This is a genomic window from Limnohabitans sp. Rim11 (assembly GCF_001269365.1).
Taxonomy (GTDB): Bacteria; Pseudomonadota; Gammaproteobacteria; order Burkholderiales; family Burkholderiaceae_C; genus Limnohabitans_A.
The window spans coordinates 397832-628517 of record NZ_CXOM01000002.1 but is presented as its reverse complement, the minus strand read 5'-3'; the positions used below and the strand labels follow the sequence as shown (position 1 = coordinate 628517).

Here is a 230686-nt window from a genome sequence, read left to right as displayed (position 1 = left end):
CAAATACAAAGCAATGCTCAAGTTCAGCGCATTCCAAAGAATGCCATTGATAAAAGCCGCGTGATAAGAGCCCGTGATGTCAAAAACCTTGCCAGACATCCAACCGCCCAAGGCCATGCCAATCATGGTGGCCATGATGACGGCGCCCACCAACACCCCCGCGCGCTGCGCCGGAAAATATTCCCTAACAATGATGGCGTAAGACGGCACAATGCCGCCCTGAAACAAGCCAAACAAGGCCGAGATGACATAGAGCGACACCATGCCATCAAACGGCAAGAACAACAAAAGCGCGACGCCCTGCAACACAGAGCCCAGCACCAAAGTTTTGAGTCCGCCAATGCGGTCGCAGATGGCGCCCGATACCAAACGACTCACAATGCCGCAGGCCAACATGATGGACAGCATTTCTGCACCGCGCGCCGCTCCAAAGCCTAGGTCGGTGCAATACGCCACGATGTGCACTTGCGGCATGGCCATGGCCACGCAACAAGCTACACCTGCCACGCACAGCAAAGCATGCGCCGTGTTGATGGACAGACCAAATGGTTTTTCTGAAGCCACCGATTGGGTGCTACCAGGCGCTGCCTCAGCCAAGATGGGCGGCCTTTGTCGCATCAAAAAAGCCAACAGGGCCATGCCCAAGCCACACACAATGCCTATCCAAATGTAGGTGTTGCGCCAGCCCATAGACTCGACCCCCTGCTGTGCCAAGGCGGGCCAAATACTACCGGCCAAATAGTTGCCACTGGCACACACCGCCACTGCAATACCGCGCCGCTTGTTCCACCACAAAGACGTATCGGCCAGCAAAGGGGCAAAGGTAGAGGCGCTGCCAAATGCACCCATGAGCAAACCATGCGCCAGCGCAAAGAGCCAAATATTGGGCGACAACCCTGCCAGCACAAAGCCAGTGCCAACGCCCACGGCGCCAATCCACAGGGCCACGTGCACACCCCATCGGTCTGCCAACTTGCCCATGGCCAAACCGCCAGCGCCAAAGCCCAGCATCATGAGGGTGTAGGGCAACGAGGCGTCAGCCCTAGAGACGCCAAAATCTCGCTGCACCTCGGGCAAGACCACCGAGACCACGTACATGCTGCTACCGCCCAGGGTCATTAGCAGCAGGGTGATGAAGAGGCGGCGGGCGGCGTAAGAGGAGTCGATCAGGGAGGCGTCGGCGGCCTTGATGGACGGATTGAGGTTGTTAGAGTTCACTTTGAGACCATATCACCCACTGCCCAAAGACTGTCCCCGCGGTTCCCCTAGGAAGGGGCATTTTTCTAATGCTATAATCCCGCTTCTTGAAGGCCCGGTAGCTCAGTTGGTAGAGCAGCGGATTGAAAATCCGCGTGTCGATGGTTCGATTCCGTCCCAGGCCACCAGATTTAAAGCCGCAGTTTCGCAAGGAACTGCGGCTTTTCTTATGCGTTCAGATTGGCCCCACGCTCAATCACAAACTCCCGGTCCACCAACTTGCGCGAATGATTCAAGTCACTCTGCGCAATCAGCACAGACACTTCAGTCCCTTTAAGCCCGGCAATCACCTCGCCCAATCGCTTTGACAGCGCAGGCGCAACCCCTTCAAAGGGCTCGTCCAAAAGCAGCAGCCGGGTTCCCACAGCCAATGCACGGGCCAATGCCACTAGTTTTTGTTGGCCACCTGACAACAACAAAGCACGGCGGTGGCGCATCTCTAGAAGTTCGGGCAACACTTTGTAGACCAGGCTCAAACGCTCTTCTGCATTGAGCGCTTTGTTCACCCAAACTGGAATCAGAATGTTTTCTTCAACAGTTAACTCAGGCACCAGGCCGCGGTCTTCGGGCATATAACCAATACCCAAGCCTGCGCGTGCGTGAGGCGGCAAGGCAGACAGGTTTTGGCCATTGAACGTCATAGAGCCTTGAGTGGGGGGCATGTGACCCATGACTGATCGCAAAAAAGTGGTTTTGCCTGCGCCGTTGCGGCCAATCAGGCCCACCATGGTGCCTTCTGCAACTTCAAGGGACATGCCTCTCAATGCAATGACCGATTGAATGGCCACATGCAGGCCTTCTACCTTCAGCATTTGTTTTCCTTTAGGTCGTTCATGGGCTTATTCACTGATCAACTCGCCAGTAACGTAACGGCGCACGTCGTCAGTGGCCAAGGCCACTGCTGGCGTGTCGTCTGCAATGATGCGGCCGCTGTAAAAAGCCACCACTCGGCTGGCGTAGCGGTTCACAATGTCCATGTCGTGTTCAACAAACAGCACCGTGGTGGAATTGTCTTTGCCCAAGCCGGCCATGATGGTTTCCATCATGGGGAATTTTTCTTCGGCAGACACACCACTGGTGGGCTCGTCCAACAACAAAAGTTTGGGCGAACTGGTTAAGGCCATGGCAATGTCGAGCAATTTGCGAATGCCGCCAGGCAACTCAGCCACTCGGCGCAAGCGGTGCTCTGTCAGTGCAAATCTTTCTAGCAATTGTTCTGCACGCTCGATGGCCTGACGGCGGCGCGCGGGCTGCCAAAAACTCAAGTTTTGATCGTGACAGGCGTTGGCTACCAACATGTTGTCGAGCACATTGAGTTCGCCATACAACTGCGGAATTTGAAATGAACGCGCCACACCCAAATGCGTAATGGCTCTGGGAAACAAAGGCGTGATGTCTTGACCATCCAACAAGATGCTGCCCACGTCAGGCTTCAGGTAGCCCGTGATCATGTTCACAAAGGTGGTCTTGCCTGCACCGTTAGAACCAATGAGGCTGACGCGTTCGCCAGCATTAATTTCGATGTTGATGTTGGCTGCAGCCACCACCGCGCCAAATTTTTTGCCCACGTCGCGGGCTTGCAGTATTGGTTTCAATTCCGGTTTCATCGTGAGTCTCCTTTCACCCACAAAGAGCCAATGCCTCGGGGTAGGAATCGAATCACAATCAGCAAGAAGATGCCCAATGACATTTGCCATGTATTGGGAAAGTAAGAACTAGAGAATGAGCGAACTACTTCCAGCACTGTGCTGGCCAAGAACAGCGCCACCACACTTTGCCAACCCGCCAAAATGGCCACAAACACAAACTCGCCCGAGGTGGTCCAGAAACTGAAGTTAGGCTCAATGTGACCCAATGACATAACCGCCAAAGAACCACCCAAGCCGCCGCAGAATGCGGCCAGAATAAAGTTGATGGCCATGCTTTGTCGCACAGAGCCGCCCAAGTATTCAACGCGAAGTTCGTTTTCTTTGGTGGCCAATGTAATGAGGCCGCGTGTGCTGTCAAAGTAAACACGCGCCAAAAATGCCATAACCGTTGAGACACTGATGGTCAGCACATACATGATGTAGCCCACGTGCTCGTCGGGTAGTTTTTGACCAAACAAGGTGGGGCGGCCAATGTTAAAACCATCAGAGCCGCCCAAGACCTCCAGCTTCATGAGCAAGCCATAAGTGACCATGGACAGAGCCAAGGTGAGCATGGCAAAAAAGATACCGCGATAACGCGACAACAAAGGCGCAAAGGGTGCAGCAATAAGCGCTGCCATCACGCCACCACACAAGGTGAGCAGCAGCGCATCGGAGATACCCACTTTATTGGAGAGCAAAGCTGCGGCGTAACCACCAATGGCAAACACCATGCCTTGGCCAAAAGGCACCACACCACCCCGCATGAGAATCAAGATGCCCAAGGACACCAAGCCATTGGCGGCGGCCATGGTGATTAAGAAGGTGAGCCACTTGGGCATGAAGATGCCAGAGATGGAAAGGGCTAAGCACAACAACAAAGCCCACACCAATGAGCGCCACACAGGCGTTGCATAAGAAGACACCGCAGTGCCTGAATTGTTTGCCATGCGTTGCCCTTCAAATGACCTTAAAAATGTCACTCGAGCGACAAGCTGTAAAAAAGGTTCTGACGAATTAGCTCATCAAGCTGTCACACAACTCAAAGCAACATGGGCGTAGTTGCGCCATCCATGCTCATGTTGATGCCCGTCACATAACTGGCCGCATCCGACGCCAAAAACAAAACCACACGGGCCACTTCTTCGGGCTCGGCCATGCGGCCCATAGGTATTTTGGCAACAGCACGCTTCATGGCTTCTTCGGCCTCAATGCCCTGCAAGCGCGCATCGGCGGCCATGCCTTCTTTCAAGCGGTCTGTGCGGGTGAGGCCTGGATTGATGCCATTCACTCGAATGCCCTGCGATGCATAGGCATTGGCCAAACCCGCAGTGGCCAACATGAGTGCAGCGTTGGCGGCACCACCGGCCAAGTGAATCGGGCTGGCCACTTTGCCCCCATTGCCCACCACGTTGACAATGCTGCCCTTACCGCGCTGCGCCATTTGCTTAATGACCGGATCGATCATGTGGATATAGCTGAAATATTTGGCTTGCATGGCATCTTGCCAAGCTTGTGGCGACAACTCGGGGGCGGGTGTGCGCTTGGCAGCACCCGCCGAATTGACCAACACATCAACCGCGCCGAAACCTGCAATGGCCGCGTCCAGTGCCGCTTGCGCTGATGCGGGTTGCGTTAAATCTGCGGCTTGTGTTTGAACGCGGTCTAAACCGTGAGCGCTCAGGCTCTCGCGTGCACGCGCCAAGTTGGCCTCGCTTCTGGACACCAAACTCACACGCGCACCTTCGGCCAGAAAGGCTTCGGCACAAGCCAAGCCAATGCCCTTGCTGCCGCCGGTAATCAGAATATGTTTGCCGTTCAAATTGAGATCCATGAAAACTCCAATGGGTTGAAACAAATACAGGTGTTACATTGAATCATCAAAAATAATTCTTTGCTGTCATGAACGAAACACTTCGCGCCAATTTGAAACAACGCCTGCAAGAGCCCGGACTGGTCGTCGCCCCCGGTGTCTTTGACATGGTCTCGCTGCGTTTGGCAGACTCCTTTGGCTTTGACGCCCTTTACATGACAGGCTACGGCACAGTGGCCTCGCACATGGGCTTGCCCGATGCGGGACTGGCCACCTACAGCGACATGGTGGGACGCGTCACTGCCATGGCGGGCATGGCCAAAACACCGCTCATTGCCGATGCCGATACAGGCTACGGCGGTTTGCTCAACATGCGCCACACCATTCAAGGCTACGAAGCCGCAGGCGCTGCGGCCATTCAATTGGAAGACCAAGAGTTTCCAAAAAAATGTGGGCACACACCTGGCCGCAGGGTCATCCCCGTTGAAGACATGGTGCGCAAAATTCAGGTGGCCGTGGACTCGCGCAAAGACCCCAACTTTTTGATCATTGCGCGAACCGATGCACGAACCACCTTGGGCCTAGACGAAGCACTGCGCCGTGCAGAGGCCTATGCTCGCGCGGGCGCAGACATTTTGTTTGTAGAGTCGCCAGAGTCTGAAGAAGAGATGCGCCGCATTGGTCAGTCTTTTGATGTGCCATTGCTGGCCAACATGGTTGAGAAAGGACGAACCCCCGTTTTGTCTCGCCAAGAATTGGAATCCATTGGCTACAAATTGGCCATCTTTCCAGTCACGGCTTTGTTGGCTGCCGTGCACGCCATGCAAAGTGTCTATCAAGAGCTTCAAGCTCAAGGTTCATCCAGCCAGGGCAGCACGCCGCTGTATGACTTTGCCGACCTCACCAAGCTCATGGGCTTTGAAGATGTCTGGGCATTTGAAAAACGATACGCTGAAACCAAATAAATCGCTAAACAACCTTAACAAGCATCAGGAGACAACATCATGAAATCAATTTTTCGCCGTCATTGGCTTCAAGCCGCTTTGGCCGGTACTGCGTTGGCTTTTGCTGGCAGCGCCTTGGCGCAAAACTATCCTAGCAAGCCAATTCGCTTGGTTGTACCGTTTACTCCCGGTGGCGTAACCGACACCAGTGGCCGACTCATTGCAGAACAGTTGTCAAAACGTTTGGGACAACAAGTAGTGGTGGACAACAAGCCTGGCGCGTCGGGCAACATTGGCACCAATCAAGTTGCCACCGCAGAACCAGATGGATACACCTTGTTGCTTGGCTTTGATGGCACCATGGTCATCAACCCACATGTCTTTCCTAAAACAGGTTTCGATACGCTCAAAGACTTTGCACCCATTGGAAAAATTGGCGATGCTGTTTTGATTTTGGTGGCACACCCCAGCTCTCCTGCCAAGACCCTGAAAGAAGTGATTGCACTTTCTAAATCAGAAAAGAACGGCTTGTCGTATGGCACTTCTGGTACAGGCGGCACACCGCACATTGCCGGCGAACTGTTGCGCCAAAAAACAGGCGCCAATCTTGTCCACGTGCCCTACAAAGGCGGCGGCCAAGCTTTGACCGATGTATTGGGTGGCAATATTCCTTTGGTCTATACGGCCATTGCCAGCGCCATGCCTCATGTCAAATCCGGCAAGTTGCTACCCATTGCCGTATCCAGCGCCAAGCGCGCCAGCTCCTTGCCCGATGTGGCCACCTTCATTGAAAACGGCGTGGCCGACTTTGAAGCCAACTCATGGGTGGGTTTATTGGCGCCCGCCAAAACACCGCGCGCCATCATTACCCGACTCAACACCGAGCTCACAGCCGTGTTGAACGATCCAGAAGTGAGGGAGCGCCTTAACGGCATGGGCATTACCGCAGCACCCGGAACAGCCGAAAACTTTGGCGCGGAAATAAGCCGCGACCTGGCCAAGTACGGCCCCGTGGTTAAGGCCGCTGGAATTAAAGCGGAATAAACGCCGGCATTGCGCTACCCGCCAGAGGTCCTGACTTGATCTTTAAATTTTTGAAACAGATTCCGAATACAAGGGCCTAAGTGACCGTGAAGACTTGCAGGTGCTGCCCTTTGGCGCCTTTGTCGTCTGTCCACTCTATTTTGAATTCAGCGGTGCTGCTGGCGCGCACATAAAACTCAAAATAGGGATTGGCAGAAATACCCGATGAGGGTTCTACGCGAAAAACTTCTTGCTGGCCCAATGTGCAAGTCAGCAACCGAATAACGTTGCGCGGTACCAATTTACCGGTCAGGTCTTGCAAATACCCTGTATCCATAGGGTGCTCTACCAATAGCCTGACCTTGACCACTTCGCCAGAACTTATTTTCTCGGGCCATTGAACGCGCAGACGTGTCATGAGGCATCCACGCAAGCTGATTCAGTGATCACAACTTCCATTTGCTTGTAACGAAACTCGCCATTGGACAAGCGCGCAAGTGCGACCAGCTGCTGGGTTCCTGCTAAACGCACGCGCGTGCTCACCTCAGCCCGACCATTCCAAGGCCCCAAATGGAAGACCGCCATTTGCGTGACCGGATTGCGTTGAGACAGCAAATAGATGTGCGTCACATGGTCTGGCGCAGACATGGGGCTTGCAACTTGAATTTGAACGGGCACCAAAGAGCCGTTATCGGCCAAGATCGGTGCTTCGAGGCTGACATCTTGATTGACAAGGGGGGCGCCCTTCACAATGGGTTGAACCATGTCTTCAAAAGACTGCAGGCGACCCGAATTCATACGCTGCGCATAAGCCAAACGCGCACCCATACCTGGCCACACCAGCCACGTGAGCAAGAGGCTTTGCAGCCCCTTGCGCCTTAACCACCCTTCAGCATTCATCCGTCAATGCCTTCAAGCCATTTAAGCCTTGAGTGTCAGGCCGTGATTTTTGAGAGGCAATGAACGAATGCGTTTGCCCATGGCGGCCGAAATCGCATTGGCCAAAGCAGGTGCCAAAGGCGCTTGGGCTGGCTCGCCCACGCCGCCCCAGAAACCACCGGTGGGGGCAATGACTACCTCCACTTTGGGCATCTCGTTCAGGCGCATCATGCGGTAGTCGTGGAAATTAGATTGCTCTACACGGCCTTCTTTGATGGTGTTCTCGCCCCAGAAAATGGCCGTCAGTCCGTGCACCACGCTGCCTTGGAATTGGGCCACGATGTTGTCTGGATTGACGGCATAGCCTGGGTCGATACCAATGACCACACGGTGAATCTTGACTTCGTTTCTGGCATTGACAGAAACTTCGCAAACGCAAGCCGTCCAACTGCCATAGCCCTCTGTTTCGGCTACACCTCGGAAGACGCCTGCTGGCAGTTGACTGCCCCAACCGGCCGCCTTGGTCACGGCTTCCAAAATAGCGCGGTCGCGTTTTGAAGTTTCGTTGTTGGGCAACATGTCCAAGCGGAAAGCCACAGGGTCTTTGCCAGCTGCCTGCGCGCATTCGTCGATGAAGCATTCACGTCCAAATGGGTTTTGTGAATGGCCCACCGTGCGCCAAAAACCAACTGGCACATTGGTGTTGCGCTGTGCGTAATCGACCAAGGTGTTGGGGATGGCATAAGGGTGATCGTTGAAACACGCCACAGCTTGTCCATCAATGCCTTTGGGCAATGGCAGCTTGAGCAAGGTTGCCAAAATAGAGGGTGCACTGACACGAATGTGTAGGGCATCGACTTTGCCATTGGCATCTAAGCCTGCTTTGAATCGCATCAGGCTGGCGGGTCTGTACAGGCCATGTTGAATTTCTTCTTCACGCGACCACAACATTTTGACGGGCTTGCCTGGCATGGCCTTAGCAATCATGACAGCTTGACGCGTAAAGTCTTGCGGACTCTTACGACCCAAACCGCCGCCCAGCTGCACGGGGTGAACTTTGACATTGGCAGGCGGCACACCCGCCGTGGCAGCGCTGACTGCCAAGGTGGCTTCCGGATTTTGGGTCGACGACCACACTTCCAGTTTGTCGCCTTGCAACCAAGCCGTACACACCATAGGCTCCATGGTGGCATGCGCCAAGTAAGGCGTGAAGTATTCGGCCTCAACCACTTTGGCGGCTTTAGAGAGTGCCTCTAAAGTGTTGCCATCGTTGCGCGCCACAGCCAATTCAGGCTGCGACATGCCCGCTTTAAAGTGGTTCATGATGGCAGCGCTGCTGAGCGTACCGTGCTCGCCCACATCCCATTCGACGGACACTTCACGCAGGGCTTCTTTGGCACGCCACCAGTTGTCAGCCACCACGGCCACAAAGCCGCCAAGGTTCAGAATTTTGACAATGCCGCGGCGGTTTTCAACCTTGGAGGCATCCATTGATTTGACCGTGCCATTGAAGACAGGGCATGCAGCCACAGCGGCGTGCAACATGCCTGGCAATTGTGTGTCTATGCCATAGCGGCGCTTACCGACAACAATGTCTGGGATGTCAACGCGTGGAATAGATTTACCAATGATCGTCCAGTTTTTTGGATCTTTTAACTGGACTGTTTTTGGGGCTTCCAACTTGGCTGCATCGGCGGCCAGCTGGCCATAGGTGAAGCTTCGCTTTGAGGCTGTGTGCGTCACTTTGTTTAAGGCGGCTTTGCACTCACTGGCGGGCACATTCCACTTTTGAGCAGCCGCAGTGATCAACATTTCGCGCGCTGTTGCGCCAGCTTTGCGCATGTACTCTTGAGAGTGCCGAATGGTTCGGCTACCCACTGAGGCCATGTCACCATAGGCGCGTTTGGTGCGTAAATTTTCATGTGCAGTGGCATACTCAACACGCACTTTTTTCCAGTCGGCTTCTAGCTCTTCTGCAATCATCATGGGGGCAGAGGTCATGCTGCCTTGGCCCATCTCTGCTCGCGCATATCGAATCACCACAGTATCGTTGGGTTCAATTTCAATCCAAACATTCAATTGAGGGGTATCTGCAGCCTGCGCACGCCCAGGCACAAAAAAGCCCAAGGACATACCGGCACTGGCAGTACCTGATACTTTGAGAAATTGGCGACGGCCCATGCCAGCTTCGTCAGCGGATACATGTTTTGTATTTGAGGTCTTCATGCGCGCGCTCCCTTCTTGGCCACTGAATGAATGGCCGCGCGAATGCGCGCATAAGTGCCACATCGACAGATGTTGGTCATGGCCGCATCAATGTCTTCATCGGTGGGTTTTGGCTTTTTCTTCAACAAGGCAACAGCAGCCAACATTTGGCCACCTTGACAGTAACCGCACTGCGGTACTTGGTGATCGATCCATGCTTGCTGCACAGCGTGAAGTTTGCCTTTGTCTGCCAAGCCCTCAATGGTGATGACCTTTTGACCCGCGGCAACAGACACGGGGTAGGAGCAAGAGCGCACAGGCTCGCCATTGAGTAACACCGTGCAGGAGCCGCATTGAGCAACACCGCAACCGAACTTAGGGCCTTTGATGTCGAGTTCGTCGCGAAGGGCCCACAACAAAGGCATCTCTGGTTCGACATCGAGCGTGTGGCTCTTTCCATTGACAGACAGCTTCATGTGAAAAGTCTCCAAATTTAAGAAATTGAGTCTCGATTTGTACCTTTAGTTGCTCAATTTACCTAGAGGGGAAAAACCTATGCTCCTCAATGCCTCAAGGCTGTCAACTCAGATTGACGCCGTGCAAAGAATTTAAATTGAATGCACAATCGGCGACTGTTTTGGCGAGATACCGCCAATGAAAAATCAATCTTTGCTGTAGAAAACTATTCGATGACTAAGCTCAATTTACCCACTCGCCCCTACCGACGCATTGCCACCGAAGAAGCGTTCTCTCCCCCTGAGATGCTGGAAATTTATAGAAAAATTTTGGCGAAAGATCAGGTCGATGTGGGCTTCAAAAACCTCATGGGTTTTTACATGAGCAGCCCCAGCGAGCGTGCCCAGCACATCATGCGCTGCTTGGTTGATTTGGACCAATTGCGTTTACAGCACATGGACGAAGCCGGCGTGGATGTACAAGTCATTGGCCTGACCTCCCCTGGCGTTCAAATCATGGACAAAGAAACCGCTGTGGCATTTGCACCTGTGGCCAACGACATTCTGGCCGAAGCCACACGCCGCCACCCTGACCGCTTGGTCGGCATGATTGCGGTAGCGCCACAAGATCCCGCAGCTGCCGCCAAAGAAATTCAACGCGGCGTCAATCAGTTGGGCATGAACTCCGTTGTGATTAACTCTCACACACACGGTGAATATTTGTCGGACACCAAGTTCTGGCCGATCTTTGAAGCGGCCGAAGCCATGGGTACGCCCATCTATTTGCACCCCAACGCCATGCCTGCCAGCATGATTCAGCACTTTATTGAAGCGGGTTTAGATGGCGCTATCTATGGCTTTGGTGTTGAAACAGGTTTGCATGCAATGCGGCTGATTACGGCGGGTGTGTTTGACAAGTTTCCAAAGTTACAAATTATTTTGGGCCACATGGGTGAGGCTTTGCCGTTCTGGGCCTACCGCTTAGATTACATGCACGCAGCCACTGTGAGATCAAAGCGTTACCCCAGCGTGCAACCTATCCAGCGCAAACCCAGCGACTACTTACGCGAAAACTTTCACATTACAAACAGCGGTGTCGCATGGGGTGCTGCCCTTAAATTTACACAAGACTTTATGGGTCCAGACCGCGTGTTGTACGCCATGGACTACCCCTACCAATATGTGCCTGAAGAAGTGGCCATCTTGGAAAACCTCGACATGGCACCGCAAGTGCGTCAAGCATTTTTTGAAGGCAATGCAGAACGCCTCTTCAAAATACCGCCTGCCAAAAAATAAGCACCCCAGCATCCAAAAAATTCAAGAAAGCCATTTATGAAAAGCACTTATCGTCGCAGTATTTTGATGTTGGCCAGTATGGCCCTGTGTGGCGCTAGCCTCAGCGCTTTGGCCCAAGCCAACTTCCCTTCTCAGACCCTCAAAATTGTGGTTCCTTTCACACCTGGTACGGGCATGGACACCATTGCCCGTGTGGTGGCCCCTCGTCTCTCTGAAAAGTTAGGTCAACCTGTGGTGGTGCAAAACCAACCTGGCGCTAGCGGCAATATTGGCGCAGACGCCGTGGCCAAATCTGCAGCCGACGGCTACACCATCTTGATGGGCGCCAATACCATGCTGATGGCGTCACAAATGTACAAAAGCGTCAGCTTCGATCCAGTCAAAGATTTTTCCTCTGTGTCGATGGCCGCCTATGGCTCATTGATGTTGGTCGCTCACCCCAAAACAGGCATCAAGTCGGTAGCCGATTTGGTCAGTCAAGTCAAAGCCAAGCCCGGCTCTGTGAGTTTTGGCTCGCCAGGCGTTGGTACGCCTCACCACATGGCCATGGAATTGTTCAAACTTGAAACCAATACCTTCATGTTGCATGTTCCCTACCGCGGCTCCGCGGGATACACGCAAGACTTGTTAGGCGGCGAATTGAATGTGGGCTTCTTGCCCGTGCACATCGCGCAGGGCTTTGTTAAAAATGGACGTCTGAATGCACTGGCAGTAGGAAGCCCTAAGCGTCATCCCGTTGCACCTGACGTTCCCACTTTCGAAGAGATGGGCGTGAAACGAATTGACGTTGACCTTTGGTACGCGTTCTTTGTACCAAGCAAAACGCCCAGTGCAGTGGTGACGCGCTTGAACACAGAAATGGCCGCCATCTTGCGTCAAACCGATGTGAAAGAAATTTTGGGTAAAGCAGGCATGGATGCTATGGCCTCCACACCCGCTGAATTAACGAGCATTGTGGCCAAAGACTATCCACGCTGGGGCTCGGTTATTCGCACCAAGCAAATTTCTGCAGATTAAGCATTACTGCGCTTCAATTTTGGCTTCGCGAATGGCCTTGGCCCATTTGGCTGTTTCAGTTTTTGAACGTTGCGCCAAGGCTTCAGGGGAAGCAGGCGCAGTTTCAAAGCCCAGTGCAGAGAAGCGCTCCAAAATAGCTTTGTCATTGGCAGCAGCGTTGGCTGCGGCATTGAGCTTTTGAATGATGTCCGCAGGTGTGCCAGCAGGTGCAAACATGGCAAAGTAGGCAATCAACTCGTAGTCTTTCAAGCCCAGCGCTTCGTTGACTGTGGGCAACTCAGGAATGGCTTTAGAGCGCTGCGTAGAAGTCACTGCCAAGCCTCTGATTTTTCCGGCTTTCACTTGGGGTAGCATGACGGCAAAGTCGGCCGTGAACATGTTGACTTGACCGCCAATGAGGTCGGTCATGGCAGCCGGGCCACTCTTGTAAGGCACGTGCGTCATTTGGATACCGGCCATGCTGGCCAACATTTCAGAAGACACCAACTGAGAAGTACTGGCGCTGGCAAACGTCACTTGTGTGGGCTTGGCTTTGGCCATGTCGACAAACTCTTTCAAGTTTTTGACCGGCACGTCGTTGTTGACCGCCACAATCAAAGGCACCGATCCCATGTAGGCCACAGGTGCAAATGCCGTGTCTTGGTCATAGGGCAATTTTTTCATGAGGCTCTTGAGGGCCGCATTGGTGCTGTTGGTCCCAATCAGAATGGTGTAGCCATCGGGGGCTGATTTGGCCACCGCATCGGCGCCCAACATGCCATTCACGCCAGCTTTGTTTTCCACAACGATGGGTTGACCCAACACGTCGGACATTTTTTGAGCAAAGGCGCGGCCAATTTGGTCGGTGGCACTGCCAGCTGCAAAAGGCACAATGGCCTTGATGGGTTTATTGGGGTACGCTTGCGCTTGCGCTTGGCTGGCCACAAAGCCAAGGCCACACACTGTGGCCAATAAAACTTTCGAAAAGCTGGTCATGCTGAATTTTTTCATTGTGTCTCCCTAAATTTTGAATACCGCCATTGAATCACAAGTTCAAATAATACGTGAAGAATGCCCCATGAAATCCCCCATCAGCATCGTTGACGTCGACCGAACCGACACCTGGACGCGCTATAAAACGGGCATGTGCGACAGCTGTGCGGCTAATTGTTGCACCATGCCTTTGGAAGTCAAAATGGCCGATTTGGTGATGTTGAATTTGGTTGACGCTTTTGAAGCCGAGCACGAAGAGCCCAAACAAATTGCCAAGCGCTTGAGCAAGGCGGGGCTCATTGAACATTTCAATTTTAAAAATAGCATCTTCACCATTGCCCGAAAAAGCTCTGGCGATTGTTATTTTTTAGATGCGCAAAGCAGACGTTGCACAGTGTATGAACTGCGGCCGCAAACCTGCAGAAAACACCCTCAAGTGGGGCCGAAACCTGGCTTTTGCCCTTACGGGCCATTGGCTCAAAGCCGCCGCCAATAACTTAAGGCTTGGATTTTTTGAGCTGCGATTGCGATACGGCCGTTGCCGTCGGCACAACGGCAACTTCTGCAGGCAAACCGAGTCGGGCGATGGTGTTGCTCGCGCGCTCTTTGCTTCTAAAGTGGCCCGTCACCACCACAAAGCGCGCCTCGTCTTTGCCATCTTTATAAACAGGCGCAATGCGCGCATTGACCAAGTAGTCCTTGCTCCGAATAAAGGCTTGCGCCTCTTTCACACGTTTGAATGATTTATGAACCAGTACAAAACTGTCGTCAGGCAATTTCTTAAGCCATTGACGACCACTGACAGCCACGTCGGGTAGCTCGGTGATGAGTTTGGCTTCTTCGGGTTCTTTGGCAGGTGGCGGCGTAGGCTCTGGGGCTACAGGTATTGCCGGCACGTTGGCCACTGGGCCAGTTGCAGTATTGGTCGCAGAATTGGCTTCTGTACTGGGTGCATTGGCCACGCCCGAGGCATTGCTGGCATCGGAACTTGAAGGTTTTTCGCCATTCACATTGGCCGGTGGCATGGCATTGCCTGCCTCGTCTTTGGGTGTAGTCGTTTCCGTGATGATCTCTTCTTTGGGCTCTGCCGATTCCGGGTTTTTCTTGCCCGTGACTTGATAATATGCCTCTTCTGCTTGGGCGATCAATTTAGGCCAAACATCTGGGTTGAGCCATAAAGCCATCAGCAAAGAAATGACGAACAAGCCCAAGATGCCCACCAGCCAAGGCAACACTGCGCTGGCTTTCTTTGGGTGTGAGGCTGATTTAGATTTGCCCGCTGAAGGAGCTCGGGGCGCAGCAACCGCTGCCACCGTAGAGGGCGCTGACGCTTTGTTGCCAGCCGCTTTGGTCAGCTTGGCAAAGAACTGAACGGCCAAATTTTCTTGACCATTTTTTCGGGCCTGTTGAATGGCACTAAGTTTTTGTTCTGAAGTGGGCAGATCAAGGCCCCACGATACAAACTGTTTATTGGGCCGAGTCACATCCTCGTTCTGGGTGGTCTCTGATGAGAACATCAAGACAATGCTAACACCCGTACCAGGAAACTGCTGAATCAAGCGGGTGAGCAGTTGCAGTTCGTGCGCGCCCAAGGCATTGGCGTCATACACCACCCAAACCTTGTCGGGTGAAGCCCCCAAGCGAGACGCTGTGGCCACGTCCAATGACAGCGTATTGAGAAGCTTGTTGAAACGATCGAGCATGGCCTCCGTGTCACGGGGCATGAATATTTCAACTTGGCTTTGGCTTAGTTTTTGTTTAATGCGGCGAACAAAGGCGGCGCCGTAATAATCCAGCAATTCGGAAGACTGGCTGTAAATGACAACACTTTTGCTGTCTTTGGCCAGTGCCGTCAGGCAACTTTCCATTTGCAGACGGTCGGTTACCCTGTAAAAAAATTCAGGGCTGGTGTCGTTGATTTGACTTCCAAACTCACTCATGGAAAGCAAACAGTCATTAAAGCCATAGTCGTTGAACGAATATCAGAATGATACTCAATAAGCGCTGATTGTATGCTTTGCAAATTGCACTTGGCACAAGACAGCACCCAGCCAGATTTCTCTCAAAATTAGTTCGAATTGCTGAATTGCAGGTAAACCACTAGAATTTCCAATATTCTTATCCAGCAGGCAGACCCCAAAGAAGCCCCATGAGCCTTTCCAAGTGGACCGCTGAACACGGCAATCTTCTGAAAAGCCTGCGAGAAAAAGCTGGGCTGGATATAGCCACGCTAGCGCGCAAAAACATGGTGTCTCCCCTTCAAGTAGCGCAACTTGAAGACGGTGGCGAATCTGCGTTCTATAGCGCAGACATCAAATTTGCAGCCGGCAAAAAACTGCTTCAGGCTTTGGGACACAGATTGCCGGAACAGGTGCAAACCCTCTCAGAAGCACCCATCAAGGTGCCGAATGAAGTCAAGCCAACGCAAAGCTTGCCTCGCAATTCTTTTTCAATCACACCACAAAAAATTTTTTGGCATTTGCTGTTCTTGCTGATTGCATTGGGTTTACTGGGGCTGTATGTCGAAAAATCCAAAAAACAAGCGGATGTAGCGTCAGCGAACTTACCCACACCGACCGTCACAACGACTGCTGCAGCGCCATCAGAAAATACAAGTACGCCGCCTGAAGCCCCTGTAACGCCCACCAATGCGGCAGAACCGGTAGCGGCACCACTGCCTCCGACACCCACCGCGCAAGCAACAACACCGCCAACTCAAAAACAAAATTCGACTTGCAACTGGAATGCCATCCCGGTGGAAATTCAACCCACTTCACCTCGAAAATCGGCCGATTACGTGCACATGCAGGCTATCAACAATGGGGTCATTTGCATTAAAGATGGCGAGCAGCGTGTCGCCACATTGGAATTGCAAGCAGGCGATGAGCGCAGCATTTATGGCCCAGCGCCTTTCAGCGTTTACAGCGCCAATCTTTCTCAAATCAAGCTTTACTTCCAAGGTCAGTTGGTCAAACTGCCTAGCGAAGAGACGCAACACTTAAAGCTGACGGCAGCCACGCCTTAAGCCGCTGCCAGAAGATTCACATCGCCCTGAACAAATAGGCTGCGCTTCGACTGACAGCCAATTTTTCTGGGTAGCCTTTGACGGACACTTCTTGTCGACCCCGCTCATCGCGCTGAACACTGGCAATGGCTTTGACATTGACCAAAGTGCTGCGGTGAATTTGCCAAAAAATTTGCGGGTCTAAACTTTCGACCAACTCTTTGATGGGCTTGCGAATTAAAAACTCTTGCTTCAAAGTTTGAACGCGGGTGTATTTTTCATCACTCACACAAAACAGCACATCTTCGACGGGCACCATCTGAATGTTTTGGCCCACAGAGGCTTGAAGCCACGAAAGGTAATTGGGAGATTGGCCCGATATTTTGGCGGAAAGGGCATGAAGCCATTGCTGAACAGAAGGCGTTGTCACTTGATCGGCAATGAAATGATCGCTTTTCAATTGCGCCCTATCGCGCTGTATCAAACGCGTTGTCAAACGTGCCACCGTTGCTCGCAATCTTTCGGTCTCTGCGGGTTTCAAGACATAGTCCACCACGCCTTGCTCAAACGCCTCAATGGCGTATTGGTCGTACGCAGTGATAAAGACCATCTCAGGCAGTAAAGCTTCGTCACCCAAGTCGAGTTGGGCAATTTCTTTGGCGGCTTCAACACCCGTCAAACCCGGCATTCGAATGTCTAAAAAAATAACATCGGGCTGATGGTCCTTGACAGCTTGAACCGCCTCTAAGCCATTTTTGGCTTCGGCCACAATAACCAAATCAGGCCACACCTGCTGCAGTCTGGCGCGGAGTTGATCGCGCATGAGGCGCTCATCATCCGCAATGACTGCGCGGGGTGGTTTGCTTGGCAATGAGGTCATGGTCGCTGACGTTAAGCTGCTTAAGAAGCGAAAACAGCATCGGTGGGCGCCACTTTGTAGGGCACAGAAATTTGCGCCAAGGTGCCTGAACCTTCAAACGGCTCTAGCGCGCGAATGCTGAAACTGGCTTGCTCGCCATAGATAAGCGCCAATCTGTCTTTGATGTTGGCCAGGCCAAAGCCGGTCGACTTTTCTTTGTCGCCAACCGAATCTGCTGGGTAATAACCCACACCAGAATCTTTGACTGTGACCAGCAATTTGCCATGCGCCACTTCTGCACGCAACACCAATTTGCCGCCGTCAGCCTTGGGTTCTAAGCCGTGCTTGAAGGCATTTTCAACCAAGCTCAACACCATCATGCTGGGCATTTCGGCCGACTTCAGACCTTCTGGAATGTCCCACACAATATCCAACCGATCTTCCATGCGCATTTTTTGAATGTCCAAGTAGGGCCGAATGATGGCGAGTTCTTGACCCAAATAAGCGACTGTGTTGGCGGTGGTCTCACGCATGGCAGGCAAGGTGGCACGCAGCAAAGCAATCAAGCTTTTTTGCATGAGACTGGCGCGAGCAGGATCGGTTTCAATCAAGTGATCAATGGAGGCCAAGGTGTTGAACAAAAAATGGGGCTCCACTTGCGCTTGCATCGCAGCCATGCGTGCCTCGACCAATTTGCGCTTGAGTTGCTCGGCTTCAGCCAAGTAGGTGGCCGCAGTGGCTTTTTCCTCGGCTTGAATTTGCTGCTTGAAACTGGCCTTGATCACAATCGAAGTCAGCACAATCAAAAATGCCAGTTGCGGAAGATCAACCATACCGCCAGCCAGGAGCAGAACAAATGAGATGGCAAAAAACAGCTTCCAGCTGATGCTCACCAACCATTTGGCATAGTTGTAAGTGACGCCTTTGAATTCACGCCACAAGGCGGCAAATGTAGAAGGAGGGGTTGAATTGGGAGTGGTCATAAGGCCTCGCTGTTTGGAATGGGCCTAATGTAGAAAACTGCCTGAGCCATTGCACGCGGTTTGCGACGAATGGTTAAAAGTTGGTTATGAATTGCACTCATGCAAGATGAGCGGTAGGCCCATGCACGGCGCCTTCACGCACCGTTGCGCTTGCCCTTGGTAAGGTCCACACCTAACTGCTTGAGTTTGCGATAGAGGTGTGTTCGCTCAAGGCCTGTTTTGTCGGCCACACGGGTCATGGAGCCACCCTCATTGGTCAGGTGAAACTCAAAGTAAGCTTTTTCGAAAGCGTCGCGGGCATCGCGCAAGGGCAAATCGAGGTCAAATGTTTGGGACACCTGAGGCGAGGTATCGGTATGGGCCGCAACGCTGGGTTGGACGGCAGAAGAAGCGCTTGGTGCAGATTGAGCGGCTTGATAAGCAGCAGCGGCCTGCCGTACTTGCTCGCGGGCCAAACCTTGCTCCACTGTTTTGAGCAGTTTTTGCAGGGTAATGGGTTTTTCGAGGAAGGCCTGCGCGCCAATGCGAATGGCATCGACTGCCGTATCGATGGTGGCATGGCCACTCATCATGATGACGGGCATATTGAGCAGGCCACCGGTAGACCATTCTTTGAGCAAGGTAACGCCATCGGTATCTGGCATCCAAATGTCCAACAACACCAAGTCGGGGCGCATGCGCTGACGGGCCTCGCGTGCTTGCGCAGCGTTTTCGGCCAGCTCTACCGTATGTCCTTCGTCGTTTAGGATTTCCGAGAGCAAATCGCGAATTCCTAACTCGTCATCCACCACCAAAATATTTGCCATGTTGCGCTTGCTTGCCTCTAATTTGCTTCTTGATTGCAGCTTCTTTGGAACTTATTTTTCTCACAAGAAGCTGACACTGATCTTAGCTTTGCGCCAACTTCTCGACACTGAATGATAACGACACTTGGGCCCCTTTGACCACACCTTCTTCAACCAGATTGGCAATGTCCAAACGGGCGCCATGCTCATCGGCTATTTTCTTGACCACGGCCAAGCCCAAACCAGTCCCTTTGGCCTTGGTGGTGACGTAGGGTTCAAAGGCCCTTTGCAGAATATTGGGTGAAAAACCATGACCCTCGTCGGCGACAGTCAATTTGACGCGTTTGCGGGCAGGACTCCAGCGGGTGGTGAGGGTCACCTTGGAATTCAATTCGCTAGCATCTTGGGCATTTTGAATCAGATTGTGGACCACTTGGCGCAGTTGTTGTGCGTCACCCTCTATCAGGGGCAGTGTGGGGTCTAGGTCGATCACCACCTGTGCACGCGTGGCTGTTTCGGAAGGCTCCTGGGCATAAAGAACCATGACGTCTTGAATGAGGCCATTCAGATCCAAAGGATCGAGCTCGGCCGAAGGCAGTCGGGCGTAGTCTCTAAATTCATTGACCAGTCGCTTCATGGCGGCCACCTGATCGACAATGGTTTTGACCGATTTGGACAACACCGTTTGATCGGACTCTTCCAATTTGCCGTCGAGTTTGCGCTCCAGTCTTTCTGCTGAAAGTTGAATCGGTGTCAACGGATTCTTAATTTCATGGGCCAATCTGCGGGCCACTTCACCCCAAGCTTGCGAGCGCTGGGCAGACACAATTTCTGAAATGTCGTCAAAAACCAAGAGCCTCATACCGTCAGGCAAAATGGCGCCGCGGGCCACCAAGGTCACGGAAGTGGCCTCTAAGCCCTGACCCGATGCATGGATTTCAAAAGACTTTTGCCAGTGGTCCAATTCGTGTCGGTCTTTGTCAGCGCTCAACAATTCAAATTGCTCCTGAACACCTGCAGCAAAATTTTGCAAATTGGGCAAATTGATGAAGGGGGCTTTTTCGTGCGCCGCCAGAGGCACTTTCAAAATTCGGGTGGCGCCAGGGTTTGAAGACTGAATGATGCCCCTTGCGTTTAAAACGATCACGCCCGCGGTGAGGTTGTCCAAAATGGTTTGCAGATTGCCGCGTGCCGCATCCAATTGGTTCAAGGAGCGCTCAACAGTACTCCTGGCATCCGACAACTGCTGGGTCATTTCGGCAAAAGAGCGTGTGAGTCCCCCCAGTTCGTCTTTGCGCTGAAGGGTGTATTTGGGCGATAAATCGCCAGCGGCCACTTGCCGCATACCCAGCGCCAACAACAACAAAGGCCGGGCCAATTGATTGCCCAAAAACATGGCAATCAACACGGCTGCCAACACCGCCATGATGAGGCTCAGGGTGAGTGTGCCGATGTACATTTTTCGAAGGCCGTCTCTGGCCAAGGCTCGTTCTTGATATTCGCGATTGGCCGATTGAACGTCCAAGGCGTTGGCCACCAACGTAGCTGGCAAATTTTGTGAAATTTGCAAAACCCAAGGATCGTCTCGAAGGTTCAAACTGTTTTGCGGCACCAGAGTGAGCACCTTGATGCGGCCATTTGAAATGCCCGCGTTTTCGTCCAATCCTTCAACAATTTCAAGGCTCAGTTTGCTTCGGACCTGCTTGAACTGCGCTGCGGTGGGGCGTTCAGGTCGGACTGCAAAGCGCGAGGACCCTGCACTGGCAATCAAGCGACCATCGAGCGCCCACAACACCGCATCGCTGGCATCCATCTGCGAGCGAACGCGGTCCAAGGCTATGGCCGCACTGGCCTCTTGCACATCCACCAATTGCTGCGAGGCGACACGCGATTGTTTGGCCAAGTCTGCCGTCAATGTGTCCAAAGTGACGCGTCCCAAGTTAAGGCCCGCCACCAAGGCACCCTCCACTTTGACGTCAAACCAGCTTTCAATGGAGCGGGAGACGAACTGGTAAGAGACCACATAAATGAGCACGCCAGGCACTACGCCAACGAGTGCAAAGATGGCCGCCAGTTTGACCAAGAGCCTGGAGCCAAACTGCCCCTGCCTTAAGCGAATGATGAGGCGCGATGCGCCCCACAGCAAACCCAGCAGCAACAAGCCGGCAACCACCATGTTGACCGCGTAGAGACGGTCGTAGTTGCGGTCGTACAAAGCTCTGTTGCCCGTGGCCTGCGTAAGCAACACCAATAAGCCCAAGCCTAAAATCAACATCAGGATGACGCCAATGCCCATCATCCAACGAACGGTCTTGGATGACTGAGAACCTGTCGCAATTCGCTCTGTCTTGTTGCGGTTCATTGGCGGAATCTTCGATGCAGCTTGCTGTCAACGACCCATGTCGGACGTAAAACGCATGGTTTTTTGAGTGGCCAAATTCCAATCCGCATTGCCACCTGCCGTCATTTGGAAGGGTCTGGCCAATTGCGAGACATCGAGTCGGAACTTGAACAAGAGTGTGTATTTGTTGTCGCTGCTGATTTCGGACAAATCGGCCACTTTCCAATTGACTGTTCGGCGAATGGCGGTGAGAGCCTCAGGCAAGGTTTCAAAACTCTGCGACAAACTACTGGCCAAACCGACTGTCCCAATGGGTTCACGCGAGACGTTCAGACGCCAGAGCCTTGTGAGAGGTTGGTAGGCCAATCGGTAATGTCGGGCCACTGCGCTAATTTTTTTGTCATACCAATACCAGCGGTCGCTTGTGATTTCAGCTTCTGTCACAAAGTAAATCGGCATGCCCTTCTGCAAGGCGTCTTCCACCACGGGACTTAATTCCAAGCGCAAACTGCTTTGCATCAACAAGGCGCCCTCAGACTTTTCTAAGCGTAACTCAATGACTTCGAGGCCTGGCGTGTTGTTAGTTTGGGCCTGAGCAGGGCCCAATAGGAGCGCAAGCAGCGGTACGCACAGGCAGAGCACACGAAGCCCAAAGCTTGTGCGCCAAACTTCATCCAATTTACATTGAACGCTTTTCCAGCAGTGCGTAATAAAAACCGTCATGTTCACCCATCCGATTGTCGCGGAGACTGGGATCAGAATTGACATTTGAGGGTGTTAAATGCCCTGGAGAGGGCAAGATCAGGGCATCAGTGTTGTGTTGAACAAACGTTTGAATTTGGCTTTCGCCTTCTGCCTTGAAGATCGAGCAGGTGCAATACAACAAGCGCCCCCCGGGTTTGACCAGTGGCCATAGCGCCTTCAACAGCTTGGCCTGAATGGCCGCCAACTGCGATACATCGGACTCGCGGCGCAACCAACGCACATCGGGATGCCTGCGGCCAATGCCTGAAGCTGTGCAGGGCGCATCCAACAAGATGCCGTCGAAGGCTTGACCGTCCCACCACGTTTCGGGCTTGCCAGCATCTGCCGCCAGCACTTCGGCTTGGACCTTCAGCCGGTCTAAGTTGTCATGAATTCGTTGGCAGCGCTGAGGATCTACCTCTAGCGCCAGCACCTGGGCTTGGGGTGCACACTCCAACAAGTGACCTGTTTTGCCGCCAGGCGCTGCACAGGCATCTAGCAAGCGCAAGCTAGGGGCGTCAATTTGAAGGCCGTTCAGCAACAAAGGCGCCGCCAATTGGGCTGCCGCATCTTGAACGGACACATGACCGTCATTGAAGCCTGGCAGTTGATTCACCGGAACCGCCTTGACCAATTGAACACCCATCTGTCCAACCGCTTTGGCTTGAATACCCAGTGCCTCCAAGGCAGTCAAATAAGTCGCAACTGATTGGTGTTGCAAATTGACGCGCAAGCTCATCGGTGCTGCGGCTTGAGCGGCTTGCAGAATGGCCTGCCAATCTTCCGGATGGTCGGCTTTTAAACGCTTGACCCACCACACAGGGTGATTCCACTGCGCAGTCAGGTCGGCTTCTGTGGTGGCCAGCAAACTCTCACGCTCACGCAAAAATCGGCGCAGGCAGGCGTTCACAAAAGGCGCTTGCGCACGCATGTCTTTGTGCCGCCTAGCAGCTTCAACAGCTTGGTTGACCAGCGTATGAACTGGGTAAGGCGATATGTCATCGTTCCAAGACAAAGACAAAGCCGTGCAAAGAAGTGCATCTGCTTGGGCAGGCGGTGCTTTGCGGGCCAAGGCTTTGCGAATTGCCACGGCGCGTCCCCACCACCGCATGGCTTGAAACGACAGCGCTTGCACGCCAGGGCGAATGTCTTTAGGAACGGCCTCGATGGCCGCCGTCATGGAGCGCCCGCCATGCACAGCCAGGGCAACTTGAGACGTTGCCTGCAACAACTGCCAAAGCGGCGCTTGTAATGGGGGTGAAGTTGCCATGCGGCGAGTACCTGATTGGCTTGATTGAAAAGGCTCAGGCCAACAGGTCGGCAATGTCCAAAGTTTGCGCAGGCACAAACTTGACTTGCTTGGCCAAGACGCTGGCAGGAAACTGGGTCACGGCTTCGTTGTATTTGAGAGCGGCTTGGTTGTAGGCATCCATGAGCGGCCAAGCTTGGGCTTTGAGCCGATCAAACTTGTACGGCAGTGGGTCAATGAACCAAGTCGACTCGCCACTTTGCCCTGCTCGAATTTCGGTCTTGGCCCATGCCGCCAAAGCCAATCTGTCTTGATTGAATTTTTGCATAGCACTGACTGACAAAGGTTGTGATCGCACCAAGTCCAAACTGTCTGAAAGCTCTTCCAAAATTTTGAGCAGATTTAAATCGCGCTCATTTTTTAGCAGTGCTTCTGGCAACGCCGCCTCTTCCATTTCACTCAGCATATCGCGCATGGACGCTGGCAAATTGCCCTGCACCCAAATGAGCACGCGCAACAGTTGGGCGTCTACCGCTGCAAACTGTTTGGCCACGCTGGCGCGCAACAGCACCAAGCGGTTGTAGGCGCCAACAGCCCAAAAGAAGAGGACCGCCAAAATGGAACAAAAAATGAGAAGTGCCATGTTGCCTTGATTGTGAATGAAAACACGCTCAAAAACAAAACGCCTCTGGCCGCGTCAACGGTTCAGAGGCGTTCTTCAAACCATCCGGCCGAAGCCGGGGGTTGATCAGGAGTTGGAATCGGCAGCGTTGGCTGCGTCTTCGGTCAACTGTTGGGCTTCGGCCAATTCAACGGCTTCGGCTTCTGTGATGGCGCGGCGTTCTGCCTCGTCCATCGCGTCTTTGGCAGCGCGAGCTTTGTGATAAGCCAAGCCCGTACCAGCAGGAATCAAACGACCCACAATGACGTTCTCTTTGAGGCCACGCAACTCGTCGCGCTTGCCCATGATGGCAGCTTCGGTGAGCACGCGGGTGGTTTCCTGGAAGGAAGCCGCAGAGATGAACGAGTCGGTCGACAAAGATGCCTTGGTAATACCCAACAACAAGTTGCTGTAGGTTGCAGGGATCTTGCCTTCGGCGCGCAGTGCGTCGTTGGTATTCAAAATCTCTGAACGCTCAACTTGTTCGCCAGCAATGTAAGTGGAGTCACCAATGTTCTCAACCACCACGCGGCGCAGCATCTGACGCACGATTACTTCAATGTGTTTGTCATTGATCTTCACGCCTTGCAAACGGTAAACGTCTTGCACTTCGTCGACGATGTAGCGAGCCAACTCTTCCATGCCGAGCAAACGCAAGATGTCTTGTGGGTCGGCAGGGCCGTCCACAATGCTCTCGCCTTTGTTGACCACCTGGCCTTCGTGGACCATGATGTTCTTCTCTTTGGGGATGAGTTCGTCCCACACTTTGCCGTCTGGATCGGTGATCTGCAAACGCACCTTGCCTTTGGTCTCTTTACCAAACGACACGGTACCGGTCATCTCGGCCAACATGCCCTTGTCTTTGGGGCTGCGTGCTTCGAACAGTTCGGCCACACGTGGCAAACCGCCGGTAATGTCGCGTGTCTTTTGACCTTCAACAGGGATACGTGCCAAGACTTCGCCTGGGCCCACATCTTGACCGTCGCGCACTTGAATGAGTGAGCCGATTTGGAAACCGATGGTCACAGAGTGGTCGGTGCCTGGAATCTTCACTTCTTTGCCAGAGGCATCGATCAACTTCACTTGAGGGCGAACCACTTTGGTGGCGCCACGGCGTTTTGGATCGATCACAACCAGAGTGGACAAGCCGGTCACTTCGTCGACTTGCTTGGCCACTGTCAAACCTTCTTCGACATTCTCGAATTTGATCTGACCCGCAAACTCAGTGATGATGGGGCGTGTCAATGGATCCCAGTTGGCCAAAATAGCGCCAGCCTTGATGGCTTGGTCAATCTTGACAGTCAGGATGGCGCCGTAAGGCACTTTGTGACGCTCGCGCTCACGACCGTGTTCGTCGTGAATGATGATTTCGCCAGAACGAGAAATGACGACCAACTCACCTTTGGTGTTGGTCACATAGCGCATAGCGGCATTGAAACCAATCAAACCATTGGACTTGGCTTCAACGCTAGAGGCAACAGAAGCACGTGAGGCCGCACCACCAATGTGGAACGTCCGCATGGTCAACTGTGTACCTGGCTCGCCGATGGACTGCGCAGCAATCACACCCACAGCTTCACCGTTGTTGATCAAGCCACCGCGGCCCAAGTCGCGACCGTAGCACTTAGCGCACAAACCAAAGCGTGTGGCGCATGTGAGGGCGGTGCGAACTTTAACTTCGTCGACGCCTTCTGCTTCGAAGATTTCGATCATGTCTTCGTCCAGCAAGGTGCCGGCAGTAGCCACCACAGCGCGAGACTCAGGGTGCAACACGTCGTCGGCCAAAGTGCGACCCAAAACGCGATCGCGCAAGGATTCAATCACTTCACCGCCTTCAACGATGGCGCGCATTTGTGAGCCGTCGGTGGTGCCGCAATCGAGCTCAGTCACGACCAAGTCTTGTGTCACGTCAACCAAACGACGTGTCAAGTAACCGGAGTTGGCTGTCTTCAAAGCCGTATCGGCCAAGCCTTTACGCGCACCGTGTGTGGAGATGAAGTACTGCAACACGTTGAGGCCTTCACGGAAGTTGGCCGTGATCGGTGTCTCAATGATGGAGCCGTCAGGCTTGGCCATCAGACCACGCATACCAGCCAGCTGACGAATCTGCGCTGCAGAACCGCGAGCGCCCGAGTCGGCCATCATGTAGATGGAGTTGAAGGACTCTTGCTCAACCACTTTGCCATGGCGGTCAGTGGTTTTCTCTTTGCGGAGTTGGTCCATCATCACCTTGGACACAGCGTCACCCGCTTTGCCCCAGATGTCAACGACCTTGTTGTAACGCTCGCCAGAAGTGACCAGACCGGACACATATTGCTGCTCGATGTCTTTGACTTCTTTCTCGGCTTCACCAATGATGGCGCCCTTTTCGGGTGGCACCAACATGTCGTCGATACCAATGGAGATGCCTGAACGTGTGGCCAAACGGAAACCGTTTTGCAGCAACTTGTCGGCAAACACCACGGTGTCTTTCAAGCCGCACTTGCGGAAAGACGTGTTGATGAGCTTGGAAATTTCTTTCTTCTTGAGTGCTTTGTTGATGTTCTCGAAAGCCAAGCCTTTGGGCAAGATTTCGGACAACAAAGCACGACCCACGGTGGTGTAAACCATGTTGGTCGAAGGCGTGAACTCTTTGGTTTCTTTGTTCAGAATCCAATCGGTAATGCGTACGCTGATCTTGGCTGTCAACTCAACTGCACCGGCATCCAATGCGCGCTGAACTTCGCCGATGTCGGAGAAGATCAAGCCTTCGCCTTTGGCGTTGATGCGTTCGCGGGTTGTGTAGTACAAGCCCAGCACCACGTCTTGTGACGGCACGATAGAAGGTTCGCCGTTGGCTGGGAACAGTACGTTGTTGGAGGCCAGCATGAGGGTGCGGGCTTCCATTTGTGCTTCCACAGACAAAGGTACGTGAACGGCCATTTGGTCACCGTCGAAGTCGGCGTTGAAGGCCGCGCAAACGAGGGGGTGCAACTGAATGGCTTTGCCTTCAATCAGCAAGGGCTCAAAAGCTTGAATGCCCAAACGGTGCAAAGTAGGCGCACGGTTCAACATCACGGGGTGCTCTTTGATCACCTCTTCCAAGATGTCCCACACCACGGGTGTACCGGCTTCAACTTCTTTCTTTGCAGCCTTGATGGTGGTCGCGATGCCCATGGCTTCGAGACGAGCAAAGATGAAAGGCTTGAACAACTCGATGGCCATCAACTTGGGCAAACCGCACTGGTGCAGTTTGAGGGTTGGACCCACGGTAATCACTGAACGACCAGAGTAGTCGACGCGCTTACCCAACAAGTTTTGACGGAAACGACCACTCTTACCTTTGATCATGTCAGCCAAAGATTTGAGGGCACGCTTGTTGGCGCCAGTCATGGCTTTACCGCGACGACCGTTGTCGAGCAGTGAGTCAACCGCTTCTTGCAACATGCGCTTTTCGTTGCGCGCAATGATCTCGGGTGCTTTCAACTCGAGCAAACGGCGCAGACGGCTATTGCGGTTAATGACACGACGGTACAAATCGTTCAGATCAGAAGTGGCAAAACGGCCACCGTCCAGTGGCACCAAAGGACGCAGGTCCGGTGGCAACACGGGCAAGACTTCGAGCACCATCCACTCGGGCTTGATGCCGGATTTCTTGAAGGCTTCGAGCACTTTCAAACGCTTGGCGTTTTTCTTGACCTTGACTTCAGAGCCAGTGAGGTCGCCGCGCAGACGTTCAATTTCAGATTCGATTTCGATGCTGTGCAGCAAGTCCTTGATACCTTCCGCGCCCATCTTGGCTTGGAATTCATCACCGTACTCTTGCACTTTGGCATCGTAGTCGTCTTCGGACATGATGCTGTATTTCTTCAAAGGTGTCATGCCGGGGTCGGTCACAACGTATGCTTCAAAGTACAACACGCGTTCGATGTCACGCAGGGTCATGTCCAATACCAAGCCCAAACGGCTAGGCAAAGATTTCAAGAACCAGATGTGTGCGCAAGGTGCTGCCAAGTCAATGTGACCCATGCGTTCGCGACGCACTTTGGTCTGTGTGACTTCAACGCCGCACTTCTCGCAGATCACGCCGCGGTGCTTCAAGCGCTTGTATTTACCGCACAAGCATTCGTAGTCTTTGATGGGGCCAAAAATCTTGGCGCAGAACAAACCATCACGCTCAGGCTTGAACGTGCGGTAGTTGATGGTTTCAGGCTTTTTAACTTCGCCGAAAGACCAAGAACGGATTTTTTCGGGAGAAGCCAATCCAATGCGGATGGCATCAAAATGCTCGTCCGGTGTGAACTGCTTGAACAGGTCCAGAAGTGATTTCATGAGACTCTTCCTTTTATTAATCTAGCAGGGGTTCAAGAACGCTCGAGTTCAATGTCGAGACCCAAGGAACGAATTTCCTTGACCAAGACGTTGAATGATTCGGGCATGCCGGCACTGATGGTGTGCTCGCCTTTGACGATGCTTTCGTACACTTTGGTACGACCTTGCACGTCGTCGGACTTGACCGTGAGCATCTCTTGCAACACATAGGAGGCACCGTAAGCTTCCAAAGCCCACACCTCCATCTCGCCGAAACGCTGGCCACCAAACTGGGCCTTGCCGCCCAAAGGCTGCTGCGTGACCAGTGAGTAAGGGCCTGTGGAACGGGCGTGCATTTTGTCGTCGACCAAGTGGTGCAACTTCAAGAAGTGCATGTAGCCGATGGTGGTGGGACGCTCGAAAGCTTCGCCAGTACGGCCATCAAACAAATGCGCTTGTGTGCGTGTAGCAGTCAAGCCTTTGCGTGCAGCCAAGTCATCGGGGTAAGCCAGTTTCAACATGGCGCGAATTTCTTCTTCGGCAGCACCGTCGAACACAGGCGTGGCAAATGGCAAACCACCTTTGAGGTTTTCTGCCATGCCCAAGACGTCTTGGTCAGACAACTGAGACAAGTCTTCTTTGCGGCCAATGCCGTTGTAGAGTTCTTCAAACAATGTGCGGAACTCGGCCACGCGAGCTTCGGCTTGCAGCATGTCACCGATGCGGTGGCCAATGCCCTTAGCAGCCCAACCCAAGTGAACTTCAAGCACCTGACCCACGTTCATACGTGAAGGAACGCCCAAGGGGTTCAACACGATGTCGGCAGGGGTACCGTCGGCCATGTAGGGCATGTCTTCCACGGGGACGATCTTGGAGACCACACCCTTGTTACCGTGACGTCCGGCCATCTTGTCACCAGGCTGCAAGCGACGCTTGACGGCCAAGTAGACCTTGACCATCTTGAGCACGCCTGCTGGCAACTCGTCGCCTTGCGTGAGTTTCTTGCGCTTCTCTTCGAAGGACAAGTCAAAGCTGTGACGAGTTTGCTCAAGTGAGTTCTTGATGGACTCGAGTTGGCTGGCAATGTCTTCGTCGGCAGGACGAATGTCAAACCAGTGGAACTTCTCGATGGACTCGAGGTAAGCCTTGTCGATCTTGGTGCCTTTGGCCAGCTTCTGTGGGCCGCCATTGGCAACTTTGCCGTTCAACAATTTTTCGATACGGTCGAAGGCGTCGGCTTCAACGATGCGCAACTGATCGTTCAAATCCAAGCGGAAACGCTTGAGCTCGTCGTCAATAATTTGTTGCGCACGCTTGTCGCGCACGATGCCTTCGCGTGTGAACACTTGAACGTCGATCACGGTGCCTTGTGAGCCCTGGTCCACGCGCAAAGATGTGTCTTTCACATCGCTGGCTTTTTCACCGAAGATGGCGCGGAGCAGCTTCTCTTCTGGTGTGAGTGTGGTTTCACCTTTAGGTGTGACCTTGCCCACCAACACATCGCCGGGTTGCACTTCTGCACCCACGTAAATGATGCCGGACTCGTCCAAGCGGCCCAATTGCTGCTCTGACAAGTTTGGAATGTCACGTGTGATTTCTTCGGCACCCAACTTGGTGTCGCGTGCCATCACCACCAACTCTTCGATGTGAATCGAGGTGTAGCGGTCTTCAGACACCACGCGCTCGGAGATCAAGATCGAGTCTTCGAAGTTGTAACCGTTCCAAGGCATGAAAGCGATCAGCATGTTTTGACCGATGGCGATTTCGCCCAAGTCAGTCGATGCGCCGTCGGCAATCACGTCACCCTTGGCCAACTTGTCACCACGCTTCACAATGGCGCGCTGGTGAATGTTGGTGTTCTGGTTAGAACGTTGGTATTTGATGAGGTTGTAAATGTCAACGCCCACTTCACCCGCTTGGGTTTCGTTGTCGTTGACACGAATCACGATACGTGTGGCATCGACGTAGTCGACCACACCACCGCGAGTGGCGGTTACCACGGTGCCAGAGTCAACCGCAGCAACGCGCTCAATACCGGTGCCTACCAGGGGCTTCTCTGGACGCAACACAGGCACGGCTTGACGTGACATGTTGGCACCCATCAACGCGCGGTTGGCGTCATCGTGCTCGAGGAACGGCACCAAAGAGGCCGCCACAGAAACGATTTGAGCAGGCGACACGTCCATGTACTGAATGCGATCGGCACCGCACAAAATGGATTCACCTTTTTCACGGGCAGACACCAGACCATCGGTCAGGCGACCTTCTTTGTCCAAGGTGGCATTGGCCTGAGCAATCACGTATTTGCCTTCTTCGATGGCAGACAAGTAATCGATGTCCATGGTGACTTTGCCATCGGCAACGCGGCGGTAAGGTGTCTCAATGAAACCGTACTCGTTCAAACGCGCATACAAGGCGAGTGAGTTGATCAAACCAATGTTTGGACCTTCAGGCGTTTCAATAGGGCACACACGACCGTAGTGAGTCACGTGCACGTCACGCACTTCAAAGCCTGCACGTTCGCGGGTCAAACCACCTGGGCCAAGGGCAGACACACGACGCTTGTGCGTGATCTCTGCCAAAGGATTGGTTTGGTCCATGAACTGTGACAACTGCGAGGCACCAAAGAACTCTTTGAGCGCCGCAGAAATGGGCTTGGAGTTGATCAGATCATGAGGCATCAGAGGCTCTTGCTCTGCTTGACCCAAACGCTCTTTCACAGCTTTTTCGATACGTGCCAAACCGGTGCGGTATTGGTTCTCGGCCAACTCGCCCACGCAACGTACGCGGCGATTGCCCAAGTGATCGATGTCATCGACTTCTCCGCGGCCATTGCGCAAATCAACCAAGATTTTGACCACGGCCAAGATGTCTTCGTTGGTCAGCACCATCGGGCCGGTGGACTCGTCGCGGCCCACACGGGCGTTGAATTTCATACGGCCAACACGTGACAAATCGTAGGTGTCGGGGTTGTAGAACAAGCGCTGGAACAAAGCCTGCACTGCGTCTTCTGTCGGTGGCTCACCAGGGCGCATCATGCGGTAGATGGCAACACGTGCAGCGAATTCGTCAACGGTTTCGTCCACACGCAATGTTTGCGAAATGTACGCACCTTGGTCGAGTTCGTTGGTGTAAATACACTGAATGTCTTGCACGCCAGCAGAGCGCAATTTTTTGAGCAAGGCTTCTGTGAGTTCTTCGTTGGCCTTGGCAATGATCTCGCCGGTGTCGGTGTCGATAATGTTGCGAGCCACCACGCGACCAATCAGGAAGTCTTCTGGCACGCTGATGTGTGTGGTGCCAGATTGTTCGAGTTCACGGGTGTGACGAACGGTAATGCGCTTGTCTTTGGCGACAACCACTTTGCCAGATTTGTCGGTGATGTCGAAACGGGCCACTTCGCCGCGCAGACGCTCGGACACAAATTCCATTTGTGCGCCACTGTCCATCAAGCGGAAGTTGTCGTTCACAAAGAAGTTGGCCAAGATCGATTCTGGGTTCAAGCCAATGGCTTTGAGCAGAATGGTGACGGGCATCTTGCGACGACGGTCAACACGGAAATACAGCAAGTCTTTCGGGTCGAATTCGTAGTCGAGCCAAGAACCGCGGTAAGGAATAATGCGCGCGCTGAACAACAATTTGCCAGAGCTGTGTGTCTTGCCCTTGTCGTGTTCAAAGAACACGCCAGGTGAACGGTGCAACTGAGACACGATCACGCGCTCGGTACCGTTAATGATGAACGAGCCTTTGTCTGTCATCAGGGGCACTTCGCCCATGTAGACTTCTTGCTCTTTGACTTCTTTCACGACCTTAGACTGTGATGTTGAAGAGTCACGATCGTAGATGATCAGCTGAACGCGAGCGCGCACAGCCGATGCAAATGTGAGGCCACGTGTTTGGCATTCGCGCACATCAAAGGCCGGCTTGGCCAAGTTGTACTCGAGAAATTTCATCTCGACAAAACCGTTGTGTGACACGATGGGGAAAGCTGATTCAAATGCAGCTTGCAGGCCTTCGTGGGCACGTTTGTTAGAGGCTACGCCTGCTTGCAAAAATGACGTGTAAGCGTCTTTTTGCATTTGCAGCAGGTAAGGAACTTCGAGCACGCTTTCGCGGCTTCCGAAACTTTTGCGAATGCGTTTGCGTTCGGTAAATGAATAGGCCATGAGATCTCCGGGGCTTGATCTTTCGGCGACTGTGTGTTTTGTGAATTAGATTCACAAAACGGGCTTGGCCGCTGGCCTCTACCAGCGTTGGCGGACGGCTGCGCATTGCACGCAGCCCGAACCAAGGCGTCTCTGCAGTCGGGTCAGAGAACACTCAAAAAAGGGCTTTGAAGCTATTTTTTGGCTGTGCTCTGTAAGCACCAAAGGCTGGAGGCCCTTGTGGGACCTTCCAGCCTTGGACAAAAGTCGAATTACTTGAGTTCGACTTTGGCGCCGGCTTCTTCCAGCTTTTTCTTAGCCGCTTCAGCGTCAGCTTTAGAAGCGCCTTCTTTGACTGCTTTAGGTGCGCCGTCAACCATGTCTTTGGCTTCTTTCAAGCCCAAGCCAGTGATTTCGCGAACAGCTTTAATGACGGACACTTTGTTAGCGCCGGCTTCAACCAAAACTACGTTGAATTCTGTTTGCTCTTCAGCAGCAGCAGCGCCACCACCGCCACCACCAGCAGCAGGTGCTGCCATGGCTGCGGCGCTCACGCCAAATTTCTCTTCGATGGCTTTTACCAATTCGTTGAGTTCCAAGACCGTCATGCTGTCAAGCGCGGTCAAAAATGCGTCTTTATCAAATGCCATTTTTATTTCCTAACAATTTTTTAAAAAAAGGACTGCGCTATTAAGCGGCAGCCGTTTCGCCTTTTTTGGCCGCCAAGGCACCCAACACCACTGCGGTGCGGGACATGGGGGACATCAATAAGCCGCACAACTGAGCCAACAACACATCTTTGGATGGGATGTTTGACAGTTGCTTAACGCCGTTGGCATCCAAGACTTTGCCTGAGATGGCACCACCGCGAATGACCAACTTGTCGTTGGTTTTCGCGAAGTCAGCGACTACTTTTGCAGCAGCCACAGCATCTACAGAGAAGCCATAGATCAGCGGACCGGTCATCTGATCAGCGACAACTTCAAACGAGGTTCCGGCAACAGCACGGCGGGCCAAGGTGTTTTTCAACACACTCAGGCTCACACCTTTGCTACGTGCATCAGAACGCAGTTTGGTCATGTCAGTGACCGTGATGCCGCGGTATTCCGCAATCACCAGCGTTTGAGCTTTAGCGGCGAGGCTGGTCACTTCTGAAATGACCGCTTCTTTCTCACTGCGATTAAGACTCAAGGTCTACTCCTTTTGAATGAGCTTTTGAGCAATATTGCTCTAGAGCTCGCCTAATTTCAGCGATCAACTGTTCAGGATTTTGTCCATCTGCAGCGGGATCGCCATCTGCGTTGGCTTTCACGATTAAGTGCATTGCTGCACGCCAACGGTCTTGGATGGCCTGAACTTGGTCCGAAGATTTGGGTTCAGCCCACCACACTGAGCGAAGTGCTAGGTTGCCCTGGCACTCCCCTCGGTTTTTTTCACGATCAAGCCGCGATGGATTGTGTGTCGACGCGAACGCCCACACCCATTGTGGAAGACACAGCGACTTTGCGCAGGTAAACACCTTTGCTGGTAGCTGGCTTGGATTTGTTCAATGCATCGATCAATGCTGCCAAGTTGCCTTGCAACTTTTCAACATCAAATGAACGCAAGCCAATCGCGCCGTGCACGATACCGGCTTTGTCAACGCGGAACTGAACTTGACCAGCTTTTGCGTTTTTAACGGCAGTGGCCACGTCGGCAGTCACGGTGCCAACTTTGGGGTTAGGCATCAGGCCACGTGGGCCCAAGATTTGACCCAAAGTACCCACAACGCGCATGGCGTCAGGGGCAGCAATGACCACGTCGAAAGGCATGTCACCGGCTTTGACTTGTGCAGCTAAATCGTCCATGCCCACGACGTCTGCACCAGCAGCACGGGCTTCATCAGCCTTGGCGCCTTGGGCAAACACAGCCACGCGTTTTGTTTTACCAGTGCCGTTTGGCAAGACCACGGCGCCACGCACCACTTGGTCAGATTTCTTGGCATCAATACCGAGTTGAACCGCAACGTCGATGGACTCATCGAACTTGGCAGTTGCGCACTCTTTGACCAAAGCCAAAGCATCGGCTACAGCGTACAACTTGTTGGCGTCAACTTTACCAACCAGTGCTTTTTGTTTTTTAGTCAGCTTGGACATTTACACGCCCTCCACATTCACGCCCATTGAGCGAGCAGAACCCGCGATGATGCGGACAGCAGCGTCCAAATCAGCAGCGTTCAAGTCTTTCATTTTTGTCTTTGCAATTTCTTCGAGCTGAGCACGAGAAATTTTGCCAACTTTGTCGGCGTGTGGACGAGCAGAACCCTTGTCCAACTTGATGGCTTTCTTGATCAAGGTCGTCGCTGGAGGCGTCTTGATGATGAAAGTGAAGCTCTTGTCGGCAAAAGCAGTGATCACCACTGGCAATGGCAGACCTGGCTCAACACCTTGGGTCTGGGCGTTGAACGCCTTGCAGAATTCCATGATGTTCAAACCACGTTGACCCAAAGCTGGGCCGATAGGGGGTGATGGGTTGGCCTTGCCAGCTGGTACTTGCAGCTTAACGAAACCGACGATTTTTTTCGCCATGTTTAACTCCTAGTGGGTGCAAACGCTTGATGGTTTAGGTCAAGCTCCCCAAATTAACGACTCTTTCTTCTTTCAATAAACACGCTGAGTCGGGTAGCGCATTTACGATTTGTTGGGGTCAGAGCAAATTTACTTCGTAAATCTTGATCTGACCCGCAATCTTTAGAGGCAAGTCTTTAAAAAACTTAGGTTTTTTCGACTTGGCCAAATTCGAGTTCAACAGGTGTGGCACGACCGAAGATCGTAACGGACACACGCATTTTGTTTTTCTCGTAATTGACTTCTTCGACCGTGCCGTTGAAGTCCGTGAACGGGCCTTCTTTGACGCGCACATACTCGCCCACTTCAAACTCCACTTTGTGGCGGGGTTTGTCGGTGCCTTCTTGCATTTGATTGACGATCTTGCGAACGTCTTCTTCTGAAATAGGGGCAGGACGGTTTTTGGCACCACCCACAAAGCCAGTAACTTTGTTGGTGTGCTTGACCAAGTGCCATGTCTCGTCGTCCATGACCATCTCGACCAGGACGTAGCCTGGGAAAAACTTGCGCTCGGTGGTGCGCTTTTGACCGTTTTTCATCTCAATCACTTCTTCAGTGGGAACCAGAATACGGCCAAATTTGCTCTGCATCTCGGCGCGTTGAATGCGCTCAATGATGTTGCGCTCAACCGCCTTTTCCATGCCTGAATAGGCATGAACCACATACCACTTGAGGTCTGGGTTGGTGGATTCGCCTGCTTTTGGCGCGTTGTCTACAGCATCAGTCATTATTTTTTCCACCCCAAGATCAGATCGTAAAAAACCCACTCGAGCGTTTTGTCAGTGAGCCACAAGAACAGCGCCATGACCACCACAAATACAAAGACGTAAGCTGTGATTTGCATGGCTTCTTTGCGCTCTGGCCACACTACTTTTTTAACTTCACGAACGGCATCCTGGCCAAACGCGATAAATTGCTTGCCCGTTTCTGAGAGCAAAAAGACCACCACAGCAGCAGCCAAGCCAGCAATCAATGCACCCCACTGGGCCAAAGCGCCTTGCTTGGAAAGTACATAGAAAGCCGCCAACGATGCCACCACCAAAGCAATGGCAAGGCCAAGCTTCAGCTTGTCAGCAGTGGAACCTACGGTTTGAACTTCAGAAGTTGCCATGTTGGCTTACAGACCTTTTTAAGCTCTTTCGAGCTCACTAAAAATTAGTTGTCTTTTAGACACCGAAGCCCGCCAGGTGATGGCGGGCTTGTTTTGCTCACCTTTTCAGGTGGCAGGGGCAGTAGGAATCGAACCTACAACCTTCGGTTTTGGAGACCGACGCTCTGCCAATTGAGCTATACCCCTTCAGCGTTTTTAAAGACGCAAATTAGGCAAGGATCTTGGCAACAACGCCAGCGCCCACAGTGCGGCCGCCTTCGCGGATCGCAAAACGCAGACCTTCTTCCATGGCGATCGGGTTGATCAACTTCACAGTGATCGACACGTTGTCACCAGGCATCACCATCTCTTTGCCTTCTGGCAATTCGATCGCGCCTGTCACGTCAGTCGTACGGAAGTAGAACTGAGGACGGTAGTTGTTGAAGAAAGGCGTGTGACGGCCACCTTCGTCTTTAGACAAGACATAGATCTCGCCTGTGAAGTGGGTGTGGGGCTTGATAGAACCTGGCTTGCACAGCACTTGGCCGCGCTGCACGTCTTCGCGCTTGGTGCCGCGCAGCAAAATACCCACGTTGTCGCCAGCTTGACCTTGGTCCAGCAATTTGCGGAACATCTCAACGCCTGTACAGGTGGTCTTCTGTGTGTCAGCAATACCAACGATCTCGATCTCTTCGCCAACCTTGATGATGCCGCGCTCGATACGGCCAGTCACCACTGTGCCGCGACCAGAGATGGAGAACACGTCTTCCACTGGCATCAAGAAAGCACCGTCCACTGCGCGGTCAGGCGTAGGGATGTAAGAGTCCAAAGCWGCTGCCAACTTCATGATGGCTTCTTCGCCCAAAGGACCCTTGTCGCCTTCCAAAGCCAGCTTGGCTGAACCTTGAACGATCGGTGTGTCGTCGCCTGGGAAGTCGTACTTAGACAACAACTCGCGAACTTCCATTTCCACCAACTCGAGCAACTCGGCGTCGTCCACCATGTCGCACTTGTTCAAGAAAACGATGATGTAAGGCACGCCCACTTGGCGAGCCAACAAGATGTGCTCACGTGTCTGGGGCATTGGGCCGTCAGCAGCAGAGCACACCAAAATAGCGCCGTCCATCTGAGCAGCGCCCGTAATCATGTTCTTCACATAGTCGGCGTGGCCTGGGCAGTCAACGTGTGCGTAGTGACGGTTTTCTGTCTCGTACTCAACGTGGGCTGTGTTGATGGTAATGCCGCGGGCCTTCTCTTCAGGGGCTGCGTCAATTTGGTCGTACGCTTTAGCAGCGCCGCCAAACTTGGCTGCCAACACAGTGGTGATAGCAGCTGTCAATGTTGTTTTGCCGTGGTCAACGTGACCAATGGTGCCAACGTTTACGTGCGGTTTTGTCCGCTCAAATTTCTCTTTTGCCATTTCAATTCTCCAAAGAACAAAGCCCGTGTTGTGGTTTTATGTTTGCATCCAATTGCTTGTTCACACCGCACGGGGACAGCGTGGCACTGGATCGCAGACAGGTTTAACTTTTTCTATCCTGTGAGGGAAGATTGATTAGTTGGGGACAGAGCAACCTGCTGCGCAGCTTGATCAGTCCCGCAATGTCTTTACTTTGCCCTTGACGCAACAATAGCTTCAGCAACGTTACGGGGAGCTTCAGCGTAGTGCTTGAATTCCATCGTGTACGTAGCGCGGCCTTGTGACATCGAGCGCAATGTGGTGGAGTAGCCGAACATTTCGGACAGTGGTACTTCAGCTTTAATGGCTTTACCACCGCCGACCATGTCGTCCATGCCTTGAACCATACCGCGACGTGAGGACAAGTCGCCCATCACGTTACCAGCGTAGTCTTCAGGTGTTTCAACTTCAACGGCCATCATGGGTTCCAAGATGACGGGGCTGGCTTTGCGGCAACCTTCTTTGAAACCAAAGATGGCGGCCATTTTGAAAGCCATTTCGTTGGAGTCAACGTCGTGGTATGAACCGAAGTGCAATGTGACCTTGACGTCAACAACTGGGTATCCAGCTAACACGCCCTGACCCAAAGCTTCGATCACGCCTTTTTCCACAGCAGGGATGTATTCGCGAGGAACCACACCGCCCTTGATGGCATCAACGAATTCAAAACCTTTGCCGGCTTCTTGTGGCTCGACCTTCAAGACCACGTGACCGTATTGACCTTTACCGCCAGACTGACGAACGAACTTGCCTTCGGCTTCTTCGACAGTTTTGCGGATGGTTTCACGGTAAGCCACTTGAGGCTTGCCCACGTTGGCTTCAACGCCGAATTCACGCTTCATGCGGTCCACGATAATTTCGAGGTGCAATTCGCCTTGGCCGCCAATGATGGTCTGGCCAGATTCTTCGTCGGTTTGAACGCGGAAAGATGGATCTTCAGCAGCCAAACGTGACAAAGCCATGCCCATTTTTTCTTGGTCGGCTTTTGTCTTAGGTTCGACAGCTTGACGAATCACGGAGTCGGGGAACACCATGCGTTCCAAAGTGATGACCGCATTGGGGTCGCACAATGTTTCGCCAGTGGTCACGTCTTTCAAGCCCACGCAAGCAGCGATGTCGCCGGCGCGAATTTCGTCAACTTCTTCACGGTTGTTGGCGTGCATTTGCACGATACGACCGATACGCTCTTTCTTGCCGCGCACAGAGTTGTAAACGGTGTCGCCCTTTTTCAGAACGCCAGAGTAAACGCGCACGAAAGTGAGCTGGCCCACAAAGGGGTCGGTCATCAATTTGAATGCCAACGCAGAGAATTTCTCTTCGTCGTCGGCTTTGCGTGTGACTTCTTTTTCGTCTTCGTCAAAACCTTTGATGGCTTTCACGTCGAGGGGAGAAGGCATCAATTCCAACACAGCGTCCAACATGCGCTGCACGCCTTTGTTCTTGAAGGCGGTGCCGCACAACATCGGTTGAATTTCGCTGTTGATGGTACGTGTACGCAAACCAGCTGTGATTTCTTCTTCAGTCAAGTCACCTTCTTCGAGGTACTTGTTCATGAGTTCTTCAGAGGCTTCAGCAGCAGCTTCAACCATCTTCTCGCGCCACTCTTTGGCCAATTCGACCAAGTTAGCGGGAATTTCTTCGAACGTGAACTTCATGCCTTGTGAAGCTTCGTCCCATATGATGGCCTTCATTTTGCGAAGGTCGACCACGCCGGTGAAGTTGTCTTCAGCGCCGATTGGGATCACGATTGGCACGGGGTTAGCTTTGAGGCGCAACTTCATTTGGTCCACAACTTTGAAGAAGTTGGCACCGGTACGGTCCATCTTGTTCACGAAGGCCAAACGTGGCACTTTGTACTTGTTGGCTTGACGCCACACAGTTTCAGACTGGGGCTGCACGCCGCCCACAGCACAGTAAACCATGCAAGCACCGTCGAGCACGCGCATGGAACGCTCAACTTCAATGGTGAAGTCAACGTGGCCAGGGGTGTCAATGATGTTGATGCGGTGATCTGCAAAAGAGCCGTCCATGCCCTTCCAGAAGCAAGTGGTGGCAGCAGAAGTGATCGTGATACCACGCTCTTGTTCTTGCTCCATCCAGTCCATGGTGGCGGCGCCATCATGCACTTCACCAATTTTGTGATTCACACCGGTATAGAAAAGAATACGCTCGGTGGTAGTGGTTTTACCCGCATCAATGTGTGCGGAAATACCGATGTTGCGATAGCGCTCGATGGGAGTATTGCGAGCCATGATCAACCTCTTGGAATTCAGTTAAAACAAAAAATGCAAATGCCCTGCAGGGTCTCTACAGGGCTTTGCGGTGGTTGCCAGCGCAACTCAAAGCTGCGCGACAACCTCCGGGATTTAGAAGCGGAAGTGTGAGAAGGCCTTGTTGGCTTCAGCCATACGGTGCACTTCATCACGCTTTTTCATCGCGCCGCCGCGGCCTTCATTGGCCTCAAGCAACTCGTTGGCCAAGCGCAAAGCCATGGATTTTTCACCACGCTTACGGGCCGCTTCTTTGATCCAACGCATGGACAAAGCCAAGCGACGGACTGGGCGAACTTCGACGGGCACCTGGTAGTTGGCACCACCCACGCGGCGGGATTTAACTTCCACCATGGGCTTGACGTTGTTGATGGCGATTGAAAAAAGTTCGACAGGGTCTTTGCCTGTTTTCTTTTCCATGTTTTCCAAGGCACCATAAATGATGCGCTCGGCAACCGCTTTTTTGCCGCCTTCCATGATCACATTCATGAATTTGGAAAGTTCGACATTACCGTACTTGGGGTCCGGCAGGATTTCACGTTTAGGGACTTCACGACGACGTGGCATATTTCACCTCTTTGCTTCAGTTTGATGGCTGGACGTCCGATCCAGACACCCTGCAAACTCATCTTGAATTTGCACTTACTCGACTCCGACATGGAGTCACTTCGTTGAACCGGCTCGTCTAAAAACCAGAACAACACCTTTTTTTGAAAGCTAACTTAAGCTTTCTTCGGGCGCTTAGCGCCATATTTAGAACGCGATTGCTTGCGGTCTTTCACGCCTTGCAAGTCGAGTGAGCCACGCACGATGTGGTAACGCACACCTGGCAAGTCTTTCACACGACCACCACGTACCAAAACCACGGAGTGTTCCTGCAAGTTGTGGCCTTCACCACCGATGTAGGAGATCACCTCGAAGCCGTTGGTCAAGCGCACTTTGGCAACTTTACGCAGAGCGGAGTTAGGTTTTTTAGGCGTCGTGGTGTACACACGGGTGCACACACCGCGGCGCTGCGGAGAGTTTTGCATCGCAGGGCTTTTTGACTTGGTCTTTTCGACCTCGCGCCCCTGACGCACCAATTGATTGATGGTTGGCATTTAAAAAAACGTCCCTAAACGTTTGGAATGAACAAAAAAATCTTCTCCGCCCCAAATGCGGAAAAGCCTTCTAGTATAGCGTTGGATTGGCGGCTAGGCAAAAATTTCTGCATTCAAGCTATTTGCTTCTCGCTTAGATCAAAGTTTGCAAGTACCAACTTTTCTCATTTGATCCACAAACGCACAGCATCCCATGCGCGGCCCAAGACTCCGGCCTGCTCCACGGAGTCCAAGGCTTGCAAGGGCATCTCGACCCAAAACTGCTCGCCTCGATAAATTTTGAGGCTGCCGATGGCCTGACCTTTGGTGACAGGGGCCACCAAAGGGTCCGGGCGCACCAGCTGAGTTTTGATTTGTGAAGCCGAGCCCGTAGGCACCGCAACGACCAGTGCATCTGAGCGTCCAAGCTTGAGGGTATTGGCTTTGCCCTTCCAAATGGCAGGCGTTGCAACGGCCTGTCCAGGTTCAAATAATTTGACGGCTTCAAAAGCGGTGTATCCCCAATTGAGCAGCTTCTGCGCTTCGTTGGCGCGCGCAATTTCACTATTGGCACCCAACACAATGGCCATCAATCGGCGCGGGCCCACATTGGGAAAGTCGCGTTTGGCCGTCGCCACCAAGCAATAACCCGCCGCCTCGGTATGGCCAGTTTTGAGGCCGTCTACTGTGGGGTCTTTGAACAGCAACAAGTTGCGGTTGCTGTCGTTGGCAGCAGGTGTTCCGGGGTAACGGTATTTTTTGATGGCGTAAGTGGCCACGAACTCTGGAAAGTCGCGCATGAGGCGGGTGGCCAACGTGGCCAGGTCTCTTGCGGTGGTGGTGTGGCCTGCCTCGGTCAGGCCTTCTGGGTTTTTGTAACTGGTGTTGTTCATGCCCAAGACCTTGGCTTGGTCATTCATCATTTGGACAAATCGCTCAACCGTGCCGCCCACGCCTTCGGCCAAAGCCACTGTGGCGTCATTGCCAGATTGAACAATCATGCCCTTGATCAAGTCTTCAACCGGCACTTTCATCTTGGGGTCGATGAACATGCGTGAGCCTGGCATTTTCCAAGCGCGCTCGCTCACGCCAAATGTTTGTTTGATGTCAATTTTTTTAGACTTGAGCGCATCAAATACCAAATAGGCACTCATCAGCTTGGTCAGGGAGGCAGGCTCAACCGGCATGTCCATGTCGCGCGAAGCCAAAATCTGGTTGGCCGTGACGTCCAATAACAAATACGCACGGGCAGCCACTTCGGGTGGCTCAGGCGGACGCGCTTGCGCCAATGCCGCGCCAGACCAACTGACAAGCATCACAGCAGCAAGGGCAGCGCCCATGCCCGCTTTGAAAAAAGCACGTCGAGAATTCAAAACTAAATTTTTCATGAAGGGGGATCAAAAAATTGAAATAAATCTTCGCTTTTGAAAACCGGCCCACCGAGGGGCTCAAGTTTTCAAATGGCGGCTGACCAAATTGCGGAGTAAGGGCAATTGTCCGTGAAAGAAATGCTCAACACCCGGAATCACCGTCACGGGCAAGGATTGAGGTCGGGCCCAGTCCATGACGCTGGACAGTGGCACGGTGTCGTCAACTTCGCCATGCACAACCAATGTTTTTTCATGCAGTTCGGGCGGCACAGGTGCAACCATAAATCGCGAAGCGGCGGTGCCCACCAACACCACTTTGTCTAAATTCGGGTTGGTAGCGAGTTGAGCCACAGCGTGGCTAGTCACAAAAGCGCCAAATGAAAAGCCCGCCAACGCCAGTGCAGGACCTGCGGCTTGGGCTTGAGCTTGATCGAGTGTTTGCGATTGGGCAATGACGTGCATCAAATCTTCTAACTCGCCACGCCCTTCGTCATAAACCCCAGCACTCCCGCCAACACCTCTGAAATTGAATCGGACGGCGCGCCAACCATTTTGAACAAATGCTTTGGCCAGGGTTTGAACCACCTTGTTTTGCATGGTGCCGCCAAACAAGGGATGGGGATGGCAGATGACCGCAGTGCCCTTGACGGGCGTGCCTTCTGGCACATCGCAAAGGCCCTCCAACGCGCCAGCGGGTCCGTTCAGCCAAATGGGCTGTGTGGCGGAATTCATCAACGACCCAAGTTAGGGGGCGTTAGCAAACGCTCAACAACCTGGCCATTTTTTAAGTGGCTTTCTACGATTTCATCGATGTCACTTGTGTCGACAAAACTGTACCAAGTGCCCTCGGGGTAGACCACCGCAACAGGGCCACCGGCGCATCGGTCAAGGCAACCCGCTTTGTTCACACGAACTTGACCCGGGCCAGACAGACCCAGTTCTTTGACGCGTGATTTGCAATGGTCAAAGGCCGCTTGTGCACCTTGAAGCGCGCAACAAGCCTCACCATTTTTTCTTTCGTTGAGGCAGAAAAAAATGTGGTGCTTGTAATAAGAGGTGCCTGCCCCATCGCTTGAATGACTGGCTGAGAGGGCTTCAGTTGGAAGATTATTTGATTGGCTCATGGTGCCATTTTAGAGGTCCGCGGCGCTGCCAAAACTTGCATCAAATAAGCCAGCAACACAAAAGGCCATAGCCAGCCCATCCATTGAATCAGACCATGGAATCGAATGAATTGACCTTGCTCCCAGTTTTGCAAAGTCAATGAAAAGTAAGCACTCGCTGATGCATTATTCAGCATGGTCAATTGAAGTACCAAGCCCACCAAGGCCAAAACTTGAAGTGGTTTTTCTCTGAGCCACATCATGGGCACAGCCAACAAGGCAGCCATGATAAGGGCCACTTGAACGGGTGCATTGAGCCAGCCCCAAGCATGGACGGGGCCGTAAGTGAGCGCAGCGGAGAGCGCGGTAAAGCCCACCCCACAGCCAAGTACCAAACCCCATGCGAGGGCCTTTTGATACAAGTGACGAATCAAACTAAAAGCCAACATACACGGTATCAGCAAGCCTAGGCAGACACACAAACTTTCGTAAATGGGCAACAAAGGTTGCAACTCCACTTCGCGAACTGGCAACCAATCGAGCCAAGGAGTGTCTTGTAAATACAAGGCCAAGGCGTCTTCTGTGCGCTCCAAAACTTGACCCAAACCCATCGGAACCGGGGCGGGGAATAACAAGGCAATGGGCCACAGCGCCAACAAAACCAAAGACCCTTTGGCGTCAGGCAAGAACCAATTGGCACGAAACCGGCTCCAACGGTCTAAGAAACCAAATCGCTCCAAAGTCCATGCGGAAATCGCACCCAAGAAGGCGCCTAAGGTGTTGAGTTCCCAGTCCACATTGGACGGCACTCTGGCAGGCAAAAAGAGCTGCAAAGACTCCATGTTCAAGGCCAGCAATGAGCCCATCAAAACGGACAACGCCACAGCGGGCAAATGTCGAGCGCTTCTGCGCAGCGCCAACGTCACAATGAAACCTAACGGCGCATAACCCAAGACATTGGAAAGCACATCAAAGCCGGTCCAATACTTTGGCCATGGCGCAAACAAAAAAGCCGTCCAATCGACGCCCTGAGAGCGCCAGCCTTCAAAGGGATAGAGGCTGGCATAGATAATCAGCGCTGCGTAAATACCGGCCAATGGCCATGCAGCGGTTTTATGCATGGGACGCCTCAATTAGAAAGGCTTGACCACAACCAAAATCACCACGGCCACCATCATGAGCACGGGTGCTTCGTTGAACCATCGGTACCAAACGTGGTTGTGGGTGTTTTCGTGACGTTCAAATTTGCGCAGCAATCGGCCGCAGACGTGGTGATAGCCCACCACCAACAGAACCACCGCCAATTTGGCGTGCATCCACGCATTGCCCGGCCCCCAGCCAATGCCAATGCCCCACCACAACCAAACACCAAGTGCGACGGCTGGCACTGACAAAATGGTTGTGAAGCGCATCAGTTTTCTGGCCATCAACAAAAGCCTGTCTCGCTCGGCCTCCGAGCCCTCAGGCACCATGGCCAAGTTGACAAAGATCCTAGGCAGGTAGAACAAGCCAGCAAACCAGCTGGCCACGAAAACAATGTGAAAGGCTTTGATCCAGAGCATGGGCAGAGTGTAGCCTCGCCGCCAAACCCGGGACAAGACCCAAAAATGGCATCCGGCCAACAAATCAGTCGATCAATCTCCTAGGGGACTCCCTATTTCGTCCAACTTAGGGCACAATTTTCTGATGACACTCATCAACGCCCCTTACCCCGCCAGCCGTCCTCGCCGTTTAAGAAGGACTGACTTCTCTCGTCGCTTGGTGCGCGAGCATCAACTCACCGTCGACGACTTGATCTATCCCGTCTTTGTGCTGGATGGCAAAAACCAGCGCCAAGCCGTCGGCTCCATGCCCGGTGTTGAAAGACTGAGCTTGGATTTGCTGTTGCCAGTGGCCGAAGACTGCGTCAAGTTGGGCATTCCCGTCATGGCCTTGTTTCCGGTCATCGACAGTTCCTTAAAGGACCCCGAAGGCAATGAGGCCCTGAACCCAGAGGGCTTGGTCCCAACAGTGGTTCGGGCACTGAAAAAACATTTTCCAGATTTGGGCGTCATGACCGATGTGGCGCTCGACCCCTTTACTAGCCACGGCCAAGACGGTTGGCTGGACGAAGCTGGTTACATCTTGAATGACTTGACCTTGGCCCAGTTGGTCAAACAAGCCATGGTGCAAGCAGAAGCCGGCGTCGACATCGTGGCGCCCAGCGACATGATGGACGGTCGCATTGGGGCTATTCGCCAATCGCTTGAAGCCAAAGGCTTTGTGCACACACAAATCATGGCCTACAGCGCCAAGTTTGCCAGCTCTTTCTATGGCCCTTTCCGCGATGCCGTAGGCTCTGCCGCCAACTTGGGCAAGGGCAACAAAAAGACTTACCAAATGGACCCCGGCAACACCAATGAAGCCCTGCGCGAAGTGGCTTTGGACATTGCAGAAGGTGCTGACATGGTGATGGTCAAACCCGGCATGCCTTATTTGGATGTGTTGCGCCGCGTCAAAGACGAATTTGGCGTGCCGACCTTTGCGTACCAAGTGTCTGGTGAATACGCTATGTTGAAGGCCGCTGCTCAAAACGGCTGGCTCGACCACGATGGCGTCATGATGGAAAGCTTGTTGGCCTTCAAGCGCGCTGGCGCCGATGGCATCTTGACCTACTTTGCGCGCGATGCTGCGCGACTCATGAAGAACACTTAAGAAGCAAGGCTTTTTAAATCATCACGCCACTGCACGCCTAGCCACATGCGCGTCTTCATCGTTTCAGGCCAGCATGTGCACGATGCATTGGCCTTGCCGCAAAACGTGCCAGAAAATGGTTTCGTTTGGGTGGCTTGCTCTCGAACTTTTTTTGCAACAGAGCAAGTTCAAATTCAGCAATCTTTGCAAAATCTAACAGGCCACAATCTATTGGATTTGCACGTTTCAGATTTGCTCAATGCGCAGTTACCTTCGCGCTTTGATTCAACCTCTTACTACGATGTGCTGGTGTTTCGCAGACTGGCCAGCGCTGCGCGCGATGTCGACACCAAAGACGCGCCACCGCTTAAAAAATCAAGAGGCAAATTAAGTGGCCCACCGGCATTGCGGCGTGTCGACACCAGCCCTATTGGTTTTGCAGTCTTTGACAATGTCCTGATCACCGTTCATCCAGACGACTGCCTTATCCGGGAGGGCTACGCTGCAAGGCTCATGGCAGCAAGCAAAGAGCTGCTGCAGTCGGCCCATTCAAAAACCCAAAGCAGCTCGGGCTTTGCCAGCGCCGATGATCGCTCAACGGGTGCCCGCGGCATTCCTGTCAGCCCCGCCGACTTGATGCTCCGCATGGTGAGCCAAGTGGTGGACGCCTACTTGGATTTGCGCCGTGAACTCACACGCCAGTTGGACCATTGGCAGGCTGAGTTGATCAACCCTTACACGCGGTTCAACAACTGGTCTGCGTTGTTAGAGGCCAGGCTGTCGCTGCATCACTTGGATGAAATTTGCGAAGACCAAAGAAGTGCCATGCAAGATTGGTTGGAGTCTTTGAACGCTTGGTCGACACCCACCGCCAGTGCGCTCATGCGTGAACACGAAATTTTGAAGGTGCGAAGTCGCGATGTGTTGGAACACATCGACCGCGTAGTGCACCACGTGAGGCGACTCGAGCAAAGCATTGAGACGGCCGTTCAAATTCACTTCAACGCACAAAGCAATCGCACCAACGAGAGCATGCGGACCCTGACCTCTATCACTGCCATTTTCTTGCCCTTGAATTTGATTGCCGCCATTTTCGGCATGAACTTCGATGTCATTCCACTGCTGCACACCAGCACCGGATTTTGGTGGACACTGGGCAGCATGGCCTTGATTGCAACGACGCTGGCTTGGGTGTTTTGGCGCAAGCGTTACTTGCTTCGATCTGGCAGATGAGTTTGGGGGGCTTTCACCCCCCTGCATCACGCCAAATTGGTTTTGAAAAAATCCAAAGTTCTTTGCTTGGCCAATGCGGCCGCTTCCGCTTGCCATGCCCCTCGGTGATTGCAATTGAACCCGTGGTGCGCAGCATAGGTGAAGACTTGCACTTGCGGGTGCGCCGCCTTAAAAGCTTCGACCGAATCCATCGGTATCCATTTGTCTTCTTCAGCAAAGTGCGCCATGACTGGCACACGCGCTTGCCTTGCGGTTTCGGCCGCCGTGGTAACGCCGCCACCGTAATAAGGCGCAGCTGCCGACAAGCCCTGAAGCATGCACGCCGCACGCCAAGTCAGCAAGCCGCCCCAGCAATAACCCACGATGCCAACCTTGCCGCCACAAGCCTTGTGGGCATGGTCAATGGCGGCTTGGATGTCTTGCATCGCGCCAGGCGCAGGCAATGATTCGACCGCGGTTTTGAGGGCCATGCCGGCACCCATGTCGGCATCTGTGTACCCCAGCTCTACATTGGCTTGGGCGCGGTGAAACATGGCGGGTGCAATGGCCAAATAGCCTTCTTTGGCATAGGCGTCGGCCACTTCGCGAATATGGGCGTTGACGCCAAAGATTTCCTGAATGACCACAACCGCTGCCTTGGCAGGCGTTTCGGGTTGTGCCACGTAGGCTGGAATTTGAGTGCCATCTGAGGCACTGAGTTGAATAAAGGATCCCATCAACTGCTCCTAATTAAATAGCAAGTGCCCGCTCGACAAAGTCGAGTCGGTCTTGGCCCCAAAAAATTTCTCCCCCCAAGACATAACTGGGTGCGCCAAAGACGCCTGCGTCGATGGCCATTTGGGTGTACTTTTCGTATTGAACTTGAACCGCTTGGCTGTGCGATTGCTCCAAACAACTGGCGGGCAAATTGTTCTCTTTAAGCAATTCGGCCAGGGTTTTTTCATCGGCAATGTTGCGCTGTTGTGACCAAACTGCCGACAACACAGCGCCGCTGATGGTCATAGAAGCTTCGGCACCCACGGCCATGTCAACGGCAATGATCAGTCTGGCCGCGTCGTCGCCACTGACCGGAAAGAAAGTGGGCTTGAGGTTCAAGGGCGCACCCAACCACTGGCTAAAGCGCGCTAACTCCGTCAAACGATAGGCTTGTCGTTGTGGGGCACGTTGACCCAAAGGCAAACCCCCTGAAATAGGAAACACTTTGCCCCCCAGATCGATGGGCATGACGCGAACGCTCGCGCCTGCCTTGGTCAGAATTTGCTGAAACCGCTGATGTCCCAAGTAAGCCCAAGGACTTTGTGGGGCGAAATAATAGTCGACTGTGTGACTCACAAAAAGCTCCTAATTAAGGTAATCTGCATACGCAACGCCGTAGCACCAGACAGTGTTTTAACCGTTTAATCAATATTCTGCAGGAGTCAAGAAATGCGCAAAGTTGTTTTGGTCACAGGCGGAAGCCGCGGCATTGGTGCTGCCACCTGCATTTTGGCAGCCCAAAAGGGCTGGGACGTCGCCGTCAATTACACGTCCAATGCACAGGCTGCCGAAGAGGTGGTTCAGCAAATCAAGGCAGCGGGTGGCCGCGCGATGGCCGTTCAGGCCGACGTCGCCAATGAAGAGCAAGTATTGGCCATGTTCCAAAAAGTCCGGGCCGAACTGGGGCCTCTTCAAGGCCTGGTCAACAACGCGGGCGTTGTGGATGTGTCTGCAAGGCTCGATCAGATGAGCATGGCGCGCTGGCGCCGCATGTTTGACATCAATGTCTTGGGCTCGATGTTGTGCGCCCGAGAAGCCATCTTGCAAATGAGCACCCAACACGGCGGCCAAGGCGGCAGCATCGTCAATTTGTCCAGCGCCGCAGCACGTTTGGGATCACCTGGTCAGTATTTAGATTACGCCGCAGCCAAAGGTGCCATCGACAGCTTCACGCTGGGCTTGGCCAAAGAAATTGCCGCCGACGGTATTCGAGTGAATGCCATTCGCCCAGGTTTAATTGACACTGACATTCACGCCTCCGGTGGCATACCCAATCGGGTCAAAGAATTGGAACATTTGGTGCCTGCCAAGCGCGGCGGTACGGCCATGGAAGTGGCTCAAGCCATTGTGTGGTTGTTGTCTGACGAAGCCAGCTACACCACCATGAGCCTGATCGACGTGTCGGGAGGCCGTTGATGGCGGGCCACACCACTGACCACATTCTTTATTACTGGGAAGACTTACTGCCTGGCAGCGAACGCGATTTGGGCACTATCACCCCCACCCGCGAAGAAATCATTGCCTTTGCGTCGCAGTTTGACCCTCAACCCTTTCATTTGGACGACGCCGCAGCCAAGGCCTCGGTCTTTGGTAGCTTGTGTGCCAGCGGATGGCACACCTGCGCCATGGCCATGCGACTGATGGTGACCAACTTTTTGCATCAATCCTCTAGTTTGGGTTCGCCTGGCTTAGAAAATTTGCAATGGAAAAAACCGGTGTTGCCCAATGACACCTTGCACCTGAAGCACAAAATCATTGATTCGCGGCCCATGCGCTCCAAACCCGATGTGGGTTTGGTACGGACCGAATGGCACATGCACAACCAGCATGGCGACCTAGTACTTCACATGGAAGGCTGGAGCATGTTCAGGCGCAGGCATCCTGCAAGCAACAATGCTTCCAGCGATTAACATTCACACTTACGACAAATTTTAAGAATCGTCATGACCGTCACTTCAATTGCTCACTACATCTCTGGCCAAACAACGGCAGGAACATCGACTCGCGCACAAGACGTTTTCAATCCAGCGACGGGCGCCGTCACCGGACGCGTTAGCTTAGCCAATGTTCAGGATGTTGCAACGGCGGTTGCTTCTGCGCAAGCGGCCTTCCCTGCGTGGGCCGACACACCCCCGCTGCGCCGGGCACGTGTGATGTTCAAATACTTAGAGTTGTTAAACCAAAACCGTGACACCTTGGCTCGCATGATCACCGCCGAACACGGCAAAGTTTTCACCGACGCGCAAGGTGAAGTGACACGAGGCATCGACATCGTTGAGTTTGCGTGTGGCATCCCTCAACTGCTCAAAGGCGACTTCACCGATCAAGTTTCAACGGGCATCGACAACTGGACCCTGCGTCAGCCCTTGGGCGTGGTGGCTGGTGTCACGCCCTTTAATTTTCCGGTCATGGTGCCCATGTGGATGTTCCCTGTGGCCATCGCTTGCGGCAACACCTTCGTTCTCAAGCCCAGTCCGCTTGACCCCAGCCCCAGTTTGTTGATGGCCGAGCTGCTCAAACAAGCGGGCTTGCCCGATGGCGTATTCAACGTGGTTCAAGGCGACAAAGAAGCGGTGGACGCATTGATAGAGCACCCCGATGTGAAGGCTGTCAGCTTTGTGGGCTCAACGCCCATTGCCAACAGCTTGTACGAAAACGGCGCGCGCCACGGCAAACGTGTGCAAGCTCTGGGTGGTGCCAAAAATCACATGGTGGTCATGCCGGATGCCGACATTGAACAAGCCGTGGATGCCCTCATGGGCGCGGCTTATGGCTCCGCCGGCGAACGCTGCATGGCTATCAGTGTGGCAGTGTTGGTGGGCGACGTGGCTGAAAGATTAATGCCTCTGTTGCTCGAAAAAACGCGTGCGCTCAAAGTCTTGAACGGCACCAACCTCGATGCCGAGATGGGCCCCATCGTGACCGCTGCAGCCAAGCAACGCATTACCGGTTACATCGATGCTGGCATTGCCGAAGGCGCCAAGTTGTTGGTCGATGGCCGTCAGTTTGATGGCGCCAAAGCAGGCGCAGGTTGCGACAACGGCTTCTGGTTAGGTGGCACATTGTTTGACCATGTCACCACCGACATGAAGATTTACAAAGAAGAAATTTTTGGCCCCGTGCTGTCATGTGTTCGCGTCAAAGATTTTGGCGAAGCCGTGCAAATCATCAACGACCACGAGTTTGGCAATGGTGTGAGTTGCTTCACTCGCGATGGCAATGTGGCACGCGAGTTTTCTCGTCGCATTCAAGTGGGCATGGTGGGCATCAACGTGCCGATTCCGGTGCCCATGGCATGGCACGGTTTTGGTGGTTGGAAACGCAGCTTGTTTGGCGACATGCACGCGTATGGCGAAGAAGGTGTTCGCTTCTACACCAAACAAAAGTCCATCATGCAGCGCTGGCCAGAGAGCATTGGCAAAGGCGCAGAGTTCGTCATGCCAACTGCCAAATAAGCACGGCATGAACGACAGCACTTTTGACTACATCATTGTGGGCGCAGGCACAGCGGGTTGTCTGCTGGCCAATCGCTTGTCGGCGGACGCTAGCAAGCGCGTGCTTCTGATTGAAGCCGGCCGCCGCGACGATTACCACTGGATTCACATCCCTGTGGGCTACCTCTATTGCATTGGCAACCCGCGCACCGATTGGTTGTATCAGACTGAAGCTGCGGCAGGCCTGAATGGCCGTTCACTGCGCTACCCCCGAGGCAAGGTATTGGGCGGCTGCAGCAGCATCAACGGCATGATTTACATGCGCGGTCAGTCGCGTGATTACAACCAGTGGGCCGAGGTCACGGGCGATTCAAGCTGGCAATGGGACAACTGTTTGCCCTACTTCAAATTTCACGAAGACCATTACCAAGGTGCCACCGAGTTGCACGGTGAGAAGGGCGCGTTGCCAGAACTGCTGAAATCAGAGACACACCCAAACGAGAAGTCCACGAGCTACTTCAAACTCTTGAAAGCCAGACAAGCCGGTGGTGAATGGCGCGTTGACAAACAACGTCTTAGCTGGGACGTGTTGGAAGCTTTTTCATTGGCCGCCCAACAGGCCGGCATTCCGGCTAGCACCGACTTTAACCAAGGCAACAACGAAGGCGTTGGTTACTTTGATGTGAACCAAAAAAATGGCTGGCGCTGGAACACGGCACAGGCTTTTTTAAGACCGACGTGCTATGCGCGGCCCAACTTTGAACTTTGGACACGCGCCCAAGTTGCAGGCCTGGTCATTGAAACAGGCGCCGATGGCCAAAAGCGCTGCACCGGTGTGAAAGTTTGGGATGGCCATCAAATGGTCACAGCCACCGCCACACGCGAAGTCGCCTTAAGCGCCGGCAGCATTGGCTCTGCTCACATCCTGCAACTTGCCGGCATTGGCAACGCGCAAAGTTTGCATGACAAAGGTGTGGCCGTGACACACGACCTGCCAGGTGTTGGCGCCAACTTGCAAGATCATTTGCAAATTCGCTCGGTGTACAAAGTCAAAAATGCCAAGACCCTCAACACCTTGGCCAACAGTTGGTTGGGCAAAGCCAAAATTGGTCTGGAATATGCCATGTCACGCACCGGGCCCATGAGCATGGCGCCCAGTCAATTGGGAGCCTTTACCAAAAGCAGCCCTGAGCATGCATGGCCCAACATTCAGTACCATGTTCAACCCTTGAGCCTGGACGCATTTGGTGAACCGCTGCACAGCTTTCCCGCCATCACAGCCAGTGTTTGCAATTTGAATCCGACCAGCCGCGGTAGCGTTAGCTTAAAGAGCGCCGATTTCAATGATGCGCCAGCCATTGCACCCAATTATTTGAGCACCGACGAAGACCGCAAAGTGGCGGCCGACAGCTTGCGCGTCACTCGCCGCATCATGTCTCAATCCGCCATGGCATCTTATGCGCCAGAGGAATACAAGCCTGGCGTTCAATACCAGTCTGACGAAGAGTTGGCACGTTTGGCGGGTGACATTGCCAGCACCATTTTTCATCCCGTCGGCACCACACGCATGGGTCGCGACGACGATCCCATGGCGGTGGTCAACAGCCGCTTGCAAGTGCGTGGCATTCAAGGCTTGCGCGTGGTTGATGCGGGCGTGATGCCCGCCATTACCAGCGGCAACACCAACAGCCCGACGCTCATGATTGCTGAAAAAGCGGCGCATTGGATGGCCATCGATGCCGCGGGAAATCCCTGATGTCTTGAGGGTCCGAATGCGGCTACATTCTCTTCACTCGATGAACTGCTGTTTGGGTTCGTTATGAGGGCAGAGGAGACACCCAAACTATTCGAACATGAACATCCAAAACGAGATGTAACTTTTTATAAGCGTCGCGCAAGCGGCGCTTTTTTTTATGGAAATATTCATCGTCTCACTGGCGTCGCTGTTTGCCGGCTTGGTCGATTCCATTGTGGGCGGTGGCGGCCTGATTCTGGTGCCCGCTCTGTTTGCCACATTTCCCACAGCCCCGCCGGCCACCTTGCTGGGCTGCAACAAAAGTGCTTCCATCTGGGGCACCTCGTTTGCCACTTACCAGTTCAGCCGAAAAGTCGACATGCGCTGGGCGGCCCTTTTGCCTGCAGCCATGGCGGGCATCTTGGGTTCTTTGGGTGGCGCTTGGACGGTCACGCACATTGACCCTGGCTTTCTGCGTCAGGCCTTGCCATTTTTGCTGCTGGCCTTGTTGGCTTACACCTTGGCCAAAAAAGAAATGGGACAAATTCATGCGCCTCTTTTCAGCGGGCGGCGAGAGGCCTATGTCACTATTTTGATGGGCCTGCTGATCGGTTTTTACGACGGTTTTTTTGGCCCTGGTGCTGGCAGTTTTTTCGTCTTTGCCTACGTTCGCTTGTTGGGCTATGACTTTTTAAACGCCTCCGCCAACGCCAAGGTCTTGAACTTGGCTTCCAACTTTTCAGCCTTGGTTTTGTTCACTCTTCAAGGACATGTTTGGTGGCATTTGGCCATTCCCATGGCCATTGCCAACGTTGTTGGTAGCCTAATTGGCACACGCTTGGCTTTAAAGCACGGTGCAGGTTTTGTGCGCTATGTCTTTTTGGCCGTGGTCTCGGCCCTCATTTTAAAAACCACTTACGACGGATTTTTTCGCTGAAAGGCGGCGCTCTTCAATCCTTCACCACCACCGGCACGCGTGCCGCCAAAGCGCACATCAACTCGTAGCCCACGGTGCCCGCGGCTTGTGCTACCTCATCGATGGCAACACCATAGGGTGACTGAGCACTGACTTTGGATTTCTGCGGCATGCCCCACAGCGTCACCTCGCTGCCCACATTGGCATGCGGTAAATCAGTGATGTCCACGGTGATCATGTCCATGCTGACGCGGCCCACCGTGCGAGAAGGGTGACCATCAACGCACACAGGGGTGCCAGTGGGTGCAATGCGTGGGTAACCATCGGCATACCCGCAAGAAACCACGCCAATTCGCATGGCGCGATCGGCAACAAAAGAGGAACCGTAGCCCACTGTGTCGCCTGCTTGCAAATGTTGAACCGCAACGATGTCGGCGTTCAAACTCATGACAGGTTTCAGGCCCCAGTCTTGGGCAGAGTGCTGCGGAAAGTCGGGCGAACTGCCGTACAAGGCAATACCGGGTCGAACCCAGTCGGCACGAACTGCCAACGCTTTGGCATGACGCAAACATGCCGCGCTGTTGCACAGGCTGCGTTCGCCTGACAAATCGTGCGTGAATTGGTGAAACAAGGTCATGGCCGCGCCAATGCCTTTGTCGCCATCGGCATCACTGAAATGAGACATCAGTGAAATTTCATCGACTTGAGGCAAGGCATTCAGGCGGGTCCAGGCGGCTCTGAAAGCTTGCGGGGCAAATCCCAAACGGTTCATGCCCGTGTTCATTTTGAGAAAGACCCGATGCGGCTGATGCGTTTTGTGCACCGCCAACATGTCAATTTGTGCTTCTGAATGCACCACATGCCACAAGTTCAAGCGAGAGCACATCTCCAAGTCGCGGGTTTCAAAGGCGCCCTCCAACAACAAGATAGGGCCGCGCCAGCCAAGTTGTCTGACTCGCTCGGCTTCTGCCAAATCGAGTAGGGCAAAACCATCCGCCGATCGAAGGGCATCAAACACCCGTTCGATGCCGTGGCCATAGGCGTTGGCCTTGACCACAGCCCAGACCAAAGCATCTGGCGTTGACGCTTTAATTTGCGCCAAGTTATGGCGCAAGGCGTTGCTGTCTAAGGTGGCCTGAATCGGTCTTGGCATGTCAGATAGATAAAAACAGTGATTTTCAGAGGGAATTAGCCTAGATTGTGGCACCACATGGCGTGATATAACCGAAACTTCTGCCAACACTCGCTGTGCTTGTGTTGCTTTGTTTCTTTTTATTGACTCATCGACATAGGCCCAATGCCCTGTCGGTTCACTGCATGAATACATGAAGCGCGGTTTTTACACCATCATGGCGGCCCAGTTTTTCAGCTCGCTGGCCGACAATGCGCTCTTTGTTGCAGCCGTTGAACTCATCCGCATCAGTGGTGGTGCCGAATGGCAGCGCGCAGCTTTGGTGCCCATGTTTGCATTGTTTTATGTGGTCCTCGCACCTTTTGTCGGGGCCTTTGCCGACTCTCGGCCCAAAGGCGAGGTCATGTTCATCAGCAACGCCATCAAAGTGGTCGGCTGCTTGATGATGCTGTTTGGCACACATCCTTTGCTGTCTTACGCCATTGTGGGTTTGGGTGCGGCGGCTTATTCGCCCGCCAAGTACGGCATCTTGACCGAACTCTTGCCTTCCTCCCAACTGGTCAAGGCCAATGGCTGGATCGAGGGCCTGACCATTGCCTCCATCATTTTGGGCGTCTTGGTGGGCGGCCAATTGGTGGGTGCGCATGTCTCTGGCTACTTGCTCAGCTTTGACCTGCCACTCATCGACACCGGCATTGACACCGCGCCCGAGTCCGCCATCTTGCTCTTGATCGTCTTTTATGGCTTGGCCGCCTGGTTCAACACACGCATTCCAAACACAGGCGTCGAGATGCGGGCCATGCCTCAAAAATTGGGCGCCTTGTTGCCTGACTTTTGGGACTGCAACACTCGTCTTTGGAAAGACCGTTTGGGTCAAATTTCTTTGGCCACCACCACGCTGTTCTGGGGCGTCTCTGGCAACCTGCGCTACATCGTATTGGCCTGGAGTGCGGCTGCCCTGGGCTACTCCACCACACAAGCCTCTAGCTTGGTCGGGGTGGTTGCCATTGGCACGGCGGTAGGTGCCGTTGTCGCCTCGCTGCGCATGAAGCTTCACCAAGCCACGCTGGTCATGCCCTTGGGTATCGGCATGGGCATCTTGGTGATGGGCATGAACTTCATAGACAACGTTTGGGTGGCAGCACCCTTCCTAATTTTGCTGGGCGCACTGGGAGGCTTCTTGGTCGTCCCCATGAATGCGCTGCTGCAACACCGCGGTCACAACCTGATGGGCGCGGGCCGTTCTATTGCCGTCCAAAACTTCAATGAGCAGGCCTGTATTTTGTTGCTCGGTGGTTTTTACAGTTTCTCAACCGGCATGGGCTTGTCGGCCTTTGGCGCCATCACCGCCTTCGGTTTTGTGGTGGCCAGTTTCATGTGGCTCATCAAACGTTGGCACGAGCGCAACATGCGAGATCACCCTGAGGTCATGAAGCATCTGATTGATGTGGCCAAGAACGACAACATGCATGGTTAATTGAGACCCATCCACACTGAACAAAAGAGCGTTGCATGAAAACCATTTATGACTTTGAAGCTGTCCAGATGAATGGTCAAAGCCTGGCGCTTGATCAAATGCGCGGGCAGGTCATGCTGATTGTGAACACCGCCAGTGCCTGCGGATTTACACCGCAATTTGGTGGACTTGAAAAACTCCACCAAGCGTACCAAGCACAAGGCTTGCGAGTTATGGGTTTTCCATGCAATCAATTTGGCGGTCAAGATCCTGGCAGCAACGCGGACATTGCCAGCTTTTGCCAACTCAACTTTGGCGTTTCTTTTCCCATGATGGAAAAGATTGAAGTGAACGGTGCAAGCGCCCATCCTTTGTATCAGTGGCTGTGCGCAGAAGCGCCCGGTTTGTTGGGCAGCAAAGGCATCAAGTGGAACTTCACCAAATTTTTGGTGGGCCGCGATGGGCGCGTTCTCAAACGCTATGCCCCGATGGACAAGCCTGAAAAACTCAAAGCCGACATTGAGGCTGCACTCAAGCAAAATTAAACTGGCACCCACCTAGGTGATGCCCAGGTGATACCTAGGTGAAGTGCAGCTTTTAAGCTTAGCCCTTTGACAAGGCCTCATCGACCATTTCAATCCAGTGCTTCACGGGTACGTCCGAGCCGCTTTGTAGGTGCGTGATGCAGCCAATGTTGGCGCTCAAAATAGCGGTGGGTTGCAGCTTGTTTAAGTGGCCCAGTTTTCTGTCGCGCAAGTTGTAGGCTGTTTCGGCTTGCAACACAGAATAAGTGCCTGCAGAGCCACAGCACAAGTTGGATTCAATGTCTGTCACGCGCAACTGAAAGCCTAGCTGGCCCAACTGCGCCTCTACGCCACCTTTGAGTTGCTGCCCGTGCTGCAGTGTGCAGGGCGGGTGATAAGCCAACAGCCCTGTTGCGGCCACCGCCTCAGGCTTCAATTGTTTTTGGAGCTCTGGCAAACACATGGGCAAGAGCTCACTCAAATCACGCGTGAGCTCTGAAATTTTCTGCGCCTTGGCGGCATATTGCGCGTCGTGCTGCAACAGGTGCCCGTATTCTTTGACTGTGACGCCGCATCCAGAAGCGTTCATCACAATGGCTTCGATACCTTGTTCAACCCATGGCCACCATGCATCGATGTTGTTGCGCATGTGATCCAGGCCGCCCACTTGATCGTTCAAGTGAAATTTAACGGCGCCACAACAACCTGCAGCCGGCGGCACCACCACTTGAATACCGCACGCACTCAGAACGCGCGCGGTTGCAGTGTTGATGTTGGGCTTCATCGCGGGCTGAACGCAACCGGCCAACATCAACACTTTGCGCGCTTGTTGGGCGGTTGGCCAAGCGCCGGCTTGTTGCGGGGCAGGTACTTTGGCTTTGAGCGCCGAAGGCAGTAGCGAGCGCACACTTTGCCCCAGCTTCATGGCCGGCGCAAACAAAGACGAGGTCAGTCCCTCCTTGAGCGCCCAACGCAAAGCGCGTTCCTTGAAGGGCCGCTGCACTTTGGCATCCACCACCTTGCGACCCAAGTCAACCAAGTGCCCATATTGCACGCCAGATGGGCAGGTGCTTTCGCAGTTGCGGCATGTGAGGCAACGGTCTAAATGCAGTTGTGTTTTGCGCGTAGGCTCTGCGCCTTCAAACACCTGTTTCATCAGATAGATGCGGCCCCTGGGACCATCTAACTCGTCGCCCATGATTTGATAGGTGGGGCAGGTGGCGGTACAAAAACCACAATGAACACATTGGCGCAAGATGGCTTCAGCCTCTTGGCCCAGTAAGGTGTTTTGAAACTCAGGTGCGAGTTGGGTTTGCATGGTGAGCCTCAGAAATGCGCGTTCATTCTGCGCGGGCCAAACAGCCCCGCAGGATCAAATTGGTTTTTCAGCGCTTGCTGAATTCTTTGTTGGACAGGATCGAGCGGTGTCAACACGGGCACATCGACCTGCAGTGCGGCGCTGGCTTGTTGAGAGCGTCTGAACAAAGTCACCTGGCCACCTACATTGGCTGCTATTTGCCTTAACGATTGCGCATCGCTAAGGGGCGCCCAAACCCATCGCTGTGCCCCATGCCATTCAATGTAAGGGGCAGAGGCGCTGGCTGGCAATGGCAAAGCGGGTGCCGTTTGCGGCACCGAAAACCGCCACAAGGCCACATCGCTTGCGGCCGCGCTGTCTGTAAAAAAGGGCAAGCGTTGATTGCGGCCCGCATGCCAATCGGCTGCGGCGCTGCTGGCTTGCTGCTCAATCAGTTCACTGTTAAGAGACGCGACATCTTTGGCCATTTTGCTTTTGGCAGCTTCCACCGCAGCTTGTGCCCCACGCAATCGAATGAACAGCATTTCTGGTGCGCCAGCCACGGTGGTGTCTTTGACCCAACAGCTTGCGTTCAAGGGCAGGGGTTGCCCGCCCCACTGGTTCAACAATTCAAGCGCTTTCGCTTGCGACATCTGGCACATCAAGAAAGCCTCGGCAGGGGCAACCGGCAAAACCTTGAGCGAGACTTCGGTGATCAAACCCAGAGTTCCCCAACTGCCGGCCAGCAATCGACTGACATCGTAGCCGGCCACATTCTTCATGACTTGGCCGCCAAAAGTGAGGTGCTCGCCGCGTCCGTTGATGAAGCGCATGCCCAAAACAAAATCGCGAACTGCGCCGACGCTGGCTCTGGAGGGACCGCTCAAACCAGACGCCACCATGCCGCCGACAGTGGCTTTGGCAGCTTGGTCTTTCGATTGAAAGTGCGGCGGCTCAAACGCCAAACACTGTCCTTTTTCGGCCAGTTCGTTTTCTAAATCTAGCAATGGCGTGCCTGCGCCAACAGTAATGACTAACTCACTTGGCTCGTATTGGACGATGCCATGAAGGCCGCGCGTTTCCAACAACTCACCCTCAAGGCTTTCACCAAAAAAGTCATGGCTGCCGGAACCATGAATTCGAAAGGCTTTGCGCTGAGACGGTGAAGCTGAAGCAGCCTCGCGAATGGTTTCCAAAAGAGTGCTCAAGTCAGGATAAGCATGAGACCCAATATGCGATGCGGCATTGGCTGCAGCATTTGACACAGCGTCTGTGCTTTGACTTGAAGGGGTGCTGTCGTTCATGCCTCCATGTTAAACGGCAGCGGATCTTTTGTCAGGTCAGGGGTCAAGAATTAAGTCACATCAGTTTTTGCAAAAACTCACAGGTAGGCCGGGCGTGTCGACCCGAGTGGCAAAAACACAACCTGAATTGGGCAGCGCTTTCAGTTCCGCCTCACTTCGGCCATGCGCCGAAGTGGTGATGAACAGCGTTTTCAAATCTTCTCCCCCAAAGCATGGCATGGTGGGGCATTGCACAGGCGTTTCAATGAATGCCACACAGCGACCGTCGGGTGCAATCTTGGCCAGTCGATGGCCCTCGTACATGGCTGCGTAATAAAACCCTTCTGCATCAACCGCTGCGCCATCGGGTCGGCCCATGTAAGTTTGAGCCTCGGGTGTACCGTAAGTCCACGTTTTGGGCTTCATGGGAAATTGGGCAAACGTGCGTTCGTGGGCCAGTGCTTGTGTGGGGGCGTCATAGTCCCACGCCCGGATGCAATGCGACGCCGTGTCGGACCAATAAATGGTTTTACCATCTGGGGACCACGCCAAGCCATTGGCCACTGTGGCTTGTGTTGCCTTGGCTTGAAGTTGACCGTCACGTTGTAAGGCGTAAAGAACGCCAGCGGCCTGATCTCGCGGCTCGTACATCGAGCCACTCCAAAAATGGCCGACGGGATCGCATTTGCCATCGTTGAACCTCAGCTTGGTGGTGTCGTATGGCGCGGCCGCCAGCAACGTGAGTTCACCGCCCCAAATGTCAGCTTGGTAAATTCCGTTGCGAAGTGCCATGACCCAACCGCCTTTTTGGGCTGGGGCAAAACAACCGGGCTCTTCATCCAGCTGCCAGTCTTCAACTGCGTGCAACGCCGTTAAGTCGGATCCTACCGTCATGCGCCTTAAACGTTGACCAGGAATGTCAACCCAGTACAAGCGCTTTTCGTGGGGGTTCCAAAAGGGCGACTCGCCCAAGGTGTCCGGCTGAGCGGTAAGGCAGTGCCATTGGGGACTTAAATGTTCAGGGGGATTTGTCATGGACATGGCCTCTTTGAATTCAATTCTTCTTGTTTGTCATTGTGAATTAAATCTTTGCCTGAACCTCCCATGTCACTCAATGTCACATTTGAAATGCGCAAAAAAAAGCCCGCCGAAGCGGGCTTGTTAAGTTGGAGACTAACTTCTCGGAAAGTCTTTTCAAATCTTTGCGGATTAGCTGTGATAAGCGGTTTCGCCGTGTGAGCTGATGTCCAAGCCTTCGCGCTCTTCTTCTTCAGAGACACGCAGACCCACTGTCAAATCAACCAGTTTGAAGGCCACCAAAGACACCACGCCAGACCATACGATGGTAAGGAGGACAGCTTTGGCTTGGGTCCAAACTTGCGCTGCGATGGAGTAATCGGCAGCAGTCACCATGGTCACAGTCACCCAGTCGGCTACAAAGCCAGGACCACCCAGAGCAGGTGAGTTGAATACACCGGTTAACAAGGCACCGACGATACCGCCCACACCGTGCACACCGAAGACGTCCAAGGAGTCGTCCGCGCCCAGCATTTTCTTGAGGCCATTGACGCCCCACAAGCATGCGAAGCCTGCCACGATACCAATGACCAAGGCGCCGCCGATACCGACGTTGCCCGCTGCTGGCGTGATGGCCACCAAACCAGCCACAGCACCAGAGGCTGCACCCAGCATAGACGCTTTGCCACGCATCAGCGCTTCACCCACACACCAGGCCAACACTGCTGCAGCAGTTGCCAACAAAGTGTTGACGAAAGCGAGGGCAGCAAAACCATTGGCTTCGAGTGCAGAACCAGCGTTGAAACCAAACCAGCCCACCCACAGCAATGAGGCACCGACCATGGTCAATGTCAAAGAGTGAGGTGCCATGGCTTCGCGGCCATAACCCACGCGCTTGCCAATCATGAAAGCACCGACCAAACCAGCCACAGCCGCGTTGATGTGAACAACGGTACCGCCAGCAAAGTCAAGCGCGCCCCACTGCCAGATCAAACCCGCTTTGCCAGTCATCTCGTCAACCACTTCTTTGGTTGCGTAGGCATCGGGACCCATCCAGAACCAGACCATGTGTGCAATGGGCAAGTAGCTGAAAGTGAACCACAGTGTCATGAACAACAAAACAGCGGAAAACTTGATGCGCTCTGCAAATGCACCCACGATCAGGGCGCAAGTGATGCCCGCGAATGTCGCTTGGAAACCTGCAAACGTGATTTCGGGAATGACCACACCTTTGCTGAACGTTGCGGCGTTGGCAAATGTGCCTGCTGCGTTGTCCCAGATGCCATTCATGAACAGTCGGTCGAGGCCGCCAATGTAGGCATTGCCTTCAGTGAACGCCAAGCTGTAGCCATAAATGAACCACAAGACCGTGATCAATGAGAACGTGACCATGACTTGCATCAGCACAGACAACATGTTCTTGCTGCGGACCAAACCGCCGTAGAACAATGCCAAACCTGGCACCACCATCATGATGACCAGGATGGTGGAGACCATCATCCAGGCTGTATCGCCTTTGTTAGGGACAAGGGCGGGGGCTGCTTCTGCGGCAGCAGGTGCTGCAGCGGGCGCTGTAGCAGGCGCTGCAGCATCAACCTTAGCTTCCGCTTTGGCTTCTACTTTCGCTTCCACTTTGGCTTCGGCTGCTGGCGCTGTTTGCGCAAAAGCGGCACCACCAAAACACAATGACAAGCCCAACGCGAGGGAGGCAAATAATTTTTTCATTTTGATCTCTCTTTCTGGGGCATCAAAGGGCTTCCGCCCCAGTTTCACCGGTGCGAATGCGAATGACTTGTTCTAAGTCGTACACAAACACTTTGCCGTCACCAATCTTGCCGGTGCGTGCACCAGATTCGATGGCTTCGATCACACGTTCAACTTGATCGGATGCCACAGCGGCTTCAATCTTGACCTTGGGCAAGAAATCAACCACATACTCGGCACCGCGATACAACTCGGTGTGACCTTTTTGACGACCAAAGCCTTTGACTTCAGTCACCGTAATGCCCTGTACGCCAATGGCGGACAGCGCTTCACGCACTTCGTCCAACTTGAACGGTTTAATGATGGCGGTCACCAGTTTCATGATGGCTCCTTGTATTGTTGGGGTAATTTAGAACGCGTATTTCACGCCGACAACCAAACCGGCTTTGCCGAGTTGCTTGCCAGCGGGGCTGACGTATGAGCCTGTTTTAGCGTCGGTGCCAATAAGGGCGGCCGATGCTGTCAAACCATTGCCTAAATCTTTAGCGACTGTGAGTGCAAGGTCTGTATAGGAGTAAATGCCGTTACCTGCACCTTTGACTTTTTGGTAACCCAGGTGAGGCGTTAAAGTAAAGCCGCTGCCCAAATCAAAGTTAGCTGTCAGGTCAACATAAGAGCTTCCCTTGCTGCCTGCGAAACCAAACAGGTTACCTGTGCTTTGTGAATACTTCAAAGTGGTTGGGCCCATAGTGACTGCGCCGTAAAACTCATTGGTATTGGCACTCACTGGCAAGTCATTGTTAGCGTACTCGTAGCGCAAGAAGCCAATGTCATAAGCGACGTCACCCACGGAGAACTTATAGCCACCGTAGATATCAACTTCCATGTTTGACTTACCGCCACCATCTTTGACCCACTTGATGCCAGAACCCCAAACACCCACATAGACACCGCTCTTGTCGGCGTAGTCTGCGCCACCTTGGACCGCTGGGTCAAAACGACTCTGTGAATATCCGCGGTAACGGTACTCGCTCACTGCGCCCACATTGAAAGACAAGCTTGACTCAGGCGCTGCGGGCGCTGTTTGGGCCATTGCGGTGCCAGCAGATGCCAAAGCCATGGCGAACATCAGGGGGGAAACGATTTTTTTCATAGATAACTCCTGTTAAATGAGAATGAGACTGTGGGTACTTAGCATTTAGCATGCCAATGCTGCACTGCATCAGTGCAAGTCATTGTCACGCCTCTGAAACATGGCTTTTGAAGACTTCAATGGTTCAATGTCTTCTGCACCCGCCTAGGTATGGCTTATAAAAAGCCACAGCAATGGTGCACTAACTTGGTGCAAGGAACCTGTATGCGTCTGTCTTTGGTGCAAAGTCGAGCTTTGCTTGGCCTTCAATCGCCCCCTGTCACTGTCGAGGTGCACTTGGCCAATGGTTTGCCCAGCTTTACTTTGGTCGGTTTGGCAGATGTTGAGGTTAAAGAAGCCAGGGAGCGGGTTCGCTCTGCGCTTCAAAACTCGGGCTTTGAGTTTCCAAGTAATCAGCGAATCACGGTAAATTTGGCGCCAGCCGATTTGCCCAAAGACTCCGGACGCTTTGACCTGCCCATCGCCCTGGGCATCTTGGCTGCCAGTGGGCAAATCGATGGCTCTCTTTTAAGCGCTTATGAATTTGCAGGCGAGCTTTCTTTGTCGGGTGCACTCCGGCCCATCAAGGGCGCTTTGGTCATGGGGCTTGCCTTGTACCAACAACCCAAAGGCCGATGCTTGGTTTTGCCCCCGGGCAGTGCCGAGGAGGCCGCCCTGGTGCCTGACGTCACGGTTTACAGAGCAGACCATTTAAGTGCGGTGGCCATGCAATTTGTCAATCGAAGCTCCGAGCAAACTGGTGCCGCCATCCATGATGAGCAGGGTTGGGCCAAACTTTTGCCGGGGGTCTTACCCCGCCATACAGATCATCAAAGCCTCGATTTGGCCGATGTCAAAGGTCAGTCTGGCGCCAAACGTGCGCTGGAAATAGCCGCGGCTGGCGGCCACAGTTTGTTGATGATGGGGCCACCTGGGTCTGGTAAGTCGATGTTGGCTCATCGTTTCTCGGGTTTGCTGTCGCCTCTCAATATCCAAGAGTCCTTAGAGGCTGCGGCCATTGCCAGTCTTGCCGGTCGGTTTGACCTTTCACAGTGGTCAAGGCGGCCCACCCGCCACCCGCACCATTCAGCCAGCGCAGTGGCTTTGGTTGGCGGCGGGTCACCCCCTCGTCCTGGCGAAATATCTTTGGCACACCACGGCGTTTTGTTTTTGGATGAATTGCCGGAGTTTCCAAGATCGGCCCTAGAAGCATTGCGCGAACCCCTTGAGTCGGGCAGTGTCACCATCTCGCGGGCAGCAATGAGCACAGAATTTCCTGCGCGGTTTCAACTCATAGCAGCCATGAATCCTTGCCCATGCGGGTATGCGGGTCAAGTCCAAAAGGGCGGACAAAAAGGTCCTGTGTGCCGATGCACGCCCGATCAAGTTCACAGATACATGAGAAAGATCAGTGGGCCATTGCTTGACCGAATTGACTTGCACATAGAGGTTCCCAGCCAAGATGCCAAACTTCTCATTAACGCGCCCGCCGCAGAAAGCACGGCGAGAATCAGCGAGCGCTGCCTTCAAGCCAATCACGTCTCTAAGCTGCGTCAAGGATGCGCGAATCAATCCCTAGCGGGTGCTTTGCTGGAAAAACATTGCCCATTGGCGTCTGAAGCGTCGGACTACCTTCATCAAGTGGCTTCACATTTCGCCTGGAGCAGTAGAAGTACCCATCGCGTATTGAAAGTGGCTAGAACCATCGCCGATCTTTCAGATCACCCTGACATCGAAACTTCAGATCTTGCAGAAGCGGTCCAATACCGAAGACCGTTTACGTCCGACAGATAATGTCAACATGCATCCATTTCGGGCTTTTTGGGAAACATCCAAACGCAATGCTGACAAGCCATCCTTAGGGCCTTTTGCCGTTTGGCTTTCGTGGGCACAGCTCATCACTTGGGGCAGCGTTTTCTACACCTTCTCCTTGTTGATGGGGCCGGTTGAGCGCGAATTAGGACTGACTCGTGCAGAAGTCTCTTTGGCATTTAGCTTGGCGCTCTTGGCAGACGGCTTGATGGCTTACCCAGTCGGTCGCTGGATTGACCAAGGTCATGAGCGCAAGGTGATGACCTGGGGCTCTGCATGGGTTGGCGCTTGCTTGTTGGCTCACAGTTTTGTCGAGTCTCTCAGTGGTTTTTATGCGATTTGGGTTTGTCTGGGCTTGGGCATGTCCGCCACCCTCTATGCACCGGTGTTTGCCGTTGTCACTCGTCGATTTCCGAACGACTTCAGGCGCGCCATCATCATCATGACTTTTCTGGGGGGCTTGGCCAGTACGGTGTTCTTTCCGCTTTCGTCGTGGCTTATTCAATCCTTAGGCTGGCGCCATGCCTTGTGGGTGTTGGCTTTGATGCAATGGCTCATTTGTGTGCCTTTGCATGCTTGGTTTTTAAGAGGTGCGCAGAAAAATGCCAGCACGTCTGTTTCAAATCATTTGCCACTAAGTGGTTCACCTATTTCGGATGCTTCCAATCAACCTACAAAGCCTGCCATCGGTGAACATTTAAAACGCGCGCCCTTCTGGCTTCTCGCTGGCTTTATGTGGATGACGGCCGTTGTCAGTTCTGCCTTGCCGGCACACATGGTGAGCTTGCTTGAAGAAGCTCACTTGTCACCGGAGTGGGTCATCGCCATACCGGCATCCATTGGTGTGATTCAAGTCTTGGGAAGGTTTTTACTGTTTCTTTTTGAAAAACATTTGGACGTTCATGCCGCCAACAAATGGATCCCTTGTTTGGTTCCGCTGGGCTTGGTATGTTTAGTAACAGGCGGCTTGGCGCCTTGGGCAGCTTTGCTGTTTATAACTTTTTATGGCTTGGGCAACGGGCTCAACACCATTGTCAAAGGGACGGCGATGGCGCAGTACGTCAGCCGTGAACATGTGGGCCAACTCAATGGCCTGTTGGGTTTGCCGCTGGCCATGGGGCGTGCTGTTGCGCCATGGGCCTTAGGCCTCATGTGGACGCCCGAGGCGGGTTACACCACGGGCTTGAGATGGCTTTTGGTGATTGGCATCATTGGCGTCGGCTGCTTGTGGTGGGCACAAAAGAGCGCCCTATCAAGTCAAAAACATTGAGCACTTGAAACTAACAAAGCAAGGCCTAGCGCTCACAAATTAGGTGCCAATAAGCGCTGAATGTCTGACACCTTGAGGTTCTGGCGCTTGGCCAAATCTTGCACTTGGTCTTCGCTCACTTTGCCCACATTGAAGTACTGACTGTCGGGGTGGCTGAGGTAAAAACCTGACACGCTGGCAGCGGGTGTCATGGCCAAACTCTCGGTCAGGCCCATGCCAATTTCTTCACATTGCAAGAGTTCAAACATTTGCTTTTTAACCGAATGGTCCGGGCAAGCGGGGTAGCCTGGCGCTGGCCTGATGCCTTGGTATTTCTCGGCAACCAAATCTTCCAGTGTTGCGCTCTCTGCTGCAGCGTAGCCCCACAAGTCTTTGCGCACGCGCTCGTGTAGGCACTCTGCAAAAGCTTCTGCAAATCTGTCGGCCAAAGCTTTGAGCATGATGGCGCTGTAGTCGTCGTGAGCAGCTTCAAAAGCCTGCTCGCGTTTTTCAACACCGATACCAGCCGTGACGGCGAAGACGCCTACGTAATCTTGTAGTTTTGTCGGTTGACCTTTTGCATCAAGCAAAGGTGCCACAAAGTCTGCCAAGCAACGGCTGGGTTTGCCAGTTTGCTTTTCTGTTTGTTGACGCAGGCCATGCCAGGTGAGTACAGGCGCTTGACGTGACTCATCGGCATACAAGGCAATGTCGTCATGGTTCACGCTGTTGGCGGGGTACAAGCCCATCACCCCATGTGCCGTGATCCAGCGGCCTTCAATGATTTTTTGCAACATCTTCTGTGCATCATTGAACACCTTTTGCGCTTCAATGCCCACCACTTCGTCTTTCAAAATGGCGGGGTAGGGACCGGCCAAATCCCAGGTTTGGAAGAAGGGGCCCCAGTCGATGTAGCGCGCCAATTCGGCCAGGTCAAAATTTTTGAATACGCGGCGACCAATGAACTTGGGCGTGGGTGATTTAAAACTTGTCCAATCGATTTGCGTTTTATTGCCACGCGCTTTGGCCAATGGCCACATGGGCGTTTGCTTTTTATTGGCATGCATCTCACGCACTTTGGCGTAGTCGGCATTGAGCTCGTCAATGTAAGTAGCGGCTTGGTCAGACAACAAACCTTGCGCCACGCTCACGCTGCGAGAAGCATCGGGCACATAGACCACCGGGCCTTCGTAGTGCGGGGCAATTTTGACGGCCGTGTGCACGCGGCTGGTGGTGGCGCCACCAATCAGCAAAGGCATTTTGCGCAAACGGAAATGCGGATCTTTTTGCATTTCGCTGGCCACGTACTGCATCTCTTCCAAACTGGGGGTGATGAGGCCTGACAAGCCAATGATGTCGGCATTTTCTTCTTTGGCCTTGGCCAAAATTTCGTGGCAAGGCACCATCACACCCATGTTGACCACGTCAAAGTTGTTGCACTGAAGCACCACCGTCACAATGTTTTTGCCAATGTCGTGCACGTCGCCTTTGACTGTGGCAATCACAATCTTGCCTTTGGACTTCACGTCCTGGCCGGCGGCTTCTTGTTGGCGTTTTTCTTCTTCGATGTAAGGCACCAAGTGCGCCACGGCTTGCTTCATGACGCGCGCGGATTTAACCACTTGTGGCAAGAACATCTTGCCCTGGCCAAACAAGTCGCCCACCACGTTCATGCCATCCATCAGCGGGCCTTCAATGACGTGCAGTGGTCGGCCGTTTTTGGCCAATATTTCTTGATAGGCTTCTTCGGTGTCTTCGGTGATGAAGTCGGTGATGCCATGCACCAAGGCGTGTGACAAGCGCGCGGAGACAGTCACTGGCGCATCGGGCGTGCCGCGCCATGCGAGTTTTTGCGAGTCATCTTTTGCCGCGCCTTTGGCGTTCTCAGCCACTTCGACCAACCGCTCGCCGGCATCAGGGCGACGGTTCAAGACCACGTCTTCTACACGCTCACGCAAGTCGGGCTCGAGTTCGTCGTACACACCCACCATGCCCGCATTGACAATGCCCATGTCCATGCCCGCTTGAATGGCATGGTACAAAAATACCGTGTGAATGGCTTCGCGCACAGGATCGTTGCCGCGGAAGCTGAAGGACACATTGGACACACCGCCCGACACTTTGGCACCAGGCAAATTTTGTTTGATCCAACGCGTGGCTTCAATGAAATCGACGGCGTAGTTGTTGTGCTCTTCAATGCCGGTGGCAATGGCAAAAATGTTAGGGTCGAAAATGATGTCTTCCGGCGGGAAGTCCACCTCATCGACCAACACGCGGTACGCGCGTTCGCAAATTTCAATTTTGCGTTGGTAGGTATCTGCCTGGCCTTTTTCATCAAACGCCATTACCACCGCGGCGGCGCCATAGCGCTTGATCAACAGCGCTTGTTCTTTGAAGGCCTCAACGCCTTCTTTCATGCTGATGGAATTGACAATGCCTTTGCCTTGAATGCAACGCAAACCCGCTTCAATCACACTCCACTTGGAAGAGTCAATCATGATGGGCACACGGGCAATGTCGGGCTCGGAGGCAATGAGGTTCAGGAAACGAACCATGGCCGCTTGGCTGTCCAACATGGCTTCGTCCATGTTGATGTCGATGATTTGTGCGCCGTTTTCCACTTGCTGGCGGGCTACTGCCAAAGCCTGTTCGTACTCGCCATTCAAAATCATGCGGGCAAAAGCTTTGGAGCCTGTGACGTTGGTGCGCTCACCAATGTTCACAAACAATGAGTCCGTGCCAATAGAGACAGGCTCAAGACCAGACAGTTTTAACGGAGAAACGACAACAGACACAACTCACCTCTTGGATCGCAGGTGAGCGTGGTTTGCAATGGGAAAGGGCTAGGCCCTTGATTGACCCCCAAGCCTGACCCGTTGCCTGGAAGGCCAACGGGCTGCAACGCTCCTTGGGAAGACTTTATTTTAATGCTTAAAGTCCCTTATTTGGGGTCTTCTTGGTTAAGCCGCCTCTTTGTAAAAAGCCGCTGTATGCAAGCCTCGTGGCGCCAGCGGGCTGACTGCTTGCTGAATGGCCCCAATATGGTCTGGCGTAGTTCCGCAGCAGCCACCCACAATGTTGACCAAACCTTCCGCCGCAAACTCATGCAACAAACGACTGGTCACATCGGGCGTTTCATCAAAGCCGGTATCGCTCATGGGGTTGGGCAAACCGGCGTTGGGGTAGCAGCTGATGAAGGTGTCATCTGCCACTTTGGCCAACTCTTGAATGTAGGGGCGCATCAAAGTAGCGCCCAAAGCACAGTTCAAACCAATGGCCAACGGGCGTGCATGGCGCACGCTGTGCCAAAACGCTGTGACGGTTTGACCGCTCAAAATTCGACCCGAGGCATCGGTCACGGTGCCGCTGATGATCAGGGGTAGGCGCTCGCCGCTGTCGGCAAAGTATTCTTCAATGGCAAACAAAGCCGCTTTGGCATTCAAAGTGTCGAAGATGGTTTCGACCAACAACACATCCACGCCGCCTTCAACCAGCGCTTGTGTTTGTTCGTAGTAGGCCTTGCGCAAAGACTCAAAATCCACATTGCGCGCACCGGGATCGTTCACATCCGGGCTGATGCTGGCGGTCTTCGGTGTGGGGCCTAAGGCACCCACCGCATAGCGCGGTTTGTCGGGCGTTGAAAACTTGTCGCAAGCTGCGCGGGCCAAAGCGGCTGATGCGCGGTTCATCTCAATGGCCAAGTCGGCCATGTGGTAGTCCTCTTGCGCAATGGTGGTGGCACCAAAGGTGTTGGTTTCAATCATGTCTGCACCAGCCGCCAAGTAGCCTTCGTGAATGTCACGGATCACATCGGGGCGCGTCAGGCTGAGCAACTCGTTGTTGCCCTTCACATCTTTGGGAAAGTCTTTGAAACGCTCGCCGCGGTAATCGGCTTCGCTCAATTTAAAGCGCTGAATCATGGTGCCCATGGCGCCATCCAGAATGGCAATGCGTTTTTCCAAGATAGCAGGAAGGGCTTGGGCGCGGGTGTAGTTCAAAGCTTTCATGGTTGTATTGTAAAAAATCAAAGGGGCTATTGAAGCTTATTGCAATCAAATACTTTGAAATACCAATGCTTCAGGGCACAAGCGCCACAGTCCATCGGAGACAATACACCCCGTGTCTACTTCTGCCGTCCTGCAATCACCCAACATACTGAGCATCCTCAGCGAGGTCTTTGGCTATGAGACTTTCCGCGGCCCACAGCAAGACATCATTGAACACGTCACTGGCGGCCAAGACGCTTTGGTTCTCATGCCCACTGGCGGCGGCAAAAGCTTGTGCTACCAAATTCCAGCCATTGCTCGTCAAAATGCTGGCTTGGGCATCACCATTGTGGTCTCTCCCCTCATTGCACTTATGCACGATCAGGTGGGCGCCCTGCACGAAGCGGGCGTCAGTGCCGCATTTTTAAACTCCACCCTCAACAACGCAGAAGCGCAAGATGTTGAACAGCGCTTGCGCCGTGGCGAAATTACATTGCTTTATGCGGCACCAGAACGCATCACCACCCCCAGGTTTTTGGCGTTGCTCGATTCTTTGTACGCGCAAAACCTTTTAAGTTTGTTTGCCATCGATGAAGCCCATTGCGTAAGCCAATGGGGCCACGACTTCCGCCCTGAATACCGCGGATTGACCATTCTTCACGAACGGTTTGCCAATGTACCTCGGGTGGCCTTGACTGCAACCGCCGACGCACTGACCCGTGCCGACATCATTGAGCGCTTGCAATTAGAAGATGCGCGGCTCTTTATTAGTAGCTTCGACCGTCCCAACATTCGTTACACCATTGTTGAGAAAAAAGACGCGACCACCCAATTGCTGCGCTTCATTGAGCGCGAGCACGAAGGCGAAGCCGGTGTGGTTTATTGTCAATCGCGCAAACGTGTTGAAGAAGTGGCTGCTCTGCTTGCAGAGGCGGGCATCGATGCCCTGCCTTACCACGCAGGCCTTGACGCCGCCATTCGACAAAAACACCAAGATCGGTTTTTGCGCGATGAGGGCGTTGTGGTTGTGGCCACCATTGCCTTTGGCATGGGCATCGACAAGCCCGATGTCAGGTTTGTGGCGCACTTGGACATGCCCAAGAACATTGAAGGTTATTACCAAGAAACCGGCCGTGCTGGGCGCGACGGTTTGCGCGCAGATGCTTGGATGGCTTATGGTCTTCAAGACGTGGTCAATCAACGTCGCATGATTGATGAGAGTCCTGCAGAAGAAAGCTTCAAGCAACTCTTGCGCGGAAAACTAGACGCCTTGTTGGCATTGGCAGAAGCCACTGACTGCCGGCGCGTTCGCCTCTTGTCTTATTTTGATGAAGCCAGTGAGCCCTGCGGCAACTGCGACAACTGCCTTCACCCTCCCGCCGTTTGGGATGGCACCGACGCTGCGCGCAAACTGCTCTCTACCGTCTATCGTGCCGAGCAACACAGTGGCTTCTCCTTTGGCTCGGGCCACATCATGGACATTTTGCGCGGCAAAGCAACAGAAAAAGTGGCGCAATATGGCCACAGCAAATTAAGCACCTTTGGCATTGGCGCCAGCTTCAGCGAGACCCAACTGCGCGGCGTGTTGCGTCAACTTATTGCCATGGGCGCACTCAATGTTCAAGGCCAAGTCTTCAACACCTTGCAATTGACCGAAGGCTCACGGGCCGTTTTGCGTGGCGATGCCAAGGTCTTGTTACGTGAGTCTGTCAGCCACAAGCCCGAAAAGCGCAGCCGCAAACCCCAGGCCGTCGCACCTGCCGCAGCCAACCTCAATCAGGACGCCATGGTGCGCTACATCAACTTAAAGGCTTGGCGCGCCGAAGTTGCCAAGGAACACAATTTACCTGCTTACGTTATTTTTCACGATGCAACTTTGGCGCACATTGCATCCGCCGACCCCCAAAATTTGGAGGATTTGCAAGGCATCAGTGGCATTGGCGTCAAAAAGCTCGAGGCCTATGGACAGGAAGTTTTGCAAGTGTGTCGGGTTCAGCTAAAATAGCGCGCTGAACTAAATGAGGTTTTTTCAATGTCTGCTCACAACGATTCACACACATCCGATGATCCTGTTGAAGGTATCGTCAAACACATTCCCGTCGTGATTCCTGTCGCCGGTGCGGTCCTGATTTTCTTGCTGGCCTTCATCGCTGTCTTCATGGCCTAAATATCGAATTCGCCCTTAGGCGTTTCGAAGGCCTACTGGCCACTGTCTACAACCCGCCTTTGGCGGGTTTTTTCTTGTCTTGTTGGATGCTCATCGCCACCAAGCGCCCTAATCATGCAAGTTTTGCATAGTTTTTATAGGGTTTTCACTTTTTCTTTCCCACTTTTCTTGTCAGCCTCCCTAAAATTCAAGGTGAGTTACAAGCGGGGTACAAGTCCATTTGTTTCTCAGCATCGCGTGCATGTCCACGCCTGCTTGAGTCGTTTTTTGAAAAGTGTTTGACCCAAGGTGGCTTGCAAGCCTCGGCACTTTCCAAAAAACGATTTTTAAACTTTGGAGCTTTTCCCATGAACTCACCCGTGATGCAGGGCTTGAACCTGAATACACCCACGTACGTTAAAAACCCCAAGCTGATTGCTTGGGTGGCCGAAATGGCAGCTTTATGCAAGCCCGCCAATATTTACTGGTGTGACGGCTCTGAAGAAGAATACAACCGCCTGTGCCAACAACTGGTCGACAGCGGCACCTTCAAAAAGCTCAATCCCGCCAAGCGGCCAGGCAGCTTCTTGGCATGCTCCGATCCTTCCGATGTGGCGCGCGTTGAAGACCGTACTTACATCTGCTCAGAAAAGAAAGAGAACGCCGGCCCCACCAACAACTGGATGGCCCCCGCCGAAATGCGCCAGACCTTGAACCCTTTGTTCGATGGTTGCATGCAAGGCCGCACCATGTATGTGGTGCCTTTCTCCATGGGCCCCTTGGGCTCGCACATTGCACACATTGGCATTGAGTTGACCGACAGCGCCTATGTGGCCGTGAACCAAAAACTCATGACCCGCATGGGCAAAGCCGTGTTCGACGTGATCGGCACAGATGGTGAGTTCGTGCCTTGCCTGCACACTGTGGGCGCTCCGTTGGTCAATGGCGCCAAAGACACCACGTCATGGCCTTGCAACCCCACCGTCAAGTACATTGTTCACTATCCAGAAACACGCGAGATCTGGTCTTACGGTTCTGGCTACGGCGGCAATGCTTTGCTGGGCAAAAAGTGCTTGGCTTTGCGCATTGCGTCCAGCATGGGCCGCGAACAAGGTTGGTTGGCCGAACACATGCTCATCTTGGGCGTGACCAATCCGCAAGGAAAAAAATACCACGTGGCAGCTGCATTCCCCAGCGCTTGCGGCAAAACAAACTTCTCGATGTTGGTGCCACCCGAAGGCTTCAATGGCTGGAAAGTCACCACCATTGGCGACGACATCGCGTGGATCAAACCCCAAGCCAACGGCAAGATGATGGCCATCAATCCCGAAGCCGGTTACTTTGGCGTGGCCCCTGGTACCAACCACCACACCAACCCCAACTGCATGGCCAGCTTGGACAAAAACGTCATCTTCACCAATGTGGCATTGACCGATGACGGCGATGTTTGGTGGGAAGGCATGGACAAGGACAGCGGCAAAGTGCCCGATCATTTGATCGACTGGCAAGGCAAAGACTGGACACCCCAGATTGCCAAAGACACTGGCGCCAAAGCGGCTCACCCCAATGCACGTTTTACCGTTGCCGCCACCAACAACCCAGCACTCGACGCCGCATGGGACGATGCCGCAGGCGTGTCCATCGACGCGTTCATCTTTGGCGGTCGCCGCTCTACCACTGTGCCTTTGGTCACCGAAGCACGCAGCTGGACCGAAGGCGTTTACATGGCGGCCACCATGGGCTCTGAAACCACGGCTGCGGCCTTTGGCGCGCAAGGCGTGGTTCGCCGCGATCCGTTTGCCATGTTGCCCTTCTGCGGTTACAACATGAGTGACTACTTCCAACACTGGTTGGACGTGGGCGCCAAAATTGAAGCCGGTGGTCACAAGTTGCCCAGCATCTACTGCGTCAACTGGTTCCGAAAAGACGAAGCGGGCAAGTTTGTCTGGCCAGGTTATGGCGACAACATGCGCGTGTTGAAATGGATGATCGACCGTTTGGAAGGTCAGGCCCAAGGCCAAGAAACCATGTTTGGCGTGACACCCACCTATGGTGAATTGAACTGGACCGGTTTGAACTTCACAGCCGACCAATTTAATACTGTCACCAGCATTGACAAAGCGGCATGGCAACAAGAGTTGCAATTGCACACCACGCACTTTGAGCAGTTGGCCTACAACATGCCCAAGGCTTTGCTCGATACCAAAGCAGCGTTGGAACAACGCTTGGCAGCGGTCTGACAAACGCAGACTCGCGCCAAAAGCTGGCGCAAGCTTTGCTGTGGTTCACCCCTGCCATGTGGGCGGTGAACTACGTCGTCGCCAAAATAGCACCCGGCATCATTTCCCCCCATGTTCTGGCTTTGGGGAGATGGTCGCTTGCGGGTTTGATTTTGACGATCATTGCTCGAGAAGAACTTTGGCGCGAAAGACGCCAAACCCTCAAGGTCTGGCCCCAATACCTGACACTGGGTTTTCTGGGCATGCTGATTTGTGGCGCATGGGTTTACTGGGCGGGCGAAACGACCACGGCCATTAACATTGCCCTGATTTACGCGGCCTCACCCGTCTTGATCACTTTAGGGGCCGTACTGGGCCTTAAAGAAAAGTTTTCTTTCAAACAAGGGGTGGGCGTTTTCATCGCCTTGCTTGGCGTCTTGCACGTAGTGGTCAAAGGCCAATGGGCGGCCTTGTCTCAAGTCATTTGGGTCTTAGGTGACGGGCTGATTGTGATTGCCATGGTGTCTTGGGCAGCCTACGCTTTGCTTTTGAAAAAATGGGCCAGCCCCTTGAGTTCGACGGCCAGGTTGGCTGCAACTTGCATGGGGGGAAGTGTTGTCTTGCTGCCATTTGCTTTGGCTGAATGGTTTGCAAGTGCTCACCCCGCTTGGTCTATAGAGGCTGCCGCATTGGTCATTGTGGCCGCTGTTTTTCCAGGTGTGGGGGCTTACTGGGCTTATGGGTTTTGTCAAAAAACCTTGGGGGCAAGTCGGGTCGCTGCAAGTCTTTACTTGGGCCCTTTGTATGGTAGTTTGGTAGGCTGGTTTCTATTGAACGAGACCTTGGGCGTGCACCATGCCATTGGCGCAGCCCTTATTCTTCCCGGAATTTACTTGGCCTCTCAGCGACCTGCTGAAGACTCAAATGTAAAACTGACGATTGCGCAAGATGCGTGAAACACGGCGTTGTGTTGCGCTTGGGCTGGTGCTGTTAAGCGAAGACGCTTCTTCACGACCCACGGCTGACTGCAAGTCGGACATCAAGCGCGAGTCTGTTTGAGCAATGGCCCACATGCGGTCATCAGCACGGTTTTGAGCCAGCTTGGCGGACCAAGCATCCAAACCTGCTTTGATTTGGAAAGCCAGTGTTTTTGAAGTGCCGGCAAACAAGCCCGCAGCAGCAAATGCCACAGCCCAAAGGGCCACCCAAGCGGCCAGCAAATGACCATCGGCCCAAGTGTCAATCATCTGATCTGCAACCACAACAAAGGCAGCAACCACAGCCGCTAACAACATGGCGGCCAAAGTTCGGGTGGGGCTGAATGTTTCGCCCATGCGCTTGATATTGGCCACGACCTGCTCTGCGCGCTCCACACCAGGGTGGCTTGTTGAATACTCTAAGTGAACAAAATTGCGGTTCATGTGGGTGACCTCATCAGGAGATTGATTTCAAAGGTCTTAGCTTCAAGTGAACGTCACTTAATGCTTGACCATGAACGAATCTTAGGGTTTACTCTAGTGTTGTTCAACTTTATATTTATGATGCTTATCATTCACAAACGAAATGATTGAGCCCATCCATACCAATTTCCGCACCCTAGACCTGAATTTGCTTCGGGTCTTTGATGAAGTCATGGCTGAAAAAAGCCTGACCAAAGCTGCGCGCAACTTGTCCATCACGCAGCCTGCGGTCAGCAATGCCTTGCGCAGACTGCGAGAAACCCTGGGCGATGATTTGGTCCGCCGTGAAGGGCACGGCATTGCGCCTACACCCTTTGCCCTGATGCTTTGGCCCAATGTGCGGCAAGCATTGGATCAATTGCAATCGGCGTTGGTGCCACAACAATTCATCCCCACTGAAGCGCGCAATGCATTTGTGCTGGCCATGGCAGATGCCACGGCCGCCGAGCTGATGGGTGGTTTAGGACAAGCGCTTGAACACCATGCACCCAAGGTGTCTATTCGGGTCCTGCCTCTGACCACCCGCGACCCCAGAAACATGCTCAACGAAGGCACGGCCGACTTGGCTCTGGGCTACTTTCCTGCAGTTCTAGCAGACTTAACCGCCAAAGCCCAATCGGGTGAGGCCGTGGCCTTTGAACATCATCGTTTGTATGACGGCGAGTATGTGTGCGTCATGCGCCGAGGCCATCCATTGGCACAGAAAAATATCACGCTCGATGAGTTTTGCAATGCGCGACATTTGCTCGTGAGTTTTTCAGGGCGGCCTTATGGCTTCATTGACGAAGCCTTGACCTCGATTGGCAGACACAGGCGTGTGGTGATGACCGTCAATCAGTTTTTTACAGCAGGCCGGGTGGTGGTCAACTCCGATTTGCTCACCGTCTTGCCCAAGCACTTTGTGCCCACCACCGGCATTGCCGATGAACTGTTCATGTGCGAGTTGCCCTTCAAGGTGCCCACCTTGCACGTCGATGCGTTGTGGCATCGGCGCAAGCATGCCCAAAGCGATCATATTTGGTTAAGAGAACATTTGATCCGCATTGCACACGATGTTTTCAAAGGGGCACGGCTCTGATGAACATTCAACTTCTGTCTGATTTGCATTTAGAAACGCATCCTCATTTCAGCCCTGAAGTTGCACCCTCTGCAGACGTCCTAATTTTGGCGGGAGACATTGGCTCTTATCAAGCGGGCTCGATGTTGTTGGGCCAACAAGATCAAGACTTTGGCTTGGCGCGTTTCTCGCCTCGCAAAGATTTAGGGGCTTGGCCGGTACCTGTTTTCTTTGTGCCCGGCAATCATGAATATGACGGCATGCCCTTTGAAGAAGCGCATGAAAAATTGCAGGCCACTTGCAAGCGTTTGGAGATTGTTTTTTTACACCAACGTGTTGAAATTTTTGGCGGTGTGCGGTTCATCGGTTGCACCTTGTGGAGTAATTTCGAAGCTCTTGTTCCTACCTCTGGCCCATTGACACAACAACTTAAAGCCAGAGAAAAAGCTGAACGTGCTGCTAATTTTTATCTCAAGAAAACAGGCACTACTTTTCAAGGCGCGCCGTTTTTATCGGACGCTGTTAGAGCGCAGGCACAGTCTGACCAAGCGTGGTTAACGAATGCCTTGTCGGAGCCATTCGATGGACCTACTGTAGTCATTACCCACTTTGCACCAAGCCTTCTCAGTGCAGATCCTCGGTATGGCCTAAGCCCTGGCACTGCAGGATTTTGCAACGCACTTGATCATTTGTTACCTCAGGCCACGCTTTGGTTGCATGGTCATTTGCACTGTGCGCACAACTACGTCAGCCAGGGCTGTCGTGTGGTGGCCAACCCATTGGGCTACGCCAGAAAAAATGAACAGCTGGCTTTTGAAGCGCAGAAAATTGTGCGTGTTGAAGCTTGAACTTCTAATTTAATGGGCTCGCGCATTGAGGCCCGCAAAACAAGTGGTCATGACCATCTCAATGATTTCTTCATCGGAATGAAGTTCACTCATTTTGAGAAACTCAACCACGGGGTCACAGGCCCTGGCAAACAAGGTGTACAAAATGGCAATGGGTGGCAGCGCCGAATTAAGGTGGCCTTCTTGTTGTGCCTGAACAATCCAGCCGCCCAGCAAATCGCTGACCCGCATCAAACCATCCATATAGGGCCGACTGGCCATCAGGGTTGCGCGCAAGCTGGAGTTTTGACTGGGTAAGGTTGGCATTTCGCCTGCCAGTTTGAGCTGCAAGGTCCAACGTATTGTCGCCATGAGTTTGTTCAAAGCTGCACTTTGTGAAGGCTTAGCCAATTCAATGTCTGTTTGTTGATCGAGATTTTCTAGAAACGCCTGCGCTTTCTGCATGGCCAACACCATGGCTGCACACGCCAATTCTTCTTTGCTGTTGAAGTGTTTGTACAAACTGGCTTTGGCAATTCCCACCTCTGCCGCCACTTCATCCACCGTCATCGCATCAAAGCCTTTTTCCGAAAGCAATCGGTTCACTGAGGCCGTGATGGCCAATTCTCTGGCCTCCAACATTTGTGTTTTGAAGGATTTTTTTACGGGTTCTTTGGCAGTGGTCATTTCAATATTCTAGCCATTGATCGACAAACATGAACTGATCAGTCATAAAATATCCGCTTCGTCTAATTTGAAAGTTGTGCCCGCTTGGGCTGACAGGAGCAAGCCTTGGACCGCCGAAAATTGTTAAAAGTGACCAGTTTGGGGACCCTGATGTCTGGGCTGGGCGGCGCCTTGGACAGCATCGCAAGCAGCCCCGCTGCCCCACCATTTGCAAGCCTTCCTGCTTTGCCGCAAAAAGTCCAACGCATTGCCTTTGGCTCTTGCATTGATCAAAACAAACCGCAGCCTATTTGGCGCGCTGTCTTGGCATCGCAACCCGACCTGTTTATTTTTGGCGGTGACAACGTGTACGCCAGCAAAAGACCCTGGCAATCAAACGCTTTGCAAACGGCCTACGCCACCCAAGCGACACAGGCTGGCTTTGCCCAATTGCGCAAAGAGGTTCCTCATTTGGCCATTTGGGACGACAACGACATGGGGCCAAACGACGGTGGCGCCGATTTTTCAAACAAACAACTGGCCAAAGATGCCTTCCTTGATTTTTGGCAGTTACCCGCCAACGATCCGCGGCGTCAGCGTGAAGGCCTCTACCATGCCTATCAATTTGGCCCAGTCGGGCAACGTGTTCAAGTGGTTCTCCTAGACACCCGCTGGTTTAAGTCTCGGCCCAAAGTCACCGACCAACGAGATGCGCCTGGCAAAGAGCGTTACCTGCCCGATGCCGACCCGCAAAAAACCATGCTGGGTGATGCGCAATGGCAGTGGCTTGAAATGCAACTGAAGCAAACGGCGGATGTTCGTTTGATCGTGTCTGGCATTCAGGTGGTCGCTGAGGGGCATGGCTGGGAGTCATGGCACAACTTTCCAAAAGAGCTGGAAAAACTGGAGCACCTCATTCAAAGAACGCAAGCCAAAGGCGTGGTTTTCTTATCCGGTGATCGCCACATTGGTGCCATCTATAAAAGCAAGCGCGGCAACAGCTATCCGCTGTACGAACTCACCTCTAGCGGCATCACGCATGCATGGACCACCGCCAAAGAAGTGGGCCCCAATCGACTGGGCGACTTGATCACTCAAAATCACTTTGCCTTGATTGATTTCAATTGGGCCCAAAAGCAAATTCAGCTGGGCTTTCAAAACACGCAAGGTGAATGGCTCAAGCAGCAAAGCATTGATCTTTCAGAATTGCAATAAAGCAAAGTTCATCACAAAGCCCGATAATCTCTTTTTTGATTTTTTAACTCAACACCATGCAAACCCCTCCCATGATTCAAAGCAGCGCTGTGGCCTATGGCTTGGCAACCTTGGCCAAAGACGGTGCCGTCTTAGACACTTGGTACCCCGCGCCCCAATTGGCCGAAGGCATTCAAGAAGCTGGCAGCCAGGTGTTGAGTGACGCCGATGCCAAAACGCATTTGGGCGAAGCATTCGTCAAAGCCTTAGGTCCTTGCGAGTTACGCGGCGTCAATGTGGTGGCGGTTAAAACCAGCATTGCCAATTTGTCTGAACCTGCCAAAGACACACACGATGTGTTCTTGCGTCTGCACCTGCTTAGCCATCGTCTCATCAAACCACATCAAGCCAACTTGACAGGCATCTTTGGCATGTTGGCCAATTTGGCCTGGACCTCCATGGGCCCTTGTCCCCTTGATCAATTGGAAGCGGCACGTCTGCGCGCTCGCGCAGCACGCGTTGTGTTTGACGTCAAAGCGGTCGACAAATTCCCTTACATGACGGACTACGTTGTGCCGTCTGGTGTGCGCATTGCCAACGTTGACCGAGTGCGCTTGGGTGCGCATTTGGCATCGGGTACCACCGTGATGCACGAAGGCTTCTGCAATTTCAATGCGGGCACATTGGGCGCCTCCATGGTGGAAGGTCGCATCAGTGCTGGCGTGTTGGTCGACGATCAAAGTGACGTGGGCGGCGGCGCTTCCATCATGGGTACTTTGTCGGGTGGCGGCAAAGAAGTCATTTCGATTGGCAAGCGTTGCTTGCTGGGTGCCAACTCAGGCATTGGCATTTCTTTGGGCGACGATTGTGTGGTGGAAGCCGGCTGCTATGTGACGGGCGGCACGCGCGTCAAAATGCCCGATGGCAGCGTGGTCAAAGCACGCGAACTGTCTGGCCGCAATGGCATTTTGTTCCGACGCGATTCACAGTCAGGCGCGGTTCAAGCCATCCCCCGCACCGAGAGCTGGGGCAGCCTGAACGCCGACTTGCACAAGAACTAATTTGTGCAATGTTTAAATTGATTTGGCCAAATGCTTTTTGGCCAAATCAACATACCAATCCAAGCAAGCCGGATTGGCCATGGCATCTTTGTTCACCACTTTTTCAAGTGGCTGACCCAACATCAATTTCTTGATAGGCAACTCTTGCTTTTTGCCCGACAAGGTTCTGGGAATTTCTGCCACCTGGAAAATTTCATTCGGCACAAAGCGCGGACTTAGCGCTATTTTGATGGCATTGTTCAATTTGTTTTTAACGTCGTCCGTTAAGTTCATACCGGGCATCAACACCACAAACAAGGGCATGTAGCTTTCGCGGCCCAAGTATTCAAGGTCGACCACCATGCTGTCCATCACTTCAGGCAAAGCTTCTACGGCGCTATAAAGTTCGCTGGTGCCCATGCGCAATCCATGCCGATTGATCGTGGCATCGCTCCTGCCAAAAATAACGCAACCCTCGCCACCTTGTTTGCCCTGACCTGCCGCGCCAATGCGCAGCCAATCGCCATGGCGCCAAACACCGCCGTACGATGCATCGGCATCGCCGCCACCAGGCTTGCGGCCGCGGCCCGCAGGATACATTTCAAAGTAGCTGGCCAAGTACCGTGCATTTTGGTCATCGTTCCAAAAGTACAAAGGCATCGAGGGAATCGGTTGAACACAAACCAGTTCGCCCACTTCGCCGTGCACAGGCTCTCCCGCTTCGTTCCAGGCTTCTACCGCACAGCCCATCAAGCGACACTGCATGACGCCAGGCTCTTGAGGCAACTCTCGGTTGCCGCCAATGAAGGCACCGCAAAAGTCTGTACCGCCCGAAATGTTGCACCACCAAATATCGCCATCTTCTTCGCGATGCAAGTAGCTCGATTGGCTGTACGCTTTTTGAATATTTTTGAATTGCGCATTGCCCCATTTTTGAGTGTCGGGCGACAGCGGTGAGCCCGTCGTGCCCAATGCACGGATGCGCGACAAATCACCACATTGACTCAGCTCAATGCCGGCCTTTTGACAGTTGGCAAAGAATGCCGCTCCTGCGCCAAAAAATGTCACCTGGTTGTCCGCAGCAAAACGCCAGAGTGTTGTCCAATCTGGATTGTCTTTGCTACCACCCGGGTTGCCGTCATAAATGACACAGGTGGTGCCATTGAGCAAGCCACCCACTTGGGCATTCCACATGACCCAGCCGGTTGAGCTGTACCAATGGAAACGTTCGCCCCACGTGTTGGGGTGATAACTGCAGCCCACATCGTTGTGCAAAATTTTCAGCGCCAGGGCCACGATCAAAGTGCCGCCGTGTCCGTGCACGATGGGTTTGGGCAAGCCGGTGGTACCACTCGAATAAACCACCCACAGCGGATGATCAAAGGGCAAGGCCATGGGTTCGAAGTGATCGACCTCTGGTCCTTGTCGCAGCGTCGTTTCAGAAAAGCGAATGGCCGCAGCCACTTCGTTGCTGGCCAAATCTGCAACACCAATGTTGTCGTACACAATGACGTGCTGCACCGTCGGCAGCGCATCTTTCAATTCTTGCACCACACCCATGCGGTCATAGTTTTTACCGCCGTAGGTGACGCCATCGCAAGCAATCAGAATCTTCGGTTCAATTTGCTTAAAGCGATCGAGCACCGCCAGTGTGCCCATGTCGGGCGCGCAAATGCTCCAAACACCACCCACACTGATAGTGGCCAAAAAAGCAATGATGGCTTCTGGAATGTTAGGCAAATAAGCCGCCACCCGATCACCCGGCTGAAGGCCTTGAGCTTGCAGGTGCAAGGCCATTGAAGCAATTCGCCGCTTCAGTTCAGGCCAAGAGATTTCTTGCCTAACGCCCAATTCATTTTGCGCAATGAGTGCCGGAAAACCTGCAGCATGTGCGGCGTCCACGTGGCGCAAAACTTGACTGGCGTAATTGACTTGGGCGCCTGGAAACCAAATCGCACCCGGCATGGCGTTCTTGGCCAGCACTGCGGTGTGGGGTGTTGGGGATTGCAAATCAAAGTAATCCCAAATACTTTGCCAAAAAACATCCAAGTCCGAGATCGACCATTGCCACAAATCTTCGTACCGATCAAAAGAAATGCCGCGATGTTGCTTCAACCAATTTTGATAAAGGCGAATTTGCGGAACATAGTCAAAAGGCGCCTTAGGAAAGGCATCAGAAGACACGTTGGGCGTAGTTGTCATTTTTTCATTCGCTCGCTTTGCCAATAAACATCCGTGCCACCATCCATGCGATTGAGCACGCGCGATAAAACAAACATCAAGTCAGAAAGTCGATTCAAATATTGCCTGGGGGCATCGTTCAAGGCCTCTTCGTTGCCAAGCGCCACTGTGGCGCGCTCGGCACGCCTGGCCACCGTGCGGCAAATGTGCGCCTGTGATGCTGCGCGATTGCCGGCAGGCAAAATAAATTCTTCAAGCTTTGGCAGCTGGGCGTTGTATTTTTCGAGGGCTTGGTCCAAGGCTTGCACGGCCTCTGCCTTTAGCAACTCAAAGCCTGGAATAGAAAGCTCGCCGCCCAAATTAAACAATTGATGCTGCACTTCGACCATCAGCGTCCGAACATCGTCAGGCATGCTCTCGCACAGCAGCAAGCCAATGTGCGAATTGAGCTCGTCCACATCGCCCATGGCGTGCACACGCAAGCTATTTTTAGACACCCGTTGGTTGTTGCCCAAACCCGTTGTGCCTTCATCGCCCGTTCGGGTTGCAATTTGTGTGAGACGGTTACCCATGGTGTTTCCCCTGTGCTGTGACGCCTGCAAAAATGGGCGTCTGCGCGTAAACTCTCATTTTGACCGAGTTTGACAAGTTTTCCCCAAGCTCGGTTCACCAACGCGACTGGCTGACGCTTCAGCCTTGTCACTGCGAACCTTGACATCGGAGCCCCACCATGAATGCACCCACTCAAGCAGCCCACTTGGCCCCAGCGGTTCAAGCTCGACCTGTGCCTCAGGCTTTCATCGATGCGCTGAAGGCACGCTTTGGTGACAATTGTTCGACGGCCTTGGTCATTCGCGAGCAACACGGCCGCGACGAGTCAGCCTTTGCACCTGTGCCGCCACCCTCGGCCGTGGTTTTTGCCGAGTGCACGCAAGATGTTTCGGATGCCGTGAAGTTGGCCAGCGAATACAAAGTGCCAGTCATCCCCTTTGGCGTTGGCTCTTCCTTGGAGGGTCATTTATTGGCAGTTCAGGGTGGTATCAGCATTGACCTCACGCGCATGAACAAGGTGCTTTCAATCAACGCGGAAGACTTGACCGTGACTGTCCAGCCAGGTGTCACGCGCAAGCAATTGAACGAAGAAATTAAATCGACGGGCTTGTTTTTCCCCATCGACCCGGGTGCCGACGCCACCCTTGGCGGCATGAGCGCAACCCGCGCCAGTGGCACCAACGCCGTCAGATACGGCACCATGCGAGAAAACGTCTTAGCACTGGAAGTTGTCACGGCCTCTGGCGAAGTCATTCGAACAGGCACGCGTGCTAAAAAATCCAGTGCTGGATACGACCTCACGCGTTTGTTTGTGGGCAGCGAAGGCACCTTGGGCGTGATCACAGAAGTGACTGTGCGCTTGTACCCCTTGCCAGAGGCTATCTCTGCCGCCATCTGTTCATTCCCAAGCATTGAAGCTGCCGTCCAGACCGTTATTCAAATCATTCAGTTGGGTGTGCCTATTGCCCGCGTTGAACTCATTGACCACAACTCCGTTCGCATGGTGAATGCGTATGCCAAGTTAGGATTGCGCGAAGAACCCATGCTGTTGATGGAGTTTCACGGATCGCCTGCGGGCGTCAAAGAACAAGCCGAAACCGTACAAGAAATTGCCAGCGATCATGGTGGCAATGCGTTTGAATGGGCCACCACGCCCGAGGAGCGCACACGCCTTTGGACAGCACGTCACAACGCCTACTTTGCTGCATTGCAGAGCCGGCCCGGATGCCGAGCCATCAGCACGGACACCTGTGTACCGATTAGCAAATTAGCCGATTGCCTGCTGGACTCCATCACAGAAACAGATGCAAGCGGCTTGCCTTATTTCTTAGTGGGTCATGTGGGCGATGGCAATTTCCACTTCGGCTATTTGATCGACCCCAACATTCCAAGCGAAAGAGAAGTGGCCGAAGCGCTGAATCACAAGTTGGTTAGCCGCGCACTTAGCTTAGGCGGAACCTGCACGGGCGAGCACGGCATTGGTTTGCACAAAATGGACTTCTTGGTCACCGAGGCTGGTGTGGGTGCGGTCAGCATGATGAAGACCATCAAGCAGGCACTCGATCCACACAACATCATGAACCCTGGAAAAATCTTTCATTGAAAGTTCTCTCCATGAAAAAGGGCTCTCTATTTTTTAGAGAGCCCTTTTTTAATGGTTTTGTGATTTAGGCGCGAAGTTTTTCAATCAAGCCGTTGAGTTCATCCAGCGATCCAAATTGGATGGACAATTCGCCCATTTCTTCAAAACGTCCGTGGCGCTTGACGCGTTTTTTGATACGCACTTCTACCTCGGCCATCAACAAATCCGAGAGTTCTTCTTCCACGCGTTTGATGTCACGCGACTTTTCCTTTTTCGGTTTTTGCTGAACCAACGAGAACTCTGCGCTGAGTTTTTTCACCAAACTTTCGGCCTCACGGACTGACATTTTTTTGGCTGTGATTTGGTTGGCCGCTGTAATTTGTGCCGCCCTGTCGAGTGCCAATAGTGCGCGCGCATGGCCCATGTCAATGTCGCCCGCCATCAGCATGGTTTGAACGGGGTCGGCCAAATTTAACAATCGGAGCAAATTGCTTGCAGCACTTCTAGAGCGGCCCACTGCTTGGGCTGCGGTTTCGTGAGTAAGTCCAAACTCTTTAATCAGGCGATGTAAACCTTGAGCCTCTTCTAAGGGGTTGAGGTCTTCGCGCTGAATGTTCTCAATCAGCGCCATGGCGGCAGCGGCTTCATTGGGAACGTCTCGCACCAATACCGGTACTTCGTTCAGTCCCGCCAAACGCGATGCGCGGAAGCGCCGCTCGCCAGCGATGATTTCATATTTGCCAGCATGGGGGCCATCGCTTAGCTTGCGAACCAAGATGGGCTGCATGATGCCCTGCGCCTTGATGGACTCGGCCAGCTCATACAAAGCACCTTCGTCCATGCGAGTGCGCGGTTGGTACATGCCTGGCACCAATTCGCCCAAACCCAAAACAGATGGCGCTCGATTGGCGGCGGCCTCAACCGCTTGAGGTGAGCTTGCCTCTTCCTGAACTTTGGGGCCCAACAAGGCCTCCAAACCACGACCGAGTCCTTTTGGTTTTTTAGTGACCATGTTCATTGACTTTCATTAATTCATTCAAAAATGCGTGTCCTTCGGGCCAGTCACCCAATTAGGCATCGGCGTTAAGGTGACCTTGCGGTCCCGCGTTGATTAACTCAGAACCCCAAGATTTGGCAAAAAATTGCGCGCGCTCAACTGAGCAGTAAGGATCGTTTTGGCTGCTGATCACCGTTGATAGAAACGGCATCTTTGTTACAGCGATGGGCCGCCAGCTATTGAAAACGTCTTTCATCGGCGGCGCCTCTACATCACTGGGCGCCACCAACAAAGCCGCCTTCACTTTGGGGGCTTGCTTTGAAATGACAGCCCATGCAGCTACTTGAATACAGCCCAAACTGTGTGCGGCCAAATAGACAGGGCCCTCTATGTCTGAGACCACGTCGTCTAACCGCGCCAACCAGTCGCCACGCAAAGGTCGCATCCAATCGCTTTGCTCAACCACTTGGTAGCCGTATTTTTCAACCCATTTCATTTGCCAATGTAAGGGCCCACTTCCTTGCCATCCAGGCAAAATAAGCACTTTTTTAGATTCCATTGCGGCGCTTTGGTGTATCACATGCTTGGAATGCGAAGCACCAACTCCCTGGCAAACTCCACAAATGCTTGGCTGCCCTTGGCCGATGGATCAAAGATAACGCCGGGCAAGCCGTAACTAGGGGCCTCGGCCAATCGCACATTACGCGGAATGACGGTGTTGAAAACCTTGTCACCAAAATGCGATTTGAGCTGTTCACTTACCTGCTGCTGCAAGGTAATTCGGGGGTCAAACATGACGCGAAGCAAACCAATGATTTTCAAATCGGGGTTCAAATTGGCGTGAACCTGCTTGATGGTGTTGACCAAATCGGTCAAACCTTCCAACGCAAAATACTCGCATTGCATAGGAACAATCACGCCATGCGCAGCACACAAACCATTGAGAGTGAGCATGGACAAGGAAGGTGGGCAATCAATCAATACAAAATCAAACTCTTGATTGACCACATCGAGCGCCAACTTCAAACGCTGATCGCGTCTTTCCAAATCGACCAACTCAACCTCTGCACCGGCCAATTCACGATTTGCACCCAGGACGTGATATCCACATTTCTCAGAAAAAATGGCGGCCTCTTGAATGCTGGCAGACTCCAGCAAAACATCATAAACACTGAGTTCTAGCTGACGTTTGTCTACGCCAGAGCCCATGGTGGCATTGCCTTGCGGATCTAAGTCGACCAGCAAAACTCTTTGACCGACCTTGGCCAAACCCGCGGCCAAGTTCACAGCCGATGTGGTTTTGCCAACACCGCCTTTTTGATTTGCAACACAGAAAATTTTTGCCATTTGTTACTCGATTAATTTTCGGTGGGTGCACTCATTTGCCAACGGCCAATTTCAAGCCGAAACCAATCAAACACACGCCTGCCAGTTTTTGCAATACGGCAGACATCTTCGGGTTGGCTCGAATGCGCTCTGCCATGGTGTGAGTGATCAAAACGACCCCAAAACAGTAAAGAAAACCCAACACAGCAATAGTGACCGCCATGAAAACAAAAGTAGTCATCCCTTGGTGTTTTTCGAGGTCAATGAACTGCGGGAAAAAAGCAAAGTAAAACATGATGGCCTTGGGATTGAGCAAGGTGATAAGCATGGTTTCTTTGAAATATTTTCCCGGTGTAATTTTGATGGAGGTGCCTTCGCCCGGTTTGGCCAAAACCATTTTGGCGCCCAGCCAAGCCAAATAGGCTGCGCCCAACCACTGCAGTGCCATGAACAAATGAGGATAGCTTTGCAGCAAAGCAGCAACGCCGGCCACTGTCATCCACAACAAAATTTGGTCACCCAACAGCAAGCCCAACACGGAAGCCAGCCCACCCCGCATGCCACCCTGGCTGGTAGAGGTAATCAGGGCCAAATTGCCGGGCCCTGGCAAAAACAACAACAAAACAAAGGCCGCAACAAAGGCGCCGTAATCAGAAATTCCAAACATGCAAGGCTTTCTTATCTAGCCCAAGTGTAATGGGCGAAAGCCGACTCCAAATGCCTAGGCAGACAAAGCTGTCGATTTTTTCATCCAAACCATGCACCTTTCAGCATTCAGGCCGGGCACAAGGAGTTGTTCCACGTGAAACACTTGGACCATGGGCGGCAAGGCCGACATTTCTTCTTCTGGCAACTTGCCCTTCATGGCCATCCAAACACCGCCATCGGCCAAGGCGCCAGACGACCAATTGACAAAGTCAGGCAAAGAAGCAAAAGCACGAGACCCAATGACGTCGAATGGGCCGCTTAGCGTTTCGACTCTGGCATGAATGCCCTTTAAGTTGCCCAGCTTGAGACTGGCCGCAACCTGCTGAACAAATGCCGCCTTTTTGGAAACGGCATCGACACATGTCACATTAACCCCGGGGCAACATATAGCAATGACCACCCCGGGCAATCCACCGCCGGAGCCAACATCTAAGAAAGAAAAGGCGCCATCCAAGGACCGCGTTTGTTGCATTAAGGGGCCAATGGCAGAAAGACTGTCCAGCAAATGGTGGGTCAGTATTTCCTGCGAGTCGCGAAGCGCTGTTAAGTTGTAGACCTTGTTCCACTTTTGGATCAAGGCCATGTAGTCCAAGAGCTGCTTCTGCGCCTCCTCGCCTAGCGACAAACCCAAAGCAGAAATGCCCTCTGCCAAGGCCAACATCAAGTCTTCACTCATGAAGCCAGGCTTTCGGCGCCTTCAAGCAGCTCAGGCTTGACGGCCATGAACTCTTTGAAGCCACCCCTTTTAAGATGAATCAGCAACAAGGAAATGGTGGCAGGCGTAATGCCAGAAATACGCGAAGCCATGCCCAAGGTTTCTGGGCGATGCTTGTCCAGCTTTTGCCTTGCCTCAATCGACAAGGAAGAAACCTGAAGGTAGTCCAACTTGGCGGGCAACTTGAGATTTTCAAAGTGAGCCGCCCTTTCCACCTCAAGCTTTTGCCGATCGATGTAGCCAGAGTACTTGGCGGCAATTTCAACTTGCTCAACCACCGCCGCCGACAAGACGCCCAATGTTTCACGTGAAACAGCTTCAGACACAAATCGTCCTGAGTCAAGGCTCATCAAGTTTTCATAACTGACGTTGGGGCGACGAAGCAATTCAAACAAGTTGTGCTCGTGCTCAATGGCCTTACCGAGCACCCGCTCCGACTCAGCCGCGGGAAGATTTCGAGGATTCACCCAATTTGACTTGAGCCGATCTGTTTCACGTGAAACAGCCTCGCGTTTGGTGCAAAAAGAAGCCCAGCGGGCGTCGTCTACCAATCCCATTTGACGACCAACCTCTGTCAGTCGCATGTCTGCATTGTCTTCCCGAAGTTGCAAGCGGAACTCTGCCCTGCTGGTGAACATTCGATAGGGTTCGGTTACGCCCTTGGTAATCAGATCGTCAACCAACACGCCCAAATAGGCTTGGTCACGCGACGGCAACCAAGAGCCGCCCATGTCATTGCCTTTGCCCAACAAGGCGCGGCACTGCAAGGCGGCGTTGATGCCGGCAAACAAGCCTTGTGCAGCAGCCTCTTCATAACCCGTTGTGCCGTTGATCTGGCCCGCAAAAAACAGTCCGCCGATTTGGCGCGTTTCAAAACTGCTCTTCAAGGAACGCGGGTCAAAGTAATCGTATTCGATGGCGTAGCCTGGCCTCAGAATATGGGCGTTTTCAAGGCCCTTCATCGATCGAACCAGGGCATACTGAATGTCAAATGGCAAGCTGGTAGAGATGCCATTGGGATAAAACTCATGGGTGGTTAAACCCTCGGGCTCTAGAAAAATCTGATGGCTGTCTTTGTCCGCGAAGCGGTTGATTTTGTCTTCCACACTTGGACAATACCTCGGCCCGACACCTTCAATTTTTCCGGTGAACATGGGGCTGCGATCAAAGCCAGACCGAATGATGTCATGGGTCCGCTCATTGGTATGCGTAATCCAACAAGGCATTTGCGCCGGGTGCATTTCGGCGCGACCCATGAAGCTAAAAACAGGCACGCCAGAAGACTCGTTCAAACCACCCGGCATGCCATCGCCCGGCTGCTCAAAGCATTGGCTAAAGTCAATGGTGCGGCCATCAAGCCTGGGTGGCGTACCCGTTTTCAAGCGGCCTTGGGGCAATTTAAGTTCTTTCAAACGAGCCGACAAACTGACAGCAGGAGGATCGCCAGCGCGGCCTGCGGCATAGTTTTCTAGGCCAACGTGAATCTTGCCATCCAAAAAGGTACCGGCCGTAAGCACCACCGTTTTAGAACGGAAGCGAACGCCCACTTGCGTTACAGCTCCCACCACACGGTCTTCTGAGCCATTTGACTCAACCATCAAATCATCGACAGCCTGCTGAAAAAGCCAAAGGTTTTCTTGATTTTCTAAGCGATGACGGATGGCGGCTTTGTACAAAATGCGATCGGCTTGCGCACGGGTAGCGCGCACAGCTGGGCCTTTAGAGCTGTTCAAAATGCGAAATTGAATACCGCCCTCATCGGTCGCGAGCGCCATGGCGCCGCCCAAAGCGTCGACCTCTTTGACCAGATGCCCTTTGCCGATACCACCAATGGATGGGTTGCAGCTCATCTGCCCCAGGGTTTCGATGTTGTGTGAGAGCAAAAGCGTTTGACAGCCCATGCGTGCAGCCGCCAGCGCAGCCTCCGTGCCAGCATGGCCGCCGCCAACAACGATCACATCAAATTCTTGTGGGTAAAGCATGTATTCACCAGTCCATCACCAATAGGCCGGCGCTGCCCGCGCCGCAGGAGGCCAAGGGCCAAGGTCTTTGATTTTATCTGGATCAGCTGTGCCCTGCGCGACCCATGGTCAACGAAGCCACGCGATAAGCTTGCGCTTTGAATACAGGTCGTCAAAAAGACCGCCGAACGCAACCCCCTCCAAGGAGACGATTTGAAAACCACAACCCTACCCGCCGCTCAAATTCATCCCGACGAATGGGCGCTTCGTGTCAACTTAGCAGCTTGCTATCGTTTGGTTGCCTTGTATGGCTGGAGCGATTTGGTATTCACCCACATCAGCGCCAAATTACCAGAATCTGTTGCAGGTGACGCGCATCAGTTTTTGATCAACCCCTACGGCCTCATGTTTGATGAAATTACGGCGTCCAGTTTGGTGAAGGTCGACATGCAATGTCAAAAGCTAGATACCGACAACCCTCACCCCGTCAACCCAGCAGGCTTTGTCATTCACAGCGCGGTGCATGAGGCGCGGCAAGAAGCGGGTTGCGTTTTACACACCCACACGCGCGCAGGTGTGGCGGTCAGCGCCCAAAAACATGGCGTGTTGCCGATCAGCCAGCAAAGCACTTTTGTTCTGAGTTCGTTGGCCTATCACGACTACGAAGGTGTGGCGATTCGCGATGAAGAGAAGCTTCGCTTGAAATCAAATTTGGGTGGCGCCAATTATTTGATGTTGCGTAATCATGGCTTACTGACTGTGGGCAAAACCATTGCAGATGCTTTTTTACAAATGTATATTTTTGAAAACACTTGCAGAATTCAACTAGACGCGTTGTCGGGACAAACCCAAACAAGCGATTTAGTGCAGGTGAACCCCGACATTTTGAACGGCGTTGCACACGCCATGAAAGTTCAAACGGGCGGCTTGGGCGGTACCTTTGTATGGCCATCCTTGATCCGCAAACTAAATCGCGAAAACCCTGGCTACGATGTTTGAAAAAGCGAACGTGAGGAAGGCTGTCGTCAGGTGATATCACGCCGTTGTTTTTTCTGTCAATGGTTTTTGTTGCCACGCAAAAAAAGACCCCAACAACAAAGCCATCGCAGAAAACAACAAACCCCTTTGCAAGCCGCCATCACCATCGGCAATCCAGCCCACCACCACGGGACCCACAATTTGGCCCAACGCAAAAATAACGGTAAACACACTGATGCCAGAAGCCCACTGCTCTGGTGGCAAGTTGTGTTTCACCATGGCCGTGGTTGAGGCAACCAGAGACAAAAACACAAGGCCAAAAATCAAGCCCGAAATCATCATCAAAGGCCATGCAGCAGTGATGGCTGGAATGAGTGTTGCCACACTCAACAAGGCGTTCAAAATAGACAGCGCTTGTCCACCACGATAGTGATTCAACAAGCCCGCCCAGACCCTGGACGAGACAACCACAGCCACACCCAAGAGCGCATAAAACAAAGTGATGTCGGCGGGTCCCGCGCCTTGTTCTCTCAACAAGGCCACCACAAAAGTCATGTACCCGATATAACCAACGCCAAAGCAGCCATACCCCAACAAAGCAAAAAACCATTGACGCAACCCGCGCGTTGCTGGTGCTGCTTGATGGGTTGAGGCCATAGAAGGCGGCGACTCAGGCGCCCAATGCATCAAGGGACGGCGAATCAGAATCATCAATAAACTGAGGGCCAAACACAGCCCCGCCAAAGACCACCAAGCCCACGACCACGGGTGATCAACCGCCTGCACTTGTGCCCAGCCCAATGAGGCAGGCACCATAAGCGCAGACAAGACGATGCCCCAACCCGTTCCGCCGTAGTAAACACCCAACAACAAGCCAGATTGCGCCGGAATTTGTGCACCGAGTCGGGCCGCCAATAAACCGCCAGAAACAAAAACGGCTGCGCTGGCAACGCCAGCCAGGAAGCGTTGAAACAACAAAGCCGCCGTGTCGATCAAGAACCCCGTCAGGGCCATGAAAATAGTTGCTGCCAACGCTCCCCAAATTAAAACCCTCACAGCACCCCATCGGCGCAGCGCCCATGGCGTTAACAAAGCTCCGACCAAGTAACCCACGGCATTGAAAGTATTCATGGCACCTGCTAAGGTGTAGCTCCACAACAAATCGTCACGCATGGGTGGCAACAAGAGCGCATAGGCAAACCGCGTCATTCCTAAAGAGACAGCGGCAGCCATTGAAATACAAACCGACAACCCTAAGGCCGTCATCCATCGGATATTTTGAGTCATGAAAAACTTATTTGAACCCTGCCAAGCAGGCAACCTTCACCTCGCATCACGCATTGTGATGGCTCCGCTCACTCGAAATCGAGCGCCACTCGCTTTGGCCAATGCACTCATGGCTGAATACTATGCGCAACGCGCCAAGCCCGCAACGGGCGCAGGCCTCATCATCACAGAAGCAACCGCCATCAGCCATCAAGGTCAGGGCTATGCAGATGTACCAGGCATCTGGTCTTCTGAGCAAGTTGCAGCATGGAAACCCGTGACGGCCGCAGTGCATGCACAGGGTGGAAAAATTGTCATGCAACTCTGGCATGTCGGCCGCGTGTCACATCATTGCTTTCAACCAGACGGCGCGGCGCCCGTTGCGCCTTCGGCACTCACCGCAAAAACCAAAACCGTTCAGCTCATTGAGGGTGTGCCAAGTTTTATGGCCACATCTGAGCCGCGCGCACTTTCAATCGACGAAATTCCAGGCATTGTGGCAGACTACAAAACCGCCTCACGCAACGCCATGGCGGCAGGGTTTGATGGTGTGGAGGTGCACGCCGCCAATGGCTATTTAATCGATCAATTTTTAAGGTCTGGCAGTAACCACCGAACCGACTCTTACGGCGGCAGCGTTGAAAACCGAACGCGCTTTTTGAAAGAAGTGATGCAAGCAGTCTGCTCCGAAATTGGGGGTGGAAACAGTGCCATCCGTATTTCTCCCGTCACCCCAGCCAATGACGCGTCAGACGATGAACCCCAAACATTGTTTGAACACGTTGCTCAGTTTTTGGGCACATTGAACTTGGCCTACGTTCACACAGTAGAGGGCTCCACCGGCGCAGCGCGTGACTTTTATCAGGGCCCGCAGCCGTTTGACTATGCGGCGCTTAAAGCGGCGTACGTTGGGGCAGGCGGAACAGGCGCATGGATGCTCAACAATGCCTACACGCTTGAATTGGCCCATCAAGCTTTGAGCAATGGTGCAGATTTAATTGCCTTTGGTCGACCATTTATTGCCAACCCAGACCTGGGTTTAAGGCTTAGGCAAAATGGCCCATTCAATGAGCCCGATCGGAGCACGTTTTATGGTGGCCTCGAAAAAGGCTATACCGACTATCCATTTCTCAATGCTTCTTCAACATGAGTCTTCCTAATTTTCAAGGCCGCAGCGTCGAACAACAAGTCATCGGGCAAGCCACGCGCGATGGCGACGGCGTCAAGCTCACAAGGGTGCTGACGCAAGCGCATCAACGCCGCCTTGATCCCTTCCTCATGCTCGATAACTTTGGCAGTGATGATCCCAACGACTACGGCGGTGGCTTTCCAGATCACCCACACCGTGGCTTTGAAACAGTAACCTACATGATTGCGGGGCGAATGCGCCACCGTGACAGTGCGGGCAATGAAGGCTTGCTACAAAACGGGGGTGTACAGTGGATGACTGCTGGCCGTGGTGTGGTGCACAGTGAAATGCCAGAACAAGAAGAAGGTGTGATGGAAGGTTTTCAGCTGTGGCTGAATTTGGCCTCCCATCAAAAAATGTGTGCCCCTGCGTATCAAGACATACAAAGCGAAAAAATACCTGAACTCTCTTTAACTTCTGGCGTCTCCTTGCGTGTCATAGCAGGTAAGTCACACGGCGTTGAAGGCGCTGTCAACAGGCCGGCTAAATTGTTTCCAACGCAGGCTCTTTATTTAGACATCCATTTTGATCAGGCGGCTCATTTTCAACAAAGCATTCCAGCAGAACACAATGCTTTTTTGTATGTCTATCGCGGCAGTGCCAAAGTGGTCAGTGAAAATCAAGAAACCAGCATTGGCCTGCACCGCATGGCCATTCTTCGCAACGAAGGATCTGGTGTAGAAATCAGTGCCGCAGCAGGTTCTAAAGTACTTTTAATTGCTGGTAAGCCTCTAAATGAGCCCATTGCCCAATACGGGCCCTTTGTGATGAACACGCGTGAAGAGTTGATACAAGCTGTCGATGACTTTAGAGCGGGTCTTTACAATTCATAACAATCTTTGAAAGATACAGACACACAAGAAAGAGAAACTGTTCTTTTAATTTGAAAGGACCCTCATGTCTAAACTTCACACTCCACTGGTAACAGCACTTATCGCCATCGCTTGTGGTTTCAGCACGATTGCAATTGCACAATCACCTGGCCACGGCATGATGCATGAAGCAAAAAGTAATGCCCACCACAGTGAGCGTCATCAAAAACATCTGAATGAACTCAAAGTTTTTCTTCAGCTGCAAGCATCACAAGAAAATGCTTGGAATGCTTTTGAAACGGCCATGAAATCACCCATGAAGCGCCCAACAAATCATTCAATGGCTGAAATGGAAAAACTATCAACACCTGAGAGAATCGACAAAATGATGGCACTTAAAGCTGAGCGAGATTTAGAAATAACAAAGCGGATGGATGCCAGCAAAACTTTCTATGCCACTTTGACGCCTGCACAGCAAAAAGTATTTGACACACAAACTCAAAAATTCTTAAACCGTGGTCCTATGGGCCACCACGTCAAAATGCATCCATGATCTGGGGATTGACTGAAGAACAAATTGCCTCGTTTGGTTTAACGATTGGCATTGCAGCTTTCATGTTGTACATGCTTTTCATCATTGGCCACTTGGCATGGGAATCCAAAGCAGGTAAGTTTGGAACCTTTGTTCTTTTCTTGGGGCTGGCTTTTGGCATGGTTGGTTTCATTGCCAAAACCGGCATCCAATGGTTTTTAGAAAAATAATTAAATCCCCTGTTTGTCAATGAACAACTGTGTGGAAAATTAAAGGATAACTGGCAAGTTATCCACAGATTTTTAGCAAATCAAAACTTATTCACTTTTTCGATACACCCAGATTGCAGCCTCTTGCACATGCTTTAAAAGTAGCCAATTCATTGATCTATAAAGAAAAAAGAGCCTTGTCCACAGAACAAGCCTCTCCTTATCTACTACTACTATGTATTAATCTATATAAAAGAAGAATACAAAGACAAAATCCGTTGGCAAATTAAACAGCTTTTCTGAAAAGATCCATGTTGTTTTGCCACTGAAGCATGGCCGCTTCAATGTGTCTTTCTTTGACATGACCAAAACCTTTAATTTGTTCGGGTACCTTGGCCACATTCACAGCCAGTGCATGATTTTGGGCTGTCAGTGAACCTAACAACTCATTTACTGCATCCTTGTATTCTTGAATCAGAGCACGTTCTGTTTGTCTTTCTTCGGTGCGACCGAACACATCCAATGAAGTGCCCCTTAAGAATTTCAATTTCGACAAGAATTTGAAGGCCAACAGCATGTGAGGGCTCATTTTTTGTTTGATCAGATGGCCCTTCTCATTGCGTTTTGCAAGCAAGGGTGGGGCTAGATGGTAGAAAACCTTGAAATCGCCCTCAAACTGGCTTTTAACGCGTTCTAGGAACTGTTTATCGGTATGAAGTCGGGCAACTTCGTACTCATCTTTGTAAGCCATCAATTTGAACAAATATTTGGCAACGGTTTCAGTCAGCGTACTAAGCCCTAAAGCAGATTCTTTGGCTTTGACTGAAAGTACAAAATCTTCGTACTCTTTGGCGTATTGCTTGTTTTGATAGTCAGTTAAAAAAGCAACGCGGTGAGCAATCAGGTCATCGAGTGTGGTGCGCTTTTTAAATTCAATGACTTGTGCTGGTGAAGTCAGTGCTTCTAAAGCAGGCATTTGATGCGCTGCATGGCGTCCCCATTCAAAGGCTGCCAAATTGTTGGCAACTGCAACCTCATTGAGTTCGATGGCACGTTGTAAAGCTTCTAAACTCAATGGAACCCATCCCTTTTGCCAGGCATATCCCAAAATCATGGGATTGATGTAGATGGTGTCACCCATCAAGAGATTGGACAGTTTGTCTGCGTCAAAACTGGCCAGACCTTCCATGCCAACGGTATTGGCAATTTCAGCGGCGCAACTGTCTGCTGGATTCAACCATTGGGCATTTTTAACAAATGCAGCAGTGGGCGTGCTGTAGGAATTCAAAGCAACGTGGGTTCTACCTTGCAACATGCGAGAAAGCGTTTCTTTGCCAGCACTCACAATGGGATCGCAGCCCAAAATTAAGTCTGCCGCTGCCATGCTGACACGCGTTGTTTGAATCTTGTCTTGGTGTTGAGCCAACAAAACATGGCTCCAAGTGGCACCGCCTTTTTGAGCCAGGCCAGCAGAGTCTTGAGTCACGACACCCAAACCATCTAAGTGGGCTGCCATACCTAACAATTGGCCGATGGTGATCACTCCGGTGCCGCCAACCCCTGCAACCACAATGCCATAAGCAGGCAAGCCTGTTAAGTTAGGCAATGTGGGGCGAGGCAAAGCAGGCAGCAAAGAAGCATCAAATTTTTGACCTTTTGATTTTTTCTTCAGTTGTCCACCTTCAATAGAAACAAAACTAGGACAGAAACCTTTGAGGCAACTGGTGTCCTTGTTACAGGTGTTTTGATTGATGGTTCGCTTGCGGCCCAATTCGGTTTCAAGGGGTTCAACCGACAAGCAGTTGGACTGCACACCACAATCGCCACAACCTTCACAGACCAACTCATTGATCATCACGCGAACCGCAGGATCGACCATGGTGCCGCGCTTGCGGCGGCGACGTTTTTCTGTGGCACATGTTTGGTCATAAATAATGACCGTGCAGCCCTTGATTTCGCGAAGTTGGCGTTGAACGGCATCGAGTTCGTCACGGTGATGAACCATCACACCTTCAGCCAGTGCAACACCGTTGTATTTTTCGGGTTCATCAGTCACCACTTTGATGACGACAGCACCCTCAGCGCGCATGCTCTGTGCAATTTGAACGACGCTGTGTCCTTCAGCTCTCTCACCAATGCGTTGACCACCGGTCATGGCCACGGCATCGTTGTACAAAATTTTGTACGTGATGTTGATTCCCGCAGCAATGCTTTGGCGAATGGCCAAAATGCCACTGTGAAAATAAGTACCATCACCAATGTTGGCAAACACATGATTTTCATGACTGAAGTGCTGTTGACCAATCCAAGGCGTTCCTTCACCTCCCATTTGTGTGAAGCCCGTTGTGCTGCGGTCCATCCACAAACTCATAAAGTGACAACCAATGCCCGCCATGGCCCGAGAACCCTCTGGCACTTTGGTGCTGGTGTTGTGCGGACAGCCTGAACAGAACCATGGCATACGGTCTGCAGCGGGATTCAAAACCAAACTGTTTTGGGCACGTTCTTTGTTTTCAATAATGTGCAATTGCGCATTCATTTTTGCCAAAACATCGGATGGCAAATCTAATTTTTGAAGTCGCTTGGCAAGTGCTTTGGCAATCAATGTGGGGGTGAGGTCGGCGTTGGCCCGCAGCAATCGATGCGAAGTAGGATTGGGAACAGACCACTCGCCACCTGAATCATCACCCTCGATCTCATCGAACTTGCCCACAATGCGCGGACGCAAAGCGTCTGGCCAGTTGTAGAGCTCTTCTTTCAATTGGTATTCGATGATCTGGCGTTTTTCTTCGACCACCAAGATCTCTTTCAAGCCGTGTGCAAACTCTCGTGTTGTTTGGGCTTCTAAAGGCCATACAACCGAAACTTTGTGAACGCGAATACCCAAGCGCTGGCATGTAGCCACATCCAAACCCAAATCAAGCAAAGCTTGACGCGTGTCGTTGTAGGCTTTGCCGCTGGCCACGATGCCGTAGCGGTCATTGGGTCCTTCGATCACGTTGTGATTGAGTTTGTTGGCGCGAATGTAAGCCAAAGCGGCATACCACTTGTAATCAAATAAGCGGGCCTCTTGATCTAAAGCGGCGTCGGGCCAGCGAATGTGAACTCCTCCTGGCGGCATTTCAAAGTCTGGCAAAACAACTTTGACACGGTCGGCTTCAATGTCAACGGTGGCGCTGGACTCCACAATCTCTTGAATGGTTTTCATGCCCGACCAAACACCGGCAAAGCGGCTTAAGGCAATGGCATGGACACCCAAATCTAAAACTTCTTGAACAGACGCCGGAAAGAAGACTGGCAGACCGCAGGCTTTAAAAATGTGATCGCTCTGATGCGCGGCGGTAGAGCTTTTGGCAACGTGATCGTCACCTGCAACAGCCAAGACACCGCCCCATGGTGTGGTGCCCGCCATGTTGGCATGTTTGAAAACATCGGAACACCGATCAACGCCAGGGCCTTTGCCATACCAAATGCCAAAGACACCATCAAACTTGGCGCTGCCTGGCGGTGCAAAGCCCATTTGTTGCGTACCCCACAACGCGGTGGCCGCCAACTCTTCGTTCACGCCCGGTTGAAAAACGATGTTGTGTTTTTCTAAATACGGTTTGGCTTTCCATAGGGCTTGGTCGTAACCACCCAGTGGAGAACCTCTATAGCCACTGATGAGTGCGCCTGTTTTTTTACCGGCCAAAGCATCCCGCTCTTGTTGCAGCATGGGCAATCGAACCAGGGCTTGTACCCCGCTCATAAAAGCCATGCCGTGTTGAAGCGTGTATTTGTCGTCTAGCGTGACGTTGGCCAGTGCTTGGCGCAGGTGATCAGGCAAAGGTGCGTTCATGGTGGCCCACTTTCTAAAGCATTGAGCCGCAGTGTAGAACGACAGGGCTTAGCGGGGAAGCAAAATCCACATTTTCATGTCCTGTTTGAGACGGCCCGCCAAATCGCCGGCAGCCTGTCCCGACCCCACAAAATAATCAGCACGGACAGCGCCCACGATGGCACTGCCTGTGTCTTGCGCCATCACCAAGCGGTTTAACTGGGTTTGGGGGCCGCTACTGGACAGCCAAACCGGCATGCCATAGGGAATGCTGCCAGGGTCGACGGCAATCGAGCGGCCGGGTGTTAGCGGCACGCCTTGCGCACCTTTGGGGCCCAGTTGCACGTCGTTGCCATTGAGAGCCTCTTCCTTAAAGAAGACGTAGCGTGGATTTTTAGACAGTAGTTCCGTCGCTCGGTGAGGATTTTGGGCCAACCAGTTTTTGATGCCAGGCCAAGTTGCGTCTTTGGTGAGGTTCTGATCTAAGAGCCAGCGGCCAATGCTTTGATAGGGATGATCGTTGGTTCCCGCAAAAGCCAATCGAATTTGACGGCGCGAGCCGTCGGCCTGGGTGACCCAAAGGCGGCCAGAACCTTGAATGTGCAAGACCATGGCATCGACGGGGTCGGCGATGTACGCAAGTTCTTTGCCTTTCAAAGCGGCCTGTGCCGCGGAATTTTTGAGAATTTCGTCCCTTGAAAACCAGGGAGACTTGCTTTTTAAATTGGAAGGCACGCCGTAGAGCGGCACATTGAAACCTGGCTTGGCATTTCGAGTGGCTTCAAAAATCGGTTCGTAATAGGCCGTTAACAAACCTGTGGATGGCGCAGCATTGCCTGTCAGAGACTCCACCCGATAGGGCTGAAATGACTTGATCAACCAGTCTCGTTGAACCGACGATGGCTGATTTGACAATTGCTGGACCTCAGGACAAAACTTCTTGTGTGCCGTTGCGCTGCGTGTGCAGCTCTGCAACCAAGCTGTCCAAGCCTCGTTCAAATTGTCGTTTGCCAAGCCAGGAAGATCGCTCCAAGAGGCCAAAACCCATCGACTTTTGGCGTTGACAAAGCTGGCTGTGTTGCTAGATGGCGCACTGGCGGGTGTCACCTTGGGGGGTGTTGTCACCGTGGGTTGTGGTGCCGCGGTTGGCGCGGAAACCGGCGCGGGCGGCGAGCTACAACCAATCAACAGAAGAGGCAAGGTCATTGCCAAGCTCCCTACAATGTGTGAACCGAGGAGCTTTTGCATGGGATTGATTCTGTTAGAGGCGCTGCTGGCACTTGTGCTGCTGGTGCTCATTGTGTGGTGGACCATGTTTTCTGGACGCAAAAAAGGTGAACTGGTGTCTGAGGAAGAATCCAAAACGAACAAAGCGAATAAACAGAACGACGCAGAAGGTTCATAAGCAATGCGCCGCTTTGTGCCCTAAACCTCACGCAACAAATTGGCCAACTCAACAGCCGATTTCACGCTCATTTTTTCAAAGACGCGCGAGCGGTGAACTTCAACGGTTCGCACACTGATGTCCAGTTGATCGGCAATGAGTTTGTTGGGCAAGCCCTCCACCACCAACTTCAGCACATCTTGTTCACGTTCGGTCAACTCAGCCAAGCGAGATGCTAAGCCTGCGCTTAATGCGCTCGATGCCAAACGCTCCTTGGAAAGTGCCAATGCCTGTTCGATGCGATCGACCAAGGCATTGTCAGAAAAAGGCTTTTCACAAAAATCAAAGGCGCCCCGTTTAACGCTGTCGACCGCCGTAGGGACGTCGGCGTGACCGGTCAAAAAAATGATCGGCCAAGCCTTTGCCAAGCCGTTGGCCAAGAGGCTTTCAAACAAAGCCAGGCCACTTTGCCCGGGCATCCGAACATCTAACAAAATACAACCCGCCTGATTGGGTGAGAGGGTGTTGGTTTGTGGAAACTTTTCTTTGAGCATGGCCACAAAAGCCTCTGCACTTTCAAAAGACTCGCTCATGACGCGGCGAGAGCGCAGCAACCATGCCATGGCATCGCGAACGCTGGCGTCGTCGTCAACAATGTAAACACAAGCGTTAAGAGAGGGTTGCATGCTTGATTTTAAAAGGCCTTAGGCTTGGGTGGGAAGCGTAAAGCGAAACAAAGTGCCGCCGGGTAAATTCGGCTCAAACTCTAAGTGCCCGCCGTGTTGCTCAACCACCGTTCTGCACAAACTTAAACCTAAGCCCATGCCCTCGGCTTTGGTCGTGAAAAAAGGCGTGAATAAATTTTGCGAGATCTCGTCAGAAATGCCAATGCCCAAGTCAATGACATCAAACTCAATCCAGCCTTGAGCCTTGTTGGAGGCCGCGCGCTTGACATGCAAAGTTAAAACGCGATTTAAGCACTGGGGGTGATCCATGGCCTGCATGCCATTGCGAGCGAGATTCAAGAGAACTTGTTCGACCATGGTTCGATCGCAAACCACATCGGCCAATTTGTCGTCCAACTGAATGCTCAATCGAACGTTCAATTTGCGTGCTTGAAGCTGAACCAAGGGCAACACCGCGTCGATGATGGCGCGCGGGCTCACCGCTTCTCGGTCTTGATCGCGGCGGCGCACAAAGTCATGAACGCTGTTGATGACTTTGCCCGCTCGGTTGGCTTGTGCCGCAATTCTTTCAAAGGCCATGTGCAGGTCGCTCAGCGCCGAGGGCCCGGGTTGATCTGCCAAACTTTGATGTTGATCGATTAAGTTCAAAGAGCCCGTGGCATAGCTAGAGATCGCTGCCAAAGGCTGGTTTAACTCGTGACTCAACAAAGAGGCCATTTCGCCCACGGTGGCCAGCCTGGCCGTGGCCTGAAGCCGCTCTTGACTGGCGCGTGACATTTCTTCGACGCGGCGTTGTTCGCTGATATCTAAAAAGGCGCTCATCCAACCCGTTTGTTTGCCAACGGCATTGATCAAAGGCGCTTCAAAGATCAACACCGGAAAGCGTGACCCATCTTGCCTGACAAAAACCGACTCAAAACCTTCGCGAGGCGGCGCATTACCTGCCAAGCGCACCGCTTGTCGGCGTTGGTATTCCCCGACCATTTCGGTCGGCCAGTAGGGCATGGGCGCAGAAGCACCCAACAATTGCTCTGCTTCAAAGCCCACCATCTGACAGAACGCAGGATTCACATAGGTGATTCGGCCTTTTAAGTCTCTAGCCCTCAAACCCGTCACCAAAGAGTCTTCCATGGCTTTTCTAAAGGCCAAAGCATCGGCCAAATCTTGCTCAGCCTTGAGGCGCCGCCGTGAGTCTTTGACCAACAACACCAGCACGGATACCAACGCAATGGACATGGCGGTGACCAACGCCGGTAAGACGTTCGGGAAAAGATCCGGTCCAGCACGGCGGCCATCCATTCGCAGCACCAAGGTGTTGCCTGGCAAATTCATGAGTTGGGTGGCACTGAAAAAACGCTTCCCTCTGGGCAAAGAGCCATATACAGCGAGGCGAGTGCCGTCTGGCTCTACAAAAGAAACCTCGTTTCTGCGGCCATACGTTTCGCCCAACTGTGACGCCAAGATGTCTTGCAAGCTGTAAGTTAAGACGGTATAGCCAACGGTTGCACCTTGTTCAATCTTGGGCAAGCACATTTCCATGACTTCAAACCCCAAGCCATTGGCTTGCGGCACAAAATAGGTTCGAGAGTAGGCTGGGCCATTCAGGCGTTTGGCACGGGTACAGGTTTGTGTAATTTCTACTTGCTCATGGAGCCGTGTGATGCCGTCAAACAGCGGTTCACGAAAAGGCGAGCTGGCATGTTCGATGATCAAGCCTTGAAGGCCCCGTCTTTCAACGCGCAACCATTCACGGTGCTGACTCAAAAGGCCCTCTGCTTCGGCGCGCCAATGTTTGGCAGACAAAGACCGGGCCGTCAAACTTTGCAAATTCATGCTGTGATTTGTCAGGCTGCGTCGAATATCGCTCACAGCATCGACCGTGTCTCGGTCTAGTTCGGCTTGATATTGGCTTGCTTCGTAGCGGCCCGCCAACCACACTAATGTGACCAACAAGGCAACGACCAAGCCGACCAGTGCAAACCACAAGGAGATACGTCGGTCCGTAAAGGATCGTGTGGCCGATTTAAAGAATGGCCACAGTGCTTTGAAAAAAGGATCTAAAACTTGGCTTGGACTTTTCATGCCGTGAACCCTGCCTAAGTCTTAGGGTGCTGAGCCGTTCATTTTCGTGACTTTGGGGTCAGCCCAAGTGCCATCGATCATGAACTCTTGCGAGTTAACTCGGCTAAGCGGCTGACGCAAGACCAACTGCGCAATGAAGGTGCTCAGCCCAATGGCGGGGTTCAGTGCCAAACCAGCCAACAAGGAGGCGGTGCCTGCATCGACTTCGGGCAAAATCAAGACGCGCAAATTTTGGGTTTCCCGCGCGATGTCAGAGGACCCCTCCATTTGAACGACGGCGTTCACACCCTTCATTTGCAAATTTTGAGTGGCAGCAATACCGCTTTGAATGCTGACATCGCCGCGAATGCTATCGAATGCAAATCCAGCGCTGAAGACGTCTCTGAAATCAAGCAACAAGCGGCGCGGCAGGGCTTGCAGACTTAAGACACCAAGCAGTTTGGCAACGCCAGGCTCGGCTTGCAAAAACTGACCTCGACCCATGTTGACATTGAAGCGACCGTTCAGGCTGGGATAATGCAAAGTCAAGGGAGAGCCTTGCCAATTGACTTGGCCGTCTAATTTGCCCCCCCCCCCTTTGAGGGCATCCTTGGTGCCGAGCCGATTGAGCAACTCACCGGCATCTGAAATGTCCAGCTTGAAGTTCATTTCGGTGTTTGCTTTTTGGGTGCCGTCGCGAGAGGTGATCCATTTGCCGCTGGCTTTGAAGTTGGCTTCTGGGACCGTCACATTGAGTTTGTTCAAACGCCATTCACGACCGGTGTTGGACCTGGGCGCAGTGGCTTCGGTATTGATGGCCTCAATTTCAACGCGGCCTAATTTCTTACCGCGCAGCTCTAGTTCATCCACCACAATGTCCAAGGCGGGTATCGAAACGGGAGAATCTTCTAGCAATGATTCGACGGCTTGATCGGCTGTTGGTTGCAAGCTAAGGCGATTCAATCTGGCATAAATTCGAGCGGTGTTTTGCGGGCTGGGTTGACGGTATTCCAAATAGCCATTCATTTCTTTGGCATCCAGTTGGGTGCGCCACAAGAAGCCATCACGCGAGCCATTCAGAACCACGTTTCGAAGGGTTCGACCTTGTACCAAAAATTCATTGCTTTTCAAGCTAACGCGTGTGGGTAAATAGGCTTGCGTCGCATTTGAAACCAGCGTGTTGAGTGAGGCGCTATCTTGTGGGCTGCTTTTGGGCGGTGTCAATACCTGCATCCAATCGTCCACAGAGAATGACGGTAAATTCACGGTGGCAATCACGTTGTTGTCTGTACTGCTGGCGGCACCAGGTGTCACGCCTTCGCCAACCATCCATCGACCATTCAAAACTTTAGCTTCAAGCCCACTGACGTCGCGGTTGTAGCTGGCAGAAAAAGCCCGCCCCCAGTTGAACTGCAAGACATCGCGCATGGCTTTGTTGCCGCCGGCACCGCCCAGTGTTTGAATGCTGTTGTCGTAACGCATGGACACCAACTCATCTGCGCGCTTGTTCAGTGGGGATGGCAGGTTCAAGGCCAGGCCTTGCAGTTGAGACTGAATACTCAATTCTGTCTGACCGCCCTTGACGCCCAAACTGGCGGCATATGCCGCCGAGCCGCTAGCGTGTTGTGCCAACAAAGTGAGGATGGGAATTTCGTTCGCTAATTTCAAGCCGTTGGCGCTGACTTGTCCTTGCACGCGGATGACAGGATTGGCCTCCAAACTCTTTGGCGGAAGCTTTCTGGTGCCACCCTCAAACTTAATAGGGCCGCCCAAAAACTGCGCACTGACGCCAGCCAAACTGAAGCCACCTTCATTGAATGTGATGGCCCCTTGAGCTTTTTCAAACGCGGGCAAAGTGTCCAAGATGCGTACATCGTTACCCGACAAAGTCACGGCGCCTTGAAGTGTCGTTTTGTCAATGGCGGCCAAGGGCATGCTGAGCTTCAAACGCGAGCTCACATTGCCTGTGCTGCTGGCTTGCGTCAATACACCACCCAACATGTTGTTGACGGGCGAGAGTCTTAAGTCGGTTAACAGTTGCTTGGCGCTCGATTTGGATTCGCCTTGAACGTTGACCACCAGGTTGTTGCTTAAATTGGGAATTTCAGCTTTGATTTGAGTGAATGGTGTATTGCCCCACTTGCCCGTTGCGCCGTTGACTTTGAAGTTGAAACGATCAAACACAATGTTACCCGTGACGTTGTTCATGAACGGCCAACTGGTATCCGCTTGGTTCTGTTTGGTAGCGGTGCTGCTGGATGAGCTGGTTGCGCTAGGTACTGGGACGTAAGCGTATTGAACGTCATTCACCTTTCCGGCAAAACGAAACTCTCCGTCTTTGGGGTTGGCAAAAGGAATCTTGTTCACGTCGCCTTTGACTTTGACGGCGACATTTTGAACCGTTCCATTGAGAACCGAATCGCGAACATAATTGCGAACATTTTGGGAGATACCAAGGGGTAAATATCGGTAAACCTTGTTGGCATTGGCGCGCACAATGTTGCCCTGCAACTCCAAGTAACCCATGTTGTTTGGCGTTGCACTGGGTTTCCAATTGCCCTGCCATGAACCCGATACATCGGCATTGCTAAGACTCAGTTGCCAATCGGGCACCGTGATCTGACCTTTTTGTTGAAGCCATTTCGCCGACGCTTGCATTTTGTCGAGGGAAATGCGCGGCTCCTCAAAGATGCGGTTGAAGTTGAGCGCGCCTTGTTCAATGTTGATTTTGATTTGCCCGCCATCAGCATTCATGTCGAAGAGGACGTTGGCATTTTCGATGCCAGGCCATGTCTCGGTTGATGACCCCACTTTGCCGCCTTCAAAATTTAACTTTTCGATGTTGCCATTGGCTGTATTGATTTGGTAACTGGTCCCTTCGGCCTTTTTTTGCTCAGACCATTCAAGTTGCAAAGCGTTGACTGTTCCTGCGACTTTGTGTGCTTGCAACACGTCCCGTGTGTTTGGGGGGAGTGGCAACTGCAGCGCAATGTTTCTAAGCGCCAGCAAATCCAATTTGTCACCATGAAAGCGACCGTGTGCAGACTGACCATTCTCAGTCTCGGTGTAGGTCACTTTGACATTGCCACCTGGCCAATGGAGCCCATCCTCGGTGTCGAAACTCAAACCTTCAGTTGAAAAGTCAAAACCATTTGGAACTGTTTTGACGGCCAATCTGCCAGCAATGTTTTTGAAGGTGAGCGCCTGGAGTTCTGGGCTAAGTTTTGCTTTGGCGTTTTCTAAAACGACATCTGCCGTGGCTTGTTTCAGCTGGCCGGTTTGCACATCCGCCCACAATCTAAGTGCGCCCTTGCCTTGCGAGGCATTGACCTCCCAAGGTAAATAGGGGCTTAGCTCAGCAAGGTCAACATCTGGAAACTGCACGTGAATTTGGCCGCTCCAATCATTGAAACGACCAGGATGGGTAGACAACAGGCTGCGCCGCATGTCGCCCATCAGAACAAATCGATCGCCCCAACCCGATGGTGGTGCTGCGTCCAAGCGCCACTGATGATGCCAAGCAGAATTGCGCAAGACCCAAGAAACTTCGCTCAACTCGAGCGCTGGTTTTTCACGACCCGCTGTTTTGTAGTCGTCATTCCAAACAACCTTACCGCCTTGGATGACGATTTCTTTTTGAGAAAAAATCCAATCGGCTGCGGCAGAGTCGATCGCGCCATCATTTTTAAGGGAAAGGCCCGCTATGCGCCATTCGCCTTGAGCTGTTCTGCGGATGTCGAGCGTCGGAGAGTCAATGACCAGCTGCTCAACCCCTAGGTTGAGGACCGACCTGACGCTGATGGCAAAGGTAATTTTGGGCAAGGTCAAAGCCCTGCGTCCTTCGGGGTCTAACAGCGCCAAGTTGTGAACTTCAAATGTGGGCATCCAGCCGGATGAGAGCGCCACCAATTGACCCATTTGAACGGGAACCCCAATGGCCTGCGAGGCCAAAATTTCCAGCCGAGGGCGAAAATCTTCAATTCGCGGCACAATCCAAAAATGCAGTGCCGACCAAGCCATTCCCATGACCAAGCCGATCGTCAGGAGACCCCAAGCGAACAGGCGCAATCCCGCATCGATCAGGCGAAGCCAAGAAGAAAATTTCAACATTCGATCAATGGTTTGGGACATAAACACTCAGGCAGGGAATTATGACCGCCACAAACCCATTTGAGACGGGTCAACGCGCGGATTCAAGCAGCCGCAAGCCCCTTTCAGAGGGCTCAAGGTTTTTTCAGCGTCTAGAACGTCGCTATGGCGACGTTTTTGGCGCGCTTCCCCAAGAAACGCCGACTCGCGAAGCGCTTGAGCGAGCCTATGCCCTCTTGTGTAGTCAATTCGAGGTCGGTGCGGCCTTGCGTGTCTTGCGGCAGTGGGCCCTGTATCGCCTGATCAAACTCGATTGCGAACAAGAAGCCCCCTTAGATGTGGTCACGCGGTGTGTCACGCAGTTGGCAGAAATAGCACTAGACAAGGCGTGTCAGGCGGCCTTCCAAACCTTGGATGCGCGGCATGGTGAACCCCTGACCGCTTCTGGTCAGCGCGCGCAATTTTGGGTCATTGGCATGGGCAAGTTGGGCGCTCGTGAGTTGAACGTCTCCAGCGACATCGATTTGATTTATGTCTTTGACGAGGATGGCGAAACGGTAGGCAACTCAGAGGGGCTTCACAGAATCTCTGTGCATGAATATTTTGCCCGCGCTGTCAAAGCCATTTACAGCTTGGTAGGCGATACCACCGAGCATGGTTTTGTTTTTCGCGTTGATTTGGCCCTCCGGCCGAACGGCAATTCGGGTCCCAGTGTGGTTTCCTTGGGAGCTTTAGAAGAGTACTTATTGGTTCAGGGCCGAGAGTGGGAGCGCTTTGCTTGGATGAAAAGCCGTGTCATTGCGCCGCGGTCTGCCATTGAAAATGGTTCTGCCATGGCGCTGCGGTCGGTGGTATTGCCTTTTGTATTTAGGCGCTATCTCGATTACAACGTGTTTGAATCTTTGCGCACCTTGCACCAACAAATTCGCGACCATGCTGCCAAAAGAAGTGCCGGCCATCCGGAGCGAGCCAACGATGTCAAGCTATCGAGGGGTGGTATTCGTGAAATTGAGTTTACGGTTCAATTGCTGCAGGTGGTGCGCGGGGGACAGTTTCCGGAGTTACGAACCCGGCCCACACTGGACGCCCTCAAGAGGGTGGCCAAAGCGGGCCTGATGCCTGTAGAGACCGCCGAGAGTCTGGCCAAAGCCTATGTCTTTTTAAGAAAAGTCGAGCATCGAATTCAGTACTTGGACGATCAGCAAACCCATGTTTTGCCAACCCAAGATCAGGATTTGAGTTGGATCGCTCACACCATGGGCTACGCCGACAGTTGCGACTTTTTAACCGAGCTCGATGCCCATCGCGAAATTGTGGCGCAAGAATTTGACATCCTTTTGGGCGGCGATCCGCATTGCAAAGGCTGCCAAAAATCTACCGGCAGTGAGCTGCCTGAACTTGAAGCTGTTTTGGACTTGTTTCAAGGGGTGGCCCGGGAGCGCTTAGCCCACTGGCAGGAGAGCCCTAGAGTTAAAGGCTTGCGCGACGATGCGCGAACCCGTTTGATGCGCTTGCTTCAGCGAACCGCCCAGTGGCTCAAAGAGGGCAAAGTGGAAGCCATCGCGGTGGTCAGAATGGCCGACTGGATGGAGCCATTGATGCGCCGCGAAAGCTATTTGGCCATGCTGCTAGAACGACCCGCCGTGCACGAGCGCCTGTTGCGCTTGTTGGGGGCTGCCAAATGGCCGGCGCGGTATTTGGTCCAGCACCCCGGCGTCATCGACGAGCTGGCCCATGGCGATGTGTTGCAGCAACGCTTTGTGGCGGCTGACTTTGAAGCAGAGTTGGAAGCCAGACGGGCCGCATTGAAGCGGTCTGGCGAAGATGACGAAGAAGCCCTTTTGAACTTGCTTCGCCGTGCACACCATGCCGAAGTTTTTCGCACCCTGGCCCGTGATGTGGAGGGCAACTTAACAGTTGAGCAAGTCGCAGACGACCTCAGCGCCATGGCCGATGTTATTTTGAAAATAACGGCGCAGTGGTGTTGGTCCTGCTTAAAAAATAGGCACCGCGAAACCCCTCAATTTGCCATCATTGCCTATGGCAAATTGGGCGGCAAAGAGCTGGGTTACGGCAGCGATTTAGACATTGTGTTTGTTTACGAAGACGCTGACGAGCGCGCCCAAGAGGCCTATGCGGGCTTCGTGCGCAAGCTGATTAACTGGTTCACTGTAAAAACCGCCGAGGGCGATTTGTTTGAAATTGACACTGCTCTGCGGCCCAATGGCAGCTCAGGTTTGTTGGTAACCACTTTCGACGCATACGCCGATTATCAACAACAGCGCGGTAGCAACACCGCCTGGACTTGGGAGCACCAGGCGATGACCCGGGCGCGGTTTGTCATGGGCGACCCGCACATGCAAAACCGTTTTGACCAGGTTCGGCGGGCTGTGATTGGCGCACCTCGAGACGCAGCCTTGCTGACCCAAGAAATTGTCGGCATGCGCCAAAGGGTGCTTGCGGCGCACCCCGTCAAAGCCGGATTGTTTGATGTCAAGCACAGCCCTGGCGGGATGGTAGACGCAGAGTTTGCCGTTCAATACCTGGTCTTGATGCATGCCAATGCACACCCAGAATTGTTGGACAACGTGGGCAATATTGCCTTGTTGCAAAGAGCGGAAGCGGTTGGCTTATTGCCAAAAGAGGTGGGCCAGAACGCAGCATCTGCCTACCGATCTTTGCGCCGAGTGCAGCACAAGGCCCGGTTGAATGAGGCGCCAACGCAAGTCATACAGCCTAGCTTAGACACCGAAAAAGAGGCAATTTTGGCACTTTGGCGTGCCGTCTTTAAATCACAAAGCCGACACTCAAACAGCCCGTGACAAGCTGAGAAATTAGAAGTAAACTGTCCAGTCACAAAACAGAATGGACGGTTCAATGTTTAATTTCAAAGGCATTTTCTTAGGTCTCATCGGTTTGACTCTGGCCTTGAATGTGTTCGCGCAAGCCGCAGGGGGCCCTGCCAGCGCCGCACCTCAAGCGGCATGCCCAGCCCTTTTGAACCATACCTTTGCCCGCTTGCAAGACGAAAAACCACAGTCCTTGTGCCAATACAGTGGCAAAGTTATTTTGGTGGTGAACACGGCCAGTTACTGCGGCTTCACACCTCAATACAAAGGTTTAGAAAGTGTGTACAGCAAATACAAGGACCGCGGCTTGGTGGTGTTGGGCTTTCCTTCTAACGACTTTGCCCAAGAAAAAACCAACAACCAAGAAATTGCAGACTTTTGTGAAAACACGTTTGGCGTGAAGTTTCCAATGTTTACCAAAACATCGGTAACGGGTGATGCGGCTGTGCCCTTTTTCAAGCAGCTGGCAAAAGACCCAGGCCAAAAACCCAAGTGGAACTTTTACAAATACCTCATTGGCCGTGATGGCAAACTCATCGACAGTTACAGCAGCATGACCAGCCCAGAAAGTAAAAGCTTGGTGCAAGCCATTGAAAAAAGTTTGGCGATGAAGGCGCCTTGAACGGAACATGACGTACAAAAAAATTGCCATCGTTGGCTCTGGCATTTCAGGCTTGGCAGTAGCGCACAGCTTAAAGGGCCAAGCAGACATCACTTTGTTTGAGGCAGGCGCCTACTTTGGCGGGCATTCCAACACCGTCGACATCACATTGCCGACGGCCCAAGGCATGGTCACGCATGGCGTCGACACAGGCTTCTTGGTCTTCAATGAAAGAACCTACCCCAATTTGATCGGCTTGTTTGCCGAGTTGGGTGTTGAGACGGCCTTGTCTGACATGTCCTTTTCGGTTCAGGCACCCAAGGTTTGGGGCGATGAGGCCTTGGAGTGGAGTGGCAGCAATCTAGACACGGTGTTTGCTCAAAGAGGTAACCTGCTGCGGCCTAAATTTTTGAAGATGTTGGCCGATGTTTTGCGCTTCAACAAAACATGTACTCGAATTGCAGAGCAGCAAACAGAAAGCGAAATGCGTCAGCCGCTCTCTGAATTCTTAAAGCATCACAACTTTAGCGAAGCGTTTAAGAATTGGTATTTCTTGCCCATGATGGGCTGCATTTGGAGTTGCCCAACAGATCAAATGTTGCAATTTCCTGTGGCCACCATGATTCGTTTTTGCCACAACCATGGCCTTATTCAAGTCAGCAATCGACCCCGCTGGTTTACTGTCAAAGGCGGCTCGAAAAACTATGTTCAAAAAATAGTGGCAAATGTACGCGATAAGCGCCTGAACACCCCCGTGTCTTTGATTGAGCGCGATGAGTCTGGCGTTCGCATCGTGACTCAAGACCATGCCGAACGATTTGACGAGGTTGTGATCTGTACGCATTCCGATCAAGCATTGCGCATGTTGCGAGTGCCAACGCCAGCAGAACAGAAATATTTGTCGGCCATTCCCTACCAAGACAATGTGGCGGTGCTGCATACCGATGAAAGCGTGTTGCCTTCTAGGCGCAAAGCGTGGGCGGCATGGAACTACGAACGCGCCTCGGACGAGGGACAAGAAAGCGCCAGAGTTTGTTTGCACTATTTGCTCAACAAACTCCAGCCCTTGCCTTTTGAACAAGCGGTGGTGGTTTCATTGAACCCAACCAAGCCCATCGATCCGACCAAAATCATTGCGTCCATTGATTACGCTCACCCGGTGTTTGATTTGGCGGCCATCGATGCACAGCAGCACCTTCCCGAAATTCAAGGCCAACAACACACGTGGTTTGCGGGCGCTTGGATGGGCTATGGTTTCCATGAAGATGGCCTGAAAGCGGGACTCGGCGTTGCCCGCCAACTTTTGCAGGACCTGAAGCGATGAAAGATCAGGGCGCTCTCATTGGCTTCGGCCAAGTTAGGCATGTTCGCCGACGTCCGGCCTTACATGCTTTTCACTATGGCGCCTATTTTTTGATGTTGCCCATGCGCAGCCTTCAAAACCAAAACACTTCCAAAGACGCTGGTTCCGGCGACTTAGCCATCAACCGCGCTGCGTTGCTTTCGTTCCATGATGTCGACCATGGCGATGGGCGCCTGCCAGAACAGGGCGGTGCATTGGGATGGTTAAGTGAGATGCTGGAGAAAGAAGGTATCCAAGATGCCAATGGTGAGATTTGGCTGCAAACATTCCCGCGTGTCTTGGGATACACCTTCAAGCCAGTGAGTTTTTGGTATTGCCACCGCGCCGACAACACTTTGGCCGCCATCGTGGCCGAGGTGCACAACACCTTTGGTGAGCGGCACTGCTATTTATTGGACGCGCCTCACTGGGGCCATACCGAAGTGGCCAGCAAGGTGTTTCATGTGTCGCCTTTTTGCGAAGTCAATGGCCATTACCAATTTCGATTCATGCGCACCCGCATCAACGGTCAAGAAAGAGTGGTGGCGCGCGTTGATCATTTTGACGCTGACGGCCCGCTCATAGAAACCAGCATGAGCGGCACACTCGTGCCCGCTACTGCCAAAGCCTTAAGGCGGGCCCTGTGGGCCTACCCCTTGTTTACCTTTGCCGTGATGGCGCGCATTCACTGGCATGCCTTGTTGCTTTGGTTCAAGCGCGTACCCTTTTTTACAAAACCAGAACCCCCTGCAAGCCTTGTGACGCGGGGCCATACACCTTCCATTGCTTCATCCAAATCCAGCGGATCATGAACACCAGTACTTCATCACATTCAGATTTATCTCTTCAGGCTGCGCCTGCCTCGGCACGCAGAGTTTTGCGCTTGCTTGAAAAAATTGAACATGGCACGTTGACCATTCAGTTTCCAGACAGAAGCACCAAGGTGTATGGCAAGACCTCCTTGCCACACGCCGCCATCAGTTTAAAAAACTGGGAGGTCTTTTCTGCCAGCATGAAATCGGGTGACATCGGTTTTGCAGAAACCTACATGGCGGGCGATTGGAGTACGCCCTCTTTGAGTGATTTGTTGCGCGTCATGATTCAAAACCGACGTGCTGTGGAAGATCTCATTTATGGCTCGTGGTGGGGCCGCATGGCGTACCGCATTCGACACTTGCTCAACCGCAACAACAAAACCAACAGCCGAAAAAACATCCATGCCCACTATGACTTAGGCAATGCTTTCTACGAGCTGTGGCTAGATGGCACGATGAACTATTCATCGGCGTTGTTTGAGGGCGATTTCGATCAGGAGATGGCTGCGGCGCAAAGGGCCAAAGTGAGGCGCGCATTGCGCATGACCGATGTGGAGTTAGGTAGCCGCGTTTTGGAAATTGGTTGCGGCTGGGGCGCCTTGGCCGAAATGGCCACGGTTGATTTTGGTGCCAAGGTGACGGGAGTGACCTTGTCGACAGAACAGTTGGCATTTGCCAACGCGCGCATGAAATGGAACGGCAAGTCAGAACAAGCTGATTTGCGCTTACAAGATTACCGAGACATTCAAGATGGACCCTATGACGCGGTGTGTTCGATTGAAATGATCGAGGCGGTAGGTCAATCTTACTGGCCCACCTACTTCCAAAAAATCAGCCAAGTGCTCAAGCCGGGCGGCAAGGCGTGTATTCAAAGCATTGTGATTGACGACAGTTTGTTTGACCGTTATGGCAAATCAACAGACTTCATTCAGCAGTACATTTTTCCGGGTGGTTGTTTGCCCAGCCCCAAAGAGTTTCGTCGCCAAGCCAATTTGGCAGGCTTAGAAGTCATTGATGAATTGAAGTTTGGTCCCGACTATGCAGAAACCCTGAGACGCTGGCGCCATGATTTCATGGCGCAAGAGGCGCAGGTTTTGCAGCTTGGCTTTGACCAAAAATTCTTACGTTTGTGGGAGTTTTATTTGGCGTATTGCGAGGCTGCATTTGATGAGTCCAATACGGATGTGATTCAGTTCACTCTGCGAAAGCGCGCCTAACGTGGCCAGCAAGCAATCAAAGTCAGCCCACAGGCAGTTGCTTCAACGCGCAGTAAAGTGCATGGGCCAGTGCGCCTTGATGCTGGCCGTCTTGACCGTTCATGTGCAGGGTCATGCCAGCGAACAAATCTTGCCTGGCTTCAAACCCAGTGAGGCGCAGCGCCTTAAGATTTGGGGCTTTGAAATTTATGATGCGCGCTTGTGGACGCGGCCGGATTTTTCAGTGCTGCAATACAGTGCGCAAAATTTCGGATTAGAACTCTCGTACCTGCGCAAATTTGAAGGCAAAGACATTGCCAAACGGTCCATTGAAGAAATGAAGCGGGTTGGCAAGTTCACCGCGGACCAAGAAGCCGCCTGGCTCCAAGCCATGACCCGGATATTTCCAACGGTCGACAAAGGTGACAAGCTGCTGGGCATTTACAAGCCCAACGAAGGCGCTGAATTTTGGGCCAATCAAAAACGAGTTGGCATGATTGCAGACACGCAATTTGCAAACCTGTTTTTTGGAATTTGGTTGCATGAGGCCACCTCTGCACCCGAGATCAGAAAAGCTTGGATGAACAAGCCATGAGCACCATGGCCATTTCGCATGGAAACGCGGCAGCTTATGGCTTGCTGGCTTTGCCATTGGCGTTCGTGGCCTTGCCCATGTACGTCAATGTGCCGCATCTGTATGCCACTCAATATGCAGTCCCTTTGAGCTTGCTTGGCATGGTGTTGTTGTTGACGCGATTGATCGATGCCGTGACCGACCCCTTTATTGGCCGCTTCAGCGATTGGCTGTATGCCAAATCGATGCAAGCCGTTGTGGTGGCCGCATTGATTTTTTCTGCTGCGCTCGGAATTTCTTTCGCGGCCTTGTTCAATCCACCCTCGTGGGATCAACCAAGTGTCTACGCCGCTTGGGTGGCGGTTTGTGTCACGGCATGCCACTTGTGCTACAGCGTCTTGTGCATTCTGCATCAAGCATGGGTGACGCGATTGGGGGGCAGCGCCTTACAGCAAAGTCGTGTATTGGCTTGGCGCGAGGGTGCGGGTCTGTGGGGTGTGGTTTTGGCGGCCATGCTGCCCTTGTGGTTGGGTTGGACCCTCAATGCCGTTTTGTTGGCCGCTTTGCTTTTGTTGGGAGTCTTGAGCTGGCGTTTTGCTTGGAGACATCAACCAACAGTGGCAACAGTTTCTGGTGAAGTGTCACCGTCTCAGAATAGCCAAGCCTTTGGCCTGTTGGCGCCCTTTCGCAAAAAGCAGTTTTCAAAGTTGCTCCTCATTTTTGTCGTCAATGGGATTGCCAGTGCGGTACCCGCCAGCCTGGTTTTATTTTTTGTTGAAGATCAAATTCGAGTCACGCCATCGCATGTGCCTTTGTTTTTAGGCGCGTACTTTTTGTCGGGGGCGTTGTCACTGCCTTTGTGGCTCATGGCAATCAAACGATTCGATTTGCCGCGCGCTTGGTTATTTGGCATGGTGCTGGCCGTGATCAGTTTTATCGGGGTGAGCCAATTGGGTGCCGGCGATGAGTGGGCGTACTTGGCCATTTGCGTGGCATCGGGCACCGCGTTGGGCGCCGACTTGGTGGTGCCTGGCGCCATGCTGAATGGCTTGATAGATCGTTGGGGCCAACGCGGCCGCGCCGAAGGTGTTTATTTGGGCTGGTGGAATTTGGCAAGCAAGTTCAACCTGGCATTGGCTGCAGGCTTGAGCTTGCCCCTGCTCTCTTGGTGGGGTTATTCACCTGGCACACAAGATGCCAATGGCCTTCAAGCACTCAGCCTAGCCTACGGTTTGTTTCCCTGCGCATTGAAGTTGCTCGCGGCTGTGCTTTTACTTTTATTTTGGCGCGCATCTGCCAAGTCTGAAGCCACTAATCTTTCCCCCACACCTACTCGGAGTCCCTCATGAACCGTCGACAATCACTTCAAACAATGGCCAAGGGGCTGACATCGCCTTGGCTGATTAAGGCAAGCGTTTTGGGTGCTGCTGCGGTAAGTGTGGCGGGATGCGCAGGCCCGCAAGTGTCCGATTACAGTCAGCAAAAACCAGCGCTTGATTTGCGAACTTATTTCAATGGTCCCGTGGACGCTTGGGGTGTTTTTACAGACAGAAGCGGCGCAGTGGTGAAGCGATTCAAAGTTCAAATGGACTGCCAGTGGCAAGGCGACGACGGTGTGTTGGATGAGGATTTTCAATATTCAGATGGCACCAAACAGCGCCGCATATGGCGCTTGAAAGCGTTGCCCAATGGCAAATATGAAGGCCGTGCAGACGATGTGGTGGGCGTCGCGCAAGGCGCGGTCAGCGGCAATGCGTTCCGATGGCAGTACACACTGGCCTTGCCTGTAGATGGCAGGGTTTGGAATGTTGAGTTTGATGATTGGATGTTCTTGATGGACGAAGAGGTCATGATCAACAAAGCCGTCATGAGCAAATTTGGCGTTCGCTTGGGTGAAGTGACTTTGTCATTCAAGCGGCGCAAAACCATGCCGATTCTCACGCCCAACAAAGGCCAATCATGAGCGCGCCAGCAACGCCTGCCAACGAATTGGTGGTCAAAAACGCGCTTGATCAATTACCCGCCATAGCGCACAAAACCCCGCGCAAATGGGGGCAGCCTTTCAACGCGCCACTTCAAGATTGGCGTGGCAAACGTGTTTGGTTGGTAGGTGCCTCGAGTGGCATCGGTTTGGCGTGTGCGCAAGCACTTCAAGCGGCCGGTGCACACATTGTTATTTCGGCTCGCGAGTTGGGTGCGTTGTCAGATTGGGCCCGGCAAAGCGAATCCGAGGGCAAACGACTTGAGCTGTTTCCATTGGATGTGACCGATGGCTTGCAAGTGAAATACGTCACGCGCCAAGTGGTGGCCCAAGGCCCTATCGACATGCTTTTGTATTGCGCTGGGCATTACCGTGCGCAGCGTGCCACCGATTTCGATTTGTCCGATATGCTGCGGCATCAAGAGGTCAACTACAACGGCTTGTTACGGGTGTTGGGTGAGGCCTTGCCCGTGATGTTGCAACAGGGGTTGGGTCATATTAGTTTGGTCAGCAGCGTGGCGGGTTGGCGCGGATTGCCCAACGGTTTGGCTTATGGGCCGACCAAAGCGGCCATGACCAACTTGGCTGAAACCTTGTACATGGATTTGCAAGACAGGGGCATCGGCGTGAGTTTGATCAGTCCTGGTTTTGTGGCCACACCTTTAACGGCACAAAACAATTTTCAAATGCCGGCACTTTTAAGCCCAGAGCAGGCTGCGCAAGCCATGTTAGAGGGCTGGGCAAAGGGTGCCTTCGACATTCATTTTCCAAAGCGGTTTACTTTGTGGCTTAAGTTGATGCGGCTCATGCCCTACCGTTTGTATTTTGCTTTGGTGCGACGATTTACAGGGCTTTAAAAATGACGCATCGCCAAAAATTTAAAGACATTGCGCATTACTTTGAAACACTCACACCTGAATCGGTCGGGCAAATTAAAAACCTGTATGCGCCAACTGCACGCTTCAAGGATCCGTTCAATGACGTCAAAGGAACGGCAGAAATTGAGCGAATTTTTCAGCACATGTATGTTTCGTTGACGCAGCCACGATTTGTCATCGTTGCGCAAATTGTCGACGGCTCGCAAGCCTTCTTCACTTGGGAGTTTCGTTTCAAGTTCAAACGCTTTGACACACAAACCGAACAAGTGGTACTTGGCACCACCCATTTGGTTTTAGACGAGCAAGGTCAAATTAGCCTGCACCGAGATTATTGGGATGCGGCCGAAGAGCTTTACGAAAAATTGCCGGTGGTGGGTTCGCTCATGCGTTGGCTCAAAGGTCGGGCCAATAGTTAAACCAATTCACAGGCGTGTGTTTTAAAGGGCCCAAGTAAAGGCCTAAGCAAAGAGCCTAAGTTACTTGGGCAAGCTGTCAATGAAGCTTTGACGCTGCATCAACTTGGCGTGGAGCTTATCCAAGTTGGGGTAAGCGGTCCGCCAAGCAATTTCTGGAAATCTAAAATCCAGATAGCCCAAGGCACAACCAACAGCAATGTCTGACAAGGTCAGATAGGCGCCCGAGCAATAGGGCTTGTCTGCCAAACCCTGCGACATGGCGCGCAAGGATTCTGAAATTTTTTCAAGTTGACGGTCAATCCAAGCCTGACTTCTTTGTTCGGCTGTGCGGTGGACCCACACTTTTTCCATGCGTGCCAATAAAGCGGCATCTAGGAGGCCATCGGCCAAGGCTTCCCATGTTTTGACTTCAGCCCGTTCCCGGCCATTGGTGGGAATGAGCTTGCCAACGGGAGACAAAGTGTCGAGGTATTCCACAATGACGCGCGAATCAAAGACTGCTTCGCCACCCTCCAAGACCAAACAGGGCACCTTGCCCAGCGGGTTAGAGCTGTGGATGGTGGTCGTGGCTGACCAGACGTCCTCGACGACCATTCGGTAATCCAGCTTTTTCTCTGCCATCACAATGCAAACTTTGCGGACATAAGGGCTGGTAGGTGAACCGATCAATTTCATGGGTCTGGTCTTGTCTAAAGTGATTCAAAGATAAGTTCTTAACTGGGAAGCATTCTAGAGGATGTCTAAAGCCCGATGAATGTCAGGTACAGAACTTACAATGGGGGCATGACCACCTCGCCCATTTCCGCCCTCTCGCCGCTTGACGGCCGTTATGCCAACAAGCTCAATGCCTTGCGTCCACTCATGAGTGAGCAGGGGTACATGCATCGCCGTGTTCAGGTAGAGCTGGCTTGGTTCATTGCATTGTCAGATGCTGGTTTTGAAGAGTTCAAGCCTTTGTCCTTGGGCGCTAGGCGATACCTCACAGATTTGGTCAGTCAGTTTACTGAACAAGATGCATTGGCCATCAAGGAGATTGAGAAGACCACCAACCACGATGTCAAAGCCGTGGAGTACTGGATCAAATCAAAATTCAAAGACCGCCCCGAATTAGAGGCCGCCTCAGAATTTGTTCATTTTGCATGCACCAGTGAAGATATCAACAACACCAGTCATGCCTTGCAACTTAAAGGGGCTCGCCAGCAAGTTGTTTTGCCAGCGCTTGACCAAATCATTGATCAGTTGCGCAGCATGGCGCACGCCTACGCTGCGGTGCCTATGCTAAGCCGAACGCACGGTCAAACCGCCAGCCCAACCACAGTTGGCAAAGAGTTGGCCAACGTGGTGATTCGCTTGCGCGGCACCCGTGAAAAAATTGCCAGCGTGCCCATGAAAGCCAAGATGAATGGCGCGGTGGGCAACTACAACGCCCACCTTTCGGCATGGCCAGACTTTGATTGGGAAGCATTTTCTAAAGCAGTCATCGAAACGCCGGAGGCCCATGAAGACGGCGCATCTGACGAGCAATGGGGTTTGGGTTTGTCATTCCAGCCCTACAGCATTCAAATTGAGCCGCACGATTACATGGCCGAGTTGTTTGACGCGGTGGCACGAACCAACACCATCCTCATCGATTTGTCGCGCGACATTTGGGGTTACGTCAGCTTGGGTTATTTCAAACAGCGCCTCAAGGCTGGAGAAATCGGCTCGTCCACCATGCCGCACAAAGTCAACCCCATTGACTTTGAAAATGCGGAAGGCAATTTGGGCTTGGCCAATGCGGTGCTCAAACACTTGTCCGAAAAGTTGCCCATCAGCCGTTGGCAACGTGACCTCACAGACTCTACCGTGCTTCGCAATATGGGCGTGGCCTTGGGCTACTCGGCCTTGGCGTATGCGTCTCTCATGACCGGCTTGAAAAAATTAGAGTTGAACGAAGAAGCCTTGTCGCAAGATTTGGATGCGTCATGGGAAGTTTTGGCCGAACCGATTCAAACAGTCATGCGCCGATATGGTGTGCAAGGCGCTTACGAGAAATTGAAAGAAGTCACGCGCGGCAAAACCGTCACAGCAGAAGCACTGCATGGCCTGATTCGCGAGCTTGAAATTCCGCAGGCAGAAAAAGCTCGCTTGCTCGCCATGACACCCGGCAGCTACATTGGCAAAGCCGTTGAGCTGGCCAAGCGGGTCTAAACGGAATGGCACTCAAATCGACCATCTACAAAGTCAATCTCTCGATTGCCGACATTGACCACAGCTATTACGCAGACCATGCGCTCACACTAGCGCGGCACCCTAGCGAAACAGACGAGCGCATGATGATTCGCTTGCTCGCTTTGTCTTTGAATGCCTACAAATTGCAGGCCGATTTGAACGGCGATGGCGTGTTGGCGTTTGGTGCGGGCCTGTCCGATCCAGACGATCCGGATTTGTCATTGCGTGACTTCACAGGTCAAACACGTTTGTGGGTGGAGGTCGGTCAACCCGAAGACAAGCCCTTGAACAAAGCATGTCAAAAGGCCGAAGCTGTCATGGTTTATTGCTTTAACCATGCCGCTGAAGTTTGGTGGAAAGGCATTGAGAACAAGCTGACTCGCATGGAGAAGTTGCAGGTTTGGCGCGTGCCGACAGAAGCCAGCCAGGCCTTGGCCAAATTGGCAGAGCGCAGCATGCAAATTCAGGCCACCGTACAAGAAGGTGAGCTGACCCTCAGCAATGCCAAAGACAGCGTGCACTTGGAAGTGCAGCGCTGGAAATAATTAGCTTTTAAATCCCAAAGGCACTTGGGCTTCTGCTGCCGCTTTGGCTAAGTTGCGGTCTTCTGCTGCGCGCTCGGCATAGCGATTGAATCGCCAGGACGTGCCATCCACCGTGATGCGGCGCCAAACGCTGCGCTTCTCGCCGGGACTGAGTTCAGTCCACAACTGAACCTCTTCAAAAGTTCGACCACAGCCTTTGCATTCAGGATCTCCCTGAAAGGTTGAGCAGATGGCAATGCAGGGCGTATCGGGTGTGCTGGCATACCACGCTTGCCAGGCCTCTGCCGCTGGCAAAGGCAAACTGAATTCGTCGGCTTCATCTTCTTTGAAGTAAACCATCAAGGCGTACACCTCCGCCAATGCGCGCAATTCGCGGGGCAAAGTCACGCCATCGGGAGACGGATTTTTTTCCCGCCAGTAATTGATGGCCGCTTCGATGTCGGTGATGTGGATGCCTGCCATGAGGAGAGATAGAGCCTAAAAGTGCCATCGAATCATACCGGTTTAGGAAAGCCCTTCAACGACTGCATGTAAGTCAATGCAGGGGTCAAAACTATGGCGGCGCCCTAGGATGAAGGCAGCTCAACATCGAGCTGTTTTTAAAAAAGGAAAAAATATGCAAACAGTTGAAATAGATATGGCTGACCAAATTCATGGCGGCGTTCCATTGCTCAAATCAAGATTCAGTTCAGGCACCGCCAACGGAAAACGCATCGATGGCAACGAATTAGGTGCGGGCTGTGGCACTGTCCGAAGTGATGCATTCATTCCCGATATTTTGTTCGGTATCGATATTTCTCAAGCTTGTTTTGAACATGACCAAAGTTATGCCACTTGTGGTTTTGAAAAAGACGTGGCCGACACCAACTTCTTTAACAACATCCAAAGTGACTGTAGTTCCCAAGGCGGTGGCTTTTGGGCTTGCGGCGCCATCTCCAGTATTTACTACATTGGCGTTGCGTTTTTAGGGGGTAGTGCCTATAGCTATGCGCAATTTAACAGTTGCTGGGCAAGCGATTGATGGTGTCCCCTGTGGCCTTCCGTTCACTCAAAATAAGCGCTACGATGTTTGCACTCTTCCTCTTGTCCATTGGTTTATCTTCGGCGTGGGCCAGTGCTTTTTTTGTAGACAAAGGCCACACCGAAACGATCGACGGTATTGCCTTTGAAATAGTGCCACCACATTTGTTCATCAAAAAAGCTTTCAAACTTCAAGGTGAAAATTTAACGCCTGCTCAATTGCGCGTCATTCGCGAGGCCATGCCCGCTATCGCCAGCATGACCCATCAGGTTTTAACGCGCCCCATCAATCAACCTGCCGAGAGGCAAGTTGAAGTAGGAGTGGAACGGGAAGATCAAGCTCAGCCAAGAAACATTTATCAGATCCAAAACATTGAAAGTAGCGCACAGCTTTATATTCAAACCCTCAAAAATTGGCAGGTAAAAGAAACAAGCATTCAATTTAGCAGCGATTATTTTTACAGGCCAAGTCAAGGAGAAAAGGTCAATTTCCGAGACACCTATGTGTTCACTAAATCTCAAAATCGTTGGCAATTTTTGAAGCACCCTCAAAGCGAGCCCGATGGTGTTTTGAAATGCAACAAGACAGCTGAAGGCTGGATGCGTTGCGATTGATCTAGCTCGGCATCTGTTAGTTGCCGCGTTCTTGTCGCTCCATCATTTGCTCTTTCAGCAGACCTTGGGCATACCGGAGTCGGGCATCTACAATGGAGGATTCAATGTGATCGCGCAGGAGTGCAGGCAACTTTCTGGAAGTATCTTGGGCCGCCCTGAAACGATCGACGGCAGCCCCAATGTCCCAGCGAGCCAATTGGGCCTCACCCTCTGAACGCAAACTGGCCAGAAGACGACCTTGTGCTGAAAATGAAGAGGCCAGAACTTGCCATGCTTGTGCATCGAGGGGGTGTTGCACCACCCAGCGCTGAAGTTGGTTAATTGCCTTGCCCAACAACTCAGTACTTTCCGCGTCAGGTGTCTGAACATGAACTCTCGCAACTGCTTGGCTGATGTAAATCAGCTCTGGACGTGGCCACACGCCTTGACTGGCAGAACTGCTGAGTAAATTCAATGCACCACGAATGTTTTCTTCTTTGAAGGCCAGTTCCGCTTCTAGCAATTGAATCAAACGCAATGCCGCAGGATGGTTGGCGGCCGCTTGCCTTAGTTGGGCGCTTAAGGCTTTGGCTTTGTTGAAGTCTCGCAACTGCATCAAAGACATGTAAGCACCGTACAAAACCCCTATTCGTTTGCTTTGGGACAGTTGACCCAAGTTGGGATCGGAGGCTTCATTCGCCCAAGACCGTAGCGCATCAACGCCGGGTTGTGCCAGCGTACGAGCTCTGGCAGACATCATGGCTTGAATCAGGTCTGCATTGAAGTTGTTGGTTTTGTTGTTCAGAAGTTGCTGTCGCGATTGCATGTCTGCGATGCGTTCAGTGGTCAGCGGATGGCTTCTGAGATAAGGAAATCCACCGTGGTCATTGAGCCCAGAGGCTTGCTGTAGTTTTCCAAACATGGTGACAAAGCCGTAGGTATCAAAACCTGCCTCCGCCAAGACGCTATAACCAATGCGGTCGGCTTCGCGCTCCATGTCGCGTGAAAAGTTCAATTGCGATTGGGCGGCCACCGCTTGGCCGCCAACGATCATGGCTTGTGCCCCTTGTGCGCTCTTGCCTGCGGCTAGCATGCCCAAAATCATGGCGCCCACCAGCCAGGGGGTCATGCGCGCCTGATCGCTCATAGACCTTGAGATATGTCTTTGTGTCACGTGGGTGAGTTCGTGGGCCATCACCGACGCCAATTCATCGCGGGTTGAAACCACGCTGATGAGGCCCAAATGAACACCCAAATATCCACCAGGCAATGCAAAGGCATTGACCGAGCGGTCTCTGCCAATCAAAATTTTCCAGGCAAAGCGCTCCATGAGTTCGGGGGTGAGCTCGCCCCGAGCCTGGGCGCTTTTGACAAGCGGTTGCCAAATGTCTTGCAAATACTCGTCCAGAATGGGATCTTCTAAATAGTCTGGATCACGGTAGAGTTCACGTGCGATGCGATCGCCCAATTTGCGTTCAGCACTCAAGGTGATGTCGCCACCATCTCCCAAGGAGGGCAGGTTTTGTGAGTTGGGCGGCAACTGTCCCCAAACAGGCGTAAGCCAAAGCGCTGCCACCAGCAACGCGATGAGAGATTTAGATTTTGGCGACCTTGGCTTCAAAGTATGTTGACCCATTTTTTGAGAAAACCCGAAACACGTATCATGCGGTAACGACGTCAACCGTTTGTAAATGGTTTTTACCAGTTTTTATGCCTCAGACCATGTCAAATTCAATGCCCAACCAGAATTCTCCTCTGACACATTTTGATTCGCAAGGCCAAGCCCACATGGTGGATGTGGGCTCCAAAGCATCGACGCATCGAGTCGCTGTGGCCACTGGGCGAATTCAAATGCTGGCGTCCACCCTGGCTTTGATTCAAGCGGGCACCGTCAAAAAGGGCGATGTATTGGGCATTGCACGCATTGCAGGCATTCAAGGCGCCAAAAAAACGTCTGACCTGATTCCCTTGTGTCATCCCTTGGCTTTGACTCGGGTAGCGCTGGACTTTGAAGTGCTGGCAGAGGCCGAAGTGCCAAGTATTGTGTGCACCGCCACCGCAGAAACCATTGGACAAACTGGCGTTGAGATGGAAGCACTCACCGCTGTTCAAGTGGCCCTGCTCACCATTTATGACATGTGCAAAGCCGCCGACCGCGGCATGACCATTACCGATGTAAAGCTGTTAGAGAAGCAAGGCGGCAAGTCGGGGCATTGGGTGGCTCCCTAAATAGAGCGCCGTGGCTGTCATGCCCCTTTGCAAGAGCTGGGCAGGTATTTCGATTCGAGCGGATTTGTGACTGCAGGCCCACAGGTCCATGCACTGACAGGTTTACCACCATCGGTTGTTCCGACTAACGCGGTGGTTCCGGTTTGGATAGGCGTTAGCGAAATGGCATTGGCGGTGGCGCTGGTCGTTCCACGCAATTTGGTGGGGTTGCCAGTGACGGTAATCACACCGTTGGCATCCACAGCAACACTTGAAACATATTGTGATGATTGGCTTGGGCATGCGGCAGGCAAAACCGTGCTGACATCGGCTTGAGATGCGGAGCTGACAGTTTCTGAAACAGCCGTTTTACATTGCGTAGCGGCCAATAACATTTCGGACACCTTGGCGCGCACCGCATAGTCTTGGTAAGCCGGCAAAGCCAATGAGCCCAGTACCCCAATGATGGCAATGACCACCATGAGTTCAATTAAGGTGAAACCGCGAAAGTAATTGGAGCGAGGCGCTGACATGGTGGTCCTTGGTAAAGAATAATTTTAATCTTGCTGGATGCATTAGGCCGTAAAAAAGCCGACCACAGCGGGTCGGCTTCGTGACAAACGCTTGCAAAACTCAAGCGTTGGCGTCGGGCGTTTCTTTGTGCGCGTGTTTGGCTTGGAAGTACTTGCCAATGGCCAAAACAGACAATGCGCCTGCGGTAGCCGCGGCATAGTGCAGCCAAGGATTCTCTGCGGAGAACTCGCGCAGGGCCACATCGCTGGCAATGGTTTCGCCGCCCACCCAGCCAATCAAACAAGCACCAAAGGTGACGATGATGGGGAAGCGTGTCATGAGTTTGATCATGATGGCACTGCCAAAAATAACCATGGGGATGCTGATGGCCAAGCCCAAAATGAGGAGCGTCATGTTGCCTTTGGCGGCTGCAGCCACGGCAATCACGTTGTCCAAGCTCATCACAATGTCGGCAATCAGAATGGTTCGAATGGCCGCAAACAAGCTGGCTTTTTCCACTTCGCCTTCGTCTTCGTCGCCATCTTCACTCAGCAATTGAGCGCCGATGTACAACAGCAAGATGCCGCCGATGATTTGTAAATATGACAACTCAAGGAGCGCTGCCGCGACCACGGTCAGTGCAATGCGAAGTACAACCGCAGCACCGGAGCCAAACATGATGGCCTGACGCTGTTGATGCTCGGGCAGTGATCTTGCCGCCAAGGCAATGACCACGGCGTTGTCGCCCGATAAGATGATGTTGATCCAGATGATCTTCATCAAGCCGATCCAGAAGTCGGCGTTTTGTAACATTTCCATGTGAGTCCCTTTGCATTTTTAGTAGGAATAAGAAAAGGCCCCTGAGGGCCAATTCTTTTGTCGGGACTTGAATTTTAACGGCCCGAATGGGCCGTGTGATGCGTAAAACTGCTTATGGCAATTACAGCATGGCCTTCAGCAAACGGCCCATTTCGGAAGGATTGCGGGTAATTTTGAAACCGCACTCTTCCATGATGGCCAATTTGGCATCGGCTGTATCGGCACCGCCAGAGATCAAGGCACCGGCGTGGCCCATGCGCTTGCCTGCGGGGGCTGTGACACCAGCGATAAAGCCCACGATCGGCTTCTTCATGTTGTCTTTGCACCAGCGAGCGGCTTCGGCTTCATCTGGGCCGCCAATTTCACCGATCATGATCACGGCATCGGTGTCGGGATCTTCGTTGAAAGCGCGCATCACGTCGATGTGCTTCAAGCCATTGATAGGATCGCCACCAATACCGACGGCAGAAGATTGGCCCAAACCGATTTCGGTCAGTTGTGCCACAGCTTCATAAGTCAATGTGCCTGAGCGTGACACCACGCCAATGCGACCCTTGCGGTGAATGTGACCGGGCATGATGCCGATCTTGATTTCATCGGGGGTGATCAAACCTGGGCAGTTGGGGCCCAAGAGCAAAGTCTTCTTGCCGCCAGCGGCTTCTTTGGCGCGCATGCGATTGCGCACTTCGAGCATGTCACGGACAGGAATGCCTTCGGTAATGCAGATGGCCAAGTCGAGGTCGGCTTCAACAGCTTCCCAGATGGCTGCTGCTGCGCCTGCTGGTGGCACGTAGATCACAGACACAGTAGCGCCAGTGTCGGAGGCCGCTTCTTTGACAGAGGCGTAAATTGGAATGTTGAAGATGGACTCGCCCGCTTTTTTGGGGTTCACACCTGCAACGAAGCAGTTTTTACCGTTGGCGTACTCTTGGCATTTTTCAGTGTGAAACTGACCGGTCTTGCCGGTAATACCTTGGGTAATGACCTTGGTGTCTTTGTTGATAAAGATAGACATGTAATTAACCTTTCACCGCTTTAACGGCAGCTTGTGCTGCTTCTGCCATGGTGTCCACGGAAATGATGGGCAAACCGCTTTCTTTGAGCATCTTCTTGCCCAGATCTTCGTTGGTGCCCTTCATGCGAACGACCAAAGGCACGTTCAAGTTAGTGGCCTTGCAAGCGGTGATCACGCCCGTAGCGATGGTGTCGCACTTCATGATGCCGCCGAAGATGTTGACCAAAATGGCTTTCACTTTGGGGTTCTTCAACATGATCTTGAAAGCTTCAGTGACTTTCTCGGGGGTGGCGCCGCCGCCCACGTCCAAGAAGTTGGCAGGCTCGGCGCCAAACAACTTGATGGTGTCCATGGTGGCCATGGCCAAGCCTGCACCGTTGACCAAGCAACCGATGTTGCCGTCCAAGCTGATGTAGGCCAAGTCGAATTTAGAGGCTTCGATTTCTGCGGGATCTTCTTCGTCCAAATCGCGGTAAGCCACGATTTCGGGGTGACGGAACAAAGCGTTGGAGTCGAAGTTGAACTTAGCGTCCAAAGCGCGGATGCCGCCGTTGCCTTCCAAGATCAAAGGATTGATCTCGACCAAAGACGCGTCGGTTTCCATGTAGCACTTGTAAACCTTCTGCAGCACGTCAGCGGCTTGGGCTGTCGAGCCAGCAGGCACGCCAATGGCGTCAGACAACATTTTGGCTTGCGCGTCGGTCAGGCCCAAAGCGGGGTCGACGATTTCGGTGATGATTTTCTCGGGCGTGTCATGTGCCACACCTTCAATGTCCATACCGCCTTCGCTGGACACAATCATGGCCACACGTTGTGAGGCACGGTCTGTGACAGCAGAGATGTAATATTCTTTTTTGATGTCAGCGCCGTCTTCAATGAGCAGGCGACGAACTTTTTGACCTTCTGGGCCGGTTTGGTGAGTGACCAACTGCATGCCCAAAATTTCACCGGCGAGTTGTTTCACTTCGTCGATGGAGCGGGCCAGCTTGACGCCGCCGCCCTTGCCGCGACCGCCCGCGTGAATTTGTGCTTTGACAACCCATACTGGGCCGCCCAATTTTTGAGCGGCTTCCACCGCTTCTTGCACTGTAAAGGCCGGAATGCCGCGGGGCACTGGCACACCAAATTGACGCAAGATTTCCTTGCCTTGGTACTCGTGGATCTTCATGAGGTTTCTCTCAGAGGGTGGTTATTCTCACCAGCCAGTCAGGGCAATTTACCCATAACAAGCACTGGACACTGCAGTCGGCGACTGTATCATGTTGCAACGCACCAATCTTGAGCCGAGTCACTTACATTGACTTGACGCGGCAAAAAATTTTCTTGGGAGAGCCCTGAATGGTTAAAAAAATATTCATCGATGGCGAAGCTGGAACCACCGGACTCTTGATCCGGGAGCGTTTGTTGGCCATGTCCGAAGTCGAATTGGTCAGTATTGCGCCAGAAAAACGCAAAGATCCAGAAGCCAAGCGCGAGCTGATGGCCCAAGTTGATTTGGTCATTTTGTGCCTGCACGACGACGCGGCCAAAGAGTCTGTGGCCATGATCGACGCCATGACGGGACGCAAACCGCGCATCATCGATGCCTCCACGGCGCACCGCGTCAACGACAGTTGGGTCTTTGGTTTTCCCGAAATGAGGGCCGGGCAGCGCGAGGCTGTGATCCAAGCCGAGCGCGTGAGCAACCCTGGTTGCTACGCTTCGGGTGCCATTGCCATCTTGGCGCCTTTGGTCAAGGCGGGTATTGTGCCTGCAGACTTTGCGGTGGCTTTGCCGTCAGTAAGTGGTTACTCAGGCGGCGGCCGACCCATGATTGAAGACTATGAAGCAGGCCGTGCGCCTTTGCACGAAGCCTACGCTTTGGGCCTTCAGCACAAGCATGTGCCCGAGATCATGAAGTACACAGGACTGACGCGTCGACCTTTGTTTTTGCCATCTGTTGGCAACTTCCGGCAGGGCATGCTGGTGCAATTGCCACTTCATTTGGACGACCTGCCTAGCAAACCCAAGGTGGCGGATTTGCACCAATGTTTGGCTGACTACTACGCAGACAGCCTTAAAAATGGTGGGTGGGTGGATGTGCTGCCAGCCGAAGACAGTGGCAAATTGGGTGCTACCGCCAACAACGACACCAACAAAATGGAGCTTCGAGTGTTTGGCAACGAAGCACACCGGCAGGCTGTTGTGATTGCACGCTTAGATAATTTGGGCAAAGGCGCAAGCGGTGCGGCTGTTCAAAATCTGAAGTTGATGCTGGGCCTTTAAGGCGTGGCTTTAAAAATCTAGTTTTCAAAGTCGTCGTCGGGCGCACCGGATTGCTTAACGACCTTGCGAACCACTTCAGCTGAAAAACCGCGCGTGAGCAAGAATCGGTAGTGCTTGGCGCGTTCGTTGGCATCGGCTGCTGGCGTACCAAACTTTTTTTGCCAGACGCCTTGTGCCCGGCCGAATTCGGAATCTTTTAAATCCAACATGGCTTGCGACACGGCCGCGGGTGCCAAGCCCTTGGCTTGGAGCTCTTGCTTGATGCGGCCATTGCCTAGTTTGGAAGCACGGTGGTTGAGCACGGACTCCAAGACGCGTGTTTCGTCGATGAAACCTTTGGCTTGGAGGTCGTCGAGTGCTTGAGCCAGCTCGCCTGGCACTTCTTCGTGGGGTGACAGCTTGCGAACCAGCTCAGCCCGAGAGTGTTCGCGCTGCGACAAAAGTCGCAGCGCACGTCCTTTGAGGGACAACTTAAACCCAGGCTGAGCCATTGATCAAGGAACGCAACTGAAATAAGTGCAATGTGGCTGAACGCGTATCTTTGGCTTAGGCGGCCGTGACGGCTTCGGCCAACAAAGGAATGCCCAAAGATTCGCGCACTTTGTTTTCGATTTCTGCGGCCAACTCAGCGTTCTCGCGCAAAAACTCACGGGCGTTGTCGCGGCCTTGGCCGATTTTTTCGCCGTTGTAGGCATACCAGGCACCCGACTTGTCGATGATTTTGGCTTCGACGCCCATGTCGATGATTTCGCCCTGGCGGCTAATGCCCTCGCCAAACAGAATGTCGAACTCGGCCGTTTTGAAGGGCGGGGCCACTTTGTTTTTGACCACCTTGACTTTGGTTTCGTTGCCGATGGCTTCGTCGCCGCGTTTGATGGTGCCGGTGCGGCGGATGTCTAGGCGCACAGAAGCGTAGAACTTGAGCGCATTGCCGCCCGTGGTGGTTTCGGGGGAGCCGAACATGACGCCAATCTTCATGCGAATTTGGTTGATGAAGATGACCATGCAATTGGTTTTCTTGATGGTGGCGGTGAGCTTGCGCAGGGCTTGGCTCATGAGACGGGCTTGGAGGCCGGGCAGGGAGTCGCCCATGTCACCTTCAAGTTCGGCTTTGGGGGTGAGTGCGGCCACGGAGTCGATGACGACCAAGTCGACGGCGCCTGAGCGAACCAAGCTGTCGACAATTTCGAGGGCCTGCTCGCCGGTGTCGGGCTGGCTGATGAGCAGGTCTTGCAGGTTGACGCCGAGTTTTTGGGCGTATTGAATGTCCAAGGCGTGCTCGGCATCGACGAACGCGCACTGACCGCCGATTTTTTGCATTTCGGCAATGACTTGTAAGGTGAGGGTGGTCTTGCCAGATGACTCTGGGCCGTATATTTCAACCACGCGGCCACGGGGCAAGCCGCCTACGCCCAAGGCAATGTCCAAACCCAAAGAGCCCGTGGAAACCACTTGGATGTCTTCGATGACTTCGCCTTCACCCAAGCGCATGATGGTGCCTTTGCCAAATTGTTTTTCGATTTGGGCCAGGGCTGCTTGGAGGGCTTTGGTTTTGTCGCTGTTTTGGTCGCTCATGAAAATCTCCTTGAGAATCAACGGGTTAAAAATGGTGCATTCAGAAAGTTGATCAAAGACTGGATGCTTGAACAGTACTGTAATGCCATTGTCTCGATCCGTAAATAGATTTTTTAGTCAGTTTGATTTACTATTAAGAAATGCCAGCGAATGACAGTTCAACCCCAAATTCAGACTCAAACCCCAGCTTGACGGCGGTCTTAGACGACCGCTGGCGCGAGACGCATTTAGGGCGATTACTAGGCCATGCCATGCGGCGTTTTGACGCACGGGTCTTGAGCCTGATGGCCAACAACGAGCAAGTGCCATTGGCCCTGTCCAATTTGGCGGCCAGAGATCAAATCAGCGCAGCCCACGTCCACATCACTCGGCACCTATCGTTACAAGGATCGCGCTTAACCGATCTGGCAGAGGCCGCGGGCATGACCAAACAGGCCATGGGCAATTTGGTGAACCAATGCGAAGCTTGGGGCTTGGTTAGAAGAGAAAACGACAGCAGAGATGCAAGAGCCAGGCGCGTTGTATTTACACAGGATGGATTAGCTTGGTTGGCCGCTTTTCAAATGGCTGTTGCCCAAGCCGAGAGCGAATTCAAAGCGTCAGTTGGGTTAGAAATTGCCACAGTGGTTGCACTGGGCTTAGAGGCTTATTGCATGTAAATACGCGTCAAGCGATGCGGAGAAGGCAATCTCGATGAAGCAGGCACGTGGCGAAAGTTTCTCCGAACTTGGCTTAGAGTCGCCTAAAATTTGAAAACTGGCAAACGGGCACAAAGCCCAACTTAAAAAAACCGGGAGACAGACATGCGCATTTTGATTGCAGAAGACGATCAGGTCTTGGCCGATGGCTTGCTGAGGAGTTTGCGCAGCGCGGGTGCAGCGGTCGATCATGTGGCCAGCGGCTCAGAAGCCGATGCGGCACTCATGACCAACAACGAGTTTGATCTGCTCATTCTCGATTTAGGTTTGCCTAAATTGCATGGCCTGGAAGTATTGAAAAAATTGCGCGCCAGAGGCTCCACTTTGCCAGTTTTGATTTTGACCGCGGCCGACAGTGTGGAAGAACGCGTCAAAGGTTTGGATTACGGCGCTGACGATTACATGGCCAAGCCGTTTAGCTTGCAAGAATTAGAAGCGCGCGTTCGCGCATTAACCCGCAGAGGAATGGGCGGTGCAACTTCCCAAATCAAACACGGCCCGCTCATTTACGATCAGTCTGGACGTGTTGCCACCATCGACGGCAAGATGGTTGAGTTGTCTGCCAGAGAGTTGGGTTTGTTAGAAGTGTTGTTGCAGCGCGCGGGTCGCTTGGTTAGCAAAGACCAATTGGTCGAGCGTTTGTGTGAGTGGGGTGAAGAGGTCAGCAACAATGCGATCGAAGTCTACATTCACCGTCTGCGCAAAAAAATTGAAAAAGGCCCCATTCGAATTGCGACGGTGCGCGGCCTTGGCTATTGCTTAGAAAAAATTCCCGGATAAGCCAGCCATCAACTAGCCGTTTGAATGAAGTCTAAAAACTGGCAGCGCTCCTTTTTTCGTCGCGAGCAACGCTCGCTGTTTGGCGAGATATTGGACTGGATGCTCACGCCATTGCTATTGCTTTGGCCCGTCAGTTTGGCGCTCACATGGTTGGTTGCCCAGGGCCTTGCAAACAAACCCTTTGACCGCGCCCTCGTCTACAACGTGCAGGCTTTGGCACAGCTGGTCAAGCTCAGTCCAGATCAACAACGCATTCAATTTAATTTGCCACAACCCGCCAGTGAGTTGCTGCGAGCAGACGACTCTGATTTGGTTTACTACCAAGTCATCGGCCCCCAAGGCGAGTTACTTGGCGGTGATCGCGACTTGCCGCAACCGCAGGACGATGAAAAGTCGGGCAGCTACGAGGTCAAAATTCGAGATGATGAAATGCGCAGTCTCGAAGTGCGAGTGGCCTACACCTGGGTGACGCTGGCCACCGAGAAAACACATGTCGGTTCGGTCTTGGTTCAGGTGGCAGAGACGCGCGAAAAAAGATCGGTATTGGCGACTGAAATTATCAAAGGCGTGATGCTGCCGCAGTTCGCCATACTGCCCTTGGCCGTATTACTCGTCTGGTTGGCTTTGGTGCGCGGCATCAAACCACTGTCACAGTTGGAGGAGCGCATTCGTGCCAGAAAATCGGACGACTTAAGCCCCTTGGATGAAAAAGCGGTGCCACTTGAGGTTGCGCCTTTGGTGTCGTCAGTCAATGATTTGTTGGGCCGCTTGAAAGATTCGATATCAACCCAAAAAAGATTTTTAGCGGATGCAGCACATCAACTGAAAACTCCCTTGGCAGGGTTGCGTATGCAAGCTGATTTGGCACAAAGAAAAGACAGCAGCGAATAAGAGTTGAAACATTCGCTCAAGCAAATTGGCCGCGCCAGTGTTCAAGCAACCCACACGGTGAACCAGTTGTTGTCACTCGCACGCGCAGAGGGTGGCAGTGCGCTAGATCTTCAGTCTTGCGACATGGAGGCCTTGATCAGTGAAGTATTGATGGACTCATTGCCCCGCGCCATGGACAAAGGTTTGGACCTGGGTTACGACGGTGTAGAAGACGAGGACAAGCGCAGATTTTTAAACATACAAGGCAACCCCACCTTGTTGAAAGAAATGATTCGCAACTTGGTCGACAACGCCATTCATTACACGCCCAGTTCTGAAGAAAGACCTGGCGTCATTACGGTGCGCTTGTTGGTTGATCCCTACAGCCAAGCTGTGGCTGTGCAGGTTGAAGACAACGGCCCTGGCATTGCGGCCGCTGAAAGAGAGCGAATCTTTGAACCTTTTTACCGTGCGTTGGGCAGCAATGTCGATGGTTCAGGTTTGGGCTTGCCCATCGTTCGGGAAATTGCGCAAAGGCATGGCGCAACGGTTTCTGTCGATGTCGCTCATCCGGGTCAAGCATCACCCGGCGCGTGTTTCACCATTCGGTTTGCACGCGCCAGCAATCAATTCAAAATCAGCATCAATTGATGCTGGTTGATTTAGGCTGATTTGTAGAGGTTTAATTGCAAACGCTCGCGCTCAATGACCTGCGCCACTTGAACATCATTGGCGACGCGATTGACATGCGCCCAGAGGCTTGGATAAGTTGTGGGGTCGATGCCTGCAATGCTGCCCCAACGTGTGAGCGTCAGTGAATAAGCATCGAGTGGCCCTAAGACTTCACCAGACAGCCAGCCAGAAGGCGACAAGTGATTGACAACCAAACTCTCCAGCTCGCTCAGCAAGCCCTTGTAAACCTGCGTGTTGAAGGTTTTGAGTGCAGCTTGAACGTCGGCTTGATCGCTGAACTTTTGCGGCATGAAAATGTGCGTGAAGGTGGGGTGCACCGTGTTGTTCATCCAGGCCAAGACTTCGATGGCCTTGGCGCGTGCCACAGGTTCAGTTGGTAAAAACTTGGCCTCTGGAAACTTTTGATCCAAGTACAAAATGATGGCCACAATTTGGGTAATCACTTTGCCGTCGTCTACCAACACGGGTACCTGACCACGTGGGTTGATGGCTCTGTATTCCTCGCCATATTGTTCGCCCTTGTGCAGCTTGACCATGGTCGGTTCGAAAGCGGCGCCAGACAATTGAAGCAGCACATGCGGCACGAATGAGCACGCACCGGGTGAAAAATAGAGTTTCAAGCTCATGATGTTTTCCTTGTGATCAAAATATTTTCAGGTTGAATTTGTTGCTGCTTGCGTTCGGGTTCGCGCACGCTGCTGGGTGCAAAACCCCAAGATTGCAGCACACCGTCACGCCAGACATAAAGGGCAGCGTTCAAAATCATCAAGATCAAAATGAACCAACGCAATGGCATGTGTTTCATCAAGCACCTGCCGATAGATGCAAGGGCCTCACGCGGACTTCGGCGTTGTTGACTTTGACCAAACCTTGAGCCGTGTCAATTTGCAAAACACCGAGTTCATCGACACCTTCACACACGCCTTGAATGCCGTCGCTGGTGTGAACCACTTGCCCTAAAATAGCGTCACGTTGATTGAATCGATGTTGCAAAGGTGCGAAACCTTGGGACTTGAACTCAAGCAGCATGCGAATCAAGGGCGCAGCGACACGTTCTAGCACCAGGGGCGCCGTTGCTTCTGCCCAAAACTCTTGGATGGCTGCGGCAGGTGTTCTTAAGTCGGTGGCGGTGGGCTTGCGAACATTCAGCCCCACGCCAATCACTGCGTAACTTTGAGGGCCCTGGCTGGCGGCTTCAATCAAGATGCCGCCCAGTTTTCTTTGTTGACGCCACAAATCGTTGGGCCACTTAAGTTGAACATCAGGCCCCAGCGACTCTGCCAAGCTCAGCCCAACAGCCAAAGACAATCCCGACCAATTGTCAGGTTGATAGGGCAGCCCAATAGAGAATGTCAGTGCATCGCCTAATTCACCTAACCATGCACGGCCTTGACGTCCGCGCCCCGCAGATTGCCGCTCTGCGACCAACAGAATGGGGTCGTGTTGTCCGGCCCGAGCACGCCTCATGAGCTCGGTGTTGCTTGAATCGATTTCGGGCAAGATTTCAACGCTGAAGCCCGGTAGGTGGGGCACAACAGACTGCCAGATGTTTTCGGCTGGCCAGCGTTGAGGGGTTGCCAAAGTGGACATCGCTTCTGGCTTTATGCCTTCTTTTTGACCGCTTTAAGCTCTTTTTTCAGCTTCTTGATTTTCTTCTCAATCTTTTTGATTTGACTGGGAATTTTGGGTGTCGCAGGTCGGCGCTTCGGTGCCAAAAGTGTTTTGCGGCAATTGGGGCTGCCACACCAGCAGGGGTATTCAGCCTTCAATTTGGGCGTGTAGGGCTCGTCAATGATCAAGCCGTAGTCGTAATTGAGCTCTTCACCGGCCTTGATGTTGCGCAAGGCTTTGATGAAGATGCGGTCATTGTCTTCGTCGGCTTCACAGTTGGGGTTGCAGCTGTGGTTGATCCATCTAGAAGAGTTGCCGCCATGCAGCGCGTCAATCACTTTGTCTTCGTTCACATGGAAATAGAAGGTGTGATTGGGGTCGGACGGATCATGGGGATGGCGGTCTTGCGCCTCGTCCCAACTGATGATTTCACCCACATATTCAAACAAGGTCTCGCCTTCGGCAATGTCTTGCAAGGCAAAAACACCTTTGCCATGGACGCCAGAACGGCGCACCTGCACGCGGCGGCCTGAAGCTGGTAACGCCTTGGACGCCTTTGTTTTGACGCCAGGCTTGGCAACAGGCTTTGAAGTCGATTTTGTCGACGTAAGATTATTTTTGACCACGGCGTTAAAAATTTGTTATGGTGAAAACATGTGGGCGCGCGTGTGCGCGTGCCCGTGTGTGTACACGTGCGCATGCGCGCACGCGAGACCGGATTGTATGAGATGAAAACATTGGTAATTGCAGAGAAGCCTTCAGTGGCTCAAGACATCGTGCGTGCTTTGACGCCGATTGCGGGTAAATTTGAAAAACACGAGGACCACTTTGAGAGTGAAACCTATGTGGTGACCAGCGCGGTGGGCCACTTGGTTGAAATTCAGGCCCCCGAAAAATTTGACGTGAAACGCGGTAAGTGGAGCTTTGCCCATTTGCCCGTCATTCCGCCCTACTTCGACTTGAAGCCCGTCGACAAGACCAAAACCCGGCTGAACGCCGTGGTCAAGCAGGCCAAGCGCAAAGACGTGGGCGCCTTGGTTAACGCCTGTGACGCGGGCCGCGAGGGTGAACTGATCTTCCGCCTCATTGAACAATATGCGGGCACGCAAAAGGCCGGGCAGACCATTCCACTGGGCAAGCCCGTGCAGCGCCTGTGGTTGCAAAGCATGACGCCACAAGCCATTCGAGATGGCTTTGACAAGCTGCGCTCGAATCAACAGATGCAGGGTCTGGCCGATGCCGCGCGCAGCCGCTCTGAAGCCGATTGGCTGGTGGGCATCAATGGCACCCGTGCCATGACGGCCTTCAACTCACGCGACGGTGGCTTCTTCTTAACCACTGTCGGCCGTGTGCAAACGCCTACGTTGGCCGTGGTGGTGGAACGCGAAGAGCAAATTCGCAAGTTCATCAGCCGCGACTATTGGGAAGTGCACGCGCAGTTTGATGCTGCGGCGGGCACCTATCCAGGCAAGTGGTTCAACACAGCTTGGAAGAAAGACGCCGAAGACGCTGAGAAAAAGGCCGATCGTGTTTGGACGGCTGCTGAAGCCGATGCCATTGTGCAAGCCGTTAATGGCGCCAAAGCCACTGTCACAGAGGAAGCCAAGCCCACCACCCAGGCCAGCCCCCTGCTGTTTGACTTGACGTCTTTGCAGCGCGAGGCCAACGGCAAGTTTGGTTTCTCGGCCAAAACCACCTTGTCGCTGGCGCAGTCTTTGTATGAGCGCCACAAAGCCCTTACCTACCCCCGTACCGATTCACGTGCCTTGCCCGAAGACTACTTGCCTGTGGCCAAGGACACGTTCAATATGCTGGCCGACAGCGGCATGAAGCATTTGGCCCCCCATGCCCTCACAGCGCTCAACAACGGCTATATCAAGCCGTCTAAGCGAATTTTTGACAACGCCAAGGTCAGCGATCACTTTGCGATCATTCCCACCTTGCAGGCCCCTTCTGGCTTGTCTGAGGCCGAACAAAAGTTGTACGACTTGGTGGTGCGCCGCTTTATGGCGGTGTTTTTCCCCAGCGCCGAGTACATGGTGACCACCCGCATCAGCACCGCCGCTGGCCACAGCTTTAAAACCGAAGGCAAAGTCTTGGTCAAACCAGGTTGGTTGGCCATCTACGGCAAAGAAGCCGCCAATGAAGTGGACGACGCCAAAGAAGGCGACAAAGGTCAAAACTTGGTGGCGGTGGCGCCTGGTGAGCAAGTGGGTGTGGGTTCGATTGAAACCAAGCCACTCAAAACGCGGCCCCCCGCACGCTATTCAGAAGCCACCTTGCTGGGTGCCATGGAAGGCGCCGGCAAGATGGTGGACGACGATGAGCTGCGTGAAGCCATGCAGGAAAAAGGTTTGGGCACGCCAGCCACTCGCGCTGCAATCATCGAAGGCTTGATCAATGAGAAATACATTTTGCGGGATGGTCGCGAAATGATTCCCACGGCCAAAGCTTTCCAACTCATGACCTTGCTGCGCGGTTTGGGTGTGGAAGAATTGTCCAAGCCCGAACTGACCGGTGAGTGGGAATACAAGCTGTCGCAAATGGAGCAAGGCAAACTCAGCCGCGAAGACTTCATGCAACAAATTGCCAACATGACCGAGCACATCGTCAAGAAGGCCAAGGAATACGATCGCGACACCATCCCTGGCGATTACGCCACCTTGAGCACACCCTGCCCCACCTGTGGCGGCATTGTGAAAGAGAACTATCGCCGCTACGCCTGTGTGGGCAAAGACGCTGCAAGCGATGACACCGCTGCAGCAGGCTGTGGCTTTTCGTTTGGCAAAACACCTGCAGGCCGTACCTTCGAGCAAGCTGAAGTGGAGCAATTCTTGCGCGACAAGAAGATTGGGCCGCTGGAAGGTTTCCGTTCCAAAGCGGGCTGGCCTTTCACTTCTGAAATTGCGTTGAAGTACAACGAAGAAGAGAAAAACTGGAAGCTCGAGTTTGACTTTGGCAACGACAAAAACGCCGAAGAGACTGGCGAGATTGTCGACTTCACTGGCAGCGAGTCCTTGGGTGCATGTCCCAAATGCGGCGGCGCTGTGCACGAGCACGGTAGCAATTACGTGTGTGAAAAATCGGTGCCCACTGAAGGCCAGCCCACCCCCACTTGTAATTTCAAGAGCGGCAAAATTGTGTTGCAGCAAGTGGTGGAACGCGAGCAAATTGCCAAGCTGCTGAGCGCAGGCAAAACAGACTTGTTAGAAAAATTTGTGAGCAATCGCACGCGCCGCGCCTTCAAAGCATTCTTGTCATGGAATGCTGAAGAAGACAAAGTGGTGTTTGAATTTGAACCCCGCACCAGCAAGTTCCCGCCGCGCAAGACGCCTGCTAAATATGCAGCTGGCGCTAAAACGGCTGCTGGAAAAACTACGGGTAAGGCAGCCGCGAAAACCAAAGCCCCTGCCAAAAAAGCAGCGGCGAAGAAAACCGCAGCTGCTAAAACACCGCGCAAAGCGGCCGTGGGCAACCTCACGCCCAGCGCAGATTTGGCCGCCGTCATTGGCACCGACAAAGTGGCACGCACAGAAGTGGTGAAGAAGTTGTGGGACTACATCAAGGCGCAAGGCTTGCAAGACCCCACGAACAAACGAGCCATCAACGCCGATGCCAAACTCAAGCCGGTGTTTGGCAAAGATCAAATCACGATGTTTGAATTGGCGGGTTTGATTGGGAAACACTTGTCTTGAAATCATTTATCCTTGCATATTCGTCACGGCGTGACTAAAATGCAAGGATGTTTGAAAGACTAACCCGCGCCAAAATTGCTGAACAGCTTCTATGGAGTCCGGCCGTTGGCATTCTGGGGCCTCGCCAGGTAGGCAAGACAACTTTGGCCAAGGACTTGGCTGTAGACCTTCAAAAAGCCGTTTATTTAGACTTGGACACTGCGCAAGCCATGGCGCAGTTGGGCAACCCGTCTTTGTTTTTTAAGGCGAACCGTGATCGTTTGGTGGTTTTGGATGAAATTCAAAATCAGCCTGAACTTTTGAATGAATTGAGAGGCGAAATCGACGCGGACCGTCGCCCAGGACGCTTCTTGTTGTTGGGATCAGCTTCGTTTAAGTTGTTGAAGCAGTCGCAATCTTTGGCCGGCCGCTTGTCATTGGTCGACATGTCGCCACTTGTACTGAGTGAGGTATTTGAAAAGTTTGAGGATAACCAGACACTTTGGCTGAGAGGCGGGTTTCCAAACAGCTATCAAGCGAAAACCAGCGAAGCATCTTGGGATTGGCGCCAAGCTTTAATTCGTCATTTTTTAAATTCAGACTTTCCAGCGCTTGGCATCAATGTATCGCCACCTTTGATGCACCGTTTTTGGCGCATGGTCGCCCATTTGCATGGTCAGATGTTCAATGCATCCGCGGTAGCGGCATCCTTGGGTATTTCAGCTTCATCTACCGGCAGATATTTAGATCATCTTTGCGACACCTTGATGGTTCGAAAACTAGAGCCCTACTTTGTGAATCTCGGCAAACGGCTTGTTAAATCGCCTAAAGTTTATGTGCGGGACAGTGGCTTGTTGCACAGCTTGCTGGGCATCCAAGAAGTCAACGATTTGTTAGGACACCCAAGCACGGGCGCGTCTTGGGAAGGGTTTGTGATTGAGCAGATATCAGCACACTTGCCATCAAGTGCCAGCATGTCTTTTTATAGAACAGCAGCCGGCGCAGAACTCGATGTGGTGGTGGAGCTGGGCCGAAAAAAAATTGGTTTTGAAATCAAGTTCTCAAGTGCACCCAAAGTCACTAAAGGTTTTTGGCAGGCGTGTGAGGATGTCGGGGTTGATGAGGCGTTCATCGTGGCGCCGGTTGAATCTGGTTGGCCCGTTGAAGAGGGTGTCAGTGTGATTGGTGTCATGGACATTGCAAAGCGAATGCAAGACCTCAAAAAAAAGGCCCAGTGAAAACCACCGGGCCTTTGCTTCAGAAAAAAAGCGTCATTATTTAGAAATAACGCGAACCATTTCCAAGCACTTGTTGGAGTAGCCCCACTCGTTGTCATACCAGCTGACAATTTTCACGAAGGTGGTGTCCAAGGCCAAACCTGCGTCGGCATCGAACACGCTGGTGCAAGGCTCGCCGCGGAAATCAGTGGCCACCACTTTGTCTTCGGTGTAACCCAAGATGCCCTTCAATGCGCCTTGTGATTGAGCTTTCATCTCTGCGCAAATTTCTGCGTAGGTGGCTTCTTTGTTGAGTTCAACAGTCAAGTCAACCACAGACACATCGGAGGTTGGCACGCGGAAAGACATGCCAGTCAGCTTTTTGTTCAACTCAGGAATGACCACGCCCACCGCTTTGGCGGCGCCCGTGCTGGAGGGAATGATGTTTTCCAAGATGCCGCGGCCGCCGCGCCAGTCTTTGTTGCTAGGGCCGTCCACTGTTTTCTGTGTGGCTGTTGCAGCGTGCACGGTGGTCATCAAACCGCGCTTGATGCCCCACTTGTCGTTCAACACTTTGGCCACAGGTGCCAAGCAGTTGGTAGTGCAAGAAGCGTTGGACACAATAGTTTGGCCAGCGTATTTGGCGTGGTTCACGCCGAACACGAACATAGGAGTGTCGTCTTTGGAAGGGGCAGACATCAATACTTTTTTGGCGCCAGCGGTCAAGTGTTTTTCGGCAGAAGCTTTGTCCAAGAACAAACCAGTGGCTTCGATCACGATGTCGGCGCCCACTTCGTTCCATTTGAGAGCGGAGGGGTCGCGCTCTTGTGTCAAACGAATTTTGCGGCCGTTCACAATCAGGTTGTTGCCGTCGACAGACACTTCGCCTTTGAAGCGGCCGTGCACGCTGTCGTACTTGAGCATGTAGGCCAAGTAGTCGGGCTCGAGCAAGTCGTTGATGCCGACCACTTCGATGTCAGAAAAATTTTGAACGGCGGCGCGAAACACCATGCGGCCGATGCGGCCAAAACCGTTGATACCTACTTTGATCGCCATGATCTATTTCCTTTAAAGTTAAATTTGAATTTGATTCAAGTGAAGCGCTGAAATCAGAAATTATTTTTTCTGCAAAGCTGCTTGCACGGTTTCGGCCACGTTCTCTGCAGTGAAACCAAAGTGTTTGAACAGCACGGGCGCAGGGGCAGACTCACCATAGGTGTCGATACCTACCACTGCTGACACGCCATATTTCCACCAGCCATCGGTGCTGCCCATCTCAACGGCCACACGGGGCAAGCCAGCTGGCAAAACTTCAGATTTGTAGCTGCTGGTTTGACGGTCGAAGGTGGTGGTGCTGGGCATCGAGACCACGCGCACACCAATTTTCTTCTCGGCCAACAATTCTTGTGCTTTCAAGGCCAACTGAACTTCAGAGCCTGTGGCAATGATCACGGCCTTGGCTTTGGCAATGCCCACGCGTGAGGGTTCAGCCAACACGTAAGCGCCGCGGCTGATCTCGCCCAAATCGGACTTGGGGGCGTAAGGCAAGTTTTGGCGTGACAACAACAAAGCAGTGGGGCGATCTTTGTTTTCCAAAGCCACGGCCCAAGCCACAGTGGTTTCTGCGGTATCCGCAGGACGCCACACATCGAGGCCAGGAATCAAGCGCAAGCTGGCCGCGTGTTCGATCGACTGGTGTGTGGGGCCGTCTTCGCCCAAACCGATAGAGTCGTGGGTGAACACATGGATCACGCGTTGCTTCATGAGCGCTGCCATGCGAATGGCGTTGCGTGAGTAATCGCTGAAAGTCAGGAAGGTACCGCCGTAAGGAATGAAGCCACCGTGCAAAGTGACACCGTTCATGATGGCGGCCATGCCAAATTCGCGCACACCGTAGTTGATGTGGCGGCCCATTTGGCCCTTGTCATTTTTCACCACATCGCCGGCCAAGTTCATGCGAAGTGCAGGTGTTGAAGACGTGTTGGTGAGGTTGGAACCTGTGAGGTCAGCAGAGCCGCCCAACATTTCTGGCAAGGCCGCTGTGAAGGCTTCCAAGGCCAATTGGCTGGCCTTGCGGCTCGCCACGGTTTCGGCTTTGGTGTGCGCAGCAATGACAGCGTCAACAGCGGTTTGTGCAAAGTTCTTGGGCAACTCGCCTTTCATGCGGCGCACAAATTCTTTGGCCAATGAAGGGTGTGCAGCTTTGTAGGCGGCAAACGCTTTGTTCCAATCGGCTTCGCGTGCTGCGCCACTTTGCTTGGCATCCCAGTTGGCGTACACATCTTTGGGGATGACGAATGGCTCCGAGGTCCAGCCCAAAGCTTCGCGTGTGAGTTTGATTTCTTCGGCGCCCAAAGGTTCGCCGTGTGCTTTGGAGGTGTTGGCGCGGTTGGGGCTGCCTTTACCGATAGCTGTTTTGCAAACAATCAAGGTGGGTTTGTCGGCGCTGTTTTTGGCGTCGGCAATGGCTTTGGACACAGCCGCAGCGTCATGGCCGTCGACGGCATCAATCACGTTCCAGCCGTAGGCGGCAAAACGCTGGGGTGTGTTGTCAATGAACCAAGGCGCCACTTGACCATCAATGGAGATGCCGTTGTCGTCGTACATGGCAATCAGCTTGTTGAGCTTCCAAGCGCCAGCCAAAGCGCATGCTTCGTGGCTGATGCCTTCCATCAAGCAACCGTCGCCCATGAACACATAGGTGTGGTGGTCAACGATGTTGTGGCCAGGTTGGTTGAATTCGGTGGCCAACAATTTTTCGGCCAAAGCCATGCCCACGGCATTGGTGATGCCTTGTCCCAAAGGACCGGTGGTGGTTTCAACGCCAGGGGTGATGCCCACTTCGGGGTGACCGGCGGTTTTGCTGTGCAACTGACGGAAGTTTTTCAACTCCGTCATGGGCAGTGGGTAGCCAGTCAGGTGCAGTAATGCATAAATGAGCATGGAGCCATGACCGTTGGACAACACGAAGCGATCGCGGTTGGCCCAATGGGGGTTTTTGGGGTTGTGTTGCAAGTGCTCGCCCCACAAAGCCACAGCCATGTCGGCCATGCCCATGGGCGCACCGGGGTGGCCCGAATTGGCTTGTTGAACAGCGTCCATGGCCAGGGCACGAATTGCGTTGGCCATTTGATGAGCTGCGGGTTGGTTAATTGCCATGGGGGGCTCCAAAAAAATGAGTCGTAGGTATCTGACGATGACGTTGACAAAGAAATTGCCAACCAAGCCCAATATTTTACTGCGCGGGAGCTTGCTTAACCCCTACAGCGTGGCAACATAGCGGCATGCGTTTGAATACCTTGGAATCCAATTCAGTGCCTGCGGCCTCCAATGAATGGGTCGGAACCTCTGAGCAAAGCCTGGCGACCGTCATGGTCTTGGCGGCTGGCAGGGGCGAACGCATGCGCCCACTCACCGACCAAACCCCCAAACCTCTTTTAACGGTTCACGGCAAACCCTTGATGCAATGGCACATGGAGGCCTTGGCCAAGTCAGGACATCACGACCAATTGATCAATACCGCGTGGCTGGGCGATCAGATTGAATCTCAGTTTGGCTTGAATCCGGATTTGCCGACCGTTGGTCACATTCGGCTTCGCTATTCGCATGAGGGCAAAGACTTTGGTTATGCCCTCGAGACGGCTGGGGGCATTGTCCGAGCCTTGCCATTTTTGGCGCCTATTTTTTGGGTGGTGGCTGGCGATATCTACGCACCCGGTTTCGATTTTTCAAACCAAGCGGTACAAGACTTTCAAAGCAGTGACCAGCTAGCGCACATTTGGCTGGTTCCCAATCCGCCTCACAACCTGGGTGGGGATTTTGGTTTGTCAGCTGAGGGCTTGGCCTTGAACCTTCCGAAGCCAGCGTCATTGTTGACGTTCAGCACATTTGCCATGTACAAAAAAGAATTTTTTGATCCGCAATTCACGGCCATGCCTGTTGGCAACCCTCAAGGCAAAGCTGCGCCATTGGCGCCTTTGCTGCGTTCGGCCATGGACCGTGGCCTGGTCAGTGCCAGCCTTTATAAGGGCCCATGGACAGATGTGGGCACCCCTGAGAGGCTCATGGACTTGAACCAATCCTCGGCCACCCCTTAAACTTTCGCAACAAGAAAAAAACACTCAAGCACCATGACCTTTGATTCCAACTTGTACGCACAACGCCGCGCCAAACTGGCTGCACAAATGGCTGCGCAAGCCCCCAACAGCATTGCCATTATTCCCACAGCGCCAGAACGTCAACGCAACCGCGACAGTGATTTCTTGTTCAGGCATGACAGTTACTTTTATTACTTAACGGGGTTTACCGAGCCCAACGCATGGTTGGTTTTGACCTCTGACGGCCACGCCACCCTGTTTTGCCAGCCCAAAGATTTAGAGCGTGAAATTTGGGATGGCGTTCGATTGGGCCCAGAGGCCGCACCTGCCACATTGGCGGTCAATGAAGCTTGGTCGGTGTCGGCGCTTGATGCCAAGCTGCCCGCTTTGCTCGAAAATAAATCGGTTGTTTGGTACCCCTTTGCAACTCACCAAAACTTGTCCGCGCGCATCGAGACCGGCTTGAACGCAGTTCGTGCACGTGTCCGCTATGGGGCTTTGTGCCCAGAACAGCAGCGCGATGTGTGTGGTATTTTGGACGAGATGCGTTTGGTCAAAGATGATCATGAACTGGCCATCATGCGCCGTGCTTCTCAAATCAGTGCGGGCGCTCACATACGGGCCATGAAGCTTTCAGCCTCTATGTTGCGCGCCGGCAAAGACGTTCGCGAATATCACTTGGATGCTGAGCTGCTGCACGAGTTTCGCCAGCACGGCTCTCAATATCCCGCCTATGGCTCCATTGTGGCGGGCGGCGCCAACGCTTGCGTGTTGCATTACCGTGCCGATGCAGGTCCCATTTTGAATGGCGACTTGGTGTTGATTGACGCGGGTTGTGAACTCGACGGTTATGCCAGCGACATCACGCGCACCTTTCCTGCCAATGGCAAATTCAGCGCGGCACAACGTGAACTTTATGAATTGGTCTTGGCTTCTCAAGAGGCTGCCATTGCCGCCACCCATGAAGGCGCACGTTTTGTCGATCCGCACGAAGCCACTGTGAAGGTGTTGGCGCAAGGCATGCTGGATGTGGGCTTGCTCGATGCCAACAAGGTTGGCAATGCGCAAGACGTCATTGCCAACCGCAGCTATTTTCAGTTCTACATGCACCGAACTGGCCACTGGCTTGGCATGGATGTGCACGATTGCGGCAGTTATGTTGAGCCCTCCGAAGTCGGCACCTACAGCGAGCGCAAGGACCCTTTAAGTGGCGAGCTGATCAAAGATCGCCCTAGCCGCATTCTGCGTCCGGGCATGGTTTTAACCATCGAACCTGGCATTTATGTTCGCCCTGCGCCAGGCGTACCAGAGCGTTTCCACAACATTGGCATTCGCATTGAAGACGATGCCGTGGTGACGGCCAAAGGGTGTGAACTCATCACCCGCGATGTGCCTGTCAAAGTGGCAGAAATTGAAGCCTTGATGAAGGGGTGAGTAACCCTTTAAATTTTCGGGCCTTTTCGGCTTTGCTTAGAAGTTAAAACACAGCGAACTTTGAATGCGGTTTTCCACAACAAGTTCGCTATGTCCTGAGGTCTAGAATGTGAGCATGCAGAACTGAAGCCTTGGCCCGTTGGGCCAGGCATCTGCTGACCAACAGGAGACAAGACATGGCAAATGCCAATTCAGAAGAACGACGCGCACAACTGCGCCGTGCGGCACTTGAATACCACGAGTTCCCCACCCCTGGAAAAATCTCCATTGCGGCCACCAAACAGTTGGTCAACCAGCACGATCTGGCACTGGCCTACTCACCTGGCGTTGCGGCGCCTTGTGAAGAAATTGTCAAAGACCCTGCTGCGGCTTTTAAGTACACCAGCCGTGGCAACTTGGTGGGTGTGGTCACCAACGGCACTGCTGTTTTGGGCTTGGGCGACATCGGCCCCTTGGCTGGCAAGCCAGTGATGGAAGGCAAGGCCGTCCTGTTTAAAAAATTCTCTGGCATTGATGTCTTTGACATTGAGATCAATGAAAAAGATCCCGAGAAATTGGTTGAAATCATTGCGGCTTTAGAGCCAACCTTTGGCGGCATCAACCTCGAAGACATCAAGGCACCCGACTGTTTTTATGTGGAGCGCAAGTTGCGCGAGCGCATGAAAATCCCCGTCTTTCACGACGACCAACATGGCACAGCCATCACCGTTGGCGCGGCCATCCTGAATGGCTTGAAAGTGGTGGGCAAAGATCCTAGCCAAGTGAAGTTGGTTACCTCGGGCGCGGGTGCTGCCGCCCTGGCGTGTTTGGGCTTGCTGGTCAAGTTGGGCATTCGCCGCGAAAACATCTGGGTCACCGACTTGGCCGGCTTGGTCTACGAAGGCCGCACGGAGTTGATGGACGAAGACAAAATTCAGTTCTCGCAAAAAACCAGCCTGCGCACTTTGGCCGAAGTCATTGACGGCGCCGATGTTTTCTTGGGCTTGTCTGCGGGCGGTGTCTTAAAGCAAGACATGGTTAAAAAAATGGCAGCCAAGCCATTGATTTTTGCACTGGCCAATCCCAATCCAGAAATATTGCCTGAAGATGTCAAAGCGGTTCGCGACGACGCCATCATGGCCACAGGCCGAACAGACTATCCCAATCAAGTGAACAATGTTCTGTGCTTCCCCTATATTTTTAGGGGCGCCTTGGACAGTGGTGCCACCACCATCACGCAAGAGATGGAGATTGCCGCGGTGTATGCCATTGCCGAATTGGCGCAGGCCGAACAAAGTGAAGTGGTCGCCGCGGCTTACGCGGGTGAGCCTTTGGTGTTTGGACCCGAGTACCTGATTCCAAAGCCGTTTGATCCACGCTTGATGATCAAAATTGCACCGGCAGTGGCACAAGCTGCTGCCGACAGCGGCGTAGCACAGCGTCCCATCACAGACATGGAAGCCTATCGCGAACGCCTGCAAAGCTTTGTGTATGCCTCTGGCACCACCATGAAGCCAATTTACCAAGCTGCAAAACGTGGCCTGAAAAAACGCGTGGCCTACAGTGAAGGTGAAGAAGAACGCGTCTTGCGCGCCGCCCAAATTGTCGCTGACGAAGGGCTGGCCCGTCCAACCTTGATTGGTCGTCCTGCCGTGATTGCCGAACGCATCGAAAAATTTGGATTGCGTTTGAAAGAAGGCCTAGATTACGAGGTGGTGAACGTCGAGGACGATCACCGGTATCGTGACTTCTGGCAAACCTACCACCGCATGACCGAGCGCAAAGGCATCACGGTGCAAATTGCCAAAATTGAAATGCGCCGCCGTTTGTCTTTGATTGGCGCCATGCTCTTGCACAAAGACGATGTGGACGGACTCATTTGCGGTACCTGGGGTACCAACGCCGCGCACTTGCCCTATGTGGAACAAGTGATTGGCAAGCGCGCAGGCGTCAATACGTTTGCCTGCATGAATGGTTTGATGTTGCCGAACCGCCAAGTTTTCTTGGTCGACACCCACGTCAATTACGACCCTACCGCTGAGCAGTTGGCCGAGATCACGGTCATGGCAGCGCACGAAATGAAGCGATTTGGCATACGTCCCAAAGCGGCGCTGCTGTCACATTCCAACTTTGGCACTTCCAACGAACCGAGCGCAGTCAAAATGCGTCAAACCTTGGCCTTGCTGCAAAAGAACGCGCCTTGGTTAGAAGTTGACGGTGAAATGCATGGTGACATCGCCTTGGACGGCGAGGCCCGCGCGCTTCAAATGCCCAATGGCACTTTGCACGGCGACGCCAATCTCTTGGTCTTGCCCAACATTGATGCCGCCAATATTTCCTACAATCTGCTCAAAACAGCTGCCGGCGGCAACATTGCCGTTGGCCCAGTCTTGTTGGGTGCAGCCAAACCGGTTCACATCTTGACCCCTAGCGCCACTGTCAGGCGCATTGTGAACATGACGGCTTTGACCGTTGCAGACGCTAACGCCGTTCGCTGAAAAGGGCCCTTAGCGGCCTTTTTAGTCGAAAGCCTTGCGAAGCCTGTAAATCCCCAAAATTGGGGAAAGTACTTGCAATTTTTTGTGCATTGCGGCACACTAGCGCCTTCGAATTTCCGGGTTTACCCGAGGATTTTGAGGGTATGAATGGTTATTGATGGGTGCTAAGTGTGTTAACGGACTTTTCGGCTGTGCTTAACAGCAATCTCATGCGACGAAGATCGCTTGGTTTTGCTGCCATTGCCGTCAGTTTGGGCTTGGCTTGGGGTTCTTGCACAAATTTGGTGCACGCCAAGGCCAATCCAGAAGCAGTTTCTACAGCACCCATTTCGCTGCAAGAGTTGCCCAAAGAGGGCCAAGAAACCTATCGTCTCATCCTACTGGGTGGGCCTTTTCGATATGAAAAGGATGGGGTTGTGTTTGGCAATCGAGAGCGACTTTTGCCCAAAGCCGAGCGTGGTTTCTACCGCGAATATACCGTCAGAACCCCAGGGGAAAAGAGCCGAGGCGCTCGAAGAATTGTGTGTGGTGGTGAACAACCCAGCTTACCCAAGCAGTGTTATTACACCCAAGATCACTACGCAAGTTTTCGGGAAATTGTGAAGACACCTTAAACCGTGCGCACTGCCCAAGGCTTAGAAAAAAAGAGTTGAACGTCCCCATACGGATGTTCAGTGTTAGGTGAAGGCCCACAAGGCTGTTTAAAAATTTAGAGAGAGAGTAAGGCGATGGACAAGCCAATTCGACAGGATCAAGAAACACTGCTTAAGGGCGTGAGGACCAATATCGTCCAGTCGATTCGCGCATTTCGCGTGAGTGACCTGCAAGAGACCGCACAAGGTCTGGGCCAGCATTTCTTGTATGCCAATTTGTCAAAAGCACAAAGCAAGCAAGACGTGCTTGATTTGATCGCTGCACAGTTCACTTTGCCGACCCACTTTGGCAAAAACTTTGATGCCTTGTACGACAGCATGACCGACCCCGTTCACAAATCAGGCCCCCAGCCTGGCTTCATCGTGGTGTTGGAGCACATTCCTGCCAACTCAAAGTTTGACAAAGAAGCACGCGAACAATTGCTTGATATCTTTAGAGACACTGCCGACTATTGGGGTGATCGCAAGATTCCATTCCGTTGCTTCTATTCTTTCTCAGTGGCTCGTGCAGCGACCGCTGGCGGCGAAAAACTGCCAGAACCAGCGCCCGAGTTTGACGCCGATGGTTTAGAAATTGTGGCCGAAGAAGGCGAGAAAATGCCCACCGACAAACTCGTGGATGTGTCGCCTTTGGCGCTTCGCATGAGTAGCCCCTTCAATGCGGGTTACTGGCTCGCTGCTGCTTAATCATCGCAATAGCAAAACAAATAGCCAAACAAAAAAGCTGCAAGGACCGTCAGGTTCTTGCAGCTTTTTTAATGAGCGCTTTGGTCAGTCGACTTTCGCTGAGCAGTGTCTAGCTTTTCAATTGAAGCGCTAAATCGAGGTATTCCTGAACCGGCACTTCTTCAGCACGCCGTTGTACATCAAAGGTGCCTGCAAAATTTCTCTCGGTGAGCCAAGCGCCCAAGGTGTGCCTGAGCAATTTGCGTCGCTGGCTGAAAGCCACCTGCACCATTTTTTCAAGTAATTGAAAGTCAACTGCCGCCGGTGCTGCACGAGGAATCATGCGAACCACGGCACTGTCAACCCGGGGTGGTGGATCGAAACTTTCGGGCGGAACAAACAAGACATTTTCCATGTCGTAACGCCACTGCAGCATGACAGACAAACGGCCGTAGTCAGAGGTGGCGGGTGAGGCTACCATGCGATCAATCACTTCTTTTTGAAGCATGAAGTGTTGGTCTTCAATCACGGCCACATGGTTTAGCAAGTGAAACAATATGGGCGTTGAAATGTTGTACGGCAAATTGCCAACAACCCGGATTTTTTGATCCTTGGCCAACTCCGTAAAGTTGACTTTCAAAACATCCGACTCGACCACGCTCAGCTGTTTGTGCATGCGAAGTCTTACCGCAAGATCGCGATCGAGCTCAATGACAGTGAGGTGACCTAAGCGTTCAACCAGGGGTTGAGTCAGAGCGGCCAGCCCTGGGCCAATCTCCACCATGGCTTGGCCTGCTTGAGGGTGGATGGCATCGACAATGGCATCTATGATCCCGCCATCTGACAGGAAATGTTGGCCAAATCTTTTTCTAGCGATGTGCTTCATTGAGGAGGATCGCGTAACTCAACATAGGCTCGGCCGCGCAACTCTTGGACCCAGGCTGTGTAAAGCTCTTCCATTTTTTTCTCTCGCAATTGACCGCGCACCATTTCGCGTTGTTCGCGCAAAGTTAGGGGGGCCTCGCGACGCTCCATCACCTGTATCAGGTGCATCCCAAATCTAGAGACCAAGGGCTCGCTGATTTGACCAGGCTTGAGTTGCGCCATCACTTCTTCAAACTCAGGAACGAATTGCCCAGGACTTGCCCAGCCCAAATCGCCACCTGCAGGCGCGCTGCCATCTTGAGAAAATTGTTTAGCCATTTCAGCAAAGTCAGTGCCCGATTGAATGCGTTGCTTGTAAGACAACAAACGATTTCGTGCAGCGCTTTCAGTCAGGTCGTTGCTGAGCCTGAGCAAGATGTGCCGCGCACGTGTTTGCACAATGGTGGTGCCGCTCAAGTCGCTTTGTTTCTTCTCTAAGACTTTCAAAATATGAAAGCCAGCGCCTGAACGCAGAGGATTAGAAACATCACCGATGTTCAAAGCTTGGACGCCCTGAACAAACAGAGTGGGATAACGCTCGGCAGAGCGCAGGCCCATTTCTCCGCCATTGGCGCCTTTGTCGGCTGCCTCCGAGAATTTGGTCGCTAGACTTGCAAAATTCTCACCATTTTTGGCCTGCTGTGATATTTGCTGCGCTTTGGCTTGCAAGGCTGCCACTTCAGAAGGTGTGCTGTTTTCGGGGACCGCAATCAAAATCATTGCCAAATTCAAATCCATGGCAACCGTGCCTGTCGGATTGTTCAGTTGCCGAGATTGAATTTCTTTTTCGACGTCTGTGTCAGAAATGCGAGCTTTATTTTCAACCTCGCGTTCACGCAGCCTGTTGATCATGAGTTGGGTGCGAAGTTGCGCACGAAACGCTGAAATCGTTAAACCCTCTTGACCTATGCGTTGATACAACTGCTCTTGCGTCAATTGGTTTTGGCGTGCAATATTTTGAACAGTGAGCTCAATCTCGGCGTCTTCTACGCGAATACCGTTTTCACGTGCTACTTGAAGCTGAGCTTTTTCAATGATCAATTGTTCGATAGCTTGCTTCGCCAAGCTTTGGTCATCGGGCAATTTCGTGCCGCGTGGCAAATCGTTTTGAATTCTTGACTTCAATGCTTGAACTTCATTGTTGGTGATGGGCTCAGAGTTGACCACCGCCACAATGAAATCGGCAGAACGAGCTTTAGCAGCGGTTTGTGCTTGTGCGGAACACAAAATGCCAGAAGCGATAAGAAATGACAAACCCAAGGGGCGTAAAAATTGACTTGCCGAAACGACAAAGGTTGACTTCTGCACACACTGAGATGGCAGAGGATGAGTCGCTGAAAATTTAGTCATAGTTGGTAAATCTGCTGGTAGGCGCCAAGTCTTCGCGAAGGTATTGGTAACGGGGGATATTGTCGCGCAATGTTTTCAATGGGCTTGAGCCAACCCGGGCTAAACCCACAAACTCGAGTTGGAACAAAATTCGGCTGCGAGAGGTACTGGTGGTACTCTGAAGGCGTTCATAGACGACTCGACCCAGCCAACAACCAGCATCGTATTCAAAGCCAAGCAACGTGTCGACCATTTTTCGGTCTTTCAGGCTGAAGTTCATTCTGCCAACACTGTACCAACGCTCTGCCCCTAAGCCTTGTCCTGGGGCCAGTGTTTGTGAATAAGGCGATGAGCGCGCGTCTTTGCTAAAGGAAAAATCTCGCAGAGGCCACTGCCAACCCACATCAATCTGCTCACTTTGATTCCGGGTGAATCGATAGGCAGTGTTGAAAACTTTGTAGGGGCTTGGATTGAACCGCGTGGTCAAAGTGCTGCGGGTCGAGTTGTGAGTTTGGGCGTCAAATTGATGAGTGGCATCCAGCGTCCACCGGTTATCCCAACGCATACCTGCACCTAACAAGATGTCGCTGAGGCCAGAGGCAACGGTCGATTCTCCGGGCAAGCGAACCAATTGATCGGAAAATCGATAACGCTGAGCCAAGCCAAAGCGAGCCAGTTCGGCACCAGTCGTTGCGTCAAAGAATCGGCTGTTGACACCCAACGTGACCAAATTGTTATCTGCGACGCGATCTTGTCCTACATAGGGATTTTCAGAGTAAATCGTGGTCAGATTGAAGTCGGTTGCACCGCTGTCATAGCTGGGCAAGGTACTTTGATCCTTGAAGGGTGTTCTGACAAAGAAAGCGCGTGGCTCTAAAGTTTGCCGCAATTCTCGGTTGAAGAAATTGGCATCTCTTTCGTAGACGAGGCCGGTATCTAAACTGAAGGTGGGCAACAAACGATCGACTTCAACTTGGCCATTGGTCAAGGCCGTGTCAAATTGATAACGGGTGGCGTGCAATTGAACTTTTGGGATGATAAATCCCCAAGAACTAAGCCAAGGTCGGCTCACCTGCATGGCAGCAAAACTTCTTTGACCGTTGCGTAAGATGCTACTGGCACCACCTGGCGCTTGGCTGAAGTCTGCTTCGAAGCGTGTTGTATCCGCGGTGATAGAGGTGTCAAATCCGTGTACATTCCATTTGTTGTAACGCGCCTGAATCTGGGGTGATCGGTTGTAGGGCGGCGTGATGGGCGAGCTGATGTCTTGCAAAGTTTGGAACTGCAAAACCAGCGCCATCATGGAAAGATCACCTTGGGACCAATGAAGGCTGCCACTTGCCGGGAGCAGTCGTTGGGTCAAGGACAAGCCAGCGCGTGGAAAATCTCGCCAATAGTTGTCATCACTGACACGATTGATGTTGATACCGACACCGACTCGGCCCAACGCAGACATGCCAGTATCGGCTTCACCCGAATGCTGCGCGGACAGACCCCACCGACTTTCTTTGCGCAGGGGGTCATTGGGCATCCAATTGAAGCGAGTTTGGCCCTGATGCAGGGGCTCCAAATAACGGAACTCTGAATCGAGCGCCAAGCCACGCTTTGACATGACCGTGGTGGTCAGCGTTGCATCGCGGTGGGGTGCAATGTTCCAATAATAGGGTGAAGAAACTTCAATGCCACTGACGGAGTCAATGCCGACCAAGGGCGCCAAAAAGCCAGAATATCGTTTGCTATCCAAAGGAAACGTCAAAGAGGGCGCGGCCAAAATAGGCACATCGTGAAAGCGAAGCTGCAAGTCTTTCGCTTGCATGGTGTTGTCCTCTTCATTGACCTGAAAACTGGCTGCTTGCAAAATCCATTCTGGAAGCCAACTGGGTCCTGGTACTCGCGCACAAGTTGTGTAGGTGGCATTCCGGATAATGGCCCTTTGAGAATCGATGAATTCAATCTCGGAGGCGCCTCCATGCCCCCCACCTTTGAGGAATTGGTATTGGGGCTGTAAAAACTTTCCCTGGAAGGTGTCGGCTTGGAGGTGGAGTGATGGGCCTTCAAAAAAGTTACCTTCACGAGAGATGCGAACCCGGCCTTCAGCTTTCAAGCTGTCTCTTGACTGGTCATATTCGATTCGGTCAGACCGAACAGTGAGCCCTTGCTTTCTTAAAGCAGCATCGCCTTGAATGATTAAATCAAGGTCTGGGCGGGCTTTGATACTTTGGCCGGAGACATGAGCAGGTGAGTTTTTCCGTTCGCTGTCGGATATTTTTTCTTCTAAACGGGTGCTGTTTTGGAGTATCACGCCTTGAGATGGGCTGACAACCCCTGCTTGAGATGCTTGCGATTGCGCATTGCCGGCCGTGTGCCATAGCAACATGCCACACAATGTCAATGCATGTGCAAGTTGGGCGGACTTCAGTGGCAGGTTGGTCTTCAAGGGCTATCGTCCGGTTAGACGGGTGTTTGTAGAATGGATTATCCATGAGTGTTGGCAATGCGCTTGACCCCAAGCTAGAAGTTGCCAACAGTTTTTGTTGTTGTGGCGTTTGGTCATCCAAACGCCTTGTTTGATTTGGAACAAGATCTTGAATGCTGATCTCAAAATGAAACCACCGGTGTCTTGGGTGGATCCTGAGCGCCAAAAGGCATGCGAAGCTTGGCTTGAAGAGGTCAAACTGACCCATGGCGTGCGGCCTGAGTCCCTAAGAGTTGCTTCAGCCGATGCCAGTTTCAGACGGTATTTGCGGGTTGATACAGCTTCGGGCAACAGCTTGATTGTGATGGATGCACCGCCAGACAAAGAAAATTGTGAGCCTTTTGTGAAGGTGGCCGAATTGATGTCGGTGGCCAAGCTGAATGCGCCAAAGGTATTGGCCTGGCAACAAGCACAAGGCTTTATGTTGCTGACAGACTTGGGCGATCGCACCATGATGTCCGCCATCGACCCCCAAAACCCACAAGCCAACCATGCCCTGTACATGCAGGCGGTGGATGCCTTGATTGCTTGGCAGTTGTCGTCCAAACCCGGGGTTTTGCCGCCTTACGATGAAGCCTTGCTGCAGCGCGAATTGAGTTTGTTCCCAGATTGGTACTTGCAAAAGCATCGGGGTCTTCAAGTTGAAGGCAAGATGAGAAATACCTTAGACAGCACATTCAAAGCCTTGGTGGCGCACAATTTGGCAGCACCCTCTGTCTACGTTCACCGAGACTTTATGCCGCGCAACTTGATGATGCCGGTCGGTAGCTCATCAGACTTGGGTGTCTTAGATTTTCAAGACGCGGTGTATGGCCCGGTTACTTATGACGTGGCCAGTTTGATGCGCGATGCATTCCTGTCGTGGGATGAGGACTTTGTCTTGGACATCACTATCCGTTATTGGGAAAAAGCCCGCAAAGTGGGGTTGCTTGACTATGAAGACTGGCACCAAGACTTTGGCGCTTTCTATCGTGCCGTAGAGTGGATGGGTTTGCAGCGGCACCTCAAGGTGGCCGGTATTTTTGCCCGATTGACTTTGCGCGATGGCAAAGAAAAGTACTTGGCCGATGCGCCGCGATTCATTGCCTACATTCGCGCCACCGCTTCGCGTTACATCGAGCTCAGGCCCTTGTTGCGCCTGATTGAAGAAGTCGAAGGCACTGACGGTGTGACCGGCTTTGCCTTTGGCCGCATGTAGGCCATCACAGATGTCAAATTTGCCTCGCTTTCATTGCCCTACTGCCCTTCATGCAGGGGACGAGTTGGAATTGCCTGCCGGTACTTCGAGGCATGTGCAAGTTAGAAGAATGCAGCCTGACGATGTCATCACCCTGTTCAACGGCGAAGGCGGCGAATTCAAGGCCACTATTTTGCGCATGGGCCGAAGTGATGTGGTGGTGCGTGTGGGTGAAAAAACAGATTCATCGCGTGAGTTGAATTTGCGCGTGAATTTGTGGTCCGGTATCACGGCCAACGAGCGCATGGATTGGCTGGTTGAAAAAGCCACTGAATTGGGTGCGTTCAGCCTGTTGCCCATCACGGCCGAGCGCAGTGTTTTGAAACTCAAAGGCGAGCGATCCGATAAAAAATTGGCGCACTGGCAAGCCATTGCTGTAGCCGCCAGTGAGCAGTGCGGTCGCAATCGAGTCATGGCGGTGAAGTCGCCCTTGTCATTGGCGCAAGCTTTGTTGGCGGCCAAAGCAGAGCCGACCGATCAGGCCGTTCAGGCCAATCAAGCCTTTCAGGCGCGTTGGATCTTGTCCTTGGCGGAAGGCACGAAGAACATCGGTGATGCATTGGCAGACGCGCAAAGCAGCGCGCAGTCTTCCCCTTTAGAAATTACGGTACTGAGCGGACCCGAGGGCGGCCTGAGCCCCGCCGAAGAAGCGCAAGCCCTGGCAGCAGGCTTTGTGCCCGTCACCTTAGGCCCAAGGGTACTCAGGGCTGAAACGGCGCCTGTCGCGGTTTTGTCTGTGCTTGGTGCGCTGATCTAGATACACTCGGGTGTATGAATCCCAATCTCTTTTTGCTGGCTTTGTGCCAAGGCCTCTTTCTGACCAACAACGTCACCTTCATTGCCATCAATGGCTTGGTCGGCTTGAGTCTGGCCCCTGTGGGTTGGATGGCCACTTTGCCGGTCATGGGGTATGTGGTGGGCGGCGCATTGTCAACGGGTTTGGTTGCTAAATCTCAAGCCAAATGGGGTCGCAGGGTTTCCTTCCAATTGGGGCTGTTGGTTGGCTTGTTGTCGGCCATGTTGTGCGCCTATGCGGCCCACACGCACAACTTTGCGCTCCTGGTGGTGGCCACCTTAGTGGCGGGTTACTACAGTGCCAACGGTCAGCTTTATCGCTTTGCTGCAGCCGAACTGGCAGACGTCTCGTTTCGCGAAAAGGCGGTCTCGTGGGTCATGGCCGGTGGTTTGATTGGTGCCATTGTGGGACCCAATTTGGCATCTAAAAGCAAGGGCTGGTTTGAGACACCTTTCATGGGCGCGTATGTGGCCCTGACGGCGGTGGCCGTATTGGGCATGGTGCTGATGCACTTTGTCAAATTTCCGCCCGTGCCGGAAAAGCCCAAGGGCAGTTCAGAGGGCCGTCCCTTGTCTGAAATTATGCGCCAGCCCGTCTTCATAGTCTCTGCGGCCGCAGCAGCCCTAAGCTATGGCGTGATGAATTTGCTCATGGCCGCCACACCCTTGGCCATGCAAGTGTGCGGCTATCAATTCAGTGATGCCGCACTGGTCTTGGAGTGGCACGTGATTGGCATGTTTGCACCCGGATTCTTTACCGGGCACCTGATTAAAAAGTACGGCACCTTGCAAATCATGGGTGTGGGCGTGCTCTTGAATTTTGTCTGTATTGCCGTGGCACTGTCGGGCACCGAATTAAGCCAGTTTGTGATCGCGTTGTTTTTCTTAGGCGTGGGCTGGAACTTTTTGTTCACAGGCAGCACCACCTTGTCGATGACCGCATGGCGACCTGAAGAAAAAGATCGCGCACAGGCAGCCATCAACTTCTGCGTTTTTGGCACCATGGCCATCACCTCGTTTGCATCGGGCGCACTGGTCACCACCCGCGGTTGGGACTGGCTCAACTATGGTTCATTGGTGCCAGTGGCACTGACGGCAGCAGCCCTCTTGTGGCTAACGTGGATTCGCAAGAACCGCACGCCTGTTTAACTTTGCAAATACCAGGTCAGGGCATCGACGCCATGACTTCGGCCACGGAGGCGGTGAGTTTTTTGGCATAGGGCACATGCAAAAACTCATTGGGGCCATGCGCATTGCTTTTAGGACCTAGCACACCGCAAACCATCATTTGCGCTTTTGGAAAGCCTTGGCTCAGCATGTTCATCAATGGAATGGTACCGCCTTGACCAATGTAGCCCACCGAGGCCCCAAAGTGCGCTTGGCTGGCGCTTTGCAAAGCCTGTTCAAACCATGGCGTGCTGCTGGGTGCGTTCCAGCCAGTGGCGCCGCCATTGGATTCAAACGTCACACGGGCTTGGTAGGGCGCGTTGTCTTCTAACAATTTTTTCATTTCGGCCACCGCTTGGTCGGCTTCCACCAAAGGCGGCAAGCGTAAGCTGAGCTTGAAGGCCGTGTAGGGACGAAGCACATTGCCGGCGTTTTCTAAAGACGGAAAGCCTTCGGCGCCAGTGACACTCAAGGTGGGCGTCCATGTGCGATTCAGAAGTGCTTGCAAGGGGTCGGTGGTGGTGGGCAGCGCGAAGGTGGTCGAGCCACCGCAGTCGTAATGGGCCCAAGGGAATCGTTTGTAAACCTCTTCGCCCAAAATGCTGGCGGTGGCCTTGGCTTGTGCCAAACGATCGGCGGGCACTTCGCAGTGAAAACTGGCCGGCAGCAAGCGCCCAGATTTGCTGTCTTCTAAGCGGTCCAGTACCTGGCGCATGATGCGAAAACTAGAGGGCACCAAACCAGAGGCGTCGCCTGAGTGAATGCCTTCGGTCAAGATTTCGACTTTCAAGGTGCCACTGGCCATGCCGCGCAAGCTGGTTGTGAGCCACAGTTGATCGTAGTTGCCTGCGCCACTGTCAAGGCAAATGACCAAACCCACGTCGCCTAGTTTGTCGCGCATGGCATCGACGTAGGGCAGCAAGTCATAGGAGCCAGATTCTTCGCAGGTTTCAATCAAGCCAACAATGCGAGGGTGCGGTGTGGTTTGATTTTTGAGCGCTTGAATGGCGGCAACGCTGGCATAAGCCGCATAACCATCGTCAGCACCACCGCGCCCATACAGTTTGCCGTCTTCGTACTTGGGTGTCCATGGACCCAAATCGTTTCGCCAGCCACTGAACTCGGGTTGTTTGTCGAGGTGGCCATACATCAAGACTGTTTGACCCGAGCCTTCAGATTGCGCGCGTGTGGCTGCCACTTCAAAAAACAGCACGGGTGTGCGGCCTGGCAAGCGAATAATTTCCAGTGACAAGCCCGCTACTTTTTGCGCTTCAATCCACTGCGCTGTTTGACGAAGTACTGTGTCTAGGTAACCATTGGCTTCCCAGTTAGGGTCAAACGAGGGTGACTTGGCAGGCACCTCAATGTACTGGGTGAGCTCTTTGACAATTTGCGAATCCCAAGACTGAGTGACGTCCTTGAGGGCCTTCTCGGCGTTCAAGAAATGTGCAGGAAGTTCTTTGTGAATGGGTGCGTTCATGAAACTCTCCAAAAATTCAGTGTGGGGTTAAGGCTTTGCGCTTAACCAAGACAAACCCCTTGAGGTACCGCCAGAGCTGGTATCGGCGGGCACGTACTCGCAGCCCACCCAACCTTGCCAGCCACATTCTGCAGACACTCGGTCGATCAAGTCAAACAAATAAGGCCAATTGAGTTCGCCTGTACCGGGTTCGTGGCGCAGCGGCACATCGGCAATTTGAAAGTGTCCAACGTTGCCTGTCGGCAGGTAGCGCTCCACTTTGGTGGTCACGTCACCTTCCACAATTTGGCAGTGGAACAAATCCATCTGAACTTTCAAATTGGGCTCGTCGACCAGCGCCAAAATTTCATGGGCATGGTCTTGGCGGTTGACTAAAAACCCCGGAATGCCGCGTTGATTGATGGGCTCCAACAAAACATCCAGGCCTTGTGCGCGGACGGTTTGGCAAGCCCATTTCAGATTGGCAACCAGAGTGGCTTGTGCTTGCTCGCGTGAGACGCCCGCAGGAATGACGCCTGCCATCGAGTGAATGCGTGGGCAAGCAAGTGCCTCGGCATAGCGCATGGCTCTTTGAACACCGGCTTTGTACTCAGCTTCACGGCCCGGACTGCAGGCCGTGCCTCTGTCGCCTTTTTCCCAGGCGCTGAGGGTGCTGGCGTCGTCAATGCCGCCAGGCGGCATGTTGAACAGAACTTGTTGCAGACCATTGTCTTTTAAGCGTGCCGCCAAATCTTGGGGACTGTAGGCATACGGGAACAAATATTCAACTGCTTTGAAGCCATCTTTGGCGGCCGCTTCAAAGCGGTCTAAAAAATCCATGTCGGGGTACATCATGGACAGGTTGGCGGCAAATTGAGGCATGTTTAACTTTCTATCAATTACCAAGCCGCACCAAAAGTTTGGCGCAACTCTTCAATGTGTTCTGCAGACAAAGCTTGCGGTGGCTGGGCCACATTCAATTGCATCAGCTTGGCTGTTTCTTCTAGCTCTTCTAAGGTGGCCATGGCACTGGCCAGGTTTTGGTGCCACACGTTGGGCCCTAGTTTGGACAACATGACCGCGCGAATGGGCGTGCCTTGTTGTGCAAACTGCGCAATGGTCTGCGCCACTGCATGGGCCGCCGCAGGATCGCCGGGTCTGAAATAAGGAATCAATGGCACATGGCCTACCTTCATGACAAAGTAGGGCGTGATGGGCGCTAACAATTCAGGGCCTTGTGCATTCAAACTCAAGGACACGCAATGGGTGCTGTGCGTATGAATGACGCATTGCGCAGGCAAGCTGCCCGGCGCTTTGTCAGATGCCGCATAAATTTGGCGGTGGAGTGTAATCGTTTTGCTGGCTTTGTGACCACATATTTGAGTCCCATTGCGATTGAGTAAGGCCAAGTTGGCCGGGTCTAAATTTCCCAAGCAGGCATCGGTGGGCGTGATCAAAAAGCCATCACCCACGCGCATGCTGATGTTGCCTGCGGTAGCGTGCACATAGCCACGTTGAAACAGGCTCAAACCGACGCGGCAAATTTCTTCGCGGGCTTTGGTTTCACTGAGTGTGTTGACGCTTTGAAAGTTCATGCACCTGCACCTACCAACACTTGGAAAGCCTTGGTGAAGAAATCGGGTGTTCCAAAATTGCCCGACTTTAAAGTGAGGTGACCTGCATCATGATGGGGCGCATAGCACCAAGGCACACCCGGATCAATTTGTGCGCCAATTTGCATTTGGGAGATGTTCAAAGCTTGAACGCAAGCCCCAGAGGTTTCGCCGCCTGCAATGACCCATTGCTTGACGCCCAAGGCTTGCAGCCCCAGGCTGACTTGGGCCAGCGCAGATTCCATCCACTCGCCGGCTTGCTCTCTGCCAAACTTGGCTTGTACTTTTTGCAAAGTTTCCGCATCGGTGGTGGCGTATATCAGAACCGGCCCATTGGCCAGCAGCGGCTTGGCCCACGACAATGCTTTTTCAACATCGGCTTTAATTTGTTGCTGAACGTTTGTACCGCTCCAATTCAGCGGTTCAAATTGCCAGCTGGGCAAGCCCGTTGTTTTGTAATGCGCCACTTGCCCTTGCGTGGCCAAAGAGCAGCTGCCCGACACAATGGCTTGGTAGCCTTGTGCTATGGGCAGTGCAGAGGCTTGAGGCGAAGATTGCAGCCCCCAATTGCCAGGCAGGCCAATGGCAACGCCTGAGCCTGCTGTGACCAGTGACATGCCTTTCAGCGCGGGGCCTAAGGTCTTTAAATCTTCATTGCTGGTGGCATCCACAATGGCCACACCCACGCCATCGGCTTCGAGTTGTTTGATTTTTTGGGCGATGGCAGCCGTACCGCGCGACATGACGGTGTGATCGATCAAGCCGACTTTGCGTTGAGTTTGCGCTTGCATGACTCTGACCAAGTTGGCATCAGTCATGGGCGTGAGCGGATGATTTTGCATCCCGCTTTCATTCAACAACACAGCGCCTGCAAACAAGTAGCCTTTGAAAACGGTGCGACCATTGTCTGGAAACGCTGGCGTGGCAATGGTGAACTTGCAATTCAAGGCGTCCATCAGGGCTTCGGTGACAGGGCCAATGTTGCCTGCGGGGGTGCTGTCAAACGTAGAGCAGTACTTGAAATAAATTTGTTCAGCCCCTTGTTCTTTGAGCCACTTCAGGGCTTCTAAAGATTGTGCGATGGCTTCGCTGGCCGGAATGGTTCTGGACTTCAAAGCCACCACCACGGCATCGACGTCAGACGACAAAGGTGCCGTGGGCACGCCAAATGTTTGCATGACCCGCATGCCCGATCGAACCAAGTTGTTGGCCAGGTCGGTTGCGCCCGTAAAGTCGTCTGCAATGCAGCCTAGTTTCATGTTGTCACGCCTTCAAAAGTGCGGGCTTGAAAATTATTTGGCTTTGGGCAATTCAATGCCCGGGAATATTTTGATGACAGCGCTGTCGTCTTCTTTGGCAAAGCCAGCAGTGCTGGCTTGCATGAACATTTGATGCGCCGTGCTTGAAAGTGGCAATGGAAATTTGCTGGCCCGCGCCATGTCCAAAACCAGGCCCAAGTCTTTGACAAAAATATCAACGGCAGACAAAGGCGTGTAGTCGGCTGCCAAAACATGGGCCATGCGGTTTTCAAACATCCAACTGTTGCCAGCGCTGTGCGTGATCACTTCGTACAGGGCTTCGGGGTCAACACCTTCGCGCAGTCCCAGCGCCATGGCTTCTGCGGCAGCCGCAATGTGAACGCCCGCCAAGAGTTGATTGATGACTTTGACTTTGCTGCCAGCGCCGGCACTGTCGCCCAACTTGTAAACCTTAGCCGCCATGGCATTGAGAAAAACCTCTGCTTTTTCATAAGCAGCCGGTGTGCCTGCGGTCATCATGGTCATCTGACCGGATGCTGCTTTGGCCGCGCCCCCAGAGATAGGCGCGTCGATGTAATGCAGACCTTTGTCGTTCAATGTTTTTTCGAGCCACACAGAAAATGCAGGATCAACGGTGGAGCACATGACAAACACACTGTCAGGTTTGAGATGCTGAATACAGCCGCTGTTGGCTGCGCCATCGCCAAACAACACAGACTCTGTTTGTGCGGCATTGACCACCACGGACACCAGCACATCTGAAGCTGCTGCAATGTCGGCCAGACTGCCACAAGCGACACCGCCTTCGGCTGCAAATTTCTGCGCCACTTCAGAGCGAACATCAAACACATGCACCGGATGGCCGGCCCGTCTTAATGACTGAGCCATGCCCATGCCCATGGCGCCTAAACCGATCACACCCACCGACAAATTAGCTGACATGAATTGATTCTCCAGAAACGGTAAGCATGATTTTTCCGATGTGCTGCGATGACTCCATTAGCGCGTGTGCTGTTGCGGCCTCATTCAAGCTGAACACTTGATGAATGACGGGTGCAACTTTGCCATTGGCCAGCAAGGGCCAAACGTGTTCTTTCAACTCGTTGGCAATTTGCGCTTTGTCTAGCGCGCTTCGAGGCCGCAACGTAGAGCCTGTGAAAGTCAAGCGTTTGGCCAAGAGAGAGACCCAATCGACTTCAACTTTGGAAGGCTGAAGAAACGCAATTTGCAGCAAGCGCCCCTCAATGGCCAGGGCCTTCAAGTTGCGCTGAATGTAGCTGCCGCCCACCATGTCCAAAATGGCGTTCACACCTTTTTGGTCGGTGAGCTTCAAAACCTCTTCGACAAAATCTTGTGTTTTGTAATCGATCGCGACATGGGCGCCGGCCTTTAAACAGGCCGCCACTTTGTCTGCATTGCCAACCGTGCAATACACTTGGGCGCCAAAGGCTCGAGCCAATTGAACAGCGGTCAGGCCTATGCCCGAGGAGCCGCCATGGATCAAAATACTTTCACCCTGTTTCAATTTGCCACGTTGAAAGACATTGGTCCAAACGGTGAAAAAATTCTCGGGCAGTGCGGCTGCTTGCAACATGGAATAGCCCGAGGGAATGGGCAGTGCTTGACCTTCTGGCACTGTGGCGTATTCTGCGTAAGCGCCGCCATTGGTGAGGGCGCAAACTTTGTCGCCGATTTGCCATTTTGTGGCGCCTTCGCCCAGTGCAACCACTTCGCCCGAGATTTCCAAACCCACAATGGGTGACGCGCCAGGCGGTGGCGGATAGCGGCCGCTGCGTTGCAAACAGTCAGGTCTGTTGACGCCCGCAAAGGCCACCTTGACCAAAACCTCACCTGCCTGCGGCGATGGCACCTGGCATTGACCGGGTATTAAGACTTCGGGACCTCCACCGGTGCCATGGTCAATGAATTTCATGGTGCTTGGCAGTGTCATTTCAGTCTTTCGAATTGGTATTGAATTTGAAGTCGAGTTAGAGGTCGAATTAAAGAGCGCGTTTTAGCGAGCGCGTTGTAATTTGAAAACGGCCGTGCCCGCCATGAGGTTGGGCCAGAGTCTGACTTCTTGCCCTTCTTGCAAGCCAAAGCTGTCTAGAATTTTTAAATCATTTTTGTTGGCGAGTTGTGCAAAATCTGCAAACGTCCCGACCCGAATATTGGGCGTGTCGTACCACTCGTAAGGCAGGCGTTTGGTCACGGGCATGCGGCCGTTCAAGATGCTCATGCGATTGGGCCAGTGAGCAAAATTGGGAAACGCCAAGATGCCGGTTCGGCCGACGCGAACAGTTTCACGCAGCATCACTTCTGCGTTTCTCAAATGTTGGAGCGTGTCAATTTGCAAAACCACATCAAAGGATTGGTCAGCAAACATGGCCAAGCCTTCGTCCAGATTCAATTGAATGACATTCACGCCGCGTTGAATGCAGGCCTGAATGTTGTGATCATCGATCTCAACGCCATAGCCTGTGCACTGTCGATTCTTTTGCAAATAATCAAGCAGCGCGCCATCGCCACAACCCAAATCCAAAACGCGAGAGCCTTCGGGCACCAGACGCGCAATGGCCTGCAAATTCACGTGCTCGCTCATGCGCGGCCTCCCCGATGGAGATCTTGATCAATGTTGTCAAAGTACGATCTGACAACTTGCATGTAGCGCGCATCGTCCAGCAAGAAAGCATCATGGCCATGCGGCGCATCAATCTCTGCGTAACTCACATCGCGCTTGTTGTCCAACAAGGCTTTGACCATTTCACGACTCCGTGCTGGCGAGAAACGCCAGTCGGTGGTGAAACTCACCAATAAAAACTTGCAAGTGGCCTGGGCCAATGCGGCGGTTAAGTTGCCACCCAAAGTGCGAGCGGGATCAAAATAATCCAAGGCCCGCGTGATCAAAAGATAAGTGTTGGCATCAAAGTACTCGCTGAACTTGTCACCTTGATAGCGCAAGTAGCTTTCAATTTGAAACTCAATGTCTTGCGTGGTGTAGCGGTAGCCTGAGGCGTTGTCTGTCACGGCATCGCGCAGTTCGCGGCCAAACTTTTCATTCATCACGTCATCACTCAAGTAAGTGATGTGTCCAATCATTCGCGCGATGCGCAGCCCACGCTTTGGCACCACGCAGTGTTTGTAGAAATGACCGCCATGAAAATCTGGGTCGGTCACAATGGCGCGCCGTGCGACTTCGTTGAAGGCAATGTTTTCTGCCGTTAGGTTGGGGGCGCTGGCTACCACCACCGCATGCGCAACGCGCGAGGGGTATCGCAGAGCCCAAGACAAGGCTTGCATGCCGCCCAGACTGCCCCCCATGACAGCCGCCAAAGTTTGAATGCCCAGCGCATCTAACAAGCGCGCTTGTGCATCTACCCAATCTTCTACGGTGACGACTGGAAAATCTGCGCCGTAAATTTCTCCGTTGTCGGGGTGCTTGTGCATCGGGCCTGTCGAGCCAAAGCAAGAGCCCAGGTTGTTCACGCCAATGACAAAGAAGCGATTTGTGTCCACGGGCTTGCCGGGGCCAATCATGTTGTCCCACCAGCCTTCGCTTTTTTCCTGACCATCGTATACGCCGGCCACATGGTGCGAGGCATTGAGTGCATGGCAAATGAGAACGGCGTTCGACTTGTCGGCGTTCAAGGTGCCGTAGGTTTCGTAGGCCAAGTGATAGGCACGAATAGACGCACCACTTTGCAGCGCAAGTGGTGATTCAAAAAACATCGACTGTGGCTTGGCGATCAATGACATGACAGGGGACAACTCGAGAAAGCAGTTTGTCTAATTATCAGGGCTTTAAAGCTGAACCGTTGGCGAGGGATGTTTCATGGCGGTTGGCAAGTTCTGAGGTGCAGTGATGGGTTTTTCGGCGTTTGGCAAAGGTCCGCCCCATAAAGCCAGAGCGCCCAAAATGGCAAACACTACGGCAGAAATACGGTGCACCCATTTGAGTGAAATTTTGCGGGTGATGGCATCGCCTAGCCAAACCACAGGGGCGTTGGCCAGCATCATGCCCAAGGTGGTGCCGGCGACGACCCAGAACCAGCTTTGGAACTGTGCGGCCAACATGACGGTTGCAATTTGAGTTTTGTCGCCCATCTCTGCAATGAAGAAGGCCACCACGGTGGTCGCAAAAACGCCCCAGCGTGGATTGTCATTGTCGCCCTCCTCGTCCAATTTGTCGGGGATCAAAATCCAAACGGCCATGGCCAGAAAAGAAGCGCCTAAGACCCAGCGCAGTGCCTCAGGACCCAACTGGGTGGTGACCCAACTGCCGACGGCGCCCGCCAACCCGTGATTGACCAGAGTGGCCACCAAGATGCCCCAAACGATGGGCCAAGGTTTGCGAAATCGGGCAGCCAGGACCAAGGACAAGAGTTGTGTTTTGTCGCCCATTTCGGCAAGGGCAACGATACCGGTAGAGACAAGAAAAGCTTCCATAGAACCATCATATCTGCCCTCACCCTTGTTTTTTGGCGCGGTTTTTGCTTGTTTTTGGTGCGCAATGCACAAGCTAGGTATTTGCGCACCAAATTAATTCAAAAATAAGCAGAGATACACATGGAAGCACTAAAACAGGGCGCGGATTCGCTCTTTATTTTGTTGGGCGGCATCATGGTTTTGGCCATGCACGCAGGTTTCGCCTTTTTGGAATTGGGCACCGTCCGCAAGAAAAACCAGGTCAATGCCTTGGTCAAGATCTTGGTGGACTTTTCAGTTTCAACAGTGGTTTATTTTGTCGTTGGCTACAGCGTGGCTTATGGCACCAGCTTTTTTGTGGGCGCTGAGCAACTGGCCGCCAAAAATGGCTATGACTTGGTGAAGTTCTTTTTCTTGCTGACATTTGCTGCGGCCATTCCCGCCATCGTCTCGGGCGGTATTGCAGAGCGCGCCAAGTTTTGGCCCCAGCTCATCGCGACCGCTTGCATTGTGGGTTTTGTCTACCCCTTCTTTGAAGGCATCGTTTGGAACCAACACTTTGGCGTGCAGGCTTGGATCAAGGCCACTACCGGTGAAGAGTTTCACGACTTTGCAGGCTCTGTCGTGGTCCATGCCATGGGCGGCTGGATTGCATTGCCGGCTGTCATTTTGCTGGGCGCGCGTTACAACCGTTACCGCAAAGACGGCGCGGTGTCTGCTCACCCACCCTCCAACATTCCTTTCTTGGCCTTGGGTGCGTGGATTTTGATCGTCGGCTGGTTTGGCTTTAACGTGATGAGCGCGCAAACACTCGACAAAATCTCTGGCTTGGTGGCCGTTAACTCATTGATGGCCATGGTGGGCGGTACTTTGACCGCTTTGCTGTTGGGTAAAAACGACCCTGGCTTTGTGCACAACGGTCCCTTGGCTGGCTTGGTGGCTGTTTGCGCTGGATCTGACTTGATGCATCCTTTTGGCGCATTGGCGGTGGGCGCTGTGGCCGGTGCTTTGTTTGTGGTGATGTTCACGTTGACGCAAAACAAGTGGAAGATTGATGACGTGCTGGGTGTTTGGCCTTTGCATGGCATCTGCGGCGCATGGGGCGGCATTGCTGCAGGCATCTTTGGTCTGCAAAGCTTTGGTGGCTTGGGCGGTGTTTCTTTTGTCGCACAAGTCATTGGCACCTTGATGGGTGTTGCTTGGGCCCTGATTGGCGGCGTTGTTGTCTATGGTGTTTTGAAAATGACGCTCGGTTTGAAGATGAGCCAAGAAGAAGAATACGAGGGCGCAGACCTGACGGTTCACAAAATCAGTGCCACGCCCGACCGCGAAGTCAGTTGGTAATGAGACACAAACCCGTCTAATCCCAAGTATTTCAAGGCCTTTCAAAGAATTAACTTGCCAAACCCTTTGTTTTATGGCCCATAATGGCTTAACACACGTTCTAAGAGCGTGTGTTTAGTTCGCGGTGTACAGGTGTCAGTTTCGCTTCCTTCCAGAGTTTTTTAGGTTTGTTGATGCGTTTTTGGGGCTCCATCGCTTTTGTTTCTGTGTTTAGAGGAGTCCCTTTCAATGGGCAAAAAACTATACGTCGGCAACCTGCCGTACTCGGTACGTGACGGTGATTTAGAGCAGGCTTTCGGCCAGTTCGGTTCCGTGACCAGCGCTAAAGTCATGATGGAACGCGACACAGGTCGCTCCAAAGGCTTCGGCTTTGTGGAAATGGGCACTGATGAAGAAGCTCAATCTGCCATCAACGGCATGAACGGCCAGCCTTTGGGCGGTCGCAGTGTTGTTGTTAACGAAGCACGTCCCATGGAAGAGCGTCCTCCCCGTTCCGGTGGTGGTGGCTTTGGTGGCGGCGGTCGTCGTGAAGGCGGCGGCGGTGGTTACGGCGGTGGCGGCGGTGGCGGCTACGGCGGTGGTGGTGGCGGTCGTCGCGAAGGCGGTGGCGAGTCCGGTTTCCGCAGCCCTTACGGCTCTGGCCCACGTGGCGGCGGTAACGGTGGTGGCGGTCGTCGCGAAGGCGGCGGCGGTGGCTACGGCGGCGGTTATTAATCGCTCACGTGCTGCGCATGCACCTTAGGGTGCATTCACAAAAGAGGCCCTGCAATGCAGGGCTTTTTTCATGGGGCGCGATGTTTGCGCGGTTGGTTTTTAAAGGCGCGATCAAGCAAAGCGTCAGGCAAGATGCGCATTAGCCTAGCCGCCCAAGCCATGGGCGTTGGAATTACTTTAAAACTGGTGCCCTGTTCAATGGCTTTATAAGCTTGGTGCGCAAAATCATCAGCCGACATCAAAAAAGGCATTGGAAATTTGTTCTTTGAAGTTAAGGGCGTCTTGATATAACCCGGCGCAAGCGTGACAACACTAAAGCCTTGGGGCTTGAGCTCACCACGCAAACTTTCACAGTAACTGATGGCCGCTGCTTTGCTGGCGCAATAAGCAGCATGACCCGGCAGGCCTCGTATACCTGCCACACTGGCAATGCCTACCAGGGTTCCGACGCTGGCTGAGCCGTTTGTCTTTGCGCGGTCTTTCATGGCGTCGATGAACGGATGAAAAGTGGCAGCCATGCCCACCACATTGGTCGACAGCACTTGCGACAAAACATCCAAGTCTTGGCGAATGCTTGTGTCCATGCCAATGCTGATGCCCGCGTTGGCAATGACCACATTGGGAACGCCCATATCGGTCATGCAGGCATGGGCTGCACCCAGAATACTGTCGACCTGGCTCACATCGGCTTGATAACAACGGGTCGTCTCAGCCGACATACCTTGTTGCTGACACCAAGCCTGCATCTCGCTCACTCTGCGCGCTACCAGTGCCAAGCGCCAGCCTGCTTGGTGATACCGAAGGGCCAAAGCTTGGCCAATGCCACTAGAAGCACCTGTGATGAAAACCAATGGCTTCATGAAATCTTTCAAAGAATGGGGTGGCTTAAGGCTTGCCAGGAGAAATGACGCCGCGCACCTGACCCGTTAATTCGTACTCACTGGTCTTGCTGTTTAGTAGCATGCTATTGGCGCTGAACATGTCATCGCGTTGGCCGTTGGCGTTCTGACTTCGCAAGGTCACATTGCTGATTTCTAAGGTGTCGGTGTCAGGGTAATGCTTGGCGCGATGACCACTGACCTCGCGTGACAAACGGCCTTGTTTGTCAAAAGACTTGACCGAAAATTGTTCTAGGTAATAGTCGGGCTCGTACCGCGCAGATTTGACAGGGGCTTCGTTGAGAAGGTTGGGAAGGCTTCTGACCAGCCACCAACTGCCTAAAGCAAAAACGGCCATGAGAATGGCTGGCAAGTACAAAGCCAATCGATCTAGGCTGCGACGTATGCTTGCAATCATGGCGCGTTGTGCGAGCCAACCCGCCCTAGCAACTTGCCATACTGACCACTGGCCACCACCAATACATCGCAAAACTCACGGGCTGCACCTTCACCACCTTTGCGCGTGGTGACAAAGTGCGCCAAGGCCAAAGCTTGCGCGTGCGCATTGATGGGTGCGCAGGCCAATGCAGCGCGTTGCATCACCGGCAAGTCGGGCCAGTCATCGCCCATGGCGGCGGCTTGATCCCAACCCAAGCCCAGTGTTTTTAAGAAATCTTCTGCCGCAGGTAATTTGTCTTCTGTACCAAATCGAGCGTGTTCGATGCCCAATGCTTTCAAGCGCAGGCGAAGGGGTGCCGAGTCGCGTCCGGTGATGATGACCGGTGTGATGCCCGCATGCTTGAGGAGTTTGAGGCCGTGGCCGTCTAAGGTGTTGAAACGTTTGAGTGTTTCGCCATGCTCGGAAAAATACAAACCCCCATCGGTGAGCACGCCATCGACATCGAAAAAGGCCACCTTGACAGCTTGCGCCTGAAGCAACAACTCGGGCGGGAAATTCAGAGCGGGTTGAATGACTTGCATAGGGTTCTTTGAGCTTTTAGATGACCTTGGCACGCATCAAGTCATTGGTATTTAAAGCGCCACTCAGTTGACCTGCATCGTTGATGACCAACACACTGGTGATTTTGTATTGCTCCATGAGTTCTGCCGCTTCTACAGCCAGTGCGTTTTGATTCACGGTACGGGGCTTGGTATGCATCACATCTTGGGCCACCAACGATCGCAAATCAAGGCCCTTTTCAACCAAACGGCGTAAGTCGCCGTCCGTGAAGATACCTAAAACTTCTTGTTGTTCGTTGACGATGGCCGATGCGCCCAAACCTTTGCGGCTCATCTCTTGCATCAACTCAGAAAAGCTGGCTGTGGGTAACACGCTGGGCACTTGAGTGTCTTTGCGCATGACATCACTCACATGCGTCAACAGCCGCCGGCCCAATGAGCCACCAGGGTGAGAGCGGGCAAAGTCTTCTGCTTTAAAGCCGCGTGCATCTAGCAAAGCCACCGCCAAGGCGTCACCCAATGCCAATTGGGTGGTGGTGCTGGCTGTCGGTGCCAAATTAAGGGGGCATGCTTCTTTGCTGACGCTGCTGTCCAAAACAACATCTGCATGTTGTGCCAAGGCTGAACTCATGCCGCCAGTCATGCCGATGAGCGGGACGCCCAATCGTTTCAAGACGGGCAAGATGGAGACCAACTCGTCACTTTCGCCACTGTTGGAGATGGCCAAGACCACGTCCACTGACTTGATCATGCCCAGGTCGCCGTGACTGGCTTCGCCAGGATGGACAAACATGGCCGGCGTTCCCGTGGAGGCCAAAGTGGCCGCTATTTTGGAGCCGATGTGACCGCTTTTACCCATGCCCGTGACCACCACACGACCTTGTACGGTCAACATCATTTGGACGGCTTGAGAAAATCTCGCGTCGAGTCGAGACTTGAGGGCCATCAGGGCCTCAGCTTCAATGTCCAAAGTTTCGCGAGCGAGTTGGAGGGCTTGATCGGGATTGAAGGTCATGCGCTTATTTTAACGAGGGATGGCGCAAAGCGTGACTATGATGAGAAGGCGACAGCAATTACCACCAGGGAGTCAAAGCCATGCGCGAAATTGGGGCCGAAGTGCCTTTGTCAGTGAACGATTATTTAAAAAGCAACATCCGAACTGTGCCAGACTGGCCGGTGGCCGGGGTGCAGTTTCGCGACATTACCCCCTTGCTACAAAACCCGCGCGTCTTTCGAATTTTGATCGACGCGTTTGTGCACCGCTACATGACGCCCGCCATGCGCCCCGATGTGGTTGCGGGATTGGATGCGCGCGGTTTTATTTTGGGCGCTGTAGTGGCCTATGAGTTGAATGTGGGTTTTGTGCCCATTCGAAAAAAAGGCAAACTGCCTTTTACAACCGTCGAAGAAACCTATGAATTAGAGTACGGCACAGCCACGGTTGAATTGCACACCGATGCGGTGCAACGTGGTCAGCGCGTGCTGTTGATTGACGACTTGATCGCCACTGGCGGCACCATGATGGCCGGTATGAAGCTGCTTGAAAAACTGGGCGCAAAAGTGATTGAGGGCGCGGCCATTGTGGACTTGCCAGAACTGGGTGGCTCGGCAAAGCTCAAAGAGGCGGGCCTGCCCTTATTTACCTTGGTCGACTTTGAGGGGCATTGAGGCAAGCGCCGCAAAGTACAAGAAAGAAAACAGTGCCCATCCCTCTATCAAGCGTTATGCGTTGAATTGCAGCGCTGCCAAACCGGCGTAAACACCGCCCAATTGCACCAACTCGGCATGCTTGCCCTGCTCCACCAAGCGGCCGTGTTCTAGCACCAATATTTTGTCGGCTTGTTGCACGGTGGCCAATCGGTGCGCAATGACCAAAGTGGTTCTGCCGCGCATGGCTGACTCTAAAGCCGCTTGAACCATTCGCTCACTGTGTGCATCCAAAGCGCTGGTGGCCTCGTCCAATAACAACAGCGGTGGGTTCTTCAGCATGGCCCTTGCAATGGCAATGCGTTGACGTTGACCGCCCGACAAACGCACGCCGCGTTCACCCAAGAAGGTGTTGTAGCCTTCCGGTAAATCGACAATGAATTCATCGGCAAATGCGGCCACAGCTGCCGCGCGAACTTCTTCATCGGTGGCGTCTGGCCTGCCATAACGAATGTTTTCAAGCGCACTGCTTGAGAATAAAACAGGTTCTTGCGGCACGATGCCAATGCGTTGTCGCAAATCGTGCAAGCTCAGGTTTTGAATGGGAATGCCATCCAACAAAATCTGACCTTGCTGTGGATCGTAGTAGCGCAGCAAGAGCGCAAACAAAGTTGTTTTGCCCGCCCCACTGGGGCCCACCAAGGCCACGGTTTGGCCTGCTGCAATGTCAACTGAAAAATCCTGCAAGGCCATTTGCGAAGGCCGTGAGGGGTAGTGAAATTGAAGCCCTTCAAATTGAACGGTGCTGCCGCTGCTGGGCGGATTGGAAAGCGCAGGGTGCAAAGGCGATTGAACCGGCGATGTGCTTCCAAGTAACTCCATCAAACGCTCCGTCGCACCAGCGGCCCTGAGCATGTCGCCATAGGTTTCGCCCAAGACGGCCACTGCGCCTGCAAAAATAATCACATACAAAACAGCTTGGCCCAATTGGCCGGCAGTCAAGTCGCCCGCCAACACAGCTTGCGTCCCTTGGTACAGGCCCCACAAAAGAAATGCTGCGTTGGCAATGATGATGAAAGCCACCAGCACTGAGCGGGCACGCGTTCTGCGAATGGCCGTTTGAAACCCTTGTTCGGTTGCCGTTGCAAATCTTTGCGCTTCGCGGTCTTCTGCGGTGTAACTTTGAACCACTGGCATGGCATTCAAGATTTCGGTGGCAATGCTGCTGCTGTCGGCCACGCGGTCTTGGCTGGCGCGCGAAAGGCGCCTGACGCGGCGGCCGTAAATGGTGGCGGGCCACACCACCAAGACCACCGTCACAACCAATTGCAACATGACCGTTGGATGGGCCCAAACCAGCATGCCCAAAGCGCCAACGCCCATGACTGCATTGCGAAGGCCCATCGAAAGCGAACTGCCCACCACCGTCTGAACCAAGGTGGTGTCAGCTACCAAACGACTGATGACTTCGCCTGTGGGGGTGGTTTCAAAAAATGCGGGGCTTTGCTTTAAGACATGTGCATAGACGGCGTTGCGCAAGTCGGTGGTGACGCGTTCTCCCAACCAACTGACCGTAAAGAATCTGGCGGCTGAAAACAAACCCAGTGCCACAGCCACACCAAACAGCATCAGAAAGTTGCCCTGCAATGCCATGGCTTGAGCACCGGGGTCTGGATGTTGAAGGCCGTTGTCAATCAATTGGCGAAGGGCAATTGGAAAGACCAAGGTAGATGCTGCGGCCAATACCAAGAAGACCAGAGCCAAACCAATTTGCAGGCGATAGGGTTTTAAAAATGGAATCAGTCCGCTCAGAGATTTGGGACTTTGCGGCGCGGGCCGATCGATGGAATTTTTGGCGGCCATGCGTTTATTTACCAATGCAGAAACTGGAGAAAATGACGCCCAGTAAATCGTCGGCGCTGAACTCGCCCGTGATCTCGTTCAATGCGCTCTGCGACAAGCGCAACTCTTCGGCCAACAAGTCGAGCGATTGAGCCTGAGCGCGCAAATGGGCATCGGCCATCTCAAGGTGAGCCTGCACCCGCTCAAGCGCCTGCACATGCCTAGCGCGGGCCAAATACAAACCTTCCGCAACCGGCTGCCAACCTGCCGCTTCCAATAATTTGGTTCTAAGCTGTTCGATGCCTTGACCTGTTTTGGCAGACAAATTGATGACTGTTTCTGCATCGCGAATGCCAGAGGCACCTTGATCATCGGTGGCAATGTCGCACTTGTTCCAAACGTGCAGCAATGTCACGCCATGCGGTATTTGTGTTGTTAGCGTCTCTTGAATCTGAGTGTCGGCTTGAACATACTCAGGCAGATGTTGGCGAGTCAGATCGTGCAAAAACAAAACTGCATCGGCGCCGGCAATTTGTTCCCAAGCGCGCTGAATGCCTATTTTTTCAACCTCATCAATGCCCTCGCCTTCGCGCAGGCCCGCTGTGTCAATGACGTGCACAGGCACACCTTCAATTTGAATGGTTTGCTGCACCACATCGCGCGTGGTTCCTGCAATGGGCGTGACGATGGCCAACTCTGCACCCGCCAACGCATTGAGCAAAGAACTCTTGCCCGCATTGGGTTGACCCGCAATGACCACCTTGATGCCTTCACGCAACAAAGCACCTTGTTGCGTGCGCGCCAATACTTTGACCAGTTGTGCTTGCAGCCGATCGAGTTGGCCTTGTGCATCAGCCTTTTGCAAGAAATCAATTTCTTCTTCAGGAAAATCCAAAGTGGCTTCGACCAGCATGCGCAAATGAACCAAGCCATCGCGCAGTGTGTTGATTTCTTTGGAAAAATCGCCGGCCAATGAGCGGCTGGCGCTGCGCGCGGCGGCGCCTGTAGAGGCGTCGATCAAATCGGCAATGGCCTCGGCTTGTGCCAAGTCAATTTTGTCGTTTAGAAAAGCGCGCTGCGTAAATTCACCGGGCGCGGCCAAACGAAGATTCGGTAAATAAGCGGTACCCGTTGTGGCGTTGATCTGTTGGGCTGCTTCTAAGCAACGCGACAAAAGCAGCTGCAAAACCACAGGCCCACCGTGCGCTTGAAGTTCTAAAACATCTTCGCCTGTGTAAGAGTGTGGCCCAGGAAAAAAGATAGCCAAGCCTTGGTCTATGGGGTCGCCTTTGTCATCGTTGAACGGCAAGTAATGGGCTTGTCGTGCTTGGAGGAATTTGCCGCAAAAAGCATCGGCCCATGGTTTCAGCTGCGGCCCTGACACGCGCACAATGCCCACCGCACCGCGGCCAGGGGCAGTGGCGATGGCAATGATGGGATCTTGGTGACGGGACAACATGGCTTTAATGGGTAACTAGAAAAATATTCTCAATGAAACAGGGCCGCTTGAGCGGCCCTGAAAAGTTCAATTCAAATTAGAACGACGAGCGATCACTTGAATTTTGGCAGATTGAACTGCGGCGGTACACCCATGCGCGTGTTGATGACCCATTGCTGTGCAATCGACAAGATGTTGTTGGTAATCCAATACAGCACCAAGCCGGCCGGGAAGAAGAAGAACATCACGCTAAAGATGAGTGGCATGAACCACATCAATTTGGCTTGCATCGGATCTGGCGGCGCTGGGTTCAGTGCTGTTTGCAGCAAGGTAGACAGGGTCATGACCACTGGCAAGATGAAATAGGGGTCGGGTGCTGACAAGTCCTGAATCCAGCCGATCCATGGCGCGTTGCGCATTTCAACGGAAGACAACAACACCCAGTACAAGGCAATGAACACAGGAATTTGAACCATGATGGGGAAGCAACCACCCATGGGGTTGACCTTCTCTTCGCGGTAAATGCGCATCATCTCTTGCTGCATTTGTTGTGGGTTGTCTTTGAGGCGCTCGCGCATCTCCATGATCTTGGGGTTGATGGCCTTCATTTTGGCCATGCTGGCGTAGGCTTTGGCATTGAGCCAATAAAAAGCCAGCTTGAGCAAGAACACCAAAGCCACAATGGCCCAGCCCCAGTTTTGCAGGAAGCCAAACAAGCGGTCAAGCAGCCAATACAAAGGTTTGGCCAGAACGGTCAGCCAGCCATAGTCTTTGACCAACTCCAAGCCGGGCGCAAGAGCTTCCAGCATTTTTTCTTCTTGAGGGCCGACAAACAAAGTGGCCTCTAAAGCCTTGGTTTGGCCAGGCGCCACTTCGTTGAAGGGCGTGATCATGCCAACCGAATAAAGGTTGGTGTCGACTTTGCGGGCAAAGTTTTCGCGTGCCGTGTTGGCGGGGAAAACCCAAGCCGACGCAAAGTAATGCTGCACCATGGCCACATAACCTTGAGGGCCTGTTTTCTCAAACTCTGCCTTGCCCTTTTCAATGTCTGTGAACTCAATTTTTTGATATTTCTTGGCGTCTGTGTAAACAGCAGGGCCAGTGAATGTGGAGTAAAACGCCGACTCGCCATCGGGCTTGTTGCCATCGCGCACCAATTGAACATACAACTGTGGAGAAGCTGCTGCGCTACCAGTGTTGACCACTTGATGGTTCACCTTGATGGCGTAGCTGCCGCGGGTCAAGGTGTATGTTTTGACCAGTTTCAAGCCGCCCACATCGGCAGATTCAAATTGGAGCACCAGTTCGTTTTGACCCTCTTTGAGCGCGCGCTCGCCCGTGAATTTCATGGGCGTTTTGTGCGATGCAAACGGTCCGCCGATCAAGCCAGTTTGGGCAACATAGACACGAGCCTTGCTTTCGTCGAGCAAAACGAATGGCTTCTTGCTGTCTAACAAATCACCAAACTTTAAAAACTCTGAATACAGCAAGGTGCCGCCTTCTGTGTCAAAGCGAAGCTTTAAGACATCGGTCGTGACTTCAACGCGTTCACGTGTTGTGGGGGCCATGCCTGCCGCTGCTGTGCCTGGTACTTGTGCAGGCCCTGCCGCAGGCGCAACATTGCTGGCAACGGGTAAGGCGCCGGCAGCAGCGGGTGTGCTGTTGGCGGGCGCATTGTCTGCTGTTGCCGCAACAGGTTTGGGGAAGAAGGTGGCTTTGTGGCCGTTGTAAATTTGCCATTGGTCCCAAAGGAGAACCATGGAGAAGCCAAAAATGACCCATAAAAAGGTGCGGCGGATATCGTTCATGAAGACTTCTTCGAAGAGGGATGAGTTAACGGGTGATGCAATAAACGCGACAGCCACTGCGGTGCTTTTTCGGGCACAGGATCGTGGCCACCGTTGCACCAGGGGTGGCAACGGCCAAGGCGTTTGAGTGTGAGGTAGCTGCCAACGCCCGCACCGTGTTGTTTTAGGGCTTCTAAAGAATACACAGAACAGGTGGGCTCAAACCGACATGCCGATCCTAACCAAGGGCTCAGGAAAAGGCGATAACCTTTGACAAGACCGATCAATAGCTTTTGCATCATGACGGTTTGGCGGCGCGTTCAAACAACTGCTCAAGCTCTAGGCGAACAGCGTTTTTAAGTAAAGGGGATGTGGCGCTAATGAACTGACGTCGGTCAAACTCTGAACGCAAGCGAACCACATGTGCTGCACAAGGTAAGCGAACTTCAAACTGAGCACTGATGGCGTAAATTTGGCGCTTGATGGCGTTGCGCGTGACGGCACGTCTGGCCCAGCGCTTGGGCACCATGGCGCCCAGCCATACTTCCTGCGTTTTAAACAGGGGTGCGGGGGTGTCTGAGTTTGAACCTGTGGGCGTGCCTTGAGGCGCCGACGTATTACCAGTTAGAAGTGATTCAGGCAAACTTAAGCGATGCAAAGCGAAATGAGGCGTGCGAGAGACCGTGCCACCGGAAAGGGCAGCCTGAAACTGGGGTCGTGTTTTTAAGCGCTGCACACCACTGCCGAGGCATTGAGTTGCTCAGCAGCCAAGCCATTTGAGGGCTAGGCTTAAGCGGCCAGGCGTTTACGGCCTTTGGCGCGGCGTGCGTTGATCACAGCACGGCCACCACGGGTTTTCATGCGAACCAAAAAGCCGTGTGTACGTGCGCGGCGTGTCTTTGAGGGTTGGTAAGTGCGTTTCATGTTGACTCAGTAATTTTTTAGGGAAAGCCGGCGATTATCGCAAACTTTCAGGGCTTGGTAAACCCTAGGTGCCCTAAGTTTTAACTTTCCCATGGAATAAAACCATTCGGCACTTTGAATTTTCTGGTTTATGATCCTCGAAAGTCCCATCTTTGGCATGTGGATAAACTCTTGATAAAGTTACTTTTGAGCCGCATGAATCTCCAAACTGTCCACAATAAAGGTGCATTGCAATGAGCAGTGGACAGCACCCAACCGACGCGGACGACGCAGGCCAAGCGCTCTGGCAGGTTTGCCTCGACGAGTTGTCGCAAGAACTCCCTGAGCAGCAATTCAACACCTGGATCAAACCCCTGACTGCGCAAGTTTCAGATGACTTTTCCAAGGTCACTTTGTTTGTGGCCAACCGTTTCAAACTCGATTGGATTCGTGCGCAGTACAGCGCCAAATTGGCCGATGTGCTGTCCAGACTTCATGGTCAGAAAATACAAATTGAGTTAGCGCTTGCTACCAGAGAAGCTCAAGGTAGAACTGCTTTCTCTATGGCTAAGTCTGCGCTTGATGCGCAGCCAGAGATTGTCGATCCAGTGGAAGATGCCCAAGCCGATGCAAAGCGCCATCGGCTCAATACGGCACTTACTTTTGACACCCTGGTAGAAGGTTCTGCCAACCGCATGGCGCGCGCGGCTGCCATGCATGTGGCCACCATGCCTGGGCACCTTTACAACCCCCTGTTTATCTATGGTGGGGTTGGTTTGGGCAAGACGCATTTGGTGCATGCAGTGGGCAACAAATTGTTGGCCGACCGACCCGATGCCAAAGTTCTCTACATTCATGCGGAGCAATTTGTCTCGGATGTGGTTAAGGCGTATCAGCGCAAGACTTTTGACGAGTTCAAGAACCGCTACCACTCGCTCGATTTACTCCTCATTGACGACGTGCAGTTCTTTGCCAACAAAGACCGTACCCAAGAAGAGTTCTTCAATGCGTTCGAGGCCTTGCTGGCCAAAAAATCACACATCGTGATGACCAGCGACACCTACCCCAAAGGCTTGGCCGACATTCACGAGCGCCTTGTTTCTCGCTTTGACTCCGGACTCACGGTGGCCATCGAGCCCCCTGAACTTGAAATGCGCGTGGCCATTCTGATCAACAAAGCCATCAGCGAAGGCAGCGTCATGCCAGAAGAGGTGGCCTTCTTTGTGGCTAAAAACGTGCGTTCCAACGTTCGTGAGTTGGAAGGCGCCTTGCGCAAAATTTTGGCGTATTCGCGCTTTAACCAGAAGGAAATCTCCATCCAACTGGCGCGAGAAGCACTGCGTGACCTGCTGTCCATTCAAAACCGCCAGATCAGTGTCGAAAACATCCAAAAAACGGTGGCCGATTACTACAAGATCAAGGTTGCCGACATGTATTCCAAAAAGCGGCCCGCCAGCATTGCCCGGCCGCGCCAGATTGCCATGTACCTGGCCAAAGAACTCACCCAAAAAAGCTTGCCCGAAATTGGGGAATTGTTTGGCGGCCGCGACCACACCACGGTGCTGCATGCCGTCCGCAAAATAAGCGCCGAGCGCCAGCAATTGACCGAGCTGAATCAGCAGCTGCACGTCTTGGAGCAGACGCTCAAAGGCTAAGTCCAAAGAATGCTGAATTAAGAGCGTAAAAACCTCAATTTAGGCCCAAAAATCAGCGAAAATCTAGGGGCTCCCAAATTCCAAATTGGGACCCCTTAAAACAGAGGAAGACATGATCGTACTGAAGGCCACCCAAGACAAATTGCTGTCTGTTTTGCAATCCGTTTCTGGCATTGTGGAACGTCGTCACACATTGCCTGTTTTGGCCAATGTGCTGATTCGCAAAACCGGCAAAGCATTGCAGTTGACCACCAGCGATTTAGAAATTCAAATTCGCACCACCGCCGAGATGGACGGTGACGCCGGCGACTTCACCACCACGGTGGGTGCACGCAAACTGATCGACATTTTGCGCACCATGCCTTCCGACCAAACGGTCAGCTTGGAGTCTAGCCAAAGCAAATTGATCTTGAAGGGTGGCAAATCCAAATTTACTTTGCAGACTTTGCCCGCCGAAGATTTTCCGCTGGTGCAAGAAGCTGCCAGCTTTGGGCCTGTGTTCAGCGTGCCGCAAAAAACCTTGAAGCAATTGCTGAGTCAAGTTTCTTTTGCCATGGCCGTTCACGACATTCGTTACTACCTCAATGGCATTTTGTTTGTGGCCGAAGGCAAGCAGTTGTCTTTGGTGTCCACTGACGGTCACCGTTTGGCATTTGCTTCTGCGACTTTGGACACCGATGTGCCCAACAAGCAAGAAGTCATCTTGCCCCGCAAAACCGTGCTCGAGATGCAACGCTTGCTCAGCGACGCCGAAGGCGCCATCGACATGCAGTTTGCCAACAACCAAGCCAAGTTCAGTTTTGGCGGCATGGAGTTTGTGACCAAGCTGGTCGAAGGCAAATTCCCCGATTACAACCGCGTCATTCCCAAAGGGCATCGCAACAATCTGACGCTGGGTCGTCAAGCTTTGTTGTCGTGCTTGCAGCGCACTGCCATTCTCACCAGCGACAAGTTCAAAGGCGTTCGCCTGAATTTGGACCCCGGTACTTTGCGTGTGGCCTCCACCAACGCTGAGCAAGAAGAAGCCGTTGACGAACTCGACATTGACTACGGCGGTGACAGCATTGAGATTGGCTTTAACGTGACCTACATCATCGATGTGCTCACCAACATGGGCCAAGATATGGTGCGCATTGATTTGGCCGACGCCAACAGCTCTGCACTCATCACCATTCCAGAAAACGACCAGTTCAAATACGTGGTGATGCCCATGCGCATTTAAGGCTTGAACTGCTTGAAGGTGACTTAAAAACACCCCAAGAAGAGCCTTTCGAAACCCGCGTTGATTCGCGGGTTTCGGCCATTCGAGAGATTGAGAAAAGTAAAAATGACCGAAGAAAACAAGCCAAGCGCCGAAGAGTTCACAACGATTCAGCCCATCATCGACACCAACCAAGCCGGCGCATCAGAGGGCTATGGCGAGGGATCGATCCAAATTTTGGAAGGCTTGGAAGCCGTTCGCAAGCGCCCTGGTATGTACATCGGCGATACGTCCGACGGTACGGGCTTGCACCACTTGGTGTTTGAGGTGGTCGACAACTCCATCGACGAAGCTTTGGCGGGTCACTGCGACGACATTGTGGTCACCATTCACTCCGACAACTCGATTAGCGTCACTGACAACGGTCGCGGCATTCCTACAGGCGTCAAGATGGACGACAAGCACGAGCCCAAGCGCTCGGCTTCAGAAATTGCTTTGACAGAATTGCACGCAGGCGGCAAGTTCAACCAAAACAGCTACAAAGTGTCTGGTGGTTTGCACGGTGTGGGCGTGAGCTGCGTCAACGCGCTCAGCAAGTGGTTGCGCCTCACAGTGCGCCGCGATGGCAAAGTGCATCAAATTGAATTTGCCAAAGGCTTTGTGCAAAACCGTTTGCTCGAAATGGTCGACGGCGTTGAAGTGTCCCCCATGAAAATCACGGGCGCTACAGAAAAGCGCGGCACCGAAGTTCACTTCCTGCCCGACACCGACATCTTCACGCAGAACCACGATTTTCATTACGAAATTTTGGCCAAGCGTTTGCGCGAACTGAGCTTCTTGAACAACGGTGTGCGCATTCGCCTCAAAGACGAACGCAGCGGCAAAGAAGATGACTTCTCTGGCGCCGGTGGCGTCAAGGGCTTCGTTGATTTCATCAATGCCAACAAAAAAGTATTGCACCCCAACGCGTTCATCGCCATGGGCGAGCGACCTGCCGATTCATACGGCGGCATTCCTGGCACCAGCATTGGTGTCGAAGTGGCCATGCAGTGGAACGATGGTTACAACGAAAGCGTTTTGTGCTTCACCAACAACATTCCACAACGTGACGGCGGCACTCACCTCACAGGTTTGCGCGCAGCCATGACACGTGTCATTGGCAAGTACATCGAGAAAAACGAAATTGCCAAAAAGCAAAAAGTCGAAGTCAGTGGCGACGACATGCGCGAAGGCTTGTGCTGCGTGCTCAGCGTCAAAGTGCCCGAGCCGAAGTTCTCTAGCCAGACCAAAGACAAGCTGGTGTCCAGCGAAGTGCGCGCACCCGTAGAAGACATTGTGGCCAAAGCTTTGGGCGACTTTTTGGAAGAGCGCCCCAACGATGCCAAAATATTGTGCGGCAAAATTGTCGAAGCAGCACGAGCCCGTGAAGCCGCGCGCAAAGCCCGCGAGATGACACGCCGCAAAGGTGTACTCGACGGCATGGGCTTGCCAGGCAAGTTGGCCGATTGCCAAGAAAAAGATCCAGCGCTTTGCGAAATCTACATCGTGGAGGGCGACTCCGCCGGCGGCTCTGCCAAGCAGGGTCGTGATCGCAAGTTCCAAGCCATCTTGCCACTGCGCGGCAAGATCTTGAACGTTGAAAAAGCACGTTACGAAAAATTGCTGACCAGCAATGAAATCGTCACGCTCATCACAGCGCTGGGCACCGGCATTGGCAAAGTCACGGCCGACTCTGGCAAGAGCGGCACCGACGACTTCAACGTCGACAAGTTGCGCTATCACCGCATCATCATCATGACCGACGCCGACGTTGACGGCGCCCACATTCGCACTTTGTTGCTCACGTTCTTTTACCGTCAAATGCCCGACCTTGTAGAGCGCGGTCACATCTACATTGCGCAGCCGCCACTTTACAAAGTGAAGGCTGGCAAAGAAGAGTTGTATTTGAAGGATGCGCCCGCACTCGATGGTTTCTTGCTCCGCATCGCTTTGAAAGACGCCAGCATTGCCACCGGTGGTGCCTCACCTCAAGTGCTCAGTGGCGAAACACTCGAGTCTTTGGCGCGCAAGCACCAAGTGGCCGAAGCCGTCATTCACCGCTTGTCTAACTTTATGGATGCCGAAGCTTTGCGCGCCATTGCCGATGGTGTGGCCCTCAACCTCGACAACCTCGACAACGCCGCTGAATGTGCGCCTGCATTGCAAGCTAAATTGCGCGAACTCAACACCACCGGCGTCCCTGCCGAAGTGAGTGCCGAGTTTGATGCCCGTACCGACAAACCTTTGCTGCGCATCAGCCGCCGTCACCACGGCAACATCAAGAGCAGCGTCATCACACAAGATTTTGTGCACGGTGCCGACTATGCAGCTTTGGCCGAAGCAGCCAACACCTTCCGTGGCTTGTTGGGCGAAGGCGCCAAAGTCATGCGCGGCGAAGGCGACAAGCAAAAAGAAGAAAAGACCAACGACTTCCGTCAAGCCATGCACTGGCTCATTGGCGAAGCCGAGCGCACCACCAGCCGTCAGCGTTACAAAGGCTTGGGCGAAATGAACCCCGCTCAGCTGTGGGAAACCACCATGGACCCTACCGTGCGCCGTTTGCTGCGAGTTCAAATTGACGACGCCATTGAAGCCGATCGCGTGTTCACCATGCTGATGGGTGACGAGGTGGAGCCACGTCGCAACTTCATCGAAAGCAACGCGCTGCGCGCGGGCAACATCGATATTTGATGTTCACAGTGTCTTGGTGCAAGCCAATGACACTGTCGCCTTCCTGCTGATGTCTATCATGAGTGAGGGGTGTTGATCTTCGAGATAAGAATCTCTCGGTGGCGCACTTCAGGATCATTTCCGGCAATCTGCCGTACACTCGGTCAATGGACAAAAAAATGAACAAAGCACAGCCTGCAGCTCGTCTTGAGGCAAGGATCAGCCATGATTTGCATGGCTTGCTTCGTCAAGCGGCCGAATTAGAAGGGCGCTCTGTCACAGACTTTGTGGTGGCGGCGGTGCAACAGGCTGCCAGTGATGCGTTGGCCAAGGCGCATTACATCCAACTGGCCCAAGCCGATCAAGTCCAATTTGCAAAATCATTGTTGGCGCCTGCCAAACCCAAGGCGGCTTTAAAACGCGCGTTTGAAAACAGGCGCAAGCTGTTGGACCTCACTTGAACACAGGACCTTTCAAGGTCGAAGTGCTAAGGGCGGATCACCCGCGCAATGAGTTTGATTGTGGTGACGTCGACTTAGACCGGTACTTCAAAACACAAGTGACGCAAGACATTAGGCGGCATGTTGCGCATTGTTTTGTAGCGGTCAACAGTTGGGGTCAAGTAGCGGGTTATTACACCTTGGCCGCTTCAAGCGTGCTGCTGGCAGACTTGCCCCAAGTGCTTGCCAAAAAATTGCCACGCTACCCCACGGTGCCAGTCGCAAGAATGGGCAGATTGGCTGTGACACAGTCCGCTCAACAAATCGGTTTAGGTTCTGCTTTGTTGGCAGATGCTTTGACGCGCGTTTTTCAGGCCGACGTAGCAGCCTACGCCATGGTGGTGGATGCCAAGCATCAAGAAGCTGTTCTGTTTTATGAAAAGCATGGCTTCAAAAAATTCTCCTCTCATCCCTTGAGCTTGTGGTTGCCAATGAATGCAGTGGTTGCCTTGATGGAATAAGTTTCAACTGGGCGAAAATCTTGTGCGTTAAGTTTCTGTAGGCTTGCGTTGTCCCGCGGTCATGGCGCTTCCCATGGAAGCCGCCATGATCAACCCAATGGCACATAGCTGCTGTGTGCTTAGTTGTTCAGCCAACACCAGCCATCCAGCCAAGGCGCCCACCGCTGGTTCCAAACTCAGCAAGATGCTGAAGGTTTGTTTGGGCAAGTGTTTGAGCGAATACATTTCCAAACTGTAGGGAATGGCGCTTGAAAGCAAGGCGATGCCCAAGCCGATCAACATCCACTCCACATTCAGCAAAGAAGCACCCGCCACGCTAATACCAAAAGGTGTGACCACCATAGCGGCCACCAGCATGCCCATGGGTGTGGCAAACGCGCCAATGCGATCGGCCACGCGTTGGCCAATCACGATGTACATAGCCCAGCAAAAACCAGCGCCTAATGCGAAGCCAATGCCAACCGGATCAAGTGCCGCTGGACTGTCTGCGCCCATTTGCTGAGACAAAGGCAAGATCAAGCCCATGCCAAGAACGGCCAACACGATCCAAACAAAATCAAGTGGTTTTTTGGACGACCACAAGGCCACGGCCAAGGGGCCTGTGAATTCAATGGCAATGGCCAAGCCAAAGGGGACGGTTTTGATAGCGCTATAAAACAGCAAATTCATGATGCCTAAGGTGGCACCAAACATCACCAAAAGTGGCGCCTCGTTCCAGGACCAAGTGCGGCGCCAAGGTCGCCAAAAGGCCATGAGCAACAGCGTCGAAAAAATCAAGCGGTAGGTGGTGGTGCCTTCTGCACCCACAAAAGGAAACAAGCTTTTGGCCAGCGATGTACCCACACTGAGTGTGATCAAACTGCCGATGAGTGCCGCAACGGGAAGAAAGGGGAATTTCACAGTTCTAAAACAATGGGTTGTCCGTGCGGTGTGCGCGCTGCCGCATCTTCCCAAGCATGTTCCAGTTCATGAATTTGATCGGCCGTGCCCAATTGCTTGGCCAGCACCATGGACTCTAGTGCGTTGAGCCAGTGGGCGTAATACGTCGCGCCTGTGTCGGTATCGCCGGCCACTTGGGCACTTCGTATTTCTGCAGTCAGTGCGGCAGCCCATTCAGGCCAAGTGAACAAGCCTTTTTCATGAAGCTGCAAAGTCATGGCAAACGCATGGGCTTGCCAAGGTTCTGAAAACACAGCGCCATTGACGTCTTGCACGGGCAATGGCATTTGACCGCCGCAGTGTTGGGCAATCTCTTCAAGCGTGAGGTGGGTGTTTTGCATAGTGAGGAGATCGAAGGCTTTAGGCCATCGCTTCCAAATAAGATTCCCAAGCATCTACGGTCACTTCGACAGTGGGATCGCTCTGTTCACCCCACAGGGTGGTAGCGTCAAAGACCACGGTGTAAAGCCATTGCACAGGCACATGGAAGGGCGGTGTGGCACGCAAGGTGTGCCCATCTGGAAACACATGGCCGCCGTGCACACTCACAACGGTGCCTACATGACCACGCACATAGCGGGGCAAACGCGTGTGGCCTTGAGGATGCATGTTGCGTGCGCGAACTTGTTGGCCCACTTGGAACAAGGCGGGTTGATCGATGGGGCGCTCGGTGGGGCTGCCGGCTTTCAAGGCTGCATCCACATTAGCGCGGGTTAGAACGCTGTTCACTTTGATCGGCGGGGCGATCTGTTGCCCGTTGGCCAGTTCTGTCGGCGTCACCATGCCGCGTTCTAGCATGAGTTTTTCAAGCGCGCGGATCCAAATTTCGTAATAGCTGCTCGACAAATAGACGGCTGGTGGCAATGACTCTCGCGCTGCGCGGCTGAGGTCAATGTGCCATAGGCCACTGGCGCCCACGGCGACGGTGACGGCCATGGCCCGACTTTCCCAGGCGGCATGAAACAAGGGCTCGTTGTCTTCTAATAGAACACGGCCAAATCCTTGCTGGCCGCCCATGTCGTGGACGCCGTTCATACCAGGGCCGTCCCTATCATGGCGTCTCGGGTGACCAAGCTGGCCAGTTCAGCTTGTGACATGTGCTCGGTGCCTGCTGGGCGCTTGGGCAAAACCAAGTAGCGCAATTCGGCGGTGGAATCCCAAACGCGAATCCGAGTGTTGTCTGGCAAGGTCACGCCAAAGTCGGCCAAGACTTTGCGAGGCTCTAGCACGGCCCTTGAGCGGTAGGCGGCACTTTTGTACCAAACTGGCGGTAGGCCTAAAACGGGCCATGGGTAGCAACTGCATAGGGTGCAAACCACCATGTTGTGCTGCTCGGCGGTGTTTTCTACGGCCACCATGTGTTCCCCTTGGCGACCCGTAAAACCCAAAGAAGCAATGGCCGCAGTGGCATCTTGTAAAAGCCAAGCCTTGAATTCAGGCTCGGCCCAAGCCTTGGCCACAACTTGGGCGCCGTTGTGAGGGCCTACTTCGGTTTCGTAGGTTTCGATGATGCGGTCTATGGCCGCAGGGTCGATGTAGCCTTTTTGGGTCAGCAGGGTTTCCAGGGCCCGCACCCTGACGTCCATTTCACTCAAATTAGAGTGATCATGGTCGTGATCGTGGTCATGAGAATGGCTGGCCAAGGTCGTCTCCCGAGTTAGACAAGGTCTTTGGATGCCATCATAGCCCCGCATACAATCAGTGGTTGGCCTTGACAGCCGGTTTCTGGCCGGCTCTGAGGTTATTACCTAAATTTATTCTCGGAGTTCTTTGATGTTCATTTCATCCGCTTTTGCCCAAACCGCCCCAGCCGCTGCCGCCGGTGGCGACATGCAATCTTCTTTGATGAGCATGCTGCCCTTGCTGTTGATGTTTGTGGTGCTGTATTTCGTCATGATTCGCCCCCAAATGAAAAAGCAAAAAGAACACAAAGCCATGATCGATGCCCTGGCCAAAGGTGATGAAATCATTACCGCTGGTGGCTTCTTGGGCAAAGTCAGCAAATTGGGCGATGGCTTTTTGAGCATTGAAATTGCCAATGGCGTTGAAGTTCAAATGCAGCGTTCCGCCGTCATTCAAGTCTTGCCAAAAGGCACGATCAAGTAATTGCGCAATTGGCCCAAGCTTTTCGCTTGGGCTGGCGCAGTGCTCCTTTTTTCTTCTTTGAAGCGGCTGCCATCATGAACCGTTATCCGGTGTGGAAATTTGCGATCATCGTGATCGCTTTGTTGTTGGGCGTGGTCTATACCTTGCCTAACTTTTTTGGGGAAGCACCGGCGGTGCAGGTTTCATCTTCCAAGATGAGTGCCAAGGTGGACACAGCCACTTTGGCCCGTGTGGAAGAGGCCCTGAAGGCAGCCAATGTGCCGCTGGCAGCTGTGGCGCTGGAAGGCAACTCCATCAAAGCGCGCTTTGAATCGACAGAGCAGCAACTCAAAGCCAAGGACGCCATTCAGAAAGCCTTGATTCCCGAGGGCTCTGACAACGGTTATGTGGTGGCTTTGAATTTGTTGTCACGCTCACCCGCCTGGCTGACATCATTGCATGCAGCCCCGATGTATTTGGGCTTGGATTTGCGCGGGGGCGTTCACTTCATGTTGCAAGTCGACATGAAAGCCGCCTTGTCACAAAAAGTAGATTCGTTGGCGGGTGATATTCGCACCACTTTGCGTGAAAAAGATGTGCGCCACAGCGGCATTGCTCGCAACGGCGCCAACATCGAAGTGCGCGTGCGCGATCAAGCCCAATTGGCTGCCGCCAAACGCGTATTGGCTGAACAATTTGCCGATCTTCAAGCTGTGGATGCACCCGATGGCACTGAGTTCAAAATCACAGCCAGCATCAAGCCAGAAGCGGCACGCCGTGTGCAAGAGCAAGCGCTTAAACAAAACATCACCACACTGCACAACCGCATCAACGAATTGGGCGTGGCTGAACCTGTGATTCAGCAACAAGGCTTAGACCGCATTGTGGTGCAACTGCCTGGCGTGCAAGACACTGCCAAGGCCAAAGACATCTTGGGTCGCACGGCCACCTTGGAAGTTCGCTTGGTCGACGAAAGCAGTGAGGCACGATCTGCTGAGCAAACCAATGGCATGGTGCCCTTTGGCTCCGAGCGTTATTTAGAACGCAATGGCCAGCCAGTGATCGTGAAGAAGCAAGTCATTTTGACCGGCGACAACCTCACTGACGCGCAGCCTGGCTTTGATGGCCAAACGCAAGAACCTGTGGTTAACTTGTCCTTGGACGGCAAGGGCGCACGCATCTTTAAAGACGTCACCCGCGAAAACGTCGGCAAGCGCATGGCCATCTTGCTGTTTGAAAAAGGCAAGGGCGAAGTAGTGACGGCGCCCGTCATTCGAACTGAGATTGGTGGCGGTCGCGTGCAAATTTCTGGCCGCATGACCACAGCAGAAGCCAACGACACGGCCTTGTTGTTGCGTGCAGGCTCTTTGGCTGCGCCCATGGAAATCATTGAAGAGCGCACCATTGGCCCCAGCCTAGGTGCCGAAAACATTGCCAAGGGTTTCAACAGCGTCACTTGGGGATTCTTGGTGATTGTTGCCTTCATGTGTCTTTATTACATGGTGTTTGGTCTTTTCTCCAGTATTGCGCTGGGTGTCAACTTGTTGTTGTTGGTGGCGGCGCTATCGATGTTGCAAGCCACCCTCACTCTGCCTGGTATGGCCGCGATGGCATTGGCTTTGGGTATGGCGATTGACTCCAACGTGCTGATCAACGAGCGTGTGCGCGAAGAGTTGCGTTTGGGTGCCTCGCCGCAAGCCGCCATTCATGCCGGTTACGACCGTGCGTGGTCCACTATTTTTGACTCCAACATCACCACCCTGATTGCGGGCGTGGCCTTGTTGGCATTTGGCTCTGGCCCTGTGCGCGGCTTTGCCGTGGTGCACTGCTTGGGTATTTTGACCAGCATGTTCTCTGCGGTGTTTTTCTCGCGTGGCTTGGTCAATCTTTGGTATGGCCGCCAGAAGAAACTCAAGTCAGTGTCCATTGGCACAGTGTGGCGCCCTGAAGGTGCCGCAGTACCCGCCACAGTACCTGCCACTACTGAAGACAAAGCATAAAGCGGAGCAGCATCATGGAATTTTTCAAAATCCGCAAAGACATTCCCTTCATGAAGCACGCGTTGATTTTCAACGTGATCTCGCTCGTGACTTTCTTGTTGGCCGTCTTCTTTTTATTCAGCCGCGGTTTGCATTTGTCGGTCGAGTTTACGGGCGGCACCGTCATGGAAGTCAGTTACAGCCAGCCCGCTGACCTGACCAAAGTCCGTGGCGTCGTGTCGGGCTTGGGTTACAACGATGTGCAGGTGCAAAACTTTGGCACTGCGCGCGATGTGATGATCCGTTTGCCAGCTCAAAAGGGCGTCAGCTCTGCGCAGCAAAGTGACAAATTGATGGAGTCTTTGAAAGCGCAAAATGCTGAAGCCACCCTGCGTCGCACAGAATTTGTAGGTCCGCAAGTGGGCGAAGAGTTGGCGGCGGATGGCTTGAAGGCTTTGGCCTTTGTGGTCATCGGCATCATGCTTTATTTGGCCGTTCGCTTTGAGTGGAAATTCTCGGTGGCAGCCATCATTGCCAACTTGCACGACGTCATCATCATCTTGGGATTCTTTGCCTATTTCCAATGGGAGTTTTCATTGGCAGTGTTGGCTGCGGTATTGGCCGTGTTGGGTTATTCAGTGAACGAATCGGTGGTTATTTTTGACCGAATTCGCGAGAACTTCCGCCGTTATCGCAAGATGAACACGGTTGAAATTATCGACAACGCCATCACGTCCACCATCAGCCGAACCATCATCACGCACGGCTCGACCCAAATCATGGTGCTCTCCATGTTGTTGTTTGGTGGCGAAACCTTGCACTACTTTGCCATGGCACTGACCATTGGTATTTTGTTTGGTATTTACTCGTCGGTGTTTGTGGCGGCAGCCATTGCCATGTGGTTGGGCATTCAGCGTGAAGACCTGATCAAGGCCGCACCTAAAAAAGACGAAGATCCAGACGACCCCAACTCGGGTGCTGTGGTCTAAATCTCAATTTTTAATGCGAATTAGACGGGCGGCGAGACACAGGCCTTTTGAGCTTTTGATACAAGCCGCCCGGCAATCTGCCTAGCGCTCCGCTCAGTTCAAGTTGGAACAACTCTGCCTGCAATTGGGCGGTTGGCAAACCACTCCTGATCTGTAACTCATCAAGCCCCACAGGGTCGTGGCCTAAGTGGTCAATGACCTGAAGTGACAGGCCGTTTTGCTCGTCTCTGTCTGAACCAGAATCTTGAAGGGCTGTGCCTTCGGTGCCCGCCATTGAAAGAGATGGCTCCCTCAAACTTTCAGACATGACTGGCAAATCTTTGAGCTCATCCAGGATGTCTTGCGCGCAATCGACCAGCTTGGCACCTTGCTTAATGAGATCGTGACAACCTTTGGCCACGGTGGTGTGGATAGAACCAGGAATGGCAAACACCTCTTTGCCCATGTCGATGGCCTGTTTGGCCGTGATCAAAGAACCCGATCGTGTAGCGGCCTCCACCACCAAACACCCTTGCGATAAGCCGGCAATGAGCCGATTGCGCTTGGGAAAGTTAGCGGTGATGGGCGGTGTATTGAGCGGATACTCGCTGATTAAGAGGCCGTTCGTTGCAATGTTGAGTGCCAATGCATGATTTTGATGCGGATAGACACGGTCTAGGCCAGTGCCCACCACGGCCACCGTGTGAAGCGGGTTGGTCAAACTTCCGCCTTCAAGTGCCCCGCAGTGCGCTTCTGTATCGACCCCTAAAGCCAAGCCCGAAATGACCGTCAAGCCCGCTTGAGCAAGGGTAGATGCAAATTCATGCGCATTCAAACGCCCCTGCGGTGTGGGGTTTCGACTGCCCACCACAGCCACGGCCGCGGGTGCTTTGAACGGCGCGGGGCTGAGCCAATGCAAGTGCTGTGTTTGCCCCAAGACATAGAGCAGGCATGGCGGATCGGGTGTGAGCATGAGGCTGCTGGGGTAGTCGGTGTCGGCCAGGGTTAGCAGGCGTTTGTGCAGTTCAGTTGAGGCGTGCCGCGGCGCAGGCTTGTGCAGCCACTCCCAAGTGATGTTCAGAGTTTCTTCTAAGCCCTCAGGCTCCCGACAAAGCTGGTGGCTGACTGCAGGGCTGACAAGCGCTTGCAATTCGGCGGCGGACCTTTGAAAAATGGATTCGGGCAAGCCAAAGGCCTGAATCAAAGCGCGGGCTGTGATGTTGCCAACGCCAGGTGTCAGGCTGAGGCGCAGCCAAGCTTTGAGACTTTCACGGGTAGAAACCATGGATTTTCCAATTGAGGCAGCCAAAGGCAGGGGGGCTGATTTTGGGTAGGATGACGCTCTTGGGCAAGGCTTCTTCAAATTGGAGAAAATAGAGGTATTGCTGATTAAATAAAACCATGGCACTTTTAAACATTCTTTGCTATCCCGATCCCCGCTTGCACAAGGTGGCCAAGCCCGTCACTGAGTTTGATGAGAAGCTGCGCGCCTTGGTGGCTGACATGTTGGAGACCATGTATGAGTCCCAAGGTGTTGGCCTGGCCGCCACCCAAATCGATGTGCATCAACGCTTGGTGGTGATGGACACCTCAGAAGAGCGAAACCAACCCGTGGTCTTGATCAACCCCGAAATTACGTGGGCCAGCGAAGAGCGCATCAAAGGTGAAGAAGGTTGCTTGTCAGTGCCCGGTATCTACGATGGCGTTGAGCGTGCCGTGTCAGTCAAAGTAAAGGCAGCCGACGAGCACGGCCAAGTTCGTGAACTGGAAGCCGAGGGCTTGATGGCCGTTTGTGTTCAACACGAGTTAGACCATTTGATGGGCAAAGTGTTTGTGGAATATTTGTCGCCCTTAAAACGCAATCGCATCAAAACCAAAATGTTGAAAGCGCAAAAAGACAGCGCTTAATCTCGCTCCCTTCAGCACGCCCTTCAGCTCTCTCCGAAAGAAAATACATGCGCGTTATTTTTGCGGGCACCCCCGAATTTGCCCGCAGCGCATTGGCGGCTTTGCATGCGGCTGGGCATGAAATTGTGGGCGTCATGACACAGCCCGATCGCCCAGCAGGCCGAGGTATGAAACTTCAAGCTTCAGCGGTTAAGCAGTTTGCACTGGCCAATGAATTGCCAGTGTTGCAACCGCACAGTTTGAAGCTGGACGGCAAATACCCAGATGAAGCCCTTGCTGCGCAGCAGTTCATTGCGCAGGCGCAAGCCGACGTGATGGTGGTGGCTGCCTACGGCTTGATCTTGCCGCAATGGGTGCTCGACGCGCCTCGCTTTGGTTGCCTGAACATTCATGCCTCTTTGCTGCCTAGATGGCGAGGTGCAGCACCCATTCACCGCGCCATTGAGGCGGGAGATGCCGAGACGGGTGTCACCATCATGCAGATGGATGCAGGCCTTGATACGGGCGACATGCTGTTCAAAGAAACCATGCCCATCGGCCAACAAGAAACTACCGCCACCTTGCACGATGCCTTGGCCAACATGGGAGCGCGGATGATTGTGAAGGCGCTGAGCTTGGTGGGTCAATTTGAGCCGATCAAGCAGCCCGCAGAAGGGGTGACGTATGCCCACAAAATTGAAAAATTAGAAGCGGCTCTAGACTGGTCGCAATCTGCGCAGGTGCTGGCGCAGCGTGTGCGTGCGTTCGATCCGTTTCCAGGTATGAGCATGCAACTGGGTGATGAAGTCATCAAGGTCTGGCAGGCGCATGCATTGAACAAAGACGCGAGTTTGAATCATGAGCACGTTGCCGGAAGCATTTTGGCCATCGCTGATGAAGGCATTCAGGTTGCCTGCGGCGAAGGCGTGTTGTGCCTGACGCAATTGCAAAAACCAGGCGGCAAGCGACAAGCGGTCTCTGAATTTGTACGCAGCTTCAAGGGTGCCGTTGGCGATGTTTTTAAAGGCTGAAAATTACCGTCATTCGGCCTTCATTGAAGGCATGAAAGACGCCGCACCCCAAGCGCCAGGCGTAGCGGCTTGGGGTTTGATGATTGGTGTGGCCATGATGAATTCCGGCATGAGCGTGCTCGAGTCCATCGCCATGACATTGTTTGTGTACGCAGGCAGTTCGCAGTTGGCGGCCATCCCTTTGATTGCAGCAGGCGCGCCCGCTTGGGTTATCTTGGCCACAGGCTTTTGTGTCAATTTGCGCTTCATGGTTTTCAGTTTGCATCTGCGTCCTTACTTGATGCACCTGCCCCGCTTTGAACGCATGCTGCACGGCTACCTGACGGCCGACATCAGCTACGTTTTGTTTACCCGACGATTTCTAAAACCAGCGGAAGACCTTGAAACGCAGCACACGCAAGCCGCTTTTCTGGCGGGCAATACGTGCATCGTCTGGGTGAGTTGGATGGTGGCCAGCATGTTTGGTATTTTTTTGGCCAACTTCATTCCACCTGCTTGGGGTTTGAGCTTTGCGGGCACGCTTTGTTTGGTCGGTATTTTTTGTTCTTTGGCCAGCACCAAGATGCGGTTTTTTGCAGCCACAGTGGCCGCCGTGACGGCCATCGTCGCTTATGCCTTGCCTTTGAAGTTGAACATCGTGCTGGCCATTGTGGTGGCGGTTGTTTTGAGCATGAGTCTTGAGCGTTTTCAAAAACCGCAGGCAGGGCTAAGCAAATGATGTTGTTTGAAGGCACTGATTTTTGGACAGTTGGCGTGATCGTCGGCTTGACCGTGGTGACCGTCATCACGCGTTGTTTCTTTTTCATCTCTAGCGAAGAATGGACCTTGCCAGCATGGGCGCAAAGGGGCTTGCAATTTGCCCCCATTGCGGCGATGGCAGCAGTGGTCTTCCCCGAAATTTTGATGCAGCAAGGCCAGTTCTTGCAGACTTGGATGGATGCTCGCTGGATGGGCGCCGTGGTAGGCGGTGTCGTTTATTTTTGGAAACGCAATGTGCTCTGGACCATTTTGGCGGGCATGCTGGCGTATCTGCCATTGCACTTGCTCTTGGGCTGGTAATTTGTTTCGGCGGCAGTTCGTACCCCTCGGGTAAGTTTTCGCAATCTTGCAAGATTAAAATTCAAAATTCCAAGGGTGCGCCTTATCCGGCATCCTGTTTATTTTCCCCAACAGAGTCAATTCATGAACGTCATTCGCTTTTCAGATTTGTGTGCACAAGGCAAAGTCAAAGGTCAGCGCGTCTTTATTCGCGCCGATTTGAATGTGCCGCAAAATGATGCGGGCGACATTACCGAAGACACCCGCGTGCGCGCTTCAGTGCCCTGCATTCAAATGGCCTTGGACGCTGGCGCTGCCGTCATGGTTACTAGCCATTTGGGTCGCCCCACAGAAGGTGAATTCAAAGCTGAAGATTCTTTGGCGCCCGTGGCCAAGCGCTTGGCTGAATTGTTGGGCCGCGATGTTGCATTGAAAGCCAATTGGGTCGACGGTGTGGAGGTTGCCGCGGGTCAAGTGGTCTTGTTAGAAAACTGCCGCGTCAACAAGGGTGAGAAAAAGAACAACGCCGAGTTGGCCCAAAAAATGGCCGCGCTTTGCGATATTTTTGTGAACGACGCATTTGGTACGGCACACCGCGCAGAAGGCACCACGTACGGCATTGCCGAGTACGCCAAAGTGGCGTGCGCGGGCCCCTTGTTGGCAGCAGAAATTGATGCCATTACCAAAGCGCTGGCCCATCCTGCGCGCCCCTTGGCCGCCATTGTGGCGGGCAGCAAAGTGTCTACCAAACTCACCATCTTGAAGAGCTTGGCCGACAAGGTTGATCAACTGATTGTGGGCGGCGGTATTGCCAACACCTTCATGTTGGCCGCTGGTTTGAAAATTGGTAAAAGCTTGGCCGAACCCGATTTGGTCGCTGAGGCCAAAGCCGTGATCGACATCATGAAAGCTCGCGGCGCTGAAGTGCCCATTCCCACTGATGTGGTGACAGCCAAAACTTTTTCAGCTGATGCCGTGGCGACAGTCAAGAAAGCCACCGACGTGGCCGATGACGATTTGATTTTGGACATTGGCCCCGAGACGGCTGCCAAACTGGCGTTGCAACTCAAAGCGGCTGGCACCATTGTTTGGAATGGTCCTGTGGGCGTGTTTGAATTTGCAGCGTTTGAAAACGGCACGCGCGTCATTGCAGCGGCCATTGCAGAATCAAAAGCCTTCAGCATTGCGGGCGGTGGTGACACCTTGGCTGCCATTGCCAAGTACGGCATCGAAAAGCAAGTGGGCTACATCTCTACCGGTGGCGGCGCGTTCTTGGAAATGCTGGAAGGCAAGACATTGCCCGCCCTTGAAATTTTGACGAAGCGCGCACACTAAACAGAGCGCATCTCAGCTTGCACTAGCGGGTTGAGGGCATAAAAAAGGCCGCTGGAATCAGCTGCCTTTTTGTTGATCTATCCGAGTGAGTTCTCGGTGTTCGACGTTTAAGTCTTTGCTGGCAAGTTGCCGCGCACAGGGCTCGTCATCTGACCTTTGAAGTCGGTCCAGCATTCACGCGAAAAGTCGTACAGTTTGCAAGCCTTGGCTGTTTTGAAGTACCAGCTCCAAGAGAAGGGCTGAACAATGATTCGACCCGGCAACATCTCTTCTAACTTGGCCTGCGCTTGTTTGAGGCGATACAGCGGAATGCTCATGTCTACGTGGTGTGCCGTGTGCTCCATGATGTGGTGCACCATGTTGCCAATCTTCATGGGGAAGGTCAGGTGCACCGTGGTCGACACAAACGGTTGTGCTTTGGTCCAGGCGGATTTGTCGTTGTGCCAAGACACGCGCACATGCGTGTGATGAACGTAGACCACAAAACCAATCATGGTGTTCCAGAACAAGAACGGGACCACCACGCCCATGAGCAAAGTGAGTGCCACAGACTGATCTGTGGCCACCGCGGCATAGCTCATCACGCCCACCCACAAAGCACCAAACACGGTGACCAGCATGCTGTCTTTGAAGAAGATGGGACGGCGTGTGGGCATGTGCGTTTTGTTGGGAAAGAACTCGCGCTTCCACCAAATTTCAATGAGGTAGTAAAGGCCAGGTGCCCAACCACTGCGGTACAAGTACTGAAGCAAGCGGTCGACAGGGCCCAATGCCGCAAACTCTTCTGCCGTCAGAGGTGTCCAAACAAAGTCCACACCCTTCAAGTTGGTGTAGCCATGGTGCACCACGTTGTGGCCGGTGTCCCACAAACTGTAGGGGGTAAGTGAATACAAAAAGGCGTAGCGGCCAATCCATTTGTTAAGTTCACGGTGGGGTGTCAGGCTTTGGTGGCAAGCGTCGTGCCCAATGATGAACAAGCGGCCAATGACAAAGCCAGCAGCCAAACCACAGAGCAACTTGAGCCAGACAGATTCCAATGCAACGGTGCCCGCCACCAAGCCGATGAACAGGGCCGTGTCGACTAGCAAAAGAACAAAAGCGCGCAACGTAGATCGCTGCGCCAAAGGAAACAGCCACTCGCGGATGATCTTTCGATGAGGCATGGCCTGATCTAAGGGGATGGGTTGCAAATTGTCAGGAGAGGAGTGTGTAGTCATAGGGGCCGCGAAAGTCTAGCTTGGGTGCCAATTAACAGAATACGCCAAGTCTAAACGCTTAGGGTTTTCCTGTGACTGACATGGGTCAATTGGTTCTCTGATTGATGTTCGTGTCAAAAGTCGTCCAAAGCGACGTAATTTGTTCTCCTTGTGTAACTAATTTCGTGGGAAAATTGAAATTAAATTACACCGGAGACTAGAACACATGCCCACCCGTGCCACCAAGATTGTTGCCACCTTAGGCCCCGCGTCCAGCGAGCCAGCCATGCTTGAAGCCATGATTCGCGCTGGTGTGAACGTGGTTCGACTCAATTTCAGTCATGGCAAGGCACAAGATCACATTGATCGGGCCCGATTGGTGCGTGAGGCTGCAGCCCGCGCTGGCCGTGAAGTGGCCATCATGGCTGACTTGCAAGGCCCCAAAATCAGGGTGGGCAAATTTGCCGAAGGCAAAGTCATGCTCGAGCCTGGTGCCAAGTTTGTGTTGGACGCATCTCGCACTGAGTTGGGAGACCTCACTGGCGTGGGTTTGGACTACAAAGAATTGCCCCGCGACGTCAAAGCTGGCGATGTGCTCTTGCTGAACGACGGCTTGATTGTGCTGACGGTCGATTCTGTGCAAGGCGAGAAAGTCAATACCACCGTCAAGCTGGGCGGAGAGTTGTCCAATAACAAGGGCATCAACAAACAAGGCGGCGGCCTGACAGCACCAGCCCTGACTGGTAAGGACATGGAAGACATCAAAACAGCCATGAGTTTCCAAGCCGACTATGTGGCCGTGAGCTTTCCTAAAAACGCCACAGACATGGAAATGGCCAGACAACTGGCCAACGTGGCCGCGGCCGAATTCAATCACAAGCCCGGTTTGATCGCCAAAATTGAGCGCGCAGAAGCTATTCCTCGTTTGGAAGAAATTTTGTTGGCCAGTGACGGCATCATGGTGGCACGCGGCGATTTGGCCGTTGAGGTGGGTAACGCCGTTGTACCTGCCTTGCAAAAACGCATGATCAAGTTGGCCCGCCAACACGACAAAGTGGTCATCACGGCCACTCAAATGATGGAAAGCATGATCACCAACCCAGTGCCCACACGCGCTGAAGTGAGTGACGTGGCCAATGCGGTGTTGGATGGCACCGATGCTGTGATGTTGAGCGCCGAAACTGCAGCGGGTAAGTTCCCCTTAGAAACCGTCCAAGAGATGGCCAAAATTTGTTTGGCCGCCGAAGCCGCCGAGGAGCACGAGCTCGACGCTGATTTCAATGGCCAAACCTTCCACCGCATTGACCAGTCAATTGCCATGGGTGCTTTGTTCACGGCCCACCACCTCAATGCCAAAGGTATTGTGGCTTTGACGGAGTCGGGTTCAACGGCCCTTTGGATGAGCCGCCACCGGGTCAAAATCCCAATTTATGCACTGACCACCAAAGTCAGTTCACAAAGAAAAATGGCTTTGTACAGAAACGTCCGTCCCTTGTTGATGGACACCAGCACAGACCGAGACACCGCTTTGACGCAAGCCGAAATGCACTTGAAAAAGCGCAACATTGTTTCGACGGGCGACATTTACGCCATTACCTGCGGCGAACCGATGGGCTCGCCCGGCGGTACCAACATGCTCAAAATTTGCAGAGCCGAGTAAGCACCAACTTTGCTTTAAGGCCCTAAAAATAAATAGCAAGCCCCGCGACTCAGGTCGTTGGGGCTTGATTTTTTGGATGCCGTATGGTGTCGTAAATGAGGTGGCTCAGCCAACCCACCGTCCAGCAAAGCCAAGCCGTCCACAGGGTGTGGCTCATGAAGTGGGCGCCGCGTACTTGTTGTGAAATGCCCAACACAAAACCAAGTAACACGGCAAGGCCCAACCATGTCCTTGCAGTTGGCGCACCACTTTGCTTCAGCCCAAAGTAAGCGGCCATGAAAGCAAATCCTGTGGAGGCATGGCCCGCGGGAAAGCAATGTCCGCCGCCGCCATCGCTTTGTGAAAAATCCCAATGCGAGACATAGGGAATGGCTCCGCCAAAAACTTGCAAGTCCCAAGGACATGTCGTTTGGCTGAAGCCCTTGATCAGGATGACTGACAACAACGCGCACACCACGGACAAAAAGACGCCGACCCGATCGGCGGTTGCCATAGACCGCAAGGCACCCCAAGGTCGCCAGATGCCGATGAGCATGGCCAATAGGAAAACCCAACCCAGGGTTCTGGCGCCTTCGTGCATGATTTTGACCATCCACCAATGGGTGCGAAGCGGAAATCCATCGCTTCCCCCCCAAAGGGCCGCCATTTTTAGATCGCCACCAGAAAAGTCCCAGCCCAGCAGCATGGGAAGCAGGATCAGACTGAGGGCAGCAGGAAGACGCCAGGAGGGCACAGATTGAGACCCAAGCGGGTCAGACGAAGGTACGAACATGATTTAAATCATAGTCTGACTTGCCGCAAAACTCAGATTTTTCACAGACGCTTGTTAAAATCATGGCCAGTTACAAGTCGGTTACATGATTGTTCTTAAGTGTTCTTAAGGCCTCAGAGCCTTTGAAGCAGATCAAAACCCTTGGCTTGGCAAAAGATTTTTAACTCTCTGGGACTTTTCATCATGGCACTCGTATCGATGCGCGAGCTGCTGGACCATGCGGCGGCCAATGGCTACGGCATTCCAGCTTTCAACGTCAACAATCTGGAGCAAGTCCAGGCCATCATGGAGGCTGCCAAAGAAACCGGCGCCCCCGTCATCATGCAAGCCTCTGCTGGCGCTCGCAAATATGCAGGCGAAGGCTTTTTAAAGCACTTGATTCAAGCCGCTGTTGAGTCTTACCCCGCCATTCCCGTGGTGATGCACCAAGACCACGGCCAAAGCCCTGATGTGTGCCAAGGCGCCATCAATTTGGGTTTCAGCTCCGTCATGATGGACGGCAGCTTGGAAGCCGACGGCAAAACCATTGCCAGCTACGACTACAACATCGAAGTGACCCAAAAAGTGGTCAGCATGGCCCACAAATTGGGCATCACCGTGGAAGGTGAGTTGGGTTGCTTGGGTTCACTCGAAACCATGCAAGGCGACAAAGAAGACGGTCACGGCACCGACGCGGTCATGACCCGTGAGCAGCTCTTGACCGACCCCGAGCAGGCCGCCGACTTTGTGAAGCGCACGCAACTCGATGCCTTGGCCATTGCCATTGGCACCAGCCACGGCGCCTACAAATTCACACGCAAGCCCACAGGCGATATCTTGGCCATTGACCGCATTCAGGCCATTCACAAGCGCATTCCCAACACCCACTTGGTGATGCACGGTTCGTCCAGCGTGCCACAAGACTTGTTGGCCATCATTCGCGAATTTGGCGGCAACATGAAAGAAACCTACGGCGTGCCCGTGGAAGAAATTCAAAAGGCCATCCAGTTTGGTGTGCGCAAAATCAACATTGACACCGACATCCGTTTGGCCATGACTGCTGCCGTGCGCAAGTTCATGGCGCAAAACCCCGACAAGTTTGACCCCCGCGATTGGCTCAAACCTGCCCGCGAAGCCGCCAAGCAAATTTGCAAACAGCGCTACATCGAGTTTGGCTGTGAAGGCCAAGCTGGCAAAATCAAAGGTCACAGCTTGCAAGTGGTGGCAGCGCAATACGCAAAAGGTGAGTTGGCGCAAGTCGTTCACTGAAATTGCCTCGATAATGCAGTCACTATGACGACAGTTTCTGCATTACACACCTCCGCTTTAACGTCCCTCACCTTGCTCGCCCGTGGCAAGGTGCGTGACAACTATGCCGTGGGCACCGATCGCATTTTGATGGTGGCCTCCGACCGCATCAGTGCCTTTGACGTCATCATGGGTGAGCCCATTCCCGGCAAAGGTGTGTTGCTCACGCAAATGGCCTTGTACTGGTTTGACAAGCTCGGCCCCAATGGCCTGAACTTGTGCCCTATTCACCTCACAGGTGATTCGCCCGAATCTGTGGTCAGCGCAGCAGAGGTGCCGCAAGTCAAGGGCCGCTCTATGCTGGTCAAGCGCTTGAAGCCCATCCCTGTGGAAGCGGTGGTGCGCGGTTATTTGGCGGGCAGTGGTTGGAAGGAATACCAAGAGGGTCAGCAAGTGTGCGGCGTCAAGTTGCCCGCAGGTTTGAAGAACGCCAGCAAACTGCCTGAGCCCATTTACACCCCCGCCGCCAAAGCCGCTGTGGGCGATCACGACGAAAACATCACGTTTGAAAAAACAGTCGAGATGATTGGCCTCGATTTGGCCACACGCATCAGAGACATCAGCATTGCCATCTACAAAGCGGCCAGCGACATTGCGGCCCAAAAAGGCATCATCATTGCCGACACCAAGTTTGAATTTGGCTTGGATGCCGATGGTACCTTGGTGCTGATGGACGAGGTGCTCACACCCGACTCTTCACGCTACTGGCCTGCCGAAAGCTATGTCGAGGGCATCAACCCCCCCAGTTACGACAAACAGTTTTTGCGCGACTGGCTGGAGGGTGCTTTGGTGAATGGCAAGCCTTGGGGCAAAACCCCACCGGCTCCTCGTTTACCCCGTGAAGTGATTGAGAAGACCTCGGCAAAATACGAAGAAGCGCTGCAGCGATTGACTCGCTAAGTTTTGCAAATTAATTCATTGCCAAAAGTCAGCCATTGGCTTTGACCATGGCATGAGAACAGCGCTTCAATTGTTGGAGAAGCTTTTCATGATCAGTTTGTTCCGCTCAGCCCCCGAACTCATGGTGCAGTATGCGCACTACCATCGTGACCGCCGCAACATTGTCACGCACTTGGTCGGTATTCCTTTGATTGTTTTGTCCATTGGCATGCTGTTGTCTCTGGTGTCTTTGGACATCGGCGGCGTGAGTGTCACGCTGGCAGGCTTGCTCTGGGCACTTTCTGCGGCTTGGTACCTCACGCGTGGCAATTTGCTGTTGGGCTTGGCCACCAGCTTGGTCAATGGCGCCTTGATTGCCTTGGCGCACACGCCCGAGGCGGCGACAGGATGGGGTCTCAGCGCCCTTTTTGATGCCGCTTGGTTTCCAGGCTTGGTCGTGTTTGTGGTTGGCTGGGCCATCCAGTTTGTGGGCCACACCTTCGAAGGCCGCAAGCCTGCCTTTGTGGACGATGTGGTGGGCCTGCTGGTAGGCCCCATGTTTGTGGTGGGCGAGGTTTTGATGATGGCCGGCATGCTTCGCAGCATGCACAGCCTGATTGAGGCGCAGGCTGGCGCTACGCGCTGATCAATTCAGCATCATGCTGAGTTTGCGTCGATAGCTCGACACCATGGCCGCTTGCGGGTCTTCTTGCACCGCACTTTTTCCCATCAACTCAATGCCGCCCGCCGATTTGCCGGTCTGATCGGCGCCGCCTTTGGGTGCTACAGGGGTAAGCAACTCCAACAAACCCACCATGGTTTTGCGCGGCGCTTCGTCGTTCCACTTTTTGTCGCGCATGATGATTTCCAACAGCTCATCCATGGCGCCCGTCCAATCGTCGCTGGCCAAGAGCACACGGGCTTTGGCAAAGCGGGCGTCAAAGTCGCGTTTGTTGGCGGCGATCAGTTCGTCAAACTTTTCCAGGGGCCATTGGCCCAAGGGGTCGGTGGTGACAAAGTTCAATGCTTCCAGCCATTGCTTCAAGGCTTCAAAGCGCAGCTTGAGAGGAATTTGGGACAGGCAGGGTTTTAAAACAGTCTCTGCATCGTCAAGTTGACCCATGCTGATGAGCAGTTTGACGAGGTCAAAGCGAGCTTCATCGTTTGCGGGGTTGGCCTGCAAGGCCTCCAGCAATTTGGTTTGGGCTGTTTCTAAGTCGCCCGACTCTAGGAGGGCTTCGGCCTCTTGAACTTCTGCTTCTGCCAAGACTTCGTTTTCGCCAGGGACGTGTTTGTCCAAGAACTCGCGCAATTTGCCTTCGGGTACTGCCCCCATGAAGCCATCGACAGGTTGACCGTTTTTGAGCAAAACGCAAGTTGGAATGCTGCGAATGCCAAAGGCTGCGGCCAATTGCTGCTCTTGGTCAGAGTCAATTTTGACCAATTTGAAGCGGCCGCCGTAGGCGACTTCCATCTTTTCTAGGAGGGGGCCCAAGGTTTTGCAGGGGCCACACCAAGGTGCCCAAAAGTCCACCAAAACAGGGGTGGTCATGGAGGCCGCAATGACCTCGGTTTCAAAAGTTTCTACGGTGACATCAATCATATTTACCAGACCTAAGGGCTAAACCTTAAAATTCAAGGATTCAACTGAATTTCAAACGAATTTAAGTTGAGACAATTATTCAATTTTTATCGACTGCGTCTTGACGCTTCAGCAAAGCCCAACATGACAAATACCGCATCCAAAGCCAAAACACGCGTCGGCGTGGTCATGGGTTCCAGCTCCGACTGGGACACGATGCAACACGCAGTACAGATTCTCCAACAGTTTGGCATCGATCACGAAGCCAAAGTGGTTTCTGCGCACAGAATGCCCGACGAAATGTTCACTTATGCTGAAACGGCCCTCGATCGCGGCTTGTTTGCCATCATTGCGGGTGCCGGTGGCGCAGCGCACTTGCCCGGCATGTTGGCCGCCAAAACGGTGGTGCCTGTGTTGGGCGTGCCGGTGGCCAGCAAACATTTGCAGGGTGTCGATTCACTGCACAGCATTGTGCAAATGCCTAAAGGCATTCCGGTGGCCACCTTTGCCATTGGCGCGGCGGGTGCGGCCAATGCGGCTTTGTTTGCCGTGGCCATGCTGGCGCAAAACGATGCTGCCTTGCAAGCCAAACTGGAACAATTTAGAAAAGATCAAACGGCTGCAGCACAGGGCATGACCTTGCCACCCGTCGGCGCGGCGTGAACGGCATGACAAATTCTGTGTCTTTGTTGCCGGGTGGCAATGCTGCTTCTAGCGCCTCGACTGCTTCGAATTCTGCCTTTGAACCGCTCACCTTGGGTGTGATGGGCGGCGGTCAATTGGGCCGCATGTTTGTGCATGCTGCGCAAAGCATGGGCTACTTCACTGCCGTGCTCGACCCCGATGCCAACAGCCCTGCTGGACGCGTCAGCCACCGTCACATTCAAACCGATTACACCGACCCTAAAGGCTTGCAGCAATTGGCCGAGTGCAGCGCTGCCATCACCACCGAGTTTGAAAATGTACCGGCCCCTGCGTTGCGCGAATTGGCCAAGCTTAGACCGGTAGCGCCTGGCGCCGATGCCGTGGCCATTGCGCAAGACCGTGCGGCAGAGAAAGCCCACTTTGTGAAATGTGGCGTGCCGTGTGCACCGTATGCCTTGATTGAAACTGCCACTCAGTTGGAAGAGGCCTTGTCCACTAACTTATTGCCAGGTATTTTAAAAACATCGCGCATGGGCTATGACGGCAAAGGTCAAGTTCGAATCAAAGACGCCGATGCATTGCGCGCAGCATGGCAAGACTTGAAGCAAGTGCCTTGCGTGCTTGAAAAAATGTTGCCGTTGGCACTGGAGTGTTCGGTTATTGTGGCGCGCGGCTGCGATGGGCAGATGGTCAATTTTCCGGTGCAACGCAATTTGCATCGCGAAGGCATCTTGGCTGTGACAGAAGTTTACGAAGGTCATTTGCCCCAAGCATTGCAACAGCAAGCCGTGGCTGCAGCGCGTTCAATTGCGGAAGGTGTGAACTATGTCGGCGTGTTGTGCGTTGAGTTTTTTGTGTTGCAAGACGGCAGCATGGTGGTCAACGAAATGGCACCCCGCCCCCACAACAGTGGCCACTACACCTTAGATGCTTGCGACCAATCTCAGTTTGATTTGCAAGTTCGCACCTTGGCAGGTTTGCCTTTGACGCAGCCACGGCAACACAGCGCCGCCATCATGCTCAACTTGTTGGGCGATGTGTGGTTTGATACAAACAACACCCTGCGCTTGCCCGATTGGGCGGCAGTCTTGGCATTGCCCGGCACGCACCTGCATTTGTATGGCAAAACCGAAGCGCGTAAAGCACGCAAGATGGGGCACCTCAATGTGACGGGCGCCTCTGTCGAACAAGTGCGTGCAGTTGCTTTGAAGGCTGCCGCCATTTTGGGCATTGAAGCTTTTTAAGTTGAGTGCATCAAGCGCGGCACTCACACCATTTCAATTTTTGACACATGATCATTTCCGGCAACAACCCCTTGCATGTGCAACAAGCCGCTGAAGCTTTGTGCGCGGGTGACTTATTGGGTTTGCCGACAGAGACAGTTTATGGTTTGGCCGCTGACGCCAGCAATGAAAAAGCGGTTGCCAAAATTTTCGAAGCCAAAGGCCGGCCCTCGAATCATCCGCTCATCGTTCATGTGGCCACAGCAGAAGCAGTCAATCGGTTTGTCAGCGAAGTGCCTGACTTTGCAATACAGTTGATGACACAGTTTTGGCCAGGCCCGCTCACGCTCATTTTGCCGCGCCGTCCAGATCAAGCAGCAGCAGCTGCAGGTGGTCAAAATTCTGTGGGCGTGCGTTGCCCTTCGCACCCTGTGGCGTTGGCCGTATTGAATGCCTGTGCCGCCAAAGGCGTGTGGGGCGTAGCAGCACCCAGCGCCAATTTGTTTGGCCGCGTCAGCCCTACAAGTGCTGCGCATGTGCAATCTGAATTTGGCGATGCGCTGTTAATTTTGGACGGCGGTGAGTGCGATGTGGGCATTGAATCCACCATCGTCGATTGCACGCGCGGTGTGCCTGTGTTGCTACGTCCCGGACAGATTAGCCGCATGCAAATTGAACAAGCGTGTGGCTTGAAATTGGTGAGTCCAGAATCACTGGACTCAGAGGCGCCGCGTGCATCAGGGACTTTGGCGTCGCATTACGCGCCCAGCGCCAAGGTGCGTTTAATGAGTTCGGCTGATTGGCACAAGGCCTTGTTGGCGTTGGGCCCCCACACACAAAACTTGGCTTTGTGGTCACAAGAAAAACCTGCAGAAGAACTGAAGGGTGCGGGCTTGTTTTGGCGTGCCATGCCCGTCAGTGCAGACCAAGCAGCACATGACTTGTTCAGTGTGTTGCGAGATTTTGATGCGCGCGGAGTGCGTACTATTTGGATAGAGACACCGCCTGATACACCTGAGTGGGAAGGTGTGCGTGACCGTTTGAATCGGGCTGCCGCTTAAATGAAAAAAGCACTCCGAAGAGTGCTTTGGTAGAGCGGTATTAAATTAGAAACGCATGCCAACACCCAGGCTAATGCCAATGGGGTTCAGTGTGATGTCTAAAGTTTGACCGCTTGACAAAGTGTTGCGTGTTTTCAAAGGCGTTCTGGTAATGCCGCCATCAACAAACCAACGCTCGTCAATTCTGTAGCTGCCGCCCACTTGGAATGTGGCCGCCATTTTCGATTGAATGGAAATCGTTGTGGGGTTGGCAGGCGTGCCGCCGGTCAGGGCCGTCAGGGCCGCTGTGCTGTGCTCGCTGTCGAACTTGGCGTAGGTGGCGCCAATGCCCAGGTAGGGTCTGAACATGGCATTGGCTTCGCCAAAGCGGTACTGCAGCATCACGGTAGCGGGTATGACCTTGTTGTCGCCAATTTTGCCAACGCCCGCAATACTGCCTGCACCGTACAGGTCATGCTTAAAAGGTAGTGCCAAGGGCAAATCAATGGCCAAATTGTTAGACCACATGTAAGTGACGCCACCAGCCAGCTGGGTGCTGTTACTGACAGCGGTCTTAGCGCCTGGCAGAGAGGGTGCAGACAAATCGCCACTGGTCACTTGGGGGGCCAATTGCATGATGCCGCCGCGCACCAGCCAGCTTCCTTGTGATTGCGCTTGAACAGAGGCGCTGAGGGTCAGTGCTGCAATCGCAGACAACGCAAAGCAGAATTTAGATTTCATGGTGTTTCTCCTTTGCTAAGTATTAAAGCCAGCCTGCCGTGGCCAACGATTTTGCGACCAATTGGCTCATCAGTTGATAACCGTAGGGGGTTGGGTGAAAGCCATCAGAGAAGGCATATGTTTTCCACCAGTTGCTGTCCGCTCCAGCGGGCGGTGTGGCTGCCGAGAGGGCTGAAGCAGTGCAAGCTTGAAAGTTGCGAGTACCACAGGCTGTATCTGTGACATTCGTAATGCCATACTGAGCAGGGTTAGTAACTTGGTCGTTCATTGCCGCGTAGAAGTCAACTACAACTACTTTCTGACCACTTTCTTTAGCGCGCTGCAATAGTTGAGCGTTGAAGGCTTCTAGCCAAGACATGAACAAGCCTTCTGCACTGACTCGAGCAGCTGGACCATTGGCTGCAGCAATTTGAGCTAAAACGGCCTGAAACCTGGGCGTTTTTGTAATGCTTGGCATATTCAAGATCGCAACACGTTCCGCACCTTTGGCCAAGGCGTTGTCCCGAACACTGTTGTAAAGCTTATCTGCCAATGCGACCATGTAGACACTACCGGCAACTTCAAGCCCAGAACTTAGAGCAGATGCGGGAATTAATGAAGTGGCAATTCCTATAAATCCAGCGCCTGCATCAAGACGAGCGTTCAGATAGGCGCCAATCAAGTCACCGGCATCATTACCACCACCATCAATCAAGAGTAAATCTGATTTTTTGTAACCATCTGTTGGCGTCCCAACTTGAAGCTGTTTGACGATAGAAAATGGAGAAGCCTCCCCACCTTTTGCTGCAGGATTGTTGATTCTTGCATCACCTACAGCGTAGCTTGTGCAATTAGCCGCACTATTGAGGGAAAAATTGATGGTAGCAGGACCTGTGACCGTTGCTTTGTAATAGTTACAAAGTTGTGGCGCACCCAATAAAGCGGCAATCCTTTCTGTCCAAATAGTATTGGGTTCACTCTCGCTGCCTTGAACAGAAAAAACTCGACCAAAACCCGCGGCAGGATTGCTCGCAAACACACCACTGTCAGAGAGGCTATCACCCATCACTTTGACCGATGTGATGCCCGCGCGTTGGCTGGTTGAGTCTGCGCCACCACCCCCGCAACCAGCCAAAATGGCTGCAGCTGCTGTGGCAAGCAGTGCAACTTTCCACTTCATGGATTTCATCTTTCACCCCTTTGTCGTATTCGTTTCGTTGTGAAAAAGAACGGCCGTTCTTTTGTAGACAATCTACTGCACAGGGGGTACTTCAAGTGATGGGGTAACTACTAGTTTGGGCTAAGACTTCTTTTGATCTTCCACGGTCCATTCCAAAAGCTTGTCAAAAGCGCTTCGAGCGGCATTGGCATTGGGATGGTTGATCATCACCACAAACACATACCGCTGTCCGCTCAAGCCTTCGACATAGCCTGCCAACGAGGCTACGTCTCGCAGGCTGCCAGATTTCAAACGCGCCCGGCCAATGGCCGATGACTTGGGCGCTCTGTCTTTGAGGCGCGATACGGTGCCATCGACGCCGGCTATGGCCAAAGAGCTCTGCAATTCACTAGAGAAATTGCTGTTGGCCGCCCACACCAGCAATTCGCTCAGCGCTAAGGCGCTGCTTCGCTCCTCGCGGGAAAGGCCAGAGCCGTTGTCAATCACGGGCAAGGCTTGGTTGGGTAGTTTTTGTTGCCACCACCTGAGCACAATTTGGCGTGAAGCTTCGAAGTTGCCTGGCCCCTGTTGACTGGACAAGGTGAGAAACAATTGCTGCGCCATCACGTTGTTAGAAAACTTATTGATGTCGGCCACGATGTCTGTCAGCGGCAGTGAGGGGGCTTCATGCCAAAGTTTGGCCTGGCTTGGCGTGATGCCGGTGCGCACTTGGCCCTTGAGTCTGCCGCCTGCTTGCGCCCACATGGCCTGCACCATGCGCGGTGCAAACGTGTGAGGTTGAATGTAGGCCACCGGCCATTTTTGTTCTCCGCAAGATGCGGGGTAGGCGCCTTGAAAGCGAATGCTTTCTGCTTGTGAAAAGTCGGCGCGCAATTGGCTGCGCCAATCTTGGCAAGGACCAGAGGACAACGAGACGGTTGTGGGCCACTGCACGTTGGCCAGGGGGGGCTCGCCTTCAATTTTCGCAATGCCAAGTGCTGGATCGGGTGAAAACTTGAACAACATGGCATTGAAATTCAACAACAAGCCTTGCGGTGCGACGTTGTAAGGGCGCAAGGGCTCATCGTCAAAGCTGGCCGCACTTTGGGGGGGCAGGTCAAACACACTGCCATCCAAAATGATGTCGCCCTTTACCTCTTTAATGCCTTTGCGCAAAATTTCTTGTAGCAAGTTTTGAAGACGTTCCAATACCAACTTAGGGTCGCCACTGCCCTTCACATACAAATTGCCTTGCAAGACACCGTCAACAATTGGGGTATCGACCCAGATGCGATTGCGCCACGTAAAGTCTGGGCCCAAGATCGACAGGCCGGCCGAGGTGGTGATGAGTTTCATGACCGATGCCGGGTTCATGTCCGCATTGGCACGGTGCGTCAGACGCGGCGTAGGCGCTGTTGGCTTGTTTGCTCCGTCTGGGGCCAAAGGCGTGATCAAAATACTGACGGCATTCAGCGGCACATTGGCTTGCTGTAGGGCGGAGACAACGTGAGCTGGAATTTTGGTTTTTTCGGCGGCCATCAAACTGGGCGAGTGCCCTGCCAACAGCAAGCTGAAACCCAAGGCGCTGACAGTTAAGTTTGAAAATTTTGGCATAGGCTTAGTCTAGCCGCCCCCCAGAGCCCCTGTGAAGCACAAGTCGTATGATTGGCCCATGGCTTTATCTTCCCAAAACATCGGCCGCTTGTCGGCGCTGGTCACCATCGTTCTCTGGACTTCATTCATCATTGTGGGCCGAGCATCCTCTTCGCATGTCTTGTTGCCTCTGGACATCGTACTGGCGCGTATTCTGGGCGCTAGTTTGGTTTTGTTGCCTTGGGCTTGGTGGATGATGCGTGAGCCAAGGCGAAGGGGCGAAAAAGTGGGATCCTTATTTGGTTTGTCACCTTTGCCGCTGCGTCAGACGGTTCAAGCCGGATTTTTAGGCGGGTTGATGTTTGCCACCTTGGCCTACCTCGGTTTCTTTTTTGCCCCAGCTGCCCATGCCTCCGTCCTGATGCCTGGCAGCTTGCCGCTATGGACCACCTTGTTGATGTGGTTGTTTTTGCGAGAACAAATTGGCGTACACCGTGCCATTGGTCTAGGTTTCATTTTGGTAGGCGATGTGTTGGTAGGTGGTGCCAGTTTACTTAAAGCTTTTGAGGGCGGCGACGTTTGGATTGGTGATTTATTTTTTGTGTGCGCGTCCATTTGTTGGGCTGCTTACAGCGTCACCGTTAGACGTTTTGGCTTAGATGCTGCCAAGGCGACCATGGCCATCACGGCCTTTGCTTTGGTGAGCTTTGTGCCCTTGTACACATCACTGGTGCTTTTGGGCATCTTGCCGAGTCATTTTTCTCAAGCCTCGTGGACAGAAATTTTGTTGCAAGTGTCGTTTCAGGGCGTTGGCTCAGTGGCCATCTCCGGCATTAGTTTTACCCAAATGATTCGCTCATATGGCCCCGTTAAATCCACCATGCTCACAGCAGTTGTGCCGGGATTGTCTGCTTTGGGGGCTGCCATTCTTTTGGGTGAGCCCATATCGTGGAATTTAATGATTGGCCTAGCGTTGGTCACCTGCGGCATTTTGTTTGGTGTTCGCCAAGCAATGGTAAAGACATGACGGAAAAATTGAAATTCTTGGCTTTTGAAACCAGCACCGACATGATGTCGGTGGCTGTGAGTCGAGGCACACAAACTTGGCATTACCATGGCGTGGGTGGCTCTAACGCTTCCGCACAGTTAATCCCTGTGATTCAAGACTTGTTAGGCCAAGCTGAACTCACACTGAACGATCTCACCGCACTGGTCATTGGTCATGGCCCTGGCTCATTCACGGGCTTGCGCACGGCCTGTTCGGTGGCGCAAGGTTTGGCGATGGGCGCTAACTTGAAAGTCATTCCCATTGACACATTGATGGCGGTGGCTGAAGAGGCGCGAGTCAAGTTGGACTTGGCTGAAGCAGAAAAATGTCTGCCCTACCAAGTGGGCGTTCTCATGGATGCACGCATGAGCGAGGTTTATGCCGGCACCTATCAATGGGTGCCAGAAAAAAGCCAGTGGAAGTCTGTGTTGCCATTGCAGGTAGGCCCACCAGAAATCATGTTGCAAGCAATCAGCAATTTGCCCATGATGTGCAATGTCTGGGCCGGAAACGGCTTTGATGTCTACAAAGATCGTTTGAATTTGACCGCTCACATGACAACAAATTGCCCCACAATTTGTGCGGATTCGATGCCCCACGCATTGGCTTTGCTAAGACTGTCGCATACAGAGTGGGTCTGTGGGAACGCCGTTGCCCCAGAGCATGTTCAGCCCCTTTATATCCGAGACAAAGTGGCTCAGACTACCGCAGAACGTGACGCCATCAAAGCCGCCAAAATGGCTGTCTAGCATTCAAAGTTATCGCCCATTTCAAACATGCTTTGGCCAGACCATTTCAAACAAGAAGCCGCACCTGATTTGAAGGTGCAACTCTCGCTCTTGTCTGAGTCTGATTTGCTGCGGGTGGTGGCTGTCGAACAAACGACTTATAGCCATCCTTGGACGCTTGGCAATTTCAATGACGCATTGAAGGCCGGTTATGCCGCTTTTAAATTGGAAGCGGGTGAATATTTGGTCGCTTATTTGGTAGCCATGCAAGTGGTTGACGAAGTGCACCTGCTGAACATCACGGTCGCCCCTGCTTTTCACCGGCAGGGTTGGGCGCAAGCTTTACTGCAATATTTGAAACTTTGGTCTTTGCAGCAAGGCGCCAACTGTTTGTGGCTGGAAGTTAGGCAAAGCAATGAGCCCGCCCTAAATCTGTATCAGACCTTCGGTTTTGAACAAGTTGGCCTTCGAAAAGACTACTACCCTGCCAGCCGATCGACCCGGGAGTCCGCAGTGGTCATGCGCATGACGATAGCGTCTGATCCTCGTTAAACTCTAGACATGACACAAGACCAGGACGTCGACACCCGTTTTGAATTGGACGACCGCCAACGGGCTATGTTGGCAGAGATGGGCGTGCGCATTTGGTTGCCTAAAAAGCTTCCTACTGCAATTGTTTCGTCGCCAGTGATGGCTCAAAGTGTGACGCATGAAGCCCCATCTTCTTCTGTTGCCGATACACCCGCTATCAAGCCTTTAGCAAATTCACCCGCACCTCAGCTTGTTTCAATGCCTGTCGTCGACATCAGCGCCTTGCCTGAAGGCATTGCCCAGATGGACTGGCCTTTGCTGCAAGCCGCAGTGTCTGCTTGCAAGGGCTGCGGCCTGTGCCAAGGACGTCAACAAGCCATTTTGGGTGAAGGTTTGCAGACCGCCGATTGGCTGGTGGTGGGAGATGCCCCTGGCGAAGACGAAGACAAAGAGGGCGCTAGTTTTGCGGGTCCCGCAGGCCAACTTCTTGACAATATGCTCAAGGCGCTGGGTTTAACGCGTCAACAAGTCTACTTAACGCACGCCCTTAAATGCCGCACGCCTTCGGGGCGAAATGCCAGTCCAGTGGAGGTATCTCACTGTGCAACTTACTTGAGCAGACAAGTGGCGTTGGTACAACCTAAAGTCATTTTGGCGATGGGTCGAACTGCGGCCATGGCGCTCTTGCAAAGCACTGAGCCGTTAGGCAAGCTTCGATCTGAAGTCCAAAGCTTTAATGGTGTACCCGTGGTCGTGACTTATCCGCCGGCGTACTTGCTGCGTAACCAGGCCGACAAGGCCAAGGCATGGGCAGACTTGTGCTTAGCGGCAAGCTTGGTGCAGTCATAAAGCGCAAGTGCCTTACGAAACAGTGGGCGCGCCATCAGGTTTTTTTTGACTGGGCCACAAAACGCTGGCGATGGCGATGGCGATCAAGCCTGTGGCGGCCCAATCTTGCCAATGCAACAGTTCGTTCAATGCCAGTGAGCCACTGAACACGCCCAATATGGGCACCATCATGACGCTGAGTGTGGAGGCGAGAGGCGGCAAATTGCGCGCCAAATAAAACCAAGCGGGATGTGCAAAACCAAACACAAGAATGGCGTTGTAAAAAATGGAGAACCAGTGAACCTGTGAGGGCGGTTGCCACTGGTCTGACTCAAATAAGGTGGCCAGGATGACCAAAACACATGCGGTCATGGCGGACATCCAAAACGACAGGGTTAGTGTTGGCAGGGGTATGGCCGTTCTGCGCAAAAGTTGTGTGCCCATGGCCCATGCGCAAGCGGCAGTTAAAGCTAGCAACACACCGATGGGTTTTCCTGACAAGTTGGCCAACTCATGCCAAAGTAAAAAAATCACGCCCAAGGCGGCGGCTGCGACGCCACCCCAGGCTCGCTTAGAAAGCTGATTCTGAAAAATGAAGGCGCCCAAGAGTGCTGAAAAAATGGGCATGGTGTAACCCAAAATGGCAGACCTGCCGCTTGACAAATATTGAACTGCCAAAACGATGAGGGCGTGCCAAATGAACATGTTGAAAAGCCCTAGGATGAATAGCTCGCGCCAATATTGACGGGGAATTCGAAACGGAACTTTCATGGCCAGCAAACCTAAACCCAAGATGGGTGTGCCAATCACCAGACAGAGTGCACGGTAGGTCAGCGGCGGGTAACCCGTTACCCCAAGCTTCATGATGGGCCAATTAAAACCCCAGACGACGGTGAGCAGGGCCAAGAGTACCCATTGACGTGATGTAAGAGCGTGCATGGGGTGAGATCTTAGGCGCAAAAGCCAAAATGTGTCCGTAAGGTCGCAGTGATTGACTTGAGCCTTTAAAATCTGAGCATGACCTTCTTAGAACAACTGCAAGGCGCCGAGCGCCAAAACGGCTCCCTGTTGTGTGTGGGCTTGGACCCCGAGCCCAGCAAATTTCCTGCGGGCCTCAAGGGCGACGCCAGCAAGATCTATGATTTTTGCGCGCAAATTGTTGACGCCACGGCCGATTTGGCCATTTCGTTCAAGCCCCAAATTGCCTACTTTGCCGCGCACCGCGCCGAAGACCAGCTGGAAAAACTCATGGAACACATGCGCCGCAACGCGCCCCATGTGCCCGTTATTTTGGATGCCAAGCGCGGCGACATTGGCTCTACCGCCGAGCAATATGCCAAAGAAGCTTTTGAGCGCTACGGTGCCGACGCTGTGACTTTGTCGCCCTTCATGGGCTTTGATTCGGTGCAGCCTTATTTGAAATACCACGGCAAGGGCGCGTTTTTGTTGTGCCGCACCTCCAACCCGGGTGGCGATGATTTGCAGAACCAACGATTGGCTTCTGTGGAAGGCCAGCCCCTTTTGTATGAACACGTCGCCAAGTTGGCGCAGGGCCCTTGGAATTTGAACGGCCAGTTGGGCTTGGTGGTGGGTGCCACTTACCCTGCAGAAATTGAACGTGTGCGCAGTTTGGCGCCTACTTTGCCCTTGCTTATACCTGGTGTGGGTGCACAAGGTGGCGACGCGGTGGCCACGATCAAGGCGGGCTACCGACAAAGCAATGGCGCCACCACGGGTGCCGTCATTGTGAATTCATCGCGCGCTATTTTGTATGCGTCATCGGGCGATGATTTCGCACAAGCCGCGCGCAAAGAAGCCATGCGCACGCGCGATGTGTTGCGCGCTGCAGCGCAAGGCTGATTCAGCCGCGCTTCAATCACGCGTTTGCAATTCAGCATCCTCACGCCATAAAGCGTGCAGGACGCTTTATTTTTGCAGCAAGCGCTTTAAGTATTTGCCTGTGAAGCTGTCAGGATTTTCTGCCAGCGTTTCGGGTGTGCCGACGCCGACCACCGTGCCACCGCCAGAACCACCCTCAGGGCCCATGTCGATGAGCCAATCCGCCGTTTTGATCACATCCAAGTTGTGTTCAATCACCACAATGGTGTTGCCCGCATCGCGCAGTTGGTGCAACACTTTGAGCAGCAACGCAATGTCGGCAAAGTGCAAGCCAGTAGTGGGCTCATCCAAGATGTACAGCGTGCGACCAGTGTCGCGCTTAGACAATTCCAAAGCCAACTTCACCCGCTGTGCTTCACCACCCGACAAAGTAGTGGCTGCTTGTCCTAAGCGGATGTAGCTCAAACCAACATCGAGCAAAGTTTGCAACTTGCGGGCAATGGCGGGTACAGCGCTGAAGAATTCGTAGGCCGCTTCAACAGTCATATCCAGTACTTGGGCAATGTTCTTACCCTTGTACAAAATTTCTAAGGTTTCGCGGTTGTAACGTTGACCGTGGCACACATCGCAAGGCACATACACATCGGGCAAGAAGTGCATTTCCACTTTGACCATGCCATCGCCTTGACACGCCTCGCAGCGGCCACCGCCATTGGATGCATTGACGTTGAAACTGAAGCGACCCGGGCCATAACCGCGCTCGCGCGCTGCAGGCACTTCAGTCATCAGGTCACGAATGTGGGTGAACAAACCGGTGTATGTGGCGGGGTTGCTGCGGGGTGTGCGGCCAATGGGCGACTGATCGACATTGATCACTTTGTCAAAGTGGTACAGGCCCAAAATGTCTTCGTGTGCAGCAGGCTCGTCGTGGGCACGGTGAATGCTGCGCGCCGCTGCGGTGTACAAAGTTTCGTTCACCAAAGTTGATTTGCCTGAACCCGAGACACCTGTGACGCAAGTGAGCAAGCCCACCGGAAACGCAACGCGTACGTCTTTCAGGTTGTGACCTGTGGCGCCCACAATTTCAATGAAGTCTTTGCCAGGCGCATTGCGCTTGGCAGGCACTTCAATGGTTTTGCGACCGGACAAATACTGTCCGGTTAAAGAATCTGGCGCCAGCAAAATTTCTTCACAGGTGCCTTGCGCCATGACACGACCGCCGTGCACACCGGCACCTGGGCCCATGTCGATCACATGGTCGGCAATGCGAATCATGTCTTCATCGTGCTCCACCACCAAGACGCTGTTGCCAATGTCGCGCAGGTGTTGCAATGTGCCAATCAGGCGGTCGTTGTCGCGCTGGTGCAAACCAATGCTGGGCTCGTCGAGCACATACATCACTCCCGTGAGGCCCGAGCCAATTTGGCTGGCCAAGCGAATGCGTTGTGCTTCGCCGCCCGATAGCGAGTCAGCACTGCGGTCCAAACTTAAGTAGTTCAAACCCACATCGTTCAAGAACTTCAAACGAGAGCCAATTTCACGCACCACTTTGTCGGCAATTTCGGCTTTGGCGCCGCGCAGTTTCAAGCTTTGGAAATACGTTTGGGCTTCGCCTAAAGTGACGTGGTTTACTTCGTAAATGGCGCGCGCTTGATCGCCCTCGCCCACACGCACATGGCGTGCTTCGCGGCGCAAACGGGTGCCTTTGCAATCAGCGCAAGCATGGTGACTGCGCATGCGCGCCAAGTCTTCGCGCACCACACTGGAGTCAGTTTCTTTGAAGCGTCGCGTGAGATTGGGAATGATGCCTTCGAAAGGATGCTTCTTGGTCAGGCGCTTGCCTTGCGACGCACCCGACTCCACGATGTAACTGAACTTGATGTCTTCTTCGCCCGAGCCCCACAAGATGCAATGACGCACAGTTTCTGGCAAGGACTCAAAAGGCGCTTCGACATCGAATGCGTAATGCTTGGCCAAGCTTTCCAGCATGCTGAAATAAAAACCATTGCGACGGTCCCAGCCCTTGATAGCGCCACTGGCCAAGCTCAAAGAAGGAAAGGCCACCACCCGGTCGATGTCAAACACTTCGGTTGTGCCCAAGCCATCGCAAGTGGTGCAAGCGCCCATGGGCGAGTTGAACGAGAACAAGCGCGGTTCAAGTTCTGCAATGGAATAGTGGCACACAGGACACGCAAACTTGGCGTTGAACATGTGCTCTTTGCCCGTGTCCATTTCAACCGCTACCGCGCGTTGCTCTGCCAAGCGCAAAGCGGCTTCAAAACTTTCTGCAATTCGCTGGCGCAGGGCATCGCGCGCGGGCGCTTCGGCTTCATGGCGAATTTTGAGGCGGTCCACCACCACATCGATGTCGTGCTTTTCGGTTTTCTTGAGGGTGGGTAAATCTTCGACTTCAAACGTTTCGCCGTTGATGCGAAAGCGCACATAACCCAGCGCTTGCATCTGCTCAAAGACTTTTTCAAACTCGCCTTTGCGTTCACGCGCAATGGGCGCCACGATCATGAGGCGTGTGTCTTCGGGCAGCTCTAAGACGGCATCGACCATTTGACTCACGGTCTGCGCTTGCAACGCCAAGTTGTGGTCAGGACAATAGGGCGTACCCGCGCGTGCAAACAACAAACGCAGGTAGTCGTGAATCTCGGTCACGGTGCCCACCGTAGAACGCGGGTTGTGACTGGTGGCTTTTTGCTCAATAGAGATGGCGGGCGACAGGCCCTCGATCAAATCCACATCGGGCTTGTCCATCAGTTGCAAAAACTGGCGGGCATAGGCCGACAAACTTTCCACATAGCGGCGCTGACCTTCGGCATACAAAGTGTCAAAGGCCAAGCTGGATTTGCCAGAGCCGCTCAGGCCCGTGATCACCACCAGTTGGTTGCGCGGAATATCGAGGTCGATGTTTTTGAGGTTGTGAGTGCGGGCACCGCGCACGCTGATGTGCGTTTGGCGCAGGGCACTGGCCAGATAGGCGCCTGTATCACCAGCAGACTCTGCGGCCTCTAGCCGTGCGGCCGCCAGTTCGGCTTCTAAAAGGCGAACTTTCTCTTTGGCAGTGGCCAGAGCAGTCAAACTTGCGGGGGCGTTGGGAGCGTTCAAAATCGAGGTGCCAGACAAAACCCTCGATTATCGCTAAAGACGGGCAGGCTGTCTGCCTCACCAAACGAAGAGCACCACTGAAGGAATGGTTGAAATGAAAAAAGCCAGCAGTTTGCTGGCTTTTCGAGGTGCTTCAAGTTTGGGCGCGAGGCCCATAACTTGTTGCAGCGGCCTTCAATTAGGCTTTCTTGGCGTAGGCAGAGCACCAACCGGCACCGGCCACTTGCTTGCCAGCAAACAGAGGGCAACCGCCAGCGGCGTCAGAGGCTTTACCTTGGTACAAAGCGCAGTTGCTGCACTTTTGGCCAGCAGCGTACTTGGGGTTCTTTACTTTGGTCGCATCAGCGGCGTAAGCCAAAGCTGCAGCTTGTGGGTCTTTTTCGTTCACCATGGCTTGAGCCATGGCTTGCGTGGCTGCCAAGGCTGTGCCACCCAGTGCAACTTGCATCATGAAAACGCGACGGTTAGTTTGTTTCATAAAAACTCCAGTGAGGTTGGTAATAATCTAGACGGACGGATATTAACTTCAAAAAAACTTGAGCGTTGAAGTCAAGTTTTCCAAAGGACGTGCATTTGTTAATTGCGCGCGACTTTTTGGGTAACTTGCTTCGAATCAGGGACAATCGGTCACAAGACATCAAACCTATGACCGTACCACTTTCCAACCCATCTACGCCTGAAACAGCAGCTTCCGAAGCTAGCGCAGCGTCAAAAATGACCCCCTTAGAGAAGCGATCGAGTTTTTCTCTGGCGTCCATTTACGCCCTGCGCATGCTGGGGTTATTTGTCGTGTTACCGGTTTTTGCCTTGGAGGCAGCCAAATACCCAGGCGGCAACGATGCGGGCTTGGTGGGTTTGGCCATGGGCATCTATGGCCTCACTCAAGGGGCCTTGCAGATGGTCTTTGGCGCGGCTTCCGACAAGCTAGGGCGCAAAAAAGTCCTCGTCTTTGGGTTGCTGATTTTTGCGGCAGGCAGTTTTGTTGCGGCTGCCGCAGACTCCCTCATGGGCCTGATTGTGGGTCGATCCTTACAAGGCGCAGGAGCCGTCTCCGCGGTGGTCACAGCTTTGTTGGCCGATCAAACCCGTGACGTGGTCAGAACCAAGGCCATGGCCTTGGTCGGTGCCAGCATTGGCCTCATGTTCGCTTTGTCCTTGATCTTGGCGCCCGCCCTCAGCGAAGTGGCGGGTTTGTCGGGTTTGTTCATGCTCACCGGCTTCTTGGCCTTGGGTGGGGTGGCCGTGGTCATTTGGGGCGTTCCGCCCGAATCAAGCGCCCCTATTGCTACGCCCAAGGGCAGTTTGAGGGAAGTTCTGACGCACATTCCTTCCCTTCGGAACAATCTGGGCGTCTTTGTTCTTCATGCTGTTTTATTGGCCATGTGGGTGGCAGTGCCGCAGATGTTGGTGGATGCAGGCTTGTCCAAAGAGCACCATTGGTGGGCCTATTTGCCCGCGGTGACCTTTGGTTTCTTGGTCATGGGCAAAACCCTCTTTCCCCTTGAGCGCAAAGGCTACTTGCGCGCTGTGTTCTTGGGCTCGGCCATGGTCATTGCACTGGTGATGTTCAGTTTGGCGCTGGTGGCTGGCGGTACGCCTAATTTGTGGTGCATGGTCGCCATTTTGTGCGTTTTCTTTTCCGCCTCCAATATTTTGGAAGCCTGCCAACCTAGCATTGCCTCGCGTGCGGCCCCGCCCCATGCGCGCGGCATGGCCATGGGCTTTTACAACACCTTGCAGTCGCTGGGCTTTTTTGTCGGTGGCGCCGCAGGTGGCGCCCTCATGAAAGCTGGAGGCGCTACGGTTTTATTCCAGGTTTGCGGCTTGGCCACTTTAATCTGGCTTTTGCTTGCATGGTTCATGGAACCCATTGAAGCACCGGCCCGCTAACAAGCATAATTGCAACCTACACTCCAAGCGTTTTCAAGGAAAAAAAGATGGCTTCAGTCAATAAAGTAATTCTGATCGGCAACTGTGGCCGTGACCCCGAAATTCGTTACCTGCCCTCGGGTCAGGCCGTGGCCAATGTCAGCATTGCCACCACCAGCCGCCGCAAAGACCGCACCTCTGGCGAAACTGTCGAAGACACCCAGTGGCACCGCGTCACTTTCTACGATCGGCTGGCCGAAATCGCTGGCGAGTACGTCAAAAAGGGCCGTCCTATTTATGTGGAAGGTCGTCTGAAGTACGGCAAATACACCGACCAAGCCGGCGTCGAAAAGAACACGGTCGACATCATTGCCACCGAACTTCAATTGTTGGGTGGTCGTGAAGGTATGGGCGCTCCTAGCGGTGGCGATGAAGACGGTAGCGCACCCGCTCGCCGTCCTGCTGCAGCCCCTCGTCCTGCGGCCAGTGCCCCGGTCAATCGCCCAGCGGCGGCTGCCAAGCCTGCCAGTGGTTTTGACGACATGGACGACGACATTCCTTTTTAAGCGCCATCCGCATCTAAAAAAAGTCAAAAGCCTGCCCGAGTTGCAGGCTTTTTTGTAAGCTCTTGTATACCCCATGGGGTATATGTTAAGATGCCATTTTGGTTGGAGACGACATGAAAAAGAGATTTGTAAACGCATCACGCCGTTCGCTGTTAAATGCCACGTTGGCCGTTGGCTTAGGTCTTGGCGTGACGTCAAGCTTTTCGCAAACGACCGCTGCAGCTGTTGGCCCCGCTGTAAAAGTTGTGGCAATTGGCCAAAAGTCTGTTGCCAATTACAGCGACATTGATGGTGTGGTCGAAGCCGTCATGCAAAGCACCTTGTCGTCTCAAATTCCTGGCCGAGTGCTCAGCTTGAACGTCAAAGCAGGAGATCGGGTCAAAGCGGGCCAAGTGTTGGCAACTATCGACGATAGAGAAACACAAACGGGCGTGCTTCGAAGCCAAGCACAATTGCAGCAAAGCGATGCAGAGTTGCGCCAACTTCAAATTGCATTGAAGCGCACACAAGAATTGAAAACACAGGGCTTTGTCAGTTCTGCAGCACTCGATTTGGCGGAGGCTCAATACAAAGCAGCTCAAGCAGGCCGTGACAGCGCCGGTGCTGCATCAGCTCAGGCCAAAGTGACGCAGACCTTTTCCAAAATAACAGCGCCCTACGACGCTTGGGTTTTAGAAACATCTGTACAAGCAGGCGATTTGGCCATGCCTGGCAAACCGCTTATGACCGTCTACGCGCCACAACCCTTGCGTGTTGTCGTGCAATGGCCTGCGTCGCAAAAAAATGCATTGCCAAAATTGAATGACATTCAAATTCAGTCAGGTACAGAAACCATCAAGCCTGTGGCGATGCAAATCATGCCCAACGCCGATGGCATCAGTCAAACCATTGGCATCAAATTAGATTTGCCACGAACAGGCGTTGCCGTCAATGCATCTCCAGGTCAGCAAGTTCAGGTTCGAATTGCCGGTGCATTGCAAGCCAAAGGTTTGGCGCCCAAATCGGCCATCTTGCGCAGGGGCGAAATTACGGCTGTCTATGTTGCCCAAGACAATGGATTTGCCATGAAGTTGGTGCGATTGGGTGCAGACCATGGCAGCGCCGGTGTGGAGATTTGGGCGGGACTCAAAGACGGCGACTTGATTGCCGTGGATGCGGTACAAGCAGGCATGAGAGGCGCACATGTCGCCAAATAATTTGCCCCCTAAGGCGTCTGAGCATCAGCCGCAGCATCAAACGGACACGAGTCACTTTGGCTTTGCAGGTCAACTGGCCGCCAAGTTTCAAAACAACGCACTGACGCCTTTGCTGGCCATCGTGGCCTTGCTCATGGGTTTGTTTGCAGTCTTGGTCACGCCGCGCGAAGAAGAGCCACAAATCAATGTGACCATGGCCAATGTGCTGATACCGTTTCCGGGTGCCAGCAGCGAAGATGTTCAAAACAAAGTTGCAAGACCTGCCGAACAAGTGCTGGGTCAAATTGCGGGTATTGAGCACACCTATTCTGTGTCGCGACCTGGCATGGCGGTGTTGACGGTGCAATTCCAAGTGGGCGTGCCGCGCACAGATGCCTTGGTACGTTTGTACGATGTGCTCAACGCCAATCAAAATTGGTTGCCGCGTGACCTCGGCACCTTGACACCCATTGTGAAACCCAAAGGCATTGACGATGTGCCTGTCTTGGCTGTTACTTTGTGGGGCAAAGATGCGCCTTCAGCTTTAGAGTTAGAGCGCGTGGCGCGCAGCCTCGAAATGGACTTGAAGCAAGTCAAAGGCACTCGAGAAGTTCAAACCATTGGCGGACCGGGTCGTGCGGTCCAAGTCAACCTCAATCCCACACGTTTGCGCGAACGTGGCCTCGATTTGTTAGGTGTGCAAGCTGCATTGGCGGGTGCTAATACCATTGCGCCGTCTGGCCAGGTAATGAATTCCAACAACACCTCCGGTCAACGCATCAACATTGAAACTGGTAACTTTTTTGAATCGGCAAAGGATGTGGCCGATGTGGTGGTGGGTGTCCATGCAGGCAAGCCCATCTACTTGAAAGAAGTGGCGCAAATTGAAGAGGGTGCGCAACAAGCACAGCAATACGTGAGCTACTTGCCGGGTACGTCGCAAGTCGATTTGAAGGGACAGATGTACCCTGCAGTCACTTTGACCGTGACCAAAAAGCCAGGTGAAAACGCAGTCGATGTGGCCCGTGCGGCGCGCGCGCGCGTGGATCAAATGCGCAACACCGTGTTGCCGCAAGGCATTGAAGCCACCATCACACGCGACTATGGCGAAACCGCTGCCGAAAAAGCCAACAAGCTGATTCAGAAGTTGGCCTTTGCCACAGCCTCGGTCATTTTGTTGGTAGGTTTGGCACTGGGCAAAAGAGAAGCCGTGATTGTGGGCGGCGCTGTCATCTTGACCTTGACCGCCACCTTGTTTGCCAGCTGGGCCTGGGGCTTCACACTCAACCGAGTGAGCTTGTTTGCGCTGATATTCTCGATTGGTATTTTGGTGGACGATGCCATTGTGGTGGTGGAAAACATTCACCGTCATCAACAGTTGTTTCCAGGTAAATCACTCAAAGAAATTATTCCTGAGGCTGTGGATGAAGTAGGCGGCCCCACCATTCTGGCCACGCTGACTGTGATTGCGGCCTTATTGCCTATGGCTTTTGTGTCAGGCCTCATGGGCCCCTACATGAGCCCCATTCCCATTAACGCCAGCTTAGGCATGGCCTTGTCTTTGTTGATTGCCTTCACCGTCACGCCTTGGTTGGCATTGAAGTGGATGAAGTCGCATCATGGTGGGAACGCTCATGCAGCATCGCATGAGACATCGCACACATCTGCCACTGGCTTTGCGGCGCGTTTGCCTGAATTGTTTGGCCGCATTTTGCGCCCCTTCCTAAACAGCAGCCGCCAGCGCTGGAAACTGTTGGGCGGCATCTTGTTGGCCATGGCCCTGTCAGTGGGCTTGGCGGGTGTGCAGTGGGTTATTTTGAAAATGCTGCCCTTTGACAACAAGAGCGAATTTCAAGTGGTGGTCGACATGCCGGCGGGCACCCCCTTAGAAAATACCGCGTCTGCTTTGCAAGAGATGGGCACCTTCTTAGCGCAGCAAAAAGAAGTCTTGGATGTGCAGTCGTATGCCGGTACCGCCAGCCCCATCACCTTCAACGGTTTGGTGCGCCAATATTATTTGCGCGCCGATGCCGAGCAAGGTGACTTGCAGGTTAACTTGGTCGACAAAACCCAACGCTCTGAAAAGAGCCACGCCATTGCACAGCGCCTTCGTCCGGCGTTAGAAAAAATTGCGGCTTCGCACGGTGCCAACATCAAGGTGGTGGAAGTGCCGCCTGGCCCACCCGTGATGAGTCCGCTGGTGGCCGAAATTTATGGCCCCGATGAAGCGGGTCGTCAGGCCTTGGCAGCCAACGTGGCCAAAGCCTTTGCCAAAACGCCAGGCATTGTGGGCGTGGACACGTCTCTCAAGGCCGATGCGCCAAGGCAATGGTTGCAAGTGCGCACCCAACGTGCCGAAACACTGGGCATACCTGTCAGTGCCATCGCGCGAACTGTGCAGGGCAGCTTGCAAGGAATCGATGCCACCTATATGCGCAATGACAGCAGCAAAATGCCTGTGCCAGTGCGATTGCAACTGCCATTGCAATCGCAGGTGGGTTTGAAAGATGTGTTGGCCATGCCCATGCGCGCGGCCAATGGTCAACTCGTCCCATTGTCTGAGTTGGTCGAAATCAAAACGGAAGTGATTCAAAAACCGCTGTTCACCAAAGACTTGCTGCCCGTGAGTTATGTGATGGGCGACATGGCCGGTTCACAAGATTCGCCACTCTATGGCCTCTTTGGCATTCGTGCCAACATGAAAGAGGCGGCACTGCCAGGCCAAGGTGAGTTGGGTGAGTACTGGATTCAACAACCCAATGACACCTACCGCGAGTACGCTGTGAAGTGGGATGGCGAATCGCAAATCACTTACGAAACATTCCGCGACATGGGCGCCGCCTATGGCGTGGGTTTGATCTTGATTTATTTGCTAGTGGTGGCGCAGTTCAAGAGCTACCTCACGCCCTTGGTCATCATGGCGCCCATTCCGCTCACCATGATTGGGGTGATGCCTGGCCACGCATTGTTGAATGCACAGTTCACGGCCACTAGCATGATTGGCATGATTGCTTTGGCCGGCATCATTGTGCGCAACTCCATCTTGTTGGTCGACTTCATTGAGTTGCAAGTAGCGCAAGGCATGGACTTCAAAGAAGCCGTCATTCAATCGGCCGCTGTGCGTGCCCAGCCCATTGTGCTGACGGGCCTGGCCGCCATGATTGGTGCGTTCTTTATTTTGGACGACCCCATCTTCAACGGCTTGGCCGTGTCCCTCATCTTTGGCATTTTGGTGTCTACCTTGCTCACGCTGGTGGTCATTCCTGTCCTCTATTTTTCGTTGTTTAAACCAAAGGAGTCTGTATGACTGTTGAACGTTACATCCGCGTCATTGCTGGATTATTTATCATGATCTCGCTGGCATTGGGCATTGAAGGCAGCCCCCTGTTTGTCAGTTCTTGGGCTTTGGCATTCACCGCATTTGTGGGCGCCAATTTGTTTCAATTTGGATTTAGCAATACTTGCCCTATGGGCTGGATTTTGCGCAAGATGGGTGTGCCTGATGCTGCGCCTTGCAGCACACAAAGTTAATCCGATCTTAAAGAGCCCACAAAAAAGCCGCCTATGTTGAGGCGGCTTTGGCTCGTAACACATACAAAATGATGCAAGGCAAGTTATATTGACATCGTTATTTATTTCGGCCTGATTGATTTTCATCTACTCGTTGTGAGTGGCTGTTCACTGAGTAAGAGGGCTGTGAACAGGAATTTCAAACAATGACGGTAGATGTATTGGTAATCGGCGGTGGCAATGCTGCTTTGAGTGCCGCCCTGATGGCAAAAGAAGCAGGTGTCAGCGTCATGGTGTTGGAGTCAGCGCCGCGTGAATGGCGTGGTGGCAATTCCATGCACACGCGAAATTTGCGTTGCATGCACGACGCACCTCAAGATGTGTTGGTCGAGGCCTACCCTGAAGAAGAGTTTTGGCAAGACTTGCTCAAAGTTACCGGCGGCCTCACGGACGAGCACATGGCGCGCTTGGCGATTCGCCACTCGCACCATTGCCGGCCTTGGATGGTCAAGCATGGCGTGCGTTTCCAGCCGTCTTTGTCAGGTGCATTGCACACTGCGCGCACCAACGCATTTTTCATGGGCGGTGGCAAAGCCCTCATCAACGCGTATTACCGAAGCGCCGAAAAACTGGGTGTTCAAATTCATTACAACGCCGAGGTCAATGAACTCGAGATAGAAAATGGTGTGTTCAAAGCAGCGCTGGTGAAGCACAAGTCACCGCAAGGTGAAGTTTTGCGCACCGAGCGCATCACCGCCAAAGCTTGCGTGATGGCGGCGGGTGGTTTTGAGTCCAACATTCCTTGGCTCAAAGAAGCTTGGGGTCAAAATGCCCAAGGCGAATACCCAGCAGACAACTTCCTCATTCGTGGTACCAAATTCAACCAAGGCACATTGCTCAAGCACTTGCTTGAGCGCGGCGCCGATCAAATTGGCGACCCCACGCAAGCGCACATGGTGGCCATCGATGCGCGCGCCCCTCTTTACGACGGTGGCATTTGCACGCGCATCGACTGCGTGTCTTTGGGTGTGGTGGTCAACAAAAACGCCGAACGCTTCTACGATGAAGGTGAAGATTTCTGGCCCAAGCGCTATGCCATTTGGGGCCGTTTGGTGGCGCAGCAACCAGGACAAATTGGCTATTCCATTACAGATGCCAAAGCCGTCGGCCGATTCATGCCCCCCGTGTTTGAAGGCACTGTGGCGCAAACGCTGCCCGAGTTGGCACAAAAGTTGGGCTTGAATGTCGACACCTTCATGGCCACATTGAATGCCTACAACCAAGCGTGTGTGCCGGGCCATTTTGATCACACCGTGCTTGACGATTGCCACACAGAAGGCGTCACGCCTGCCAAAACACACTGGGCCTTGCCACTCGATACGGCGCCTTTTTATGCCTACCCCGTCAAGCCTGGCATTACTTTCACTTACCTTGGTCTAAAGACCGACGAAACCACTGCGGTCAGGTTCAATGACCAAGCCAGCCCCAACTTGTTTGTGTCTGGCGAAATGATGGCCGGCAATGTCTTGGGCAAGGGCTACACCGCAGGTGTCGGCATGACCATTGGCACCGCGTTTGGCAGAATCTCTGGCGAGCAAGCTGCGCGGGCAGTTTTGGGCACTCCTGCCACTGTGCCCACCTTGGCACAAAAAGTCATGCAAGGCACCGCCGATCAAGACACCCCTGTGTCTGCTTGAAAAGAATCACCATGCAAACACTTCAGCAACTCACACAAGAAGCCCAAGCTTTGGCGCGCGGTGAAATTGTTTTAACAGCTTCAGAAAAGGAAGTTGCAAGGCAACTTCAAATTTGCAATGGTTGCCGCTATTGCGAAGGATTTTGTGCCGTCTTTCCCGCCATGACACGGCGTTTGGAATTTGGCAAAGCCGACATTCATTACATGGCCAATTTGTGCCACAGTTGCGGCGCGTGCTTGCATGCGTGTCAGTATGCACCGCCACATGAATTTGCCATCAATGTGCCCAAGGCCATGGCCACTGTTCGTGGTCAGACGTACTCCGATTACGCATGGCCACCTGTCATGGGTCAGTTATATCAACGCAACGGTTTGACCTTGTCACTGGCCGTAGCAGCCAGCCTGACCTTGTTCATGTTGTTGGCATTGCAACTCAATGGCACCTTGTGGGGGCCGCTGGCAGAAAACCAGGCCCAAGGTTTTTACGCCATTTTTCCGCACAACCTCATGGTGAGTTTGTTTGCACCTGTGTTCTTGTGGGCGGTGTTAGCGCTCGGTATAGGCGTTAGAAAGTTTTGGCGTGACGTGACACCCGCCACCAGTGGCGCTCCCTTGAGCACCCCCGCAGCAGCCGAAGCAACGCATGACGCCCTCAAGTTGAAATACTTGGGCGGTGGCCATGGCGATGGTTGCAACAACGAAGACGATGCCTTTACCCTGGCACGCAAACGCATGCACCATTTCACCTTCTACGGTTTCATGCTTTGCTTTGCCGCCACCAGCGTTGCCACCTTGTACCACTACGTGCTTGGTTGGTCCGCGCCTTACGACTTCACCAGCCTGCCCAAAATCTTGGGCACAGTGGGCGGCATTTCATTGACCATTGGCACCTTCGGTTTGTGGCGTCTTAATTTGGCGCGCAACCCCAATCATGGTGATCTTCAGCAGCGTCCCATGGAACGTGGTTTCATTGCATTGCTGTTCTTAATTGGCGTGACGGGTCTGGCCCTCATGTTGTCTAGAAATACAGCTGCGATGCCCTCATTGCTGGCTTTGCATTTGGGCTTGGTGATGGCGCTTTTCTTAACTTTGCCCTATGGCAAATTTGCACATGGCATTTTTAGGACCGCCTCGCTGCTGCGCTTTGCTGTTGAAAAAAGACAGCCCAGCAAGCTGGCGCTGGGCAGTGACTAGTCTGCCCGAAATGACTTAGGCCAAAGTGGTGGCTGAATTAATGACGCCACCACCTAGGCAAACTTCGCCGTCATACACAACAGCGCTTTGTCCGGGCGTCACGGCCCATTGGTTTTCATTGAAGGCCAATGAAAATTCTGCTGTTGCCGATGAAGCCAAATCGCACACAGCATCCGCTTGGCGATAGCGAGTTTTGGCTGCATAGCGGCCTGTAGCAGGCGCTGCGCCTGAACACCAGCTGGCATCGGCAGCTTCCAGTTGCGGCGATAACAGCCAAGGATGGTCATGACCTTGCACCACCCATAAAATGTTGTTGGCCATGTCTTTGCGCGCAACAAACCAGGGGGTGTGCTCGCCGCCACCGCGCTGCGCACCTTTTTCTTTGATGCCGCCAATGCCCAAACCTTGGCGCTGCCCCAGCGTGTAAAAACTCAATCCGACATGCTTGCCAATGGTTCGCCCGCTAGGGTCTTTGATGGGGCCAGGTTCTTTGGAGATGTAGCGGTTTAAAAAATCGCGGAAAGGTCTTTCGCCAATAAAGCAGATGCCTGTGGAATCTTTTTTCTTGGCATTGGGCAGGCCAATCTCTTCGGCTATTTGGCGCACTTGAGTTTTAAGCAATTCGCCAACTGGAAATAAAGTTTTCGACAATTGCGCTTGGTTCAAGCGATGTAAAAAGTAACTTTGGTCTTTGCTGTTGTCCAAGCCTTTGAGCAATTCGTGCAGGCCCGTTGCTTCGTTCAATCGAACTCGCGCGTAATGGCCCGTGGCTATTTTTTCAGCACCCACGTGCATGGCGTGGTCTAAGAAAGATTTGAATTTGATTTCGGCATTGCACAGAATGTCGGGGTTGGGTGTTCGTCCCCCTTGGTATTCGCGCAAAAACTCTGCAAACACCCGATCTTTGTAATCGGACGCAAAGTTGACGTGTTCAATTTCAATGCCCACCACATCGGCCACCGCTGCCGCATCGACAAAGTCAATGTTGGAAGAGCAAAACTCGCTGTCGTCGTCATCTTCCCAATTTTTCATGAAAATGCCGACCACCTCGTGGCCTTGCTTTTTCAGTAAATGGGCAGTCACGGCCGAGTCGACGCCGCCAGACAATCCCACAACAATTCGGTGATGTTTCATAAGCCCAATTATCCCTTGAACTAAATATCTATACTTGCAAGCATCATGTTGCCCGATTCAAACTCGTCCGCCTTGGCCAAAGTTCAAGCCGCCATCCTCAATTTTTTGCGGGATGTCGGCAGGGGCGTGTTCACCTTGACCCACAGTGGTTTGGCCATGTTGGGCTTGGTCGTGGTGCTGTCCTTGGGCCTTGCGGTGCTCCGCCCCGATGTATTGGCACAAACCGAATCGACGGTCTATGAGTGGCTGCGCAGTCGCCAGTTCAGCTTGTGGTGGGAGCCCCAAAATACCGCCGACCGGGCCACCGCCACCGACCTCAAAGACATTCCGCGCAAACAAGCCGCTGTGGCCGCATGGCTGGCGACCAAATACAGGGTAGCGCCGGAGCCCATTGCCGCTTTGGTGTCTGAGGCCTATGTCTTGTCAGAGTCGACCAAAATCAAGCCGCATTTGATTTTGGCCGTCTTGGCCATCGAATCGAGTTTTCATCCCTACGTCCAAAGCCCAGCAGGCGCGCAAGGCTTGATGCAAGTGATGACCGACATTCACATTCAAAAATATGAAAAGTACGGTGGCAGGTTGGCGGCCTTTGACCCATTGACCAATTTACGCGTCGGCACCAAAGTGCTGCACGAGTACATCAAGCTCAAGGGTGGCATTGAAGAAGGCTTGCTCTTTTATTTGGGCGGTGATGCCCTGCAAAGCGACACAGGCTATGTGGCCAAAGTATTGGCCGAACAGGCCAAGTTAGACCAAGTGGCTGCAGGCGAAAAGGTCAGTACCCAGCCTTGAGTCAAACCCGACTGGCCAAGCTTAAATCTTCCAAACAGACAAATCGGTGTGAATGAGGTCCATTGGAAAGCGCTGGCCTTTGGCGTGGTCTTCAATGCATTGCAAAACCAGGGG

The 230686-nt window shown here is 53.1% G+C and carries 210 protein-coding genes, 2 tRNA genes, 2 pseudogenes and 1 riboswitch (2 of these 215 cut by a window edge); of the genes and pseudogenes, 98 read left to right on the top strand and 116 right to left on the bottom strand.

Annotation, left to right across the window (positions count from 1 at the left end; all coding sequences use genetic code 11):
- Window positions 1-1218, bottom strand: partial view of an MFS transporter gene (locus AMM03_RS07655; RefSeq protein WP_228764609.1) — the 5' portion only. It extends 27 nt beyond the left edge of the window; 1218 of the gene's 1245 nt are visible here — the first part of the coding sequence; its start codon is at window positions 1216-1218; the stop codon falls past the left edge of the window.
- A gap of 91 nt (window positions 1219-1309) precedes the next feature.
- Between AMM03_RS07655 and AMM03_RS07650 the strand changes: the two genes are divergently transcribed.
- Window positions 1310-1385 (top strand) — tRNA-Phe (locus AMM03_RS07650).
- 39 nt (window positions 1386-1424) lie between these two features.
- Here the strand turns inward: AMM03_RS07650 and AMM03_RS07645 are convergent.
- From AMM03_RS07645 to AMM03_RS07630, 4 genes are all read right to left on the bottom strand, one after another.
- Window positions 1425-2069, bottom strand: a complete 645-nt coding sequence (locus AMM03_RS07645; RefSeq protein WP_090130074.1) for an ABC transporter ATP-binding protein — start codon at window positions 2067-2069, stop codon at window positions 1425-1427.
- Window positions 2070-2096: 27 nt separating this feature from the next.
- Entirely contained in the window at window positions 2097-2864 is a 768-nt protein-coding gene (locus AMM03_RS07640) for an ABC transporter ATP-binding protein (protein WP_194942815.1), read from the bottom strand.
- Window positions 2861-3835 carry a branched-chain amino acid ABC transporter permease gene (locus AMM03_RS07635; RefSeq protein ID WP_090130072.1) on the bottom strand — a complete coding sequence of 325 codons (975 nt, stop codon included), beginning with the start codon at window positions 3833-3835 and terminating at the stop codon, window positions 2861-2863. Before AMM03_RS07635 ends, AMM03_RS07640 begins: the two co-directional genes overlap by 4 nt.
- Before the next feature lie 92 nt (window positions 3836-3927).
- A complete protein-coding gene (locus tag AMM03_RS07630) occupies window positions 3928-4719 on the bottom strand; it encodes an SDR family oxidoreductase (protein WP_090130070.1) in 792 nt (263 codons plus the stop codon).
- Window positions 4720-4787: 68 nt separating this feature from the next.
- Between AMM03_RS07630 and AMM03_RS07625 the strand changes: the two genes are divergently transcribed.
- Both AMM03_RS07625 and AMM03_RS07620 read left to right on the top strand, forming a co-directional pair.
- Entirely contained in the window at window positions 4788-5663 is an 876-nt protein-coding gene (locus AMM03_RS07625) for an isocitrate lyase/PEP mutase family protein (protein WP_090130067.1), read from the top strand.
- A gap of 39 nt (window positions 5664-5702) precedes the next feature.
- Complete coding sequence (locus AMM03_RS07620; RefSeq protein WP_090130065.1) at window positions 5703-6686, top strand: Bug family tripartite tricarboxylate transporter substrate binding protein; 984 nt, start codon at window positions 5703-5705, stop codon at window positions 6684-6686.
- Window positions 6687-6762: 76 nt separating this feature from the next.
- Here the strand turns inward: AMM03_RS07620 and soxZ are convergent, their stop codons facing one another.
- From soxZ to AMM03_RS07600, 4 genes are read right to left on the bottom strand one after another with little or no spacing between them, the layout of a single operon-like run.
- On the bottom strand, window positions 6763-7083 hold the full coding sequence (gene soxZ, locus AMM03_RS07615) for a thiosulfate oxidation carrier complex protein SoxZ (protein WP_090130062.1): 321 nt from the start codon (window positions 7081-7083) through the stop codon (window positions 6763-6765).
- Window positions 7080-7565, bottom strand: a complete 486-nt coding sequence (locus AMM03_RS07610; RefSeq protein ID WP_090130060.1) for a thiosulfate oxidation carrier protein SoxY — start codon at window positions 7563-7565, stop codon at window positions 7080-7082. Before AMM03_RS07610 ends, soxZ begins: the two co-directional genes overlap by 4 nt.
- Window positions 7566-7586: 21 nt before the next feature.
- Window positions 7587-9770 carry a xanthine dehydrogenase family protein molybdopterin-binding subunit gene (locus AMM03_RS07605; RefSeq protein ID WP_194942814.1) on the bottom strand — a complete coding sequence of 728 codons (2184 nt, stop codon included), beginning with the start codon at window positions 9768-9770 and terminating at the stop codon, window positions 7587-7589.
- Entirely contained in the window at window positions 9767-10225 is a 459-nt protein-coding gene (locus AMM03_RS07600; protein WP_090130056.1) for a (2Fe-2S)-binding protein, read from the bottom strand. The genes AMM03_RS07605 and AMM03_RS07600 overlap by 4 nt, the downstream gene beginning before the upstream one ends.
- 213 nt (window positions 10226-10438) lie before the next feature.
- On the opposite strand from AMM03_RS07600, the gene AMM03_RS07595 reads away from it, so the two are divergent.
- Both AMM03_RS07595 and AMM03_RS07590 read left to right on the top strand, forming a co-directional pair.
- A complete protein-coding gene (locus tag AMM03_RS07595; protein ID WP_090130777.1) occupies window positions 10439-11500 on the top strand; it encodes an amidohydrolase family protein in 1062 nt (353 codons plus the stop codon).
- A 36-nt stretch (window positions 11501-11536) separates the two neighbouring features.
- Window positions 11537-12517, top strand: a complete 981-nt coding sequence (locus AMM03_RS07590; protein WP_090130054.1) for a Bug family tripartite tricarboxylate transporter substrate binding protein — start codon at window positions 11537-11539, stop codon at window positions 12515-12517.
- A gap of 3 nt (window positions 12518-12520) precedes the next feature.
- Here the strand turns inward: AMM03_RS07590 and AMM03_RS07585 are convergent, their stop codons facing one another.
- Complete coding sequence (locus AMM03_RS07585) at window positions 12521-13507, bottom strand: Bug family tripartite tricarboxylate transporter substrate binding protein (RefSeq protein ID WP_228764608.1); 987 nt, start codon at window positions 13505-13507, stop codon at window positions 12521-12523.
- Between the two features lie 67 nt (window positions 13508-13574).
- On the opposite strand from AMM03_RS07585, the gene AMM03_RS07580 reads away from it, so the two are divergent.
- The gene (locus AMM03_RS07580) at window positions 13575-13985 is read left to right on the top strand and encodes a YkgJ family cysteine cluster protein (protein WP_090130052.1); all 411 of its coding nucleotides are present in this window, start codon (window positions 13575-13577) and stop codon (window positions 13983-13985) included.
- A 1-nt stretch (window position 13986) separates the two neighbouring features.
- Here AMM03_RS07580 and AMM03_RS07575 read toward each other — a convergent pair whose 3' ends face one another.
- Window positions 13987-15429 carry a hypothetical protein gene (locus tag AMM03_RS07575; RefSeq protein WP_090130050.1) on the bottom strand — a complete coding sequence of 481 codons (1443 nt, stop codon included), beginning with the start codon at window positions 15427-15429 and terminating at the stop codon, window positions 13987-13989.
- A gap of 209 nt (window positions 15430-15638) precedes the next feature.
- Here AMM03_RS07575 and AMM03_RS07570 point away from each other — a divergent pair, with 209 nt between their 5' ends.
- Window positions 15639-16514, top strand: coding sequence for a helix-turn-helix domain-containing protein (locus AMM03_RS07570; protein WP_090130047.1), 876 nt, complete (start codon window positions 15639-15641; stop codon window positions 16512-16514).
- Between the two features lie 16 nt (window positions 16515-16530).
- Here AMM03_RS07570 and AMM03_RS07565 read toward each other — a convergent pair whose 3' ends face one another.
- The 25 genes from AMM03_RS07565 to AMM03_RS07445 form a co-directional block, all read right to left on the bottom strand.
- Entirely contained in the window at window positions 16531-17373 is an 843-nt protein-coding gene (locus AMM03_RS07565) for a LytR/AlgR family response regulator transcription factor (protein ID WP_090130045.1), read from the bottom strand.
- Between the two features lie 20 nt (window positions 17374-17393).
- On the bottom strand, window positions 17394-18335 hold the full coding sequence (locus tag AMM03_RS07560) for a sensor histidine kinase (protein WP_090130043.1): 942 nt from the start codon (window positions 18333-18335) through the stop codon (window positions 17394-17396).
- A gap of 134 nt (window positions 18336-18469) precedes the next feature.
- The gene (locus AMM03_RS07555; RefSeq protein WP_090130041.1) at window positions 18470-19141 is read right to left on the bottom strand and encodes a response regulator; all 672 of its coding nucleotides are present in this window, start codon (window positions 19139-19141) and stop codon (window positions 18470-18472) included.
- Window positions 19142-19223: 82 nt separating this feature from the next.
- The gene (locus AMM03_RS07550) at window positions 19224-21482 is read right to left on the bottom strand and encodes a sensor histidine kinase (protein ID WP_090130039.1); all 2259 of its coding nucleotides are present in this window, start codon (window positions 21480-21482) and stop codon (window positions 19224-19226) included.
- Between the two features lie 27 nt (window positions 21483-21509).
- Window positions 21510-22184 (bottom strand): DUF4390 domain-containing protein, encoded by a 675-nt coding sequence (locus AMM03_RS07545; RefSeq protein WP_090130037.1) that lies wholly within the window; start codon window positions 22182-22184, stop codon window positions 21510-21512.
- Complete coding sequence (gene rsmB, locus AMM03_RS07540; RefSeq protein ID WP_090130035.1) at window positions 22141-23475, bottom strand: 16S rRNA (cytosine(967)-C(5))-methyltransferase RsmB; 1335 nt, start codon at window positions 23473-23475, stop codon at window positions 22141-22143. Before rsmB ends, AMM03_RS07545 begins: the two co-directional genes overlap by 44 nt.
- 34 nt (window positions 23476-23509) lie before the next feature.
- Complete coding sequence (locus AMM03_RS07535) at window positions 23510-24097, bottom strand: LemA family protein (protein WP_090130033.1); 588 nt, start codon at window positions 24095-24097, stop codon at window positions 23510-23512.
- Window positions 24098-24202: 105 nt separating this feature from the next.
- Window positions 24203-28426: a DNA-directed RNA polymerase subunit beta' gene (gene rpoC, locus AMM03_RS07530; protein ID WP_090130031.1), complete on the bottom strand. Its 4224-nt coding sequence runs from the start codon at window positions 28424-28426 to the stop codon at window positions 24203-24205.
- Between the two features lie 32 nt (window positions 28427-28458).
- Window positions 28459-32571, bottom strand: coding sequence for a DNA-directed RNA polymerase subunit beta (gene rpoB, locus AMM03_RS07525; RefSeq protein WP_090130029.1), 4113 nt, complete (start codon window positions 32569-32571; stop codon window positions 28459-28461).
- 251 nt (window positions 32572-32822) lie between these two features.
- Complete coding sequence (gene rplL, locus AMM03_RS07520; RefSeq protein ID WP_090130027.1) at window positions 32823-33200, bottom strand: 50S ribosomal protein L7/L12; 378 nt, start codon at window positions 33198-33200, stop codon at window positions 32823-32825.
- A gap of 40 nt (window positions 33201-33240) precedes the next feature.
- Entirely contained in the window at window positions 33241-33741 is a 501-nt protein-coding gene (gene rplJ / locus AMM03_RS07515) for a 50S ribosomal protein L10 (protein WP_090130025.1), read from the bottom strand.
- Between the two features lie 248 nt (window positions 33742-33989).
- Window positions 33990-34685 carry a 50S ribosomal protein L1 gene (gene rplA, locus AMM03_RS07510; RefSeq protein ID WP_090130023.1) on the bottom strand — a complete coding sequence of 232 codons (696 nt, stop codon included), beginning with the start codon at window positions 34683-34685 and terminating at the stop codon, window positions 33990-33992.
- Window positions 34686-35117 carry a 50S ribosomal protein L11 gene (rplK, locus tag AMM03_RS07505; protein ID WP_055359602.1) on the bottom strand — a complete coding sequence of 144 codons (432 nt, stop codon included), beginning with the start codon at window positions 35115-35117 and terminating at the stop codon, window positions 34686-34688.
- A 185-nt stretch (window positions 35118-35302) separates the two neighbouring features.
- Window positions 35303-35884, bottom strand: a complete 582-nt coding sequence (gene nusG / locus AMM03_RS07500; RefSeq protein WP_090130020.1) for a transcription termination/antitermination protein NusG — start codon at window positions 35882-35884, stop codon at window positions 35303-35305.
- Window positions 35884-36267 (bottom strand): preprotein translocase subunit SecE, encoded by a 384-nt coding sequence (secE, locus tag AMM03_RS07495; RefSeq protein WP_090130018.1) that lies wholly within the window; start codon window positions 36265-36267, stop codon window positions 35884-35886. The genes nusG and secE overlap by 1 nt, the downstream gene beginning before the upstream one ends.
- A gap of 110 nt (window positions 36268-36377) precedes the next feature.
- Window positions 36378-36453 (bottom strand) — tRNA-Trp (locus tag AMM03_RS07490).
- A gap of 22 nt (window positions 36454-36475) precedes the next feature.
- Window positions 36476-37666, bottom strand: coding sequence for an elongation factor Tu (gene tuf / locus AMM03_RS07485; RefSeq protein ID WP_090130016.1), 1191 nt, complete (start codon window positions 37664-37666; stop codon window positions 36476-36478).
- A 188-nt stretch (window positions 37667-37854) separates the two neighbouring features.
- A complete protein-coding gene (fusA, locus tag AMM03_RS07480; protein ID WP_090130014.1) occupies window positions 37855-39957 on the bottom strand; it encodes an elongation factor G in 2103 nt (700 codons plus the stop codon).
- Window positions 39958-40071: 114 nt separating this feature from the next.
- Window positions 40072-40542, bottom strand: a complete 471-nt coding sequence (gene rpsG / locus AMM03_RS07475) for a 30S ribosomal protein S7 (RefSeq protein WP_090130012.1) — start codon at window positions 40540-40542, stop codon at window positions 40072-40074.
- A gap of 155 nt (window positions 40543-40697) precedes the next feature.
- Window positions 40698-41075, bottom strand: coding sequence for a 30S ribosomal protein S12 (gene rpsL / locus AMM03_RS07470; RefSeq protein ID WP_017759704.1), 378 nt, complete (start codon window positions 41073-41075; stop codon window positions 40698-40700).
- Between the two features lie 164 nt (window positions 41076-41239).
- Complete coding sequence (locus tag AMM03_RS07465; protein ID WP_369793683.1) at window positions 41240-42370, bottom strand: D-alanyl-D-alanine carboxypeptidase family protein; 1131 nt, start codon at window positions 42368-42370, stop codon at window positions 41240-41242.
- Between the two features lie 132 nt (window positions 42371-42502).
- Window positions 42503-43156 (bottom strand): alpha/beta hydrolase, encoded by a 654-nt coding sequence (locus AMM03_RS07460; protein WP_090130010.1) that lies wholly within the window; start codon window positions 43154-43156, stop codon window positions 42503-42505.
- Window positions 43156-43548 (bottom strand): (2Fe-2S) ferredoxin domain-containing protein, encoded by a 393-nt coding sequence (locus AMM03_RS07455; protein WP_194942813.1) that lies wholly within the window; start codon window positions 43546-43548, stop codon window positions 43156-43158. The genes AMM03_RS07460 and AMM03_RS07455 overlap by 1 nt, the downstream gene beginning before the upstream one ends.
- Entirely contained in the window at window positions 43545-44648 is a 1104-nt protein-coding gene (locus AMM03_RS07450; protein ID WP_090130008.1) for a VanZ family protein, read from the bottom strand. Before AMM03_RS07450 ends, AMM03_RS07455 begins: the two co-directional genes overlap by 4 nt.
- A 12-nt stretch (window positions 44649-44660) precedes the next feature.
- Complete coding sequence (locus AMM03_RS07445; protein ID WP_090130006.1) at window positions 44661-45089, bottom strand: CopD family protein; 429 nt, start codon at window positions 45087-45089, stop codon at window positions 44661-44663.
- Between the two features lie 124 nt (window positions 45090-45213).
- On the opposite strand from AMM03_RS07445, the gene hemB reads away from it, so the two are divergent.
- A complete protein-coding gene (gene hemB / locus AMM03_RS07440; protein WP_194942812.1) occupies window positions 45214-46221 on the top strand; it encodes a porphobilinogen synthase in 1008 nt (335 codons plus the stop codon).
- A 45-nt stretch (window positions 46222-46266) separates the two neighbouring features.
- Window positions 46267-47433 (top strand): magnesium transporter CorA family protein, encoded by a 1167-nt coding sequence (locus AMM03_RS07435; RefSeq protein ID WP_090130002.1) that lies wholly within the window; start codon window positions 46267-46269, stop codon window positions 47431-47433.
- 26 nt (window positions 47434-47459) lie between these two features.
- Here AMM03_RS07435 and AMM03_RS07430 read toward each other — a convergent pair whose 3' ends face one another.
- Window positions 47460-48149, bottom strand: a complete 690-nt coding sequence (locus tag AMM03_RS07430; RefSeq protein ID WP_090130000.1) for a dienelactone hydrolase family protein — start codon at window positions 48147-48149, stop codon at window positions 47460-47462.
- A 13-nt stretch (window positions 48150-48162) separates the two neighbouring features.
- Window positions 48163-48765, bottom strand: coding sequence for a 2-hydroxychromene-2-carboxylate isomerase (locus AMM03_RS07425; RefSeq protein WP_090129999.1), 603 nt, complete (start codon window positions 48763-48765; stop codon window positions 48163-48165).
- A gap of 93 nt (window positions 48766-48858) precedes the next feature.
- Here AMM03_RS07425 and AMM03_RS07420 point away from each other — a divergent pair, with 93 nt between their 5' ends.
- From AMM03_RS07420 to AMM03_RS07400, 5 genes are all read left to right on the top strand, one after another.
- Window positions 48859-49605, top strand: coding sequence for an SDR family oxidoreductase (locus AMM03_RS07420; RefSeq protein WP_090129997.1), 747 nt, complete (start codon window positions 48859-48861; stop codon window positions 49603-49605).
- On the top strand, window positions 49605-50099 hold the full coding sequence (locus tag AMM03_RS07415; protein WP_090129995.1) for a MaoC family dehydratase: 495 nt from the start codon (window positions 49605-49607) through the stop codon (window positions 50097-50099). Before AMM03_RS07420 ends, AMM03_RS07415 begins: the two co-directional genes overlap by 1 nt.
- Window positions 50100-50132: 33 nt before the next feature.
- The gene (locus AMM03_RS07410) at window positions 50133-51644 is read left to right on the top strand and encodes a CoA-acylating methylmalonate-semialdehyde dehydrogenase (RefSeq protein ID WP_090129994.1); all 1512 of its coding nucleotides are present in this window, start codon (window positions 50133-50135) and stop codon (window positions 51642-51644) included.
- A gap of 7 nt (window positions 51645-51651) precedes the next feature.
- Window positions 51652-53379 (top strand): GMC family oxidoreductase, encoded by a 1728-nt coding sequence (locus AMM03_RS07405; RefSeq protein ID WP_090129992.1) that lies wholly within the window; start codon window positions 51652-51654, stop codon window positions 53377-53379.
- Window positions 53380-53536: 157 nt separating this feature from the next.
- Window positions 53537-54295, top strand: coding sequence for a sulfite exporter TauE/SafE family protein (locus AMM03_RS07400; protein ID WP_090129990.1), 759 nt, complete (start codon window positions 53537-53539; stop codon window positions 54293-54295).
- A gap of 13 nt (window positions 54296-54308) precedes the next feature.
- On the opposite strand, the gene alr is transcribed toward AMM03_RS07400, so the two are convergent.
- Entirely contained in the window at window positions 54309-55427 is a 1119-nt protein-coding gene (gene alr, locus AMM03_RS07395; protein ID WP_090129988.1) for an alanine racemase, read from the bottom strand.
- A 172-nt stretch (window positions 55428-55599) separates the two neighbouring features.
- Between alr and lplT the strand changes: the two genes are divergently transcribed.
- Both lplT and AMM03_RS07385 read left to right on the top strand, forming a co-directional pair.
- The gene (gene lplT / locus AMM03_RS07390; RefSeq protein ID WP_090129986.1) at window positions 55600-56883 is read left to right on the top strand and encodes a lysophospholipid transporter LplT; all 1284 of its coding nucleotides are present in this window, start codon (window positions 55600-55602) and stop codon (window positions 56881-56883) included.
- Window positions 56884-56918: 35 nt separating this feature from the next.
- On the top strand, window positions 56919-57407 hold the full coding sequence (locus AMM03_RS07385; RefSeq protein ID WP_090129984.1) for a glutathione peroxidase: 489 nt from the start codon (window positions 56919-56921) through the stop codon (window positions 57405-57407).
- Window positions 57408-57465: 58 nt separating this feature from the next.
- Here the strand turns inward: AMM03_RS07385 and glcF are convergent, their stop codons facing one another.
- From glcF to AMM03_RS07355, 6 genes are all read right to left on the bottom strand, one after another.
- Window positions 57466-58704: a glycolate oxidase subunit GlcF gene (gene glcF / locus AMM03_RS07380; RefSeq protein WP_090129982.1), complete on the bottom strand. Its 1239-nt coding sequence runs from the start codon at window positions 58702-58704 to the stop codon at window positions 57466-57468.
- 8 nt (window positions 58705-58712) lie between these two features.
- Entirely contained in the window at window positions 58713-59987 is a 1275-nt protein-coding gene (glcE, locus tag AMM03_RS07375; RefSeq protein ID WP_090129979.1) for a glycolate oxidase subunit GlcE, read from the bottom strand.
- A gap of 60 nt (window positions 59988-60047) precedes the next feature.
- Window positions 60048-61001, bottom strand: a complete 954-nt coding sequence (locus tag AMM03_RS07370) for an SMP-30/gluconolactonase/LRE family protein (protein WP_090130768.1) — start codon at window positions 60999-61001, stop codon at window positions 60048-60050.
- Between the two features lie 174 nt (window positions 61002-61175).
- Entirely contained in the window at window positions 61176-62708 is a 1533-nt protein-coding gene (locus tag AMM03_RS07365; protein ID WP_090129977.1) for an ammonium transporter, read from the bottom strand.
- A 22-nt stretch (window positions 62709-62730) separates the two neighbouring features.
- Complete coding sequence (gene glnK / locus AMM03_RS07360) at window positions 62731-63069, bottom strand: P-II family nitrogen regulator (RefSeq protein ID WP_090129975.1); 339 nt, start codon at window positions 63067-63069, stop codon at window positions 62731-62733.
- Window positions 63070-63096: 27 nt separating this feature from the next.
- Window positions 63097-63840, bottom strand: coding sequence for a TorF family putative porin (locus AMM03_RS07355; RefSeq protein ID WP_090129972.1), 744 nt, complete (start codon window positions 63838-63840; stop codon window positions 63097-63099).
- Between the two features lie 204 nt (window positions 63841-64044).
- Here AMM03_RS07355 and AMM03_RS07350 point away from each other — a divergent pair, with 204 nt between their 5' ends.
- Both AMM03_RS07350 and AMM03_RS07345 read left to right on the top strand, forming a co-directional pair.
- A complete protein-coding gene (locus AMM03_RS07350; protein ID WP_090130766.1) occupies window positions 64045-65613 on the top strand; it encodes a YifB family Mg chelatase-like AAA ATPase in 1569 nt (522 codons plus the stop codon).
- A 7-nt stretch (window positions 65614-65620) separates the two neighbouring features.
- A complete protein-coding gene (locus AMM03_RS07345) occupies window positions 65621-66901 on the top strand; it encodes an MFS transporter (protein ID WP_090129970.1) in 1281 nt (426 codons plus the stop codon).
- A gap of 32 nt (window positions 66902-66933) precedes the next feature.
- Here the strand turns inward: AMM03_RS07345 and metH are convergent, their stop codons facing one another.
- Both metH and AMM03_RS07335 read right to left on the bottom strand, forming a co-directional pair.
- Window positions 66934-69675, bottom strand: coding sequence for a methionine synthase (metH, locus tag AMM03_RS07340; protein ID WP_090129968.1), 2742 nt, complete (start codon window positions 69673-69675; stop codon window positions 66934-66936).
- Window positions 69676-69691: 16 nt separating this feature from the next.
- Window positions 69692-69796: riboswitch (S-adenosyl-L-homocysteine riboswitch) on the bottom strand.
- Window positions 69797-69840: 44 nt separating this feature from the next.
- Entirely contained in the window at window positions 69841-70887 is a 1047-nt protein-coding gene (locus AMM03_RS07335) for a homocysteine S-methyltransferase family protein (RefSeq protein ID WP_090130764.1), read from the bottom strand.
- 112 nt (window positions 70888-70999) lie between these two features.
- Here AMM03_RS07335 and recQ point away from each other — a divergent pair, with 112 nt between their 5' ends.
- The 4 genes from recQ to AMM03_RS07320 all read left to right on the top strand — a co-directional run bounded on the left by recQ (window position 71000) and on the right by AMM03_RS07320 (window position 76187).
- Window positions 71000-72871 carry a DNA helicase RecQ gene (recQ, locus tag AMM03_RS07330; RefSeq protein WP_228764607.1) on the top strand — a complete coding sequence of 624 codons (1872 nt, stop codon included), beginning with the start codon at window positions 71000-71002 and terminating at the stop codon, window positions 72869-72871.
- Window positions 72872-72898: 27 nt separating this feature from the next.
- Window positions 72899-73033 carry a hypothetical protein gene (locus tag AMM03_RS14335; protein WP_255349620.1) on the top strand — a complete coding sequence of 45 codons (135 nt, stop codon included), beginning with the start codon at window positions 72899-72901 and terminating at the stop codon, window positions 73031-73033.
- Window positions 73034-73380: 347 nt separating this feature from the next.
- Window positions 73381-75252 (top strand): phosphoenolpyruvate carboxykinase (GTP), encoded by a 1872-nt coding sequence (locus AMM03_RS07325; protein WP_090130760.1) that lies wholly within the window; start codon window positions 73381-73383, stop codon window positions 75250-75252.
- A 35-nt stretch (window positions 75253-75287) separates the two neighbouring features.
- On the top strand, window positions 75288-76187 hold the full coding sequence (locus AMM03_RS07320) for a DMT family transporter (protein ID WP_228764606.1): 900 nt from the start codon (window positions 75288-75290) through the stop codon (window positions 76185-76187).
- Here AMM03_RS07320 and AMM03_RS07315 read toward each other — a convergent pair.
- Window positions 76152-76652, bottom strand: coding sequence for a hypothetical protein (locus AMM03_RS07315; RefSeq protein ID WP_090129964.1), 501 nt, complete (start codon window positions 76650-76652; stop codon window positions 76152-76154). The two genes, AMM03_RS07320 and AMM03_RS07315, sit on opposite strands and share 36 nt — an antisense overlap.
- 142 nt (window positions 76653-76794) lie before the next feature.
- On the opposite strand from AMM03_RS07315, the gene AMM03_RS07310 reads away from it, so the two are divergent.
- Window positions 76795-77769 carry a LysR family transcriptional regulator gene (locus tag AMM03_RS07310; protein WP_194942811.1) on the top strand — a complete coding sequence of 325 codons (975 nt, stop codon included), beginning with the start codon at window positions 76795-76797 and terminating at the stop codon, window positions 77767-77769.
- Window positions 77769-78596, top strand: coding sequence for a metallophosphoesterase (locus AMM03_RS07305; RefSeq protein WP_090129962.1), 828 nt, complete (start codon window positions 77769-77771; stop codon window positions 78594-78596). The genes AMM03_RS07310 and AMM03_RS07305 overlap by 1 nt, the downstream gene beginning before the upstream one ends.
- A gap of 9 nt (window positions 78597-78605) precedes the next feature.
- On the opposite strand, the gene AMM03_RS07300 is transcribed toward AMM03_RS07305, so the two are convergent.
- On the bottom strand, window positions 78606-79262 hold the full coding sequence (locus AMM03_RS07300; RefSeq protein WP_090129960.1) for a TetR/AcrR family transcriptional regulator: 657 nt from the start codon (window positions 79260-79262) through the stop codon (window positions 78606-78608).
- A gap of 105 nt (window positions 79263-79367) precedes the next feature.
- Between AMM03_RS07300 and AMM03_RS07295 the strand changes: the two genes are divergently transcribed.
- Both AMM03_RS07295 and dapD read left to right on the top strand, forming a co-directional pair.
- Complete coding sequence (locus AMM03_RS07295; RefSeq protein WP_090129958.1) at window positions 79368-80456, top strand: alkaline phosphatase D family protein; 1089 nt, start codon at window positions 79368-79370, stop codon at window positions 80454-80456.
- Between the two features lie 56 nt (window positions 80457-80512).
- The gene (dapD, locus tag AMM03_RS07290; protein WP_090129956.1) at window positions 80513-81496 is read left to right on the top strand and encodes a 2,3,4,5-tetrahydropyridine-2,6-dicarboxylate N-succinyltransferase; all 984 of its coding nucleotides are present in this window, start codon (window positions 80513-80515) and stop codon (window positions 81494-81496) included.
- Between the two features lie 12 nt (window positions 81497-81508).
- Here dapD and AMM03_RS07285 read toward each other — a convergent pair whose 3' ends face one another.
- Together AMM03_RS07285 and AMM03_RS07280 are read right to left on the bottom strand one after the other, a co-directional pair.
- Window positions 81509-83677, bottom strand: a complete 2169-nt coding sequence (locus tag AMM03_RS07285) for an acetoacetate--CoA ligase (protein WP_090129954.1) — start codon at window positions 83675-83677, stop codon at window positions 81509-81511.
- Window positions 83674-84228: a cob(I)yrinic acid a,c-diamide adenosyltransferase gene (locus AMM03_RS07280; RefSeq protein WP_090129952.1), complete on the bottom strand. Its 555-nt coding sequence runs from the start codon at window positions 84226-84228 to the stop codon at window positions 83674-83676. Before AMM03_RS07280 ends, AMM03_RS07285 begins: the two co-directional genes overlap by 4 nt.
- A 158-nt stretch (window positions 84229-84386) precedes the next feature.
- Here AMM03_RS07280 and AMM03_RS07275 point away from each other — a divergent pair, with 158 nt between their 5' ends.
- A complete protein-coding gene (locus tag AMM03_RS07275; RefSeq protein WP_090129950.1) occupies window positions 84387-85811 on the top strand; it encodes an FAD-binding oxidoreductase in 1425 nt (474 codons plus the stop codon).
- A gap of 64 nt (window positions 85812-85875) precedes the next feature.
- Here AMM03_RS07275 and AMM03_RS07270 read toward each other — a convergent pair whose 3' ends face one another.
- Genes AMM03_RS07270 through mnmG form a run of 6 tightly spaced genes read right to left on the bottom strand, consistent with a single transcriptional unit; the run spans window position 85876 to window position 91518 of the window.
- Window positions 85876-86802, bottom strand: a complete 927-nt coding sequence (locus AMM03_RS07270; protein ID WP_090130756.1) for a ParB/RepB/Spo0J family partition protein — start codon at window positions 86800-86802, stop codon at window positions 85876-85878.
- A 58-nt stretch (window positions 86803-86860) separates the two neighbouring features.
- Entirely contained in the window at window positions 86861-87346 is a 486-nt protein-coding gene (locus tag AMM03_RS07265) for an RBBP9/YdeN family alpha/beta hydrolase (protein WP_090129948.1), read from the bottom strand.
- Between the two features lie 17 nt (window positions 87347-87363).
- Window positions 87364-88134, bottom strand: coding sequence for a ParA family protein (locus tag AMM03_RS07260; RefSeq protein ID WP_090129946.1), 771 nt, complete (start codon window positions 88132-88134; stop codon window positions 87364-87366).
- Window positions 88135-88165: 31 nt separating this feature from the next.
- Entirely contained in the window at window positions 88166-88780 is a 615-nt protein-coding gene (locus tag AMM03_RS07255) for a LysE family transporter (protein WP_090129944.1), read from the bottom strand.
- A 54-nt stretch (window positions 88781-88834) separates the two neighbouring features.
- Entirely contained in the window at window positions 88835-89497 is a 663-nt protein-coding gene (gene rsmG, locus AMM03_RS07250) for a 16S rRNA (guanine(527)-N(7))-methyltransferase RsmG (protein ID WP_228764605.1), read from the bottom strand.
- Window positions 89494-91518, bottom strand: coding sequence for a tRNA uridine-5-carboxymethylaminomethyl(34) synthesis enzyme MnmG (gene mnmG, locus AMM03_RS07245; protein WP_090129942.1), 2025 nt, complete (start codon window positions 91516-91518; stop codon window positions 89494-89496). Before mnmG ends, rsmG begins: the two co-directional genes overlap by 4 nt.
- Before the next feature lie 192 nt (window positions 91519-91710).
- Here mnmG and AMM03_RS07240 point away from each other — a divergent pair, with 192 nt between their 5' ends.
- A complete protein-coding gene (locus tag AMM03_RS07240) occupies window positions 91711-92496 on the top strand; it encodes a class II aldolase/adducin family protein (RefSeq protein ID WP_194942810.1) in 786 nt (261 codons plus the stop codon).
- Window positions 92497-92532: 36 nt separating this feature from the next.
- Here AMM03_RS07240 and AMM03_RS07235 read toward each other — a convergent pair whose 3' ends face one another.
- Entirely contained in the window at window positions 92533-93762 is a 1230-nt protein-coding gene (locus AMM03_RS07235) for a YbfB/YjiJ family MFS transporter (protein WP_228764604.1), read from the bottom strand.
- Between AMM03_RS07235 and AMM03_RS07230 the strand changes: the two genes are divergently transcribed.
- The 4 genes from AMM03_RS07230 (at window position 93761) to AMM03_RS07215 (ending at window position 96504) form a co-directional block, all read left to right on the top strand.
- A complete protein-coding gene (locus AMM03_RS07230; protein ID WP_090129938.1) occupies window positions 93761-94891 on the top strand; it encodes an alkene reductase in 1131 nt (376 codons plus the stop codon). The two genes, AMM03_RS07235 and AMM03_RS07230, sit on opposite strands and share 2 nt — an antisense overlap.
- Complete coding sequence (locus tag AMM03_RS07225; protein WP_090129936.1) at window positions 94888-95763, top strand: pirin family protein; 876 nt, start codon at window positions 94888-94890, stop codon at window positions 95761-95763. Before AMM03_RS07230 ends, AMM03_RS07225 begins: the two co-directional genes overlap by 4 nt.
- Window positions 95764-95827: 64 nt before the next feature.
- Window positions 95828-96295 carry a Spy/CpxP family protein refolding chaperone gene (locus tag AMM03_RS07220; RefSeq protein ID WP_090129934.1) on the top strand — a complete coding sequence of 156 codons (468 nt, stop codon included), beginning with the start codon at window positions 95828-95830 and terminating at the stop codon, window positions 96293-96295.
- Window positions 96292-96504, top strand: coding sequence for a DUF2788 domain-containing protein (locus tag AMM03_RS07215; protein WP_090129932.1), 213 nt, complete (start codon window positions 96292-96294; stop codon window positions 96502-96504). The genes AMM03_RS07220 and AMM03_RS07215 overlap by 4 nt, the downstream gene beginning before the upstream one ends.
- Window positions 96505-96769: 265 nt before the next feature.
- On the opposite strand, the gene AMM03_RS07210 is transcribed toward AMM03_RS07215, so the two are convergent.
- Window positions 96770-100321 carry an indolepyruvate ferredoxin oxidoreductase family protein gene (locus AMM03_RS07210; protein ID WP_090129929.1) on the bottom strand — a complete coding sequence of 1184 codons (3552 nt, stop codon included), beginning with the start codon at window positions 100319-100321 and terminating at the stop codon, window positions 96770-96772.
- Between the two features lie 48 nt (window positions 100322-100369).
- Window positions 100370-101614, bottom strand: coding sequence for a murein transglycosylase A (locus AMM03_RS07205; RefSeq protein ID WP_090130748.1), 1245 nt, complete (start codon window positions 101612-101614; stop codon window positions 100370-100372).
- Here AMM03_RS07205 and AMM03_RS14145 point away from each other — a divergent pair.
- Window positions 101547-101705, top strand: a complete 159-nt coding sequence (locus AMM03_RS14145) for a hypothetical protein (RefSeq protein ID WP_194942842.1) — start codon at window positions 101547-101549, stop codon at window positions 101703-101705. The two genes, AMM03_RS07205 and AMM03_RS14145, sit on opposite strands and share 68 nt — an antisense overlap.
- A gap of 20 nt (window positions 101706-101725) precedes the next feature.
- Here the strand turns inward: AMM03_RS14145 and AMM03_RS07200 are convergent, their stop codons facing one another.
- Genes AMM03_RS07200 through AMM03_RS07190 form a run of 3 tightly spaced genes read right to left on the bottom strand, consistent with a single transcriptional unit; the run spans window position 101726 to window position 108562 of the window.
- Window positions 101726-102370 carry a response regulator transcription factor gene (locus AMM03_RS07200; RefSeq protein WP_090129927.1) on the bottom strand — a complete coding sequence of 215 codons (645 nt, stop codon included), beginning with the start codon at window positions 102368-102370 and terminating at the stop codon, window positions 101726-101728.
- A gap of 18 nt (window positions 102371-102388) precedes the next feature.
- On the bottom strand, window positions 102389-104452 hold the full coding sequence (locus AMM03_RS07195) for a two-component system sensor histidine kinase NtrB (RefSeq protein ID WP_090129925.1): 2064 nt from the start codon (window positions 104450-104452) through the stop codon (window positions 102389-102391).
- A gap of 21 nt (window positions 104453-104473) precedes the next feature.
- The gene (locus AMM03_RS07190; RefSeq protein ID WP_090129923.1) at window positions 104474-108562 is read right to left on the bottom strand and encodes a YhdP family protein; all 4089 of its coding nucleotides are present in this window, start codon (window positions 108560-108562) and stop codon (window positions 104474-104476) included.
- Window positions 108563-108582: 20 nt separating this feature from the next.
- Here AMM03_RS07190 and glnE point away from each other — a divergent pair, with 20 nt between their 5' ends.
- The 10 genes from glnE to AMM03_RS07140 all read left to right on the top strand — a co-directional run bounded on the left by glnE (window position 108583) and on the right by AMM03_RS07140 (window position 119172).
- Window positions 108583-111342 carry a bifunctional [glutamate--ammonia ligase]-adenylyl-L-tyrosine phosphorylase/[glutamate--ammonia-ligase] adenylyltransferase gene (gene glnE / locus AMM03_RS07185; RefSeq protein ID WP_090129921.1) on the top strand — a complete coding sequence of 920 codons (2760 nt, stop codon included), beginning with the start codon at window positions 108583-108585 and terminating at the stop codon, window positions 111340-111342.
- A 55-nt stretch (window positions 111343-111397) separates the two neighbouring features.
- A complete protein-coding gene (locus AMM03_RS07180) occupies window positions 111398-111991 on the top strand; it encodes a glutathione peroxidase (RefSeq protein ID WP_194942809.1) in 594 nt (197 codons plus the stop codon).
- Window positions 111992-111998: 7 nt separating this feature from the next.
- The gene (locus tag AMM03_RS07175) at window positions 111999-113294 is read left to right on the top strand and encodes an NAD(P)/FAD-dependent oxidoreductase (RefSeq protein ID WP_090129917.1); all 1296 of its coding nucleotides are present in this window, start codon (window positions 111999-112001) and stop codon (window positions 113292-113294) included.
- Complete coding sequence (locus AMM03_RS07170) at window positions 113291-114124, top strand: DUF1365 domain-containing protein (protein WP_090129915.1); 834 nt, start codon at window positions 113291-113293, stop codon at window positions 114122-114124. Before AMM03_RS07175 ends, AMM03_RS07170 begins: the two co-directional genes overlap by 4 nt.
- Window positions 114121-115344: an SAM-dependent methyltransferase gene (locus AMM03_RS07165; protein WP_090129913.1), complete on the top strand. Its 1224-nt coding sequence runs from the start codon at window positions 114121-114123 to the stop codon at window positions 115342-115344. The genes AMM03_RS07170 and AMM03_RS07165 overlap by 4 nt, the downstream gene beginning before the upstream one ends.
- A 61-nt stretch (window positions 115345-115405) precedes the next feature.
- Entirely contained in the window at window positions 115406-115918 is a 513-nt protein-coding gene (locus tag AMM03_RS07160; RefSeq protein WP_194942808.1) for a chalcone isomerase family protein, read from the top strand.
- Window positions 115915-117246 (top strand): MFS transporter, encoded by a 1332-nt coding sequence (locus AMM03_RS07155; protein WP_090129909.1) that lies wholly within the window; start codon window positions 115915-115917, stop codon window positions 117244-117246. The genes AMM03_RS07160 and AMM03_RS07155 overlap by 4 nt, the downstream gene beginning before the upstream one ends.
- Entirely contained in the window at window positions 117243-117860 is a 618-nt protein-coding gene (locus AMM03_RS07150; RefSeq protein ID WP_369793673.1) for a DUF3833 domain-containing protein, read from the top strand. The genes AMM03_RS07155 and AMM03_RS07150 overlap by 4 nt, the downstream gene beginning before the upstream one ends.
- Entirely contained in the window at window positions 117857-118735 is an 879-nt protein-coding gene (locus tag AMM03_RS07145; protein WP_090129906.1) for an SDR family NAD(P)-dependent oxidoreductase, read from the top strand. The genes AMM03_RS07150 and AMM03_RS07145 overlap by 4 nt, the downstream gene beginning before the upstream one ends.
- Window positions 118736-118737: 2 nt before the next feature.
- Complete coding sequence (locus tag AMM03_RS07140) at window positions 118738-119172, top strand: nuclear transport factor 2 family protein (protein ID WP_090129904.1); 435 nt, start codon at window positions 118738-118740, stop codon at window positions 119170-119172.
- 60 nt (window positions 119173-119232) lie between these two features.
- Here the strand turns inward: AMM03_RS07140 and AMM03_RS07135 are convergent, their stop codons facing one another.
- Window positions 119233-119847: a glutathione S-transferase C-terminal domain-containing protein gene (locus AMM03_RS07135; RefSeq protein WP_090129902.1), complete on the bottom strand. Its 615-nt coding sequence runs from the start codon at window positions 119845-119847 to the stop codon at window positions 119233-119235.
- A gap of 108 nt (window positions 119848-119955) precedes the next feature.
- On the opposite strand from AMM03_RS07135, the gene purB reads away from it, so the two are divergent.
- Together purB and AMM03_RS07125 are read left to right on the top strand one after the other, a co-directional pair.
- Window positions 119956-121362 carry an adenylosuccinate lyase gene (purB, locus tag AMM03_RS07130; RefSeq protein WP_090130746.1) on the top strand — a complete coding sequence of 469 codons (1407 nt, stop codon included), beginning with the start codon at window positions 119956-119958 and terminating at the stop codon, window positions 121360-121362.
- A gap of 5 nt (window positions 121363-121367) precedes the next feature.
- Complete coding sequence (locus AMM03_RS07125; RefSeq protein ID WP_090129901.1) at window positions 121368-121928, top strand: YaeQ family protein; 561 nt, start codon at window positions 121368-121370, stop codon at window positions 121926-121928.
- Here AMM03_RS07125 and AMM03_RS07120 read toward each other — a convergent pair whose 3' ends face one another.
- Complete coding sequence (locus AMM03_RS07120) at window positions 121929-122390, bottom strand: DUF3717 domain-containing protein (protein ID WP_090129899.1); 462 nt, start codon at window positions 122388-122390, stop codon at window positions 121929-121931. It abuts the gene before it with no gap.
- Window positions 122391-122544: 154 nt separating this feature from the next.
- Here AMM03_RS07120 and AMM03_RS07115 point away from each other — a divergent pair, with 154 nt between their 5' ends.
- Window positions 122545-122949 carry a hypothetical protein gene (locus AMM03_RS07115; RefSeq protein ID WP_090129898.1) on the top strand — a complete coding sequence of 135 codons (405 nt, stop codon included), beginning with the start codon at window positions 122545-122547 and terminating at the stop codon, window positions 122947-122949.
- A gap of 239 nt (window positions 122950-123188) precedes the next feature.
- Window positions 123189-123563: a hypothetical protein gene (locus AMM03_RS14140; RefSeq protein WP_194942807.1), complete on the top strand. Its 375-nt coding sequence runs from the start codon at window positions 123189-123191 to the stop codon at window positions 123561-123563.
- A gap of 16 nt (window positions 123564-123579) precedes the next feature.
- Here the strand turns inward: AMM03_RS14140 and AMM03_RS07105 are convergent, their stop codons facing one another.
- Window positions 123580-125178, bottom strand: coding sequence for a M48 family metalloprotease (locus tag AMM03_RS07105; RefSeq protein ID WP_090129894.1), 1599 nt, complete (start codon window positions 125176-125178; stop codon window positions 123580-123582).
- 86 nt (window positions 125179-125264) lie between these two features.
- On the opposite strand from AMM03_RS07105, the gene moaC reads away from it, so the two are divergent.
- Complete coding sequence (gene moaC / locus AMM03_RS07100; protein WP_228764603.1) at window positions 125265-125771, top strand: cyclic pyranopterin monophosphate synthase MoaC; 507 nt, start codon at window positions 125265-125267, stop codon at window positions 125769-125771.
- A 17-nt stretch (window positions 125772-125788) separates the two neighbouring features.
- On the opposite strand, the gene AMM03_RS07095 is transcribed toward moaC, so the two are convergent.
- The 4 genes from AMM03_RS07095 to sucC all read right to left on the bottom strand — a co-directional run bounded on the left by AMM03_RS07095 (window position 125789) and on the right by sucC (window position 129265).
- Window positions 125789-126283: a pilin gene (locus AMM03_RS07095; RefSeq protein ID WP_090129890.1), complete on the bottom strand. Its 495-nt coding sequence runs from the start codon at window positions 126281-126283 to the stop codon at window positions 125789-125791.
- 100 nt (window positions 126284-126383) lie between these two features.
- Window positions 126384-127082 (bottom strand): TerC family protein, encoded by a 699-nt coding sequence (locus tag AMM03_RS07090; protein ID WP_090129888.1) that lies wholly within the window; start codon window positions 127080-127082, stop codon window positions 126384-126386.
- A gap of 121 nt (window positions 127083-127203) precedes the next feature.
- Window positions 127204-128097, bottom strand: coding sequence for a succinate--CoA ligase subunit alpha (gene sucD, locus AMM03_RS07085; RefSeq protein ID WP_090129886.1), 894 nt, complete (start codon window positions 128095-128097; stop codon window positions 127204-127206).
- Between the two features lie 4 nt (window positions 128098-128101).
- Window positions 128102-129265 (bottom strand): ADP-forming succinate--CoA ligase subunit beta, encoded by a 1164-nt coding sequence (gene sucC / locus AMM03_RS07080; RefSeq protein WP_090129884.1) that lies wholly within the window; start codon window positions 129263-129265, stop codon window positions 128102-128104.
- A gap of 170 nt (window positions 129266-129435) precedes the next feature.
- Between sucC and argC the strand changes: the two genes are divergently transcribed.
- A complete protein-coding gene (argC, locus tag AMM03_RS07075; protein WP_090129882.1) occupies window positions 129436-130362 on the top strand; it encodes an N-acetyl-gamma-glutamyl-phosphate reductase in 927 nt (308 codons plus the stop codon).
- Window positions 130363-130379: 17 nt separating this feature from the next.
- Here the strand turns inward: argC and recX are convergent, their stop codons facing one another.
- Together recX and recA are read right to left on the bottom strand one after the other, a co-directional pair.
- Entirely contained in the window at window positions 130380-130853 is a 474-nt protein-coding gene (recX, locus tag AMM03_RS07070; RefSeq protein WP_090129880.1) for a recombination regulator RecX, read from the bottom strand.
- A 55-nt stretch (window positions 130854-130908) separates the two neighbouring features.
- Complete coding sequence (gene recA, locus AMM03_RS07065; RefSeq protein WP_090129878.1) at window positions 130909-131937, bottom strand: recombinase RecA; 1029 nt, start codon at window positions 131935-131937, stop codon at window positions 130909-130911.
- Between the two features lie 140 nt (window positions 131938-132077).
- Here recA and AMM03_RS07060 point away from each other — a divergent pair, with 140 nt between their 5' ends.
- From AMM03_RS07060 to AMM03_RS07050, 3 genes and pseudogenes are all read left to right on the top strand, one after another.
- Window positions 132078-132596: a MarR family winged helix-turn-helix transcriptional regulator gene (locus AMM03_RS07060; RefSeq protein WP_090129876.1), complete on the top strand. Its 519-nt coding sequence runs from the start codon at window positions 132078-132080 to the stop codon at window positions 132594-132596.
- Between the two features lie 144 nt (window positions 132597-132740).
- Window positions 132741-133415: a response regulator gene (locus AMM03_RS07055; RefSeq protein WP_090129873.1), complete on the top strand. Its 675-nt coding sequence runs from the start codon at window positions 132741-132743 to the stop codon at window positions 133413-133415.
- Window positions 133416-133439: 24 nt separating this feature from the next.
- Window positions 133440-134936 (top strand): annotated as a pseudogene (locus AMM03_RS07050) (sensor histidine kinase N-terminal domain-containing protein).
- Between the two features lie 11 nt (window positions 134937-134947).
- Here the strand turns inward: AMM03_RS07050 and AMM03_RS07045 are convergent.
- Genes AMM03_RS07045 through AMM03_RS07030 form a run of 4 tightly spaced genes read right to left on the bottom strand, consistent with a single transcriptional unit; the run spans window position 134948 to window position 137110 of the window.
- The gene (locus AMM03_RS07045) at window positions 134948-135604 is read right to left on the bottom strand and encodes a glutathione S-transferase family protein (protein WP_090129872.1); all 657 of its coding nucleotides are present in this window, start codon (window positions 135602-135604) and stop codon (window positions 134948-134950) included.
- Window positions 135601-135783, bottom strand: coding sequence for a hypothetical protein (locus AMM03_RS07040; RefSeq protein ID WP_090129870.1), 183 nt, complete (start codon window positions 135781-135783; stop codon window positions 135601-135603). Before AMM03_RS07040 ends, AMM03_RS07045 begins: the two co-directional genes overlap by 4 nt.
- Window positions 135783-136568, bottom strand: a complete 786-nt coding sequence (locus AMM03_RS07035; RefSeq protein WP_090129868.1) for a biotin--[acetyl-CoA-carboxylase] ligase — start codon at window positions 136566-136568, stop codon at window positions 135783-135785. The genes AMM03_RS07040 and AMM03_RS07035 overlap by 1 nt, the downstream gene beginning before the upstream one ends.
- 11 nt (window positions 136569-136579) lie before the next feature.
- Window positions 136580-137110, bottom strand: a complete 531-nt coding sequence (locus AMM03_RS07030) for an SET domain-containing protein (RefSeq protein WP_228764633.1) — start codon at window positions 137108-137110, stop codon at window positions 136580-136582.
- Between the two features lie 207 nt (window positions 137111-137317).
- Between AMM03_RS07030 and AMM03_RS07025 the strand changes: the two genes are divergently transcribed.
- Window positions 137318-140284 (top strand): DNA topoisomerase III, encoded by a 2967-nt coding sequence (locus tag AMM03_RS07025; protein ID WP_090130744.1) that lies wholly within the window; start codon window positions 137318-137320, stop codon window positions 140282-140284.
- A 47-nt stretch (window positions 140285-140331) separates the two neighbouring features.
- Entirely contained in the window at window positions 140332-141501 is a 1170-nt protein-coding gene (locus AMM03_RS07020) for an ATP-binding protein (RefSeq protein WP_090129864.1), read from the top strand.
- A 36-nt stretch (window positions 141502-141537) separates the two neighbouring features.
- Here AMM03_RS07020 and gap read toward each other — a convergent pair whose 3' ends face one another.
- Window positions 141538-142536: a type I glyceraldehyde-3-phosphate dehydrogenase gene (gene gap / locus AMM03_RS07015; protein WP_090129862.1), complete on the bottom strand. Its 999-nt coding sequence runs from the start codon at window positions 142534-142536 to the stop codon at window positions 141538-141540.
- 60 nt (window positions 142537-142596) lie between these two features.
- A complete protein-coding gene (gene tkt / locus AMM03_RS07010; protein WP_090130742.1) occupies window positions 142597-144639 on the bottom strand; it encodes a transketolase in 2043 nt (680 codons plus the stop codon).
- 212 nt (window positions 144640-144851) lie between these two features.
- Between tkt and AMM03_RS07005 the strand changes: the two genes are divergently transcribed.
- The 5 genes and pseudogenes from AMM03_RS07005 to AMM03_RS06985 form a co-directional block, all read left to right on the top strand.
- Window positions 144852-145577, top strand: coding sequence for a nucleotidyltransferase family protein (locus AMM03_RS07005; RefSeq protein WP_090130739.1), 726 nt, complete (start codon window positions 144852-144854; stop codon window positions 145575-145577).
- A gap of 33 nt (window positions 145578-145610) precedes the next feature.
- Window positions 145611-147011, top strand: coding sequence for an aminopeptidase P N-terminal domain-containing protein (locus AMM03_RS07000; protein ID WP_090129860.1), 1401 nt, complete (start codon window positions 145611-145613; stop codon window positions 147009-147011).
- Between the two features lie 176 nt (window positions 147012-147187).
- Window positions 147188-149488: an NADP-dependent malic enzyme gene (locus AMM03_RS06995; protein WP_090130736.1), complete on the top strand. Its 2301-nt coding sequence runs from the start codon at window positions 147188-147190 to the stop codon at window positions 149486-149488.
- 209 nt (window positions 149489-149697) lie between these two features.
- A complete protein-coding gene (locus tag AMM03_RS06990) occupies window positions 149698-150102 on the top strand; it encodes a guanyl-specific ribonuclease (protein ID WP_090129858.1) in 405 nt (134 codons plus the stop codon).
- A gap of 114 nt (window positions 150103-150216) precedes the next feature.
- Window positions 150217-150636 (top strand): annotated as a pseudogene (locus tag AMM03_RS06985) (barstar family protein); the annotation flags it as partial.
- 301 nt (window positions 150637-150937) lie between these two features.
- On the opposite strand, the gene rsmA reads toward AMM03_RS06985, so the two are convergent.
- The 3 genes from rsmA to AMM03_RS06970 form a co-directional block, all read right to left on the bottom strand.
- The gene (rsmA, locus tag AMM03_RS06980; protein ID WP_090129854.1) at window positions 150938-151693 is read right to left on the bottom strand and encodes a 16S rRNA (adenine(1518)-N(6)/adenine(1519)-N(6))-dimethyltransferase RsmA; all 756 of its coding nucleotides are present in this window, start codon (window positions 151691-151693) and stop codon (window positions 150938-150940) included.
- Window positions 151690-152985, bottom strand: coding sequence for a peptidylprolyl isomerase (locus AMM03_RS06975; protein ID WP_228764601.1), 1296 nt, complete (start codon window positions 152983-152985; stop codon window positions 151690-151692). The genes rsmA and AMM03_RS06975 overlap by 4 nt, the downstream gene beginning before the upstream one ends.
- An 88-nt stretch (window positions 152986-153073) precedes the next feature.
- Complete coding sequence (locus AMM03_RS06970; RefSeq protein WP_228764600.1) at window positions 153074-155497, bottom strand: LPS-assembly protein LptD; 2424 nt, start codon at window positions 155495-155497, stop codon at window positions 153074-153076.
- Window positions 155498-155663: 166 nt separating this feature from the next.
- Here AMM03_RS06970 and AMM03_RS06965 point away from each other — a divergent pair, with 166 nt between their 5' ends.
- Genes AMM03_RS06965 through AMM03_RS06955 form a run of 3 tightly spaced genes read left to right on the top strand, consistent with a single transcriptional unit; the run spans window position 155664 to window position 158717 of the window.
- Entirely contained in the window at window positions 155664-156734 is a 1071-nt protein-coding gene (locus tag AMM03_RS06965; protein ID WP_090130730.1) for an aminoglycoside phosphotransferase family protein, read from the top strand.
- Between the two features lie 19 nt (window positions 156735-156753).
- The gene (locus AMM03_RS06960; protein ID WP_090130728.1) at window positions 156754-157530 is read left to right on the top strand and encodes a 16S rRNA (uracil(1498)-N(3))-methyltransferase; all 777 of its coding nucleotides are present in this window, start codon (window positions 156754-156756) and stop codon (window positions 157528-157530) included.
- A 14-nt stretch (window positions 157531-157544) separates the two neighbouring features.
- Window positions 157545-158717: an MFS transporter gene (locus AMM03_RS06955; RefSeq protein ID WP_090129850.1), complete on the top strand. Its 1173-nt coding sequence runs from the start codon at window positions 157545-157547 to the stop codon at window positions 158715-158717.
- Window positions 158718-158733: 16 nt separating this feature from the next.
- Here AMM03_RS06955 and AMM03_RS06950 read toward each other — a convergent pair whose 3' ends face one another.
- The 9 genes from AMM03_RS06950 to AMM03_RS06910 form a co-directional block, all read right to left on the bottom strand.
- Window positions 158734-160215 (bottom strand): M20 family metallopeptidase, encoded by a 1482-nt coding sequence (locus AMM03_RS06950; protein ID WP_090129848.1) that lies wholly within the window; start codon window positions 160213-160215, stop codon window positions 158734-158736.
- Between the two features lie 27 nt (window positions 160216-160242).
- A complete protein-coding gene (otnI, locus tag AMM03_RS06945) occupies window positions 160243-161076 on the bottom strand; it encodes a 2-oxo-tetronate isomerase (RefSeq protein WP_090129846.1) in 834 nt (277 codons plus the stop codon).
- 17 nt (window positions 161077-161093) lie between these two features.
- Window positions 161094-161789, bottom strand: a complete 696-nt coding sequence (locus AMM03_RS06940; protein WP_090129844.1) for a class II aldolase/adducin family protein — start codon at window positions 161787-161789, stop codon at window positions 161094-161096.
- A complete protein-coding gene (otnK, locus tag AMM03_RS06935) occupies window positions 161786-163066 on the bottom strand; it encodes a 3-oxo-tetronate kinase (protein WP_090129842.1) in 1281 nt (426 codons plus the stop codon). Before otnK ends, AMM03_RS06940 begins: the two co-directional genes overlap by 4 nt.
- Window positions 163067-163099: 33 nt before the next feature.
- Entirely contained in the window at window positions 163100-164008 is a 909-nt protein-coding gene (gene ltnD / locus AMM03_RS06930) for an L-threonate dehydrogenase (protein WP_090129840.1), read from the bottom strand.
- Entirely contained in the window at window positions 163998-164999 is a 1002-nt protein-coding gene (locus AMM03_RS06925; protein WP_228764632.1) for an NAD(P)H-quinone oxidoreductase, read from the bottom strand. The genes ltnD and AMM03_RS06925 overlap by 11 nt, the downstream gene beginning before the upstream one ends.
- Before the next feature lie 81 nt (window positions 165000-165080).
- The gene (gene metW, locus AMM03_RS06920; protein ID WP_090129835.1) at window positions 165081-165668 is read right to left on the bottom strand and encodes a methionine biosynthesis protein MetW; all 588 of its coding nucleotides are present in this window, start codon (window positions 165666-165668) and stop codon (window positions 165081-165083) included.
- On the bottom strand, window positions 165665-166822 hold the full coding sequence (locus AMM03_RS06915) for a homoserine O-succinyltransferase MetX (protein WP_090130726.1): 1158 nt from the start codon (window positions 166820-166822) through the stop codon (window positions 165665-165667). The genes metW and AMM03_RS06915 overlap by 4 nt, the downstream gene beginning before the upstream one ends.
- 45 nt (window positions 166823-166867) lie before the next feature.
- Entirely contained in the window at window positions 166868-167512 is a 645-nt protein-coding gene (locus AMM03_RS06910) for a TMEM165/GDT1 family protein (protein WP_090130724.1), read from the bottom strand.
- Window positions 167513-167632: 120 nt separating this feature from the next.
- Between AMM03_RS06910 and AMM03_RS06905 the strand changes: the two genes are divergently transcribed.
- Together AMM03_RS06905 and AMM03_RS06900 are read left to right on the top strand one after the other, a co-directional pair.
- Window positions 167633-168835, top strand: coding sequence for an ammonium transporter (locus tag AMM03_RS06905; RefSeq protein ID WP_090129833.1), 1203 nt, complete (start codon window positions 167633-167635; stop codon window positions 168833-168835).
- A gap of 228 nt (window positions 168836-169063) precedes the next feature.
- Entirely contained in the window at window positions 169064-169549 is a 486-nt protein-coding gene (locus tag AMM03_RS06900; RefSeq protein ID WP_090129831.1) for an RNA recognition motif domain-containing protein, read from the top strand.
- A gap of 68 nt (window positions 169550-169617) precedes the next feature.
- Here AMM03_RS06900 and AMM03_RS06895 read toward each other — a convergent pair whose 3' ends face one another.
- Genes AMM03_RS06895 through AMM03_RS06880 form a run of 4 tightly spaced genes read right to left on the bottom strand, consistent with a single transcriptional unit; the run spans window position 169618 to window position 172402 of the window.
- Entirely contained in the window at window positions 169618-170409 is a 792-nt protein-coding gene (locus tag AMM03_RS06895) for an SDR family oxidoreductase (RefSeq protein WP_090129829.1), read from the bottom strand.
- A gap of 25 nt (window positions 170410-170434) precedes the next feature.
- Window positions 170435-170845 (bottom strand): LPS export ABC transporter periplasmic protein LptC, encoded by a 411-nt coding sequence (gene lptC, locus AMM03_RS06890; protein ID WP_090129827.1) that lies wholly within the window; start codon window positions 170843-170845, stop codon window positions 170435-170437.
- On the bottom strand, window positions 170842-171408 hold the full coding sequence (locus tag AMM03_RS06885; RefSeq protein WP_090129825.1) for a KdsC family phosphatase: 567 nt from the start codon (window positions 171406-171408) through the stop codon (window positions 170842-170844). Before AMM03_RS06885 ends, lptC begins: the two co-directional genes overlap by 4 nt.
- 16 nt (window positions 171409-171424) lie before the next feature.
- Window positions 171425-172402, bottom strand: coding sequence for a KpsF/GutQ family sugar-phosphate isomerase (locus AMM03_RS06880; protein WP_090129823.1), 978 nt, complete (start codon window positions 172400-172402; stop codon window positions 171425-171427).
- Window positions 172403-172482: 80 nt separating this feature from the next.
- Between AMM03_RS06880 and AMM03_RS06875 the strand changes: the two genes are divergently transcribed.
- Window positions 172483-173055: an adenine phosphoribosyltransferase gene (locus AMM03_RS06875; RefSeq protein WP_090129821.1), complete on the top strand. Its 573-nt coding sequence runs from the start codon at window positions 172483-172485 to the stop codon at window positions 173053-173055.
- Window positions 173056-173109: 54 nt separating this feature from the next.
- Here the strand turns inward: AMM03_RS06875 and AMM03_RS06870 are convergent, their stop codons facing one another.
- From AMM03_RS06870 to rpmH, 6 genes are all read right to left on the bottom strand, one after another.
- Window positions 173110-174897 carry an ABC transporter transmembrane domain-containing protein gene (locus AMM03_RS06870; RefSeq protein ID WP_090129819.1) on the bottom strand — a complete coding sequence of 596 codons (1788 nt, stop codon included), beginning with the start codon at window positions 174895-174897 and terminating at the stop codon, window positions 173110-173112.
- Between the two features lie 4 nt (window positions 174898-174901).
- Complete coding sequence (gene mnmE / locus AMM03_RS06865) at window positions 174902-176335, bottom strand: tRNA uridine-5-carboxymethylaminomethyl(34) synthesis GTPase MnmE (RefSeq protein ID WP_090129817.1); 1434 nt, start codon at window positions 176333-176335, stop codon at window positions 174902-174904.
- Window positions 176336-176427: 92 nt separating this feature from the next.
- Window positions 176428-178122: a membrane protein insertase YidC gene (gene yidC / locus AMM03_RS06860; protein WP_090129815.1), complete on the bottom strand. Its 1695-nt coding sequence runs from the start codon at window positions 178120-178122 to the stop codon at window positions 176428-176430.
- A complete protein-coding gene (gene yidD, locus AMM03_RS06855) occupies window positions 178119-178403 on the bottom strand; it encodes a membrane protein insertion efficiency factor YidD (protein WP_090129813.1) in 285 nt (94 codons plus the stop codon). Before yidD ends, yidC begins: the two co-directional genes overlap by 4 nt.
- Entirely contained in the window at window positions 178400-178837 is a 438-nt protein-coding gene (locus AMM03_RS06850; RefSeq protein WP_090129811.1) for a ribonuclease P protein component, read from the bottom strand. The genes yidD and AMM03_RS06850 overlap by 4 nt, the downstream gene beginning before the upstream one ends.
- A 53-nt stretch (window positions 178838-178890) precedes the next feature.
- On the bottom strand, window positions 178891-179025 hold the full coding sequence (gene rpmH, locus AMM03_RS06845; protein ID WP_028820859.1) for a 50S ribosomal protein L34: 135 nt from the start codon (window positions 179023-179025) through the stop codon (window positions 178891-178893).
- Between the two features lie 233 nt (window positions 179026-179258).
- Between rpmH and dnaA the strand changes: the two genes are divergently transcribed.
- The 5 genes from dnaA (at window position 179259) to AMM03_RS06820 (ending at window position 185530) form a co-directional block, all read left to right on the top strand.
- Window positions 179259-180659 (top strand): chromosomal replication initiator protein DnaA, encoded by a 1401-nt coding sequence (gene dnaA / locus AMM03_RS06840; RefSeq protein WP_090129809.1) that lies wholly within the window; start codon window positions 179259-179261, stop codon window positions 180657-180659.
- Window positions 180660-180771: 112 nt separating this feature from the next.
- Entirely contained in the window at window positions 180772-181881 is a 1110-nt protein-coding gene (dnaN, locus tag AMM03_RS06835; protein ID WP_028820857.1) for a DNA polymerase III subunit beta, read from the top strand.
- A 105-nt stretch (window positions 181882-181986) separates the two neighbouring features.
- A complete protein-coding gene (gene gyrB, locus AMM03_RS06830) occupies window positions 181987-184590 on the top strand; it encodes a DNA topoisomerase (ATP-hydrolyzing) subunit B (protein WP_090129807.1) in 2604 nt (867 codons plus the stop codon).
- Between the two features lie 146 nt (window positions 184591-184736).
- Window positions 184737-185030, top strand: coding sequence for a type II toxin-antitoxin system TacA family antitoxin (locus AMM03_RS06825; RefSeq protein ID WP_228764599.1), 294 nt, complete (start codon window positions 184737-184739; stop codon window positions 185028-185030).
- Entirely contained in the window at window positions 185027-185530 is a 504-nt protein-coding gene (locus AMM03_RS06820) for a GNAT family N-acetyltransferase (protein WP_090129805.1), read from the top strand. Before AMM03_RS06825 ends, AMM03_RS06820 begins: the two co-directional genes overlap by 4 nt.
- Before the next feature lie 27 nt (window positions 185531-185557).
- Here the strand turns inward: AMM03_RS06820 and AMM03_RS06815 are convergent, their stop codons facing one another.
- From AMM03_RS06815 to nthA, 4 genes are read right to left on the bottom strand one after another with little or no spacing between them, the layout of a single operon-like run.
- Window positions 185558-186430 (bottom strand): EamA family transporter, encoded by an 873-nt coding sequence (locus AMM03_RS06815; protein WP_228764598.1) that lies wholly within the window; start codon window positions 186428-186430, stop codon window positions 185558-185560.
- The gene (locus tag AMM03_RS06810) at window positions 186427-186810 is read right to left on the bottom strand and encodes a nitrile hydratase accessory protein (protein WP_369793672.1); all 384 of its coding nucleotides are present in this window, start codon (window positions 186808-186810) and stop codon (window positions 186427-186429) included. Before AMM03_RS06810 ends, AMM03_RS06815 begins: the two co-directional genes overlap by 4 nt.
- Before the next feature lie 19 nt (window positions 186811-186829).
- The gene (gene nthB, locus AMM03_RS06805) at window positions 186830-187504 is read right to left on the bottom strand and encodes a nitrile hydratase subunit beta (RefSeq protein ID WP_090129803.1); all 675 of its coding nucleotides are present in this window, start codon (window positions 187502-187504) and stop codon (window positions 186830-186832) included.
- Window positions 187501-188055 (bottom strand): nitrile hydratase subunit alpha, encoded by a 555-nt coding sequence (gene nthA / locus AMM03_RS06800; protein ID WP_228764631.1) that lies wholly within the window; start codon window positions 188053-188055, stop codon window positions 187501-187503. Before nthA ends, nthB begins: the two co-directional genes overlap by 4 nt.
- A 187-nt stretch (window positions 188056-188242) precedes the next feature.
- Between nthA and yajC the strand changes: the two genes are divergently transcribed.
- The 3 genes from yajC (at window position 188243) to secF (ending at window position 191522) form a co-directional block, all read left to right on the top strand.
- Window positions 188243-188575 carry a preprotein translocase subunit YajC gene (gene yajC, locus AMM03_RS06795; RefSeq protein ID WP_090129799.1) on the top strand — a complete coding sequence of 111 codons (333 nt, stop codon included), beginning with the start codon at window positions 188243-188245 and terminating at the stop codon, window positions 188573-188575.
- 74 nt (window positions 188576-188649) lie between these two features.
- Window positions 188650-190554 (top strand): protein translocase subunit SecD, encoded by a 1905-nt coding sequence (secD, locus tag AMM03_RS06790; protein ID WP_090130717.1) that lies wholly within the window; start codon window positions 188650-188652, stop codon window positions 190552-190554.
- A gap of 14 nt (window positions 190555-190568) precedes the next feature.
- The gene (secF, locus tag AMM03_RS06785; RefSeq protein ID WP_090129797.1) at window positions 190569-191522 is read left to right on the top strand and encodes a protein translocase subunit SecF; all 954 of its coding nucleotides are present in this window, start codon (window positions 190569-190571) and stop codon (window positions 191520-191522) included.
- Window positions 191523-191532: 10 nt separating this feature from the next.
- Here the strand turns inward: secF and dprA are convergent, their stop codons facing one another.
- Complete coding sequence (gene dprA, locus AMM03_RS06780; RefSeq protein WP_090129795.1) at window positions 191533-192786, bottom strand: DNA-processing protein DprA; 1254 nt, start codon at window positions 192784-192786, stop codon at window positions 191533-191535.
- Window positions 192787-192902: 116 nt separating this feature from the next.
- Here dprA and def point away from each other — a divergent pair, with 116 nt between their 5' ends.
- The 5 genes from def (at window position 192903) to AMM03_RS06755 (ending at window position 196792) form a co-directional block, all read left to right on the top strand.
- Window positions 192903-193409 carry a peptide deformylase gene (gene def / locus AMM03_RS06775; RefSeq protein ID WP_090129792.1) on the top strand — a complete coding sequence of 169 codons (507 nt, stop codon included), beginning with the start codon at window positions 192903-192905 and terminating at the stop codon, window positions 193407-193409.
- A gap of 47 nt (window positions 193410-193456) precedes the next feature.
- The gene (fmt, locus tag AMM03_RS06770) at window positions 193457-194419 is read left to right on the top strand and encodes a methionyl-tRNA formyltransferase (protein ID WP_090129790.1); all 963 of its coding nucleotides are present in this window, start codon (window positions 193457-193459) and stop codon (window positions 194417-194419) included.
- Window positions 194403-195137, top strand: a complete 735-nt coding sequence (locus AMM03_RS06765) for an AzlC family ABC transporter permease (protein ID WP_090129789.1) — start codon at window positions 194403-194405, stop codon at window positions 195135-195137. The genes fmt and AMM03_RS06765 overlap by 17 nt, the downstream gene beginning before the upstream one ends.
- On the top strand, window positions 195134-195478 hold the full coding sequence (locus tag AMM03_RS06760; protein ID WP_369793671.1) for an AzlD domain-containing protein: 345 nt from the start codon (window positions 195134-195136) through the stop codon (window positions 195476-195478). The genes AMM03_RS06765 and AMM03_RS06760 overlap by 4 nt, the downstream gene beginning before the upstream one ends.
- A 123-nt stretch (window positions 195479-195601) precedes the next feature.
- Window positions 195602-196792, top strand: a complete 1191-nt coding sequence (locus AMM03_RS06755; RefSeq protein WP_090129787.1) for a phosphoglycerate kinase — start codon at window positions 195602-195604, stop codon at window positions 196790-196792.
- Between the two features lie 107 nt (window positions 196793-196899).
- Here AMM03_RS06755 and AMM03_RS06750 read toward each other — a convergent pair whose 3' ends face one another.
- A complete protein-coding gene (locus AMM03_RS06750) occupies window positions 196900-198009 on the bottom strand; it encodes a fatty acid desaturase (RefSeq protein ID WP_090129785.1) in 1110 nt (369 codons plus the stop codon).
- A gap of 205 nt (window positions 198010-198214) precedes the next feature.
- Here AMM03_RS06750 and pyk point away from each other — a divergent pair, with 205 nt between their 5' ends.
- The gene (pyk, locus tag AMM03_RS06745; protein WP_090129783.1) at window positions 198215-199648 is read left to right on the top strand and encodes a pyruvate kinase; all 1434 of its coding nucleotides are present in this window, start codon (window positions 198215-198217) and stop codon (window positions 199646-199648) included.
- 49 nt (window positions 199649-199697) lie between these two features.
- Here the strand turns inward: pyk and AMM03_RS06740 are convergent, their stop codons facing one another.
- The gene (locus AMM03_RS06740) at window positions 199698-200420 is read right to left on the bottom strand and encodes a phosphatase PAP2 family protein (protein WP_090129781.1); all 723 of its coding nucleotides are present in this window, start codon (window positions 200418-200420) and stop codon (window positions 199698-199700) included.
- A gap of 183 nt (window positions 200421-200603) precedes the next feature.
- Here AMM03_RS06740 and fba point away from each other — a divergent pair, with 183 nt between their 5' ends.
- From fba to AMM03_RS06725, 3 genes are all read left to right on the top strand, one after another.
- Complete coding sequence (gene fba, locus AMM03_RS06735) at window positions 200604-201668, top strand: class II fructose-bisphosphate aldolase (RefSeq protein WP_090130713.1); 1065 nt, start codon at window positions 200604-200606, stop codon at window positions 201666-201668.
- 24 nt (window positions 201669-201692) lie between these two features.
- A complete protein-coding gene (locus AMM03_RS06730; RefSeq protein ID WP_090129780.1) occupies window positions 201693-202607 on the top strand; it encodes a phosphoribosylaminoimidazolesuccinocarboxamide synthase in 915 nt (304 codons plus the stop codon).
- An 88-nt stretch (window positions 202608-202695) separates the two neighbouring features.
- Complete coding sequence (locus AMM03_RS06725; RefSeq protein WP_090130711.1) at window positions 202696-203232, top strand: Mpo1 family 2-hydroxy fatty acid dioxygenase; 537 nt, start codon at window positions 202696-202698, stop codon at window positions 203230-203232.
- Here the strand turns inward: AMM03_RS06725 and trxA are convergent, their stop codons facing one another.
- The gene (trxA, locus tag AMM03_RS06720) at window positions 203233-204189 is read right to left on the bottom strand and encodes a thioredoxin (protein ID WP_090129778.1); all 957 of its coding nucleotides are present in this window, start codon (window positions 204187-204189) and stop codon (window positions 203233-203235) included.
- Between the two features lie 123 nt (window positions 204190-204312).
- Here trxA and purE point away from each other — a divergent pair, with 123 nt between their 5' ends.
- The 3 genes from purE to AMM03_RS06705 are packed head-to-tail and all read left to right on the top strand — an operon-like array spanning window position 204313 to window position 207097.
- Window positions 204313-204831, top strand: coding sequence for a 5-(carboxyamino)imidazole ribonucleotide mutase (gene purE / locus AMM03_RS06715; RefSeq protein WP_090130709.1), 519 nt, complete (start codon window positions 204313-204315; stop codon window positions 204829-204831).
- A 5-nt stretch (window positions 204832-204836) separates the two neighbouring features.
- On the top strand, window positions 204837-206057 hold the full coding sequence (locus AMM03_RS06710) for a 5-(carboxyamino)imidazole ribonucleotide synthase (protein ID WP_090130707.1): 1221 nt from the start codon (window positions 204837-204839) through the stop codon (window positions 206055-206057).
- Between the two features lie 47 nt (window positions 206058-206104).
- Window positions 206105-207097, top strand: a complete 993-nt coding sequence (locus AMM03_RS06705) for an L-threonylcarbamoyladenylate synthase (protein WP_090129777.1) — start codon at window positions 206105-206107, stop codon at window positions 207095-207097.
- Window positions 207098-207142: 45 nt separating this feature from the next.
- Here the strand turns inward: AMM03_RS06705 and AMM03_RS06700 are convergent, their stop codons facing one another.
- The 3 genes from AMM03_RS06700 to dacB all read right to left on the bottom strand — a co-directional run bounded on the left by AMM03_RS06700 (window position 207143) and on the right by dacB (window position 210569).
- Complete coding sequence (locus tag AMM03_RS06700) at window positions 207143-207817, bottom strand: OmpW/AlkL family protein (protein WP_090129775.1); 675 nt, start codon at window positions 207815-207817, stop codon at window positions 207143-207145.
- Between the two features lie 22 nt (window positions 207818-207839).
- Window positions 207840-208862, bottom strand: coding sequence for an SGNH/GDSL hydrolase family protein (locus AMM03_RS06695; protein WP_228764597.1), 1023 nt, complete (start codon window positions 208860-208862; stop codon window positions 207840-207842).
- A 234-nt stretch (window positions 208863-209096) separates the two neighbouring features.
- Window positions 209097-210569 carry a D-alanyl-D-alanine carboxypeptidase/D-alanyl-D-alanine endopeptidase gene (gene dacB, locus AMM03_RS06690; protein ID WP_090129772.1) on the bottom strand — a complete coding sequence of 491 codons (1473 nt, stop codon included), beginning with the start codon at window positions 210567-210569 and terminating at the stop codon, window positions 209097-209099.
- Between the two features lie 58 nt (window positions 210570-210627).
- Between dacB and AMM03_RS06685 the strand changes: the two genes are divergently transcribed.
- From AMM03_RS06685 to AMM03_RS06670, 4 genes are read left to right on the top strand one after another with little or no spacing between them, the layout of a single operon-like run.
- A complete protein-coding gene (locus tag AMM03_RS06685) occupies window positions 210628-211575 on the top strand; it encodes a DMT family transporter (protein ID WP_090130706.1) in 948 nt (315 codons plus the stop codon).
- A complete protein-coding gene (gene tsaB, locus AMM03_RS06680; RefSeq protein WP_228764596.1) occupies window positions 211572-212345 on the top strand; it encodes a tRNA (adenosine(37)-N6)-threonylcarbamoyltransferase complex dimerization subunit type 1 TsaB in 774 nt (257 codons plus the stop codon). The genes AMM03_RS06685 and tsaB overlap by 4 nt, the downstream gene beginning before the upstream one ends.
- Window positions 212346-212372: 27 nt before the next feature.
- Window positions 212373-212876 (top strand): ribosomal protein S18-alanine N-acetyltransferase, encoded by a 504-nt coding sequence (rimI, locus tag AMM03_RS06675; RefSeq protein ID WP_090129770.1) that lies wholly within the window; start codon window positions 212373-212375, stop codon window positions 212874-212876.
- Between the two features lie 9 nt (window positions 212877-212885).
- A complete protein-coding gene (locus AMM03_RS06670; protein ID WP_090129768.1) occupies window positions 212886-213704 on the top strand; it encodes a uracil-DNA glycosylase in 819 nt (272 codons plus the stop codon).
- 12 nt (window positions 213705-213716) lie between these two features.
- Here AMM03_RS06670 and AMM03_RS06665 read toward each other — a convergent pair whose 3' ends face one another.
- Window positions 213717-214622 carry a DMT family transporter gene (locus AMM03_RS06665; RefSeq protein ID WP_090129766.1) on the bottom strand — a complete coding sequence of 302 codons (906 nt, stop codon included), beginning with the start codon at window positions 214620-214622 and terminating at the stop codon, window positions 213717-213719.
- A 78-nt stretch (window positions 214623-214700) separates the two neighbouring features.
- On the opposite strand from AMM03_RS06665, the gene pyrF reads away from it, so the two are divergent.
- A complete protein-coding gene (gene pyrF / locus AMM03_RS06660; RefSeq protein WP_090129763.1) occupies window positions 214701-215543 on the top strand; it encodes an orotidine-5'-phosphate decarboxylase in 843 nt (280 codons plus the stop codon).
- A 66-nt stretch (window positions 215544-215609) separates the two neighbouring features.
- Here the strand turns inward: pyrF and uvrA are convergent, their stop codons facing one another.
- Window positions 215610-218558, bottom strand: coding sequence for an excinuclease ABC subunit UvrA (gene uvrA, locus AMM03_RS06655; protein WP_090130703.1), 2949 nt, complete (start codon window positions 218556-218558; stop codon window positions 215610-215612).
- Window positions 218559-218814: 256 nt separating this feature from the next.
- On the bottom strand, window positions 218815-219114 hold the full coding sequence (locus tag AMM03_RS06650; RefSeq protein ID WP_090129761.1) for a high-potential iron-sulfur protein: 300 nt from the start codon (window positions 219112-219114) through the stop codon (window positions 218815-218817).
- A 236-nt stretch (window positions 219115-219350) separates the two neighbouring features.
- Between AMM03_RS06650 and AMM03_RS06645 the strand changes: the two genes are divergently transcribed.
- From AMM03_RS06645 to tcuB, 7 genes are all read left to right on the top strand, one after another.
- Window positions 219351-220526: an MFS transporter gene (locus tag AMM03_RS06645; RefSeq protein ID WP_090130701.1), complete on the top strand. Its 1176-nt coding sequence runs from the start codon at window positions 219351-219353 to the stop codon at window positions 220524-220526.
- Window positions 220527-220573: 47 nt separating this feature from the next.
- Complete coding sequence (ssb, locus tag AMM03_RS06640) at window positions 220574-221071, top strand: single-stranded DNA-binding protein (protein ID WP_090129759.1); 498 nt, start codon at window positions 220574-220576, stop codon at window positions 221069-221071.
- Window positions 221072-221184: 113 nt separating this feature from the next.
- Window positions 221185-222267, top strand: a complete 1083-nt coding sequence (locus AMM03_RS06635) for an efflux RND transporter periplasmic adaptor subunit (protein ID WP_090129757.1) — start codon at window positions 221185-221187, stop codon at window positions 222265-222267.
- Window positions 222254-225553, top strand: a complete 3300-nt coding sequence (locus AMM03_RS06630) for an efflux RND transporter permease subunit (RefSeq protein WP_090129755.1) — start codon at window positions 222254-222256, stop codon at window positions 225551-225553. Before AMM03_RS06635 ends, AMM03_RS06630 begins: the two co-directional genes overlap by 14 nt.
- Window positions 225550-225777, top strand: coding sequence for a YgaP family membrane protein (locus AMM03_RS06625; protein WP_090129753.1), 228 nt, complete (start codon window positions 225550-225552; stop codon window positions 225775-225777). The genes AMM03_RS06630 and AMM03_RS06625 overlap by 4 nt, the downstream gene beginning before the upstream one ends.
- Before the next feature lie 185 nt (window positions 225778-225962).
- Window positions 225963-227453, top strand: a complete 1491-nt coding sequence (tcuA, locus tag AMM03_RS06620) for an FAD-dependent tricarballylate dehydrogenase TcuA (protein ID WP_090129751.1) — start codon at window positions 225963-225965, stop codon at window positions 227451-227453.
- 11 nt (window positions 227454-227464) lie between these two features.
- Window positions 227465-228646 (top strand): tricarballylate utilization 4Fe-4S protein TcuB, encoded by a 1182-nt coding sequence (gene tcuB / locus AMM03_RS06615; RefSeq protein ID WP_090129750.1) that lies wholly within the window; start codon window positions 227465-227467, stop codon window positions 228644-228646.
- Between the two features lie 15 nt (window positions 228647-228661).
- On the opposite strand, the gene mnmA is transcribed toward tcuB, so the two are convergent.
- Window positions 228662-229780, bottom strand: a complete 1119-nt coding sequence (mnmA, locus tag AMM03_RS06610; protein WP_090129748.1) for a tRNA 2-thiouridine(34) synthase MnmA — start codon at window positions 229778-229780, stop codon at window positions 228662-228664.
- 45 nt (window positions 229781-229825) lie between these two features.
- On the opposite strand from mnmA, the gene AMM03_RS06605 reads away from it, so the two are divergent.
- Window positions 229826-230572 carry a lytic transglycosylase domain-containing protein gene (locus tag AMM03_RS06605; protein ID WP_228764595.1) on the top strand — a complete coding sequence of 249 codons (747 nt, stop codon included), beginning with the start codon at window positions 229826-229828 and terminating at the stop codon, window positions 230570-230572.
- Window positions 230573-230593: 21 nt separating this feature from the next.
- Here AMM03_RS06605 and AMM03_RS06600 read toward each other — a convergent pair whose 3' ends face one another.
- Window positions 230594-230686 carry the 3' end of an NUDIX hydrolase gene (locus AMM03_RS06600; protein ID WP_090129745.1) on the bottom strand. Its footprint extends 399 nt past the window's final position, so the window shows 93 of its 492 coding nt (coding positions 400-492); its start codon lies beyond the right edge, outside the window; it ends in the stop codon at window positions 230594-230596.

Excerpts from the sequence above, each read along its gene's own strand:
- AMM03_RS07140 (WP_090129904.1), top strand. The coding sequence starts at position 118,738 with ATGACGCATCGCCAAAAATTTAAAGACATTGCGCATTACTTTGAAACA.
- rplA (WP_090130023.1), bottom strand. The coding sequence starts at position 34,685 with ATGTCCAAGCTGACTAAAAAACAAAAAGCACTGGTTGGTAAAGTTGAC.
- AMM03_RS07045 (WP_090129872.1), bottom strand. The coding sequence starts at position 135,604 with ATGAGCTTGAAACTCTATTTTTCACCCGGTGCGTGCTCATTCGTGCCG.
- sucC (WP_090129884.1), bottom strand. The coding sequence starts at position 129,265 with ATGAAGATCCACGAGTACCAAGGCAAGGAAATCTTGCGTCAATTTGGT.
- AMM03_RS07315 (WP_090129964.1), bottom strand. The coding sequence starts at position 76,652 with ATGAACCGCAATTTTGTTCACTTAGAGTATTCAACAAGCCACCCTGGT.
- AMM03_RS06940 (WP_090129844.1), bottom strand. The coding sequence starts at position 161,789 with ATGAACTTTCAAAGCGTCAACACACTCAGTGAAACCAAAGCCCGCGAA.
- AMM03_RS07285 (WP_090129954.1), bottom strand. The coding sequence starts at position 83,677 with ATGACAACTACGCCCAACGTGTCTTCTGATGCCTTTCCTAAGGCGCCT.
- AMM03_RS07205 (WP_090130748.1), bottom strand. The coding sequence starts at position 101,614 with ATGGTCCACCACACAATGAGCACCAGCAGCACAAGTGCCAGCAGCGCC.
- AMM03_RS06995 (WP_090130736.1), top strand. The coding sequence starts at position 147,188 with ATGGCAAATGCCAATTCAGAAGAACGACGCGCACAACTGCGCCGTGCG.
- ssb (WP_090129759.1), top strand. The coding sequence starts at position 220,574 with ATGGCTTCAGTCAATAAAGTAATTCTGATCGGCAACTGTGGCCGTGAC.
- AMM03_RS07090 (WP_090129888.1), bottom strand. The coding sequence starts at position 127,082 with ATGGAAATGTTACAAAACGCCGACTTCTGGATCGGCTTGATGAAGATC.
- otnK (WP_090129842.1), bottom strand. The coding sequence starts at position 163,066 with ATGAAACTAGGCTGCATTGCAGACGACTTTACGGGCGCAACCGACCTG.
- AMM03_RS07055 (WP_090129873.1), top strand. The coding sequence starts at position 132,741 with ATGCGCATTTTGATTGCAGAAGACGATCAGGTCTTGGCCGATGGCTTG.
- AMM03_RS07220 (WP_090129934.1), top strand. The coding sequence starts at position 95,828 with ATGTCTAAACTTCACACTCCACTGGTAACAGCACTTATCGCCATCGCT.
- AMM03_RS07385 (WP_090129984.1), top strand. The coding sequence starts at position 56,919 with ATGAAAACCATTTATGACTTTGAAGCTGTCCAGATGAATGGTCAAAGC.
- rpsL (WP_017759704.1), bottom strand. The coding sequence starts at position 41,075 with ATGCCAACCATCAATCAATTGGTGCGTCAGGGGCGCGAGGTCGAAAAG.
- AMM03_RS07400 (WP_090129990.1), top strand. The coding sequence starts at position 53,537 with ATGGAAATATTCATCGTCTCACTGGCGTCGCTGTTTGCCGGCTTGGTC.
- glnK (WP_090129975.1), bottom strand. The coding sequence starts at position 63,069 with ATGAAACTGGTGACCGCCATCATTAAACCGTTCAAGTTGGACGAAGTG.
- AMM03_RS07565 (WP_090130045.1), bottom strand. The coding sequence starts at position 17,373 with ATGACCTCATTGCCAAGCAAACCACCCCGCGCAGTCATTGCGGATGAT.
- AMM03_RS06725 (WP_090130711.1), top strand. The coding sequence starts at position 202,696 with ATGATCAGTTTGTTCCGCTCAGCCCCCGAACTCATGGTGCAGTATGCG.
- tcuA (WP_090129751.1), top strand. The coding sequence starts at position 225,963 with ATGACGGTAGATGTATTGGTAATCGGCGGTGGCAATGCTGCTTTGAGT.
- AMM03_RS07160 (WP_194942808.1), top strand. The coding sequence starts at position 115,406 with ATGGGCCAGTGCGCCTTGATGCTGGCCGTCTTGACCGTTCATGTGCAG.
- fusA (WP_090130014.1), bottom strand. The coding sequence starts at position 39,957 with ATGGCTCGCAATACTCCCATCGAGCGCTATCGCAACATCGGTATTTCC.
- AMM03_RS07260 (WP_090129946.1), bottom strand. The coding sequence starts at position 88,134 with ATGGCAAAAATTTTCTGTGTTGCAAATCAAAAAGGCGGTGTTGGCAAA.
- mnmG (WP_090129942.1), bottom strand. The coding sequence starts at position 91,518 with ATGCTTTACCCACAAGAATTTGATGTGATCGTTGTTGGCGGCGGCCAT.
- AMM03_RS07345 (WP_090129970.1), top strand. The coding sequence starts at position 65,621 with ATGCATCCATTTCGGGCTTTTTGGGAAACATCCAAACGCAATGCTGAC.
- AMM03_RS14335 (WP_255349620.1), top strand. The coding sequence starts at position 72,899 with ATGTCTGCTCACAACGATTCACACACATCCGATGATCCTGTTGAAGGT.
- AMM03_RS07545 (WP_090130037.1), bottom strand. The coding sequence starts at position 22,184 with ATGACGGTTTTTATTACGCACTGCTGGAAAAGCGTTCAATGTAAATTG.
- AMM03_RS07585 (WP_228764608.1), bottom strand. The coding sequence starts at position 13,507 with ATGAAAAAATTCAGCATGACCAGCTTTTCGAAAGTTTTATTGGCCACA.
- AMM03_RS06705 (WP_090129777.1), top strand. The coding sequence starts at position 206,105 with ATGATCATTTCCGGCAACAACCCCTTGCATGTGCAACAAGCCGCTGAA.
- AMM03_RS07025 (WP_090130744.1), top strand. The coding sequence starts at position 137,318 with ATGAAAACATTGGTAATTGCAGAGAAGCCTTCAGTGGCTCAAGACATC.
- tcuB (WP_090129750.1), top strand. The coding sequence starts at position 227,465 with ATGCAAACACTTCAGCAACTCACACAAGAAGCCCAAGCTTTGGCGCGC.
- AMM03_RS06885 (WP_090129825.1), bottom strand. The coding sequence starts at position 171,408 with ATGCAAGTCATTCAACCCGCTCTGAATTTCCCGCCCGAGTTGTTGCTT.
- AMM03_RS07355 (WP_090129972.1), bottom strand. The coding sequence starts at position 63,840 with ATGAAAAAAATCGTTTCCCCCCTGATGTTCGCCATGGCTTTGGCATCT.
- AMM03_RS07155 (WP_090129909.1), top strand. The coding sequence starts at position 115,915 with ATGAGCACCATGGCCATTTCGCATGGAAACGCGGCAGCTTATGGCTTG.
- AMM03_RS06625 (WP_090129753.1), top strand. The coding sequence starts at position 225,550 with ATGACTGTTGAACGTTACATCCGCGTCATTGCTGGATTATTTATCATG.
- AMM03_RS07120 (WP_090129899.1), bottom strand. The coding sequence starts at position 122,390 with ATGGCAGGCATCCACATCACCGACATCGAAGCGGCCATCAATTACTGG.
- AMM03_RS07635 (WP_090130072.1), bottom strand. The coding sequence starts at position 3,835 with ATGGCAAACAATTCAGGCACTGCGGTGTCTTCTTATGCAACGCCTGTG.
- yidC (WP_090129815.1), bottom strand. The coding sequence starts at position 178,122 with ATGAACGATATCCGCCGCACCTTTTTATGGGTCATTTTTGGCTTCTCC.
- AMM03_RS07450 (WP_090130008.1), bottom strand. The coding sequence starts at position 44,648 with ATGCATAAAACCGCTGCATGGCCATTGGCCGGTATTTACGCAGCGCTG.
- AMM03_RS06670 (WP_090129768.1), top strand. The coding sequence starts at position 212,886 with ATGACACAAGACCAGGACGTCGACACCCGTTTTGAATTGGACGACCGC.
- AMM03_RS07270 (WP_090130756.1), bottom strand. The coding sequence starts at position 86,802 with ATGGTCACTAAAAAACCAAAAGGACTCGGTCGTGGTTTGGAGGCCTTG.
- AMM03_RS07200 (WP_090129927.1), bottom strand. The coding sequence starts at position 102,370 with ATGCAACCCTCTCTTAACGCTTGTGTTTACATTGTTGACGACGACGCC.
- purB (WP_090130746.1), top strand. The coding sequence starts at position 119,956 with ATGACCACCTCGCCCATTTCCGCCCTCTCGCCGCTTGACGGCCGTTAT.
- AMM03_RS07215 (WP_090129932.1), top strand. The coding sequence starts at position 96,292 with ATGATCTGGGGATTGACTGAAGAACAAATTGCCTCGTTTGGTTTAACG.
- metW (WP_090129835.1), bottom strand. The coding sequence starts at position 165,668 with ATGAGCGAGCACGTGAATTTGCAGGCCATTGCGCGTCTGGTGCCCGAA.
- tsaB (WP_228764596.1), top strand. The coding sequence starts at position 211,572 with ATGACGGAAAAATTGAAATTCTTGGCTTTTGAAACCAGCACCGACATG.
- AMM03_RS07335 (WP_090130764.1), bottom strand. The coding sequence starts at position 70,887 with ATGAAAGCTTTGAACTACACCCGCGCCCAAGCCCTTCCTGCTATCTTG.
- pyk (WP_090129783.1), top strand. The coding sequence starts at position 198,215 with ATGCCCACCCGTGCCACCAAGATTGTTGCCACCTTAGGCCCCGCGTCC.
- AMM03_RS07175 (WP_090129917.1), top strand. The coding sequence starts at position 111,999 with ATGACGTACAAAAAAATTGCCATCGTTGGCTCTGGCATTTCAGGCTTG.
- nthA (WP_228764631.1), bottom strand. The coding sequence starts at position 188,055 with ATGGACGTCAGGGTGCGGGCCCTGGAAACCCTGCTGACCCAAAAAGGC.
- tkt (WP_090130742.1), bottom strand. The coding sequence starts at position 144,639 with ATGGCAATTAACCAACCCGCAGCTCATCAAATGGCCAACGCAATTCGT.
- rimI (WP_090129770.1), top strand. The coding sequence starts at position 212,373 with ATGCTTTGGCCAGACCATTTCAAACAAGAAGCCGCACCTGATTTGAAG.
- AMM03_RS06760 (WP_369793671.1), top strand. The coding sequence starts at position 195,134 with ATGATGTTGTTTGAAGGCACTGATTTTTGGACAGTTGGCGTGATCGTC.
- glnE (WP_090129921.1), top strand. The coding sequence starts at position 108,583 with ATGACCGCCACAAACCCATTTGAGACGGGTCAACGCGCGGATTCAAGC.
- AMM03_RS06710 (WP_090130707.1), top strand. The coding sequence starts at position 204,837 with ATGACAAATTCTGTGTCTTTGTTGCCGGGTGGCAATGCTGCTTCTAGC.
- AMM03_RS07115 (WP_090129898.1), top strand. The coding sequence starts at position 122,545 with ATGCAAACAGTTGAAATAGATATGGCTGACCAAATTCATGGCGGCGTT.
- AMM03_RS07405 (WP_090129992.1), top strand. The coding sequence starts at position 51,652 with ATGAACGACAGCACTTTTGACTACATCATTGTGGGCGCAGGCACAGCG.
- ltnD (WP_090129840.1), bottom strand. The coding sequence starts at position 164,008 with ATGTCAGCTAATTTGTCGGTGGGTGTGATCGGTTTAGGCGCCATGGGC.
- AMM03_RS07570 (WP_090130047.1), top strand. The coding sequence starts at position 15,639 with ATGAGCCTTTCCAAGTGGACCGCTGAACACGGCAATCTTCTGAAAAGC.
- AMM03_RS07350 (WP_090130766.1), top strand. The coding sequence starts at position 64,045 with ATGCGTCTGTCTTTGGTGCAAAGTCGAGCTTTGCTTGGCCTTCAATCG.
- AMM03_RS06915 (WP_090130726.1), bottom strand. The coding sequence starts at position 166,822 with ATGTCATTGATCGCCAAGCCACAGTCGATGTTTTTTGAATCACCACTT.
- AMM03_RS07590 (WP_090130054.1), top strand. The coding sequence starts at position 11,537 with ATGAAAAGCACTTATCGTCGCAGTATTTTGATGTTGGCCAGTATGGCC.
- AMM03_RS07210 (WP_090129929.1), bottom strand. The coding sequence starts at position 100,321 with ATGAACGCACCTTTGCCTGATCACCTGCGCCAAGCACTGGCCAACGTC.
- AMM03_RS07300 (WP_090129960.1), bottom strand. The coding sequence starts at position 79,262 with ATGACCACTGCCAAAGAACCCGTAAAAAAATCCTTCAAAACACAAATG.
- AMM03_RS07135 (WP_090129902.1), bottom strand. The coding sequence starts at position 119,847 with ATGAAATTGATCGGTTCACCTACCAGCCCTTATGTCCGCAAAGTTTGC.
- AMM03_RS07060 (WP_090129876.1), top strand. The coding sequence starts at position 132,078 with ATGCCAGCGAATGACAGTTCAACCCCAAATTCAGACTCAAACCCCAGC.
- rplK (WP_055359602.1), bottom strand. The coding sequence starts at position 35,117 with ATGGCGAAAAAAATCGTCGGTTTCGTTAAGCTGCAAGTACCAGCTGGC.
- AMM03_RS07280 (WP_090129952.1), bottom strand. The coding sequence starts at position 84,228 with ATGGGTAACCGTCTCACACAAATTGCAACCCGAACGGGCGATGAAGGC.
- AMM03_RS07005 (WP_090130739.1), top strand. The coding sequence starts at position 144,852 with ATGGTCTTGGCGGCTGGCAGGGGCGAACGCATGCGCCCACTCACCGAC.
- rpoC (WP_090130031.1), bottom strand. The coding sequence starts at position 28,426 with ATGAAATCACTTCTGGACCTGTTCAAGCAGTTCACACCGGACGAGCAT.
- AMM03_RS07195 (WP_090129925.1), bottom strand. The coding sequence starts at position 104,452 with ATGAAAAGTCCAAGCCAAGTTTTAGATCCTTTTTTCAAAGCACTGTGG.
- rsmG (WP_228764605.1), bottom strand. The coding sequence starts at position 89,497 with ATGAGTGAAGACTTGATGTTGGCCTTGGCAGAGGGCATTTCTGCTTTG.
- soxZ (WP_090130062.1), bottom strand. The coding sequence starts at position 7,083 with ATGACACGTCTGCGCGTTCAATGGCCCGAGAAAATAAGTTCTGGCGAA.
- AMM03_RS06950 (WP_090129848.1), bottom strand. The coding sequence starts at position 160,215 with ATGAACGCACCCATTCACAAAGAACTTCCTGCACATTTCTTGAACGCC.
- trxA (WP_090129778.1), bottom strand. The coding sequence starts at position 204,189 with ATGATTGATGTCACCGTAGAAACTTTTGAAACCGAGGTCATTGCGGCC.
- AMM03_RS07305 (WP_090129962.1), top strand. The coding sequence starts at position 77,769 with ATGAACATTCAACTTCTGTCTGATTTGCATTTAGAAACGCATCCTCAT.
- AMM03_RS07595 (WP_090130777.1), top strand. The coding sequence starts at position 10,439 with ATGACTAAGCTCAATTTACCCACTCGCCCCTACCGACGCATTGCCACC.
- AMM03_RS07625 (WP_090130067.1), top strand. The coding sequence starts at position 4,788 with ATGAACGAAACACTTCGCGCCAATTTGAAACAACGCCTGCAAGAGCCC.
- alr (WP_090129988.1), bottom strand. The coding sequence starts at position 55,427 with ATGCCAAGACCGATTCAGGCCACCTTAGACAGCAACGCCTTGCGCCAT.
- AMM03_RS07125 (WP_090129901.1), top strand. The coding sequence starts at position 121,368 with ATGGCACTCAAATCGACCATCTACAAAGTCAATCTCTCGATTGCCGAC.
- AMM03_RS07610 (WP_090130060.1), bottom strand. The coding sequence starts at position 7,565 with ATGAATGCTGAAGGGTGGTTAAGGCGCAAGGGGCTGCAAAGCCTCTTG.
- fba (WP_090130713.1), top strand. The coding sequence starts at position 200,604 with ATGGCACTCGTATCGATGCGCGAGCTGCTGGACCATGCGGCGGCCAAT.
- AMM03_RS07145 (WP_090129906.1), top strand. The coding sequence starts at position 117,857 with ATGAGCGCGCCAGCAACGCCTGCCAACGAATTGGTGGTCAAAAACGCG.
- AMM03_RS07275 (WP_090129950.1), top strand. The coding sequence starts at position 84,387 with ATGAATGCACCCACTCAAGCAGCCCACTTGGCCCCAGCGGTTCAAGCT.
- AMM03_RS07255 (WP_090129944.1), bottom strand. The coding sequence starts at position 88,780 with ATGTTTGGAATTTCTGATTACGGCGCCTTTGTTGCGGCCTTTGTTTTG.
- AMM03_RS06900 (WP_090129831.1), top strand. The coding sequence starts at position 169,064 with ATGGGCAAAAAACTATACGTCGGCAACCTGCCGTACTCGGTACGTGAC.
- AMM03_RS07225 (WP_090129936.1), top strand. The coding sequence starts at position 94,888 with ATGAGTCTTCCTAATTTTCAAGGCCGCAGCGTCGAACAACAAGTCATC.
- AMM03_RS07465 (WP_369793683.1), bottom strand. The coding sequence starts at position 42,370 with ATGCTTGTCAGTTGGTCTGGCGCGGCATTGGCGCAAGCGCGTCCGCCT.
- AMM03_RS06955 (WP_090129850.1), top strand. The coding sequence starts at position 157,545 with ATGAATCCCAATCTCTTTTTGCTGGCTTTGTGCCAAGGCCTCTTTCTG.
- AMM03_RS07535 (WP_090130033.1), bottom strand. The coding sequence starts at position 24,097 with ATGGCACTTCTCATTTTTTGTTCCATTTTGGCGGTCCTCTTCTTTTGG.
- AMM03_RS07265 (WP_090129948.1), bottom strand. The coding sequence starts at position 87,346 with ATGGAATCTAAAAAAGTGCTTATTTTGCCTGGATGGCAAGGAAGTGGG.
- AMM03_RS07640 (WP_194942815.1), bottom strand. The coding sequence starts at position 2,864 with ATGAAACCGGAATTGAAACCAATACTGCAAGCCCGCGACGTGGGCAAA.
- otnI (WP_090129846.1), bottom strand. The coding sequence starts at position 161,076 with ATGCCTCAATTTGCCGCCAACCTGTCCATGATGTACCCCGACATGGAT.
- AMM03_RS06765 (WP_090129789.1), top strand. The coding sequence starts at position 194,403 with ATGTTTTTAAAGGCTGAAAATTACCGTCATTCGGCCTTCATTGAAGGC.
- AMM03_RS07460 (WP_090130010.1), bottom strand. The coding sequence starts at position 43,156 with ATGAATTCCGCCACACAGCCCATTTGGCTGAACGGACCCGCTGGCGCG.
- AMM03_RS06965 (WP_090130730.1), top strand. The coding sequence starts at position 155,664 with ATGAAACCACCGGTGTCTTGGGTGGATCCTGAGCGCCAAAAGGCATGC.
- AMM03_RS07645 (WP_090130074.1), bottom strand. The coding sequence starts at position 2,069 with ATGCTGAAGGTAGAAGGCCTGCATGTGGCCATTCAATCGGTCATTGCA.
- AMM03_RS06700 (WP_090129775.1), bottom strand. The coding sequence starts at position 207,817 with ATGAAATCTAAATTCTGCTTTGCGTTGTCTGCGATTGCAGCACTGACC.
- rpoB (WP_090130029.1), bottom strand. The coding sequence starts at position 32,571 with ATGGCCTATTCATTTACCGAACGCAAACGCATTCGCAAAAGTTTCGGA.
- AMM03_RS06810 (WP_369793672.1), bottom strand. The coding sequence starts at position 186,810 with ATGCAAAACACCCACCTCACGCTTGAAGAGATTGCCCAACACTGCGGC.
- AMM03_RS07180 (WP_194942809.1), top strand. The coding sequence starts at position 111,398 with ATGTTTAATTTCAAAGGCATTTTCTTAGGTCTCATCGGTTTGACTCTG.
- AMM03_RS07435 (WP_090130002.1), top strand. The coding sequence starts at position 46,267 with ATGCGCGTCTTCATCGTTTCAGGCCAGCATGTGCACGATGCATTGGCC.
- AMM03_RS07020 (WP_090129864.1), top strand. The coding sequence starts at position 140,332 with ATGTTTGAAAGACTAACCCGCGCCAAAATTGCTGAACAGCTTCTATGG.
- AMM03_RS06895 (WP_090129829.1), bottom strand. The coding sequence starts at position 170,409 with ATGAAGCCATTGGTTTTCATCACAGGTGCTTCTAGTGGCATTGGCCAA.
- AMM03_RS07235 (WP_228764604.1), bottom strand. The coding sequence starts at position 93,762 with ATGACTCAAAATATCCGATGGATGACGGCCTTAGGGTTGTCGGTTTGT.
- pyrF (WP_090129763.1), top strand. The coding sequence starts at position 214,701 with ATGACCTTCTTAGAACAACTGCAAGGCGCCGAGCGCCAAAACGGCTCC.
- dapD (WP_090129956.1), top strand. The coding sequence starts at position 80,513 with ATGCAAACCCCTCCCATGATTCAAAGCAGCGCTGTGGCCTATGGCTTG.
- mnmA (WP_090129748.1), bottom strand. The coding sequence starts at position 229,780 with ATGAAACATCACCGAATTGTTGTGGGATTGTCTGGCGGCGTCGACTCG.
- AMM03_RS07370 (WP_090130768.1), bottom strand. The coding sequence starts at position 61,001 with ATGACAAATCCCCCTGAACATTTAAGTCCCCAATGGCACTGCCTTACC.
- AMM03_RS14145 (WP_194942842.1), top strand. The coding sequence starts at position 101,547 with ATGGGATTGATTCTGTTAGAGGCGCTGCTGGCACTTGTGCTGCTGGTG.
- purE (WP_090130709.1), top strand. The coding sequence starts at position 204,313 with ATGACAAATACCGCATCCAAAGCCAAAACACGCGTCGGCGTGGTCATG.
- AMM03_RS06825 (WP_228764599.1), top strand. The coding sequence starts at position 184,737 with ATGGACAAAAAAATGAACAAAGCACAGCCTGCAGCTCGTCTTGAGGCA.
- gap (WP_090129862.1), bottom strand. The coding sequence starts at position 142,536 with ATGGCGATCAAAGTAGGTATCAACGGTTTTGGCCGCATCGGCCGCATG.
- AMM03_RS07630 (WP_090130070.1), bottom strand. The coding sequence starts at position 4,719 with ATGGATCTCAATTTGAACGGCAAACATATTCTGATTACCGGCGGCAGC.
- AMM03_RS07555 (WP_090130041.1), bottom strand. The coding sequence starts at position 19,141 with ATGGCAAATATTTTGGTGGTGGATGACGAGTTAGGAATTCGCGATTTG.
- AMM03_RS06695 (WP_228764597.1), bottom strand. The coding sequence starts at position 208,862 with ATGGGTGATAGCCTCTCTGACAGTGGTGTGTTTGCGAGCAATCCTGCC.
- AMM03_RS06990 (WP_090129858.1), top strand. The coding sequence starts at position 149,698 with ATGCGACGAAGATCGCTTGGTTTTGCTGCCATTGCCGTCAGTTTGGGC.
- gyrB (WP_090129807.1), top strand. The coding sequence starts at position 181,987 with ATGACCGAAGAAAACAAGCCAAGCGCCGAAGAGTTCACAACGATTCAG.
- rpmH (WP_028820859.1), bottom strand. The coding sequence starts at position 179,025 with ATGAAACGCACTTACCAACCCTCAAAGACACGCCGCGCACGTACACAC.
- AMM03_RS07230 (WP_090129938.1), top strand. The coding sequence starts at position 93,761 with ATGAAAAACTTATTTGAACCCTGCCAAGCAGGCAACCTTCACCTCGCA.
- mnmE (WP_090129817.1), bottom strand. The coding sequence starts at position 176,335 with ATGTTGTCCCGTCACCAAGATCCCATCATTGCCATCGCCACTGCCCCT.
- AMM03_RS06635 (WP_090129757.1), top strand. The coding sequence starts at position 221,185 with ATGAAAAAGAGATTTGTAAACGCATCACGCCGTTCGCTGTTAAATGCC.
- AMM03_RS07455 (WP_194942813.1), bottom strand. The coding sequence starts at position 43,548 with ATGAGCCAATCAAATAATCTTCCAACTGAAGCCCTCTCAGCCAGTCAT.
- AMM03_RS07415 (WP_090129995.1), top strand. The coding sequence starts at position 49,605 with ATGGCGGGCCACACCACTGACCACATTCTTTATTACTGGGAAGACTTA.
- AMM03_RS07550 (WP_090130039.1), bottom strand. The coding sequence starts at position 21,482 with ATGAACCGCAACAAGACAGAGCGAATTGCGACAGGTTCTCAGTCATCC.
- AMM03_RS07095 (WP_090129890.1), bottom strand. The coding sequence starts at position 126,283 with ATGTCAGCGCCTCGCTCCAATTACTTTCGCGGTTTCACCTTAATTGAA.
- AMM03_RS06685 (WP_090130706.1), top strand. The coding sequence starts at position 210,628 with ATGGCTTTATCTTCCCAAAACATCGGCCGCTTGTCGGCGCTGGTCACC.
- hemB (WP_194942812.1), top strand. The coding sequence starts at position 45,214 with ATGACACTCATCAACGCCCCTTACCCCGCCAGCCGTCCTCGCCGTTTA.
- sucD (WP_090129886.1), bottom strand. The coding sequence starts at position 128,097 with ATGTCTATCTTTATCAACAAAGACACCAAGGTCATTACCCAAGGTATT.
- secE (WP_090130018.1), bottom strand. The coding sequence starts at position 36,267 with ATGGCAACTTCTGAAGTTCAAACCGTAGGTTCCACTGCTGACAAGCTG.
- dnaA (WP_090129809.1), top strand. The coding sequence starts at position 179,259 with ATGAGCAGTGGACAGCACCCAACCGACGCGGACGACGCAGGCCAAGCG.
- recX (WP_090129880.1), bottom strand. The coding sequence starts at position 130,853 with ATGGCTCAGCCTGGGTTTAAGTTGTCCCTCAAAGGACGTGCGCTGCGA.
- glcE (WP_090129979.1), bottom strand. The coding sequence starts at position 59,987 with ATGAACGACAGCACCCCTTCAAGTCAAAGCACAGACGCTGTGTCAAAT.
- secF (WP_090129797.1), top strand. The coding sequence starts at position 190,569 with ATGGAATTTTTCAAAATCCGCAAAGACATTCCCTTCATGAAGCACGCG.
- dprA (WP_090129795.1), bottom strand. The coding sequence starts at position 192,786 with ATGGTTTCTACCCGTGAAAGTCTCAAAGCTTGGCTGCGCCTCAGCCTG.
- AMM03_RS06645 (WP_090130701.1), top strand. The coding sequence starts at position 219,351 with ATGACCCCCTTAGAGAAGCGATCGAGTTTTTCTCTGGCGTCCATTTAC.
- AMM03_RS07575 (WP_090130050.1), bottom strand. The coding sequence starts at position 15,429 with ATGAGTGAGTTTGGAAGTCAAATCAACGACACCAGCCCTGAATTTTTT.
- AMM03_RS06875 (WP_090129821.1), top strand. The coding sequence starts at position 172,483 with ATGCGCGAAATTGGGGCCGAAGTGCCTTTGTCAGTGAACGATTATTTA.
- lplT (WP_090129986.1), top strand. The coding sequence starts at position 55,600 with ATGAAGCGCGGTTTTTACACCATCATGGCGGCCCAGTTTTTCAGCTCG.
- fmt (WP_090129790.1), top strand. The coding sequence starts at position 193,457 with ATGCGCGTTATTTTTGCGGGCACCCCCGAATTTGCCCGCAGCGCATTG.
- AMM03_RS07190 (WP_090129923.1), bottom strand. The coding sequence starts at position 108,562 with ATGTCCCAAACCATTGATCGAATGTTGAAATTTTCTTCTTGGCTTCGC.
- AMM03_RS07150 (WP_369793673.1), top strand. The coding sequence starts at position 117,243 with ATGAACCGTCGACAATCACTTCAAACAATGGCCAAGGGGCTGACATCG.
- AMM03_RS07420 (WP_090129997.1), top strand. The coding sequence starts at position 48,859 with ATGCGCAAAGTTGTTTTGGTCACAGGCGGAAGCCGCGGCATTGGTGCT.
- AMM03_RS06880 (WP_090129823.1), bottom strand. The coding sequence starts at position 172,402 with ATGACCTTCAATCCCGATCAAGCCCTCCAACTCGCTCGCGAAACTTTG.
- AMM03_RS06750 (WP_090129785.1), bottom strand. The coding sequence starts at position 198,009 with ATGACTACACACTCCTCTCCTGACAATTTGCAACCCATCCCCTTAGAT.
- AMM03_RS07445 (WP_090130006.1), bottom strand. The coding sequence starts at position 45,089 with ATGCTCTGGATCAAAGCCTTTCACATTGTTTTCGTGGCCAGCTGGTTT.
- dacB (WP_090129772.1), bottom strand. The coding sequence starts at position 210,569 with ATGCCAAAATTTTCAAACTTAACTGTCAGCGCCTTGGGTTTCAGCTTG.
- AMM03_RS06740 (WP_090129781.1), bottom strand. The coding sequence starts at position 200,420 with ATGTTCGTACCTTCGTCTGACCCGCTTGGGTCTCAATCTGTGCCCTCC.
- lptC (WP_090129827.1), bottom strand. The coding sequence starts at position 170,845 with ATGATTGCAAGCATACGTCGCAGCCTAGATCGATTGGCTTTGTACTTG.
- AMM03_RS07310 (WP_194942811.1), top strand. The coding sequence starts at position 76,795 with ATGATTGAGCCCATCCATACCAATTTCCGCACCCTAGACCTGAATTTG.
- yajC (WP_090129799.1), top strand. The coding sequence starts at position 188,243 with ATGTTCATTTCATCCGCTTTTGCCCAAACCGCCCCAGCCGCTGCCGCC.
- AMM03_RS06665 (WP_090129766.1), bottom strand. The coding sequence starts at position 214,622 with ATGCACGCTCTTACATCACGTCAATGGGTACTCTTGGCCCTGCTCACC.
- AMM03_RS06870 (WP_090129819.1), bottom strand. The coding sequence starts at position 174,897 with ATGGCCGCCAAAAATTCCATCGATCGGCCCGCGCCGCAAAGTCCCAAA.
- AMM03_RS07620 (WP_090130065.1), top strand. The coding sequence starts at position 5,703 with ATGAAATCAATTTTTCGCCGTCATTGGCTTCAAGCCGCTTTGGCCGGT.
- AMM03_RS07000 (WP_090129860.1), top strand. The coding sequence starts at position 145,611 with ATGACCTTTGATTCCAACTTGTACGCACAACGCCGCGCCAAACTGGCT.
- rpsG (WP_090130012.1), bottom strand. The coding sequence starts at position 40,542 with ATGCCACGTCGTCGTGAAGTCCCTAAACGTGAAATCCTGCCGGACCCC.
- yidD (WP_090129813.1), bottom strand. The coding sequence starts at position 178,403 with ATGATGCAAAAGCTATTGATCGGTCTTGTCAAAGGTTATCGCCTTTTC.
- secD (WP_090130717.1), top strand. The coding sequence starts at position 188,650 with ATGAACCGTTATCCGGTGTGGAAATTTGCGATCATCGTGATCGCTTTG.
- AMM03_RS07430 (WP_090130000.1), bottom strand. The coding sequence starts at position 48,149 with ATGGGATCCTTTATTCAACTCAGTGCCTCAGATGGCACTCAAATTCCA.
- AMM03_RS06925 (WP_228764632.1), bottom strand. The coding sequence starts at position 164,999 with ATGAAATTCATTGACCATGGCACCGGTGGAGGTCCCGAAGTCTTAATA.
- AMM03_RS07170 (WP_090129915.1), top strand. The coding sequence starts at position 113,291 with ATGAAAGATCAGGGCGCTCTCATTGGCTTCGGCCAAGTTAGGCATGTT.
- dnaN (WP_028820857.1), top strand. The coding sequence starts at position 180,772 with ATGATCGTACTGAAGGCCACCCAAGACAAATTGCTGTCTGTTTTGCAA.
- rsmB (WP_090130035.1), bottom strand. The coding sequence starts at position 23,475 with ATGGCAACTTCACCCCCATTACAAGCGCCGCTTTGGCAGTTGTTGCAG.
- argC (WP_090129882.1), top strand. The coding sequence starts at position 129,436 with ATGGTTAAAAAAATATTCATCGATGGCGAAGCTGGAACCACCGGACTC.
- AMM03_RS06905 (WP_090129833.1), top strand. The coding sequence starts at position 167,633 with ATGGAAGCACTAAAACAGGGCGCGGATTCGCTCTTTATTTTGTTGGGC.
- AMM03_RS07165 (WP_090129913.1), top strand. The coding sequence starts at position 114,121 with ATGAACACCAGTACTTCATCACATTCAGATTTATCTCTTCAGGCTGCG.
- AMM03_RS14140 (WP_194942807.1), top strand. The coding sequence starts at position 123,189 with ATGCCCGCTATCGCCAGCATGACCCATCAGGTTTTAACGCGCCCCATC.
- recA (WP_090129878.1), bottom strand. The coding sequence starts at position 131,937 with ATGAGCGACCAAAACAGCGACAAAACCAAAGCCCTCCAAGCAGCCCTG.
- AMM03_RS06755 (WP_090129787.1), top strand. The coding sequence starts at position 195,602 with ATGAACGTCATTCGCTTTTCAGATTTGTGTGCACAAGGCAAAGTCAAA.
- AMM03_RS07560 (WP_090130043.1), bottom strand. The coding sequence starts at position 18,335 with ATGACCACTCCCAATTCAACCCCTCCTTCTACATTTGCCGCCTTGTGG.
- AMM03_RS07365 (WP_090129977.1), bottom strand. The coding sequence starts at position 62,708 with ATGAAAAAATTATTTGCCTCCCTCGCGTTGGGCTTGTCATTGTGTTTT.
- moaC (WP_228764603.1), top strand. The coding sequence starts at position 125,265 with ATGTCAAATTCAATGCCCAACCAGAATTCTCCTCTGACACATTTTGAT.
- AMM03_RS06910 (WP_090130724.1), bottom strand. The coding sequence starts at position 167,512 with ATGGAAGCTTTTCTTGTCTCTACCGGTATCGTTGCCCTTGCCGAAATG.
- nthB (WP_090129803.1), bottom strand. The coding sequence starts at position 187,504 with ATGAACGGCGTCCACGACATGGGCGGCCAGCAAGGATTTGGCCGTGTT.
- AMM03_RS06730 (WP_090129780.1), top strand. The coding sequence starts at position 201,693 with ATGACGACAGTTTCTGCATTACACACCTCCGCTTTAACGTCCCTCACC.
- AMM03_RS07325 (WP_090130760.1), top strand. The coding sequence starts at position 73,381 with ATGAACTCACCCGTGATGCAGGGCTTGAACCTGAATACACCCACGTAC.
- AMM03_RS07605 (WP_194942814.1), bottom strand. The coding sequence starts at position 9,770 with ATGAAGACCTCAAATACAAAACATGTATCCGCTGACGAAGCTGGCATG.
- AMM03_RS07105 (WP_090129894.1), bottom strand. The coding sequence starts at position 125,178 with ATGGGTCAACATACTTTGAAGCCAAGGTCGCCAAAATCTAAATCTCTC.
- AMM03_RS07040 (WP_090129870.1), bottom strand. The coding sequence starts at position 135,783 with ATGAAACACATGCCATTGCGTTGGTTCATTTTGATCTTGATGATTTTG.
- rplL (WP_090130027.1), bottom strand. The coding sequence starts at position 33,200 with ATGGCATTTGATAAAGACGCATTTTTGACCGCGCTTGACAGCATGACG.
- AMM03_RS07035 (WP_090129868.1), bottom strand. The coding sequence starts at position 136,568 with ATGTCCACTTTGGCAACCCCTCAACGCTGGCCAGCCGAAAACATCTGG.
- AMM03_RS07580 (WP_090130052.1), top strand. The coding sequence starts at position 13,575 with ATGAAATCCCCCATCAGCATCGTTGACGTCGACCGAACCGACACCTGG.
- AMM03_RS07410 (WP_090129994.1), top strand. The coding sequence starts at position 50,133 with ATGACCGTCACTTCAATTGCTCACTACATCTCTGGCCAAACAACGGCA.
- def (WP_090129792.1), top strand. The coding sequence starts at position 192,903 with ATGGCACTTTTAAACATTCTTTGCTATCCCGATCCCCGCTTGCACAAG.
- nusG (WP_090130020.1), bottom strand. The coding sequence starts at position 35,884 with ATGACTGATGCTGTAGACAACGCGCCAAAAGCAGGCGAATCCACCAAC.
- glcF (WP_090129982.1), bottom strand. The coding sequence starts at position 58,704 with ATGCAAACCCAACTCGCACCTGAGTTTCAAAACACCTTACTGGGCCAA.
- AMM03_RS06630 (WP_090129755.1), top strand. The coding sequence starts at position 222,254 with ATGTCGCCAAATAATTTGCCCCCTAAGGCGTCTGAGCATCAGCCGCAG.
- AMM03_RS07600 (WP_090130056.1), bottom strand. The coding sequence starts at position 10,225 with ATGAAGCTGTCTGTCAATGGAAAGAGCCACACGCTCGATGTCGAACCA.
- rsmA (WP_090129854.1), bottom strand. The coding sequence starts at position 151,693 with ATGAAGCACATCGCTAGAAAAAGATTTGGCCAACATTTCCTGTCAGAT.
- AMM03_RS06650 (WP_090129761.1), bottom strand. The coding sequence starts at position 219,114 with ATGAAACAAACTAACCGTCGCGTTTTCATGATGCAAGTTGCACTGGGT.
- AMM03_RS06605 (WP_228764595.1), top strand. The coding sequence starts at position 229,826 with ATGTTGCCCGATTCAAACTCGTCCGCCTTGGCCAAAGTTCAAGCCGCC.